Origin of the sequence: Devosia sp. (assembly GCF_024707125.1) — a bacterium.
Taxonomy (GTDB): Bacteria; Pseudomonadota; Alphaproteobacteria; order Rhizobiales; family Devosiaceae; genus Devosia.
The window spans coordinates 115344-338338 of record NZ_JANQAH010000007.1 but is presented as its reverse complement, the minus strand read 5'-3'; the positions used below and the strand labels follow the sequence as shown (position 1 = coordinate 338338).

225 protein-coding genes, 3 tRNA genes and 2 pseudogenes (2 of these 230 cut by a window edge) are annotated in these 222995 nt (G+C 61.7%); 102 read left to right on the top strand and 128 right to left on the bottom strand.

All coding sequences use genetic code 11. The annotated features are described in order from the left end of the window. The 4 genes in view from thrS to NVV77_RS06870 are tightly spaced (at most 20 nt apart) and all read left to right on the top strand, a layout consistent with a single transcriptional unit that may run on beyond the window. Positions 1-381 carry the final stretch of a threonine--tRNA ligase gene (thrS, locus tag NVV77_RS06885; protein ID WP_295411729.1) on the top strand. The gene continues 1608 nt to the left of window position 1, outside the view, so the window shows 381 of its 1989 coding nt (coding positions 1609-1989); its start codon lies off the left edge, out of view; its stop codon occupies positions 379-381. A 1-nt stretch (position 382) separates the two neighbouring features. Next, the gene (locus tag NVV77_RS06880; RefSeq protein WP_295411728.1) at positions 383-607 is read left to right on the top strand and encodes a hypothetical protein; all 225 of its coding nucleotides are present in this window, start codon (positions 383-385) and stop codon (positions 605-607) included. 15 nt (positions 608-622) lie between these two features. Then, positions 623-1054 carry an alternative ribosome rescue aminoacyl-tRNA hydrolase ArfB gene (gene arfB / locus NVV77_RS06875; RefSeq protein ID WP_295411727.1) on the top strand — a complete coding sequence of 144 codons (432 nt, stop codon included), beginning with the start codon at positions 623-625 and terminating at the stop codon, positions 1052-1054. Positions 1055-1074: 20 nt separating this feature from the next. After that, on the top strand, positions 1075-2451 hold the full coding sequence (locus NVV77_RS06870) for a phosphomannomutase (protein WP_295411726.1): 1377 nt from the start codon (positions 1075-1077) through the stop codon (positions 2449-2451). 163 nt (positions 2452-2614) lie between these two features. Here NVV77_RS06870 and NVV77_RS06865 read toward each other — a convergent pair whose 3' ends face one another. Beyond that, positions 2615-4408: a hypothetical protein gene (locus tag NVV77_RS06865; protein ID WP_295411725.1), complete on the bottom strand. Its 1794-nt coding sequence runs from the start codon at positions 4406-4408 to the stop codon at positions 2615-2617. Positions 4409-4598: 190 nt separating this feature from the next. Further along, positions 4599-5333 carry a rhomboid family intramembrane serine protease gene (locus NVV77_RS06860; RefSeq protein WP_295411724.1) on the bottom strand — a complete coding sequence of 245 codons (735 nt, stop codon included), beginning with the start codon at positions 5331-5333 and terminating at the stop codon, positions 4599-4601. Between the two features lie 181 nt (positions 5334-5514). Here NVV77_RS06860 and NVV77_RS06855 point away from each other — a divergent pair, with 181 nt between their 5' ends. The 3 genes from NVV77_RS06855 (at position 5515) to NVV77_RS06845 (ending at position 7759) form a co-directional block, all read left to right on the top strand. Continuing rightward, the gene (locus NVV77_RS06855) at positions 5515-6168 is read left to right on the top strand and encodes a PAS domain-containing protein (RefSeq protein ID WP_295411723.1); all 654 of its coding nucleotides are present in this window, start codon (positions 5515-5517) and stop codon (positions 6166-6168) included. A 205-nt stretch (positions 6169-6373) separates the two neighbouring features. After that, positions 6374-6979: a PilZ domain-containing protein gene (locus tag NVV77_RS06850; protein ID WP_295411722.1), complete on the top strand. Its 606-nt coding sequence runs from the start codon at positions 6374-6376 to the stop codon at positions 6977-6979. A gap of 153 nt (positions 6980-7132) precedes the next feature. After that, positions 7133-7759 (top strand): transglutaminase-like cysteine peptidase, encoded by a 627-nt coding sequence (locus NVV77_RS06845; RefSeq protein WP_295411721.1) that lies wholly within the window; start codon positions 7133-7135, stop codon positions 7757-7759. 157 nt (positions 7760-7916) lie between these two features. Here the strand turns inward: NVV77_RS06845 and NVV77_RS06840 are convergent, their stop codons facing one another. Further along, a complete protein-coding gene (locus tag NVV77_RS06840; RefSeq protein ID WP_295411720.1) occupies positions 7917-8237 on the bottom strand; it encodes a hypothetical protein in 321 nt (106 codons plus the stop codon). 108 nt (positions 8238-8345) lie between these two features. On the opposite strand from NVV77_RS06840, the gene NVV77_RS06835 reads away from it, so the two are divergent. Continuing rightward, the gene (locus tag NVV77_RS06835) at positions 8346-8993 is read left to right on the top strand and encodes a hypothetical protein (protein WP_295411719.1); all 648 of its coding nucleotides are present in this window, start codon (positions 8346-8348) and stop codon (positions 8991-8993) included. A gap of 22 nt (positions 8994-9015) precedes the next feature. Here NVV77_RS06835 and NVV77_RS06830 read toward each other — a convergent pair whose 3' ends face one another. The 3 genes from NVV77_RS06830 to NVV77_RS06820 all read right to left on the bottom strand — a co-directional run bounded on the left by NVV77_RS06830 (position 9016) and on the right by NVV77_RS06820 (position 11025). Further along, positions 9016-9234, bottom strand: a complete 219-nt coding sequence (locus NVV77_RS06830) for a DUF3126 family protein (RefSeq protein ID WP_035083286.1) — start codon at positions 9232-9234, stop codon at positions 9016-9018. A gap of 114 nt (positions 9235-9348) precedes the next feature. Next, on the bottom strand, positions 9349-10173 hold the full coding sequence (cysE, locus tag NVV77_RS06825) for a serine O-acetyltransferase (protein ID WP_295411718.1): 825 nt from the start codon (positions 10171-10173) through the stop codon (positions 9349-9351). Positions 10174-10254: 81 nt separating this feature from the next. Beyond that, on the bottom strand, positions 10255-11025 hold the full coding sequence (locus NVV77_RS06820; RefSeq protein ID WP_295411717.1) for an alpha/beta hydrolase: 771 nt from the start codon (positions 11023-11025) through the stop codon (positions 10255-10257). Between the two features lie 279 nt (positions 11026-11304). Between NVV77_RS06820 and NVV77_RS06815 the strand changes: the two genes are divergently transcribed. The 6 genes from NVV77_RS06815 to NVV77_RS06790 all read left to right on the top strand — a co-directional run bounded on the left by NVV77_RS06815 (position 11305) and on the right by NVV77_RS06790 (position 15549). Continuing rightward, positions 11305-11550 (top strand): zinc-finger domain-containing protein, encoded by a 246-nt coding sequence (locus tag NVV77_RS06815; protein ID WP_295411716.1) that lies wholly within the window; start codon positions 11305-11307, stop codon positions 11548-11550. A gap of 8 nt (positions 11551-11558) precedes the next feature. Beyond that, positions 11559-12737: an FAD-dependent monooxygenase gene (locus tag NVV77_RS06810; protein WP_295411715.1), complete on the top strand. Its 1179-nt coding sequence runs from the start codon at positions 11559-11561 to the stop codon at positions 12735-12737. 83 nt (positions 12738-12820) lie between these two features. Beyond that, positions 12821-14152: a TCR/Tet family MFS transporter gene (locus NVV77_RS06805; protein ID WP_295411714.1), complete on the top strand. Its 1332-nt coding sequence runs from the start codon at positions 12821-12823 to the stop codon at positions 14150-14152. Continuing rightward, positions 14130-14612, top strand: coding sequence for a GNAT family N-acetyltransferase (locus NVV77_RS06800; protein WP_295411713.1), 483 nt, complete (start codon positions 14130-14132; stop codon positions 14610-14612). Before NVV77_RS06805 ends, NVV77_RS06800 begins: the two co-directional genes overlap by 23 nt. Before the next feature lie 77 nt (positions 14613-14689). Further along, the gene (locus NVV77_RS06795) at positions 14690-15082 is read left to right on the top strand and encodes a DUF6152 family protein (protein WP_295411712.1); all 393 of its coding nucleotides are present in this window, start codon (positions 14690-14692) and stop codon (positions 15080-15082) included. 2 nt (positions 15083-15084) lie between these two features. Beyond that, positions 15085-15549 (top strand): DUF2214 domain-containing protein, encoded by a 465-nt coding sequence (locus NVV77_RS06790; protein WP_295411711.1) that lies wholly within the window; start codon positions 15085-15087, stop codon positions 15547-15549. A 1-nt stretch (position 15550) separates the two neighbouring features. Here NVV77_RS06790 and gndA read toward each other — a convergent pair whose 3' ends face one another. Continuing rightward, positions 15551-16969: an NADP-dependent phosphogluconate dehydrogenase gene (gene gndA / locus NVV77_RS06785; protein ID WP_295411710.1), complete on the bottom strand. Its 1419-nt coding sequence runs from the start codon at positions 16967-16969 to the stop codon at positions 15551-15553. 222 nt (positions 16970-17191) lie between these two features. Here gndA and NVV77_RS06780 point away from each other — a divergent pair, with 222 nt between their 5' ends. Beyond that, a complete protein-coding gene (locus NVV77_RS06780) occupies positions 17192-17962 on the top strand; it encodes an SDR family oxidoreductase (RefSeq protein WP_295411709.1) in 771 nt (256 codons plus the stop codon). Then, on the top strand, positions 17955-18497 hold the full coding sequence (locus NVV77_RS06775; protein WP_295411708.1) for a gluconokinase: 543 nt from the start codon (positions 17955-17957) through the stop codon (positions 18495-18497). Before NVV77_RS06780 ends, NVV77_RS06775 begins: the two co-directional genes overlap by 8 nt. Here the strand turns inward: NVV77_RS06775 and NVV77_RS06770 are convergent. The 6 genes from NVV77_RS06770 to NVV77_RS06745 all read right to left on the bottom strand — a co-directional run bounded on the left by NVV77_RS06770 (position 18481) and on the right by NVV77_RS06745 (position 22810). Then, positions 18481-19383 carry a DMT family transporter gene (locus tag NVV77_RS06770; RefSeq protein WP_295411707.1) on the bottom strand — a complete coding sequence of 301 codons (903 nt, stop codon included), beginning with the start codon at positions 19381-19383 and terminating at the stop codon, positions 18481-18483. The two genes, NVV77_RS06775 and NVV77_RS06770, sit on opposite strands and share 17 nt — an antisense overlap. Positions 19384-19454: 71 nt before the next feature. Further along, complete coding sequence (locus NVV77_RS06765) at positions 19455-20003, bottom strand: winged helix-turn-helix transcriptional regulator (RefSeq protein WP_295411706.1); 549 nt, start codon at positions 20001-20003, stop codon at positions 19455-19457. 52 nt (positions 20004-20055) lie between these two features. Further along, the gene (locus NVV77_RS06760; protein ID WP_295411705.1) at positions 20056-20811 is read right to left on the bottom strand and encodes an SDR family NAD(P)-dependent oxidoreductase; all 756 of its coding nucleotides are present in this window, start codon (positions 20809-20811) and stop codon (positions 20056-20058) included. A gap of 103 nt (positions 20812-20914) precedes the next feature. Continuing rightward, positions 20915-21382 (bottom strand): CYTH domain-containing protein, encoded by a 468-nt coding sequence (locus tag NVV77_RS06755; RefSeq protein WP_295411704.1) that lies wholly within the window; start codon positions 21380-21382, stop codon positions 20915-20917. A 2-nt stretch (positions 21383-21384) separates the two neighbouring features. Further along, positions 21385-22227, bottom strand: coding sequence for a CHAD domain-containing protein (locus NVV77_RS06750; RefSeq protein WP_295411703.1), 843 nt, complete (start codon positions 22225-22227; stop codon positions 21385-21387). A 46-nt stretch (positions 22228-22273) separates the two neighbouring features. Beyond that, the gene (locus NVV77_RS06745) at positions 22274-22810 is read right to left on the bottom strand and encodes a methylated-DNA--[protein]-cysteine S-methyltransferase (RefSeq protein WP_295411702.1); all 537 of its coding nucleotides are present in this window, start codon (positions 22808-22810) and stop codon (positions 22274-22276) included. Between the two features lie 76 nt (positions 22811-22886). Here NVV77_RS06745 and NVV77_RS06740 point away from each other — a divergent pair, with 76 nt between their 5' ends. After that, positions 22887-23558 (top strand): RluA family pseudouridine synthase, encoded by a 672-nt coding sequence (locus tag NVV77_RS06740; protein WP_295411701.1) that lies wholly within the window; start codon positions 22887-22889, stop codon positions 23556-23558. Here the strand turns inward: NVV77_RS06740 and NVV77_RS06735 are convergent, their stop codons facing one another. Both NVV77_RS06735 and NVV77_RS06730 read right to left on the bottom strand, forming a co-directional pair. Continuing rightward, complete coding sequence (locus NVV77_RS06735) at positions 23559-23837, bottom strand: hypothetical protein (protein WP_295411700.1); 279 nt, start codon at positions 23835-23837, stop codon at positions 23559-23561. Beyond that, entirely contained in the window at positions 23837-24217 is a 381-nt protein-coding gene (locus NVV77_RS06730; protein ID WP_295411699.1) for a RidA family protein, read from the bottom strand. The genes NVV77_RS06735 and NVV77_RS06730 overlap by 1 nt, the downstream gene beginning before the upstream one ends. Positions 24218-24296: 79 nt before the next feature. Between NVV77_RS06730 and NVV77_RS06725 the strand changes: the two genes are divergently transcribed. Beyond that, a tRNA-Leu gene (locus tag NVV77_RS06725) sits at positions 24297-24380 on the top strand. 29 nt (positions 24381-24409) lie between these two features. Beyond that, positions 24410-25087: a hypothetical protein gene (locus tag NVV77_RS06720; protein ID WP_295411698.1), complete on the top strand. Its 678-nt coding sequence runs from the start codon at positions 24410-24412 to the stop codon at positions 25085-25087. A gap of 96 nt (positions 25088-25183) precedes the next feature. Here NVV77_RS06720 and NVV77_RS06715 read toward each other — a convergent pair whose 3' ends face one another. The 3 genes from NVV77_RS06715 to NVV77_RS06705 form a co-directional block, all read right to left on the bottom strand. After that, positions 25184-26032 (bottom strand): hypothetical protein, encoded by an 849-nt coding sequence (locus NVV77_RS06715; protein WP_295411697.1) that lies wholly within the window; start codon positions 26030-26032, stop codon positions 25184-25186. 116 nt (positions 26033-26148) lie between these two features. Beyond that, complete coding sequence (gene gpt / locus NVV77_RS06710; RefSeq protein ID WP_295412264.1) at positions 26149-26646, bottom strand: xanthine phosphoribosyltransferase; 498 nt, start codon at positions 26644-26646, stop codon at positions 26149-26151. 79 nt (positions 26647-26725) lie between these two features. Further along, positions 26726-27496 (bottom strand): molybdopterin-binding protein, encoded by a 771-nt coding sequence (locus NVV77_RS06705; RefSeq protein ID WP_295411696.1) that lies wholly within the window; start codon positions 27494-27496, stop codon positions 26726-26728. A 121-nt stretch (positions 27497-27617) separates the two neighbouring features. On the opposite strand from NVV77_RS06705, the gene map reads away from it, so the two are divergent. Further along, positions 27618-28448, top strand: coding sequence for a type I methionyl aminopeptidase (map, locus tag NVV77_RS06700; RefSeq protein ID WP_295411695.1), 831 nt, complete (start codon positions 27618-27620; stop codon positions 28446-28448). Positions 28449-28483: 35 nt separating this feature from the next. Continuing rightward, complete coding sequence (radC, locus tag NVV77_RS06695) at positions 28484-29176, top strand: DNA repair protein RadC (protein WP_295412262.1); 693 nt, start codon at positions 28484-28486, stop codon at positions 29174-29176. On the opposite strand, the gene NVV77_RS06690 is transcribed toward radC, so the two are convergent. The 3 genes from NVV77_RS06690 to dgt all read right to left on the bottom strand — a co-directional run bounded on the left by NVV77_RS06690 (position 29168) and on the right by dgt (position 33087). Next, positions 29168-30424: a GNAT family N-acetyltransferase gene (locus NVV77_RS06690; RefSeq protein WP_295411694.1), complete on the bottom strand. Its 1257-nt coding sequence runs from the start codon at positions 30422-30424 to the stop codon at positions 29168-29170. The two genes, radC and NVV77_RS06690, sit on opposite strands and share 9 nt — an antisense overlap. A gap of 118 nt (positions 30425-30542) precedes the next feature. Then, positions 30543-31280, bottom strand: coding sequence for a cytochrome c biogenesis protein CcdA (locus tag NVV77_RS06685; RefSeq protein ID WP_295411693.1), 738 nt, complete (start codon positions 31278-31280; stop codon positions 30543-30545). A gap of 463 nt (positions 31281-31743) precedes the next feature. Beyond that, complete coding sequence (dgt, locus tag NVV77_RS06680; RefSeq protein WP_295411692.1) at positions 31744-33087, bottom strand: dGTP triphosphohydrolase; 1344 nt, start codon at positions 33085-33087, stop codon at positions 31744-31746. Between the two features lie 215 nt (positions 33088-33302). Between dgt and rpe the strand changes: the two genes are divergently transcribed. The 5 genes from rpe to NVV77_RS21905 are packed head-to-tail and all read left to right on the top strand — an operon-like array spanning position 33303 to position 36307. After that, complete coding sequence (gene rpe, locus NVV77_RS06675) at positions 33303-33983, top strand: ribulose-phosphate 3-epimerase (RefSeq protein ID WP_295411691.1); 681 nt, start codon at positions 33303-33305, stop codon at positions 33981-33983. A gap of 30 nt (positions 33984-34013) precedes the next feature. Further along, positions 34014-35345, top strand: coding sequence for an adenylosuccinate lyase (gene purB, locus NVV77_RS06670; RefSeq protein WP_295411690.1), 1332 nt, complete (start codon positions 34014-34016; stop codon positions 35343-35345). Beyond that, positions 35342-35893: an alpha/beta hydrolase gene (locus NVV77_RS06665; protein WP_295411689.1), complete on the top strand. Its 552-nt coding sequence runs from the start codon at positions 35342-35344 to the stop codon at positions 35891-35893. Before purB ends, NVV77_RS06665 begins: the two co-directional genes overlap by 4 nt. Then, positions 35890-36189: a GNAT family N-acetyltransferase gene (locus tag NVV77_RS06660; protein WP_367178598.1), complete on the top strand. Its 300-nt coding sequence runs from the start codon at positions 35890-35892 to the stop codon at positions 36187-36189. The genes NVV77_RS06665 and NVV77_RS06660 overlap by 4 nt, the downstream gene beginning before the upstream one ends. After that, on the top strand, positions 36179-36307 hold the full coding sequence (locus NVV77_RS21905; protein ID WP_367178597.1) for a hypothetical protein: 129 nt from the start codon (positions 36179-36181) through the stop codon (positions 36305-36307). Before NVV77_RS06660 ends, NVV77_RS21905 begins: the two co-directional genes overlap by 11 nt. A gap of 56 nt (positions 36308-36363) precedes the next feature. Here the strand turns inward: NVV77_RS21905 and NVV77_RS06655 are convergent, their stop codons facing one another. Then, positions 36364-36687 (bottom strand): DUF1476 domain-containing protein, encoded by a 324-nt coding sequence (locus tag NVV77_RS06655; protein WP_295411688.1) that lies wholly within the window; start codon positions 36685-36687, stop codon positions 36364-36366. A 230-nt stretch (positions 36688-36917) separates the two neighbouring features. Between NVV77_RS06655 and purC the strand changes: the two genes are divergently transcribed. The 13 genes from purC (at position 36918) to grxD (ending at position 46357) form a co-directional block, all read left to right on the top strand. Further along, positions 36918-37682: a phosphoribosylaminoimidazolesuccinocarboxamide synthase gene (purC, locus tag NVV77_RS06650; protein ID WP_056307427.1), complete on the top strand. Its 765-nt coding sequence runs from the start codon at positions 36918-36920 to the stop codon at positions 37680-37682. Positions 37683-37699: 17 nt separating this feature from the next. Beyond that, positions 37700-37942, top strand: coding sequence for a phosphoribosylformylglycinamidine synthase subunit PurS (purS, locus tag NVV77_RS06645; RefSeq protein WP_056307425.1), 243 nt, complete (start codon positions 37700-37702; stop codon positions 37940-37942). A gap of 260 nt (positions 37943-38202) precedes the next feature. Further along, complete coding sequence (locus NVV77_RS06640; RefSeq protein WP_295411687.1) at positions 38203-39270, top strand: acyltransferase family protein; 1068 nt, start codon at positions 38203-38205, stop codon at positions 39268-39270. Positions 39271-39472: 202 nt separating this feature from the next. Beyond that, positions 39473-40141, top strand: a complete 669-nt coding sequence (purQ, locus tag NVV77_RS06635) for a phosphoribosylformylglycinamidine synthase subunit PurQ (protein ID WP_295411686.1) — start codon at positions 39473-39475, stop codon at positions 40139-40141. Positions 40142-40174: 33 nt separating this feature from the next. Next, positions 40175-40786 (top strand): DJ-1/PfpI family protein, encoded by a 612-nt coding sequence (locus NVV77_RS06630; RefSeq protein ID WP_295411685.1) that lies wholly within the window; start codon positions 40175-40177, stop codon positions 40784-40786. Further along, positions 40783-43008, top strand: a complete 2226-nt coding sequence (gene purL, locus NVV77_RS06625; protein WP_295411684.1) for a phosphoribosylformylglycinamidine synthase subunit PurL — start codon at positions 40783-40785, stop codon at positions 43006-43008. The genes NVV77_RS06630 and purL overlap by 4 nt, the downstream gene beginning before the upstream one ends. A gap of 81 nt (positions 43009-43089) precedes the next feature. Continuing rightward, entirely contained in the window at positions 43090-43683 is a 594-nt protein-coding gene (locus NVV77_RS06620) for a hypothetical protein (protein WP_295411683.1), read from the top strand. A gap of 88 nt (positions 43684-43771) precedes the next feature. After that, positions 43772-44005 (top strand): BolA/IbaG family iron-sulfur metabolism protein, encoded by a 234-nt coding sequence (locus NVV77_RS06615; protein ID WP_035083355.1) that lies wholly within the window; start codon positions 43772-43774, stop codon positions 44003-44005. A gap of 5 nt (positions 44006-44010) precedes the next feature. Beyond that, a complete protein-coding gene (locus tag NVV77_RS06610) occupies positions 44011-44334 on the top strand; it encodes a DUF6665 family protein (RefSeq protein WP_295411682.1) in 324 nt (107 codons plus the stop codon). Further along, on the top strand, positions 44331-44732 hold the full coding sequence (locus NVV77_RS06605) for an HIT family protein (RefSeq protein WP_295411681.1): 402 nt from the start codon (positions 44331-44333) through the stop codon (positions 44730-44732). The genes NVV77_RS06610 and NVV77_RS06605 overlap by 4 nt, the downstream gene beginning before the upstream one ends. After that, the gene (locus tag NVV77_RS06600) at positions 44710-45351 is read left to right on the top strand and encodes an HAD family hydrolase (RefSeq protein ID WP_295411680.1); all 642 of its coding nucleotides are present in this window, start codon (positions 44710-44712) and stop codon (positions 45349-45351) included. The genes NVV77_RS06605 and NVV77_RS06600 overlap by 23 nt, the downstream gene beginning before the upstream one ends. Positions 45352-45371: 20 nt before the next feature. Next, positions 45372-45911, top strand: coding sequence for a hypothetical protein (locus tag NVV77_RS06595; protein ID WP_295411679.1), 540 nt, complete (start codon positions 45372-45374; stop codon positions 45909-45911). Positions 45912-46021: 110 nt separating this feature from the next. Further along, complete coding sequence (gene grxD / locus NVV77_RS06590; RefSeq protein ID WP_295411678.1) at positions 46022-46357, top strand: Grx4 family monothiol glutaredoxin; 336 nt, start codon at positions 46022-46024, stop codon at positions 46355-46357. Between the two features lie 33 nt (positions 46358-46390). Here the strand turns inward: grxD and NVV77_RS06585 are convergent, their stop codons facing one another. After that, complete coding sequence (locus NVV77_RS06585; protein ID WP_295411677.1) at positions 46391-47362, bottom strand: GNAT family N-acetyltransferase; 972 nt, start codon at positions 47360-47362, stop codon at positions 46391-46393. A 129-nt stretch (positions 47363-47491) separates the two neighbouring features. On the opposite strand from NVV77_RS06585, the gene NVV77_RS06580 reads away from it, so the two are divergent. Further along, complete coding sequence (locus tag NVV77_RS06580; protein WP_295411676.1) at positions 47492-48709, top strand: MFS transporter; 1218 nt, start codon at positions 47492-47494, stop codon at positions 48707-48709. Positions 48710-48831: 122 nt separating this feature from the next. After that, positions 48832-50087, top strand: a pseudogene (locus NVV77_RS06575) (multidrug effflux MFS transporter). Between the two features lie 41 nt (positions 50088-50128). Here the strand turns inward: NVV77_RS06575 and NVV77_RS06570 are convergent. Genes NVV77_RS06570 through NVV77_RS06560 form a run of 3 tightly spaced genes read right to left on the bottom strand, consistent with a single transcriptional unit; the run spans position 50129 to position 51462 of the window. Next, positions 50129-50758, bottom strand: coding sequence for an ATP-dependent Clp protease proteolytic subunit (locus tag NVV77_RS06570; RefSeq protein ID WP_295411675.1), 630 nt, complete (start codon positions 50756-50758; stop codon positions 50129-50131). A gap of 54 nt (positions 50759-50812) precedes the next feature. Beyond that, entirely contained in the window at positions 50813-51151 is a 339-nt protein-coding gene (locus NVV77_RS06565) for an SRPBCC domain-containing protein (protein ID WP_295411674.1), read from the bottom strand. Beyond that, a complete protein-coding gene (locus tag NVV77_RS06560; protein ID WP_035083370.1) occupies positions 51148-51462 on the bottom strand; it encodes a helix-turn-helix transcriptional regulator in 315 nt (104 codons plus the stop codon). The genes NVV77_RS06565 and NVV77_RS06560 overlap by 4 nt, the downstream gene beginning before the upstream one ends. 95 nt (positions 51463-51557) lie before the next feature. Between NVV77_RS06560 and NVV77_RS06555 the strand changes: the two genes are divergently transcribed. Further along, positions 51558-52751 (top strand): aminotransferase class V-fold PLP-dependent enzyme, encoded by a 1194-nt coding sequence (locus tag NVV77_RS06555; protein WP_295411673.1) that lies wholly within the window; start codon positions 51558-51560, stop codon positions 52749-52751. Here NVV77_RS06555 and NVV77_RS06550 read toward each other — a convergent pair. Together NVV77_RS06550 and ttcA are read right to left on the bottom strand one after the other, a co-directional pair. Beyond that, complete coding sequence (locus tag NVV77_RS06550) at positions 52748-53560, bottom strand: inositol monophosphatase (RefSeq protein WP_295411672.1); 813 nt, start codon at positions 53558-53560, stop codon at positions 52748-52750. The genes NVV77_RS06555 and NVV77_RS06550 overlap by 4 nt on opposite strands. A gap of 6 nt (positions 53561-53566) precedes the next feature. Continuing rightward, complete coding sequence (gene ttcA, locus NVV77_RS06545) at positions 53567-54421, bottom strand: tRNA 2-thiocytidine(32) synthetase TtcA (protein WP_295412260.1); 855 nt, start codon at positions 54419-54421, stop codon at positions 53567-53569. 237 nt (positions 54422-54658) lie between these two features. On the opposite strand from ttcA, the gene NVV77_RS06540 reads away from it, so the two are divergent. Then, the gene (locus tag NVV77_RS06540; RefSeq protein ID WP_295411671.1) at positions 54659-56008 is read left to right on the top strand and encodes an SbmA/BacA-like family transporter; all 1350 of its coding nucleotides are present in this window, start codon (positions 54659-54661) and stop codon (positions 56006-56008) included. A gap of 180 nt (positions 56009-56188) precedes the next feature. On the opposite strand, the gene rpsD is transcribed toward NVV77_RS06540, so the two are convergent. The 6 genes from rpsD to NVV77_RS06510 form a co-directional block, all read right to left on the bottom strand. Beyond that, entirely contained in the window at positions 56189-56806 is a 618-nt protein-coding gene (rpsD, locus tag NVV77_RS06535) for a 30S ribosomal protein S4 (RefSeq protein ID WP_295411670.1), read from the bottom strand. Between the two features lie 175 nt (positions 56807-56981). Further along, entirely contained in the window at positions 56982-58220 is a 1239-nt protein-coding gene (locus NVV77_RS06530; RefSeq protein ID WP_295411669.1) for an MFS transporter, read from the bottom strand. A 69-nt stretch (positions 58221-58289) separates the two neighbouring features. Continuing rightward, positions 58290-59102: an RNA methyltransferase gene (locus NVV77_RS06525; protein ID WP_295411668.1), complete on the bottom strand. Its 813-nt coding sequence runs from the start codon at positions 59100-59102 to the stop codon at positions 58290-58292. 19 nt (positions 59103-59121) lie between these two features. Then, positions 59122-60561, bottom strand: a complete 1440-nt coding sequence (locus NVV77_RS06520; protein WP_295411667.1) for a sensor domain-containing diguanylate cyclase — start codon at positions 60559-60561, stop codon at positions 59122-59124. 196 nt (positions 60562-60757) lie between these two features. Beyond that, on the bottom strand, positions 60758-61333 hold the full coding sequence (locus NVV77_RS06515; RefSeq protein WP_295411666.1) for a GNAT family protein: 576 nt from the start codon (positions 61331-61333) through the stop codon (positions 60758-60760). Positions 61334-61601: 268 nt separating this feature from the next. Beyond that, positions 61602-62330 (bottom strand): GNAT family protein, encoded by a 729-nt coding sequence (locus tag NVV77_RS06510; RefSeq protein WP_295411665.1) that lies wholly within the window; start codon positions 62328-62330, stop codon positions 61602-61604. On the opposite strand from NVV77_RS06510, the gene NVV77_RS06505 reads away from it, so the two are divergent. The 3 genes from NVV77_RS06505 (at position 62316) to NVV77_RS06495 (ending at position 64362) form a co-directional block, all read left to right on the top strand. Continuing rightward, a complete protein-coding gene (locus tag NVV77_RS06505) occupies positions 62316-62699 on the top strand; it encodes a GFA family protein (RefSeq protein ID WP_295411664.1) in 384 nt (127 codons plus the stop codon). The two genes, NVV77_RS06510 and NVV77_RS06505, sit on opposite strands and share 15 nt — an antisense overlap. After that, the gene (locus tag NVV77_RS06500; protein WP_295411663.1) at positions 62696-63031 is read left to right on the top strand and encodes a TfoX/Sxy family protein; all 336 of its coding nucleotides are present in this window, start codon (positions 62696-62698) and stop codon (positions 63029-63031) included. The genes NVV77_RS06505 and NVV77_RS06500 overlap by 4 nt, the downstream gene beginning before the upstream one ends. A 119-nt stretch (positions 63032-63150) precedes the next feature. Then, positions 63151-64362 carry an NADP-dependent isocitrate dehydrogenase gene (locus tag NVV77_RS06495; RefSeq protein ID WP_295411662.1) on the top strand — a complete coding sequence of 404 codons (1212 nt, stop codon included), beginning with the start codon at positions 63151-63153 and terminating at the stop codon, positions 64360-64362. Positions 64363-64431: 69 nt separating this feature from the next. Here the strand turns inward: NVV77_RS06495 and NVV77_RS06490 are convergent, their stop codons facing one another. Next, positions 64432-66114 (bottom strand): VWA domain-containing protein, encoded by a 1683-nt coding sequence (locus NVV77_RS06490; RefSeq protein WP_295411661.1) that lies wholly within the window; start codon positions 66112-66114, stop codon positions 64432-64434. Between the two features lie 220 nt (positions 66115-66334). Between NVV77_RS06490 and NVV77_RS06485 the strand changes: the two genes are divergently transcribed. Together NVV77_RS06485 and NVV77_RS06480 are read left to right on the top strand one after the other, a co-directional pair. Beyond that, entirely contained in the window at positions 66335-67270 is a 936-nt protein-coding gene (locus NVV77_RS06485) for a glycerophosphodiester phosphodiesterase family protein (RefSeq protein ID WP_295412258.1), read from the top strand. Between the two features lie 92 nt (positions 67271-67362). After that, positions 67363-68247: a DMT family transporter gene (locus NVV77_RS06480; RefSeq protein WP_295411660.1), complete on the top strand. Its 885-nt coding sequence runs from the start codon at positions 67363-67365 to the stop codon at positions 68245-68247. A gap of 110 nt (positions 68248-68357) precedes the next feature. Here NVV77_RS06480 and alaS read toward each other — a convergent pair whose 3' ends face one another. Together alaS and recA are read right to left on the bottom strand one after the other, a co-directional pair. Continuing rightward, on the bottom strand, positions 68358-70997 hold the full coding sequence (alaS, locus tag NVV77_RS06475; protein WP_295411659.1) for an alanine--tRNA ligase: 2640 nt from the start codon (positions 70995-70997) through the stop codon (positions 68358-68360). A gap of 345 nt (positions 70998-71342) precedes the next feature. Beyond that, positions 71343-72419 carry a recombinase RecA gene (gene recA, locus NVV77_RS06470; protein WP_295411658.1) on the bottom strand — a complete coding sequence of 359 codons (1077 nt, stop codon included), beginning with the start codon at positions 72417-72419 and terminating at the stop codon, positions 71343-71345. A gap of 278 nt (positions 72420-72697) precedes the next feature. Between recA and araD1 the strand changes: the two genes are divergently transcribed. From araD1 to NVV77_RS06445, 5 genes are all read left to right on the top strand, one after another. Next, entirely contained in the window at positions 72698-73690 is a 993-nt protein-coding gene (gene araD1, locus NVV77_RS06465) for an AraD1 family protein (RefSeq protein WP_295411657.1), read from the top strand. A gap of 75 nt (positions 73691-73765) precedes the next feature. Next, positions 73766-74791: an aldo/keto reductase gene (locus NVV77_RS06460; RefSeq protein WP_295411656.1), complete on the top strand. Its 1026-nt coding sequence runs from the start codon at positions 73766-73768 to the stop codon at positions 74789-74791. 58 nt (positions 74792-74849) lie between these two features. Continuing rightward, on the top strand, positions 74850-75203 hold the full coding sequence (locus tag NVV77_RS06455) for a helix-turn-helix transcriptional regulator (RefSeq protein WP_295411655.1): 354 nt from the start codon (positions 74850-74852) through the stop codon (positions 75201-75203). Between the two features lie 10 nt (positions 75204-75213). Further along, on the top strand, positions 75214-75702 hold the full coding sequence (locus NVV77_RS06450; protein ID WP_295411654.1) for an SRPBCC domain-containing protein: 489 nt from the start codon (positions 75214-75216) through the stop codon (positions 75700-75702). Between the two features lie 2 nt (positions 75703-75704). Then, on the top strand, positions 75705-76349 hold the full coding sequence (locus tag NVV77_RS06445) for a glutathione S-transferase family protein (RefSeq protein ID WP_295411653.1): 645 nt from the start codon (positions 75705-75707) through the stop codon (positions 76347-76349). Between the two features lie 89 nt (positions 76350-76438). Here the strand turns inward: NVV77_RS06445 and NVV77_RS06440 are convergent, their stop codons facing one another. Both NVV77_RS06440 and cckA read right to left on the bottom strand, forming a co-directional pair. Next, entirely contained in the window at positions 76439-76834 is a 396-nt protein-coding gene (locus NVV77_RS06440) for a DUF2237 domain-containing protein (RefSeq protein ID WP_295411652.1), read from the bottom strand. A 251-nt stretch (positions 76835-77085) separates the two neighbouring features. Further along, positions 77086-79656, bottom strand: a complete 2571-nt coding sequence (gene cckA / locus NVV77_RS06435) for a cell cycle histidine kinase CckA (protein ID WP_295411651.1) — start codon at positions 79654-79656, stop codon at positions 77086-77088. A 208-nt stretch (positions 79657-79864) separates the two neighbouring features. Between cckA and NVV77_RS06430 the strand changes: the two genes are divergently transcribed. Then, complete coding sequence (locus tag NVV77_RS06430) at positions 79865-80398, top strand: AAA family ATPase (protein ID WP_295412256.1); 534 nt, start codon at positions 79865-79867, stop codon at positions 80396-80398. Between the two features lie 73 nt (positions 80399-80471). Beyond that, on the top strand, positions 80472-81206 hold the full coding sequence (locus NVV77_RS06425) for a CPBP family intramembrane glutamic endopeptidase (RefSeq protein WP_295411650.1): 735 nt from the start codon (positions 80472-80474) through the stop codon (positions 81204-81206). On the opposite strand, the gene NVV77_RS06420 is transcribed toward NVV77_RS06425, so the two are convergent. From NVV77_RS06420 to NVV77_RS06390, 7 genes are all read right to left on the bottom strand, one after another. Beyond that, a complete protein-coding gene (locus NVV77_RS06420; protein ID WP_295411649.1) occupies positions 81203-81892 on the bottom strand; it encodes a permease in 690 nt (229 codons plus the stop codon). The genes NVV77_RS06425 and NVV77_RS06420 overlap by 4 nt on opposite strands. Positions 81893-81901: 9 nt before the next feature. Continuing rightward, positions 81902-82987 (bottom strand): flagellar biosynthesis protein FlhB, encoded by a 1086-nt coding sequence (flhB, locus tag NVV77_RS06415; protein ID WP_295411648.1) that lies wholly within the window; start codon positions 82985-82987, stop codon positions 81902-81904. Between the two features lie 3 nt (positions 82988-82990). After that, entirely contained in the window at positions 82991-83761 is a 771-nt protein-coding gene (gene fliR / locus NVV77_RS06410; protein ID WP_295411647.1) for a flagellar biosynthetic protein FliR, read from the bottom strand. Beyond that, positions 83761-84027 (bottom strand): flagellar biosynthesis protein FliQ, encoded by a 267-nt coding sequence (gene fliQ / locus NVV77_RS06405; protein WP_295411646.1) that lies wholly within the window; start codon positions 84025-84027, stop codon positions 83761-83763. The genes fliR and fliQ overlap by 1 nt, the downstream gene beginning before the upstream one ends. A gap of 196 nt (positions 84028-84223) precedes the next feature. Beyond that, positions 84224-84718, bottom strand: coding sequence for a flagellar hook-basal body complex protein FliE (locus NVV77_RS06400; protein WP_295411645.1), 495 nt, complete (start codon positions 84716-84718; stop codon positions 84224-84226). Between the two features lie 20 nt (positions 84719-84738). Then, the gene (gene flgC, locus NVV77_RS06395) at positions 84739-85149 is read right to left on the bottom strand and encodes a flagellar basal body rod protein FlgC (RefSeq protein ID WP_295411644.1); all 411 of its coding nucleotides are present in this window, start codon (positions 85147-85149) and stop codon (positions 84739-84741) included. A 15-nt stretch (positions 85150-85164) separates the two neighbouring features. After that, positions 85165-85572 (bottom strand): flagellar basal-body rod protein FlgB, encoded by a 408-nt coding sequence (locus tag NVV77_RS06390; RefSeq protein ID WP_295411643.1) that lies wholly within the window; start codon positions 85570-85572, stop codon positions 85165-85167. Positions 85573-85748: 176 nt separating this feature from the next. Between NVV77_RS06390 and NVV77_RS06385 the strand changes: the two genes are divergently transcribed. Then, positions 85749-86402, top strand: coding sequence for a flagellar biosynthetic protein FliO (locus NVV77_RS06385; RefSeq protein ID WP_295411642.1), 654 nt, complete (start codon positions 85749-85751; stop codon positions 86400-86402). 73 nt (positions 86403-86475) lie between these two features. Then, on the top strand, positions 86476-87159 hold the full coding sequence (gene fliP / locus NVV77_RS06380; protein WP_295412254.1) for a flagellar type III secretion system pore protein FliP: 684 nt from the start codon (positions 86476-86478) through the stop codon (positions 87157-87159). Positions 87160-87210: 51 nt separating this feature from the next. On the opposite strand, the gene NVV77_RS06375 is transcribed toward fliP, so the two are convergent. Beyond that, positions 87211-87810 carry a hypothetical protein gene (locus NVV77_RS06375; RefSeq protein ID WP_295411641.1) on the bottom strand — a complete coding sequence of 200 codons (600 nt, stop codon included), beginning with the start codon at positions 87808-87810 and terminating at the stop codon, positions 87211-87213. A gap of 134 nt (positions 87811-87944) precedes the next feature. On the opposite strand from NVV77_RS06375, the gene NVV77_RS06370 reads away from it, so the two are divergent. Further along, positions 87945-88079, top strand: a complete 135-nt coding sequence (locus NVV77_RS06370) for a hypothetical protein (RefSeq protein ID WP_295411640.1) — start codon at positions 87945-87947, stop codon at positions 88077-88079. Positions 88080-88206: 127 nt separating this feature from the next. Here the strand turns inward: NVV77_RS06370 and NVV77_RS06365 are convergent, their stop codons facing one another. The 7 genes from NVV77_RS06365 to NVV77_RS06335 form a co-directional block, all read right to left on the bottom strand. Beyond that, positions 88207-89040 (bottom strand): aldo/keto reductase, encoded by an 834-nt coding sequence (locus tag NVV77_RS06365; RefSeq protein WP_295411639.1) that lies wholly within the window; start codon positions 89038-89040, stop codon positions 88207-88209. Between the two features lie 73 nt (positions 89041-89113). Continuing rightward, positions 89114-90373 carry a carboxylesterase family protein gene (locus NVV77_RS06360; RefSeq protein ID WP_295411638.1) on the bottom strand — a complete coding sequence of 420 codons (1260 nt, stop codon included), beginning with the start codon at positions 90371-90373 and terminating at the stop codon, positions 89114-89116. A 183-nt stretch (positions 90374-90556) separates the two neighbouring features. Then, on the bottom strand, positions 90557-91636 hold the full coding sequence (locus tag NVV77_RS06355) for an ABC transporter ATP-binding protein (protein WP_295411637.1): 1080 nt from the start codon (positions 91634-91636) through the stop codon (positions 90557-90559). A gap of 27 nt (positions 91637-91663) precedes the next feature. Next, a complete protein-coding gene (locus tag NVV77_RS06350; protein ID WP_295411636.1) occupies positions 91664-92491 on the bottom strand; it encodes a carbohydrate ABC transporter permease in 828 nt (275 codons plus the stop codon). Further along, positions 92488-93402 (bottom strand): carbohydrate ABC transporter permease, encoded by a 915-nt coding sequence (locus tag NVV77_RS06345; protein WP_295411635.1) that lies wholly within the window; start codon positions 93400-93402, stop codon positions 92488-92490. Before NVV77_RS06345 ends, NVV77_RS06350 begins: the two co-directional genes overlap by 4 nt. Before the next feature lie 61 nt (positions 93403-93463). Continuing rightward, positions 93464-94759: an ABC transporter substrate-binding protein gene (locus tag NVV77_RS06340; protein WP_295411634.1), complete on the bottom strand. Its 1296-nt coding sequence runs from the start codon at positions 94757-94759 to the stop codon at positions 93464-93466. Between the two features lie 27 nt (positions 94760-94786). Further along, positions 94787-97135: an alpha-L-rhamnosidase gene (locus NVV77_RS06335; protein ID WP_295412252.1), complete on the bottom strand. Its 2349-nt coding sequence runs from the start codon at positions 97133-97135 to the stop codon at positions 94787-94789. A gap of 148 nt (positions 97136-97283) precedes the next feature. Between NVV77_RS06335 and NVV77_RS06330 the strand changes: the two genes are divergently transcribed. Beyond that, entirely contained in the window at positions 97284-98306 is a 1023-nt protein-coding gene (locus NVV77_RS06330; RefSeq protein WP_295411633.1) for a LacI family DNA-binding transcriptional regulator, read from the top strand. 87 nt (positions 98307-98393) lie between these two features. On the opposite strand, the gene NVV77_RS06325 is transcribed toward NVV77_RS06330, so the two are convergent. Beyond that, a complete protein-coding gene (locus tag NVV77_RS06325) occupies positions 98394-98651 on the bottom strand; it encodes a hypothetical protein (RefSeq protein WP_295411632.1) in 258 nt (85 codons plus the stop codon). Between the two features lie 38 nt (positions 98652-98689). Here NVV77_RS06325 and NVV77_RS06320 point away from each other — a divergent pair, with 38 nt between their 5' ends. Together NVV77_RS06320 and NVV77_RS06315 are read left to right on the top strand one after the other, a co-directional pair. Continuing rightward, complete coding sequence (locus NVV77_RS06320) at positions 98690-98989, top strand: hypothetical protein (RefSeq protein WP_295411631.1); 300 nt, start codon at positions 98690-98692, stop codon at positions 98987-98989. Between the two features lie 220 nt (positions 98990-99209). Beyond that, complete coding sequence (locus NVV77_RS06315) at positions 99210-99914, top strand: hypothetical protein (protein ID WP_295411630.1); 705 nt, start codon at positions 99210-99212, stop codon at positions 99912-99914. 2 nt (positions 99915-99916) lie between these two features. Here NVV77_RS06315 and NVV77_RS06310 read toward each other — a convergent pair whose 3' ends face one another. Further along, entirely contained in the window at positions 99917-101203 is a 1287-nt protein-coding gene (locus NVV77_RS06310; protein WP_295411629.1) for a S8 family serine peptidase, read from the bottom strand. A gap of 126 nt (positions 101204-101329) precedes the next feature. Here NVV77_RS06310 and NVV77_RS06305 point away from each other — a divergent pair, with 126 nt between their 5' ends. From NVV77_RS06305 to NVV77_RS06295, 3 genes are all read left to right on the top strand, one after another. Then, positions 101330-101830 carry an RNA polymerase sigma factor gene (locus NVV77_RS06305; RefSeq protein WP_295411628.1) on the top strand — a complete coding sequence of 167 codons (501 nt, stop codon included), beginning with the start codon at positions 101330-101332 and terminating at the stop codon, positions 101828-101830. Positions 101831-101841: 11 nt separating this feature from the next. Beyond that, complete coding sequence (locus NVV77_RS06300) at positions 101842-102558, top strand: hypothetical protein (RefSeq protein WP_295411627.1); 717 nt, start codon at positions 101842-101844, stop codon at positions 102556-102558. A gap of 126 nt (positions 102559-102684) precedes the next feature. After that, the gene (locus NVV77_RS06295; RefSeq protein WP_295411626.1) at positions 102685-103089 is read left to right on the top strand and encodes a GNAT family N-acetyltransferase; all 405 of its coding nucleotides are present in this window, start codon (positions 102685-102687) and stop codon (positions 103087-103089) included. A 249-nt stretch (positions 103090-103338) separates the two neighbouring features. Here the strand turns inward: NVV77_RS06295 and NVV77_RS06290 are convergent, their stop codons facing one another. Together NVV77_RS06290 and NVV77_RS06285 are read right to left on the bottom strand one after the other, a co-directional pair. Then, positions 103339-104514: an MFS transporter gene (locus tag NVV77_RS06290; RefSeq protein WP_295411625.1), complete on the bottom strand. Its 1176-nt coding sequence runs from the start codon at positions 104512-104514 to the stop codon at positions 103339-103341. Positions 104515-104529: 15 nt separating this feature from the next. Continuing rightward, positions 104530-105564, bottom strand: a complete 1035-nt coding sequence (locus NVV77_RS06285) for an aldo/keto reductase (RefSeq protein ID WP_295411624.1) — start codon at positions 105562-105564, stop codon at positions 104530-104532. 88 nt (positions 105565-105652) lie between these two features. Here NVV77_RS06285 and NVV77_RS06280 point away from each other — a divergent pair, with 88 nt between their 5' ends. After that, on the top strand, positions 105653-106558 hold the full coding sequence (locus NVV77_RS06280; protein WP_295411623.1) for a LysR family transcriptional regulator: 906 nt from the start codon (positions 105653-105655) through the stop codon (positions 106556-106558). A gap of 47 nt (positions 106559-106605) precedes the next feature. Here NVV77_RS06280 and NVV77_RS06275 read toward each other — a convergent pair whose 3' ends face one another. From NVV77_RS06275 to NVV77_RS06250, 6 genes are read right to left on the bottom strand one after another with little or no spacing between them, the layout of a single operon-like run. Further along, positions 106606-108489: an ABC transporter substrate-binding protein gene (locus tag NVV77_RS06275; protein WP_295411622.1), complete on the bottom strand. Its 1884-nt coding sequence runs from the start codon at positions 108487-108489 to the stop codon at positions 106606-106608. Positions 108490-108547: 58 nt separating this feature from the next. Beyond that, positions 108548-109438 carry an ABC transporter ATP-binding protein gene (locus tag NVV77_RS06270; RefSeq protein ID WP_295411621.1) on the bottom strand — a complete coding sequence of 297 codons (891 nt, stop codon included), beginning with the start codon at positions 109436-109438 and terminating at the stop codon, positions 108548-108550. After that, a complete protein-coding gene (locus tag NVV77_RS06265) occupies positions 109435-110259 on the bottom strand; it encodes an ABC transporter ATP-binding protein (protein ID WP_295411620.1) in 825 nt (274 codons plus the stop codon). The genes NVV77_RS06270 and NVV77_RS06265 overlap by 4 nt, the downstream gene beginning before the upstream one ends. Further along, positions 110256-111095, bottom strand: a complete 840-nt coding sequence (locus NVV77_RS06260) for an ABC transporter permease (protein WP_295411619.1) — start codon at positions 111093-111095, stop codon at positions 110256-110258. Before NVV77_RS06260 ends, NVV77_RS06265 begins: the two co-directional genes overlap by 4 nt. A gap of 4 nt (positions 111096-111099) precedes the next feature. Beyond that, entirely contained in the window at positions 111100-112098 is a 999-nt protein-coding gene (locus NVV77_RS06255) for an ABC transporter permease (protein ID WP_295411618.1), read from the bottom strand. Between the two features lie 2 nt (positions 112099-112100). Next, positions 112101-113216 carry a glycoside hydrolase family 172 protein gene (locus NVV77_RS06250; RefSeq protein ID WP_295411617.1) on the bottom strand — a complete coding sequence of 372 codons (1116 nt, stop codon included), beginning with the start codon at positions 113214-113216 and terminating at the stop codon, positions 112101-112103. Positions 113217-113573: 357 nt separating this feature from the next. Between NVV77_RS06250 and NVV77_RS06245 the strand changes: the two genes are divergently transcribed. Continuing rightward, positions 113574-114578 carry a LacI family DNA-binding transcriptional regulator gene (locus NVV77_RS06245; RefSeq protein ID WP_295411616.1) on the top strand — a complete coding sequence of 335 codons (1005 nt, stop codon included), beginning with the start codon at positions 113574-113576 and terminating at the stop codon, positions 114576-114578. Between the two features lie 71 nt (positions 114579-114649). On the opposite strand, the gene NVV77_RS06240 is transcribed toward NVV77_RS06245, so the two are convergent. The 5 genes from NVV77_RS06240 to NVV77_RS06220 form a co-directional block, all read right to left on the bottom strand. Further along, a complete protein-coding gene (locus tag NVV77_RS06240) occupies positions 114650-117997 on the bottom strand; it encodes a hypothetical protein (RefSeq protein WP_295411615.1) in 3348 nt (1115 codons plus the stop codon). Positions 117998-118277: 280 nt separating this feature from the next. Then, the gene (locus NVV77_RS06235) at positions 118278-119330 is read right to left on the bottom strand and encodes a MotE family protein (protein ID WP_295411614.1); all 1053 of its coding nucleotides are present in this window, start codon (positions 119328-119330) and stop codon (positions 118278-118280) included. Next, positions 119327-119776 (bottom strand): DUF6468 domain-containing protein, encoded by a 450-nt coding sequence (locus tag NVV77_RS06230; protein ID WP_295411613.1) that lies wholly within the window; start codon positions 119774-119776, stop codon positions 119327-119329. The genes NVV77_RS06235 and NVV77_RS06230 overlap by 4 nt, the downstream gene beginning before the upstream one ends. 14 nt (positions 119777-119790) lie before the next feature. Then, a complete protein-coding gene (gene fliM / locus NVV77_RS06225) occupies positions 119791-120957 on the bottom strand; it encodes a flagellar motor switch protein FliM (RefSeq protein WP_295411612.1) in 1167 nt (388 codons plus the stop codon). Further along, positions 120957-121481, bottom strand: coding sequence for a flagellar basal body-associated FliL family protein (locus tag NVV77_RS06220; protein ID WP_295411611.1), 525 nt, complete (start codon positions 121479-121481; stop codon positions 120957-120959). The genes fliM and NVV77_RS06220 overlap by 1 nt, the downstream gene beginning before the upstream one ends. A 290-nt stretch (positions 121482-121771) precedes the next feature. Here NVV77_RS06220 and flgF point away from each other — a divergent pair, with 290 nt between their 5' ends. The 9 genes from flgF (at position 121772) to NVV77_RS06175 (ending at position 129125) form a co-directional block, all read left to right on the top strand. After that, positions 121772-122509, top strand: coding sequence for a flagellar basal-body rod protein FlgF (flgF, locus tag NVV77_RS06215; protein ID WP_295412250.1), 738 nt, complete (start codon positions 121772-121774; stop codon positions 122507-122509). Positions 122510-122524: 15 nt separating this feature from the next. Beyond that, entirely contained in the window at positions 122525-123310 is a 786-nt protein-coding gene (gene flgG / locus NVV77_RS06210; RefSeq protein WP_295411610.1) for a flagellar basal-body rod protein FlgG, read from the top strand. A gap of 12 nt (positions 123311-123322) precedes the next feature. Then, positions 123323-124270 carry a flagellar basal body P-ring formation chaperone FlgA gene (flgA, locus tag NVV77_RS06205; protein WP_295411609.1) on the top strand — a complete coding sequence of 316 codons (948 nt, stop codon included), beginning with the start codon at positions 123323-123325 and terminating at the stop codon, positions 124268-124270. A 15-nt stretch (positions 124271-124285) separates the two neighbouring features. After that, entirely contained in the window at positions 124286-125023 is a 738-nt protein-coding gene (gene flgH, locus NVV77_RS06200; RefSeq protein ID WP_295411608.1) for a flagellar basal body L-ring protein FlgH, read from the top strand. A gap of 210 nt (positions 125024-125233) precedes the next feature. Then, entirely contained in the window at positions 125234-126733 is a 1500-nt protein-coding gene (locus NVV77_RS06195; protein ID WP_295411607.1) for a carboxypeptidase M32, read from the top strand. Between the two features lie 321 nt (positions 126734-127054). Beyond that, a complete protein-coding gene (locus tag NVV77_RS06190; protein ID WP_295411606.1) occupies positions 127055-127492 on the top strand; it encodes a curlin in 438 nt (145 codons plus the stop codon). Between the two features lie 55 nt (positions 127493-127547). Next, on the top strand, positions 127548-127925 hold the full coding sequence (gene csgH, locus NVV77_RS06185) for a curli-like amyloid fiber formation chaperone CsgH (protein ID WP_295411605.1): 378 nt from the start codon (positions 127548-127550) through the stop codon (positions 127923-127925). A 225-nt stretch (positions 127926-128150) separates the two neighbouring features. Next, complete coding sequence (locus tag NVV77_RS06180) at positions 128151-128558, top strand: curlin (RefSeq protein ID WP_295411604.1); 408 nt, start codon at positions 128151-128153, stop codon at positions 128556-128558. 147 nt (positions 128559-128705) lie between these two features. Further along, entirely contained in the window at positions 128706-129125 is a 420-nt protein-coding gene (locus NVV77_RS06175) for a YciI family protein (protein WP_295411603.1), read from the top strand. A 166-nt stretch (positions 129126-129291) separates the two neighbouring features. Here the strand turns inward: NVV77_RS06175 and dksA are convergent, their stop codons facing one another. Next, positions 129292-129708, bottom strand: a complete 417-nt coding sequence (gene dksA, locus NVV77_RS06170) for an RNA polymerase-binding protein DksA (protein WP_295411602.1) — start codon at positions 129706-129708, stop codon at positions 129292-129294. Positions 129709-129939: 231 nt separating this feature from the next. Continuing rightward, a complete protein-coding gene (locus NVV77_RS06165; RefSeq protein ID WP_295411601.1) occupies positions 129940-130359 on the bottom strand; it encodes a flagellar assembly protein FliX in 420 nt (139 codons plus the stop codon). A gap of 246 nt (positions 130360-130605) precedes the next feature. Here NVV77_RS06165 and NVV77_RS06160 point away from each other — a divergent pair, with 246 nt between their 5' ends. The 4 genes from NVV77_RS06160 to NVV77_RS06145 all read left to right on the top strand — a co-directional run bounded on the left by NVV77_RS06160 (position 130606) and on the right by NVV77_RS06145 (position 133101). After that, the gene (locus NVV77_RS06160) at positions 130606-131730 is read left to right on the top strand and encodes a flagellar basal body P-ring protein FlgI (RefSeq protein ID WP_295411600.1); all 1125 of its coding nucleotides are present in this window, start codon (positions 130606-130608) and stop codon (positions 131728-131730) included. Then, positions 131730-132053, top strand: coding sequence for a rod-binding protein (locus NVV77_RS06155; RefSeq protein ID WP_295411599.1), 324 nt, complete (start codon positions 131730-131732; stop codon positions 132051-132053). Before NVV77_RS06160 ends, NVV77_RS06155 begins: the two co-directional genes overlap by 1 nt. After that, positions 132053-132523 (top strand): hypothetical protein, encoded by a 471-nt coding sequence (locus tag NVV77_RS06150; protein WP_295411598.1) that lies wholly within the window; start codon positions 132053-132055, stop codon positions 132521-132523. The genes NVV77_RS06155 and NVV77_RS06150 overlap by 1 nt, the downstream gene beginning before the upstream one ends. A gap of 251 nt (positions 132524-132774) precedes the next feature. Further along, on the top strand, positions 132775-133101 hold the full coding sequence (locus NVV77_RS06145; protein WP_295411597.1) for a hypothetical protein: 327 nt from the start codon (positions 132775-132777) through the stop codon (positions 133099-133101). Positions 133102-133391: 290 nt separating this feature from the next. Here NVV77_RS06145 and NVV77_RS06140 read toward each other — a convergent pair whose 3' ends face one another. After that, positions 133392-134501 carry a flagellin gene (locus tag NVV77_RS06140; protein ID WP_295411596.1) on the bottom strand — a complete coding sequence of 370 codons (1110 nt, stop codon included), beginning with the start codon at positions 134499-134501 and terminating at the stop codon, positions 133392-133394. Positions 134502-135208: 707 nt separating this feature from the next. Here NVV77_RS06140 and NVV77_RS06135 point away from each other — a divergent pair. The 3 genes from NVV77_RS06135 to flaF all read left to right on the top strand — a co-directional run bounded on the left by NVV77_RS06135 (position 135209) and on the right by flaF (position 138582). Continuing rightward, a complete protein-coding gene (locus tag NVV77_RS06135; protein WP_295411595.1) occupies positions 135209-137635 on the top strand; it encodes a flagellin in 2427 nt (808 codons plus the stop codon). A 196-nt stretch (positions 137636-137831) separates the two neighbouring features. Continuing rightward, complete coding sequence (gene flbT / locus NVV77_RS06130; RefSeq protein WP_295411594.1) at positions 137832-138269, top strand: flagellar biosynthesis repressor FlbT; 438 nt, start codon at positions 137832-137834, stop codon at positions 138267-138269. After that, complete coding sequence (gene flaF, locus NVV77_RS06125; RefSeq protein ID WP_295411593.1) at positions 138208-138582, top strand: flagellar biosynthesis regulator FlaF; 375 nt, start codon at positions 138208-138210, stop codon at positions 138580-138582. Before flbT ends, flaF begins: the two co-directional genes overlap by 62 nt. A gap of 324 nt (positions 138583-138906) precedes the next feature. Here the strand turns inward: flaF and NVV77_RS06120 are convergent, their stop codons facing one another. The 3 genes from NVV77_RS06120 to NVV77_RS06110 form a co-directional block, all read right to left on the bottom strand. Continuing rightward, positions 138907-141111 (bottom strand): hypothetical protein, encoded by a 2205-nt coding sequence (locus NVV77_RS06120; RefSeq protein ID WP_295411592.1) that lies wholly within the window; start codon positions 141109-141111, stop codon positions 138907-138909. Between the two features lie 14 nt (positions 141112-141125). Next, a complete protein-coding gene (gene flgK, locus NVV77_RS06115; RefSeq protein WP_295411591.1) occupies positions 141126-142988 on the bottom strand; it encodes a flagellar hook-associated protein FlgK in 1863 nt (620 codons plus the stop codon). A 215-nt stretch (positions 142989-143203) separates the two neighbouring features. Next, complete coding sequence (locus tag NVV77_RS06110; protein WP_295411590.1) at positions 143204-145327, bottom strand: flagellar hook-basal body complex protein; 2124 nt, start codon at positions 145325-145327, stop codon at positions 143204-143206. 296 nt (positions 145328-145623) lie between these two features. Between NVV77_RS06110 and NVV77_RS06105 the strand changes: the two genes are divergently transcribed. From NVV77_RS06105 to NVV77_RS06080, 6 genes are all read left to right on the top strand, one after another. After that, positions 145624-146490: an ATPase gene (locus NVV77_RS06105; RefSeq protein WP_295411589.1), complete on the top strand. Its 867-nt coding sequence runs from the start codon at positions 145624-145626 to the stop codon at positions 146488-146490. Positions 146491-146555: 65 nt separating this feature from the next. Further along, complete coding sequence (gene metA, locus NVV77_RS06100; RefSeq protein WP_295411588.1) at positions 146556-147467, top strand: homoserine O-succinyltransferase; 912 nt, start codon at positions 146556-146558, stop codon at positions 147465-147467. A gap of 90 nt (positions 147468-147557) precedes the next feature. Next, a complete protein-coding gene (locus NVV77_RS06095) occupies positions 147558-149009 on the top strand; it encodes a YcjX family protein (protein WP_295411587.1) in 1452 nt (483 codons plus the stop codon). Further along, positions 149006-150013 carry a YcjF family protein gene (locus tag NVV77_RS06090; RefSeq protein WP_295411586.1) on the top strand — a complete coding sequence of 336 codons (1008 nt, stop codon included), beginning with the start codon at positions 149006-149008 and terminating at the stop codon, positions 150011-150013. Before NVV77_RS06095 ends, NVV77_RS06090 begins: the two co-directional genes overlap by 4 nt. Positions 150014-150123: 110 nt before the next feature. Then, entirely contained in the window at positions 150124-151263 is a 1140-nt protein-coding gene (locus NVV77_RS06085; protein ID WP_295411585.1) for a twin-arginine translocation pathway signal protein, read from the top strand. A gap of 23 nt (positions 151264-151286) precedes the next feature. Further along, positions 151287-151751, top strand: a complete 465-nt coding sequence (locus NVV77_RS06080; protein ID WP_295411584.1) for a MarR family transcriptional regulator — start codon at positions 151287-151289, stop codon at positions 151749-151751. A gap of 9 nt (positions 151752-151760) precedes the next feature. On the opposite strand, the gene NVV77_RS06075 is transcribed toward NVV77_RS06080, so the two are convergent. The 6 genes from NVV77_RS06075 to cysG all read right to left on the bottom strand — a co-directional run bounded on the left by NVV77_RS06075 (position 151761) and on the right by cysG (position 158060). After that, positions 151761-152084, bottom strand: coding sequence for a 2Fe-2S iron-sulfur cluster-binding protein (locus tag NVV77_RS06075; RefSeq protein WP_295411583.1), 324 nt, complete (start codon positions 152082-152084; stop codon positions 151761-151763). 170 nt (positions 152085-152254) lie between these two features. Continuing rightward, entirely contained in the window at positions 152255-153280 is a 1026-nt protein-coding gene (locus NVV77_RS06070; protein ID WP_295411582.1) for an NAD(P)/FAD-dependent oxidoreductase, read from the bottom strand. A 153-nt stretch (positions 153281-153433) separates the two neighbouring features. Next, on the bottom strand, positions 153434-154708 hold the full coding sequence (locus NVV77_RS06065; protein WP_295411581.1) for a phosphoadenylyl-sulfate reductase: 1275 nt from the start codon (positions 154706-154708) through the stop codon (positions 153434-153436). Further along, entirely contained in the window at positions 154695-156353 is a 1659-nt protein-coding gene (locus tag NVV77_RS06060) for a nitrite/sulfite reductase (RefSeq protein ID WP_295411580.1), read from the bottom strand. The genes NVV77_RS06065 and NVV77_RS06060 overlap by 14 nt, the downstream gene beginning before the upstream one ends. Beyond that, complete coding sequence (locus NVV77_RS06055; RefSeq protein WP_295411579.1) at positions 156340-156669, bottom strand: DUF2849 domain-containing protein; 330 nt, start codon at positions 156667-156669, stop codon at positions 156340-156342. The genes NVV77_RS06060 and NVV77_RS06055 overlap by 14 nt, the downstream gene beginning before the upstream one ends. Beyond that, positions 156666-158060, bottom strand: a complete 1395-nt coding sequence (cysG, locus tag NVV77_RS06050) for a siroheme synthase CysG (protein WP_295411578.1) — start codon at positions 158058-158060, stop codon at positions 156666-156668. The genes NVV77_RS06055 and cysG overlap by 4 nt, the downstream gene beginning before the upstream one ends. Before the next feature lie 265 nt (positions 158061-158325). Between cysG and NVV77_RS06045 the strand changes: the two genes are divergently transcribed. Next, the gene (locus NVV77_RS06045) at positions 158326-158739 is read left to right on the top strand and encodes a hypothetical protein (protein ID WP_295411577.1); all 414 of its coding nucleotides are present in this window, start codon (positions 158326-158328) and stop codon (positions 158737-158739) included. Here the strand turns inward: NVV77_RS06045 and NVV77_RS06040 are convergent. Further along, complete coding sequence (locus NVV77_RS06040; protein WP_291405436.1) at positions 158736-159056, bottom strand: 2Fe-2S iron-sulfur cluster-binding protein; 321 nt, start codon at positions 159054-159056, stop codon at positions 158736-158738. The genes NVV77_RS06045 and NVV77_RS06040 overlap by 4 nt on opposite strands. 129 nt (positions 159057-159185) lie before the next feature. Here NVV77_RS06040 and NVV77_RS06035 point away from each other — a divergent pair, with 129 nt between their 5' ends. Continuing rightward, positions 159186-159575 carry a hypothetical protein gene (locus NVV77_RS06035; protein WP_295411576.1) on the top strand — a complete coding sequence of 130 codons (390 nt, stop codon included), beginning with the start codon at positions 159186-159188 and terminating at the stop codon, positions 159573-159575. Here the strand turns inward: NVV77_RS06035 and NVV77_RS06030 are convergent. The 3 genes from NVV77_RS06030 to NVV77_RS06020 all read right to left on the bottom strand — a co-directional run bounded on the left by NVV77_RS06030 (position 159572) and on the right by NVV77_RS06020 (position 162817). Next, complete coding sequence (locus NVV77_RS06030; RefSeq protein WP_295411575.1) at positions 159572-160744, bottom strand: SAM-dependent methyltransferase; 1173 nt, start codon at positions 160742-160744, stop codon at positions 159572-159574. The genes NVV77_RS06035 and NVV77_RS06030 overlap by 4 nt on opposite strands. After that, positions 160741-162342: a peptide chain release factor 3 gene (locus NVV77_RS06025; protein WP_295411574.1), complete on the bottom strand. Its 1602-nt coding sequence runs from the start codon at positions 162340-162342 to the stop codon at positions 160741-160743. The genes NVV77_RS06030 and NVV77_RS06025 overlap by 4 nt, the downstream gene beginning before the upstream one ends. 139 nt (positions 162343-162481) lie before the next feature. Further along, positions 162482-162817, bottom strand: coding sequence for an Hpt domain-containing protein (locus NVV77_RS06020; protein WP_295411573.1), 336 nt, complete (start codon positions 162815-162817; stop codon positions 162482-162484). 414 nt (positions 162818-163231) lie between these two features. Between NVV77_RS06020 and NVV77_RS06015 the strand changes: the two genes are divergently transcribed. Next, positions 163232-168844 (top strand): hypothetical protein, encoded by a 5613-nt coding sequence (locus NVV77_RS06015; RefSeq protein ID WP_295411572.1) that lies wholly within the window; start codon positions 163232-163234, stop codon positions 168842-168844. A gap of 328 nt (positions 168845-169172) precedes the next feature. On the opposite strand, the gene NVV77_RS06010 is transcribed toward NVV77_RS06015, so the two are convergent. From NVV77_RS06010 to acs, 6 genes are all read right to left on the bottom strand, one after another. Further along, positions 169173-170360 (bottom strand): MFS transporter, encoded by a 1188-nt coding sequence (locus NVV77_RS06010; RefSeq protein ID WP_295411571.1) that lies wholly within the window; start codon positions 170358-170360, stop codon positions 169173-169175. 55 nt (positions 170361-170415) lie between these two features. Then, complete coding sequence (locus NVV77_RS06005; RefSeq protein WP_295411570.1) at positions 170416-171627, bottom strand: MFS transporter; 1212 nt, start codon at positions 171625-171627, stop codon at positions 170416-170418. 142 nt (positions 171628-171769) lie between these two features. Further along, positions 171770-172831: a glycosyltransferase family 1 protein gene (locus NVV77_RS06000; protein WP_295411569.1), complete on the bottom strand. Its 1062-nt coding sequence runs from the start codon at positions 172829-172831 to the stop codon at positions 171770-171772. Positions 172832-172921: 90 nt separating this feature from the next. Continuing rightward, on the bottom strand, positions 172922-173722 hold the full coding sequence (locus NVV77_RS05995; protein ID WP_295411568.1) for a UDP-2,3-diacylglucosamine diphosphatase: 801 nt from the start codon (positions 173720-173722) through the stop codon (positions 172922-172924). A 106-nt stretch (positions 173723-173828) separates the two neighbouring features. Continuing rightward, positions 173829-174911 carry a glycoside hydrolase family 3 N-terminal domain-containing protein gene (locus NVV77_RS05990; protein ID WP_295411567.1) on the bottom strand — a complete coding sequence of 361 codons (1083 nt, stop codon included), beginning with the start codon at positions 174909-174911 and terminating at the stop codon, positions 173829-173831. 233 nt (positions 174912-175144) lie between these two features. Beyond that, positions 175145-177100, bottom strand: coding sequence for an acetate--CoA ligase (gene acs, locus NVV77_RS05985; protein WP_295411566.1), 1956 nt, complete (start codon positions 177098-177100; stop codon positions 175145-175147). Positions 177101-177252: 152 nt separating this feature from the next. On the opposite strand from acs, the gene NVV77_RS05980 reads away from it, so the two are divergent. Beyond that, positions 177253-177819, top strand: coding sequence for a hypothetical protein (locus NVV77_RS05980; RefSeq protein WP_295411565.1), 567 nt, complete (start codon positions 177253-177255; stop codon positions 177817-177819). Positions 177820-177825: 6 nt separating this feature from the next. Here the strand turns inward: NVV77_RS05980 and NVV77_RS05975 are convergent, their stop codons facing one another. After that, positions 177826-179148, bottom strand: coding sequence for a lipopolysaccharide biosynthesis protein (locus NVV77_RS05975; protein ID WP_295411564.1), 1323 nt, complete (start codon positions 179146-179148; stop codon positions 177826-177828). Continuing rightward, positions 179145-180317, bottom strand: a complete 1173-nt coding sequence (locus NVV77_RS05970; RefSeq protein WP_295411563.1) for a peptidoglycan bridge formation glycyltransferase FemA/FemB family protein — start codon at positions 180315-180317, stop codon at positions 179145-179147. Before NVV77_RS05970 ends, NVV77_RS05975 begins: the two co-directional genes overlap by 4 nt. Before the next feature lie 351 nt (positions 180318-180668). Here NVV77_RS05970 and NVV77_RS05965 point away from each other — a divergent pair, with 351 nt between their 5' ends. Next, positions 180669-180902: an SHOCT domain-containing protein gene (locus tag NVV77_RS05965; protein ID WP_295411562.1), complete on the top strand. Its 234-nt coding sequence runs from the start codon at positions 180669-180671 to the stop codon at positions 180900-180902. A gap of 83 nt (positions 180903-180985) precedes the next feature. On the opposite strand, the gene NVV77_RS05960 is transcribed toward NVV77_RS05965, so the two are convergent. Continuing rightward, entirely contained in the window at positions 180986-181687 is a 702-nt protein-coding gene (locus NVV77_RS05960; protein ID WP_295412248.1) for a YjbE family putative metal transport protein, read from the bottom strand. 402 nt (positions 181688-182089) lie between these two features. On the opposite strand from NVV77_RS05960, the gene NVV77_RS05955 reads away from it, so the two are divergent. After that, positions 182090-182275, top strand: coding sequence for a hypothetical protein (locus NVV77_RS05955; protein WP_295411561.1), 186 nt, complete (start codon positions 182090-182092; stop codon positions 182273-182275). Positions 182276-182426: 151 nt separating this feature from the next. Here the strand turns inward: NVV77_RS05955 and NVV77_RS05950 are convergent. From NVV77_RS05950 to NVV77_RS05940, 3 genes are all read right to left on the bottom strand, one after another. After that, positions 182427-182502, bottom strand: a tRNA-Lys gene (locus NVV77_RS05950). 158 nt (positions 182503-182660) lie between these two features. Then, positions 182661-182736 (bottom strand) — tRNA-Lys (locus tag NVV77_RS05945). 184 nt (positions 182737-182920) lie between these two features. Then, entirely contained in the window at positions 182921-183118 is a 198-nt protein-coding gene (locus NVV77_RS05940; RefSeq protein WP_295411560.1) for a hypothetical protein, read from the bottom strand. Between the two features lie 282 nt (positions 183119-183400). On the opposite strand from NVV77_RS05940, the pseudogene NVV77_RS05935 reads away from it, so the two are divergent. Beyond that, positions 183401-184514: pseudogene (locus NVV77_RS05935) on the top strand (pyridoxal phosphate-dependent aminotransferase). Here NVV77_RS05935 and NVV77_RS05930 read toward each other — a convergent pair. The 12 genes from NVV77_RS05930 to NVV77_RS05875 form a co-directional block, all read right to left on the bottom strand. Continuing rightward, entirely contained in the window at positions 184499-185446 is a 948-nt protein-coding gene (locus NVV77_RS05930) for an endonuclease/exonuclease/phosphatase family protein (RefSeq protein ID WP_295411559.1), read from the bottom strand. The pseudogene NVV77_RS05935 and the gene NVV77_RS05930 sit on opposite strands and share 16 nt — an antisense overlap. Positions 185447-185475: 29 nt before the next feature. Continuing rightward, positions 185476-185925, bottom strand: coding sequence for a GNAT family N-acetyltransferase (locus tag NVV77_RS05925; RefSeq protein WP_295411558.1), 450 nt, complete (start codon positions 185923-185925; stop codon positions 185476-185478). Between the two features lie 73 nt (positions 185926-185998). Further along, positions 185999-187561 (bottom strand): 2-isopropylmalate synthase, encoded by a 1563-nt coding sequence (locus NVV77_RS05920; protein ID WP_295411557.1) that lies wholly within the window; start codon positions 187559-187561, stop codon positions 185999-186001. A 116-nt stretch (positions 187562-187677) separates the two neighbouring features. After that, complete coding sequence (locus NVV77_RS05915) at positions 187678-187803, bottom strand: hypothetical protein (protein ID WP_280114010.1); 126 nt, start codon at positions 187801-187803, stop codon at positions 187678-187680. 136 nt (positions 187804-187939) lie between these two features. Next, entirely contained in the window at positions 187940-188824 is an 885-nt protein-coding gene (locus tag NVV77_RS05910; RefSeq protein WP_295411556.1) for a PhzF family phenazine biosynthesis protein, read from the bottom strand. 3 nt (positions 188825-188827) lie between these two features. After that, positions 188828-189319: a heme-degrading domain-containing protein gene (locus NVV77_RS05905; RefSeq protein ID WP_295411555.1), complete on the bottom strand. Its 492-nt coding sequence runs from the start codon at positions 189317-189319 to the stop codon at positions 188828-188830. Positions 189320-189324: 5 nt separating this feature from the next. Beyond that, entirely contained in the window at positions 189325-189789 is a 465-nt protein-coding gene (locus NVV77_RS05900; protein WP_295411554.1) for a GFA family protein, read from the bottom strand. Positions 189790-189841: 52 nt separating this feature from the next. Continuing rightward, on the bottom strand, positions 189842-190561 hold the full coding sequence (locus tag NVV77_RS05895; RefSeq protein ID WP_295411553.1) for a hypothetical protein: 720 nt from the start codon (positions 190559-190561) through the stop codon (positions 189842-189844). A 69-nt stretch (positions 190562-190630) separates the two neighbouring features. Further along, positions 190631-191650, bottom strand: a complete 1020-nt coding sequence (gene ilvC, locus NVV77_RS05890; protein WP_295411552.1) for a ketol-acid reductoisomerase — start codon at positions 191648-191650, stop codon at positions 190631-190633. A 25-nt stretch (positions 191651-191675) separates the two neighbouring features. Continuing rightward, complete coding sequence (locus NVV77_RS05885) at positions 191676-192323, bottom strand: TetR/AcrR family transcriptional regulator (protein ID WP_295411551.1); 648 nt, start codon at positions 192321-192323, stop codon at positions 191676-191678. A gap of 505 nt (positions 192324-192828) precedes the next feature. Further along, a complete protein-coding gene (gene tdh, locus NVV77_RS05880) occupies positions 192829-193866 on the bottom strand; it encodes an L-threonine 3-dehydrogenase (protein ID WP_295411550.1) in 1038 nt (345 codons plus the stop codon). Then, a complete protein-coding gene (locus tag NVV77_RS05875; protein WP_295411549.1) occupies positions 193866-195056 on the bottom strand; it encodes a glycine C-acetyltransferase in 1191 nt (396 codons plus the stop codon). The genes tdh and NVV77_RS05875 overlap by 1 nt, the downstream gene beginning before the upstream one ends. 69 nt (positions 195057-195125) lie before the next feature. Here NVV77_RS05875 and NVV77_RS05870 point away from each other — a divergent pair, with 69 nt between their 5' ends. Beyond that, positions 195126-195698 (top strand): XRE family transcriptional regulator, encoded by a 573-nt coding sequence (locus NVV77_RS05870; protein WP_295411548.1) that lies wholly within the window; start codon positions 195126-195128, stop codon positions 195696-195698. A gap of 179 nt (positions 195699-195877) precedes the next feature. Here NVV77_RS05870 and NVV77_RS05865 read toward each other — a convergent pair whose 3' ends face one another. The 7 genes from NVV77_RS05865 to NVV77_RS05835 form a co-directional block, all read right to left on the bottom strand. Then, complete coding sequence (locus NVV77_RS05865; RefSeq protein WP_295411547.1) at positions 195878-197785, bottom strand: beta-L-arabinofuranosidase domain-containing protein; 1908 nt, start codon at positions 197783-197785, stop codon at positions 195878-195880. A 117-nt stretch (positions 197786-197902) separates the two neighbouring features. Next, the gene (locus NVV77_RS05860; RefSeq protein WP_295411546.1) at positions 197903-198958 is read right to left on the bottom strand and encodes an ABC transporter ATP-binding protein; all 1056 of its coding nucleotides are present in this window, start codon (positions 198956-198958) and stop codon (positions 197903-197905) included. Then, positions 198955-199782, bottom strand: coding sequence for a carbohydrate ABC transporter permease (locus tag NVV77_RS05855; protein WP_295411545.1), 828 nt, complete (start codon positions 199780-199782; stop codon positions 198955-198957). The genes NVV77_RS05860 and NVV77_RS05855 overlap by 4 nt, the downstream gene beginning before the upstream one ends. Beyond that, positions 199779-200681, bottom strand: a complete 903-nt coding sequence (locus tag NVV77_RS05850) for a carbohydrate ABC transporter permease (RefSeq protein WP_295411544.1) — start codon at positions 200679-200681, stop codon at positions 199779-199781. The genes NVV77_RS05855 and NVV77_RS05850 overlap by 4 nt, the downstream gene beginning before the upstream one ends. A 173-nt stretch (positions 200682-200854) precedes the next feature. Next, the gene (locus tag NVV77_RS05845; protein ID WP_295411543.1) at positions 200855-202084 is read right to left on the bottom strand and encodes a sugar ABC transporter substrate-binding protein; all 1230 of its coding nucleotides are present in this window, start codon (positions 202082-202084) and stop codon (positions 200855-200857) included. Between the two features lie 299 nt (positions 202085-202383). After that, entirely contained in the window at positions 202384-203280 is an 897-nt protein-coding gene (locus NVV77_RS05840) for a sugar phosphate isomerase/epimerase (RefSeq protein ID WP_295411542.1), read from the bottom strand. Positions 203281-203292: 12 nt separating this feature from the next. Further along, a complete protein-coding gene (locus tag NVV77_RS05835; protein WP_295411541.1) occupies positions 203293-204327 on the bottom strand; it encodes a Gfo/Idh/MocA family oxidoreductase in 1035 nt (344 codons plus the stop codon). A 239-nt stretch (positions 204328-204566) separates the two neighbouring features. Between NVV77_RS05835 and NVV77_RS05830 the strand changes: the two genes are divergently transcribed. Beyond that, a complete protein-coding gene (locus tag NVV77_RS05830; protein ID WP_295411540.1) occupies positions 204567-205592 on the top strand; it encodes a LacI family DNA-binding transcriptional regulator in 1026 nt (341 codons plus the stop codon). 188 nt (positions 205593-205780) lie between these two features. Here NVV77_RS05830 and NVV77_RS05825 read toward each other — a convergent pair whose 3' ends face one another. Continuing rightward, positions 205781-206665: a S9 family peptidase gene (locus NVV77_RS05825; RefSeq protein ID WP_295411539.1), complete on the bottom strand. Its 885-nt coding sequence runs from the start codon at positions 206663-206665 to the stop codon at positions 205781-205783. 214 nt (positions 206666-206879) lie between these two features. Here NVV77_RS05825 and NVV77_RS05820 point away from each other — a divergent pair, with 214 nt between their 5' ends. Together NVV77_RS05820 and NVV77_RS05815 are read left to right on the top strand one after the other, a co-directional pair. Beyond that, complete coding sequence (locus NVV77_RS05820; protein WP_295411538.1) at positions 206880-208007, top strand: NADH:flavin oxidoreductase/NADH oxidase; 1128 nt, start codon at positions 206880-206882, stop codon at positions 208005-208007. A 132-nt stretch (positions 208008-208139) separates the two neighbouring features. After that, the gene (locus NVV77_RS05815) at positions 208140-208559 is read left to right on the top strand and encodes a hypothetical protein (RefSeq protein WP_295411537.1); all 420 of its coding nucleotides are present in this window, start codon (positions 208140-208142) and stop codon (positions 208557-208559) included. 64 nt (positions 208560-208623) lie between these two features. Here NVV77_RS05815 and NVV77_RS05810 read toward each other — a convergent pair whose 3' ends face one another. The 5 genes from NVV77_RS05810 to NVV77_RS05790 form a co-directional block, all read right to left on the bottom strand. After that, a complete protein-coding gene (locus tag NVV77_RS05810) occupies positions 208624-210546 on the bottom strand; it encodes a potassium transporter Kup (RefSeq protein WP_295411536.1) in 1923 nt (640 codons plus the stop codon). A 153-nt stretch (positions 210547-210699) separates the two neighbouring features. Beyond that, positions 210700-211314 (bottom strand): NADPH-dependent FMN reductase, encoded by a 615-nt coding sequence (locus tag NVV77_RS05805; protein ID WP_295411535.1) that lies wholly within the window; start codon positions 211312-211314, stop codon positions 210700-210702. 233 nt (positions 211315-211547) lie between these two features. Continuing rightward, the gene (locus NVV77_RS05800; protein ID WP_295411534.1) at positions 211548-212294 is read right to left on the bottom strand and encodes a pyridoxine 5'-phosphate synthase; all 747 of its coding nucleotides are present in this window, start codon (positions 212292-212294) and stop codon (positions 211548-211550) included. 102 nt (positions 212295-212396) lie between these two features. After that, the gene (gene ilvN / locus NVV77_RS05795; RefSeq protein ID WP_295411533.1) at positions 212397-212951 is read right to left on the bottom strand and encodes an acetolactate synthase small subunit; all 555 of its coding nucleotides are present in this window, start codon (positions 212949-212951) and stop codon (positions 212397-212399) included. A gap of 24 nt (positions 212952-212975) precedes the next feature. Then, positions 212976-214745, bottom strand: coding sequence for an acetolactate synthase 3 large subunit (locus tag NVV77_RS05790; RefSeq protein ID WP_295411532.1), 1770 nt, complete (start codon positions 214743-214745; stop codon positions 212976-212978). Between the two features lie 310 nt (positions 214746-215055). Between NVV77_RS05790 and NVV77_RS05785 the strand changes: the two genes are divergently transcribed. After that, a complete protein-coding gene (locus NVV77_RS05785) occupies positions 215056-216552 on the top strand; it encodes an inorganic phosphate transporter (RefSeq protein ID WP_295411531.1) in 1497 nt (498 codons plus the stop codon). Here NVV77_RS05785 and NVV77_RS05780 read toward each other — a convergent pair. The 4 genes from NVV77_RS05780 to NVV77_RS05765 all read right to left on the bottom strand — a co-directional run bounded on the left by NVV77_RS05780 (position 216549) and on the right by NVV77_RS05765 (position 218334). Continuing rightward, positions 216549-217019 carry an NUDIX hydrolase gene (locus NVV77_RS05780; protein WP_295411530.1) on the bottom strand — a complete coding sequence of 157 codons (471 nt, stop codon included), beginning with the start codon at positions 217017-217019 and terminating at the stop codon, positions 216549-216551. The genes NVV77_RS05785 and NVV77_RS05780 overlap by 4 nt on opposite strands. 99 nt (positions 217020-217118) lie before the next feature. Next, positions 217119-217334 (bottom strand): cold-shock protein, encoded by a 216-nt coding sequence (locus NVV77_RS05775; protein WP_046104661.1) that lies wholly within the window; start codon positions 217332-217334, stop codon positions 217119-217121. A gap of 293 nt (positions 217335-217627) precedes the next feature. Then, positions 217628-217903 (bottom strand): glycine zipper domain-containing protein, encoded by a 276-nt coding sequence (locus NVV77_RS05770; RefSeq protein WP_035087184.1) that lies wholly within the window; start codon positions 217901-217903, stop codon positions 217628-217630. 77 nt (positions 217904-217980) lie between these two features. Beyond that, positions 217981-218334 carry a DUF423 domain-containing protein gene (locus NVV77_RS05765; RefSeq protein ID WP_295411529.1) on the bottom strand — a complete coding sequence of 118 codons (354 nt, stop codon included), beginning with the start codon at positions 218332-218334 and terminating at the stop codon, positions 217981-217983. A 78-nt stretch (positions 218335-218412) separates the two neighbouring features. Here NVV77_RS05765 and NVV77_RS05760 point away from each other — a divergent pair, with 78 nt between their 5' ends. Next, entirely contained in the window at positions 218413-219837 is a 1425-nt protein-coding gene (locus tag NVV77_RS05760) for an MATE family efflux transporter (protein ID WP_295411528.1), read from the top strand. 2 nt (positions 219838-219839) lie between these two features. On the opposite strand, the gene miaA is transcribed toward NVV77_RS05760, so the two are convergent. Next, positions 219840-220739, bottom strand: coding sequence for a tRNA (adenosine(37)-N6)-dimethylallyltransferase MiaA (miaA, locus tag NVV77_RS05755; protein WP_295411527.1), 900 nt, complete (start codon positions 220737-220739; stop codon positions 219840-219842). 27 nt (positions 220740-220766) lie between these two features. Here miaA and serB point away from each other — a divergent pair, with 27 nt between their 5' ends. Then, positions 220767-221639 carry a phosphoserine phosphatase SerB gene (serB, locus tag NVV77_RS05750; protein ID WP_295411526.1) on the top strand — a complete coding sequence of 291 codons (873 nt, stop codon included), beginning with the start codon at positions 220767-220769 and terminating at the stop codon, positions 221637-221639. 1056 nt (positions 221640-222695) lie between these two features. On the opposite strand, the gene hflC is transcribed toward serB, so the two are convergent. After that, positions 222696-222995, bottom strand: the end of a protein-coding gene (gene hflC / locus NVV77_RS05745; RefSeq protein WP_295411525.1) for a protease modulator HflC. The gene runs 768 nt beyond the window's last position; only the last 300 of its 1068 coding nucleotides appear in the window; its start codon lies beyond the right edge, outside the window; it ends in the stop codon at positions 222696-222698.

Genomic DNA, 222995 nt, shown 5'->3' with positions numbered 1-222995 from the left:
GAGCGGTTTATTGGCATCCTGATCGAGAACCATGCCGGCAAGATGCCGATGTGGCTGGCGCCGACCCAGGTCGTCGTTGCGACCATCGTTTCGGAAGCGGATGAGTATGGTCAGAAGCTGGTGAACCAGCTTAGGGCCGTGGGCATTCGTGCCGAGCTCGATACCCGCAACGAGAAGATCAACTACAAGGTGCGCGAGCACTCGGTGCAGAAGGTGCCGCTGATGTTCGTGGTTGGCAAGCGCGAGGCCGAGGAAGGCACGGTTTCCGTGCGTCGTCTCGGCACCGAGGGCCAGCAGGTTCTGCCATCGATGGAAGCGATCGTTTCGCTTCTCGCCGAGGCAACCCCGCCTGATCTCAATGACAAGGCGCAGGCAGCCTGAGATGCCGCAGCGTCCGTCCAACCGCGAAATGAAGGCGCTCTATCATCTGGGCGAGGACAATGTCCTCGGCCCGGATGACTTCAAGGATATCGGCGAAAAGACCTTTGCCGGCATGCTGAAGAAGAAATGGGTGGAAGAGGCCGAGCCGGGCAAATTCCGGACGACCGAAAAAGGCCGCATCATCCATGATGAAGAGGTCTATTTCAGCGGACGCTGGAAGCGATAAGGACGGGGCGGGCTGTTGGCTGAGCGCATTGCCATAACCCGCACCGTTTCCATCGATCCCAGCGAGATCGAGGAAACGTTCGTCCGCGGCACGGGAGCCGGCGGGCAGAACGTCAACAAGGTGGCAAGCGCGGTGCAACTGCGCTTCGACCTCGCCAATTCTCCCAGTATTTCAGATGCGATGAAGCGGCGCGTGGGCACGCTGGCGGGAAGCCGGCTGACCAAGGATGGCGTTATCGTCATTGTCGCCAACAATCACCGCGACCAGCCGATGAACCGCGCCGATGCGCTGGAGCGGCTGGTGGAATTGCTGAAGGCGGGGGCCTATGTGCCCAAACCGCGGATTGCGACGCGCCCTACCCTGGCTTCCAAAAAGCGGCGGCTTGATGCCAAGACCACGCGTTCGGGCGTGAAGCAGGGCCGTGGGCGGCCGCGGGTCGACGACTAGTTTATTCAAGGACTATTTCCATGAGCCTGAAATTTGGAACCAGCGGCGTGCGCGGGCTTGTGACCGATCTGCAGGGGCAACCGGCGCGGCGCTATGTGGCCGCGTTTTTGCGGCATTTGCAGGCTTCGGGGCAGATGGCCGGTGGGCGAGTGCTGGTGGGCTATGACCTCAGGCCGTCGAGCCCGGCGATTGCTGAGGATTGCCTTCAGGCAATTGCGGCTTCGGGGTTCGAGCCAGTCGATTGTGGCGCGGTGCCGACGCCGGCTTTGGCTTTGCAGGCGATGAAGACCGGTAGCGCGGCGGTGATGATCACCGGGAGCCATATTCCGGCGGATCGCAATGGGCTGAAGTTTTACAAGCCGGCCGGCGAAGTCAGTAAGGATGACGAAGCGGGGATTGTGGCCGCGCTGTCTGACGCAGATGTGCCGGATGCGGCGCATGGCCCCAAGGACGAGCACGACGAGACGCTAAAGGCCTATGCCGAGCGTTGCGTGGCGCTGTTGCCCAGGGGCGCGCTCGATGGCTGGAAGATCGGTGTGTTCGAGCATTCCACGGTGTCGCGCGACCTGATTGGTCAGGTGCTGGCGGCGCTGGGCGCTGAGATTGTTTCGTTGGGGCGGAGCGATGTGTTCGTGCCGGTGGATACGGAGGCGTTTTCTGACGGGCTTTTTGCGCCCCTGCCCTTCTGGGTGCGGGAGCATGGGCTGGATGCGATTGTGTCGGCCGATGGCGATGCGGATCGGCCGCTGGTGATGGATGGCAAAGGCAATTTCGTGCGTGGGGATGCGCTGGGGCTGCTGGCGGCGCGGTTCCTCGGGGCGAAGGTGGTTGTGACGCCGGTGACGTCCAATTCGGCGATCGAGCGGACGGGGTATTTTGAGGACGTCGTGCGGACGCGGGTGGGCTCGCCCTTCGTGGTCGCGGGCATGGAAGCGGCGGATGCTGTCGTGGGCTTTGAGGCCAATGGCGGGACGTTTGTCGGCACCGGGTTTGAGCTGACGGCGCTGCCGACGCGGGATGCGATTTTGCCGGTGATTGCGGCGCTGGGGCTGGCGGCGCAGGACGGGATTTCGGTGGCGGAGCTGGTGCAGCGCTTGCCGCTGCAAGTGGCTGTCGCGGATCGCCTGCAGGAAGTGCCGGGTGAGCGGAGTTCGGCGTTTCTGAAGCGGCTGCAGATGGATGGTGGCTATGCGGCGGAGGTGTTTGCGCCGCATGAGATCGCCGATGTGAATGCGATCGATGGGTTACAGTTTCATCTGAAGAGTGGCGAGACGGTGCATTTCCGGGCGTCGGGCAATGCGCCGGAGTTGCGGTCTTATGTGGAGGCTGGGACGGAAGCGCGGGCGAAGGAACTGCTGTCCTGGTCGATGGCGGCGCTGGAGAAGGCGGTTCGCTGACGTTCCCAAACCACGGCATCATTCCCGCGAAAGCGGGAATCCATGTTTGTGCAGGAAACAGAGATCCCCGCTTTCGCGGGGATGACACCGTGGGTGGTGGGAGATCGCAGGTAGCGAATTGCTGAAACATTTGGGGCGGCCAATGGCCGCCCCTTTTGTTTGCTTACTTCGCCGAGGCGGTGATGTTGACCTTGCCAATCAGGGTCGTGGGGTCTTCTTCGGCGGTCATGAAGTCGACCATGCCGAGGCCGGGGTCAGTCTTGGCTTCGATGCCGATATTGAGCGACTTGGCCGAACCGCTGACGAACTGGTTGATCGCCGCGCCAAGCTTGGCGGCATCGGCGGCACCGGCCATCATGCCGATGATGGTGCCTTCCGCGAGACCGGCGAAGACCGGGCGCAGGGTTGCGGGGTCGGCGCCCTGCTCTGCCGCGGCAACGGCCAGGATGATGTCGGAGAGACCGGCGTCGGTGACGTCGAGGTTGAGCGCCTTGATCGCGACGCCCATGCTGGCCATCAGTGCCTCATCCTCGTCGAGCGAGAACAGGGCTTCGGTGGCATTCGCGATGGTGCCGGAGAGCACGACGGTTGCGAGGTCGACACCGGAAACGGAGACTTCTTCAACGTCGATGCTGCTGGTATCGGCATTCCAGGCGGCGGCGAGGCGGAAGCCTGCATCGATGTCGGTGATTCCGAGGGCGATGAGCTGCTGGAGCTGTTCGTCCTGAGTATCTTCGGGCAGCGCGGCGCGAATGCCGCTGGCCGAGGTGTCGATGACGCTGGGGATACCGTTGATGTAGCTGGCGAGCGACAGGTCAAACTCGTCAACATCGGCAACGATGCGTTCGCCGTCGGCATCCGGATCCGGAATGTCGATGGCAAGACCGGAGAAGGAGAAGCCATCAAAGGCCGGAATCAGGGCGCGGGCATTGGCCTCGAGCCAGGATCTGTCGACTTCCTCCGGCGCATTGGCGAGAGCGGCAATGGTGGAAGACAGGTCGAACTGCTTGATGGTGAAATTGCCGAGCGTGATCGAGCCATCGCCTTCGACATTGATCAGGAAATCATCCATCGAAATCTGCGGATAGATGCCCGGCGACATGCCGGCCATGATCACGTTGCCGATTTCGACATTCATCGGGCGGCCTTCGTCATCCGTACCGGAGCACGAAAAACCCTCGAAGGTGAATTCGGAGCTTTCGAAGGCCGTCAGAATGTCGGCGTACATGCGCATGAATTTGCCCATCAGGGCCGGATCGGCCATTTCCGGGTCGTCTTCCATCTGCTGGGCCAGCGTCATGATCTCAACGAAGGACGTCTCGATGGGACGGCCGCGCACTTCGGCGCCGCTTACCGGGCCGAATTCACAGCTGACTTCTTCCGCTTCAAAAGTGCCGCCTTCCATGAGGAAATCGGCATAGAGAGTTTCCATCTCGGTGGAGCCGCCGCCATCGACGAGGCCATAGATGCCCAGCATGCCGCCGATGTTGAAATTGGTCGCCGAAGTGCTGCCCATTTCGGCATGGCCGTCCGGCACCTCGAAGGTCGAGCTTTCGAGGCTGGCGCTGGCTGCAACGCCGTCGACCACGTCTTCGAGAACCAGGTTGTTGAAGGTGAGAACGCCGTCTTCCTTCACGCCATCGACGGTCGAAGTGACGGTGAGGATGATTTCGGGAACGGTGATGCTGGTGGCATTGAGGCCAGCAAGCGCATCGGCATTCTCGACGAGCGCACCGCTCAGGATCGCCTTGATGGTGTCGGCATCGATGCTGGAATCAACCGCATCAACGCTGGGGATGGAAACGGCGAATTCCGCCGGCTCGGATGCGACCGTCTGCTCGGCGGGTTTGGATTTCGTTTTCTGCGCCATGGCGGGAGCGGCAGGGAGTGCCACGCTGACCAGACATGCTGCGGCGATCCCTGCCAGGCCACGCCTGGTGACGATGTTCAAAGACATGTTTTTCTCCCAATTGCAGGCGGAGTCTGCACCATGCCGCCCAACTGTCTCGGTGTTAAGGCATATAGGCCTATTTTCGGGCAGGCAAATGCAAGTGGTGTGACGGGCGCGTTTGGAATGTGTCGCGCAAGGCTTTTGGTATTGCGCCAGGGACTGGCCGTGTCCGCTGATGCCTCGACGCCAGTCGGCGCTAGTGCTTCCGCTCGAAAAGCCCCACCATCAACAGGCCGGCAAAGAACCCGCCCAGATGCGCCTGCCAGGCGACGCCGAGGCTGGCGCCCATGAGAAGCGGCGCGAGGGGTACCGCGGCGTTGAGGATCAGCCAGATCAGTGTGAAGAATCGCGAGCGCGGGTTGATGAAGACTTCGCGCAAAGTGGCGAGTCGGCGGCCAAGGACCACCCGCTGGCCGGTCTCGGGGTGCTGTGCGTAGAGGACCGGCTGGAAGATGAACCGGACGGCCGCGCCGGTGAGCCCGGCGACGCCGCCTGAGGCCCCAATGAGATAAGCGCCGGAATAGAGCGAGGTCGCAGCAAAGGCCGCGGCGCCAGCGGCGGCCGAAACGAGGAAGATGGCCAGCATGGGCCCTGCCCCATAGCGTCGGACAACCGGACTGGCAAAGATGACGAGCCAGGCGACGTTGACGAGCAGATGATCCCAGCCGCCATGGAGGAAGGCATGGGAGAACGGCGTCCAGAGCAAGGGAATCGCGACGGAGATATCCTGCGGTGCCAAAACGATACGCAGAGGCTGGAAGGCGAACCAGAAATAGAGCTGAGTCTGCCCGGCCTCGTTAAGCACCATGGTTGCCGCCAGGTGAATCACTGCGAGAATGCCGACGAGAACAGTCACGGCATTGGGCAAAAGGAAGATAGGCTCGCGTGGCGGGCGGCCTTGGGAACCGGGCATCTGCTCGGGTTCACTCATCGTTTTTCTCCCTAAAACCCTACGCAGCGCGGCTTCCGCAAAGCTTTTCCACATTGGGACAGCAGCGTTAACCTTAATTAATGTTTAAGCGGGCAATCGCCCTGCCGATTTGCCATTGTCGTCGGTGCGGCGAGACTCTCTGGGGAGATAGGATGCCGCTTATGAACAAGCGGGTCCTACCATGCAGATGCCGAGCACCAATACGCTCTATACCTATTGGAACACGATTCGTGGCGCCCGCAGCGCGCCCGACCGCAAGGACATCGACCCGACCCGCATTCGCGAAGCGCTTGCCAATACCTTCATCCTCGAACTCAATGACGAGGACAAATTTTCCTTCCGCCTCGCCGGTTCGCACCTCTGCACCAGCTATTGCCGTGAACTGAAGGGCCGCTCCTTCTCCGCTCTCTGGCACGACCGCGACCAGGATGCGATGGAAACGCTGATCCGCGCCGTGACGGAAGATCATGCCGTGGCGCTTGTAACTTTCCAGGGCTCGACGGCTCTCCACACCAAGACATCCTTCGAGATGATCCTGATGCCGCTGCGCCATAACGGTTCGAGCCACACCCGCATTCTGGGCGGCATGACGGCGACGGAAGAGCCCTACTGGCTTGGCGTGCAGCCGATCGCCGAGCAGCGGATCACCGGCCTGCGCCTGATCTGGCCAGATGAAATGCCGCGCGAGGAATCGATGCCTGATGTTGCCGCCAGCGTCGTGAACGACATCGGCTTTGCTCCGGCGGCGTCGACCATGGCTATGCCGACAACGCTTTATGGTCGCAGCGCACGTCGCTATGCTCACCTCGCCGTGATCGACGGCGGCCGGAACTAAGATCTGGCGCGATCGGGCTTTGCCGGGTCGCGCGTTTATCTCCCTGTCAGGGCTTCGGTTTCGTCTGAAAGAAACCTCGCATCGGCCAGCCCGGGCGCCCCGACACCAACCAAGCGTTAACCGAGAATCGTTACGATGCTTGCACTTTTACGTGCGGGCGGGGACCGGTGAACGCATGCTTAGTGACGATCTCGATTCAGCACGCATGCCCTCTCCTTCGCAGCCTCGTGCGCAAGAAGGACGGTTTCAGCGCGTCAAGGTTTCCATCCTTGGCCGCTATATGCTGGCCGATCGGCGCGAATTTCCCTGTCAGGTTCTCGAAATGTCGCCCGGCGATGCCGTGGTGATTGCACCTGTGCCGGGGATCGAAGGCGAGCGGATCATTGCTTATCTCGACCATATGGGGCGCATCGAAGGCACCATTCTCAAGCAGGTCGATGGCGGCTTCCTGATGGATATCGCGGCCACGCCGCGCAAGCGCGACAAGATGGCGGCGCAGCTCACCTGGCTGGCCAACAAGGACGTGCTCAACCTGCCGGAAGATCGTCGGCATGAGCGCGTAGTGCCCGATCTCCGGCATTCTACCGTCGTTCTCGACGATGGGCGGCGCTACAACTGCAAGATCATCGACATTTCGCTCTCGGGCGCGGCCATCGAACTCGATGTTCGTCCGGCCATGGGAACGCCGATCACGCTTGGCCGCATGCGCGCACGGGTTGTGCGTCACTTCCAGAATGGCGTGGCCGTGGAATTTGCGGCGGCGCAGGAAATGCTCAATGTCGTGCAGCAGAACCTGCGCGTCATGAACTGATCTGAGGGCTCCGCCTTAGCGTAAACGCATCCTTACCTCGGCCGCTAAAAGACAGATCAAACTATCCTAAAACACGCATAAAAACTGCTCGGCAGTTTTCGGACCGGGGCAAGTCGGCCCCCTTAGCGTGGTCTCCATCAGGGAGATCGCGTTATGGCAATCCGAAATAGGCGTCTGATGGTGGCAAGTCTGGCCACTGCGGCGCTCGCAATCTGGGCCCAACCCAGTGCGGCTATCGACTTTACCAATGCAGCCTATGTGCAGGTTGCGAGCACGAATACGTCCATTCCGGTTGGGCATCTGGATTTCTGCCGGTCACGTCCCGGCGAATGCCAGGCCAATGGCGCCGTCGAGGCGGCCGTCACCTTGACCGAAGGCAACTGGCAGCAGCTCGTTTCCATCAATGCACACTACAACCAGACCATCATTCCGGTGACGGATCAGGAACTCTATCAAGTGGAAGAGTTCTGGACCTATCCGACAAGCGGGTATGGCGATTGCGAGGATTTCGTGCTCGCCAAGCGCCAGGCGCTGATCGAGGCCGGCTGGTCCCCCAGCACGCTTCTTATCGCCGTGGTGCGCCAGAGCGATGGCAGCGGCCACGCAGTGCTGATGGTGCGGACTGATCGCGGCGACCTGGTGCTCGACAACCAGGAAAGCGCAGTGCGCGTCTGGAATGAAACGCCCTACCAATATCTCAAGCGCCAGTCCCAGGCGCATGCCGGCCAGTGGGTCGATATGCTCGATGATCGCATGACGATCGTGGCGGCCAACAACTAAGGCGTGTCTTTGTCCTGAAACCGGTCCCCACTTTCAGGAGACACGCTGTAGGTTTTCCGGGTCCCGCCCCAAGAATCCCTGATAGGGACCTGATGAACAAGGCCGGCTCTCGCCACAGCGAGGCCGGCCTTGTTGTATTTCAGAGTGCCTGTTCGCCTTAGCGAATGGCGAAGACGTAGAGGCTCATGAAGAAGAGGCCGGTAACAAAGGCCCAGCTGAAGCCGACAAGGGCGCCGATGAGCGCCGAGGTCATCGACAGGGTGCTGTTGTCTTCGTGCTGCCAGCCCATGTGCAGCATAATGTATGGCCCGCAGATGATGCTCATCACCAGGTGCCCGGCAGCGCCGGCAAGGCTTCGCCCATCCATGCGGAGCATGGCCTGCTGGCGGGACAGCGCCTGATAGAGATGCGTCCCGGCGCCCGCAATGCACAGCCCCACACCCATGATGAACGCCGCAAGCAAAAGTTCGCGCGTCATCCCTGCCCTCCTATGCCGCCGACCCTCGGCAACGTTAATTCTTTGGTAACCATATTGCGGCTGAAGTGATGTGTCACCTCCGCTTCAGAAAACTGGTTAACGCTGGCCATGACTGCCTTGCCGCGCTCCGAACCCCGCAATTCCGGGCTTATGCAGAACCTGGCGGGTATAGCGCTGGTGGTGATGCTGGCCGCTTTGGGCATCGCTTATCTTGTGGATGAAGCGGGCCGATCGGACGGGCGCAAGGCACCATCGCTCGATGATGGCGAGGCGCTGGCGCAGACCGTCGGCGGGCGCGAACTGACGATCCCCAAGAACTGGTTCCGCTTCGGCGAGCAGATGCAGAGCGGCTTTGTCAGCCAGGTCGATCTATCGGTTGAATTGCCGCTTGGCCGGGTCGACGTGACGCTCCTGCCCCGGTCCCGGGCGAAGTCCAGCAGCGAGCTGCTCGATAGCGTCTATGTGCACCAATTCGCCAAGGGCACGGAAATGGGCGTGCCGGGGCTCATCGGGCAGAAGCTCGAGGGCAATGGCTATGCTGGGGAAGCGATCTGGTATGACGCGCTGGCGCCAAAACCTTTTGTCGCCAAGTGCATAGACGCCATCGAGGCGGATGCGCCGGACAAATGCGTCCGCACCGTGCATCTGGCGAGCGGTCTGGCGGCCATCTATAGCTTTGACGCGACTTTGTTGCCAGCCTGGCGTGATTTCGACGCGGAAATGGGTCAGTGGCTGGAAAGGATCGGCGCCAACTAGTGTCGGCGCCGATCAAAAGTGGTCAGTCGATATCGTCCAGATCGATATCGAGGATCGACATCGAGAACATGTAGGACTTGTCGCCGTCTTCGTCATCGACGTGGATGAGGCCGATCGACTCATCGCCGATGAAGACTTCGACCGAGTCGTTGAGCTTGGCGCGGGGACGGACGTCGATGTTCTTGTTGTTGAACATGCGTTGCAGGAATTTCTGCAGCTTGATGATCTCGGGATGGTTCACGGCAATCGTCCTGCTGTTGGGTTGGCGCGCAATCTAGTGCCTCACGGGCCGCTGGCAACCCCCGGCACTGTCATTTTAGCGGTGACAACCTGCGGCAGAGACTTGCCCTGCCGGTCAGCCGTTGTCGTGCACGAGCACCATCTGGTCCATGACCAGCGCCGGCTGGGCGCAGCCGGCTTCGCCGATCACCTTGGCCGGCACACCGGCGACGGTGGTGCGCGGCGGCACTTCCTTGAGGACAACCGAGCCGGCGCCGATGCGCGAGCAATCGCCGACGCGGATATTGCCCAGAACCTTGGCGCCGGCGCCGATGAGGACGCCATTGCCGATCTTGGGGTGCCGATCCTGATCGGCCTTGCCGGTGCCGCCGAGGGTGACGCCCTGCAGCAGGGAGACGTTGTCCCCGACCACGGCGGTCTCACCGATGACGAGGCCGGTGCCATGGTCGAGCATGATGCCCTTGCCCATGGGGACGGCGGGATTGATGTCGACCTGGAAGACCTGGCTGGCGCGGCTCTGAAGATAGAGCGCGAAATCGCGGCGACCGGCCTTGAACAGGGCATGGGCAAAGCGATGGGTCTGGATGGCCTGGTAGCCCTTGAAATAGAGCAAGGGCTCGATGGCCCGGTGGCAGGCGGGATCACGTTCGAGCGTGGCTGCGAGATCGACGCGGGCGGATTCGCCGATGGTCGGATTGTCGCGCAGCACTTCGGCAAATGTCTGGCGGATGATGTCGGCCGAAACGTCTTCATGGTCGAGACGCGAGGCAAGGCGATGCGCCAGCGCTTCCTCGAAGGAATCGTGGTTGAGCACGGTGGTCAATGCCATCTGCCCGAGAGCCGGATCGGAATCGATGATCTGACGAGCGCCGACGCGCACGGCTTCCCAAACGGGATCAACCGATTTGATCTGCGCCGACTTCTGGGCATTGCCGCTCATGGCGTCCAACTCCGCTTTATCGAGACTTACCGATATAAGGCATTTGGTTGTTCAACACAAAGCCCTGACGCGCACTTTGGTTCACGGTTGCGGGGGAATGGGAAATGTCCTGCTTAGAAACTCCAAGGCCGCCGCCTTGAATTTGGTATCGCCGGTAGCGCGCATGTGATCGCGCTTGGGGATCGTGAAGGCCTCGCCGTGCGGGAGCAATTCAGCCAGCGGCTCTGGTGGTCCGGCCATTTCGTCGGCTTCACCCACGGCAACGAGGACGGGAACCTCGATTCGCCGGACGTCGGCGCGCGCCATCGGCTGGCGCGAGGTTTCCATGCAGGCGGCGAGTGCCTCGCGATCAGAGCCGGTGTGGTCGGCAAAGATGCGGAACTGGCGCGCGGTCGGATGGATCAGGTCGGCAAGGCGCGGGGCGCGCAGGCCGGCGATGATGTCGTTGCCGTCGGTCAGGCCATTGATGAGATTCATGCCCATGCCGCCAAAAATGGCGGCGGCGACGCGCTCCGGATAATTGAAGGAGAGGAAGGCGGCGACGCGGGCGCCCATCGAGTAACCGAGCACGGCGGCACGCTTTTCGCCGAGGTGATCGAGCAGCGCGAGGCTGTCCTCCATCATGCGCTCTGGATAATAGGCATCGGGATCATGCGGCTTGTCCGATTGACCATGGCCCCGGTGATCGAAGGTGATTGCCTTGTAGCCCGCGCCAGCAAGGGTCTCGACCCAGCCGGTATCGATCCAGTTGACCTTGCCACTTGAGGCAAAGCCGTGAATGCAAAGGACAGCGGGCCCGTTCCCGACGGTTTCGTAGGCGAGGGAATATCCGCTGGATTGGAATTGGGGCATGGGCGGGCTCCTTTTGCGGGAGTGTTTAGCTGGGTCGGCGTGGGTGTGCCAGTGAATCACGGCTGTTTCAGCGCCTTGCCGCATACCCCCACCCTTAATCCCTCCCCACAAGGGGGAGGGAGACGATGGAACCGCGACGACTGAGGCAAGCGCCTCCCTCCCCCTTGTGGGGAGGGAATGAGGGTGGGGGTGCGGCAAACTCCGCGCCCCGAACCTCTTTCTTTCGGAGCATCACTTGGCTATGGTCCGGCGCAAAATACCGACCCCACAGGTTTGACCATGGCACACGGCACCACGCCCCATTTCCACAACACCGAAGGCCTCCGCAGCATCGAGGTTGGCTCCAAGGAGTTTCAGTGCGTCGGCGCCCTGCCCCCGTTTGACCATCCGCATATCTTCATCGATATGGGCAAGGACAACGAAGCGGTGTGCTCCTATTGCTCGACGCTCTATGTCTATAAGCCGGAGCTCGGCGAAGGTAACGCCAACCCCGCTTCCGCGATCTTCAAGGCGCACGCTGCCTGAGTTTGACCATGCCCGCCACGGGCCGTAACTATGTCATTGCCGGAGCGGGTATTTCCGGCCTTACGCTGGCGTTGACCCTGGCAAAGTTCGGGGCGACGGTGGTTGTGCTCGAACGCAATACGGGGATTCAGGAGGCCGGGGCCGGCCTCCAGATCAGCCCTAATGCGCGCCGCGTTCTCGACCGGCTGGGCCTCTCCGACTCCCTGTCCCGGATCGCACTGAAACCGACCGCGCTCGACACCTACCAACACGGGCAATCCAAGCCGTTCTTCAGCATGGAGTTCGGCGAGATCATGGAGCAGCGCTTTGGCGCGCCCTATGCCGTGATGCACCGGGCCGATCTGGCCGATGCGCTCTACAAGGCGTCGCGACGCTTTGCCAATATCGACATCATTTTTGGCGTTCGCGGCTGGGACGTGGTTTCCCATGCGCGCGGCGTCACCGTGGCCGTAGACGAGGCCAATGGCCAGACGCGGACGACGCGCGCCAATGCCTTCATCGGGGCCGACGGCGTCCACTCGCAGACGCGCAGGCAGTTGCTGGAAGGCCCGGAAGCGCAATTTGGTGGGCGCGTTGCCTGGCGCACTCTTGTGCCGGCCGATTCGATCGCGAGCCAAATCGCTGGAGATCGCGTCTCGGTGTTCTTCGGTTCGGGCCATCATCTCGTCTGCTATCCGCTGCCGCACCGCAAACAGGTCAATCTGGCTCTGTTCCTGCCGGGCAAGGCGGAGGACAATCCCAAGAAGCCCAAACTGAAGGGCAAAGGTGCGCTGGGCGTGATTCTGGCTGCTGCCGGCGAAAGCTGGACGCCGTGGCCGCTCTACACGGTGACAACACCTGTCTGGCACCGCGGAAATATCGGCATCATTGGGGATGCGGCGCATGCCATGGTGCCGTTCCAGGCGCAGGGCGCCGCCATGGGTATCGAGGATGCGGCAACGCTGGGGCCGCTGCTGGTCGAGCACACCGAACCAGAACCCGCCTTTGCGCGTTACGCTGCTCTTCGGCAACATAGAGTCGCCCGCGTAGCGAATCTTTCGGCCAGCAATGGCCGTATTTTTCATATGAGATGGCCGCTATCAGTCGCGCGGGACACGGTCATGCGGTTGCAGGGGCCGCGCGCCCATCTCGACAGGCTGGGCTGGATCTACGGATATGACGTAGCGCCTGGCGACATATCGCACTAGCTGCCAGCCCTTGCGTTGCAGGGGCGGCCCGTGTCAATTGCGCGACACTAGGGTTAGGTGGTTGAAAGGGAACGGAATACCGCATGCAAGCTGCGACACGCTCCCGACTGACCCTTGCCTGCATCCTCATCACCATTCTGCTCGACATGATCGGCGTGGGCATCATCGTGCCCGTGCTGCCCGAGCTGCTGGAGGAGTTGACGGGCGGCAGCGTTGCCAATGCGGCTGTCATCGGCGGCTATCTGGTTTTCGCCTATGCCTTGATGCAGTTCGTATTTTCGCCGGTGCTCGGCAATCTATCGGACCGGTTTGGGCGCCGGCCGGTGCTGTTGGCATCGCTGCTGGGGCTGACTTTCGACTACCTGATGATGTCGATCGCGCCCTTCGTCTGGTACCTGTTCATCGGTCGGATCATCGCTGGCATTGCCGGCGCGGCGCTGGCGACGGCAACGGCCTATATGGCTGATATCACCCCGCCGCATAAGCGTACGCATCGGTTCGGCCTCATCGGCGCCGCCTTTGGGCTTGGATTCATTATTGGGCCCGTCATCGGCGGCGAGCTGGGTGAACTTGGGCCTCGCGTGCCCTTCTTTGCGGCGGCCGGTCTCGCCTTCGCCAATTTCCTCTTCGGGCTGCTGGTGCTTCCGGAAAGCCTGCCGAAGGCAAATCGGCGCAAGTTCAATATCAAACGGGCCAATCCCCTGGGCGCCGTGATGGCGCTGCGGCAATATCCGTCGGTGCTGTGGCTGCTTGCCGTACTGTTCTTCCTGCAGCTTGCGACGCAGGCCCTGCCGACGATCTTCAGCTATTTCACGGTCGAGGTGTTCAACTTTACCTCTTCCACCATCGGCCGCACGCTCGGCGCCTTCGGCATCGGCTTTGCCTTCAGCCAGGCCGTGTTGGCGGGGCCGCTCTCCAAGGGAATCGGTGAGCCAGCCGTGGGGATTGTCGGGCTGTTGTTTGCCGCAACGGCTTTTGCCGGCATCGCTTTTTCCGCCGACGTCTACCAGCTTTACCTGTTCATCGCGGTCGGGACTGTGAGCGGCCTCGCGCCGCCCGCGATCAATGGCGTGCTCTCCCGGCAGGTGCCGGACAATGGCCAGGGCGAATTGCAGGGCGCGGTGAATGCGGCGAGTTCGCTGGCGACGATCATCGGCCCGCTCGGGGCGACGCAGATCTTCTCCTACTATACGAGCGCGCCGGAAACCGGGCACTATTTCCCCGGAGCCCCGTTCGTCGCTTGCGGCATTGCCGTGGCCATCTCCCTCGTTATTTTCGGCATTGCCGCCTGGAAATTCGAGCTGACGCACCGGCCAAGTGTCGCTGACCATCCGCATGTGCCGGACTTGCCACCACCGGGCCAATTGCGCGTAGCTCCCATCGAGGACGAGAATGAAAATCAGACCCGCAACTGAAGCCGACCGGACGGTCGTCCTCGGCATCGTGGGACCCGTGCTGCGCGCGGGCGAAACCTATGCCATCGACACCGACCTGAGCGATCAGCAGGTGCTCGACTACTGGTTCCTGCCGGCGCACGAGGTTTTCGTGGCGGAGGACGAGGGCGTTATCCTCGGCACGTATTACCTGCAGGCCAACCAGCGCGGCGGCGGGGCGCATGTGGCCAATTGCGGCTACATGGTTTCGGCCCAGGCGCAGGGCAAGGGCATTGCCGGGCGCATGTGCGAGCATTCGCAGGTGGTGGCGAAGGAACGCGGATTCCGCGCCATGCAGTTCAACCACGTGGTCTCGAAGAATACGCGGGCCGTTGCGCTGTGGCAGAAACTTGGATTCGAGATCGTCGGTACGCTGCCGCTCGCTTTCAAGCACCCGGTTCACGGCTATGTGGACAGCTACGTGATGTTCAAGGCGCTTTGATCGCGCCTTCGTGACTGCCGCTCGGGGAGCAGCAGGCGCAGACTGCTGGCGTGCATGACGCACGACAGGAGATCAATATGACGCTGCCCCGATTTGGTCGCCGCTCCCTGATCCTTGGCGGAGCCATCCTTGCCGCGACCGCCCTTGCCGGCACGGCCCTCGCCCACCATGGCTGGAGCTGGGCCGAGGCCGGCATGATCGAGCTGACCGGCACGATTACCAGCATCACCATCGCTCCGCCCCACCCGATTATCGAGGTGGATGCCGAGGGTGAAATATGGACCGTGGAACTGGGTAATCCCACCCTGACCGAACGCTCGGGCTTTGTCGAAGGCGCAGCCGAGGTCGGGCAGGAAATCGTCGCTCTCGGCAATCGCGATGCCGACGGTTCGCCGCGCATGAAGGCGGTGCGCATCACCATCGGCGACAAGGTCTACGATATTTATCCCGATCGCATTCCGGCCCAATAGGCATGTGGGACGCGCTGGCGCATTGGCCCGGCGCCGTGGCGTTGCGGCAATCCTCGACGCTCTATCTCTTCGTCAATGCCGCTCATATCCTGGGAATCGGGCTGATCCTTGGGCCGATCCTGGCGCTCGACGCCCGGATGCTTGGTTGGGCGAAGACCGTGCCGCTCTCGATACTCGGGCCGTTTCTTTCGGGCACGGCGAAGCTCGGCGTCATCGTTGCCGTTCTGACAGGCGTCGCGCTTTTCAGCGTGCGGCCGGCTGACTATGCCGACAACCCCGCCTTCCTGAGCAAGATCGGGCTTGTCCTTGTCGCCGTGGCCAACGCAGTCGCGGTAGACCGCAGCAGGGCCTGGCGCAACGCGATAGCCACCAACGAAATCGCCGCACGCCTGCGGGTGCAGGCGGCGGCGTCCGCTGGTCTGTGGATCGCGGCCCTGGTTGCGGGCCGCTGGATCGGATTTTTGTAGCTTACTTGCCGAGGGTCGACGGCCAGGTGCCGTGCAGGTCGCTACCGCGGCCTTCGATTTCAAAGCCGTGGGCGCCGAAGAAGTCGCGCTGACCCTGGGTCAGGTTGGCAGTGCCCTGGGCCTGGCGGTAGCTGTCAAAATAGCTCAGCGAGGCCGAAAGGCAGATCATCGGGAATTCGCCGACGGATGCGGCGGCCACGACCTTGCGCAGGCTGGGGTGGCTGTCCTTCATGATGCCGACGAAATCGGGCACGACGAGGAGGTTGGTAGCTTCGCCCTTGGCATAGGCCGAGGACATCTGGTCGAGGAAGCGCGAGCGGATGATGCAGCCGGCGCGCCAGATCTTTGCGATCGTTGCCAGCGGCAGCGACCAGCCGAACTCTTCCGAGGCCTTGTTGATGACGGCAAAGCCCTGAGCGTAGGAGACGATCTTGCCGGCGAGTAGCGCCTTTTCGAGATCGGCCAGGGTCACGTCGGTCTTGGCGCGGTTCGGCTTGCCATAGATGGCTTCGGCGGCGACGCGCTCGGATTTTCGCGAGGACAGCGAGCGCGCGGCGACAGCGCCCTCGATGGCGGTTGCCGGCACGCCCATCTGCTGGGCGACGACGGCGGACCACATGCCCGTGCCCTTCTGGCCGGCCTTGTCGAGGATGAGATCGACGAGGGGCTTGCCCGTCTGGTCATCAACGGCGTCGAGAACGTGGCCGGTGATTTCGATCAGGTAGGAATTGAGCGGACCCTTGTTCCATTCCTTGAAGACATTGGCGCATTCCTTGGCCGACATGCCGAGGCCGTCGCGCATCACGCCATAGATTTCGGCGATCATCTGCATGTCGCCATATTCGATGCCGTTGTGGATCATCTTGACGAAATGGCCAGCGCCACCTTCGCCGAGATAAGCGCAGCAGCTCTCGCCGTTGAACTGGGCCGCGATCGCGGTAAGAACCGCCTCGGCATTGTGCCACTGTTCCTTGGAACCGCCGACCATGATCGAGGGACCATGGCGAGCGCCTTCTTCACCGCCGGAAACGCCGACGCCGAGATAGCCGATGTTCTTGGGCTTGAGGTAATCGAAGCGGCGCTGCGTATCGGTGTAGAGCGAGTTGCCGCACTCGATGATCGCGTCGCCCGGCGACAGGTGCGGCAGGAGCTGCTCGATCATGTCGTCGACCGGCTGGCCGGCCTTGACCATGATGATGATCGAGCGCGGTGCCTTCACTGCCTGCACGAATTCGGCAAGGTCGTACTTCGGGATGGTATTCTGGTCGAGGCCCTGTGCCTTGGCTTCCGCGACGAACTCGTCGATGCGGCCGGCCGAGCGGTTGTGCACGGCAACGGTGTAGCCTTTTTCGGCGATATTCAGCGCCAGGTTCGAACCCATAACCGCCAGGCCGATCAGCCCGATATCCGCAGTTGCCATGAAGCTTTCCTTCCGAGGTCTCGTCGCCATCCGAGGCGTTTTGGGCCATGCGCAGGGTGCATAGCACTCGGCGGCGACAATGACCATAAAGCGCAAGACGAGGAAAGTGCGGATCGCGCAAATTTCGACCATTTCACATTCTTGTATGGAAGATTTGACCATGGCTTGCCTTGCAGCGTGGCGGATGGCTAAGAAGGCGGGAGGCACAGAGGAAGAACAGCCATGAGCGAACGCTCGCCATTCGACTTGACGGGCCGACGGGCCCTTGTAACCGGGTCGAGCCGTGGGCTGGGCCTCGCCATGGCCAAGGCACTGGCCGGGGCTGGCGCGAAGATCGTGCTCAACGCGCGTGACGAGGTGGCACTCGGAGCGGCGGCGGCGGATCTGGCCGAGACTGGAGCGGATGTAACCGCGCTCGCCTTCGATGTGACGAGCCCAGAAAGCGTCGGCGAGGCGGTGCGGCATTGCGAAAGCGAGATCGGGCCGATCGATATTCTGGTCAACAATGCCGGGATGCAGATTCGGGGGCCGCTCGAGACCTTTCGGCACGATGATTTCGAGAAGATCATGGCAACGCATGTGACGGCGACGTTTTCGGTCAGCCAGGCCGTGGCGCTGGGCATGATCGAGCGCGGGCGCGGCAAGATCATCAACATTTGCTCGATCCTGACCGACCATGCGCGGCCGACCGCGGCGCCTTACGGTGCGGCCAAGGCAGCGATCGCCAACCTGACGCGCGGCATGGCGGCGGACTGGGCGCGCAAGGGGCTCAACGTCAATGCCATTGCGCCGGGATACTTCAAGACCGACCTCAATGAGGCGTTGATTGCCGATCCGGCCTTCAACGCCTGGGTGGAACAGCGTACTCCGATGGGGCGTTGGGGTGAGGTGGAAGAACTGGGCCCAGCCGCAATCTTCCTCGCATCCGATGCCTCCAGTTTCGTGAACGGACACATTCTCTATGTCGATGGCGCCTTCACCGCAGTTGTCTGAACCAGCCCGCATCATCATCGTGATGGGCGTCAGCTCGTCCGGAAAATCGACCGTAGGCGCGGCGCTCGGGCGCGCTTTGCACGCGCCCTTTCTCGATGGCGACAAGTATCACCCGGAAGCCAATGTCGAGAAAATGCGCGCCGGTATTCCGCTGACCGATGAGGACCGCTGGCCCTGGCTGGAAGCGCTCGCAGCGGCGCTGAAGGAAGCGGCGGAGAAGAAGAAAGGCGTGGCGGTCGGGGCCTGTTCGGCACTGAAGCGGGCCTATCGTGACTTCATTACAGAAAAGGCCGGTGAGCCGGTGCTGTTCGTCTATCTCGATGGCAGCCGGGAAGTGATCGGCGAACGGATGGCCAAGCGCAGCCACGAATATATGCCGACGAGCCTGCTCGACAGCCAGTTTGCGACGCTGGAAGTGCCTGATCCTGCGGTTGAGAATGTGATGGTGGTGCCGGTGACCGGCCCGGTCAATCGCATTGTCACGACGGTGACCGGGTCGCTCGGCCATCTCAAGAGTTTCAAGCGCTGGCAGTAGCGCGTCGACCGAAACGCCCCTGCCCGTAAGCCACGACAGCGGCAGCGGCTACGACGACCAAAGCACCGGCCAGAGCCCAGGGCGTCGGCACATTGCCCAGCAGCACGAGGTCGAAACCAAAAGCCCAGATGATGCCGGTGTATTCGTAAGGTGCCAGCACCGATACCGGCGCACGGGCGACCGATTCCATCAGCAGGACATGGCCAAGCCCACCGAGAAGCCCGGCGCCAGCGAGGAGGGCAAATTCGTGGGGTTGCAACTCGACCCAGCCGAACAGCGCCGAGGCAAGGCCGACGGCGGAGCAGATGAGCGCAAAGGAGAGGGCGATACTGGCGGGCGGTTCGGTGCGGGTGAGATCTTTTACCTGCACGCGGGAGAGCGCATTGGTGGCGGCCATGGCGATGCCCGCGCCGATACCGATCAGGGTGCCGTCGCGCAGCTCTGCTCCAACCAGTGTTGGATAAAGCATGAGCAGGATGCCGCCGAAGCCGAGAACCACGCCGACAAAGATGGTTGCGCCGGGCCGCTCGCGCAGGAAGAGCATGGCGGCGGCAATCGAGAGGATTGGCGCCAGATAGGTCAGCGCGGTCGCCAGGCCCACCGAGAGATAGCGCAGCGACACGAACGAAAAGAACATCACCGCGCAGCCGAGAAGCCCGCGCACCAGGTGCTTGTGTGGGTAGCGCGTGCGGACGGACTGGCCAAGCTCACGTCGGATGGCGAGATAGATCAGGGTCGGCGCGAGGGCGACAAAGCTGCGCCAGAAGATGATCTGGCCGGTGGGCACCGTGCCGGCGACTTCGTGGATGGCCGCCGACATGGCGGACATGACGGCAAGCCCGCCCGTCGAAAGCCAGAGGGCGGCGGCGATATTCTGCTTTGGCATGGGCGGGTCACAAGGCGAGGATGCACCCTGTCTACGGGTGTGCCCCCTGCCCCGCAAGCCGGATCAATGATTTAGGTGGCGTCGAGAACCGCAGCACCACGCGGGGCGATGCGATAACCGACCTCGAGACTCTCCGTGAGCCCAAGGGCTTTCAGGCGGCGAACGCGGGTCTTGAAGAGCTGCTTTTCCATGCCGAGGCGGTCGGCCAGGATTTGGGCGGACACACCGGGATTTTCGCGGATGATGGTCAGGATGGCCCGGGTCCAGGGCTGGGCGGCGTCCATCCGTGCCAGCTTCGGTGCGATCCCATCGAGATTGTCGACGGCCTCCCTGAGGACAATCCGCGGATCGGCACCGGCAAGGTGAAGGCGTATGCGATAGAGCTGCCCCTCGCCTCGGAGGGCGGCTGTAAGGGCAGCTAAATCCTGGAAACCGGCGCGGCTGATATCTTCGCGGCTGATGGCTTCTAGGCTGACCGGATCGACTTCATCGATGGCAAGCAGGCCAACAGCGGTCAGTAGAGTGCCGCCTGCTTTGACGGTGGGCCGCTTCCAGCGGCGGAACTGCGTATCGATCCGCGCATCGCGAATGGCTTCGAGATCGGCGACCTTGATGAGCATTTCGGACCTCCCGCCCCAAGACCTAGCTCAGGACGGGAGGCCCGGAAACCAATTACTGCGCTGCGTAACCGCCATCCACCAGGTGATAGGACCCGGTGATGAAGGAGGCAGCATCGGAGAGGAGGAAGAGAGTCAGCGCAGCGACCTCGTCGGACTGGCCGAGGCGGCCAACCGGATGCAGGGCGCGCAGGCCATCGAAAACTTCCTTGGGCGTTGCCGAACCGAGAAGCGGTGTTTCGATGAAGCCGGGACCGACGGCGGTGACGCGGATGCCTTCCTTGGCATAGTCGATAGCCGCGGCCTTGGTGAGGCCGACGACACCGTGCTTGGCCGAAACATAGGCCGGGGCATTGGCAAAGCCATTGGTGCCGAGGATGGAGGCCATATTGACGATGGCGCCACCGCCCGCCTTCAGCATGGCGGCGATCTCATATTTCATGGAGTAGAAGACGGAGTTGAGATTGACGTCGATGACCTTGTGCCAGTCTTCGAAGGTGTAGTCCCCGGCTTTGGCAGCCTTGCCGCCGATGCCTGCATTGTTCACTGCGAGATTGAGCGAACCATAGGTGTCGAGGGTGAACTGCACGGCCTTTTCGACCTGATCGACCTTGGACACGTCGACCGCCACCGCGGCTGCTTCGCCACCAGCGGCCTTGACCGCATCGACGACAGCCTGGGCACCATCGAGCTTGAGATCGGCCACCACGACCTTGGCTCCGCGCGCCGCGAGCTGCTTGACCACGGCTTCACCGATGCCAGAAGCACCGCCCGTTACAAACGCAACCTTGCCTGCAAAATCCTGGGACATAGCATTCTCCTATTGGTTCCCCTGGAGATATGCGCCCATTGCGACAGCACAACCATGATCGAGATCAAACGCGCTGAACGAACTGTTCAAGCGGAATTCGCAGTTATTCGGGAATTCCGGGGGTTCGCGACAGGCTGGCATTGGCGTAGCGATCGTCATCCGACACTTCGCGGCCAAGCCATGCCGGCAGATGGACATGCTCATCGACCGAGCCCATCTCGACCTCGGCGAGGACAAGGCCGGCATGCTGGCCTTCGAAGACGTCGACTTCCCAGGTATGAGCCTCGAAGGGCACCTGGTAGCGGCGCTTCTCGATAATGTTGGGCTTCGCCATTTCCATCAGTTCGCGGGCGTCTTCGAGCGGAATGGCATATTCGAATTCGGCGCGGGCGATGCCTTCGGGCTTGCCTTTGAGCGTGAGGACGGCCTCGCGGTCGTCATAGATTCGTACCCGAACGGTGGCCTTGGCGCTGGTCGACAGGTAGCCCTGCTGCAGGCGGGCCGAGCTTTCCGCATTCGACTTCCAATCGTCGCCGGATATGAGGAATTTGCGCTCGATTTCCTGGGCCATATTCAGGTGTCCTTTGGAAGCAGCTTCCAGAATTTTTCGAACCGGGCGACCAGTTCGGCGGGGCTTTCGACGGTCAGCTGCCGGCCTAGGGCGAAGGCCTTGCCGGCGAGGACTGCCTTGCGCTCGTCGATCACCTTTGCCAGCGACTCGTCAAGTGGGCCGGCAAGCGCGGTAAGGCGCTCGGTCAGTACGGCCAGGTTGTGATGATCGCCGAGATACTCGCCCATCGTATCGCATTGATCCCGGCGCGCGCCCAACCTGTCGGGGGCGCAGTCTTCGAAGAGACCGACATGAAACCAATGGCCCTTGGCGTCCTTGCGCCAATCATGAAAGGCCTCGTCATGGCCCGTCCGTTCCGCGGCTTTCATGCGCTTGCGGAGGCGCGCATAGGTATTGCCGAGGCCGGGCGCGAGCAAGGCAAAGCCCCTGCCCTTGACGGTCCAGCGCTCGATGCGCTGCTGCGCCGCAACCATGGCATCACCAAAGCCGATGAGCAGCGCGGCCCGATCCTGCGCGCTGGCCACCCGGCGCGCATTTTCCTCGAGTTCACGACGCAGTCGCTCGGTCGTTTCGGCTGAGACGGCCTGTAGCGCGCCCTGCTTTTCGAGGGCAACGAAGGTTTCGAGAATGACGGCGGCGTCGCGAGCAGCGGAGAGCGCATCGGCGGCATTGCCAAAGGCCGCGTTCTCCTCGTCAAAATGGGGAAAATTCGGACGCACCAGCCGTAAGAGGCCGCGGATTTTCTTGCAGCGCCGTCGCAGCCCATGGACGGTTTTGTCGAAGTCACCGCCCGCCCGGCTCTCCACCAGAGCAGCTTCGACCTGCTCGGCGGCAATTTTGCGCACCTGACGGGCTACTCGGCTGCGCTGGCTGAAAGAGAACCCCATGGCTTCAGAAGACGAACTGCATCTGGCCGGGGGGAGCGCCGAGACTGACACCCTCAAGGGCCAGCATGGTTCGCTTGGTCGACGTACCGCCGGGAGCAGAAAAGCCCCCTGCCTTGCCGCCCGCGGCGAGAACGCGATGGCACGGGATGATGAGGGGGATCGGATTGGCCCCCATGGCCTGGCCGACAGCGCGCGACAGGCCGACATCGCCCAATTGCCGGGCTATGTCGCCATAGGTGCTCGTGGCACCCCAGCCGATGGTGAGAAGGATCGCGTAGCATTGCCGATGAAAATCGGGCACGCCTTCGAGATCGAGGCGAGTGGCGGAAAAATCGATCTGCTGGCCATCGGCATAGTCCTCGATTTGATCGAGGACAGCGGCAGTGGCGCGATCTGGGGTACCGGGTTCGGCACCCAGTTTTGCAAGGCGCTCCTGTACCTCTGCCGGCTCGCCGCCGGGCAGGAAGACGCGACGAATGCCGCGGTCTGTCCAGACCAGGGCAAATTCGCCGAGCGCAGTTGCGAAAGTGGTGCTGTGCATGAGGCCATCATAGCGCGCAGGCCGGGGCGCGGCAAACGCTTGGTCAAATGGCAAAACCTCTGCTAGAGGGGCGTCCATGCCCGGTCCCATGCCCACATTGCTCGACTATTTCCCGCCCACCGATCCCTATCTCAACGTCCTCCACGTGGACGACGACATTCTGGTGGTCGACAAGCAGAGCGGGCTTCTCAGTGTGCCCGGCAAGGATCCGAGCCTTTGGGACTGCATCGAATATCGCGCGCGGCAGAAATGGCCGACGGCGGGCATGTGCCATCGGCTCGACAAGGATACGTCAGGCGTTTTGGTGATGGCGCTCAACAAGCGTGCCCATGGCCGCATCGGCAGCCAGTTCGAGCACCGGCAGACGACCAAGAGCTATGTGGCGCGGGTTTCGGGCGTGATTGCCGAAGACAGTGGCGTCATCGACCTGCCGCTCGCGACCGACTGGGAAAACAAGCCGCGCCAGCGGGTCGACTATGAAAATGGCCGCCACGCCAAGACCGAATGGGAAGTCATCGAGCGCGAGGCCAATGCGACGCGGGTGAAACTCGTGCCGCTGACCGGACGCACGCACCAGTTGCGCGTGCACATGAAGGCGCTGGGCCATGTCATCCTGGGCGACGCCTTCTATGCCGAGGGCGACGATTTTACGGCGGCGGACCGGCTGCAACTCCACGCGGCGGAACTGGGCTTTACCCATCCGACCACACACGAGTTCATGACCTTCGTGGCACCGACGCCGTTCTGATCAGTCTTCGAACGCCACTTCGATGCGCTGGAAGAGGTTTCCTTCTTTCATCGTATCGAGCCATTTGCGGAAATCTGGCACGTCCTTGAAGCCGGCGCGCTTGGCGTCGGCATCGGTAACGTCGTCGGCACTCATGTCGGTGATCGACTTGATCGAGAGCAGGCCAAGCTTGGTCTTGAGGGTGCCGCCGGGCTTTACGGTCGGACGGTTCCAGCGGCGGAAGATGACGTCGACCTTGCCGGACTTGATGTCTTCGAGAAGAGCGAGTTTGAGCAGCATTAGTCCAATACCGCCGTGGCTGTGATTTCGATCTTGAGACCCTTCGCCAGCAGTTCCTTGACGACCACGGTCGCGCGGACCGGGAACGGCTGCTGAGTGAAGAATTCGCGATAGACCGCGTTCATGCCCGCCGCGTCGGCGCTGTCGGTGAGAAAGATCTGCACCATGACGAGATTGGCGAGCGTGCCGCCGGCGGCTTTGATGCCGATCTCGATATTCTGAATGCAGCGGCGGGCCTGGGCCTCGATGCCGCCTTCGACGATGTCGCCGGTGACCGGGTCTTCGGCGATGGCGACGAGCCAAACATGCTTGCCGGCGCGCACGGCGTCATTGATCGGCGCGGAGGATGGCGCGATGCCGGTTTCGATGCGTTCGATCATCTCGTCTCCGGGGTTGAGAATCGTCTGGGCGCAATTGTCTTGCGCATCGCCTTGTGACAAACACGGGCCACCGAGCCAAGCGGGCGTGGTGAAACTGGTAGACACAAGGGACTTAAAATCCCTCGGCTAACGCTGTACGGGTTCGATTCCGTCGCCCGCACCATCCCTCACACAGCAAGTTTCGAGACGCTCATGAGACCGTGGATACATCTCGATACGGCAAATGTTCCGGGCGACAAGACGCAGCTCAAACTGATGCAGCGCGGCGACGAATTCTCCATCATGCTCGGCACCAATGAGCTGATGAACAGCCGCCTCAGTGGCTCGGAAGAAGCGCTGGCAACACTCAGCGCCGAACGCATCGGCGGCAGGGCAAAGGCGCGGGTTCTCATTGGCGGCCTCGGCATGGGTTTTACCCTGCGCGCGGCGTTGGGGTGCTTTGGGGCGGATAGCGAGATTGTCGTGGCGGAACTGGTGCCCGAAATCATCGCCTGGGCGCGCGGCCCGCTGACCCCGGTTTTCGGCACCTGCCTCGATGATCCGCGGGTGACAATCATCAACGACGATGTCGGCAAGGTGATTGCGGCGGGCAAAGGGGCTTACGACGCCATCCTGCTCGATGTCGACAATGGGCCGGACGGCGTGAGCCGGGAGCAGAACGACCAGCTCTATGGGCTGGCGGCTCTCAGGAAATCATGGGCGGCTTTGCGGCTCGGTGGCGTGCTCGCCGTCTGGTCGGCGCATCCTAGCCCCCAATTCGTGAAGCGATTGACAGCCGCGAGCTTTGCCGTGGAAGAGGTAAAAGTGCGCGCCCGCAGCAGCGGTCGCGGCGCGCGGCATGTCATTTGGCTGGGGACGAAGGGGCGGTAGTCAGATCCTTTGCGAGATAGTGGTCTAGAGGTTACGCCGCCTCGACAACCGCTTGCCTCCGTTCCAAGGAAGCACCCGCCGTTTCGGCGGGGAAGATTAGGACACACCTGTAGAGGTTCGTTCCGGAGCATGATCCGACCACTGCGCGGTGATCGACTTCACGAAATCCAGCACCATGCCGACCTTTATGACATAGAAACCCTCGCTCCCGCCTCTGACGACTACGCCGCCCAACATGGCTTCGAAGCCATCTGCGCCATGCATGAGGAGGAACGCGGTACCGCCACTCATTCCATCTGGATCGAACCTCAGAGGTTCGGTCGGCACCACGCGCGCTAAGGCTATATCGGCAGGCGCTTTTGGGTCGTGCTTACAGAGAACAAGGCGGCGTCCCACACCGATATGACGATTGCCGTCCTCGTCGATGTCATAATTCTGATCGGAATAGGGATAGCCGACCAGGAGGACACCAAGAACCTCGCCTACCGCCGGACGCGACTTGGGTAGGTTGAAGAACTTCGACTTGAGCTCAGGATTGTCCGCCACCGGATCGGTGAAGTCGAAGGCAACTAAGTCAAATGCGTCTGTGTCGGTTGAATTAGGGTAGTGCCTTTCGCCGCCTGAGCTGATCAGGTATTTGCCGCCCTCGGTCATCATGCTGACTTTGTCGCGTTCTTCCGTGCCGAGCTGGTGCTGCGTGCAAATCAAGAGTTCTCGGCCATTGAACCGGATGGCCGTGCCGCTTCCGCGAAGCATGACCGGAAACACCTCGCTTTCGACATGAAGAAAGACGTTATGGGTGTATCGCGAAAGCACACCTTCCAACTGGCGACCGGGCACCAGGACGCCGTTGAACTTCACGCTGAGCTGGGCCAACCCTTCAATAATCAGGTCGGACGGAATTTTGCGCTCCACGGCAGGCGGCCTGGAGGAAGCTATGGTCATTCGCGTCGGCCGGTCAATGCTATCTGACCTCCGCGCGCTATATGGCTCGTCCCGCCCCCGCTTTGATGCGGAGGCAGGTTCTCATGGCCGCTTGGGGCGGGGATAAGCGGGATAGATCAGTCGGTGCCGCCGGAGATGGGGGCGACGTAGGCGACGTCGAGGTCCCAGGGGAAGAAGATCCAGGTGTCCTGGCTGACTTCGGTAATAAAGGTATCGACGAGTTCGCGGCCCTTGGGCTTGGCGTAGACGGTGGCGAAGTGGGCGCCGGGGAGCATTTCGCGGACGACGCGGGCGGTGTTGCCGGTGTCGACGAGGTCATCGACGATGAGGATCTTGCCGCCGTTCTTGACGATGTCGAGGACGGGCTGGCTGATTTCCTTCAAAACCTTGATGCCGCTCTGGTTCTGGTGATCGTAGCTCTTCACCGCGACGGTTTCGACCGTGCGGATATTGAGTTCGCGCGCGACGATGGCGGCTGGCACGAGGCCACCGCGGGCAATGGCGACCACGGCGTCAAAAGTGCCCATGCCGGCGAGACGCCAGGCGAGCGCGCGGCTATCGCGGTGAAACTGGTCCCAGGTGACGGGAAACGACTTCTGGTTGGGATTGCTCAACGCATTGATCTCCGGAGGGGCGCGGGCGCCAAAAACGGGTTTGGGCACCGTCCTTATCAAAGGACGGGCCGGACGCCAATCATTCCCCGTCGGGAGGCGCGATTCCGGCCTTTGCATGGGCCGCAGCGACCATGGCGCGGACCTTTTCCCCAGCTTCGGCGAGCAAGGCCTCGTCCGAGGAGCGCAGGACCAGTTCGGTCATGACGCGATCCTTGCCCATCTGGGGATAGGAGCCCATCTTCACGTCGGGATATTCATTCTGCAGCGCGCCGAGCGGGCCGCCGAGCGTGCCTTCGCCAACGGCCGCTTTCACTGTGATGGACTGGACCTTCTTGCTGCCCTTGAGCGTGGGCGTCAGGGCTTCGAGCATGGCGCGCATGATGACCGGCACGCCGGCCATGACATGCACATTGCCGATGCGGAAGCCGGGGGCGGCGCTGACGGAATTGACGATCAGGTCGGCGCCTTCGGGAATGCGGGCCATGCGCAGGCGCGCTTCGTTGACCTCGGTGCCGGTTTCCTTCCAGCGCGCTTCGAGCATGGCGCGGGCCTGGGCGTTGATCGGCAAAGCCACGCCAAAGGCCTTGGCGATGGCGTCGGCGGTGATGTCGTCGTGGGTCGGGCCGATGCCGCCGGTGGTGAAGACGTAGGTGTAGCGCTGGCGCAGGGCGTTGACGGCCTCGACGATGGACTCTTCGACGTCGCTGACGACGCGCACTTCTGTCAGGTCGATTCCGAGATCCGTGCAGAAATCGGCGACGGCGCCGATATTGACGTCCTTGGTCCTTCCGGACAGGATTTCATCGCCGATCACCAAAAGGCCGGCTGTCACACGAGTTTGGGTCGACATGGATTGTTCCGGTTCTATGAAGAACGAGGAATGCCCCCGGCCTTGTCCGCCGTCAAGCTGGTGAAGCTCTTTCAATCGGACGAGCAACTGACTAGATTTGGGCATTCCCTTGGAGTCCTTGATGGTTACCTACGTCGACGCATCCGCCAAATCTCGCCGTACCCCCGGAGTTATCCCGCTGCATGGCGAGGATGGCTTTGCGGGCATGCGCAAGGCCGGGGCGCTGACGGCCCAGGCGCTCGATATTCTGACGGAGTATGTCGAACCCGGCGTGCCCACGGCCAAGCTCGACCAGATTGCCTATGAGTTCGCGCGCGACAATGGCGCGGTGCCGGCGACGCTGTTCTACAAGGGGTATCGGCACTCGGTCTGTACCTCGATCAATCATGTCGTCTGCCACGGTATTCCCGATGATCGGGGCCTGCGTGAGGGCGATATCGTCAATGTCGACCTGACACTGATTGTCGATGGCTGGTATGGCGACTCGAGCCGCATGTATCCGGTGGGCGAAATCTCGCGAAAGGCCGAGCGGCTGATCGAAGTGACCTATGCCGGGCTCGAAGCGGGGCTGGCGGCGGCGAAGCCCGGCAATACAACCGGCGATATCGGCGCGGCTATTCAGGCTGTGGCTGAGGGCGAGCGCATGAGCGTCGTCCGCGATTTCGTGGGCCATGGCGTCGGCCGCCTGTTCCACGACGAGCCGAACATCCTGCATTTCGGGACGCCGGGTACGGGTGTGCCGCTGAAGCCGGGAATGATCTTCACCATCGAGCCCATGATCAATCTGGGCAAGCCGCATGTGAAAATTCTGTCGGATGGCTGGACGGCGGTGACGCGCGACCGGACCTTGTCGGCGCAGTGCGAGCACTCGATCGGCATTACTGAAACCGGCCACGAGATTTTCACGCTCTCGCCCGGCGGCCTTTTCAATCCACTCGCAACGCGGAAGTAGTCTTGAGCGACAAGCCCGAGAGCGGACCCAATGGCATGGCGGAAGCGCCGATAAAGCCGCACTATCTTGGGCACCGCGAGCGGGCGCGTGAACGCTTCAATACCGTGGGCGGCAATGCGCTGGCCGATTACGAACTTCTCGAGCTTCTGCTTCACATGATCTTGCCGCAGCGGGACACCAAGGCGCTGGCCAAGGACCTGTTGGCGCGGTTTGGGTCCGTCTCGGAAGTACTTGGGGCGTCCCCTGCCCGGCTGGCTGAGGTCAAGGGACTGGGCGAGACTTCTATTACCCACCTCAAGGTGGTGCAGGCCGTGGCGCAGCGCTTTGGGCGTGATCAGATCGATGTCGAAAAGCCGATCCTGTCGTCGTGGTCCGAGCTTATCGACTACTGCCGTAGCGCCATGGCCTATGAGAGCGTCGAGCAGTTTCGCATTCTGTTTCTCGACAAGAAGAACCGGCTGATTGCCGACGAAGTGCAGCAGGTCGGCACGGTGGATCATACGCCGGTCTATCCGCGCGAGGTGATCCGGCGGACGCTGGAACTGTCGGCTTCAGCGCTGATCCTCGTGCATAACCATCCATCGGGCGATCCGTCGCCTTCGGCGGCGGATGTGCGAATGACCCGGGAAATCGCGGAGATTTCCAAGCAGATGGGGATTACGCTCCACGACCACATCATCATCGGACGCGCCGGGCACGCTTCGATGCGGGGGCTGAAACTAATCTGATGGCTGCTGCTGTTGCTGGCGGCCAAAAAGCTTGTCGGTGAACTGGCGGAAGTGGCGCAGCGCTGATTTCACGCGCGGGCTGGCTTTGGCCTGGGCGCGGAGCTTCTGGAACTGCTGGTGGAAGCCGACTGACAGCCGGCCTTTCACGGTAAGGCCGATATAGTGCTGGCGGAGCGGCGTCTGCACATTGCACCAGTGGCGCTTTTCGTCGGTAAAGCCGGAGCCCATGTCGAACATGGCAAAGCCGGAATCGAACACGGTCTGCATGACGCGCAGCAGGCATTGCTTGCCCGGCGAACCCGCCTGAATGGCCGGATCGTCGCTCATCGAGGAGATCAGGCAGAACATGCGATTGCCGTGGACGACATTGTAGCGCACGGCAACGATCTCGCCATTGAGGCGGAGGACGTGGAGGCGGATGTCGAGGCCGGAGCCGGGCTGCATGGCCTTGTGGTAGAAATCGATGAGATTGTCGCAGACAAAGGTGTCGCGGATGCCCTGCGCGTGGAAACGCGCCGAGCGCTGACGGAACATGATGTCGATGGCAGCTTTGCCGGCCACCGGATCGGTAACCAGCTCGAAACCGGTTTCACCGAGGGCAGCGAGACGGTCGCCCTGCTGCCGGTCGTGCTTGCGGCGGCTGCGGCTGCGCTGGAGCTTGTCGCAGTCTTCCCAGGAAGAAAATTCCGAGCGGTAGAGGGTGTCTACTTCCAGGGGCGAACCGAGTTCATCGATAAGACCACCAAAACCAGTGATTTCGCCCGGAATAGCGCGAAGATAGACCGCATCGGCGTCGTTCAGTTGGCCGATAATGGTTTGCCAGAGCTGCGCACGGCCTTCTGGGCCGAGAAGTGCCAGCTTGCGGTAGTCTGAGATCGGGGCGTAGCAGCCGACCTGCGAACGCGGGAACCAGGTGTAGACGGTGATGCCCATCTGGCGGCGACGATGCAGCGGCAGGAGGGCGACCGGCTCGCCGTCTACTTCCCCGACAACGAAGCACTGATCCTCGGGCGCAATGCCGCGATCGGCGATCCAGAGGCGGATGAAGTCAAAGCTCTGTCCGGGGGATTCGACGCCATCGGCCGTGAGGGAGCGCCAGACGGCTTCGACCTCGCCGATGTCATGCGTGCGGCGGGCCGTCATGGCAGAGCCAAGACGCGCCGAAGTGCCGGCCTGAAGACCGGCCGCTTCGCCGTTTTCAGCGAGCGCGCGCAACAATGGCTGGTTTCCCACGTCGGCCGTGTCCATCTTCCCCGTCCAAATGACGCCGCCAGTCTTGGCGCATTGGAGTAAATCGGGGCTGAAGATCACGCAGAAATTGTTCTCAGACCTGCGGAAAGTTTTCGACGGTTAATGAAACCCTGCCTCAGCCGAAGTTTGCCAGCACAGGGAAGGTTTCGAGGAACCAGTAGGAAATGCGGGTGAAGTTACCGGTGAGGAACAGGATGCCGGTGACCACCAACAGGCCGCCCATGACCTTCTCCACCGTGTGGAGATGGCGCTTGAACGACTGGAAGAAGGTGAGGAAGGGGCCGATGGCGATGCCGGCGAGGAAGAACGGAATGCCGAGGCCCAGCGAATAGAGGCCGAGCAGCGACGCGCCCTCCCAGGCGGTTTCGCGGCTGGCGGCAACGGACAGAATGGCCGCAAGCACCGGGCCGATGCAGGGCGTCCAGCCGATGGCGAAGGCAAGGCCGAGGAGAAAGCCGCCGAGCGGACCCGAGGCGACGCCGGGACCATTGTGGCGCATCTGCCGGTCGAGAAAGCCGATGCGATAGACCCCGAGGAAATGCAGGCCCATGGCGATGATGACGACGCCGGCAACCGGCGTCATGATCGGCAGGAGCTGGCGGAAAACCTGGCCGAAGGCGGTCGCCGTGGCGCCGAGCGCTATGAAGACGACCGAAAAGCCAAGGATGAAGAAGAGCGAGGTGATGGCGACCTTGAAGGTCAGCTTGCCCGCGCCGGTATCGGCCTCGGCCCGCAATTGGTCGAAACTGGCACCGCTCATATAGGTGAGATAGGGCGGCACAAGCGGCAGCACGCAAGGGCTGAGAAAGCTCAGGATGCCCGCACCAATGATCAAAGGCAGAGAGAATTCCACGGCGACGCTCCAAAGTCCGGCATCTGTGTAGCGCGGCGGCGGCATAAAGCAATTGGCCTTCCCGTCGCATCGCACGGAAGTGAGCGACGGTTGGCCGTCGGAATCAGATAGGGCATGACAGCTCGATTCGATGGGCATAGGCTCACCCTGTCGCTGTCCTTGCCGTGGCTTCAGCGACGACAGTCAAATGCCCTGCAAGAGGTTCAAGCTGCTGCCACAAAACCGAAGGTGACCGCAGTGAGTTCATTTTCAGTTTTGACGATCAGTTGCCCGCATTGCGGCCATACCAATTCAATTACGACCGACAGCCTGCCCTTGGGCACCGTCCTCGGCTGCTCGCACTGCCGACGGGAAGTCGCCCAGTGGCAGGGGGAAACAACAGGATTTCAGCCTGTGCCTTTGCCGGACCGGAGCGCGCCGGACAGAGTACCGCGCTATGTGTCCGAAGCGGCGACGCTCTAAGCTAATGCCCTGACAGCATTTTGGAGATGCGCAGGGCATAGCGATCGGTCATGCCTGACGTGTAGTCTGCCAGGGAGTGCAAGGCCTGGGCGGGCGTCGCCAGGTTGCGCAGGTCGAGATCGAGGGCACGCACCAGTTGCTGCGAACGCGATCCCAAGCGTTCGGCGTTCCAACCCGCCACGGCGAGATCTTCAAAGACCGGCAGAATGCCGGACATGACATTATAGATGATCCGACGGCCGGAGATTTCGAGTTCGGTTTTGCGGCGGGCGGTAAAGATGTGGTCGGAGGACAGTTTGCGCATGTTCTCGAAGATCGGCGCCATTTCGCAGACTTCCGTAAGCGCGCCGGAGAATGTGCCCGCGAGAATTTCCTGGTGGTGAGCCTTGAATGCCTCCACGCAGCTCTCGATGGCCTCGCCGATGGCCATGGCTCGCAGCATGGCCACATGCTCGGCCTGGCTTCTGTCGCCAGCGCTCGCATCACGCGGCTTGGCGGCTGTCACCAATATGTCGACGACCTCCTTGTAGGAGAGTTCGCCGGTGGTGAAGGCATCCTCGATATCGACGATATTGTAGCAAATGTCGTCTGCGGCCTCGACGACGAAGACCAGCGGGTGCCGGCGCCACCATTTTTGGTCGCCGACATGCTCCTCGGGCAGCCCGAGGGTGGTTGCGACATCTGCGAATAGCGACTCCTCGCTGCTGAAAACGCCAAATTTCTTGAGGCCGACATAGCTGGCGTCGCCCTGGGCCTTGACCGCGGCTCGGGTCCTGGCGGTCACGGGATACTTCATGAACGCGCCGAGGGTCGCCTTGGAGAGGCGCATGCCGCCATCGTTGCGGCGCATTTCGAGGCGCGTGAGGATGCGAAAACCCTGGGCATTGCCTTCAAAGGCGGTGAATTCAGGACGAAGATCCGCTTCGACGTCACCGGCAAGGCCCCTGCCCGCGGCAAACTGCTCAGCGAACCAGGCGCCCATGGCGTCTTCGCCGGAATGGCCGAACGGTGGATTGCCGATGTCATGCGCAACGCTGGCGGCCTGGACGATATTGGCGAGGTTGTGTTCCTCGCCGGGCTTGAGGAACTGCTGCTCGACCAGCCAATGCCCGATACGCATGGCAAGGGATCGGCCGACACTGCTGACCTCGATGGAGTGGATCAGGCGATGGTGGACATGGTCGTGCTCGTAGAGCGGCTGAACCTGCGTCTTGTTGGCGAGGCGCCGGAAGGGTGCGGAGAAGATGATGCGATCATGATCCTGCACGAAAATCGACCGGCTGGCCTGGGATGAGGGCTTCTTGTCTCCGAGACGGTCCTCGGAAATCAGGCGGTTCCATTCCATGGCAGGTCCTCACGCAGACGGGCAGCTATGGATATGAACCGCCAGGGACGCTGGAGTCCTGCCGAAGCTCGGTCTTTTCAACAGCTATGCACCCATGCGGATGTGGAACCGCCGCTGCCACCAAAGGCTAGATAGAGTCCGCTTGCCCAAGCGCGCCTGCCGCCCTATAGCCAGACCGATTGCCTGAAAACGCTCTGTCGCTGAGGTGCCTCCTGATGTCGGCCCGTCCTCTTCGCATCGCTCCTTCGATCCTCTCCGCGGACTTTTCGCGGCTGGGAGACGAAGTGGCAGCCATCGTCGCCGGCGGCGCGGACTATATCCATATCGACGTGATGGACGGGCATTTCGTCCCCAATATCAGCTTTGGCGCGCCGATCATGAAGTCGATCCGTGGTGTCACCGACAAGGTGTTCGACTGCCACCTGATGATCGCGCCGACGGACGCCTATCTGGCTGATTTTGCCAAGGGCGGCGCGGATATCATCACCGTGCATGCTGAAGCCGGACCACACCTTCATCGGTCGCTGCAGGCCATTCGCGGGCTCGGCAAGAAGGCCGGCGTAGCGCTCAATCCGGCGACACCGGTTTCGACGATCCAGCACGTGATCGACAATGTCGACCTGGTGCTGATCATGAGCGTCAATCCCGGCTTTGGCGGCCAGAGCTTTATTCCTGAGTCGATCAACAAGATCAGGCAAGCCAAGGCACTGATCGGCGGGCGCGATATCGATCTCGAGGTCGATGGCGGCGTGAGCGCCGAGAATGCGCGCGAGATCGTCGATGCCGGGGCCAATGTGCTCGTGGCCGGTTCCGCTGTTTATGGCGGCAATGATCCCAAAACCTATGCCGGCCGCATTGCGGCCATTCGTGATGCGGCGACCGGCCGTATCGCCTGACTCCACTTTTGAACTGCCGAGGCTAAGCCCATGATTCCGCGCTATTCCCGTCCCGAAATGGTTGCCAACTGGTCGGCAGAGACCCGTTTTGCCATCTGGTTCGAGATCGAGGCCCACGCCACGAGCAAGCTGGCGGAACTGGGCGTCGTGCCCAAGGAGAGTGCCGACAAGATCTGGGACGTGATGAACGCCCGCAAGGCCGAGATGGGCGACTATGGCTTTGACGTGGAGCGCATCGACGAGATCGAACGCACCACCAAGCACGACGTTATCGCCTTCCTGACGCACCTCTCGGAAATCGTTGGGCCCGATGCGCGCTTCGTGCACCAGGGCATGACCTCGTCGGATATTCTGGACACGACGCTGTCGGTGCAGATGAAGCGGGCCGCTGACATTCTGCTCGCCGATATCGACGCTTTGCTTGCCGCGCTCAAGCGCCGGGCCATGGAGCACAAGAACACCATCACTATCGGCCGCAGCCACGGCATCCACGCCGAGCCGACGACTTTTGGCGTGAAGCTGGCGGAGGCCTATGCGGAATTTACCCGCAACCGCGCGCGCCTTGTGGCGGCTCGCGACGAGATCGCGACGGCAGCGATTTCGGGCGCCATCGGCACCTTTGCCAATATCGATCCGCAGGTCGAAGAGTATGTGGCCGAGAAGCTCGGGCTTTCCGTCGAGCCGGTGTCGACGCAGGTGATCCCGCGCGATCGCCACGCCATGTTCTTCGCGACGCTGGGCGTGATCGCTTCGTCGATCGAGCGCGTCGCCGTGGAAATCCGCCACCTGCAGCGCACCGAAGTGCTGGAAGCCGAAGAGTATTTCTCGCCGGGCCAGAAGGGCTCGTCGGCAATGCCGCACAAGCGTAACCCGGTGCTTACCGAAAACCTCACTGGTCTTGCCCGCCTCGTGCGCGGCATGGTGGTCCCGGCGCTGGAAAACGTGGCGCTCTGGCATGAGCGCGATATCTCGCACTCGTCGGTCGAGCGCATGATCGGGCCGGATGCCACGGTAACGCTCGACTTTGCTTTGGCGCGCCTCACCAGCGTGATCGACAAGCTGGTCGTCTATCCCGAAAACATGCGCAAGAATCTGGACCTGCTTGGCGGCCTCCACAATTCGCAGCGCGTGCTGCTGGCGCTGACCCAGGCCGGCTACAGCCGCGAGGATTCCTATGCCGCCGTGCAGCGCAATGCCATGAAGGTTTGGGAGCACCGGGGCGACCGCACCGGGCTTTTCGCCCAGAACCTCAAGTCCGATCCCGATGTGACGCTGAGCGATGCGCAGATCGACGACATGTTCGACGACGGCTACCACCTCAAGCATGTCGACACGATTTTCGCCCGAGTTTTCGGCGCATGAGGATTGCTGATACCGACATCCTGATCCTGCCGGGTCTGGGCAATTCCGGCCCGGGCCACTGGCAGGTGCGCTGGGCTGAAAAGATGTCGACGGCCGCCATTGTCGAGCAAGCCGACTGGGATGAGCCCGACCCGGAAGACTGGATCGACACCATCATCCAGGCTGTCAAACTGGCTAAGCGGCCCGTTGTTCTGGTTGCCCATTCTCTCGCCTGCATCGCGCTGGTGCAGGCCGCGTCGCGCTTCCCGGAAGGGGTCGTGAAGGGCGCTTTGCTGGTTTCCCCGCCCGACGTCGAGCTTAATCCGGACGTGCCGGAAGAGGCGAAATGCTTCGGGCCAGTGTCGCGCGATCCCCTGCCCTTCCCGTCGCTGCTGGTGATTTCCTCGACTGACCCGTTCTGCTCTCTGGAGCGGGCCGCTGACTATGCGGCGGCCTGGGGTTCGGATTTCCATCAGGCGGGCGACGCCGGGCATATCAATGTCTATTCGGGCCATGGCCCGTGGCCGGAAGGCCTGATGATGTTTACGCGGTTGATGCAACGCCTATGACTGACGCCTATTCCCTTGCGGCCGAAATACCTTCCGTCGATGACTATCTGCGACTGCGCGTCGTCGCGGGTTTGAGCCCCAAGACGCGCGAGGGCGCCAGCATTGGCCTGCCCAATAGCTGGTTCGGCGTCACGCTGAAGTTCGAGGGCAAAGCCATCGGCATGGGCCGTGTCATCGGCGATGGCGGGACGGCGTTCCAGATCGTCGACATCGCCGTGGAGCCAGCCCATCAGGGTAAGGGGTTGGGCAAGCGCATCATGGCCGCGTTGATGGACAGGCTGAACAGTGCGGCCTGAGGGCGCCTATGTCAGCCTCATCGCCGACGGCGACGCGCGGCATCTCTATGCCAAATACGGCTTCGAGCCGGTCATGCCTGCCTCGATCGGCATGGCGACACGCGTCAAACCCGCCTGAAAACAAAAAGGGAGCCGACAAAGCCGGCTCCCTCCGAATCTCTTCTGTCGGCCAGATCAGCCTTCCGCGGCGATCTGCTCGTTAGCGACGGTCACCAGGGTCGCCATCTTCTGACGAATCACATCGTCGCCGATGGAAATGCCCTTGGCCTTGAGGTCGCTCGAAACCTTGCGGAACACGTCCTCGTCGCCGGCTTCCTCGAAATCGGCAGCCACAACTTCAGCGGCATAGGCCTTGGCTTCGTCGCCCGAAAGGCTCATCAACTCTGCCGCCCAGATGCCGAGCAGCTTGTTGCGCCGTGCCTCGGCCTTGAATTTCTTTTCAGAATCGAAAGCAAACTTGGCTTCCTGGCCCTTCTGACGCTCGTCGAACCCGCTCATGGTCTCTCCCATATGGCTTTGCCTGCCGGTCGCCCGGCCGTTCTCCACCGACATAGGCGGTTGGAACACGCAAATCAACGGAAAGCCGCGGGGATGCGACCTTGTGTGGCGGTTACCACAGTCTGCCGCGGCGCCAATTGGGCCGACACGAAAGAGCTTGCAATTCCGTGCCATTCTGGCGCATGAAGCGCGCCTAAACGGTGCACTTTTTCACGGCAGCGGAAACCCCCATGAATCGTCGACGCAAAATCTATGAGGGCAAGGGCAAGATCCTTTTTGAGGGTCCAGAACCGGGCACTCTGGTCCAGTATTTCAAGGACGACACCACGGCCGGAGACGGCGCTCGTCTTGAGATCATCGACGGCAAGGGCGTGCTGAACAACCGAATCTCCGAATTCGTGTTCACCAAGCTCAACACCATGGGCATCCCGACCCACTTCCTGCGCCGCATCAACATGCGCGAGCAGCTGATCAAGGAAGTCGAGATCATCCCGCTCGAAGTGGTCGTGCGCAATTACGCCGCCGGCTCGCTCTGCAAGCGCCTGGGTCTCGAAGCGGGCACGCAGCTGCCGCGCTCGATCATCGAATTCTACTACAAGGACGATGCGCTCAAGGATCCGATGGTTTCCGAAGAGCACATCACCGCCTTCGGCTGGGCCACCCCGGCCGAGCTCGACGACATCATGAGCCTTGCCATCCGCGTCAACGACTTCCTGACCGGGCTGTTCATGGGCGTCGGCATCCAGCTCATCGACTTCAAGATCGAATGCGGCCGCCTCTATGAGGGCGACCTGATGCGCATCGTGCTGGCTGACGAAATCAGCCCGGACAATTGCCGCCTGTGGGACATCAAGACCCGCAACAAGATGGACAAAGATCGCTTCCGCGAAAACCTCGGCGGTCTCGTCGAAAGCTATCGCGAAGTGGCCCAGCGCCTCGGCATCCTCGTTGAAAACGACAATGCGCTGACCACCGGTCCGCGTCTCGTTCAGTAGCTTTTCGGGAAGACACCATGAAAGCGCGCGTTACCGTCACGCTCAAGGCTGGCGTTCTCGATCCCCAGGGCCAGGCCATTGAAGGCTCCCTGGCCTCCCTCGGCTTTGGCGGCGTCAAGGGCGTCCGCCAGGGCAAGGTTTTTGATCTCGTTCTCGACGGCACCGATGTGGAAGCCGCACGGACGCAGTTGACCGGCATGTGCGAGAAGCTGCTCGCCAATACCGTGATCGAAAACTACCAGATCGAAATCTCTAATTAACGCTTAATTGCGATAACAGATTACGCGCCGCAGATGGCGCAGGACCGTATGCACATGCGTAAGACCCAGATTGCTCTCTCAGTAATGTTTTTCGCCTCGATCGGCCTGCTTTTCGCAGCTTACGCCTCGGTTCCCGTCTGACGGACGGCCTTAGGGCATTTCTTACCAAGCCAACAATTGTCTAGAAGCTGACTGCTGGCCTTAACCGGCTGGTGTCGAGCGTTTGCTATCGTGCGCCGAAATCGCATGGGAGCGCGACAATGGCCGTGGGCAAGCAAAGACTTGATTGGGTTGATATGGCCAAGGGCCTGTCGATCTTTCTCGTCGTCATCATGTATTGTGCATCGAGCGTGGGTGAGGATACCGGCCAGACCGGTTTCCTGCACTGGACCATCGCCTTTGCCATGCCCTTCCGCATGCCCGAATTCTTCCTGATTTCGGGGCTGTTCCTAAGCCAGGTCATCGACCGGCCATGGCGCGCCTATGCCGATCGCCGGATCGTCCACTACTTCTATTTCTACGCGCTCTGGGCGGTGATCCACATCGTCTTCAAGGTGGCGCTTATCGGCCGCGACCCTGTGGGGGCACTGAGCTATCTCGCCTGGGCCGTAGTCGAGCCCTATGGCGTGCTGTGGTTCATCTACATGCTCGGCATCTTCGGGTTCACGAGCAAGCTGCTGCATCAGTTCAAGGTGCCACATTGGGCCGCACTGATAGTTGGTGCGGTGTTGCAGATGGCCGCGGTTCATACCGGCAGCTACCTCATTGACCAGTTCTGCGCCTATTTCGTCTATTTCTACGCCGGCTATGTATTTGCGCCGCAGATATTCCGGATCGCGGATTGGTCGGCCAGCCATGTCGGCGCGGCGCTTGGCGTGCTTGCGGCATGGGCCGTCGTAAATGCCGTTCTCGTCTTCACACCGGGCTTCCGGCTCGATCCCGTGCATATCCAGATGGGTTGGGGCGCCCTGCCCGGCGTTCACCTTCTAGCCGCGCTGGCCGGCTCAGTGGCGATCTGCATTGCTTCGGCGCTTCTGGTTCGCCTGCCTTGGATGAATTGGCTGCGCTGGATGGGCACCAAATCGCTGGTCGTCTACGTGGCGTTCGTCCTCCCCATGGGCATTGCGCGCACCCTGCTGCTTGCCGTGGGCATCGAGGAGCCCAACCTCGTGAGCCTCATCATCATGGTCGTCGCGATTGGCTCGCCGCTCGTGTTGTGGTGGATCACGGAAAAGGTTGGTTTCGGCAAGTTCCTGTTCGAGCGTCCGGCCTGGGCGCATCTGCCGGGTTCGCAATCGGCCAGGCCCGTGGCCGCGCCCGCCGAATAGGAGCCATTCGCTGACAAAGCACAAAATCCCCGCGAAAGCGGGGATTTTGCTTTGGGCACATGCAGATGCGCGGGGGCAGACTGTGCAGCCCGCGATGCAGCGCTGTCACAAAGTCATGGGGAATCCCCCAGCCCCCTTGCCTTTTCGAGCAAGACTGATCACAAGGGCCTCGCATCAGTTCAGACACAGCAAGGATCGCCCGATGAAGGCCGCCGTCATCGTGTTTCCCGGACTCAATCGCGACCGCGACATGATCGCGGCGCTGACCAAGATCGGGGGCGTGGCGCCTGCCGAGGTCTGGCACCAGGACGCCGACATTCCTGATGTCGACCTGATCGTCATCCCGGGTGGTTTTTCCTACGGTGACTATCTGCGCTGCGGCGCCATCGCTGCCCGCTCTCCCATGATGGACAAAATCCGCGAACGTGCCGCCAAGGGCGTGAAGGTTCTGGGTGTCTGCAATGGCTTTCAGATCCTGATCGAGGCGGGCCTGCTGCCGGGCGCCCTGATGCGCAACACCTCGCTGAAATTCGTCTGCCGCGAAGTGAAGCTCGAAGTCACCAATACCGACAACGTCTTCACCAATGGCTACACCAAGGGCCAGATCATCCGCTGCCCGGTGGCCCATCACGACGGCAACTACTTTGCCGATGCCGAAACTCTGGCAGCGCTCGAGGGCGATGGGCGCGTAGCCTTCCGCTATGCCGAGGGCACCAATCCCAACGGCTCGATCAACAATATTGCCGGCATTCTCAACGCGGAAAAGAACGTGCTCGGCCTGATGCCCCACCCGGAGAACCTCATCGAGGCTGCACATGGCGGCATTGATGGGCGCGCGCTCTTTGCGGCGCTTCTCGACAAGGCGGCCTGAGGCCAACGGCCTCAATCGCAGTGGGAGAGCAGCATGGTTGATGCAAACAATCCACTCAATGTCGGCATCGTCGTTTTTCCCGACGTCGAGGAACTGGACTTCGTTGGCCCTTGGGAAGTCTTCACCATGGCCGCGCAGCTCGGCGCACCTCTCAAAGCCTTCACGCTCGCATGGCCGGAAAAGGCGCTGCGCTGCGCCAAGGGCCTGCGCATCGAAGCCGACTACGACTTTTCCGATGCCCCACATGCCGATCTGGTGATTGTGCCGGGTGGCAAGGGCACGCGTACCGTCATCATGGATGACGCGTTCATCGATACTCTGCGCGACTACCTGGCGGCCGCAAAGTGGCAGGCGTCCGTCTGCACCGGCGCAGCCCTGCTGGGCCAGACCGGCTTCCTTGATGGCAAGCGGGCGACGACCAACCACGCCGCCATGGACTGGGTCCGCAGCATGGCCGTCAAAGCCTACTTCACTGCTGACGAGCGCTATGTCCGCCATGGCAGCGTCGTCACCAGCGGCGGTGTTTCCGCCGGCATCGATATGTCGCTGTGGTTTGTCGGCCATCTCTTCGGCCACGATCTTGCCCATGAGACGCAGCGCGCCATGGAATATTACCCCGAGCCCCCCTACGGAACGACCCGATGACCCTTCGTAACGACATCGAAATCACCCCGCAGCTGGTCGCCGACCACGGGCTCAAGGCGGATGAATATCAGAAGATTCTCGACCTGATCGGTCGCGAGCCGACCTATACCGAGCTCGGCATTTTCTCGGCCATGTGGAACGAGCACTGTTCCTACAAGAGCTCGAAGAAGTGGCTGCGCACGCTGCCGACCCAGGGGCCGCGCGTGATCCAGGGGCCGGGCGAAAACGCCGGTGTCGTCGATATTGGCGATGGTCAGGCGGTCGTCTTCAAGATGGAATCGCACAACCACCCGAGCTTCATCGAGCCTTATCAGGGCGCGGCGACCGGCGTGGGCGGTATTCTGCGCGACGTTTTCACCATGGGCGCCCGCCCGGTGGCAGCGATGAACGCGCTCCGCTTTGGCGCACCTGAGCACGAAAAGACGCGGCACCTGGTGCACGGCGTCGTGGCCGGCGTTGGCGGCTATGGTAACTCCTTCGGTGTGCCGACCGTGGCTGGCGAAGTCGAGTTCGACGCGCGCTATAACGGCAACAACCTCGTCAACGCGTTTGCTGCCGGCCTCGCCGACACCGACAAGATTTTCTACTCCAAGGCCGAAGGCGTCGGCCTGCCGGTCGTCTACCTTGGCGCCAAGACCGGACGCGATGGCGTCGGCGGCGCGACGATGGCTTCGGCTGAGTTCGGCGACGACATCGAGGAAAAGCGCCCGACCGTGCAGGTTGGCGACCCCTTCACCGAAAAGCGCCTGCTTGAAGCCTGCCTTGAGCTGATGGCCACGGGCGCCGTCATCGCGATTCAGGACATGGGCGCAGCTGGCCTCACCTGCTCGGCCGTCGAAATGGGCGCCAAGGGCGACCTCGGTATCGAGCTGAACCTCGACAAGGTGCCGGTGCGCGAAGAGCACATGACGGCCTACGAGATGATGCTCTCCGAATCCCAGGAGCGCATGCTCATGGTGCTGCATCCGGAAAAAGAGCCGGAGGCCCGCGCTGTGTTCGAAAAGTGGGAACTCGACTTTGCCACCGTCGGCAAGACCACCGACGACCTGCGTTTCCGTGTACTCTGGCAGGGCGAGGAAGTCGCCAATCTGCCGATCAAGGAACTCGGCGACGAGGCTCCGGAATATGACCGTCCTTGGGTCGAGCCAAAGATTCCGGCAGCGCTCGCAGCCAATGACGTGCCGCAGATGGACGTTGCCGATGCGCTTCTCAAGCTTATTGGCGGCCACCAGTGCTCGTCGCGCCGCTGGGTCTATGAGCAATACGACACGATGATTCAGGGCAACAGCATTCAGCGTCCCGGCGGCGATGCTGGCGTGATCCGCGTGCTCGGCCATGACAGCAAGGGCCTAGCCTTCACCTCGGACGTCAATCCGCGCTACTGCGAAGCCAACCCCTATGAGGGCGGCAAGCAGGCCGTGGCCGAATGCTGGCGTAACCTCACCGCTACCGGTGCAGAGCCGCTGGCAGCGACCGACAACCTCAACTTCGGCAATCCCGAACGCCCGGAAATCATGGGCCAGCTGGTGAAGGCCGTGGGTGGCATTGGCGATGCCTGCCGTGCGCTCGATTTCCCGATCGTCTCGGGCAATGTCTCGCTCTACAACGAAACCAATGGCCGCGGCATTCTGCCGACGCCGACCATTGGCGGCGTTGGCCTCTTGCCCGATTGGCAGAAGAGCGTCCGCATCGGCTTCACTGCTGCCAACCAGCCGATCCTGCTCATCGGCGGTCCGGCCCTGCGCGGAACGCATCTCGGTCAGTCGATCTATCTGCGCGATCTCTTCGATCGCCGCGATGGCGATGCGCCGCATGTGGACCTTGCTGCCGAACGCAAGACTGGCGACTTCGTCCGCAAGCTGATCCGTTCGGGCGTGGTTACCGCTTGCCACGATCTGTCCGATGGCGGCTTGGGCGTCGCACTGGCGGAAATGGCGATTTCCGGCGGCATCGGCGCGACCGTGGTCGATGTCGAAGGCCACGATCCGCTGCTGCAGTATTTCGGTGAAGACCAGGGCCGCTATCTCGTGACGCTCAATCTCGATCCGCAGGGCGAGGAGATTGTTGCGCTCTGGGAAGAGGCCAAGTCGCTTGGCATCGAGGCGCCGTGGATCGGCACGACCGGCGGCACGGACCTCGTTCTGGGCAAGGCCAAGCCGGTTTCAGTGGCCGCGCTGACATCGGCCCACGAAGACTGGTTCCCCAACTATATGTCGGCTTGATTAGCACTTAGCCGGCGCCTGCCATATGATCGCCGCTCTTTGGTACGCCAAAGGGCGGCGTAGTATTTTCTGGAGCGTCTGATGAGATCGAAGCGTTTTCTGGCGATCGTCGTGGGTTTGGGCGCAGCGGCCATGCCGGTTGCAGCGCTTGGTCAGAGCGTCAACGTCACGCGCTCCATCTTTGCCGACCAGCCCTATACGCTGATCTATCCCGAAGCGATGATCGCCGCTGGCGGTGCCGGCGAGCCCCTGACGATCAACCATCCCGACGCGCCGCTGCAATGCGATCTCAGCGTTGTGCCGGTGGAGGACGGGGACTGGACGGCCGATTCGGCGCTTTCGAGCCTCGACACCACCGCCGTGGCCACCGCGTGGTCCGAAACGTTCCCCGGCTTTGTCCTGGGCAATACCGGCACCACACAATATCAGGACGCGACGGCTCTCATTTACGAAGGCACGAGCGAAAGCTCGCCCATGAACGTCCCCGTGACGCTGGTGCACACAGAAACGGTCGCCTCGGGCCGCGGCTATGCGCTCGACTGCATCTACGCCACCTCGGTTGCCGAGCAGATTCGCCCGGTCGTCGATTTCATCGTGGCCAATTTCGCTACGCGCTCCGACGCGGAATGCTGCATCGGCGCCACCGCCGAAACGGAGCCGGCCCCGGCGCAATAGCACCGGCCCGATATTGAAGCTGCCGCACTCGCGTGCCATATCAAGGACATGCGCCGGAAACGGCAGAAACGAGCACGGGAGACTGCACATGCCAATGGACGCCACCGAGATCGAGCGCCGCATCAAGGCTGCCCTGCCCGATGCCGAAATCGAAATTCGCGACCTTGCCGGTGACGGCGATCACTGGGCAGCCTCCGTGATTTCCGAGAGCTTTCGAGGCAAGACCCGCGTGCAGCAGCACAAGATGGTCTATGACAGCCTGCAGGGCGACATGGGCGGTGCACTGCATGCATTGGCTCTCCAAACCAGCATCCCCGAATAAGCTGAATGTCGGGCCTGCGCGAGTCGCTCGACCTGATCCGCACGGTTCGGCCCGAGGCCGGCACTGCGGCAATTGATCATGAAATCGCGGCCGAGCGGGCCAGCTCGCTCGGCGCGGCAGAAGCCAGAGTCATCAAGGCGCTGAAGGCGCTGGCCGAAGCATCGGCCAATCGAGAGGCCGTCCTCGACGATGCTCGCGACGCCGTGTGGTCCTATTTCGTGCAACGCGAACTGGTCGGTTTCCGCCGGCATGCGGACGTCATTCAAGCACTCGCCATTCCCGGCGACGTTCTCGTCGGGCTCGGAGCCAGGCCGGCGCGGCGGCCATGACGGAACCGGGTTGCAGGTTCTGCCGGGCCAATGGCCTCTTGTCCGATAGCGCTGTGCTCGAAACGCAGTATTTTTATGTCCTCGCCAGCCGCGATCCCGCCTTGCAGCGCGCCGGCATGATCGTGCCTCACCGCCACAGCGAAAACCCCTTCGAGATGACGCCGGAAGAATGGGCCGATTTCGGCCCGGCGCTCGCGGCCGCTCGTGAGCATTTCTCGAGCCATCAGCCCGATGGCTACACTTTGGGCTGGAATGTCGGTGCGGTTGGCGGGCAGAACGTGTTCCACACGCATCTTCACATCATCCCGCGCTTTGCGGGCGAAGCGCTCGAGGGCAAGGGCATCCGATATGCGTTCAAGCAGCAGGGGGCAAAGCATGACGCGCGCGGTGATCTTTGATGTCGATGGTGTGCTTGTCCACGGCTATCACGCCCGCCCCGACCTGCACGAAACCTTCGATGACAAGCTCCGCAGCCTCGGCATCAACGCGGACCGCTTTCAGCGAGAATTCATCCACGACATCTTCATGAAGCGCGTGCTGATTGGCGAGGTCCCCATGGTGGAAGCACTCGACCGGCGCTTGCGGGCCTTTGGATACAAGGGTTCGACGATGGCAGTGCTCGATCTCTGGATGAGCCACGACTGCTTTCCGAACTCGACCATGATCGAGACCGTCCAGAAGCTGAAGGGGCATCCGGAAATCAGGCTCTATCTGGCCACCAATCAGGACCACAGCCGCGCGCAGTTTCTTTGGCAGTCCCTGGGTCTCAAGGACATTTTTGAGGACATGTTCTACTCGGCCCGATTTGGCCGGACCAAAGCGCATAAGAAATTCTACGAGATGGCAGAGGAACGCATGCCGTCCTCCGAACTGCCGCCCCTGTTCTTCGACGACACACCAAAAGTCGTTGACGCAGCACGCAAGCATGGCTGGGAGGCAGTTTTGTTCGATACAGTCGCAGACTGTGCCAACCACCCCTGGATTGCCGCGCGGCTCAAGACGACCGCGCCGGCCTGAACCAGCCCTTGGAGTTGACGATGATCCGCCTGGCCCTTGCCGCCGCTGCATTTGCTGCGTTCGCCGTGCCCACATTTGCCCAGGAAGCCCTGTGCTTCCAGAACGGGAATTTCCTCGTCATCGCCCAGGAGCGCTCCGAGGACGTCGGCATGAACATCCTTGCCCGCGCTCCGGCCCGCGGCAAGATCAAGTGCGAATATGCCGAGCGTGAGGGCGATTTCCTCGTCAATCCGGACGGAGAACCGCTCTGGTATCAGGGCCTTGCCAGCAACTATCTGGTGCTGACCCGCTCGACCGGGCCTGACGGCGATATCGTCATCTATGACCTTGCCAACCAGAGCCTTTTCATCGACGAACCGGCCGATGACGAAGTGACAGTGGCCGACGACACCGTGACTTTCTGGCAGCGCACCAAGGCGGGAACGGCCAAGAACTGCCCCGAATTTGGCGAATACACTGCGAACGGCCTTGGGGCGATCATTGCCGAAGAGCGAGTGCTTGATGTCGCCTCCGGCGAAGTGACGGCAACCGGCGAAAAGCGCTGCACCGCGACACAATGACAAACATCGCCATCCGCCGATGGCCGATCTCGACAGCGCCACAGTCCTGTCCTATTTAATGACTGAGTTCCGCCGGGCCTTGACCCCGGTTTACTGAAAGGCTCCTCCCCATGACCGATATCAACGCCTTTATCGATGAGAAGGTGAAGAACAACGACGTGTTCCTTTTCATGAAGGGCACGCCCGATTTTCCGCAGTGCGGCTTCTCCGGCCAGGTCGTTCAGATCCTGAACTACCTCGGCATCGACTATGACAGCGCCAACGTGCTTGAAAGCGCCGAACTGCGCGATGGCATCAAGGCCTATTCCAACTGGCCGACCATTCCGCAGCTCTATGTAAAGGGCGAATTCATCGGCGGCGCCGACATCACCCGCGAAATGTTCCAGTCGGGCGAATTGCAGACGCACCTGCAGCAGGCTGGCATCGCAGTCAAGCAGAGCGCCTGATCGCTCGCTTGTCGAGAATTTGAAGGCCCTGCCCTAGCCCGGCGGGGCCTTTTGCTTTTCGAGGCGGGCGACAGCAGCAAGCATCCGCGGATGCTTCACAAGATCAGCCAGTGCCCAGTTGTGCACCAGCCAGGACGGGCTGCCGTGCCAGCGGTCGTCAACAAGGCGATCAATGGCGTCGAGCGCAAGGTCCGTCTCGCCCGCGCAGGCAAGCGCACAGGCAGCGTGAAATCCGAGCCAGACGATCTCATCCCGTCCGGCGAGGAAGTGCCGGGCGAGACTTAGCCACTCCCCGGTTGTCAGATCGCCGCAGTTTTCGGCCGGCAGCGAAGCGCTGAAGGCTGTGGTGGAAATGGGCTCCCCGGCGCCCACGCTACGGGCAAGGGCGATAGAACCGCGGTTGGAGGCGTGGCAATGCCAACCCATGTGACAGACGCCAGCAGCGCTGGCCGCCAGAAGGGTCGCCCTAAGCGCGTGGCTGGCAAGTCCCCGACGGCGATGATCTGCGTGTGTCCAAACACCGATCTCGGCCCGGTTGCCCAGAACGAAATCAGGCAGGCAGCGAGAGACTTCCTGTTCGCCAAAGAAGACGCGGTGGCCGAAGTTGGCCGCCTCCCGGACGATCCGGTAACCCGCTGGCAAAGCCTGCGGCGGCGAGACATCAAGTGGCAACGAGAACACTAGCCGAGGATGCCGAAGCAAATAGGCATTAGGCAGCGCAGAAGGTACTGGCTCGGTGCCGGTGATGTGGAGATAGACCCAATCGTCGAGGTGATCCGCCATTGCCTGAGCGGCATCAGGAGACAGCTCAGCATCGGCAAGCAGATAGGTGCCCTCTGGCCCATCGAGCACCGCAAGCGTGGGTTGCTCCACATCATCGACGTGTATCGCCCCTTCGGCCATCCCTTCGATGACGGCGGCAATGCTGAGGTGGATTTCACCGGCCGCCGCCGAGAGGGTTCTTAGTCGCCTGTAGTTCTTGGGGTGAAGCTCAACAAGGTGCATGCGTTTTGTTCCCACCGCCACCGGACAGGGTCAAGTCATCACGGGAACTGATGGAGGTCATTCGAGAATATCGCTTTGCGTGATGACGACCCGGGCGTACTAAAAGACTCTATCGTCCGGATGATCCCCATGAATACTTCCGCCCTTCGCCCCGCAGTACCGCTGCTCGTGCTGATCATCGCCGGCTGCATCGTGGCAGCCATCGGCAATGGCGTTCGCACCAGTTTTGGCCTCTTTACCCTGCCAATGACAGGCGATCTCGGGCTGACGCGCGAGAGCTGGGGCATGGCCATGGCAATCCAGAATCTGGCCTGGGGCATCGCCCAGCCCTTTGCCGGCGCCTATGCCGACCGCGTCGGCACGGGGCGCACCATCGCCATCGGCGCGGCAATCTACGCCATCGGCGTTCTTGGCATGGCGTTTTCCCCCAATGCCGGCTGGCTCACCCTGACGGCGGGCATCATCACCGGCGTCGGCATTGCCATCTGTTCATTCTCGGTGGTCATGGCCGCCTTTGGCCGGTCCGTGCCGATGGAAAAGCGCTCGCTGATATTTGGCGTCGCCACGGCAGCCTCGTCCTTCGGACAGTTCGCTTTCGCGCCCGTCAGCCAGGGTTTCATCAATGCATTCGGCTGGCAATCCGCCCTCATCTATCTCGCAATGGCGTTGCTGCTCGTCATTCCGCTGAGCTACGCCTTGCGCGGGCGCACCGAAAACCCGGTCGGCCATGCCGACTTGCCTTTCATGCAGGCGCTTGCCAGGGCCTGGGGCCATGGTTCGTACCGCCTGCTTGTCATCGGTTTCTTCGTTTGCGGCTTTCACCTCGCCTTCATCAACGTCCACATGCCCGCGTATCTCGTGCAATGCGGACTCTCGCCTGAAGTCGGCAGCTGGACGATCGCCGTCATCGGTCTTTTCAATATCGTTGGCTCGCTGCTCGCCGGCTATCTGGGCGGCAAATGGCCCAAGCAGCTGCTTCTGGCGTCCATCTATTTCCTGCGCGCCGTGGCGATCGGCCTCTTCCTGCTCATCCCTGTGAGCGAAGTCACCGCCTATGCCTTTGCGGCGGCCATGGGGCTTCTCTGGCTTTCAACCGTGCCGCTGACCGCGGGCCTCGTAACCCTGTTCTTCGGCGCCCGTTATATGGGCCTGCTCTATGGCGTGGCTTTCTTCAGCCACCAGCTCGGCTCCTTTGTCGGCGTATGGCTTGGCGGCTTCGCATTTGACGTGACCGGCTCCTATGCCCTGGTCTGGTATCTCGGCATCGTTCTGGGTCTTGCGTCCGCGGCGCTGCATATCCCGATCAACGAACGCAGCGTGCCGAGCTTTGCCCTCAAGCCCGCCTGAGGACAAATTTCCAATTATCGTCATTTGACGATATAGACTTGCCAATGCGGCCGGACAGGTTCATGGTCCGGCCGTAATTCTGCCGCCCCTCCCCCTGGGCGCCCCTATTCTGAGCAATAATCATGTCCGACCATTTCACTCGGGTGCTTTCGCGCCCCGAATTCATTGCCCTTATGGCCGCGCTGATGGCGCTCAATGCCCTTGCCATCGACGTCATGCTGCCGGCCCTGCCCTATATGGGCGAGGCACTGGGTGTCGCCAACGAGAACGAACGCCAGTTCGTCGTCTCCTCCTACATGCTGGGCATGGGCATTGCCGTGCTCGCTTTCGGCCCGCTGTCTGATCGCTTCGGCCGCCGCGCCCCGCTGCTCGTCGGCATGGGCATCTACATCGTTGCCGCGATCGCTGCGATTTTCGCGCCGACCTTCGGCGCCCTGCTGCTGCTGCGCTTCATCCAGGGCATGGGCGCGGCCAGCGTGCGCGTGATCACCATGTCCGTGGTGCGCGACCGGTATTCCGGCCGGGAAATGGCCGAAGTCATGTCGCTGACCTTCATGGTGTTCATGGCCATTCCGATCATCGCGCCCGGTGTTGGCCAGATCCTGCTGCTGACGGGCCCTGGCAGACGATCTTCATCTTCATGGGTGTACTCGCCGCCGCCTTCTGGCTCTGGACCTACAAACGCCTGCCGGAAACGCTGGCTCTGGACAAGCGTCGCCCGCTGACCTTGTCGGGCATCGCGACGAGCTTCAAGATCGTCTTCACCAACCGCCCGGCGATTTCCTACGGCCTGGCCGGCATGTTCCTGTTCGGGGCGCTGTTTGGCTTCATCAGCTCAAGCCAGCAGATCTATGTCGACATCTACGGGCTCGGCGTCTACTTCCCGGTCGCCTTTGCTGCCATGGCTGGCCTGATGGCGGTGTCGTCCTTCACCAATTCGCGCATCGTCCGGCGCCTCGGGATGCGTCGCCTGTCCCATGGCGCCATGCTGTCCTTCACCGTTTTCAGCGGTATCTGGCTGGCTCTGGCGCTTGCGGGTTTCATGCCTCTTTGGCTGTTCTTCCCGCTGCTTGCCGTCATCATGTTCAGCTTCGGCTGGGCCTCGTCGAACATGAATTCGCTGTCCATGGAGCCGCTGGGCGCCGTGGCGGGCACGGCATCCTCGGTCTTCGGTTTCATCCAGACCGTGGGCGGCGCGTTGATCGGCGGCTATACCGGCCAACACTTTGACGGCACCACAGTGCCGGCGGCAACGGGCTATTTCGCCATGGGCGTGCTGGCGCTGATCTGCATTCTCATTGCCGAGAAGGGCAAGCTCTTTGGCGTCGGCGAGCAATACGCCCATGCCAAGGGCGAACCCGCGATGGAAGCCCACTAAGCGACAAGCCACCCGGTTTAGCCGGGTGGCTTTTTTCTTGGCTAGTTTGCCGGCTCGGCGCTCGGCAGCGCCAGCTGGCTGCGGTCGGAATAGACGTGATCCACAAGGCCCCAGGCCTTGGCATCTTCCGGGGCCATATAGCGATCGCGCTCCAGTGCGGCTTCCACCTCCTCATAGGTTCGTCCGCTATGCTTGGCGTAGATGTTGTTGGTCAGCCGCTTGAGCCTCATGCTCTCCTCGGCATGGATCATGATGTCAGTAACCTTGCCCTGATAGCCGCCTGAGGGCTGGTGCATCATGATCGACGTATTCGGCAGGCTGGCGCGCTGGCCAGCTTCGCCCGCGGCGAGAATGAGCGTCGCTGCTGAGGCGGCCATGCCCATGCAGAGCGTGCCGACCGGAGCCCTGATGAACTGCATCGTGTCGTACATGGAGAGCGCCGCCGTCACGACGCCGCCGGGCGAGTTGATATACATGTAGATCGGCTTGGTCGGCGCTTCGGCCTCGAGGAAAAGCAGCTGGGCACAGACCAGCGAGGCCATATTGTCCTCGACCTCGCCATTCACAAAAATGATCCGCTCGCGCAGCAGCCGCGAGTAAATGTCAAAAGCCCGTTCGCCGCGGCTCGATTGTTCCACGACCATAGGGACGAGTTGCATCATGTCGCGCATAGGCGACCTCCGTTCAGTTGGAGATTTGAAATTATTCGGCGGTGCGTGCGGGCCTCAGGCGGCCAGCATCATCACCGGTTCATTGCTGTTGGCCGGCACCGGCAGTGCCATCGGCGCATGCGTCAGGCGAAACCAGGTGCCGCCATCTTCGCGCGGTGAAATCTCGAAGGTGACGAGACTCTCTTCGGGTTCCGCCGCCGCGCCCTCGCCGGGCTCGCGCCAGCGATAGGTGAGTCTCCGGTTTTCATCAGACACCACCACGGAAATCTCGGCGTCGGCCGGCGGCTGTAGCCAGCGTTCCAGATATTCGGGGACGGAAAGCGCTCGCCAGACCTTTTCGGGCGGAGCATCGAGGGCAGTTTCGAACACCAGCGTGTCGGCGTCGTCCTTCATTGATCCATCTCCCTGAGTAGGTCCTTGAGGTTGTCGATGCGGCTCGGCCAGAAATCGCGATAGCGGGCCAGCCAGCCGTGCAGAGGCGCAAAGCCGTCGGGGTCGACGCGATAATGCGCAAACCGCCCCTCGCGGCGTTCACTGATCAATCCAGCACCCTTGAGCACGGCGATGTGCTGCGACATGGCCGGCTGCGAAATGGCAAAGCCCTCACGCAGGTCGGTCGCCGTCAATTCATCGCCGGACAACCGCTCGAGAATCGCGCGGCGCGTCGGATCGGCCAGGACTTTGAAAATCTCTGCTTCGTTCATGCACACACATAAGCATAGACTTATGAGTCGTGACAAGAGGGTTGCGGGCCGCCCGGTCCACGTTAGGCTGTTGCATCTTCCCTCCGGATTCTCCCATGACTGGTCGCACCTATCTCGCCATTCCCGGCCCTTCGGTCGTTCCCGAACGCGTGCTCAATGCCATGCATCGCGCTTCGCCCAATATCTACGAGGGCGAAGTGGTGGGGATGATGGACACGCTGATGGCCGACCTCCGGCGCGTGGCGATGACGCGCCACAACGCGGCCATCTATATCGCCAATGGCCACGGCGCCTGGGAGGCGGCCAATGCCAACCTGTTCTCGCGTGGCGACAAGGCATTGCAGGTGGCGACCGGCACGTTCGGTTGGGGTTGGGCCAGCTCCGCCCAGCGCATGGGTGTGGATGTCGAAGTGCTCGACTGCGGCAAATCCGGCGCCGCTGACCCGGCGCTCGTAGCGCAGCGGCTCCGAGACGACAGAGAGCATAGCATCAAGGTGCTGATGGTCACGCATGTCGACACGGCCTCTTCGGCCAAGAACGACGTGCCTGCCATGCGCAAGGCTCTGGACGAGGCGGGTCACCCTGCCCTCCTCGCCGTCGATGCCGTCGCCAGCCTTGGCTGCGACGAACTGCGCATGGATGACTGGGGAATCGATCTGCTGGTCGGCGCCAGCCAGAAGGGCCTGATGATGCCGCCGGGGCTGGCCTTCCTCTGGTTCTCGGACAAGGCGCGGCAGCGCTGCGCCAATGGCGATCTCAAGACGCCCTATTGGGACTGGGAGCCGCGTACGGTCGGCGCCGAGTTCTGGCTGTATTTCGGCGGCACCGCTCCGACGCACCACCTCTTTGGCATGCGCGAAGCGCTGACGATGATTCTCGATGAGGAAGGCCTCGAAAAGGTCTGGGCACGCCATGCGCGCCTTGCCCGCTCGGTCTGGACCGCCATGGACGCCTGGAGTGCCGACAATGCCGATATCGGGCTCAACATCGCGTTGCCGAGCGCCCGCGGCCATTCAGTGACGGCCGCACGGCTCGCCAATGGCGGCGCCAAGCGGTTGCGGACATGGCTGGAGACGGAGGCCGGCGTAACGCTTGGCGTCGGCCTCGGCATGGCCAGATCGGACGAACCCGCCTATGGCGACTTCTTCCGCATCGGCCATATGGGACATGTGAATGCCCATATGGTCCTGGGTGTACTTGCAAGCATCGAGGCCGGTTTGACGGCGCTCGACATTCCGCATGGCGCCGGGGCTGTAGAAGCTGCGGCTAAGGCTTTCGGAAGCGCCTAGACGGCAAAAATCTCGCGCCGCAGCTCGTCCCAGTTCTCCTTGCTCGGCGCTACAAGCAGGCCGCCATCAATGTGGCTGGCCTTGTATTCCGAGCCGTCGAAGCGGGCGACATGGGCGCCGGCTTCGCGCATCATCAGCGCTCCGGCGACATGGTCCCAGGGCATGAGCTTGTTGTACATCAGGAAATGCGCGTGGCCGCCTGCGGCCATGCGGTATTCGTGGCCGGCGCAGCGGTAATTGGCGAACATTTTTACCTTGGCCAGATTGCTCAGAACCTGGCTGCGCACCTCTGGCGGCAGATAGGAAACCGAGGCCAGGCCACCCATTTCAGCAAGCGCAGTCGGCTCGGCGAATTTCTGGCGCACGCGACGTCCGTCGGGGAAAACGTGCCACGTGCCGCAGCCGCGCTCGGTCATCAGGAAATCGTCGCCCATCGGGTCGTAGATGACTCCTGCGACGGTCTCGCCATTCTCGACCACCGCAGCCATAACGGCGAAGAGCGGCAAGCCAGACGCGAAATTGTAAGTGCCGTCGACCGGGTCGACGTAGATCACGGTGCGGTCTTCAAAGTGCCCGCTGAGCAGGTTGGGATTGGCGGAGACGGCTTCCTCGCCGATCACCACGGTATTGGGCGAATGCGCATTGATCGCGGCAGTGATGGCCCGTTCGGCGCTTTCGTCGGCTTCGGTCACAAGGTCGAAGGCATTGGCCTTGGAGCGGACCATGCCATCGTCGAGCCGGCGGAAGCGCGGCATGATTTCGTCCTTGGCGGCCTGACGGAGAATGGCGGCCAAGCGTTCGATATTCATGCGTCTCTAGTCCTTCTGGTTGAGGGTCAGACCCGCGAAATCGAAAAGCTTCGGGTCGAGCATATGGCTGGGATTGATGTTGCCTAGCGCGCGGATCATGACGTCCTTGCGACCGGGCATGCGTTTTTCGATATCGGTCAGCATGGCCTTCATCGCATTGCGCTCAAGCCCCTCCTGTGAGCCGCAGAGGTCGCAGGGAATGATCGGGAACTGCATGGCGTCCGAAAACTTCTGCAGGTCTTCCTCGGCGCAATAGATCAGCGGCCGCAAGACGGCGAGATCGCCTTCGTCATTGACGAGCTTTGCCGGCATGGCCGCGAGCTTGCCGCCATGGAACATGTTCATGAAGAAGGTTTCGAGGCTGTCGTCGCGATGATGGCCGAGCACCAGCGCCGTGCAGCCCTCTTCGCGGGCGATGCGATAGAGATTGCCGCGGCGCAGGCGCGAGCAGAGCGAACAATAGGTCGCGCCGGCCGGCAGCTTGTCGGTCACGATGGAATAGGTGTCCTGATATTCGATGCGGTGCTCGATCCCCAGCCCTTCGAGGAATTCGGGAAGGATATGCTTGGGGAAATTCGGCTGGCCCTGATCGAGATTGCAGGCGAGCAGTTCGACCGGCAGCAGGCCGCGCCATTTCAAATCTAGCAGCAAGGCCAGGAGGCCGTAGCTGTCCTTGCCGCCGGAAAGGGCAATCAGCCACTTCTCGCCTGGGCGCACCATGGCGAATTTTTCCAGCGCCTCGCGTGTATTGCGGATCAGGCGCTTGCGCAGCTTGTTGAACTCAACCGAGCGCGGCGCATTCGCATAAATCGGGTGCGCGCCGGATTCGCTGTCATCGGCCGGCGTGGCGGGGGCTTCCATCACCGCGGTCATGGCGAAAACTTTCTCTGAAATCTTTACGTAGCTGATAGCGCCTCAAGACGCAGAGGGGAAGCGAAAGCGAGTGGGGCAAACCTTACCAAACCTTAACTTCCCGTCCTTGTTTTACGCCTATTGCCACAGTTAGATGACACATCCTCCTGACACCCTGGAGTCTCCCGGTGTTCCGCTCTTTTTTTCCCAGTTCCCAAGATATTCTTCTCGTCGGCGATCATATGGATGCTGCTGACGACGCTGATTTTCCAGTTCGCCGGCGAACCCGTGCGCAACGTCATCAGCATCGACCGCTTCCTGTCGCCAACGATCTGTTCGCCCGACCAGGTGCCAGCGGCTGAAACGCCGGTTGCTCCAGCGCCAGATGCCCTGCCCGTGCCGGAAGGCGGTCCGCAGGCGACCGATCCCAACGCGCCTGCTCCAGTCACCCAGCAAGCCGCTGCACCGGCGGCGACCGCAACTGCCGTGGCCAACTGCGTTGTCGAGGACACCAATTTCCTCAATGGCGCACGCATATGGGAATACTGGTACATCCTGCTTTGCACCGCGGTCTTCTGTGCCTTCTGGTACTTTTACAAGCGGAACCAATGGTATTGGTGGAGTGTCGTCGGCAGCTCGGTTCTATTCCTCGCCACCTATAGCCAGGTGCAGCTCAGCGCCTTCGTGAACGACTGGCAGGGCAATTTCTTCAACGTGTTGCAACGGGCCCTGAACGAGCCGGGAGCGGTCAGCCCTGAGGAATATTGGCCCTATGTGATCACGATGATGGCGGTGCTGCTGCCAAACATCATCTTCCTCGTCATCCTCGCCTTCTTCAACTCGCACTACGTTTTCCGTTGGCGCAAGGCGATGACGTCCTACTACATGGAGTATTGGCCCCGCCTGCGCGAGACCGAAGGCGCTGCCCAGCGCGTGCAGGAAGATACGATGCGCTTTGCGTCCATCGTCGAAGACCTCGGCACCAGCTTCCTCGGCTCACTGCTGACGCTCGTCGTGTTCCTGCCCATTCTCTGGACTCTCAGCCAGTCGGTGACGGAAATCCCGATGATCGGTGCTGTGCCTGGCAGCCTTGTCTGGGTGGCACTTGTCGTTGCCGCTTTCGGTACTGCGCTTCTCTGGGGTGTCGGCATCAAGTTGCCGGGGCTCAACTTCGAGAACCAGAAGGTTGAAGCGGCACTTCGCAAGGAACTCGTTTATGGCGAGGACCACGGCGACCGTGCCGACCCGCCGGCATTCCGGGAACTCTTCGCCAATGTGCAGAGAAACTATTTCCGGCTCTACTTCCACTACACCTACTTCAACCTGGCGCGTTACGCCTACCTGCAGGTGGCCGGCTATGTGCCGCTACTAACGCTCTCACCCTCGATTCTGGCCGGCACGATTACGCTCGGCGTCTATCAGCAGGTGCAGAATGCGTTTGGTGAAGTGGCTGGCTCCTTCCAGTTCTTCGCCCGCGCCTGGACGACCATTATCGAGCTGCAGTCGATCCATATGCGTCTGAAGCTGTTCGAGAGCTACATTCCGCAGGACCAGGAACCGATCAAGGAAGAGCTGAGCAGCGCCGCGACGATCTAGTCGCGAGCGGCCTGCTAACCGATATCGTCACCACCGGGCTTGTCCCGGTGGTCCCAGCGGAGGCGAGATGGATTGCCGGGACAAGCCCGGCAATGACGACGGTTGGGGGGCTGGTGTGTAAGCCCCAAAACAAAAAAGGCCGCCCCGAGGGGCGGCCTTTCAGTTTCAAACTCGTTTCGCTTAGCGCGAGTAGAATTCGACGACGAGGTTCGGTTCCATCTGGACCGGGTACGGCACGTCCGACAGAGCGGGCACGCGGGCGAAAGTGGCAACCAGCTTGTTGTGGTCGACTTCCACGTAATCCGGCACATCGCGTTCGGCGAGCTGGACGGCTTCGAGAACGACGGTGAGCTGCTTGGAGCGTTCACGCACTTCGATCTTGTCGCCGACCTTGACCTGGTAGGACGGAATGTTCACGCGCTTGCCGTTGACGAGAACGTGGCCGTGGGACACGAACTGACGGGCGGCGAAGACGGTGGCAACGAACTTTGCACGGTAGACGATGGCGTCCAGGCGGCTTTCGAGCAGACCGATCAGGTTTTCGCCAGTGTCGCCCTTACGGCGGTTGGCTTCGTCATAAAGACGACGGAAACCCTTTTCGGTGATCGAGCCATAATAGCCCTTCAGCTTCTGCTTGGCGCGCAGCTGCAGACCGTAGTCCGAAAGCTTGCCCTTACGACGCTGACCGTGCTGGCCGGGGCCATAGGCACGTGCGTTGAGAGGGGACTTCGGACGGCCCCAGATGTTTTCGCCAAGACGGCGGTCAATCTTGTACTTTACAGAATGACGCTTCGACATCGCGTATCCCTTTCTTTGTTAGAATGGATCGCGCCCTCCTTTGCCCTTGTCGCCAAGAGCCGACAGATTCCTAAAAATTCAGGAGATCCCGGGTGCGCCTATAGACCCGAAGGCCGGATAGGTGGGCGCTTGATAGTGTCCAAGTGCCATCAAGTCAAGCCAAAGGCCCGGTTTTCTAGGCCATTCGCTTGTCGATATGCCGCTGTTCGCGCAGCTGCGGGAAGATGCGGCTCCAGACGACTGCAACGATCATCGCGCCGAAGCCGCCGATGACCACTGCGGGCACCGGACCAAGCAGATGCGCCACTGTGCCGGCGCGGAATTCGCCCAGTTCGTTCGAGGCGCCGATGAACACCGAATTGACCGCATTGACGCGGCCGCGGACCTCTTCGGGCGTCCAAAGCTGCATGATGGTTTCGCGGATGGTGACGCTGACCATGTCCGAGGCGCCAACCAGCGCAAGGGCGGGAATGGACAGCCAGACAGTCGTCGAAAAACCGAAAATCACCGTGAAGGCGCCGAACAGGCCGACGAACAGAAACAGGATCTTGCCGGCGTGGTCGCGCACCGGGAAGCGGGTCAGGTAGAGTGCCATGAGAATGGCGCCAATGCCCGGCGCAGCGCGCAGCAGCCCGAGTTCAACCGGGCCGGCATGCAGGATGTCCTTGGTATAGACCGGCAGCAGCGCCACGGCCCCTCCCATCAGCACCGCGAACATATCGAGTGAGATGGCGCCAAGGACGACCTTGTTCGAGAAGATATAGCGGAAGCCGCCAAAGATGGTTTCAAGGCTCGTCGCCTGATGCGACTCGCGCTGTACGGGCTTGGGGATCAACAGCACCGTCACGACAGCGCAGAGCAGTAGCACCGCGCCGGTGCCAAAGGCAAAGGTCGGCGAGATGCCATAGAGCAGGCCACCGGCCGCCGGCCCCGTGATCGAGGCAAACTGCCAGGCAGAGGCATTGACGGTAATGGCGTTGGAGAGAGCCTGGGGTGGCACCAGATTGGGCGCCAGCGACTGCGCGGCCGGCCCCCAGAAGGCGCGGGCCGTACCGAGGAAGATCAGCACAACGAAAATCGGCCAGACCTCATGCGCTTCGGCATTGACCAGCGTCAGGAACGCCAGTGCACAGATCAGCTCGACCGAAAGGCAGATCGCCATGATGCCGCGGCGATTGAAGCGATCCGCCGTCAGCCCCGTGACCAGGATCAGCAGCAGCGCCGGCAGGAACAGGCAGAGCCCCACCAGCCCCAGCAGGAAGGCGTTGCCGGTAACGTCATAAATCTGCCAGGCGATGGACACCGACATGATCTGGACCGCAAAGCTCACCAGCAGCGTGGTGAGCCAGAAAAAGCGGAAACCGATATAGGTGAAGGCGAGTTTCGACGGCTCTGTGGGCTGGGGCGTGCTCATGATGCCCCGGCATGACACTTTGCCGCAGCAAGGTCAAAGGCGGAATCGTACCGAACGGTTCGCCAGGGCTTATTCCGTAGCTGGTTTGTCGGTTGCGGGCTTCTGCCGATTGGGATTCGGCCGCTGGTGGCGCCGGTCGATGGACGAGATGACCCCGCGCAGCGTCCGGATTTCCTGGCTGGTGAACCGGCCACGGGTCAGAGCTGTGCGCAGGTTGTTGACCATGCTGGGGCGCTTGTCGGGCGTGGTGAAAAAGCCGGTCTGGTCCAGCACGCCTTCGAGGTGTTCGAAGAGCCCAGTGAGTTCCTCTCGCGGCGCTGCCTCATCGAGCCCCTCGCTGAACGGCAAGGCCGTTCCGGCCCCGCCGTGCCGGCGCCATTCATAGGACATCAGCAACACGGCCTGAGCGATGTTGAGCGAGGCAAAGGCCGGCTCGACCGGCAGCGTGACGATGGCGTCGGACATGGCGACCTCGTCATTGAGGAGGCCCCAGCGCTCGCGCCCGAACAGGAGACCAGCGCCCTGCCCTGCGGCAATATGCTGGGCCATCTTGATGGAGGCTTCCTCGGGGCCCAGCACTTCCTTCTGCATATCGCGCGACCTGGCGGTCGTTGCATAGACGAGCTTGAGATCGGCAATCGCCTCTTCGAGCGTTTCGAAGACGCGAACCCGTTCCAGCACGTGATCGGCGCGCGAGGCGGCGGCTACGGCCTTCTCATTGGGCCAGCCATCGCGAGGGCGCACGAGGCGCAGATCCCAAAGGCCGAAATTGGCCATGGCGCGCGCGGTAGTACCGATGTTTTCGCCAAGTTGCGGCTCACACAGGATGATCGCAGGGCATGCCCCGAGAGTAGGTTCCAGCGATCGATCCGTACCGGCCATGTGCTTGTCTCTTCTTGCGTCAGGCGGGCATTTCGACAAACTCCACCCGATTGCGGCCCGCATGTTTGGCCTCATACATGGTCTGATCTGCGAACGAAAGCATTTCGGACATTGGCACCAGAGCCATCGGCGAGGTGGCCACGCCGATGCTGACGGTCAGCTCGAGGACTTCGCCACCAGGCAATGCTGTCTGCATGCGCTCGACCTGACGGCGCAGCCTGTTGGCCACGGCCTGCGCTTCCTGCGAGCCCGCGCCGGGCAACAGCAGCGAAAACTCTTCGCCGCCCAGCCGGCCGAACATGTCACCGTTGCGGATCGAGGCACGCACCACCGCAGAAAGCGAGACCAGCGCCAGGTCGCCGGCCGCATGCCCAAAGGCGTCGTTCACGCGCTTGAAGTGGTCGACATCGAACAGAATGACGGAAACCGGCTGCCGTGCATCCCTGAGCCTTGCGAGCACATTCTCGGCCTCGCGCAGGAAGGTACCGCGATTGAGAGCATCGGTGAGGCTGTCGTAAGTTGCAGCACGCTCTATTTCGGCAAACTGTCGACGGCGGTCCGCAGTGGCACTGGCGACCAGCACCGGCCCCAGAGCGATCATCGCGACGCCGAGTTGAACGGCGGCAATCAGTTCATCGCTGAGCCCATTCGCCCCGAGACCATAAACGCCGAGTTTGACGGCAAACATTGTTGCGCCGGAGTAGAGGAGCACCAGGAAACAGGTGAGCGGCAGGGGCACGACGAGCGCGCACCAGATCAGGGCCGGCACCGGGAAGACGATGGCAATGGGGTTTAGGATCAGAATCCCGAACCCTGCGCTCGCCAAAAGCGCGATGGCCGGCGGCACCACTGGATGACGCAGCAGCGCGTTCCAGCCCCTGAAGCGGGGACGCGGCAAGGGCCAGGGTAATGCCAGGATGCCCGGTAACAATACCAGATAGTTCATCAGCTCCGACGAAAACCAGGTGCGCCAGCCGTCGAAGTAGTCGCCATCGCCCACGCTGACCCAAGCGGGGCCACCCGCCACGCCGGCGACAGCCGCAGCGACGATCGCGCTGCCAATGAATGAAAGGACAGCCCGCACGCGCGTCAGGTCGCGGTCCTGCGTCTCCAGCGAACAGAAGACGAAAGCAAAGGCCACGGCACCGATCATGTTTGCCGCGGTCATTTGCAGCCCCAGCCAGGCGGGGTCACCGGCAACAAAGCCGGCTGCCTGATAGCCGAGCAGCGCTCCAACCAGAACCAACAGCCTGTTCGATTGCCGTGCGCGAACGAGCAGCCCCGCCAGGATTGAATTCGCCGGCCAGAACATGGCCAGGAACTCCACGGGACGCGAATAGACGCCAGCAAGGGCGGCGGCGCAAATAACTATGGCAACAAGGAAAACCAGCCGCACCCGATTGGTGCCGATGGTTTGAGGCGAGCCGCCCACTGAGGGCGTCGTTGGTAGTGAGAACATGAGGGGCCTACTGACGCGTTTAACGTGAGCCGTCCTGCCTGTGCCTGGCCCCCTCGAACCATGCATTTGAAGAAAAACGTCTCATCGTCAGTAGATCAACCAAACCTCTGGCATGCATCACAAATGCAGGCCAGCCATGCAATTTCTCCCTATGGCGGGCTGATCAGAACACGATAATCATTACGCGCGCGTGAGGTCAGGCCACCCGATCACGCAGCGGCAGCGGATGCACCTTGGAAGTAGCCTGCCATTCGCGGTCGAGAATGGCGAAGTGCAATTCTTCGTCCCATTCCCCCTGGAACAGGGCATGCTCGCGATAATGCGCCTCGAGCCGCATGCCGAGTTTTTGCATCAGCTTTGCCGAGTGATGATTGCGCCCGTCGCAGCGCACGAAGACACGATGAATACCGTAATGTCCAAAGGCAAGATCGAGCATTGCCGTCAGCGCTTCGGTGAGAAAGCCGCCGCCTGCATAGGCGGGATCAATGGCGAAAAGCAGTTCGCCCTGCCCGGCCGTGGCATCTGACCAATGCAGCGACACATGCCCAAGCACCGCCTTGTCGCCCTTGCGCTGCATGGCGAGCGTCAGCGTATCGCCAGGACGCTGCAGGCAGACCTGGCCGCGCATGATTTCGACAGCGGCGGCGACATCTTCCTGATATCGCGTGGGTCGAACGAGATAGCGCTGCACCGCGGGCAGCATGTGATAGCGGCCGACAAGCGCGACATCAGCGCGCTCGAAATGCCGCAGTTCCAGACGGTCTGTAGCCAAAGGAAATTGCAGTCCAGTCATGATGGTCAACGCCCCTCGGTAAAGCTGTTTGAACACTCTCCGCAGACAACGGCACGCCGGGTTGGAAGTTCCTGCTATCCTTCGTGAAATTTGTACTTCAAAAGCGACGGAACAAGCAGCTTCGCGCGTCCGCCAATGGGCAGGACTCGGGCGCTACTAACTCGTTTTTGCGCATGTCATTGGTCCCGAAACCGACACCCACTTTCGGGAGGCATGCTTGGGGGAAAACGCGATAATCGACTACGGCTCAACCGCCGGTACGCCATTCGCGACGAAGCACAGCATAGACGAATTCCTCGTCCCATCCACCCTTGAACAGCGCGTGCTCGCGAAAATGTGCCTCGCGTCGCATGCCCAACCGTTCCATCAGGCGCCACGAGGACGCGTTGCGCGCGTCGCAGCGGGCAAAAATGCGATGCAGATCAGCGCCTTGAAAGCCGAGGTCGAGAAGCGCGCTGGCTGCCTCCGTCGCATAACCCCGTCCGTGATGATCCGGATGAAAAATCCAGCCGATTTCGCCCTGCCTCGCGTCTTCTGACCGCCAGATCAGCGACAATTCACCGATCAGGGTATCAGACTCACTCAGTACTGCCGCGAGGACAATTTTGTCGCCCTCAGCGGACCAGCTGGTCTGCAAGATGCGCTGCTGCACGGCCAGCGCGCATTCTTCGCGACTGAGGGCAGTATCGAAAAGATAGAGCGCCACATCCTCGCGGCCGCGATAGTCCAGAACGGCATCGACATCGCCGCGCGTGAACGGACGAAGTGTCAGGCGTTGCGTGATGATCGGCAGGTCGGGATAAAATCCCATGAGGCTCCCCGTTTTGGCGCGGAAGTTTCTTCGACCACGGGCCTTCTGGCAAGACTTGCGGCGCCGCGGGTCCCATGCGAGCCTCCTGACATGACCAGCCAAGCCAACACCGAACTCAACCAGAGCGGCCGCTGCGACTGTGGAGCCATCGTGCTTCATGTCCATGGACGCGTCGTGTCCATGTTCCACTGCTCCTGCGAAAACTGTCAGCGGACCAGTGGCGCCGGCCATTCCTCGGTTGCCCTGTTCCACACCGAGGCCCTTCGCATCGTCGGCGCGACCAAGGCGTTCTCCCGCCCGGCCGAGTCGGGCGCCACCTTCACACGTCATTTCTGCCCCGAATGCGGCACGACCGTTTTTGCGCAAAGCTCCCGCGCACCGGCCCTGCGCATCGTTCCAGTGGGCGTTTTTGCCGGCGACAACGCCTGGTTCAAGCCCAATCAGCTGATCTTTTCCCGCAGCTACCAGAACTGGGATCTGGTGGCCGACCACCTGCCCTGGCACGAAACCTATCGGCGGGACGGCGATCAATGAGCATGGCGACCGACGAACTGGCCGAACGCATCCGGGCCCTGTTGCCGGCCCCCGTTCATTGCCTTGAGAAGAAAATGTTCGGCGGCATCGCCTTCATGCATCAGGGCAATATGCTCGTCGCGCCACTCAAGGACGGCAGCATGCTGGCGCGCGTCGGCAAGGACGGAATGGAAGACGCCCTCGCCCTGCCCGGCGCTTCGATCATGGATATGGGCGGCCGCAGCATGGGCGGTTTCGTGGTGGTTTCGGGGGATGCGATCGAGGACGACGACGACCTGAGCCGATGGCTGCAGCGCTGCCTGCGCTTCGTCCAAACTCTGCCGCAAAAATAGAGGCACCAAGCGGGCATGCCCCCTTGCCCGACCTGTCTTTGCGCTTTTCGTGTGTGATGCTATAGGGGCAACCGAAACCGGCCGAGGGGCCAAACCAAGGATTCTTAGGGAGTTATCCGATGAGCAAGATCAAAGTCGCCAATCCGGTGGTGGACCTCGACGGCGATGAAATGACCCGCATCATCTGGCAGGCGATCAAGGACAAGCTGATCCATCCCTACCTCGATCTCGACATCAAGTATTACGACCTGTCGATCCAGAACCGCGACGCCACCAACGACCAGGTGACCGTGGATTCGGCCAATGCCATCCGCGAATATGGCGTCGGCATCAAGTGCGCCACCATCACCCCCGATGAGCAGCGCGTCGAAGAATTCGGCCTCAAGAAGATGTGGAAGTCGCCCAACGGCACCATCCGCAACATCCTCGGCGGCGTGATCTTCCGCGAACCCATCATCTGCAAGAACGTGCCGCGCCTCGTTCCCGGCTGGACCCAGCCGATCATCGTCGGCCGTCACGCCTTTGGCGACCAGTACCGCGCCACCGACTTCACCTTCCCCGGCAAGGGCAAGCTGACCATCAAGTTCGCCGGTGAAGACGGCACGATCATCGAGCACGAAGTATTCCAGGCCCCGGGCGCTGGTGTTGCCATGGCCATGTACAACCTCGACGACTCGATCCGCGACTTCGCCTATTCGAGCTTCAACTACGGTCTCGCCCGCGGCGTGCCGGTGTACCTGTCGACCAAGAACACCATTCTCAAGGCCTATGACGGCCGCTTCAAGGATATCTTCCAGGAGATCTACGAGAAGGAATTCAAGGAACAGTTCGAAGCCAAGAAGATCTGGTACGAACACCGCCTGATCGACGACATGGTCGCTTCGGCCCTCAAGTGGTCCGGTGGCTATGTCTGGGCTTGCAAGAACTATGACGGGGACGTGCAGTCCGACATCGTGGCCCAGGGCTTTGGCTCGCTCGGCCTGATGACCTCGGTTCTGGCGACGCCCGATGGCAAGATCGTCGAAGCCGAAGCTGCCCACGGCACCGTGACCCGTCACTACCGCCAGCACCAGCAGGGCAAGGAAACCTCGACCAACTCGACCGCCTCGATCTTCGCCTGGACCCGTGGCCTCGCACACCGCGCCAAGCTCGACGACAATGCCGAACTGGCCAAGTTCGCTGCGACCCTCGAAAAGGTCACCGTCGACACGATCGAAGAAGGCAAGATGACCAAGGATCTTTCCCTGCTCGTCGGTCCGGATCAGCCGTGGCTCTCGACGCTCGGCTTCCTCGATGCCATCGACCAGAACCTGCAGAAGGCCATGGCATAAGCCACGCTGTTCTCTGAATGAAAAGGCCGGGTCTTGCGACCCGGCCTTTTTGTTTGTCCTGCGAGTGGCTTACTTCTTCTTGCCGCCCTCGGCGGCGGCTTCGATGGTCAGCTCGAACCGTTCGCCCGCCTTGATCGTCACCGGCGTTTCGCTTTCGACATCGTCCTTGCGGCTGAAGACGACATAGTCGCCGGCCGCCAGAGTGGTCTGGAAATTCGGGCCATAGCCATAGTCGAAGGATTTGCGGTTGCCCGCGATATCCTTGGTGGAACTGAAGATTTCGACATATTCGTCGGTCGGAGTCGTCACCGACAGAACACCGGCATCGAGCGAGACCGGCACGTCGGTGCGTTCCGCAGATGCAACGCTGAACGGAACCTGCCCGCTCGCCCCGCCAAGGCGATAGTCCATGACATAGTCGCCAGCCGGCAGTTCGTAGTCCTGCTCGCCATTGTAGCCATAGGCCACCGACTTGCGCGTGCCATCCAACGCCACCTTGGCCTCGAAAATCTCCATGAAGATGTCGTCTTCGACCTTGGCGCCCGGCGCATACTCGGTGGTGAAGAAGACAAGACCCGTGCCGAGGACGACGTCCTCCTCCACGGTCTCGCCAGCCTTGGGCGTGTAGCTGCGGCTGACCTGAGCCTCGCCAATGGTCACGACGGCTTCGAGCGAACCGGCAGGAACGACGATATCCACATCGCCATATTCATAGGCGAGATATTCGCCGTTGAGCTTGATCTCGGTGGAAGCATCATCGGACACTTCGGCACCCTCGCTCGACCTCGGATGAAGCTTCAGGATCGCGGCATTCAGCACGAAATGCGGCTTGGCGATCTTGCCATCCTGAATGGTGATCGGCTGGGTTGCCGAGGCCGAACCAATCTCGACCTTGAGGATGTATTCGCCGGGCTCCAGCGTGCCTTCGAAGCGGGAATAGTAGTCGGTGCCGACATATTCGCCCTCGCCGCCTTCGGCATTCGGCTTGTACCAGCTCCAGACAATGTCATAGGTCTCATCGACCAGATCCGGCCCGCCTTCGGCAAAGGAGACGGTCGGCTTGAGATTGTAGGCGGCAACCGGTTCAGGCTCAGGTGCAGGCTCCGGCGCCGGTGGTGCAACTTCAACCACTTGCGCCACAGCCTTCGTCAAAGCATCGACAAGCGCGGTCCCATCGGCAGCAGACAGATACTGCCCACCGGTATTCTCGGCGAGGCAGGCCACCTGCTGGCCGTCCTCGTCGGACAGGCCAAAACCGAGCACATGCGTTGTAAAATCAATGCCCTGCCCTTCAAGCTCGGTCGCCAGCTGGCACGGGTCAACCTCACAGGTTTCAAGGCCATCGGTGATCAGGATGACGGTCGCTTTCTCCTCAGTGAACCGCAGGTTTTCGGCGGCGAGGCGCACGGCATCGGAAATCGGGGTCATGCCCTTGGGATTGATCCCTTCCGCTGCCTCTGCGATCGCGGCGCCCGTGCCGACTGCCGGCTCGACCAGCATTTCGATATCGCCGCAATTGCCTTTTTCGCGATGACCATAGGTCATGAAGCCGAGTTCGAGATCGTCAGGCAGGTCGGCCAACACGGCAGACAGGGTTTCGCGCGCAATGGTGATGCGCGCCTTGCCATCGATCTGCGCCCACATCGAGCCCGACCCATCAAGCACGATGACGGCGCGTTCCGCGGCCACGGCCGGCACGGCAAGGCCGATGGCCGCCACGGCGCCCAAGGCAAATTTCTTCCAGAACTGCATAGTGATAGCCCTCCAACAACGCAGCCCATGGGCCGCCCGAATTCAGCTAGCCTTCTCGCGCCTGAAGCAGGAATGAACGCGACGTTCATGCCGCCTTGCCCCGGCGTAGGGCGCAATCTTGCCAGACTTTGCCGCTCTCGTGCATCACAGTGTGGGGGAAAGATTCGTGAGAAAACGTTGGCTGCTATTGCCTGCCGTGCTGTTGATCGGCGGGGTCTATATGTTCAACGCCAGTTGGCGTGTGCCCATGCCCGAGGGTGACGGGATCAAGCTGATCGCCCATCGCGGCGTGCACCAGACCTATCATCGCGAAGGGCTTGAAAACGACACCTGCACCGCAGAGCGCATCGATCCGCCGCGTCATGATTACCTCGAAAATACAATAGCTTCGATGGAAGTGGCCTTCACGGCCGGCGCCGATATCGTCGAATTGGACGTGCACCCGACCACCGACGGTCAGTTCGCCGTGATGCATGACTGGACTGTCGACTGTCGGACCGAAGGCACGGGTGAAACGCGCAACCACAGCATGGCCGACCTGAAGGCGCTCGACATCGGCTATGGCTATACCGCGGATAACGGAGCGAGCCATCCATTCCGCGGCAAATTTGCAGGTCAAATGCCTGAACTAAAAGAGGTATTTGCAGCCCTGCCCGGCCAGGAATTCCTCGTGAATTTCAAGAGCCGCGAAGCGCGCGAGGGCGATATGCTCGCCGATCTCCTCACCCAATACCCAGAATGGCGGCCCGCCGTCTGGGGTGCCTATGGCGGTGACGAACCAACGTACCGCGCCGCCGACCTGATCGACGGCCTGCATGTCTGGTCACGCCGCGGCCTCGTCGACTGTTTGCTGCAGTACGAACTCCTCGGCTGGGCCGGCGTGATGCCAGAGGTCTGCAGGAGCACGCAGGTGATGATCCCAATCAACGTCGCGCCTTTCCTGTGGGGCTGGCCCAATCTCCTCCTCACCCGGCTCAAGAATGCCGGCAGCGAGGTCATTCTGCTCGGCCCCTATGGCGTGGGCGATCCCGGAACGGCCGGCATCGACGATATCGAGACGCTGGAACATGTGCCGGAGAATTTCCCGGGCTATGTCTGGACCAATCGCATTGAAGTCATCGGCCCGGCGCTCGGCCGCGGAAACTGGGCGGATTAGAGCCGCTTTTGTCATGACGGAGCGGGAAATGGCTTGTATGCTAGCGCCATTCCCGCCCGAATCCCTCCTTTTCTGACTTTCGTGGTACTGCGATGCCCGTCGGCGTCATTCTGGCCTTTTTGGCCTATGCCAGCTTTTCCGTAGCCGATGCTCTCATCAAGGCGACGGGCCCGGCCATGTCGGTCTTCGAGATCGCCTTTTTCACCACCAGCTTTTCAATCATTCCGGCGATGCTGCTCAAGCGCGGCGAGCGCTGGCGGGACATGTACAAGCTGCATCACCCCTGGCTGGTGCATCTGCGCTGCGCGACGGCGATCACCGGCACGGCCTGCGTGATGTTTGCCTTCACGCACATTCCCTTTGCCGACGTCTATGCCATTGGTTTTACAACGCCTTTGTTCGTGACGCTGCTTTCGGTATTGCTACTGCGCGAATTCGTCGCCGTGCATCGTTGGGTGCTGCTGTTCATCAGCTTCCTGGGCGTGGTGCTGGTGATCCGTCCGGGCCTGCGCGAGCTTGAACTCGGCCACTACGTGATGATGGTTGCCGCCTGCCTCGGCGCGGTGACGACGACCGTTTTGCGGCATGTCGCGCAGAAGGAGCGCCGCGTCAGCCTGGTTGGCCTGCAGGTGCTTTATTCGGGCATTTTCAATGCGATACTGATGGTTCCGACCTTCGTCATCCCCTCGCTGGAGCAGCTCGCGATCCTGCTTGGCATCGGGCTTCTGGGCGGCGTTGGTGGCCTGCTGCTGATCCAGGCGAGCAAGCAGACGCCGGCCAATCTCATTGCGCCGGTTCAGTATAGCCAGCTGATCTGGGCTATCCTTTTTGGTGCCCTGTTCTTCGGCGAGTATCCCGACTGGATCGCGATCGTAGGGATGCTGATCGTGGTTGGCGCAGGCCTGATGAACGTGTTGAGCGAGAAGCGGCCGATCCGCTGGAAGCCGCGTGTCTTCTTCTTCCGTATCGGCGAATAGCGCCCCGTTTCCGCTAGCAGACTGTTAGCGTCGAGTGTAACGCGAAGCCCTAAATGCGAAAGCCGCGGCGGGGCCGCGGCTTGCACTATTTGAACATGGGCTGAGGCTGACTAGATCAGCGCGCGGATCGCAGCGACGGCATCATCTGCCTTGCTCGCATCCGGCCCGCCGCCCTGAGCCATATCGGGACGGCCGCCGCCGCCCTGACCGCCGAGCGCAGCGGTTGCCGACTTGATCAGCGTACCGGCAGCGTACTTGCCCGTGAGATCGTCGGTAACGCCGATGGCCACAGTGCCCTTGCCGTCTTCGCCCTTGAGCACAATGACGACGACGCCGGAACCGATGCGCTTCTTCTCAGCATCGACGACAGTCTTGATGTCCTTGGCGGCGACGCCTTCGACGACGCGGCCGACAAAGGTCACGCCATTGACGGTCTCGGTGGCATTGCCGCCTTCGCTGCTACCGCCGAGAGCAAGCTTCTGGCGGGCATCGCTGAGGGCCTTTTCGGCGCTCTTGAGCTGGTTCTGCAGCGCTTCGATGCGATCGAGCACTTCATGGGTGCCGGAACGCAGGAGGCCGGCGGCCGAGGAAACGATGTTGACGTTGGTATTGCCGCGATGACGCGCGGCCCTGCCTGTCAAGGCCTCGATGCGGCGAACGCCGGCAGCGGAGGCCGTTTCGGTGACGATGGAGACGAGGCCGATATCGCCGGTGCGGCGCACATGGGTGCCGCCGCAAAGTTCGACAGACCAGCCAAGGCCATTGCCGGTGGGCAGGCCCATGGAAACGACGCGAACTTCATCGCCATACTTTTCGCCGAAGAGCGCGCGAGCGCCCGACTCCTTGGCTTCCTCGACACCCATCAGGCGGGTTTCGACCGATGTGTTCTGCAGGATGATTTCGTTGGCGATGTCTTCGACTTCGGCGATTTCCTGCGGGGTCATCGGCTTGGTGTGCACAAAGTCGAAACGCAGGCGATCGGACGACACCATGGAACCCTTCTGGGCGACGTGATCGCCGAGCACGAGGCGCAGGGCTTCGTGCAGCAGGTGGGTTGCCGAGTGGTTCGACCGGATCGACGAGCGGCGCTCGTGGTCGACGATGAGCTCGACGGCCTGGCCAACCTTCAGTGTGCCTTCGGTGACCTTCACCTTGTGGCTGAAAACGCCATGATGCTTGCCGGTGTCCAGAACTTCGGCCGTAAAGCCTTCGCCCTTGATCACGCCGGAATCACCGACCTGGCCGCCGCTTTCGCCGTAGAACGGAGTCTGGTTGACGACAACCAGGCCTTCCTGGCCAGCGGCGATCGAGGCAACTTCAGCGCCCTCGATAAGGAGGGCCTTGATCTCACCTTCGGCGGTCTCGGTTTCGTAGCCAAGGAATTCGGTCGGGCCGAGCTTGTCGGCAAGGCCGTACCAGACGGTGTCGGTGGCGGCTTCGCCCGAGCCGGCCCAGTTCTTGCGGGCTTCGGCCTTCTGCTGGGCCATGGCGGCATCGAAGCCAGCCTGGTCGACCGTGATGTTGCGGTTACGCAGCGCGTCCTGCGTCAGATCGAGCGGGAAACCGTAGGTGTCGTAGAGCTTGAAGGCAGCAGCGCCATTGAGGACGTCGCCTTCGCCGAGACCTGCGGTTTCCGACTCGAGAATCTGCAGGCCGCGGCCGAGGGTCTTGAGGAAGCGACCTTCTTCGAGACGGACGGTTTCGGCGATCATGGCTTCGCCACGGCTCAGTTCCGGATAGGCTTGGCCCATTTCGCGGACGAGGGTCGGGACAAGCTTGAAGATCGTTGGCTCATTGGCGCCGAGCAGGGTCGCATGGCGCATGGCGCGGCGCATGATGCGGCGGAGGACGTAGCCGCGGCCTTCATTGGACGGCAGCACGCCTTCGGCAATGAGGAAGCTCATCGAGCGCAGGTGGTCGGCAATAACGCGCAGGCTGCGATTGCCCGGGCCGTTGACGTCGGCATTGGTGGCATTCGCGGCGGCCGAGATCAGCGCCTTGAAGAGGTCGATGTCGTAGTTGTCGTGGACGCCCTGCATGACGGCAGCGACGCGTTCGAGACCCATGCCGGTATCGATGGACGGGCGCGGCAGGCCGGTGCGCGAACCATCAGCATGCTGTTCGAACTGCATGAAGACGAGGTTCCAGATTTCGATCCAGCGATCGCCATCTTCATCCGGCGAACCCGGAGGGCCGCCCCAGACCTTGTCGCCATGATCGTAGAAGATTTCCGAGCACGGACCGCAGGGGCCCGTATCGCCCATCTGCCAGAAGTTGGACTTGGCGCCGAGACGCACGATGCGATCCTCGGAGAGGCCAGCGATCTTCTTCCAAAGTTCCATCGCCTCGTCATCGTCTTCATAGACGGTGACCATCAGCTTTTCGCGCGGCAGCCCCCAATCCTTGGTGAGGAGGTTCCAGGCGAGCTCGATGGCGCGGTCCTTGAAGTAGTCGCCGAACGAGAAATTGCCCAGCATTTCAAAGAAGGTGTGATGGCGCGCGGTGAAGCCAACATTGTCGAGATCGTTGTGCTTGCCGCCGGCGCGAACGCATTTTTGGGCCGTAGTCGCGGTCGAATAGGGGCGTTTTTCGACGCCGGTAAAGACGTTCTTGAACTGCACCATGCCGGCATTGGTGAACATCAGCGTCGGATCATTGCGCGGCACGAGCGGGCTCGACGCAACGGCTTCATGGCCATTGCGGGCAAAGTAATCGACAAAGCTCGAACGGAGATCGTTTACGCTGGTCATCAACTAGCTTTCATGCGGAACGGACACGGCGCGCGTCCAATAGAAACGTGGCTTTCTATCGTGGCATCAGCCGAAATGTCCAGCTTTGCGGCGATATTGAGGTGGGAGAAAGTGGATCGAGGGCACGCTCCGCGCCCTCGATCCCTCTTCACGATCGAGGTCCACTTCAGGCACGTGGCCTCGTCCGCGTCTATAGCGCTGTCATTCCCGCGCAAGCGGGAATCTCCGTTTCGAAACAGGATTCCCGCTTTCGCGGGAATGACACCGAGATAATGGGACCAGTGGCACCTAGAAAAAGACCCCCGCTTTTGGCGAGGGTCGAAATCTGCATGGGATCGGAAGAGGCTATTCGTCGCTGCCTGCGTCGTCGTCGCCACCAGCGACGAGGAGGACTTCGCCGAGGAGGCCGGAGCTTTCGCGAACGCCCTGCTCAATGGTGGCGGCGATCTCGGGATTGTCCTTGAGGAACTGACGGGCATTTTCGCGGCCCTGGCCGAGGCGCTGGCTATCCCAGGAGAACCAGGCGCCGGACTTGTCCACGATACCGGATTTTACGCCGAGATCGAGCAATTCGCCGGTCTTGGAAATGCCTTCGCCATACATGATGTCGAATTCGACCTGGCGGAACGGCGGGGCAAGCTTGTTCTTGACCACCTTTACGCGGGTCTGGTTGCCCACGATCTCTTCGCGATCCTTGAGCGCGCCGATGCGGCGGATGTCGAGACGAACCGAGGCGTAGAATTTCAGCGCATTGCCGCCCGTGGTGGTTTCCGGCGAACCGTACATCACGCCGATCTTCATGCGGATCTGGTTGATGAAGATGACAAGGCACTTCGATTTGGAAATCGAGGAGGTCAGCTTGCGCATGGCCTGGCTCATCAGGCGAGCCTGGAGACCAGGCAGAGCATCGCCCATTTCGCCTTCGAGTTCGGCGCGCGGGGTGAGCGCAGCAACCGAGTCGACGACGAGAACGTCGATGGCGCCGGAGCGGACCAGCGTATCGGTGATTTCGAGAGCCTGTTCACCGGCGTCCGGCTGGGAAATCAGCAGGTCATCGACATTGACGCCGAGCTTGCGGGCATAGATCGGATCGAGCGCGTGTTCGGCGTCGACGAAGGCACAAATGCCGCCGGCCTTCTGCGCTTCGGCAATAACATGCAGCGCCAGAGTGGTCTTGCCCGAGCTTTCCGGCCCGAAAATCTCGACGATACGCCCCTTGGGCAGGCCGCCAATGCCAAGCGCGATATCGAGGCCGAGCGAACCCGTTGAAATCGATTCCACCTCGATCGAAGATGCTTCGCCAAGGCGCATGATCGAGCCCTTGCCGAAATTCCGTTCGATCTGGCTCAGCGCCGCAGCAAGAGCCTTGTCCTTATCCATCGATCCACCCTCAACAACGCGAAGCGGCGAGTTAGCAGCCATCATCTCTCTCCTTATTTCACGCTCTCGAGGGTCACGCAACGCGCCGGTTCGAGAGATCAATGTCCATTCATTGTGCTTATTTTGTTCTCATTTCGTTTCACTATTGTCAAGGGACAAAAAGAGAACATTCTATAGCGTCATTGGATGCCCTCCTAAGCTGATTCCCCGCTCGGTGGTGAGGTGATTTCCAAAAGTATGATTTTTGACTGGACAGGGTGTGGCCGGTTGCGTTTTATGCCGCCAAGCCGCTGAGAAGGCCCCAGGAGGCAAGGAAAGTCATGCACCTCATCCAGTATTTCGACGCCAATGGCGCGCGCGCCGTCGCCGTGACGCAGAACGGGGAAACCCGCCAGGTGCAGGGCGCGGCCAGCGTCTATGAGCTTGCGCAGTCTGCGCTGGCCGGTGGTGGCCTCGCTGCCGCAGTTGCCGCGCGCGGGCTTGGCGCGGTCGTCGACAAGGCGGCATTGCTGGCCGAGGGCCGGCTCCTGTCCCCGATCGACCATCCCGATCCGACGCACCTGCATGTGACGGGCACGGGCCTGACACATCTCGGTTCGGCCGCGACGCGCGACGCCATGCACAAGGCCAATGGCGAGAAGCCGGCGGGCGAGCTGACCGACAGCATGAAAATGTTCCGCATGGGCCTTGAGAACGGCAAGCCGAAGAACGGCGAAAAGGGCGTGCAGCCCGAGTGGTTCTACAAGGGCAACGGCCATATCGTCGCCAATCCGGGTCATGCCATCCCCTCCCCGTCCTTTGCGCTCGACGCGGGCGAAGAGCCGGAGATCGCTGGCATTTACCTGATCGACGCCAATGGACAGCCGCGCCGCCTGGGCTTTGCGCTGGCCAACGAATTTTCGGACCATGTGACCGAACGGATCAACTATTTGTACCTGGCCCATTCCAAGCTGCGCGCCTGCTCTTTCGGGCCGGAACTGCGCGTGGGCGATCTGCCGAACCACATCGAGGGCAAGTCGCGCATTCTCCGCGACGGCAAGGTGTTGTGGGAAAAGCCGTTCCTCTCGGGCGAGGACAATATGAGCCACACCATCGCCAATCTCGAATATCACCACTTCAAGTATGGCCTCTTCTGCCAGCCGGGCGATGTGCACGTGCATTGCTTCGGTACGGCGACGCTGAGTTTTGCCGACGGCATTTCCACCAGGGAAGGCGACGCCTTTGAAATCGAGGAGAGCCAGTTCGGCCTGCCGCTGCGCAATCCGGTGCATGTGGAAGACGAAAAGCCCGTTGTGATCAACGGCCTCTACTAAGGTCGATCGCGCGGGCGCCTTTACTCGCCGCAACTAACATGTCAGTTAGTTTGCCGCGAATTGAGGAGCCCGCGCATGACCACCCGTACTTTCGAAAAGCGCCGTATCGGCCAGACCGCACTTGAGGTCACGACGCTGGGGCTAGGCGCGGCGACGCTGTCCGGCAGCTTTCGTCCGGTGCCGCCCGAACAGGCGCGAGCGACGGTTCTGCACGCGATCGACAGCGGCATAACCTATGTGGATACGGCGCCGCACTACGGCTTCGGCCGTTCAGAGCATTTCGTGGGTGACGCGCTGCGCGAGCGACCGGGCAAGGCTGTTCTTTCCACCAAGGTTGGCCGCCTGATGAAGGCCGAGCGCAATGCCTTCGACCATGGCACGGAATTTGTGGATCCCTTCCCGTTCCGCCGGGTCTACGACTATTCCTACGACGGCATCATGCGCTCGCATGAGGACAGCCTGCAACGGCTGGGCCTGAGCCATGTCGACATCCTCTATGTGCATGATCTCGGCGCGGGCACGCATGGCGTCGAAGGCAACAAGCCCTATTGGGAACAGTTCACCACCGGCGGCGGCTACCGCGCCCTGCGCGAATTGCGCGAGAGCGGCGCCGTCTCGGCCATCGGGCTGGGCGTCAACGAATGGCAGGTGTTGATGCAGGCCTTTGAATTGGGCGACTGGGACGTTTTCATGCTGGCGGGGCGCTATACCCTGCTCGAACAGACCTCGCTCTCGCCCTTCATGGAAACCTGCATCAAGCGCAAGGCGTCAGTGGTGGTAGCTGGGCCATTCAATTCCGGCATTCTCGTCGGCGGCGACACGTTCGACTACAAGAAGGCGCCGGATGAGGTGGTGGCGCGCGTGCGCACCATCGAGGGCGTGTGCCGCGAATTCGGCGTTCCTCTGCCGGCGGCGGCGCTGCAGTTTCCGCTCACCCACCCTGCCGTGTGCAATGTCGTGCCGGGGCCGCGTTCGCCGGAAGAGCTTGATGGCATCCTGGCTTGGTGGGATGCCAAGATTCCGGATGAGCTTTGGACCACACTGGCGGCAAAGGGCCTGCTCGCCGCAGGCACGCCTGTCCCCGGCGGCGGCACTGCTTGACGACGCGCCAATCGCTCCGTTATAGATAACCAAATAGTTTTGTACGGAGCCTTTTGGAATGGCCGATACCGCGCGGCTGGACGCGACCTTTCACGCCCTTTCGGATCCGACGCGCCGGGCCATCCTGACGCGGTTGGCGCGGGAGGGCGATGTGACGGTCATGGATCTGGCCGAACCATTCGCCATGAGCCAGCCGGCGATTTCCAAGCACCTCAAGGTTTTGGAGAAGGCGGGGCTGGTGTCGCGGGGGCGCGATGCACAGAAGCGCCCGGTGCATCTTGAGGCGCAGCCGCTGGCCGAGGTGACCGGCTGGTTGATTGAATATCGAAAATATTGGCAGGCACAATTCGAGCGGCTCGACGATCTGCTGGAGGAGTTGCAGCAGCTCGAGAAACTGGCGGGCAAAAACTAGGGAGAGACAAATGCAGTTTGGCGATCCGCTTTCGGTGACGTCTCCAAGCGATACGCAATTGGTGATCGAGCGCGCTTTCGTGGCGCCGCCGCACCTGGTCTATGCCTGCTATACGCAGCCGAGCCTGATCCGGCGCTGGCTGACGGGTCCGGACGGCTGGACCATGCCGGTTTGTACTTATGACGCGCGCGAAGGCGGCGGCTATCGGTTCGAGTGGCATGGACCGGACAATGCCTTCATGGCGGTCGAAGGGAAGATCGGCGCTCTCGACGCGATCCGCTATATCGATGCAGAGGAGCGGTTTGACGCCGGCGTGATGGGCCCCGCCTATCGCTCGGAGCTGGAATTCCGGCTGAAGGACAAGGGCACGCTGGTGGTCAACAGCTTTACCTATGAGTCCATGGCGCATCGCGACATGGTGGTGGCGACCGGCATGGCGGAGGGCATGGAGTTCAGCTTCAAGAGCCTCGATCGGCTGCTGGCGAGCGAGCAGGCCTAGGGATGCTGACGGTTTGGGGCCGGAAAACATCGTCCAATGTGCAGGCATTGATGTGGTGCATCGGCGAGCTTGGGCTTGCCTATGAGCGGCACGATGTGGGCCATCGCTATGGCGGGAATGACACGCCGGAATTTCTGGCGATGAATCCGAATGGCACGGTGCCGGTACTGCAGGACGGGATTGGGGAGCCGATCTGGGAGACGGGGGCGATCCTGCGTTATCTCGCGGCGCGCTATGGGGCGCCGGGTTTTTGGCCCGCCGATCCCGCGCTGAGGGCGCCGGTTGATCAGTGGGCGGAATGGGCGAAGATCAACGTGACGCTGTCATTCACCGGGCCGGTGTTCTGGCGAGTGGTGCGCACGGCGCCGTCGAAGCGCGATCCGGTGGCGATCGAGGCGGCACTGGCAAAGCTCAATGGTGTGTTGGCGATTGCGGAAGCGCAGTTGGGGCGGCATGCGTTTCTGGCGGGAGCGGAGTTCACGCCGGCCGATATCCAGTTCGGCCATGTGCTCTATCGCTATTTTGATATCGATATCGCGCGGCAGGAGTGGCCCAATATCGAGCGCTACTATCAAGGTCTGACACAGCGGGCGGCGTTCCGCGAGCATGTCATGGTGTCGTATGAGGACTTGCGGGTGGTGGACTAGGAGTGCTCCGCGGCTCCCCAGAATGGATTGCCGGGACAAGCCCGGCAATGACGACAGTGGGGAGAGCCCGGCCCCCTCGCGCTGAATAGTCAGTTCAAGTCCAGCGCGTAACCCTTTAGAATTCCAAGCGGAACGATGTCGAGAACCTTTCGGTTCGTCGCATGGAGATAGACCCGCGGGGCCATACCGGCTTCGTGGGCTTGTAGCCAGCGGACGGCGACGAGGCACCAGCGGTTGCCGGGCACGAGGCCTGGAAAGGCGAATTCCGGGCGTGGGGTCGAGAGGTCGTTGCCGACCGATTTTGAGAAGGTCAGGAACTCGGCCGTGGTCTCGATGCAGATGATGTGGACCGCCGCGTTCTCGGGGCCAGCGGCGCAGTAGCCGGTGCGGAAGAAGCCGGTCAGGGGATCGTCCGAGCAGGGCTGCAGCAGTTCGCCGAGGACGTTGTATTCCTCGGAGCCTTCCAAACTGGGCTGGGTCGTCACATCGGGCTCCTGGGACGTCACAAATATTCGCGGTCGACCAGTACCATAGCACAGTAGTCAGTGTGGCGAGGCGATTTGCGCGGCGGCGTCTGCTTCGGACGCATGAGGCTTTCAACACGCACCGCGTCATTCCCGCGAAAGCGGGAATCTCTATTTCCAGCTGGAAGGAGATTCCCGCTTTCGCGGGAATGACGCAGTGGGGGTGGAGACAATCAGAGACCGCTGGGCAGGGGGGGCGAAAGTACCCTGCCCTAGCCGTCCAGCTTGTCCTGGCGCTGGAGCACTTCCTTGACCTTGGAATTGATCTGGTCGAGCGAATAGGGCTTGGGCAGGAAATCGACGCTCTGGTCGTCTTCGATGTCGCGGCGGACGCTTTCTTCGGCATAGCCGGAGACGAAGATGATCTTCAAATTCGTCATCTTGTCGCGAATGACCTTGAGCATGGTCGGGCCGTCCATCTCGGGCATGACCACGTCGGAGATGATGAGATCGACCTCGTAGTCGAGGTCTTCCAGCACTTCCAGCGCTTCTTCGCCACCATCGGCTTCGAAGACCTCATAGCCCGTGGTGCGCAGGGCGCGGGCGGAGAAGGCCCTTACGCTTTCCTCGTCTTCGACCAGCAGGATGCGTTCGTGGCCGGTGAGATCCTTGGCCGGCGCGGCGGCGGCGATCGTCTTGGCCGCGATTTCTTCGGCGGTCGGGACGTAGCGCGGCAGGAATATCTTGAAGGTGGTGCCCACGCCGACAGTCGAGACCGGATAAATGAAGCCTTCGGTCTGCTTGACGATGCCATAGACGGTGGAAAGGCCGAGGCCAGTGCCCTTGCCCAGTTCCTTGGTGGTGAAGAAGGGTTCGAAGATCTTGGCCATGACCTCGGGCGACATGCCGGTGCCGGTGTCCTGCACGTCGATCAGGACGTAGTCGGCCGGGACCATGCCTTCGAATTTATACTCGCGGGCATCGTCCTCGGTGACATTGCTGGTGCGGACGGTGATCGAGCCACCGTCGGGCATGGCGTCGCGGGCATTGACGACGAGATTGATGATGACCTGCTCGAGCTGCACGACGTCGGCGCGGACGGGCCAGATATTGCGGCCGTGTTCGACGGATAGCTGGTTCTTTTCGCCGATCATGCGCTTCAAAAGCACTGTCAGGTCGTCGACGATCAACGGTAGCTCGAGCACCTGCGGGCGCAGGGTCTGGCGGCGCGAGAAAGCCAGGAGCTGGCGGGTGAGGCCGGCTGCGCGATTGGCGTTCTGCTTGATCTGCATGAGTTCGGAGAAGGACGGATCGCCCGGCTTGTGCTTGAGGAGCAGGAGGTCCGAGAAGCCGATGATGGCGGTGAGCAGATTGTTGAAATCGTGCGCGACGCCGCCAGCGAGCTGGCCGACGGCCTGCATCTTCTGGCTCTGGGCGAACTGCGCTTCGAGCTTTCGCTGGTCGGTCATGTCGAGGGCATAGACATTGACCTGCTCGGGCGAGCCGGCGCTGACTTCCGAAGCCGAGATATAGAGGCGGACGGCGCTGTCGCCTTCGACGCTCAGCTGGGCGTCGACAGGTTCGACCTCGGTGCGTTGGGCCGTGGCGTCCGCCAAGGCCTTGGCCAGCTTGTCGCGGCTGCCTTCGCCGATGAGATCGTGCAGCGGCTGCAGTTCCAGGCTTTTTTCCTCGCCGGACCAGCGGAAGATGCGGCCGAAGGGCGCATTGGTGCGCACGATGCGGCCTTCGCCATCGAGAGTGGCGATAGCAAAGGGTGTGTCGTTGAAGAAGCGCGAGAAGCGGACTTCGGCGGCACGGAGTTCTTCTTCGTTTTCGGGAGCGCTGGAGCGGTCGAGCACGAGGGTGCGGGTTTCGCCCAATTCGCCATCGGCAAGGCGGGCGGCGCGGTGCAGGAGGCGGACCGGCAAGGCGGTGCCATTGCGGCGCACGAGGTCGATGTCGATGATCTCGGTGGTGATTTCGCCATCGCGGCGGCCGCGCATCAGGAGGGTCGCGCCATCGCCACGGACGACATCGCTGAGGCTAAGCTGGCCGGCATTGAATTCGGCAAGGTCGTAGCCCAGCCAATCGGCCAGGGTGGAATTGAGATACTGAATGCGGCCATGCGCATCGGCAGAGAAGAAGCCCGCCGGCGAGTGATCGAGATAGTCGATGGCGCGTTGCAGGTCGAGGAAGGCAGTTTCGTTGTTTTCGCGGTCGCGGGTGATGTCCTCGACGGTCCAGCCGACGATGGGCTTGCTGGTCTCGTCGGTCGGCGGCAACGGGCGCACCGAGACGCGATACCAGAAGGCGCGATTGGTTTCGGTCTGCGAGCCGCCGAGGCCTCCGACAATGCGGATATCCTCGATGGCGTTGCGGCCATCTTTGGCGGCGCGGGTCAGCCGGTACATGGCTTCGCCGGCATCGGCCTGGCCCGAAAAGAGTCGCGGCACGCTGACGGGCACGCCATTGTTGAGTGCGCCGGCAAAAGTGCCATAGTGGGCATTGGCATAGGCAATCTTGCCATCGCGATCGGCAACGACGATGCCACGGCCCACCGTATCGACCAGGGCCCGCGCAATGGTGCGGCGTTCTTCGGCGGCGGCAAAGCGGAACAGACCCGCGGCAAGGCCGAAGAGGAAAAACACCCCGGCCACCGCCAGAAGGCCGACAAAAACCATGACCACTTCAGGCGGCAGACGATCACCAAACAGGGCAAAGGTGGCGGCGGCGCCGATGATGACGAGGCCAAGCGCGGCGACGCGCCAAAGGCCTGCTCCACCCCGGGGCGAGGCGACCAGCGGATCGGGATAGTTGTCCTCGCCGAGCGGGGTCGTGGCCATGGGTCGAAAGCTCCAGCGTTAGGACCAATCGCCTCTCGCCCGATGCTGAGGCGAGAATACGGCTGGTCCCCAACCTGCCCCGATTCGGGACACTCCCTCTGGTCTATCAAATGGGTCGCCGCCATGGGAGTGCGAAGGCGGTTTTTCACACGACGAGACCGAACCGAAGGCGACTTGCACACCCCAATCTTGCGCGAGGAGACGAAAAATAGATCGCTTCATCATCATTTCAGGCTGTTCGGGCGGCGGGAAATCAACGCTGCTTGAAGAACTGGCGCGGCGGGGCTTCTCGGTGATCGAAGAGCCGGGGCGGCGCATCGTGGCGGCGGAACTGGCGGGAGACGGCAAGGCCCTGCCCTGGCTCGACGCCGAAACATTCCTGCGCAAGGCCATCGCGCTTTCACTGGAAGACCTGCAGCGGGCGAGCGCCCTGCCCGGCCGGGTTTTCTTTGACCGCGGCCTGCTCGATGCGGCTTCGGCGCTGGCGGCGATGTCAGGCGAGCCGGTCCTGCAGCAATTTGCAGGGCAATGGCAGTTCCATGCGCAGGTGTTCCTCACCCCGCCATGGCCGGAAATCTACCGGCAGGATGCCGAGCGGCAGCATGGGCTCGATGCCGCCGTCGAGGAATATGAGCGCTTGCTGAGGGATTATCCGGCGCTGGGATATGAAGTGGTGGAATTGCCGAAGGTTTCGGTGGGTGAGCGCGCTGACTTCCTGCTGGATCGCGTGGCGCAGCCGTGACATGGCCTAACGCCTTGGCCGTCTTGCCAATATTTTCCCACCGGAGTTAGATGGGCCGCGCAGGGGGCCCAAAATGAGCACAAAGATCGATCTGCCCTATTATGCGGGCGAGCCGGTGGCGATTTCGCCGGCCGGATGGCTGCTCATCGTGGCCACCGTCGCGGTCGCATTTCTGCAGCTCATCATGCTGCCCCTGCCGACACCTCCGCTCAATTTCATTCCGGCCATCCTTTTCACGGGGCTGCCGCTGCTGGCCCTGATGGCGGTAACTGGCTGGCGCAGGCCTGCGCTGTTCCGGTCGGTCGGAATCAAGGAAATCGGCATCGGCATCGGCTTTGGGCTGCTGACGATGCTGTCGTCAGCGATCGTCGGCTTCGCCCTCGCCAATTCCATCGGCGCAGCCGCGAATCCAGCCGTCGAAGGCCTCTTGGCGTTTGGAACTGTCGATCTGCTGCTGTTCCTGGCGCGGACCTTTATCCAGCTCATCGGCGAGGAAGTGGTGTCTATCCTGCCTCTGCTGGCCGTGTTGTGGCTTTGCGTGAGCAAGTTCGGACTGTCCCGGCGCGTTGGGCTGATCATCGCGGTTGTGGTTTCGACGCTCTGGTTCGCCGCCATGCATCTGCCGACCTACAACTGGAATTTTGTCCAGTGCGTCGGCATCATCGGTTCGGCGCGCATTGTGCTGACGCTGGCCTATCTCTTCACCCGCAATCTCTGGGTGTCCTCGATCGCCCATATCTTCAATGATTGGGTGCTCTTCCTGACCAGTTTTGCGATCGGTCACCTGCCGGTGGGCATCGAAGGTTAGGCCGGTAGCGGAACCGAGCCGCTGGCCAGCCCCACGACGAGGGCGGCGAGAAGGAAGAATGGCACGGCGAAGATGAGCGCGGTGACCACGATGATCGCCGATATGACGGGGCGCAGCTTCGCGCTGCGGGCAAGCCAGAGCGTTTCGACCACGGCATACCAGACAAGGCCCGCGACAAGGACGAGGCCACCGGTCCACAACATCGGCGCGGAAGGATCATCGCCGCTGAAGAATTGCAGGCCAAGGCTGATGAGGACCACGAAGGGCACCGCGGCGTAGCACTGGCTGTAGAAGATCGGCTTGAACGTGGTGCGCGTGAGACGGGCCTTGTTGGCCCTGAGCTGGATGATGCCGAAGACCAGCGGAAAGAGGCTGAAGGCGACGGCGCGGAAGACCAGCAGGTTCCAGTCGTCTGCGAGCAGGCCCGTGAGGATGTGAGCACTTGCCGGATCGGACAGTTGGCCGAGGCTGTGCAGGACGATCAGCGAGATGAGCAGCAGGACCGGCGGGCTCAGGCCATCGTCGAATTGCCGGTCTTCATCCTCAAGCAATTGCTGCTCGGCATAGGAGAGCATGTGGAGCGGCCGGCGGATGATGCGCCAGAGCGTCAGGGGATAGAAGACGAACCAGCTGATGAGTTCGTAGAGCAATTCCTCAAGCGATTTGAGGAGCTTCATGAAATCCATGGTGCCGCCCTACCCTCGCGCCTTCCAGCTCTGGCCATGCTTGAGGCGCATGACGAAGCCGATGATCTCGGCGACGGCCTTGTAGTGATCGGCGGGAATATCCTCGTCCACTTCAACAGCGGCAAAGAGCGCACGCGCCAGAGGCGGGTTCTCGATGATCGGCACCTCGTTTTCCTTGGCGACGGCGCGAATGCGCAGCGCCACGGCATCGGCGCCCTTGGCGACGCATTTGGGCGCACCCATGCCCTTATCGTATTTGAGGGCGACGGCGTAGTGGGTCGGGTTGGTGACGACCACCGTGGCCTCGGGCACGGCCTGCATCATGCGCTTGCGGGCGCGCTCCTGGCGTAGCTGGCGGATGCGACCCTTCACATGCGGGTCGCCTTCCATCTGCTTGTATTCTTCGCGGGTTTCCTGGACCGTCATCATCTGCCGCTTCCACCATTTCTGGCGGGTGTAGAAATAGTCGGCGCCGGCAATGACGGTGACCACGATGAGCACGGCGGTGAGGATCTTGATCCCCAGCTCCTGGAAATCCATCAGGATGATGATGGGATCGGCCGTCATCATGGTGTCGAGGCGGTCGCGCTCGGGCCAGACCACCATGACCACGACGATGCCGACCACGGCGATTTTCAGCAGGCCCTTGCCGAAATTGACCAGAGCGTCGCTGGAAAAGAGGCGCTTCGCACCGGCGAGCGGCGAGATTTTCGAGAATTTTGGCGTGATCGGCTCGGTCGAGAACAGCGGCCGATGCTGCACGAGATTGGCGAGGATGCCGCAGATATAGAGGACGGCCAGCGGCGCCAGCACAGCGCCGATCATGGAGAAAGCCAGGCCGTTGAAGAAGGCAGAGAAGCCCGCTCCTTCGACGTCGAAGCGGTCCGCATTCATCATGATGATCTGCAAGGGATCGCTGATTTGCACCGAGACCCAGGGCGCCATCGAGGCGAAGACGATGGTCGTGCCGATCAGCATGAACCAGGTGGTGACCTCCTGGCTCTTGGCGACATCGCCCTTCTTGTGGGCTTCCTCGAGCTTTTTATGGGAGGGATCTTCTGTTTTGCTGTCCTGCTCCGGTGCGTCGTCGGACATCGACTACCCCCGCCACATGGCCAGATGATTTTCGAAGGCGGTGAGATACCACCCCATCATCATCATGAGCAAAAGAGCAAACAGAACCAGGCCGGCCAGAATATTGGCGGGCATGAGGATGAAATAGACCTGCAGGGCGGGCATCAGGCGCGACAGGATGCCGGCACCAAGGTTGAAAACGAGACCGAAGACGATGAAGGGCGCAGACATCTGCACGCCCACGGAAAAGGCGCCGGCAACGGTCTTGAGCGCCAATTGCATGGCATCTTCTGACATGATCGGCATGGTCGGCGAGAAGACGGTGTAGCTGTCGTAGATTGCCGCCAGCGCCATGTGGTGCAGGTCGGTGGCAAAGATCAGCGTGATGCCGAGGAATGACAGGAAGCTGGTGAAAACCGCGCTCTGCATGCCCTGCTGGGTCGGATCGGCCGCCATGGCGCCGGAAAGACCCGCCTGGAAGGCGACGACGGCGCCGGCGATCTGGGTTGCCATGGTGGTAATGCGCACGATGCCGCCGATGATGAGGCCGACCGCGAGCTCGTGGAAGAGCAACGCCACCATGCCCGGAATATCGGGCGGCATGGGGGGCATGATGCTGGACAGCAGCGGATAGAGTACGAAAGTGAACGTGAGCCCGAAGGCCAGGCGCAGCCGCATCGGGATCGTGTCTTCGCCCAAAGCCGGCATCAGCATCAGCATGGCGCCGATGCGTGCGAACAGAATGAGATAGGTAAAGGCCGCCGCGGGTGCCCAGTCGAGGTTGAGCGTAAACATCAGCCGCCGACGATGATCATATCGACAACCCGCGTCATATAGGCCGACATGGTTGCGCCGAGAAACGGCAGCGTCAGCAACATGGTGATGAAGATGGCGATGATCTTGGGAACGAAGACCAGGGTTTGTTCCTGGATTTGCGTCAGGGCCTGAAACAGCGCGATGACCACGCCGACGACCAGACCGACAAGCATCATCGGCAAGGACACGATGATCAGCGTCCAGATACCCTGATTGGCAATGTCGAGAACTTCGGCGCCGGTCACGACTCAATTTCCTTTGCGGTCACGCGCAAATGGTAACTGATTCCTGAATAGGCCGCGAATTCTAAGCCCCATTGCCTCACAGCTACCGCTGTCACCCCGGCAACGCCGGGGTCCGGCCCCAAATCTCAAGGTGGGCCCCGGCCTTTGCCGGGGTGACAATCGAGATTGGGGTGGTGTCAGATAAGGCGAAGTACCTTTAGATCGGCATGCTCATGATCGATTCATAGGACTGGATCACACGGTCGCGGATCGTCACGATGCTCTCGATCGCAAATTCGGTCTGGGACATGGCGGTGACCATGTCGACCACGTTTGCCTTGCCATTGACCATGTCGATGGCCATCTGGTCCGAGTTCCGGCCCTGATCGACGACACCCTGGACCGACTGGGCCAGCATGGCAGCAAAATCATTGCCCTGGTTGCCCGGATTGGTGCCAAGCTGCGCGCCGGGCTGGGAAGCCTGGGTCAGCATGCGCGTTGCCGCATCGCTGAGCGTGGCGATGGCGGTCGGATCGGCAGCGCGACCGCTTTCGGTCACGGACTGGACCGACTGGGCCAGCATCTGCGCGAAGTTGGGACCGCCGGCAACGCCGGCGATGGCTGCTTCCGCCTCAGGGCGGCTGAGCTGCGATGCAAGGCGGCTGGCATTGCCATAGGCCGCGGCTGCGATATTGAATGGTGTTGACGCCACGATAATAGCCCCCAGAACCGTTAGCCGCGCAGGATGTCGAGCGTTTGCCCGAGCATCTGGCGAGTGACGGAAACGACGTTGAGATTGGCCTCATAGCTGCGCTGGGCCTCGCGCATGTCCATCGTCTCGATCAGTGTGTTGACGTTGGGATATTGAACGTAACCGTTCGCATCGGCGGCCGGGTGGCCGGGCTCGTAGCGATTGTTGAAGTCGCTCTGGTCATAGGCCAGCTTGCCCATGGTCACGACGCGACCGCCGAGCTCGTTGTTCATCACCGTTTCAAAGGTGGGAACGCGGCGGCGATAGGGCTCGCCGCCCGGCGTCGAGGCCGTGGAGTCGGCGTTGGCAATGTTTTCGGCGATGACGCGCATGCGGGCGGACTGTGCGTGCAGGCCCGTGGCGGCGATGCCGATAGAGGTATTGAAATCCATGCTTCAGGCCCTTTCTTATGCGGTCTTGCCGAGTGCGGTCTTCAGGATCTTGACCGATTTCTGGTAGAGGGAGGTCGCGGCCTGATAGTCCATCATATTGGTCGTGACCTTCATCATCTCGTCTTCGAGGGTGATGCCGTTTCCCTTCGGCGTGATCTCGAAATTGACCATCTTGTCGTCGGTAAAACTTGTGCCGCCGCCGATAGAGGTCGAAAAGTGCCTGGGCTGAGTCGTCGCAGTGCTGACGACCGGTGCCTGCACGACGCTGAAACGATCTTCGAAATTGTATTGCTTCAGGTCGCGACCCTTGAAGCCAGGATTGTCCGCATTGGCGACGTTTTCGGCCAGAAGACCCTGACGAGCCTGATGCCAGCGCATCTTGTCCGTCAGCGCCGAAAACACCGGCATGTCCATCAACCCCATCGCGACTACTCCTGAGTCCAAGTCAGATGGGCAAAACCTGCCTAATCAGGGTTAAAGAAGCGTTAATAGTGACCACATGCTGTCCTAAAATGCCTCGCATTCTGCATGATTGCCTGATTTGACTGGGCAGAAAATGCCCGACAGAGTCGGGAAGGCCACTCTAGGAGTTAGAATCAGTGCAGTTCATCACCAGCCTCTTCGGCGGAAGCGGCAATACCTACCTGACCGCACTCTTCGCCCTTGGCGCCGTCATCGTCCTTATTCTTCTGGGCGTGTGGCTGCTCAAGCTGCTGTTCCGCGTATCGAGCAATGGCGTGCGCGGCCGCAACAAGCGCCTTGCCATCGTGGACAGCCTCGTCGTCGACCAGAAGCGGCAATTGCTGATCGTGCGGCGCGACAATGTCGAACATCTGATCCTGACCGGCGGCAATCAGGACCTAGTGGTGGAATCCGGCATCGTGCCGCCCGAGCCGCCCGCGGCGCAGACGACCCGCCGCCCCGTGCCGATGATCGGCCGCAAGGCCAGCAATGACGCCAAGCCCGTCGAAACCAAGCCTGCCGCCGCAATCGTAACCACCGTCGCCGGCCCCGGCGCTGCCATCGACCGCGCCCGCGAGGCCAACAAGGCGCGCGAACAGGCGCCGGGCCGCTCGCTGCGCCATACGGGCCTGCTGCGCCCTGTCTCCACGCAAGACACGCTGCCAGCCGGGTATAAGCCGGACATTTCGCCCGCGACCGAGACCGACTCAGCTACAGAAGACGCAGGACGAGCGGTTAACGAAAGCGTAACGCGTGATCACGAAGCGCAGGGCGAAAACAACCGAAACTAGTGCTGCGCGGGCGCGCCTCAAGAAGCGCGCCCTGATCGGTCTTGTCGTAGCGGCGGGCCTGTCGCTGGCCGCCATGGGCGTTGCCCAGGCGCAGGAACTCTCGATCGGCTTTGGCGACGACACGGCTCTGGCCGAACGCGCCATCCAGCTCATCGGCCTTCTTACCATCCTGTCGCTGGCGCCATCCATCCTCGTGATGGTGACGAGTTTTACGCGCATCGTCGTCGTGCTCTCGCTGCTGCGTACAGCCATTGGCCTCCAGACCGCGCCACCGAACTCGGTGATGATCTCGCTGGCGCTGTTCCTCACCTTCTTCATCATGCAGCCGACCTTGGAGCAGAGCTACAATAACGGCATCGCGCCGCTATTGGCCGGCGAAATCGAGATTTCCGAGGCCTTTGAGCCGACTGTAGCGCCGCTCCACGCCTTCATGCGCGCCAATGTGCGCGAGCAGGATCTGTCGCTGTTCTACGACCTGACCGAGGCGGAAATCCCGGCCGAACCGGAAGCCATTCCGCTGCAGCTGCTTATTCCGGCCTTCCTGATCTCCGAACTGCGCCGCGCCTTCGAAATCGGCTTTTTGCTATTTTTGCCCTTCGTCATCATCGACATGGTGGTCGCTTCGGTGCTGATGAGCATGGGTATGATGATGCTGCCGCCGGTGGTGATCTCCCTGCCCTTCAAGCTGATCTTCTTCGTGCTTGTGGACGGCTGGTATCTGGTGGTCGGCTCGCTGGTGCGAAGTTTTACGAGCTAGCGCGGGGCGTCGGTTTCGGGGATGTGACCGCGACATCGGTTCTACGCCCGCTCAATTGGCGCAGTAGGACTGGACGTACCGCTCCAGCTCCGAAGCAAGACCCTCGTTCTGATCACCCGTAACGCGAACACCGAAATGAGGCGAGATCCCAGCGGTCAGCTCCGCACCGCAGTACTCAGTCACCTCTCGAGACTTCAGCCCGCTCTTGGCAAAAAACTCCGAGGAAAGTTCTTCGAACTTTGAAAACCTCTCTGGCAGATCATTTGGGTACCGTTCCATTATGTCTGACGAGAACCTTGAGTATGCGTTCAACCACATTGCCACTTCGGGGTCGAATTGGAACTCCAGGACAATATAGCCGTCAAGGAACGCGGATATTCTGGAGGAAATATGTTCCGTGATCTCGGAAAGGTGCAATATCTCGGTATGGGACCTCAGCATATAGCTATGTCGAGGATCGTCGCACGTAATATCCGTATCTGTGGACACGGTTAGAACACAGGACTTCAGCGTTATTTGTTGGAATGGGGCTCCGTTGAGCTTAGTAGTAAGACGCTGCTCAAATCGAGCTTGCGGTGACAGTTCCTGAGCAAGCGTCGGCGACGCGATTGTGACAGCCAGTACCAGCAAATGACCGAGTGCCGGGTTCATAGCGAGATCACCTAGTGCTCAAAGGAAATCCTAGAAGATTTCGCACGTGTCCACATCAGTGACAATGATGCAGGTACAAGGGGCAGATAGGTTCTTCTTCTTTGCTTTCAGTTCTCTCGACGGGAAGTGAGGCCATGGACATCATAATCAACGCTCTCATCGAGCATCTGGAGAAGCGTGGCTACAAGACGTTGGCCTTCCTGGTGTTCACCGTGGCGACTGTCGTCGGCCTTGGTTTTTGGCTGTTCAGTGTCCATTTTCTCGGTTGAAGATGAAGCAAGACGCTCACCCGGCTCCCACCTGTCGGGCCCCAGCGCGCGGCGCCAGGGGTGGAAAGCAGACCGACTGCTCCTGGCACCTGCATACGTGAGGCCACGCGCAGTCGGGTAAGGTGATTCAGAACTCTTCGTGGGTGGCGGGATTGCCGTCAAAAATGCGGCCGGCAGGACGGGTCAGGCCCGCGATGGCGCGCATGTGGTCGGCGCTGAGTTCGAAGTCTTGAATGGCCAGGTTCTCGGTTTGGCGCTTGGCATTGGCGGATTTGGGGATAGGCAGCACGCCGAGCTGCAGATGCCAGCGCAGGACGACCTGTGCAGGTGTGCATCCCAGTTCCTGCGCTATGGCCAAAATGGCCGGCTCCTCAAGCAGCGCTGTCCCCTTGCCGATTGGTGTCCACGCCTGAGTGAGAATTCCGCGCTTCCGGTCGGCCGCTCGTTGCTCTTCCTGGTTGAAGTACGGATGTAATTCCACCTGGTTGACGCTTGGCGCCACACCGGTCTTTTCGATGAGCACATCGAGATATTCAGGCAGAAAGTTCGAGACGCCGATCGAGCGGACCAGGCCACGTTCGCGCGCGTCAATCATGCCCTCCCAGGCCTCAAGATACAGACCCTGGCTCGGATTGGGCCAGTGAATGAGATAGAGGTCGAGATAGTCGAGCCCGGTCCGGAGCAGCGACTCTTCGATGGTGCGCACCACCGAACTCTTCTTGTGATGCCGCCCGGGGAGTTTGGAAGCGACGCGAATGTCCTCTCGGGCGATGCCTGACATTTTGACGGCACGGCCAACCGCGCCTTCGTTCTCGTAGTTCACCGCTGAGTCGAGCAGCCGGTATCCCTCCTGCAGCGCAGCGGACATGGCCTCTGCGCCGGCATATCCCCAGAGGCTGTAGGTTCCGAGGCCAATGGTTGGCAGGGTGGTCCCGTCGTTGAGCGTATAGTGTTCAGGCACAGCGCTTCCTCATAGTCGCAAATTCATAGGGTCCCATGGCGGCCGATGCCGAGCCCCGGCCGCCCCGGCTGGGTCACGACGCAGTCGATTCCCAATAGAGACGCTCGGCTTTGTCGAGATCCTCAACAATCCGGCACTCCGCGTCGAGCCACATGGTCGGCCGCTTTTCCAGATCGTAAGCCGGCCAATCCACGACGCCTTCGGCATGCGCGTCTTTCCAGATGGCGGACGTGGTGATGGCGAAATAAAGCTGCGACGGGCTGGCGTCTGGCCGGGAGGTGCGGAAGGCAGCGATGATGCCATCGAGCTTGTCACCCTGATACGTACCGCTGAGACGCTCGCGCAACCCCGCGTCATCCATGGCAAACACATCCTTGGGGCCGAACGAAGCGAAGAACACGGTTTCGCCGCGCGTCGTGCCGCAGATCAGCGGCTTGGTCTTGGAGAAGTCGGCCACGCCGTCGGCGAAGGGATTTTGCGTGATGACGTCGCCATCGACGAAGGAACCGAATCCCGGAACCGGGTCCGGATCACCCCAAGGGGCCAGGCCCCGGGCATTGCCCGCTTCCTGGGCCTCGAGCAGGCGTGCCGCAGGGATGTCCTGCAACTGACCGATGTCGACTTGGGCGAGACCCAGCCATTTGAGCGTTTCCTGGGCCCGCTCGGTCGCCTGCTCGCGCGTTGGAAAGCGCAGGGGTGCAGCACTTTCGATGGACGCCTTGTGGAAGAGCGATGCCGCGCCGGGCATAGTGTAAATGGCCGCGGTCTTGGAGCCGCCACCGCTCTCGCCCCAGACCATGATATTGTCGGGGTCGCCGCCGAAATTCTCGATGTTGTTGCGCGTCCATTGCAGGGCCGCCTGGATATCAAGCATACCGGCATTAGCGGCATAGTCGCCCTTGGCGAGGTCACCCAGGAACAGGTAGCCCAAAAGTCCGAGTCGATGGTTGGACTCAACGACGACGACATCATAGAGCCGGGCCAGATTTGTGCCGTCCTGGCCGGTAGCACCGCCAGAGCCGATCATGTAGCCGCCGCCATGATTGTAGAACATCACGGGTCGACGCTTGCCGTCTACGGCAGGTGTCCAGACGTTGAGATAGAGGCAGTCTTCCGACGGCGCCGGCATGCGGCCATTGCCGTTGGGCCCCATCTCGCCACCGGCGACCTGGAATGACGGGTTGCCGAACTCCAGTGCATCCCGCACCCCACTCCATGCCGCAGGCGCGGTCGGCGCCCTGAAACGCAAAGCGCCGGTCGGCGGGGCGCCATAAGGGATGCCCAGGAACTTGGCGATGCCGTCTTCGCTGCGACCCGCAACGCGGCCATACACAGTTTTCGCTTCGATCGTTTTCTCCTCCTGAGAAAAGCCAATTCTGGGGAATGCTGTGGCGCCGAACATGGCCGCCGCGGAAATCAGTGCGGTGCGTCTCGTTATCGTTCCGATAGGCATAGTCTCTCCTTCACCGTGCGCAGCGCGCAAAATGTCGATCCAAACTGTATTTTGCATTGTGGGTCAGAGGTGGCGGGCCAACCCCTGGCCATCGAAGATTACGGCGTCGGCGGGGTCGAAGCCGAGCGCGATACCATTTCCGATTTGCAGCGGCTGGTCCCCATCGAGAACGGCCATCAACTGCCCGCCGGTCGGCAGTTCCACATTGACGTTGGTCTCGTTGCCCAATCGCTCGACGATCGCAACACGCCCAACCAATGTGCCGCTGCTGCTGATCTGGAGGGCATGAGGTCGGATACCCAATGTCACTGTCGTACCAGGCGAAATGCCCGACGCGTTCGCTGCGACATCCGTGGCCGCCAGATCCTTGCTGGAGACAGTCACCTTGCCGTTGGACACTGCCTCGACGGCGACCGGTAGCAGGTTCATTTTGGGCGAACCGATGAAGCCCGCCACGAAAAGATTGGCCGGCCGTTGGTAAAGCTCGATGGGGCTGCCGACCTGCTGCACGACGCCACCGTCGAGCACGACGATCTTGTCGGCAAGAACCATGGCCTCGACCTGGTCGTGGGTCACATAGATCATGCTGGCACCAAGGTTCTGGTGGAGTTTGGCAATCTCCATGCGCGTGTCCACACGCAGTGCCGCATCGAGATTGGACAGCGGTTCGTCGAAGAGGAAGACTTCGGGCTGACGCACGATGGCGCGGCCAATGGCGACGCGCTGCCGTTGACCACCGGAGAGCTGGCCAGGCTTGCGGTCCAGCAGGTGCTCCATCTGCAGGATGCGGGCGGCCTCCCGGATCTTCTGGTCTCGAACGTCCGTGGGTGTCTTCGCCAGTTTGAGACCGAAGCCGACATTGTCGTAGACCGTCATGTGCGGGTAGAGCGCGTAGGACTGAAAGACCATGGCGATCGAGCGATCCCGCGGCTCGACCTGGTTCATCACCTTGCCGCCGATCCTGAGTTCACCACCGGTGATATCTTCCAGCCCGGCGATCATGCGCAGCAAGGTGGATTTGCCGCAGCCGCTCGGGCCGACGAACACCACGAACTCGCCATGTTCGATGGTCAGGTCGACGCCTTTGATCACCTCGACATTGCCGTAGCTTTTTCGCAGCTGCCGTAATTCAAGTCCGGCCATAGCCGTCTCCTCGATTTAGAGTGTGCCCTAGCCCTTGACCGCGCCGGCGGTCATGCCCGCGACGATCTGCCGGTTGAAGAACAGGAAGACGATCAGCGGTGGAATGGTGATGAGCAGAATGTTGGTGAAGAGCAGATTGTAGGACGTGTTGAACTGGCTCTGGAAATTGTAGAGCGTCAGCTGCACGGTTGCGTTCTGGTTGCCCGGCAGGTAATAGAGCGGGTTCGTGAAGTCGTTGAAGATGCCGACCGACTGCACCACGATATTGGTCACCGTCACCGGCCAGAGCAGCGGTAGGATGATCCGGAAGAACACGTCCAGCGGACGGGCCCCGTCGATCACCGCGGCCTCATCCAGCTCGCGCGGAATGGTGACGATGAAGGCGCGGTAGAGGATGATCGAGAACGGCAGATTATAGGCCACCTGGATCAGGATCATGCCATGCAGCGTGCCGAACAGCTTTAGCCCTTGCAGCAGCCAGATGGTCGGCACCACGGCGGGCGGGATCATAAGGCCCGCAAGGATCAGGAATTCGATCGGGCCATTCCAGCGACTGTTGCGGCGGGCCAGCACGAAACCGACCATGGCTGCGAAGACGATGAGCAGCGTCACGCTGGTGACCGTCATGATGGTCGAATTGACGAAGGCCGTCACCATCATCCAGTTGCGGGTCGATACGACCGCCACGAGGTTATCCCAGAGGTGAAAACCGTTGGGCCAGGAAAAGTCCCGCAGCGATGCCTGCTGCCGATCCTTGAACGACATCAGGATGATGAACAGGAACGGGATCACGAAGACGAAGAAGCTGAAGAGGATGGCGGCGAGGCCGCCGATCACCGAAGCGCGGTTTTTCATTCGTGGCCTCGCTTGCGATTGAGGAGCATGGTCAGCGGCACGACGAGGATGGCGATGAGGATGAAGAGCACCACATTGCCTGCGGTCGAGAGACCGAAGAAACCCGCCTGGTACTGCTTGTAGATCACCGAAGCGATCGTATCGGAGGCAAAGCCGGGGCCACCTTTTGTCATGGCCCAGATGAGATCGAAGGTGCGGAGGCCGCCGATAAAGGACAGGGTGATGACCGTTGCCGTTGCAGGCCGGCTCAGCGGCAAAGTGACGAACCAGAAATTCTGCCAGGGCGTGGCGCCATCGATGCGGGCCGCCTCGTAATAGTCCTTGGGGATGGCGACGAGGCCGGCGATGTAGATGACCGTGGCGAGACCCACGCCCTTCCAGACGTCGACGAGCGCCACGGAGAAAAGTGCCAGATTCGGATTGGTGAGCCAGCCCGGCCCCTTCACGCCTAGCAGCGCCAGCCCCTCATTGATCATGCCGTTGGTCGGATGCATGAGCACGGTGAAGGTGATGCCGACCCCGATGGTCGAAACCAGCACCGGAAAGAACACCACCGACCGCAGATAGCCGCGGGCGACTATCCTGCTGGTCAGCAACAGCGCCAAGGCCATGCCCAGCACGACCTTCATGCTGGAGGTGACGACGGCGTAGATGACGGTGTTGACGAGACCCTTGACGAGAAACGGCTCACGGAAAAACTGCGCGAAATTCTCGAAGCCGATGAAGGTCGCATCGAACAGCGTCCAGCGCGTCAAACTGAAATAGAGGGATGAAATCGTCGGCAGCAGAAACAGCACCGCGTAAATCACCGCCGCCGGGAGCAGGAACCATCCTGGATAGGCCGTCTCGCGCTTGCCAGCACGTACCGGCCCGTGGCCAATCGTGGCCTCGGTCGCAGTCGCTACAGACATAATCTCCTCCGATTTGGGCGAGGTGGCGGGCCCATTACCAGCCCGCCACCTCTGCAGTCGCTTACCAGCCAGGGAGGCCGAGCTGCTGCGCCTGCTTCTTCACGTCCTCGTCGTAGAGGGCCGCAGCATCTTCAGGAGTGCGAATGCCGGAACCGACTTCGACTGTGATGTTCTCGAGGTTCGGCCCCTTGACCGGCGACAGGAACTCCAGCGCCGGGGCGGTACGACCGTCAGCGGTGAAGTAGGTCTGGAGATCGGCCACCGCCGGCGGTACGTCGGCCGGCAGTTCGCAGCCCTGGATCAGGAACGGGCCGGTGATGGCATTGATCTTGACCCAGGGGTCGCAGCCGCCCTGCTTGCTCGCGACGAACGCCACAAGCTTCTTGGCCGCTTCCTGGTTGGGGCTGCTGGCGGAGATATAGAGGGCGGTCGGCATCCAGACGGTGGTGCCATTTTTTGCGGCATCGTTGCCCGGCAGGGCGAAATATCCGACGTCACTTACGAGGTCCGGATAGTTCTGTGCGATCGTTCCGACTGCAAAGGTGAGCATCGGATAGTGTGCGCCTTCGCCCTGGGCCAGCATGCGCAGACCATCATCGAGCACGGCCGCACCGAAATCTTCGTTGAGGTCGCCAGCGTTGAACACGTCGGCCTGCTTCTGGAAGCCGCCCATGGCTGCCGGATTGCCTGCATATTTGGCTTCGTTGGCAGTGTACTTGGTGGCGAAATCGGGCTCGGCCGCCTGCACGTTAAAATAGTCGGCGAGGACGAAGAGCTGCGAGGTCCAGGTGTCGCCGAAGGTCTGGATGACAGGAGCCTTGCCCGCTTCCTTGATCTTGGCGTTGTTGGCCATGAACTCGTCCCAGGTGGTGGGGACCGAGAGGCCAAGCTCTTCATAGATCTTCTTGTTGTAAAGAATGCCGCCGCCCATGGCCTGGCCATAGGGAACGCCATGCAGGGTGCCGTCGGTGGCGGTCACGGTCTGTTTGAAGCTGTCGAGGATAGTGGCCATGTAAGGCTCGGCCGAGAGATCCGTCGTCGTCTGGATCGGGTTGATCGCCTGGAATAGCGAGCCCGTATTGTAGACGAACACGTCATTCATCGTGCCGGTCGCAAGACGGCTCTTGACCATGTTGTCGCGCTCGGTGCCGCCGGGTCCGACCTCTATTTCAACGCTGATATCGGGGTTGGCAGCCTCGAAGGCGGCGACCATTTCCTCGGTATAGGCAACGGCGGCCTGATCGTTTGGCGAAAACAGGGTCAGGCTGGTCTGCGCCATTGCAATGCCGACCATGCCAGTCATGGCCATAAGGCCAGCGGTGAGACCCACGAGGGTCTTCCAGGTATTCATCGTCATAAACTCCTCCCTTGCCCCTTTCGGGCTTCATGCATGCCAGTTGATGCGGAACCTGGCTGTGTGCGTTCCGGGCGCGACCTGGCAGCGCGCCTTCCCTCCCTCGATGGCGGCCAGCGGCCGGCCATCGACCGAGATTTCGAAATAGCGGTCCGACAGCACGAGCTTCCCCTCGCTGCGGTCCGGTACGGTGAATGTGTAGGTGACGGTGTCGCCTTCGATCGCCCAGTCGGCCGCGACCCTGCCGGCGACGCTGTCGTGATGGGCACTGACGGGCGAGAGGCTCGGTATGATGATCGGCTCAAAGACAACGCGCTCAAAACCGGGCGCCTCGGGGTCCGGCCGGAAGCCCGCTACCGCCTCGAAGAGCCACTGGCAGACGGCGCCATAGGCATAGTGGTTGTAGGAGTTCATGGTCGGCTCGAAGATCGAACCGTCCGCCTTGATCCCATCCCAGCGCTCCCAGATGGTCGTCGCGCCACGCTTCACCTGCGCCAGCCAGCCCGGCACTTCTTCCTGCAGGAAGACACTGGCAGCCAGTTCGGGTTCGCCGATCTTCACGAGAGCGGGCAGCAGCGCCGGCGTGCCGATGAAGCCGGTGCCGATCCGGCCGCGGGCGCGGGCGATCGTTGCCTTGAACCATTTCTTCGCAGCCTCGATGTGCTGCTCCGGGATCAGGTCATGAAGGAATGCCAACGCGTAGGAGCTTTGATCGTCGTAAAGCAGGCGTCCGGCCGGCGTGATAAACTCGCAGGCGAACGCCGCCTTCACGACTTCGGCTCGCGCCGCGAAGTACCTCGCTTCCTCAGGCCGACCGATCGTCTCGGCAATGCGGGCAATCTGGGCCGACGAGATATAGAGATAGATCGTGGCGGCGGCATCGTCGCCCATCGTCGGCACGGCCTTGAGATGGTCGTTCTGCGGCTGCAGCCAGTCCCCGAAACTAAAACCCTTCACGCCCCAGCCCGAGGGCGGACGAACGATGGGGCCATCGCTGATCGCCCAGACATAGTCGTTCCAGCGCTTCATTGCCGAGAAGGCTTCTTCGAGGATGGCGCGATCGGCGTAATGGGTGAACAGGGTCCAGGGGATGACGCTGATGGCGTCGCCCCAACCAGTCGAGCCGCTGAATGTGCTGCCGTCCGGTGGCCGCTTCAACCGCAGCGGATTGGGCGAGACGTGGGCGATAGCGCCGTCGGGGTCCTGGTCGACAATCATCTCGCGGACGAATTTTGCGAGGAAGGCGTGGCTGTCAGCAAGGAAGCAGGCCGTGGGTGCAAAAACCTGCGCGTCGCCAGTCCATCCGAGCCGCTCATCGCGCTGCGGACAATCAGTGGGGATGTCGATGAAATTGCCACGCTGCGACCAGATGGTGTTCTGGACCAGGCGATCTACCAGTGGATTGGCGGAGGTGAAGCTTGCCGTCGGATTGGGTACCGAAGTGATCGGGATCGCTTCAATCGCGTCGATAGTGGCAGTGCCGGAGATCGTGGCGCGTGCGTAGCGGAAACCCTGGAAGGTGAAGGTTGGCCGGTAGGTTTCCGTCCCCTGCCCCGCAAAGGTGTATTCGACGACGGCTTCGGCGCTGCGGAAATTGACGTTGTAGAAATTGCCATCCTTGTCGAGAATTTCGGCGTGCTCGAACAGAACCGAGGCGCCCGCATCGCCATGGCCGGCAAAGGCAATGTAGCCGCCGATATTTTGGCCGAAATCATAGACCGTCCGGCCTTCCGCATCGCGCCAGGAGTGGATGGACTGAAGCGCCTGTAGTTCCTGGACCGGGGCACATTCCTGCGCGACCAGCACGCGCTGATCGAAGTCCACAACTTCTACCCCGTGCGTTTCTGCTGAACGTACCCTGGCGTCGTATGTTTCGCCGAAATAGATGCCCGACTTCCGGACCGCAGTCTCGCCGCTCCGCCAAGTGCCGTCGCTTGCGAGCAGGACCTGACCTTCGGGCGCACGCCGCAGCTCAGCAAAGGCACCGATCTTTTCGCCCCAGATATTGGCGAGCCCATTGCCGGTCCACATCAAAGGCGAGCGAAACCAGCCATCGCCCAGGGAAATCTCGATGACGTTCGTGCCGGGCTTCAACAGGTCCGCTACGGCATATTCCTGGATGGCAAGGCGGGCGTCGTAATTGGTCCAGCCTGGTGAAAGCACTTCGGCGCCGACCCGGCGACCATTGATCGAGGCGCGGTAAAGGCCCCAGGCGGTGACGAACAGCGTCTCGGAGCCCTGGACGTCCGCGAGTTCGAACGACGTCGATACGAACGAGCCGGCGCGCCCGACGCCTTGATCGGACAGCGGGTGGATCATGCGAGCGGTCCAGCCATCAGGGCGAGCAAAAGGGTTCGCAGCCGAGCGCGGCAACGTCATGTCGTTCAAGATGAATTCCTCCCTGGCGCGTTTGTTCGCGTCAGTGTGCAGTGTTGTACGTGCAACGTTGTACAACTAAGTTTGGATTGCAAGAGGGAATTTTATCGGCACATTGTGCGGCGCAGAAATTGATGAAAGAGAGCCGGCAATGGCCAAGGCCCCGCGAGAAAAAAGCGTCACCATCCATGACGTTGCAAAGGACGCTGGCGTCTCGTTTTCCGCAGTCTCGAAGGTCCTGCGCAACGCCTATGGCGTCAGCGATGCACTGCGCGAAAAGGTGAACGTCTCGATTGCCAAGCTCGGCTACACGCCCAGCATGTCTGCACGAGGGATCAGCGGCGGCAGGACCTTCGTCATCGGCGTGATCTTCCCCGACATGCGCAATCCATTCTTTGCCGACATCCTGGCAGGCATCTCATCGGCGCTTGAACGCACCACCTACCAAATGGTCCAGGGCATCGTGCAGCATTCGTCGGAGGCTGCCCTTGTTCAGTCCATGACCAGCATGCAGCTCGATGGCCTGATCATCGTCGGCAGCGTCAGTACGTCCCAGGCCCTTTCGGCGTTGGCCGCGAGAATTCCGCTGGTCCTCATTGGCCATCATCTACCCGAAGTCTCGGCTTTCGATACGGTCAACAATGACGACGCTGAAAGCGGCCGTCTCGCCGTGCGCCACTTCGTCGAAAACGGCTACCGCAAGATTGCCATGCTCAGCCTCGACTCCACGAACGGCACCGTGATCCAGCGGCGTGAGGAAGGCTATATCGAGGCCATGAAAGCGGCAGACCTCGGCAAGAACATCGAGATCGTCCGCACGCCGCAGAACCTGCGCGAAATTCAGGGTGCCGCGCAGCGTCTCTTGTCCGGCTCCGGACGAAAGGACGCAATATTCTGCTGGACCGACTATGTGGCGCTCGAGGCCCTCAGCGTTGCCGGCATAAGCGGCCTTGCCGTCCCACGAGAGGTGGGGGTCATCGGCCATGATAACACCATGTACTGCGCTTTCGACCAGAACTCGCTGACGAGCATCGACCAGTCGGGCGAGCAACTTGGACTGCAGGCCACAAGGCTTCTGGTCGAAAGGATCGAGGGGCGACAGAAGGCCGAACACTTCCTAGTCCACCCCCGACTGGTGGCGCGCCGCAGTTCTGCACCGCCGCAGAAGATGTGATCAGGCGATCTGCTGCACCAGACAGGCGAAAATAGCGAATATCGAAAAGACTGTGCATCCGCGCCACCGCGCGAATGCACCTGACGATCAGTCGTCGTCATTATCGTCGTCGTCATCGTCCCAACGATCGTCATCGTCGTCGTCCCAGTCGTCGTCGCCACTCTGCCAGGCAGGGCTGCCATGGCGCCACCAGAACGGGCGGTCGTCGTCGGCAACGAGGATATTGCGGGCTTCAGGTTCCGGCACGATGGCCTGCACTGCTTCGATCCCCAGTCCAAAGCTGACGCTTGGGGTCACGAGCAACATGGCGAAACCGATGCCGATCGACTTGAAAATGGTCTTCATGATTTAGGTTCCGCTATCAATCATCGTCGTCGGACGAGTTGGACGAGGAGTTCGAACTCGAGTTCGACGAGGAATTGCTGCTCGAATTGGAAGACGAGTTGCTCGACGAATTCGAGGAACTGTTGCTGCTGGAGTTGGACGAGCTGTTGGAGCTCGAATTCGACGAACTATTCGAGTTGGAGTTGGAAGACGAGTTGCTGCTTGAATTGGAGCTCGACCCCAAATGGTTCTTCCAGGTGCCGTTGTTGACGTCGTACAGCAGCCCGCTCCGCCTGGAGTCGGCGACCTGCAGGTTCTGGGCTGGGGTAAATACCGGTACGGGGTCGGCGACGCCATAGGCCTGGGCCGGCGCATTCGCTGCCATGAGGCCGGCAACGGCCAGGGTGGTGATGGTAATGGTCTTGCCCATTGGACATGTCCTTTTTCTGCTCGGAGCCATGTCGCTCCACAGGGAAAGACGCAGGACAGCGCAGTCTATTCCCGAAATTTTTCGTTGCCGCAGAAGGGAATAAACGGCGAGCCCCTGCGTCTTGCGAGCATAGAACGAAGGAACTCGCCATGTTCGCCAGCCCAAAAGCCAAGATCCGCTTTCTCTGCACGCCGGAAGACGAGGGCGTCATCGCTCCGCCCATTCCATCAAAAAGCCACCTGCCCGACTGGTTCCGCAAACTCCCCGCCGTCGACCAGAGCAAGCTGGCGCCCAATGATACCGGCCTCACGGTCAAGCGGTGCATGCCTTTCCTCGATGCGATGGTGACTGGCTACATCATTCCGCTGGCCGCTACTGTGCGCCTTGAAATCCGCGATGGCGGCAAGACGGTCACGGCAGGCTGGGATTTTGACAGGACGATGGTGAGCAATCACGGCAGCCATCAGGTTGCCGGTCATCCCCAAGGCGATATGCCGCCCTGCAAGTTCCACAATTATTGGTCCATTCGCACGCCCAAGGGGTGGAGCTGTCTGTTTGTGCCACTGCTGAACCGGCCCAATCCGGTCTTCGAGCCGGTGGCCGGGATCGTCGACACCGACACCTATGTCGCCCCGATCCATTTTCCGTTCTTCGCGCGTGGCGCCGATGGCCTTCACGAAATCGAAAAGGGTACGCCGCTGATCCAGGTGATCCCGTTCAGGCGCGACAGCACCATGATCGAAGCCGAGATCGGCAGCGAAACCCGCAGCGAGGCTGCCGAGCGCCATAAAGTGTCGCGCAATACGATCGCGAGCAGCGGCTGGTACCGGCGCTTTGCCCGCGCTGCCCGCTGAAATCAGCAGGGCGACGGGATGCGCACCAGCCCCCAGCCGAAAACCGCGTCCCGGCCGGGCTCACCGAGATCGAGGCTGGCCGCGGCGAGTGCATCCATGGCGGCCGGCGGCTCAACACCCTTGGCCAGGGCTGCGGCCAGCGCCGTCGTGACGAAAGGTACGGCGAAGGACGTGCCCGTCTGTGGGCGGATGCCCGAGATCGAGGCCGCCGTGGAAATATCGACGCCGGGCGCGGCAAAACTCACATGCTCGCCCTGCACTGCCCGGCGATAGATGTTTTGCCGGCGGTCGACGGCGGTGACCGCGACGACATCGGGATAGGCGGCGGGATACATCGCCTCGGCCTGCGGCCCTGCATTGCCGACTGCGGCGACGACCGGGATGCCGGCAGTCTGAATTCGAGAAATGGCATCGGCGAGAATGGCATTGTCGGGCCCGGCAAGGCTGAGGCTCGCGACATCGACCTGAGCCGTGGCCAGACGATCGATTGCGTCCGCCAAGGCGAATACATCGCTTCGCTCATCCTGACCAACGCGGCCGAAGGGATCGATAACCAACACCTCTGCAGCGGGCGCCAGGCCGGGGACCCGACCGCTGCCAACGAACATGGCGACGACGGCGGTGCCGTGCTTCAACTCCGATGGCTCCGCATCCACATTGCCGATCGTCTCGAGCGTCAGGCGCGCTTCGCTCAGCATCGGATGGTCCAGATTAACGCCGGTATCGATGACGCCGATATGAGGCGAGAAAACGCAGGTGGTGCCGACGGAAACGGGCGGCCAATCGACCGCCTCCCAATGTTCGCACATGGCGCCTTCGCATCCGATGGGGACCGCCTGGCTCCGATAATAAGAATTGGGCGCGACGAGCGCTTCGGGCGAGGCTTTGCGCACCGCGGTCAGGGCCGCTTCGACATCGAGATCGTCGGGTAATTCCAGCAGCAGCCGGCCACTGCTTTCCGAGACGACCAGAAACCCGGCGGCGAGCAGGACGTCCCTGCCCGCAGCATCGAGACTTGCGACCACCACTTGATCGTCGGCCTGCTCTGGCAATGGCACAGCCACCGGCGCGGGACGCCGAACGATCCGGCCGCCCATCCATGGCTCGTCGTCATCATCGTCGTCGTCGCTCGAACCCGAGTCCCAATCGTCATCGTCACCGCCATCATCGTCGTCGTCATCCTGCGCATAGGCCGAGGCAACGAGAATGGGCGCGGCGAGGAGCCCGGGGACTGCAACGAGACCGAGCGCGACAAGCAAGGCGCGGAGCGAAGTGGTGGGACTGGACAATATGCGCTTCCTTCAACAATCGGGTCTTGCAAGGCTAGACGTCTGAGACATCAGAATATTCTATGCAGCACACAAAAAAGCGACAGGCGCGGGAATAAACCCCATCACCCATCCGTCTTGCAGCATATGAGCACCATAGCTTCCAGCCTCGTCCCCATGCTGCCGCGCCTTCGGCGCTATGCGCTCGCCCTTTGCAAGGTGGGCGACATCGCAGACGATCTCGTGCAGACCGCCTGTGAAAAGGCCCTGGCCAGCCAGCGTCAAACGCTTGACCTCTCCTTTGATGCCTGGATGTTTCGTATCCTGCGCAATAGCTGGATCGACCGACTTCGCCGCCAGAAGACGCGGGGCGAGGAGATCGACATCGTCGAGCACAGCGATATTGGAGCGTTCGATGGCGCCTCCATTCCGGAAAACCGCCTGGTGCTGAAAAAGACTATGGAGGCCATCGGCCGCCTGCCGCAGGACCAGCGCGAATTGCTGCTGCTGGTATGCGTGGAAGAGCTGAGCTATCGCGACGCGGCCGAGGTGCTCGACCTGCCCATTGGCACCGTCATGAGCCGGCTTGCGCGGGCCCGTCGAAAACTCGCCGAGGATGTCGGCATAGAAGCGGGGCAATTGCTGTGAAGGACCAAAGCATGCAGCGCGATTTTTCCGACGAAACCCTGATGGCCTTCGCAGATGGCGTTCTCGATGAACCACAGTTTTCGCAGGTAGCCGAAGCCATTGAAAGCGATGAGACCCTTGCGACGCGGCTCGAAGCCCTTGTCACCGGTTCGGCGCTTGCTCGACGTGGGTTTGACGAACTCCTTGCGCCTGTCTCGCCGGAGTTGGAAGCGGCCGTGCGGCATACGATCAAGACGGCCGAGCGCAAGCCGTTCTGGAAATTCTCTTGGAGCAACTGGATCTATCCCGCGGGCGCCTTTGCTGCCGCAGTCGTTGCTTTGGTCGTGGTTATTCCGTTCATCGGCCTATGGCAGGCATCTCAAACGCCGTCATCCATGGCCGAGCTGAGCGGCCAGGAGGTTGCCGTTGTGCTCAACACCCTGCCCTCTGGCGGCACCACTACCTTGGCCAGCGGTACCGTCATAAATCCAATCGCGACCTTTACCAACGGCGACCAACAGGTCTGCCGCGAATTCGAAACCCAAGGCAGCGCAAGTTATCTCGTCGTCTCCTGCCGCGCCGGCTCGTCCTGGGCCGTTCAACTTGCGCTCGCGACCGCGAATGAAGACGGTAACTACCGGCCCGCGTCAGGTTTTGAAGTACTGGACTCCTATCTGGAGTCGGTCGGTGCCGGAGAGCCGCTGACGGGTGATGGCGAGCTGACCGCCCTTCGCGGCATCTCGCCGTGAAAGTAACGATGGCGTTGGAACGAAGCATCGTGCCCTGGACGTTAGCTCGGGGTGGTTTGCTGACAGTCCGCATTTCGGCGAGGATGGCGTTGAAGCAGACTGGACTCGCAGACTTTAGAGGCTCAATTGCCCCCATGGCTCTATTCTCAAACCATAACGCTGCGCCCCGCCCGGCCTGCAGATATAGCTGCCCGTTTCGCCATCGGACCTGAGCCGGACAACAATCTACGGCTTTATGGGGTCGATCCGGCAACCGCCCAGCCATTCACAATGGAGCGCGCTGAGTACTGGACGAAATCGCTTATCGATCATCCTTATGCATGGGTAATCGAGAGAGACGGCCTACTCGGATCGGCACGCTTGGATCGCGTCGACTTTGTTGACCGGCGGGCATCCTTTGCGATCGGCCTGCTGCAATCCAAAAATATCGGCAAGGGTATTGGCACTGAGGCGACACGTGCAGTGCTGACTTATGCCTTCTCAGAACTCAAGCTTCACAGGGGTGTCGCTTCGAGTGTTGGCGATCAATGAGAGAGCAATCCGCTCGTACAAGAAGTGCGGGTTCCAAGTCGAGGGGCGTGAACGCGAGACGGCATTTCTCGATGGTAGGTGGCACGACGACCTCATTATGGGCCTACTCGAACATGAGTTACGCTTGGGCATATGACGGCGTTGCGCGCGTCTGCTGCCAGTGCGTCATTTCCCGCGCAGCAAAGTCCGCGATATGGATCGGACGCATTCCTTACGGAATGCGCCCCTCCGGTCGTTCGTGACCAAGTCTCACGTGCTGCAAAGCTGCCGATCGTCCGGCACGGGTGCCCCGCGAGCCGCGATCAGAACAGCGACCAGCCCGATGGCCGAGGTCGCCGCGCCTGCCAGCGCCACCGCGGGATAGCCAAGTCCGGACGCGATAACAGCGCCACCCAGCGCCGCGCCGATGGCATTGCCCAGGTTGAACGCGCCGATGTTGACCGACGAGGCTAGATTGGGCGCGTCCACCGCAGCCGACATGACTCGGACCTGAAGCGGCGGCACCAGCGCGAAGCTCGCCACACCCCACAGAAAGATGATGATCGGCGTCGGCGCAATAAAGGGCATCAACAATGCGAAGGCGATGAGGATCGCGGTCAGCCCACCCAGCGTCACGATCAGCGTGCGGTCGACCGACCGGTCGGCGAAGCGGCCGCCCAGCCAGTTGCCCACGGTCATGCCCACCCCATAGGTAACGAGCATCGCCGTGACGAAGCCGAGCGAAGCGTGCGTCACATCGCGCAGGATCGGCGCGATATAGGTGAAGACAGTGAACATCGCGCTCGAGCCGACGACGGTGAGAGCAAGTGCTCCGAGCACCTCTCCGCGCCTTAGCGCGCGCAATTCGGCAAGCGCGTTGCCGCTCTTGGGCGCGGGTAGCGCCGGCAGTGTCAGCCGAAGCGCGACCATGGTGACAATGCCAAGTCCGGCAATGCCCCAAAAGGCCGTTCGCCAGCCGAGATATTCGCCTCCCCAGGTGGCGAGCGGCACGCCGACGACATTGGCGATGGTCAGCCCCATGAACATCGCGGCGACCGCGCCGGCCCTGCGCTCGGGCGGCACCAGGCTGGCCGCTACGATCGATCCGACGCCAAAAAATGCGCCATGGTTGAGGGAGGTGACGATCCGCGCGACCAGGAACATGCCGTAGCCGGTTGAAACCGCCGCCAGGAGATTGCCAAGGGTGAAGATGCCGGCCAGCGCGATCAGCAGCGTGCGGCGTGGCACACGGCCGGTCGTGAGAGTCATCAACGGCGCGCCGATCATCACCCCTAGTGCGTAGGCGCTGATGAGCAGCCCCGCGACAGGGATGGAAACGCCGAGATCGGTTGCAATGACCGGCAACAAACCCATCGGCGCGAATTCCGTCACGCCGATGCCGAAGGCGCCGACCGATAGGGCGATCAGCCCAAGGTTGAGTTTCATGGCAGGAATTCCTTGTCAGACAATCGCCGGGTTCAGGCGGGCGAAGCCCTCCTGCTGCCGATACGGGGTGTGCGGATAGGGCGGCAGCAGGTCGCTTGCGTTGTCGAGCGCTGTCATCTGCTCGGGCGTGAGCTTCCAGCCCACGGCGCCGAGATTCTGGCGCAGCTGTTCCTCGTTGCGCGCCCCGATAATGACTGACGAGACAGTTGGACGTTGAAGTAGCCAATTGATCGCGATCTGCGGGACGGTCTTGCCCGTCTCGCGCGCGATTTCTTCCAGCGCATCGATCACCCGGTAGAGATGTTCTTCTTCGACAGGTGGGGCGAACTGTTCGGTCTCTTGAAGGCGGCTGCCTTCGGGGATCGGGCGACCGCGTCCGATGCGGCCGGTCAGCCGACCCCAGCCGAGGGGGCTCCAGACCAGCGCGCCCACGCCCTGATCGACGGCAAGCGGCATCAGCTCCGATTCATAGTCCCGGCCGATAAGCGAGTAGTAGACCTGGTGCGCGACAAGGCGCTGCAAGCCCTGCCGATCTGCGACCGCCTGTGCCTTCATCAGCTGCCAGCCGGGATAGTTGGAAACGCCGGCATAGCGCAGCTTGCCTGCCGCGATCAGCATATCGAGCGTGCCCATCAACTCCTCGACCGGTGTGAAAGCATCGAAGGCGTGCAGCTGGAGCAGGTCGATATAGTCGGTGCCCAGCCGCCGCAGCGCGTCCTCGACCACACGGATCAGCCGCGCGCGAGACGCGCCCCAGTCCTGCGGGCCATCGCCCATAGGCAGACCGGTCTTCGTCGAAATCAACACCGCATCGCGCCGGCCCTTGATGGCCTCGCCCAGCACCTCCTCGGACGCACCGTTCGAATAGACATCGGCGGTGTCGAACAATGTGACGCCTGCGTCCATGCAAATGTCGATCAGCCGTCGAGCCTCCGCAGCGTCGCTCTGTCCCCAGGCGCTGAACAGCGGCCCCTTGCCGCCGAAGGTGCCGGTGCCAAAGCTGAGCGCGGGCACTCGCAGTCCTGACGCCCCCAATTGCCTATATTCCATGGCTCACTCTTTCGGTTACGATATAGACGCATAGATGGACGCAAGGACCGCGCTGGAATAGTGCGCATTGGAGCGAAGGATTTTTGCAATGCAAGCAAAAGCGATGGATGGGACAGATCGCGCACGCGCGCTGGAGATATTCACCGCGGTGGTCGATCTCGGCAGCTTCTCCGCGGCTGGCCGCCAGTTCGACCTTACCCCCTCCGCAGTCAGCCGCACGGTCGACCGGATCGAAACACGGCTTGGCGTGCGGCTGCTGCTGCGCTCGACCCGCACGCTCACCCTGACGGCGGAGGGTCGCGCCTATCTCCAGGCTGCGCGACGAATCCTCGCCGACCTGAACGATGCCGAGCAGCAGATCGCCGACCAGGGGGCGCCCCGCGGGCGGCTTCGGGTCAACGCGGCGCAATCGCACGGCCGGCTATGCGTCGTGCCCCTGCCCGGTGAATTCGTGCGGCTCTATCCGCATATCCTTGTCGACATCGCTTTGTCGGATACGCTGACCGACGTGGCCGGTGGCGAGGCGGATGTGGCGATCCGCTTCGGCCCGCTCGCCGACAGCGGGCTCATGGCGCGCAAGCTAGGCGAGACGGGCCGCGTGATCGTTGCCTCGCCGGACTATCTGGCGCGCGCTGGCACCCCACGCGCGCCGGAGGATCTCCACCATCACAACTGCCTCAACTTCAATTTCCGCCGGGCCGAGCCGATCTGGCCGTTCCGGCGCGACGGAGAGGATTTCGCGCTGTCGGTGAAGGGTACGATCGAGGCGAATAGCGGCGAGACACTTGGTGAACTCGCCGCTCAAGGAGTTGGGATCGCTCGCGTTGGTCGCTTCAGCGTCATCAACGAGATCGAAAACGGCCGGTTAGTCCCACTTCTTGAGGACTACAACCCCGGCGATGTCGAGCACATCCACGCCGTTTTTGTCGGTGGAGCCAACATTCCGGCCCGCGTTCGCGTTTTTGTGGACTTCCTGGTCGACAAGCTGCGCTGAACTGTCTGTCGGAGGAGCGGCCGGGGAACCGGCCGCTCCTGTTCGCCCTACTGCGCGGCAGCGGGTTCGAGCTTGGCGGCGATAAACTTGAAGTTGCTCCACCACCACCACGGGCCTTCATAGTAGTTGTCGGCGGAGGGGTAGTTCGTCCAGTAGGTCTCGTTGACGGGCACGAACTTGGAGGTACCGAACATTTCGATGGCCGGCAGGCCCTCGACGAGCTCCTTGAGGATGTCGGTACCGAGTGGCACGATCTGCGGGTCGTCGGCCGGGATGGTGCGCAACTTGTCGATCAGGGCGCTGAGTTCGTCATCGACATAGCGGCCCTGATTGGACGAAGCGGGCGTGCCATTCTCACGGACATAGTCCTTGTGCCAGCCCTCCATGCGTACAAACGGATCCGGCACGATTCCGCAAGACATGCCCCAATAGGAGCCAACTTCATAGTCGCCGGTATTTTCAGCGGTGAAGAAGGCACCGGCCTGCATCTGCTGCACCTGGGCGGGGATGCCGAACTGCGTCCATTCATTGGCAACAGCGAAGGCGAGGCGCTGGGATTGTACCTCGAAATCGGCCGGCGCCAGGATGTTAATGGTGAACGGGGTACCGTCAGGCTTCTTCCAGACTCCGCCATCATTGGTGAAGCCCACGTCGAGCAGCAGCTTGGTTGCCTGTGCCGGATCGTGCTTCCACCAGCCAACGCCGAGGAGCTCGCGCAAAGCTTCTGGGTCTTCGGGAATATTCTCAACCCCTTCCGAGCGCAGCCGCTCGCCGAGGCGCACGGCATAGTCGGGGTCAAAGGGCTTGTAGCCGTCCTCGAGCGCGAATTCGCTGAGCCATTGGGCCATGGGCTGGTGGTAGGTGTCCATCAGCACAGTGGTCGGCGGCATGGCGAGGGGAGAAGCGCGCATCATGCCCGAGAAGGTAGCGATGCTGGCTTGTTCGGCATTGATGGCGAGGGCCAGAGCCCAGCGTGTGCGGGCGTCGTCATAGGGCGCCTTCGAGGTATTGAAGTGCATGCCGCGCTCGCAGGGATCATCGAGATTGGCATAGGGGAAGTCGGTGAACCAGCCGCGCACCTTGTCGTTCTGGTTGCGCAGGATATCGAGGCTTTCGGGCGAGATATCGGTGAGAATATCGATCTCGTTGGACGCCATGGCGAGGACACGGCGCTCCTCCGTGCCATAGCTGCGGAACAGCACATATTGCGGCTTGGGCTCGCCCACGATCTGACCGACATCGGAATTCTGCCAGTCTTCGCGCTTCTCCCAGAGGAACCAGGTGCCGTTCGGATCGTGGTCCTTGTATTTGTATGCGCTGATGCTCACCGGCGGAAAATTGGGGAATGTTGCCGGGTCCTGCCCCTCCCAGACGTGCTGAGGCACGACATGGAAAGGATTGCCGTAGATGACGGAGCCAAGGACGATCGAGAGGCGTGGTGTCGGCTTGGTCGTGGTGATCTCGACGGTATGGTCATCCACCTTGGTCATCGAGGCGATCTGCGCCGCATAGGCAGCGCTATAGCCGAGCGCCGGGGTGTTGCGCAGCATCTGGTCAGTAAAGATCACGTCGTCGGCAGTGAAGGCTTCGCCATCGCTCCAGGTCAGCCCCTGCCGCAGCGGCACGGTAAAGACGGTGAAATCCGCATTGGGGATGGGCATTTCGGCGGCAAGGTCGGGGATCTGCGAGCCCTTGGCCGTGTCGATGTCGTAGAGCAGCGCGCCGGCCATCTGGTGGTAGCCGTGGTTGGTGGTCACGCCCTGCTGATACATGTTCATATTGGTCGGATTGCCGACGCGGGCGTTGAGCATGTCGACGATCAGCGTCTCTGCGCGTGGCGTTCCGACATCGGTCATTTCCTGGGCCCAGGCCGGCGCGACGGCGCCGGAAAAGGCGGTGCCGCCCATGAGTATGGCGAGCCCGACTGCCATCAAGGTTCTCTTCGGGCGGTGCGTTTGAATTAGTGACATGATTTCTCCTCCGTTTGTTTCAGGCGTTGGCCGGCGGCTGGATTGATCCAGTCTTTTGCCGGGATGATTGGGATGGATAGGCACGGTCGATGGCGTCGAGCTCGCTCCAGCGCTCCCCGACTGTGGGGATCGCTGCCATGAGTTCGCGCGTGTAGGCCTCGCTCGGATGATCGAGGATGTCGGTGGGCACGCCGCTCTCCACCACGCGGCCGCGGTTCATGATCGCCACCTGATCGGAGAGGTAGTAGGCCGTGGAGAGGTCGTGGGTGATGTAGATGAACGACACGCCCTGCTCTTCCACGATGGTGCGGAAGAGATTGACGATGGACATGCGCAGGCTCGCATCGACCATCGAGACCGGCTCGTCGGCCACGATCAGCTTCGGCTGCGGGATGAGGGCTCGTGCCACGCTGATGCGCTGCAATTCGCCGCCCGAGAACTGGCGGATGTATTTGCCGCGGATGCGCTCGAGGCTGAGATTGACCGAACGCAAGGCCCTGTCAGCCAAGCGATCTGCCTCTTCGACCGATTTGGCCACCTTGAGGTTGAGCGCGGTGCGCCTGAGATAGTCCTCGATCGGCAGATAGGCACTGAAGGCTTCAAAGGGGTTCTGGAAGATCGGCTGCACCAGCCGGCGGAATTCGAGATTGTCGATCCGCCCTTCCTTGCCGGTCAGCGGGCGTCCCATGAGGCGAATATCGCCTGCGCTCGGTTCCACCAGCCGCAGCACCATGCGCGCAAGCGTTGTCTTGCCCGAGCCCGATTCACCGACGATGGAGAAGACCTGGGGCTTGGCGGGCAGGACGAAGGACACATCGTCTACGGCCTTGAAGAAGGTGCCGCTGAAGAACCCGCCCTTGCGATAGGACCGGCTGACATTGCGGACTTCGAGAATGGGAGCGTCGCTCATGCGCCCGCTCCCACCCGATCCACCGCCCGTTTGCCGTGGAGGCGCGGCAGCGAGGCGATGAGATTGCGGGTATAGTCGTGCTGGGGATTGGCGAAGATATCGGCGGTGCGTCCCGCCTCGACGATCCGGCCCTTGTACATGATCACCAGCCTGTCGGTGATCTGGTAGTGGACGCCGAGATCGTGGCTGACCAGGACGAGCGTATTCTGCAGCCGCCGCTGGATTTCGACCATCATGAGAAGGATCTTTTTCTGCACCACCACATCGAGTGCCGTCGTGGGTTCGTCGGCGAGGATGAGGCGTGGATTGACGAAGGCAGCGATGGCGACAAGCACGCGCTGTCGCATGCCGCCCGAAAGCTGGTGCGGATAGGCGTCGAGCACGTTTTCCTCGAGCCCGAAGCCGGCAAGGAAGGTGGCGATCCGCTGGCGCAGGGCCTTGCGACCGCCCCCACGCTCGCGCTTGGGCAGGCCGTCGATCACCTGCTGCTCGATCTTCATGAGCGGGTTGAGAACGCTCATCGAGCCCTGAGGGATGTAGCTGATCTGGTCCCACCAGAGATCGCGGAACTGGCTCGATGGTTTTTCGATCACCTGGCCGGTCGCGGCATCGGTGAAGCGGCCTTTAATGGTGCCCGACTTGATGCCAAGGCCGGTGGAAAAGTCGCCATAGACGGCCCGCATCAGCGTTGATTTGCCCGAGCCGGACTCTCCGGCAATGCCGATGATTTCGTTGTCGCCAATTGTGAGGCTCACTTGGTCAACTGCGGTGATGAAACCGGCCGTGCCATAGCCGACAGTGACGTTGTCGATGCTGATCATACGCTCATCCTCCGGGCGGCGGACTTCATGGAGAGGCCCGAGGAGACGAGGAAGAGACCGATGAAAAGGAGGACGATGGCGATCACGGGAGAACCGATCCAGACATATTTGCCGCCGAGCAGCGCCTGATAGTTGATGGCCCAGTAGATCATGGTGCCGAGCGTTGCCTGTTGGGCGCTGGAGAGACCGATCACGGCAAGGGCGCTCTCGGTCGAAATACCGACGAGAACCGTGTTGATGAAATTGGCCGCCGACCAGCCCGCGATATAGGGGAAGATGTGTCGCACGAGGATGCGGGTGCTCGACTCCCCGGAAAACCATGCGACGTTGATGAACTCGCGTTCGCGCATGGTGAGCGCCACTGCGCGCACCTGGCGGGCCGGATAGGGCCAGTTGAAGACAACGAGCAGCAGGCCGACGATCGGCAGCGCCAACTGCCCACCGAAGAGGGCCGCCATCAGGATCAGGATGGGTAGCGTCGGGATGCACAGCAAGGCATCCATGAAGAAACTCAGAACCCGATCAAGCCAGCCTCCGGCATAGCCCGCGGCCAAGCCGAGGAACACGCCGATAACCGTCGAGAGCCCGGCGACGATCAGCCCAAGGATGATCGAATTGCGTAGTGCGTAAGTGAGGAGCCAGAACACGTCCTGGCCGAGGCTGGTCGTCCCGAGCCAATAGGCCGCGCTGGGGTTCTGGTTGCGCGGAGCCGAATACCAGACGAGGGGATCGCCGGGCGCCAGCCAGGGCAGGATGCCACCGACGACGATGCAGACTGCCAGGAGCAGAAGGCCGAGATAGAGCCGGAACGGCGCATGAGTGAAGAAACTGCGCATCGGTCTACCTGTGCCGGATACGTGGATCGAGAAGGGGATAGATGAGGTCGATGATCATGGTCGCGGTGGCGACGGCGATCACCGACAGGCTGATCGTGCCCATGAGCAGGTTGAAGTCGCCCTGCAGCACGGCGGTGTAGATGAGCAACCCCAAACCCGGGTAATCGAAGAGGATTTCGGTGATCAGCGAGCCGTTGAACATCAGCCCAATCTGCAGGGCGAGAAAGGTGATCTGCGGCAGGAGCGCATTGGGCAGGATATAGCGGGTAAGGATGCGGCCATCGCTCAGGCCCTTGAGCCGGGCATAGCGCGCGAACTCCTCTTCCTTGAGGGCCGTCGTCTGTGCCTTGACGCTGATCACCCACCAGCCGAACACCACGATGACGATGGACATGGCCGGCAGGAACGAGTTCCAGACAATGCTGGAGACCAGCTCCCAGCTCCAGGGCGCACCGCGAATGGTGGTGGTGAGCGGGAAGATTTTCCAGACATAGGAAAAGAGGATCGAGAGCACCAAGGCGAGGATGTAGTAGGGGATCGGATAGAGGCAGATCGCGATCCCCTCCATCACCCGCGAGCTATTGCTGTTGGGCCGCCAGCCCGAGAGCAGGCCGACGAAATTGCCCAAGACCCAGGCAATCAATGTCGAGCTCAGCAGGAGCCCGAAGGTCCAGGGCAGCGCATTCCAGATCAGTTCCATCACCGGGGTCGGATACATCGAGAGCGATGGCCCGAAATCGGCGCTGAAGATGATGCGATTGACGAAGGCGCCGTATTGTTCCCACAGCGAGCCGCCGAGCCCAAAAGTGTCGATCAGGGACTGGCGCAGTTTGTCGACCTGCGCGGGGTCCATATAGGCGCCCTGCGAGGCGACCTTGGCCAGCATGGCCTCCACCGGATCGGTGGGGCCAAGGCGCGGCACGAAGAACAGCACGGTGAGCGCGAAGACGATCACCAGCGCATAGACCACGAGCCGCCCAGCAATGTAGCGGAGCAGATGCATGGTCAGATGATCTCGAGATAGTCGCGGTCGGGCAGTTGCGAGAATGGCGCCGCCGGCAGGGTCTGGTACCAGAAGGCGACCGAGGCGATATCGTCCTGCAAGGGCAGATAGCGGCGGTTCTGCTTTTCCGTGCGCCAGCCCAGGGCCTGGATCGTCACGCGCAGATCGGTGTCGAAGCGGATCGGGTCGTGGATATGCCAGCGATACATGCCGAAGCGCGTCTGGCTCTGATAGGTGCCATCGGGGCGCAGCACCTGTGGCAGGCCGGCATAGGGTGTCGTGAACTCGCGGTAACGGCTGTCCATGGTGGCATCGACCACCCCGCCGTCGAAATTATACGCGCCACAGAAATAGTCTTCCGTGCCCGTGCCGCAGATGGTGGGGAATTCCTTGTCCCCATCCATGAAGAATTTTATCTCACCCTCGCCCCACCAGCCGGCATTGTTGACGCCCCAAGCCATATAGGTACCGACATACTGGCCCTTGCCCGTCACACCATCGAGGATGGTGTAGTCCTCCTTGAAAGGCAGCGGATTGGTGCGACGGAACTGAGCATGGAAATAGGCGGCGTCTTCGGGCACATCGGCCAGCGCATAATTGACCTGGTAGTAGATGATGCCGAAATCATCGGGGTCGCGGTTTTCGATGGTGATGCGGGCGCGCTTCTTGAACGGCATCTGCCAGTAGCAGTTGAACGCGCGGCCGGGATTGACGCAGACGGCGAGCGAAGTGACCTGCGCAAAGCGGTTCCAGCCCGAGCAGAAAAAATCGCCGATCGGCGCTTCCACCGACGGATGCTCCTGATCGTCCCAGTAGATGCGCAGGATCAGGTCGCGCCAGCGCAGGTTGGCCGTGGTCAGCCATATCTGCTGGATGGCACCAGGCCCTTCTATGTCGGCGAGGACGCGCGTTTCATTGGCTTCGATACGAATGGAGGGCGAGACTTTCCAGCCCTGCCCGAGGCCGCGGGCGCATTCGGCACCCGTGCCCTCGGTGGCCATTCCGCCCCTGCCCTTTTCACCGGTGAAATTCTCCGGTGAAATGGAGCGCGTCTTGGCTTGAGACAGGCGATAAAGATTACCCAGATTGACGTCGAGGCCGGAAAAGGGAGCGTTCATGTGGTATTCCGCAGCGTTGGGGCAACAACCATCCGATCGCGCGCCAATGGGCGCTCGTTGCGATGGCCCGATGAAGAAAAAGACGTGACTGCGCAGCGCCGGGCAGCGGCTGCGAGAGACATTTGCGATGAAGAAGAGGGCGGCCGAGGCCTTACGTGACAGAGTCGAAATGCAGCATCGATGTCCTCCCGATGGCGAGATGGATTGCCGGCTTCTTGTCCGTGCTAACCCATTTCCATCCCGTCGACAGCGTCTGGCCGCCATCCGACGCAGTCACCATAACAAGCAATTTCGCTTTTGCAAATGCATTCACAAATCAATTTGCAAATCGATTTTGCCAATGATAGCGATCCCTGTATGACAACGATTTCCAAGGTTGCCGAACGCGCGGGCGTCTCCCGCACCACCGTTTCGCATGTGCTCAATCACGCTGACCGCGTGTCCGAGCATCTTCGCACCCGCGTCCTCGCGGCGATCGACGAAATGGGCTATGTGCCCAATCCGCAGGCCCAGAGCCTGCGTACTGGCCGCACCAATATCGTGGCCCTACTCATCCCCGATATCCGTAACCCATTCTATCCGGAGCTGGTCAAAACGGCGCAATCGGACCTCGAGGCCATCGGCCTCGACACCATGATCTTCAACTCGGACGTGCCTGGTGGGCACCCCCAAGACCACAACCGCGAATATCTCCGGCAGATCCGCAACAAGCGCGTTGATGGCCTTATCGTCGGCGACTTCGCGCTCCACCGCATGCATGACGAGCTACTCAAGCTCGATATTCCCACCGTTTTTATTGGTGACCTTCCAAATCGGGCCGTCGACAGCGTCAAGATCGACGATTTCGGCGGAGGCTATGCGATGGGAAAGCTGCTTGCCTCGAAGGGACACCGTCGTGTTGCTCACGTCACCGGGCCAGCGCATTTCGCCGAGGCAATGGCGCGGGCGGATGGCCTTGAGAAGGGCCTTGCCGATGGCGGCGCTCCTCCTTTTGCCGATCTGCGATACGAAGGCACCTATCTCGCCCCCTCGGGCGAGGAGGCGGTCGACTGGCTGGTAGAAACTCATAAGGGCGACATGCCCAGCGCCATTTTCTTCGCCAACTATCTCATGGCGATGGCGGGCCTGGCGCGCCTGCACGATCACAACATCCGAGTGCCCGATGACATCGCCGTCGCCGTCTTCGGCGACCAGCCCGAAATGCGCTATGTGCGACCAACGCTGACCCGAGTGGGGGTTGCGCCATCTGCACTCGCGCACCGAGCTGTTGCAATGCTCATCGAACGACTGAACGGGGTCTACACGGGCGAGGTCAGAGCCGAAGTTTTGGAATGCGCCGTGAGAGAGTACGCCAGCGCCTGACAATGGTCGCGACCTCGCCTTCGTCGAAGCCGAATTCAGCTCCGTCTCGGCCAATCTCGCCCTGATCAGCCCTACTCGCTGAGCGAAGCCACCGAGCCGGCATCCTCTTCCGTTGCCGATACCGGCGTCAGGGCGCCCTGGCTTTCGTAGACTTCGCGATAGGCGGCGAGGAAGGTTTCGAGGCCGTCGACGGCGGCGATCTGTTGGGCCACCTGGCGGAACTGGGTGCTCGTGACTTCGATCGGGCCGGTGACATAGTCAAACATCGGCCATTCCGGCGAATTGACCATGGCGTCGGAATATTTCGCGCGCAGGCGCGCGAGGCCGGCAGCGTCGTTGGAAAGGGCGTAGCCGACGCCGGCCTGCAGGATGCCCATGCGGGCGGCCTTGGTGAGCGGAACACCGGCAGGGGTCGCGCCGTAAAGGGCTTCGATGAACTGGCCGGCCTGGGCGTAGCGCTTGGCCTGCCAATGCGCGTCGATGCGCATGAGTTCGACATCCTGGCCGGTGAGATCGCGCACGAGATCAAGCGCGAGCTGGTCGCGGCCGCCATCGAGCAGCGCACGGGCTTCGAGAATCCGGCGCTGGCGGGCGAGCGTACCGGAGAGGTCCGGCAGGCGCGTATCGTTGAGCACGCGCATGGCCTCGGCCGGCTTGTGCTCGGCAAGGTAGATGACGGCGAGGTCGGAGGCGACTTCGGTGCGGGCAACGCCGCGGAGGCGATTGTCGAGCTGGTATTGCAGCAGCTCGGCGGCCTGCGGCAGCAAGTCGACGCGCACGAGGCGGCGCGCGAGATTGCGGATCATTTCGTCGCCGCGTGCGCCGGGCGGCGTCAACTGGCGAAAATCGTAATAGATGCCAAGCGCTTCGACGGGGCCGATGGAATCGGCGAGACCGTTGAGGAAGAGGTCGTTGAACATGCGCTGGGCGTGGTCGCTCAGGGCCTGTACGTCGCGGCTTTCCGGATCGCTGGCGACGGCGGCCATGACCGATTCAAAGCCCTGGCGGTATTCGCCGGTGCGGAAATAGAGATCGGCCAGCATGCCCTGCATATCGGCGCCGAGGGCGTCGCCGCGCCAGAGCAGCGCTTCGGCGGCGAGGGTCTGGGCGCCACGGACCACGTCGAGGCGCTTCTGCTTATCGAGAATGCCGAGCGTGCGGTAAACCGCTTCGGCGCGGGCCGGACGGACTTCGGTGGCGATGGCCTGGCCATACATGTCGATGGCCGCATCAAGACGGCCCTGTTCTTCGGCAATGCGGCCGGAGAGCAGGCTGAATTCGCCAACCTGATCTTCGCTGAGCGCGGCGAAGACGACGTCGCCGATCATTTCCTGCGCCTGATCAGCATAGTGCTCTTCGACGGCCGCACGGGTGGCGGCCAGCAGGAACATTTCGCGCGCCCAGGACGGGTAGCTGTCGATGATGGAATAGGCCTGGGTCGCATCGGCGCGGGCGCCGGCATAGTCACCGTTCTGCGAGCGGGCGATGGCGCGCCAGAACATGGCGTCGACGTCCTGGTCCATGCCGGAGGCATTGAGGCGCATCAGCGCGTCCTTGGGACGGCCGGCCATAATATTGGCGACGGCTTCGCTCATCTGGACCTTGCTGAGCACTTCCTCGTTGCGCTGGGTTTCGCTGATCACGCGCAGGATGCCCAGCGCCTCGTGAGAAAGCCCATTGGCGATGAAGAAATTGGCGAGGTCGAGCCGTGCTGTATCGCGGGCGCGGCCATCGCTGGCGGCTGCGGCGGCTTCGAGCTCGTCACGCTGCTTGGCGAAAAGGGCGAAATCGGGCTGCTGCAGCGGATCGAAATCGATGAAGCTGGCGCGCTGGCTGGGGGCCGATGAGGGAAGATCCTGGCGGAGCGTGTCGGTGGACGACACTTCCAGCCCCTCGTCTGCCGTGATGACCGCGAGGGCGTTTTCGAGCGCCACTTCGAGATTGTCGGCCTTGGGGCGGATCACGAGGCCATGGACGCTCTGCAGGGCGGAGAAATCCACATAGTCGAGCGAACGGGTAATGCCGCGGGCGGGCGGATAGGCGGTGATGACGCTGAGATGATCGCCGACCAGCGGATCCTGGAAATCGTGGACGCGGCCGGGGCGCACGAGATTGGCGACCATTTCAAAGTCGCCGCGCATGTCGCGACGGCGGGTCAGCTCCATGGGTTCGGTTGGCGCCATCATGACATCGCCAAGCGAAAGAACCCAGGCCTGACCTTCGGAGCCGATGGTGGCGAGCCGATCCTGCGAGAGGTCGATGCGGACGACCTGCGCGTCGTCGACCGTGGTGACGACGAATTCGCTCGAAATGGCGGAGAGCTTTTCGAGCTCTTCGGGAAGCTGGATGGCGCTGTGCGTATCAAAGACCATCCAGACGGAATCGCCACGGCGGAAAATCGCGGAGGGTGTCTCCTGCACGAAGGGGAAGACGACGCGCACGGTGCTGCCCAGCGTCGTGATGAAGGGGGTGATCTTTTCAGGATCTGTTGCGGTCAGATCGCTGCCTGCCGCGGCCATTCCGGGCTGCTGCCCCTCGACGGCCGGTGCGCCGGCCGGCGCTTCGGTGGCCAGGGCGGCGGCGGAGAATTCGGGAAGCCCCTCGCCCGCAATATCGATGTCGAGGACGTACTGGTTGGGTCCGGTCGAATAGAATCGAGGGGTTACGCCGCGGCCGAACTTCAACTCGACGGCGCTGCCATCGAGGGTGACCTCATTTTTCGCCGAGACGATTTCGGACGGCAGATCGGTCAGCAGTTCGCGCAGGTCGATACCGACCGGCCATTCGAAATCAATGCGCCCCTGCTCGCCGGAAAAATCGAATTCGCCGCCGGTGGGAATGGTCCAATCGAACTGCAGGCGCATGAAGGTCGGATTGCGGCCAATGCGGAGGCTAGCGATCGGGTTCTGCTCGGCAACCACCTGCGCCTTGCGCTTCTGGTCATCGCGCAGCGCGATGCGCTGGGCCTTTTCGGCCATTTCGTCGAGCACGTCCTGCGGCAGCGGCGGCGGCGAGCCCTGCCAGTCGGGCGGCAGAAGGTCGATGAACAGCTTGGTGCCCGCTTCGGTGCGGTTGAAATTGAGCGTGGTGCGAAGGCCGATGCGCAGGCCTGTTCCGGCCGGGTCGAGCCGGGCCACTGACAGATATTCGGGCATGATCGAAGCGACGTCCGGAAGGACGAGGGAGATCGGCTCGTCGAATTCGAGCGACAGAACGCCATTGCTCATGCGCATGGCATAAGCCGGCATGGTGTCGCGGTCCGGGAAGCTAACGACGAGACGGCCGTAGCCCTCTTCCTGGGTGGCGAAGAACTGCGCCTGTTCCTGGGCCATGGCCACAGAGACGGACAGGAGGCTGACCGACAGCAATGCCGCAGCAAGAATATTCCGCGGCTTCAGCCAACCCGGGTTGATCGTCATTGTCACGACTTCCATCTGCCCTGGCGCGCAAGACGAGGCACCAGATTCTACTGTCGGCAGCTTAGGCAGACATGCTTAACGCGCGATTACGCCTGAGCATTTCGGGGCGAAAGAAAAGCGCGAAAGCCGGAGGCAGAGCCTGATAGCTCGGCCTTTCCCAGCGTCATTGTCGCGAAGGCAGGAATCCCAGCGCAGTGCCTGAAACAGCGATTCCCGCTCTCGCGGGACTGACACCGTGGGAGATGTGAAGGGGCGGCGACACCCGCCCCTTCACTTGATCTTACTGGCCGACGATCTGCGGCAGGGCCGCGAGATCTGCCGCCTGCATCTCTTCGGGATTCTCCGAAGTCTCGGAAGCGAGTCGCACGGTCAGTTCCTGCGCCCGCGCCGTATCCATCGCTGCGAGAATCGGCGCCATCTTGCGCGGCGACATCATCTTGGCGACACGCACCAGAATGTCGATTTCGAGCTGATTGAAGATGCCTGCAGCGTCCTTGGGTTTCATCGTCTGATACATGGAGACGATGGAGGTGAACTGCTCTTCTTCAAGCCTCTTGCGCTCTTCGACCAGGGTTGCGATCTGCGCTTCGAGGGCCTGGAGCGTGGCTGTCCGTTCATTGGCGCGCTGTTCGGCGGCGTCGATGAGCGAGGCGCGCAGGGCAAGTTCCTGCTCGTAGGTTTCAAGTTCGGTACGACGCGCGGCCAGACGATCGAGCAGGACCTGCTCGGTCAGGGTCGGGTCGGAACCGCCGATATCGACATTGCCCGAGGGCGTCGACAACTGCGGAACGGCATCGGTCAGTGGCGGGCAATCGCCTGGAATAGCGGTGAGCTGACCACCTTCGACTTCGCCAACGGGACGCGGAGCACAGGCGTTGAAATCGGCAACGCTGTTGGTGCTGCCATGCTCGCCGCCACCGGCAGCCTCGACATTGGCCTCAGCAACCTGAACAACTTCGCCTTCAACAGCCGGGGCAGCGCCATGCTCGCCTTCGGCTGCAGGAGCAGGAGCGCCATGACCGCCTTCAGCGGCCGGCGGAGCACCGTGGCCACCAGCCTCGGCGGTGGCCTGCTCGCCAAGTGTGGGCGAGGTATCGCCCATGGTCGGCGCAGCATCCGAAAGCGTCGGCTGCTGCAGGGTTGTGGTTCCGGCGGGCGCTGCCGCGTCGCCGCCATGGCCGCCCGCAGCCTCGCCGCCACCACCACCGGCCGCCATGGCCGGGGTGACGCCCGAGAGAGCGTAGTGCCCCTGGGTAACCAGACCTACGGTCTTGAGGACCAGGAGGGCTGCCACCATCAGGATAACGACAGGGAGCAGGCGAATCCGGTTCACGCGGCAACTCCACGATTACTGACGCGCGTCGAAAGCTGTTCGAGCGCGGCGCGCACCTTGTTGGGCTGCTTGCCGTCCATACGGTCGGCCTGTTCGGCCGCCTGCGTCGGCGTGGCAAGCACGGGGTGCTGGCGGGCGACATTGGTCAGGCGCACGATGCGCTGCATCATGGCGGCGCCGGAATTGATGTGGTTGGCAAGCTCGATACCGAAACGCTCGGCTTCTTCGAGGCGCGAGCTCAGCGTCATGTCCGCTTCGACGGCGGTAGACTTGAGTTCCTTGATCGCCTGATTGGCGAGGTTGGTAGCCGTGACCAGGTCGCCCACCATCAGCTTGAGCGCTTCGCGGTCAGCGTGAAGATGTGCGAGGCGCCGGTTGAGAATAACGCAATAGCCCAGGGTAAGCGCCATGAGCACTGCGACCGCAGCTTCAATGAACAATCCCATCGACAAGCCCAACATCATCGACCTTCCATAGATTCATCAATAGCCTCAAAGGCCGCCATAGTGACTTTCGGCGGGTTGAGGGGGCGGGTGACCCGCACTGAAACGTAATTTCCGATATGGCCCATAATGGCCTCGGTAAGCTCGACATCGCCGCAACGCAGCAGGACCGGATCGCTCGGCGAACGCTCGAACATCACCGTGTCGCCGACATTGAGCGCCAGAAGCCGCGACAGGGGCAATTCCTGTTCGTGGAGGACGGCATCGATCTCGACGTCGGCCTGATAGATTTCCGTCGCCAGGTGCCCTTCCCAGATCGGGTCGCGGCCGAACTTTTCACCCATGAACATCTGCAGGAGCTGTTCGCGGATGGGTTCGATGGTGGCGTAGGGCAGAAGGATTTCGACCTTGCCGCCGCGGTCATCCATTTCGATGCGGAGTTCGATCAGGATGGCGGCATTGTTCGGCCGGGAGATGGCTGCAAAGCGCGGATTGGTTTCCATGCGCTCGAGCTTGAAATTGATCTGGGTGACCGGCTCGAAGGCGCGCTTGGTGTCTTCAAGGATCACTTCGATGAGGCGCTGGGCCAGTGCCTGCTCGATGGTCGTATAGGGACGACCCTCGATGCGCACCGTGACGCCGCTGCGACGGCCGCCCAGCAGCACGTCGATCATCGAGTAGATAAGGTTGGAGTCGACGGTGAGGAGGCCGTAATTCTCCCATTCCTCCGCCTTGATGACCGAAAGAATGGCCGGCAGCGGGATGGAATTGAGATAATCGCCGAAACGCACCGACGAGATGGAGTCGAGCGAGACTTCCACGTTGTCGGAGGTGAAATTACGCAGCGAAGTCGTCGCCAGACGCACGAGGCGGTCGAAGACGATTTCGAGCATCGGCAGACGCTCGTAGCTGACGAGCGCATTGTTGATCAGCGCCTGGACGCCGCTGAGCTCGACATTGCTGGCTGTGGCCGCGTCGAAGCCGAGGAGATTGTCGATCTCGTCCTGATTGAGGACGCGATCCACGCCGCCATCAGCGGCCGCATCCTGGCTGGCCTTGAGCATGGCAGCCCAGTCTTCTTCGCCGCCATCCTCACCCGGGATGTCGAAGGAAGAGCTCGGAGCGTCGATGGTGTCGAGGCCCCAGTCTTCCGAGAGTTTGTCTTGATCGGAAGGACCAGCCATCACTGCACCAGGATTTCCTTGAAGAGAATGCTTTCGATGCGGGCCGGATAGACGGCAAGGTTCACGCGGCGCAGCAGCTCTTCCTTGAGGCGGTAGACGCCGGCCGAACCTTCGAGGTCGGACTTGCGCAGCTCGCGCATATAGACCTGGAAGGCATCGATGACTTTTGCGAGCTTGGGCTGGATCTCGGTCATCATGGTCTCATCGGCCACTTCGAGCGCCACGGTGAGCTTCATGTAGTTCTGCACGCCATCGACGCTCTGCAGGTTCACCATCATCGGTTCGAGATTGAAGATGAAGGTATCGGCAGCCCCTGCCCCGTGTTCGCCCGCAGCGGCACCATGCTCGCCGGCCGGAGCGGCATGCGCATCGGTTGCCGGAGCAGAGCTGCCCGAGGACATGAAGAAGAAGAGCCCGGCGCCTGCAAGAAGGACCACAACGGCCGCAGCGCCAATGATAATGAAAAGCTTGTTGACGCCCTTCTTGGCTGGCGCTTCACCGCCAACTTCCGCTTCCGTCGCCATAATGCCCCCGCAAGAGATAGTCTTGAGACCAGACGATTCCGGCCGCATGTCCACCTAATGCCATCTTGGTTAACGACTGGTTACTTTTAGCCCCAACCCGGCAAGTTCTGCCGAGTAGTTATTGCCGCTACACCAAAAGCGCCCTCGGCAGAATTAACCTATGTAGCCACCTAAAGCGTTGAAATTACACGTTTTGTCGATCTGGCATGGTTTCTGCAATTCGAGAGGCGAGGCGGCAGGCTTGGGGAAGCAGGCCATCTCGGGGACTTAAGAAACCGGGGATCGAGATGATCGAGAACGCACAACTCATCAGCCTGTCGCGCCAGATGGCGCTGCAGCGCCACATGGACATGGTGGCGAACAATATCGCCAACGTTAACACCACAGGCTTCAAGGCCGAACAGCTTCTGTTCGAAGAATACAAGATGCCGGTTGCCGCCCATGGAGATTTTGCGGGCGACGATCGTACGCTCTCTTACGTTCAGGACTGGGCGACCGTGCAGGACTTTTCCGACGGCGCCATGGTCCAGACCGGTTCGCCCCTCGATGTCGCCATTGCCGGCGACGGCTTCTTTGCCGTTGAGACGGCCGGCGGCGAACGCTGGACCCGCTCCGGCGCTTTCCAGCTCAACAATGCCGGTACGCTGGTCGACCTCTCGGGCAACCCGGTGCTCGGCGACGGCGGCCAGATCCAGTTCGGTCCCGAAGAAACCGACATCACCATCGGCGCAGATGGTTCGATCTCGTCCAGCGCCGGCGCCAAGGGCCGGCTGCGCATCGTCGAATTCGAAGAGCAGCAGGCTCTCGTTCGCGAAGGCAATAACCTGATGTCCGGTGGCACGCCGATCGCTGCCACCAATTCGCGCGTGCTGCAGGGCTTTACCGAAAAGTCCAACGTCTCGGGCGTGGCGGAAATGTCGGAGATGATCCGCGTGACCCGCGCCTACGAATCCATCGCCTCGCTGGGCCAGAAGCAGGACGACATGCGTCGCGATGCCATCAAGCGCCTCGGCTCCGTTTCCGCCTGACATTGAGGACCCGCCATGAAAGCTCTTTACATCGCATCGACCGGCATGAGCGCGCAGGAACGCAATGTCGAAGTCATCTCCAACAATATCGCCAACATGCGCACGCCCGGCTTCAAGCGCCAGCGTGCCGAATTTGAAGACCTGCTCTACCAGCAGATTTCCCGCGCCGGGTCGCAGACTTCGGATCAGGGCACTCTAGTGCCGGCCGGCCTCGAAATCGGTTCGGGTGTGCGCACTGTCGCAACGCCCCGCGTGATGAGCCAGGGCAGCGTGAGCATGACCGAGCGCGAGCTCGACGTCGCGATCCGCGGCGAAGGCTTCTTCATGGTCGATCTACCCGATGGCCGGACCGCCTATACTCGCGACGGTTCGTTCGAGCGCAGCCAGGACGGCACGCTGGTCAATTCGAGCGGCTACCAGATCACGGGTGGTATCACCATTCCGGGCGACGCCACCGGCGTTTCGATCTCGCCCGATGGCACGGTTGAAGCCTTCGTCGGCACCGCCGGCGAGCCTGTCCAGCTTGGCCAGCTGCAGATGGCACGCTTCGTGAACAAGTCGGGCCTCGAATCGATGGGCGACAACCTGTTCCTCGAAACCGCAGCCAGCGGTCCTGCCCAGATTGGCGTGGCAAACACCGACGGCACCGGCAACCTGATGCAGAACTATCTCGAAATGGCCAACGTCAATTCGGTGACCGAAATCGCCGACCTGATCGCTGCTCAGCGCGCTTATGAGATGAACGCTCGCGTCATCTCCGGCGCCGACCAGATGATGCAGGCCACGAGCCAGCTCCGGTAATAGGAGGCAAAGGTGAGCCATTTTTCCAAACTGGCCCTGGTGAGCATGCTTTCGCTCACTGCCGCCACCACCGAGGCAGCGCCCGCGCTGCGCGGCGACGTCACGGTGACCACCCAGGTCGTCACTGTAGCCGACATGTTCGACGACGCCGGCCCGCTGGCCGAGACGGCTATCTTCAGCGCACCGGCACCGGGCACGACCGGCAAGGTGGATATCGCTGCCATCCGCTCCGCGGCCGCCCGCATCGGCATCACCAGCTTCGAGGCCAATGGCCTTTCGGCGGTGAATGTGACGCGTGCCGGCATGATCGTGGATGAGGCCCAGCTCAAGGACCTGGTGATGGCGGACCTTTCGGCCCGTGGTCTCGTCGGTCCCGGCGTCAACACCACGCTGCAGTTCTCGCGCTTCATTGACCCCATCCAGGTTTCGACCAGCGGCGTCGCCGTGCGGCTCGACAGCCTGCGCTACACCGCCGGCGGTCGCGACTTTTCCGCCCGCTTTGTCCTCGCCGACAACAAAACCGTGCTCGACCTGGGCGGCACGATCGACATGACCGTCGAGATGCCGCACCTGGCGGCAAACCTGGCGGCCGGCACGATCCTCCTGCCCGAACATCTGGTTATGCGCCCGGTGCCGGCAGGACAGGCCAATGCCTACGCCTTTGCGCCCATCGAGCAGCTTGTCGGCATGGCGCTCAACCGCCAGAGCCGCGAAGGCATGCTGCTGCGTCTGAGCGATGTCAGCGCGCCACTGGCCGTCACCAAGAATGATCTGGTGACCATCATCTATCGGCGCGGCCCCATGACCCTGACGGTCAAGGGCCAGGCCATCACCAGTGCCAGCAGCGGCTCCAGCCTGCAGGTGCTCAATCTCATGTCCAAGCGCGTGATCAGCGCGACGGCCGTAGCGCCGGGCACGGTCGAAGTGACCGGTGCGCCCGTGTCGCTTGCCGGCCTCTAATCGGGATCGATAGCAATGAAAACCCTCAAGATCGTCACCCTGCTTACCCTGACGGCAGCCCTCGGCGCCTGCAACACGATGGATCGCCTCGCCAATGTCGGGAACGCCCCGCCGCTGACGCAGATCCAGGACCCAACGGCCATGGCCGGCTACCAGCCGGTGCGCATGCCGATGCCCGAGCCGATCGCCGACACCTATCAGTCGAACTCGCTCTACCGCACTTCCGCCCGCGGTTTCTTCAAGGACGAGCGCGCCCATCGCGTCGGCGACATCCTGACCGTCAAGGTCCTGGTCGACGACAGCGCCAAGATCAGCAACACGACCAACCGTAACCGCTCTTCGACCAATTCGGCCGGCATGGGCGGCATTTTTGGGGCGGCCGTGGACAACCTTTCGGGCGGCACGATCGACCCGTCAGCGGCTATCGACCTGACCTCTGGTATCAACGATGCCGGCGCCGGCTCGGTGAATCGCTCGGAAGCGCTGGAAACCTCCATTGCTGCCGTGATCACCCAGGTGCTGCCGAACGGCAATCTGGTGATCGAAGGCCGCCAGGAAGTGCGCGTGAACTTTGAGGTTCGCGACCTGATCGTCTCGGGCATCGTGCGCCCGTCGGATATCCAGGCGAACAACACGATCGCCTCGACCAAGATCGCCGAAGCCCGCATTTCCTACGGCGGCCGCGGCCAGATCACCGATGTGCAGCAGCCGCGCTACGGCCAGCAGGTCCTCGACGCGATCCTGCCGTTCTAACAATCACAGAATTCGGCGGCGCGTCGTCCCCATTGCGCGCCGCTGTTCCCCCGGGCCGATCCAGAAGGGTCGCCCGGCCGATCGGCAGAAGCCATACGGCCTATATGAGGCGCAGCTCCCCGGCTGCGCCTCTGCCCTTTTTGGGGTCGGGCACATTGATCCCCCGCCGTCTCTATGGAAAACATCTCCCGACCTTTAGGAGACCAATCCATGTCCTTCCAGAAACTCGACGCCCTTGGCCGCAAACTTGAGGCGCTGGAGCACGCGCTGTCCATTCTCGGGGCCGACGAGGCGACCCATATGGCGGTGGGCGGTGGCGACAAGCGCGCCGAGGCCATGGCGAACCTGGCCGGCATGTATCATGCCCAGGCGACGGCGCCTGAGATCGGCGACTGGATTGCCAAGGCGAAAAGCGAAGATCTCGATGCCGACCAGAAGCTGGCAGTGGGCGAGTTCGAGCGCAGCTATATCAATGCGACCTGCCTGCCGACCGAGTTCGTCGAGCGGCGGACGTCGGCGACCATGCGCTCGGAGCAGCTCTGGCGCGATCTGCGCGCCAAGGGTGATTGGGACACGTTCCTGCCGGCGCTGGAAGGTGTCGTGGCGCTGGTGCGCGAAGAGGCGCAGTTGCGGGCCGATGTGCTCAAGCTCGAACCCTATGATGCCCTTATGGATCAATATGATCCGGGCAATCGCGTAACCGGAATTGATCCAATTTTTGCGGATTTGAAGAGCTTCCTGAAGGGCTTTGTTCCCGAAGCCCTGGCGGTGCAGGAAGAGCGATTGGCCAAGCGTCCGCGCAAGGCGCTCAACGGCCCCTACCCGATCGAAAAACAGCGCGAACTTGGCCTCGCGGCAATGCGGGCGGTGGGCTTTGATTTCACCCATGGATCGCTGGCTGTGTCGCATCACCCGTTCTGCGGCGGCGTGCCGACCGACGTGCGGATGACGACGCGCTATCGGACCGATGAATTCCTGTCCTCGCTGATGGGTGTGCTGCACGAGACGGGTCATGCGCTCTATGAGCAGGGCCTGCCCAAGGACTGGTCGCACTGGCCGCTGGGCAAGGCGCGCGGCATGGGCATGCATGAAAGCCAGAGCCTGTTCGTGGAAATGCAGCTCTCGCGCAGCCCCGAATTCTGGGAATACCTGCTGCCGCTGGTTGGCCAGCATCTCGGCGAAGATGCGATTCCCGGCTGGGAGATTGCCGATATTCTCAATGAAGTGAACCATGTCGAGCGCGGCTATATCCGCGTCGATGCCGACGAGGTCACTTATCCGCTGCACGTGATCCTGCGCTACGAGCTGGAGCAGGAACTGGTGGCGGGCAAGCTGGAAGCGAGCCAGATTCCGGAGGCTTGGGACGCCAAGATGACGGAATATCTCGGGATTTCGACCATCAACGATCCCAAGGATGGGCCGATGCAGGATGTGCACTGGCCGGGCGGCGCCTTTGGCTATTTCCCGAGCTATACGCTGGGCGCCATGATCGCGGCGCAGCAATGGGCGGCGATGGAAAAGGCCGTGCCGGATGCGCGGGCGCAGATGCGGCAGGGCGAGTTCGGGGCAATCAACCAGTGGCGGTCGGACAATATCTGGCAGGCCGCCTCGCGCTATTCGACGCCGGACCTGATCACCCGCGCGACGGGCGAGCCGCTGAATGCGGAGTTCTTCAAGGCGCATTTGAAGCGCCGGTATGGGCGGGTTTGAGGAGACTCAATCCTCGCCCCACCCACCGGCCCGGCACCTCCCCCTAGACGGGGGAGGATGGGAGGGGGTGCGGGAGCCACTGTCTCAGAGTGCGTGGACACCCCTCCCCAACCCTCCCCGTCAAGGGGAGGGTGCCGCATCGAGTTTGATGAAAGCCTCTTGCGAACAACCACTTACCTCAAACCCCGGAATCATTTCCGCATTTTTCTGCCGATGAACGAATTCTGAATCCCCGCTTCAGATGCCGTTCCGGATCACACGCCTAGAACAGTCTCCATCAACAAGCGGTCGGAGGGACCGCAGCAAACCAGGAGACTTCAAATGATCCGCAAGTTCATCATTACCGCCGTTGCTGCCACCGTTATCGCCGCTTCGGCTGCCCCCGCCGCCATGGCCGGTGGCATCTATGTCGACCAGACCGGTTTCGGGAATTCGGTCGGTGGCGGCCAGTCCGGCTGGAACAACACTTTTGCCGCTCAGCAGAACGGCTGGTGGAACAGCGCCGTGAGCCAGCAGTATGGCGGCAACAACGTCTCGGCCATCGGCCAGCAGGGCGTCAACAACTACGGCGACGTCTACCAGAACGGCTGGAACAATCAGGCCGGCGTGGGCCAGTTCGGCAGCAACCACAATGCAGTCGTCACCCAGGACGGCAATGGCAATGTCGCTGCCGGCGTGCAGGTCGGCAACAATTGCAACGCCAATGTCACCCAGCACGGCTCGGGCAATGTGACGGCCTTCGTGCAGGCCTGCCCGTAACCTCTGCGAAACGGGGCCGGCGCCGCCGGCCCCTTCCATTCATCAGGAGGACGACATGCTTCACCCACTCATTCAAACCACCTTTGCGGCCGTCGCTGTTATCACCGCCGTGGGTTTTGCCGCCAATGCCAATGCAGCAGGCGGCGATTTCGCCTGTGGCGTCATCAGCAAAACCCAGGGCGGGATGCTCGCCCTTGAGGGAACTCTGGTGAGCCCCACTGCCCTAACGGGCGAATACCGCTTCGCGCTCAAGAGCGCGGGCGGCGGTGGCTCCACCAATATCAGCCAGGGCGGACAGTTTTCCGCTGCACCCAATGCCGAGATTTCTCTCGGCCAGGTGATGATCAATGCCGGCTCCAATGTCAGCGTCGATTTCACCGTGACGGCCAATGGCAAGACCTTTGACTGCTCGCAAACCGCTACGCGGACGTGAGCAGGTTTCCAGTTCGTCGCACCCCGTGACGAAGCGGGTCAGGATGACCTTCCCTTGACCCAAGACCTGCCCCGGCTTCGGCCGGGGCTCTTTTTTTGCCGCTGAAGATTCCGTGAACGAAGTCTGAATGCGCCGCTCCGAATGGGTTCAGTCGAGGCTGGCTAACCTCGTTTCATGAGCTGGAAGACCAGCACCGGGAACGCACAAACACTTTGGAGAGACCAAATGACCGCCACCTTCACCAAGACCGTCGCCGCCGCCGTCACCGCTCTTCTCATTGGCATTTCGCCTGCCATGGCCGGTGGTCAAATCTCGATCGGCTTCGCCCCCACCGACCCCGACCAGGCCCAGGCGCTCGGTCTTGGCCTGCGCATGTTCTCCGTCGTTCAGGGCATGTCGGCCAATGGCGGCAATGCCTTCCAGAACGGTAATTTCAATTCGGCCGGCTTCAACCAGAACGGCTCCAACAATTCGGGCCTGATCGTCCAGGACGGCAACGGCCACAACGGCACGATCAGCCAGAACGGCAATAACAATACCTGCGGCCTGTTCCAGTTCGGCGAAGCGACCGACGCTCAGTGCATGCAGAACGGCAATGGCCAGAGCGGCATCACCACCGTGTTCGGCTTCTGAACTTCACTCGCACCATCTCATGCAGACGGGGCCGAAAGGCCCCGTTGTCATTTTTGCGTTTTCGTCTCTCAAATGTCGAAGCAGTCCGGCTAGGATCGTCGCCAAGACGAGCAGGCAATTGCGCACTGCCAACCGAGGAGACATCCGATGCGTGTCGTCGTTTTTGTGAAAGCCACTGTCGATAGCGAAGCCGAAGTCATGCCCGAGGCCCAGATGCTCGAGGAAATGGGCCGCTACAATGAGCAGCTGGTCGATGCCGGGATCATGCTCGGTGGCGATGGGCTGAAACCCAGCAAATATGGCAAGCGCGTCGTCTTCAGCGGCACCGGCCGTTCGGTGATCGACGGGCCCTTTGCCGAAACCAAGGAATTGGTTGCCGGCTACTGGATCTGGGAAGTGCGCGACATGGACGAGGCCGTCGAATGGGTCAAGCGTTGCCCCAATCCCATGTTGACCGACAGCGAGATCGAAATCCGTCCCGCCTTCGAGATGGCAGATTTTGCCGAGCAGATGTCGCCGGAGGCCGAGGCCATCCACGAGCGCAATCGCTCACGCCTCGAAAGCTGAGCCCATACCGCCGCAATTCGACCTGTCGCAGGCACCCGGTATTGAACGAGGGCAGTCTTCCGCGGCACGCGCGTGGAATCTAGAAAAGGCTTTCCGAAGAACGGCTAAGCGGCAAAAGCTGACGCAAAAAGAAAGCCCGCTCGAAAGCGGGCTTCAAATCTCTGTCTTACTCGTCGCGATAGACCTTTTCGCGCCGCTCGTGCAGCTCCTGCGCCTCGAGGCTGAGCGTGGCGGTCGGGCGGGCGTCGAGGCGGGCGACACCAATCGGGTCGCCGGTTTCTTCGCAGAAGCCGTAGGTACCGTCGTCGATCCGCTTCAGTGCCGAGTCGATCTTGCCGATCAACTTGCGCTGGCGATCGCGCGTCCTCAGCTCCAGTGCCCTGTCGCTTTCCGAGCTCGCCCGGTCGGCCATATCAGGATGGTTCTGGCTTTCTTCCTGAAGGTTTTCCAGAGTTCCGCGGCTTTCCCGCAGGATCTCGTCCTTCCAGGCCAGAAGCTTGTTTCGGAAGTACTCCCGCATCCGCGGGTTCATGAACGGCTCGTTTTCACTCGGCCGGTATTCAATCACTTCAACCGAAGACATCAGCAGACTCAACTCCAATGCACCCCACGGCGGCCTATATATGCCGCAGGTCAACCCCGAGCAAGCGAAGTTCTTAAAGAGCCTTAACTATGAAAAGCCCCTTTGCTTCAGGTGCATAGCGCGAGTCTGACAACATTTTGATGAAGCTTGGGCCCGCCTTTGTCCACAATTTGAACAGCAGCGCGATCTTTTCCGAAAATCAGCGTCCACTTTTCCGGATCATTCGATAGCTCAAAAGTCAGGGAATCGGCCCTGTTTGGCGAGCTCGACGCGGACCCGCAATTCGATATCATCGAGCACGGCGTCGAGCCCCGGCTCGGTGCGATCGCGATAGACACTGAGCTCTTCGATAAGGGCGTCCATACGCTCGGGCGTGATAATGCCGACCAGGAGATCGGCCTTGATGCCGTCGAGAATGTCGAGCAGGTTCGTGCCGCGTTTGACCGCCTTGCGCTTGCCGCCCATGGCATCGCCCACGGACTGAATGGCAAGGATGGCATCGAGCGGGGCCACCTGCGAAACCGGAGCCGCCCGCGCCACGCGGGCCGGAGCCGACACGTCGGCCATGGTGAAGGACTGGCCTGGCGCATATTTCCCGACGGAAGCGCGCGACGCTACACTGCTCATCCGATTGGCGGATTCTATACGCACTGACTGACTCGCCCCCGAGATTCCTGTTGCAGGCAAAATCTGCCCTACATGGTTAATGACGACTTAATGACCCCGGCAAGATTTGCACACTGGCGCATTTAGTCGATCACCCTGCCTTGCCGATCGAACACATTATCCTTTGATATAAGGCACTTACGAAGAAATTCGCGATTTGGCACGCTTCTCGCATTACCGAAAGCGACCGCGGCGCCATGGGGATGGTGCAGCTTCGTACCGGGGATAGACATGCCGAACAAATTCTTCCGCATAGGCCTTGCTGCAGCGCTCAGCGCAGCACTGTCTCTAGCGCCTCTGGCCCAGGTTGCCGCCGCTCCTGCCCGCATCAAGGACATCGTCGATGTCGAAGGCGTTCGCGAGAATCAGCTCGTGGGCTATGGCCTCGTCGTCGGTCTCAACGGTACGGGCGACAGCCTCAACAATTCGCCCTTCACCAAGCAGTCGCTCCAATCCATGCTCGAACGTCTCGGGGTCAACACTCAGGGCGAGAATGTGCGCACTGCCAATGTGGCGGCCGTGATGGTGACGGCGAGCCTGCCGCCCTTCGCCGCGCAGGGTTCGCGCATGGACGTTTCCATCGCTTCGCTCGGCAATGCCAAGAGCCTGCAGGGCGGCACGCTGCTCGTGACCCCGTTGCTCGGCGCCGACGGCGAAGTCTACGCCATCGCCCAGGGTCCGGTCGCCATCAACGGTTTTAGGGCGGAAGGCGACTCGGCGAGCATCGTTTCGGGCGTGCCGACCACAGGCCGCATTTCTTCGGGCGCGCTGATCGAACGCGAAATCGACTTCGAACTCGGCTCCCAGCACTCGCTGCGCCTGACGCTGCGCAATTCGGACCTGACCACGGCCCGCCGCATCGCAATGGCGATCAACGATTTCATCGGCGCCCCGACCGCCGTTCCGGAAGATCCGGCCACTGTGCGCCTGACGCTGCCGGTCAATTTCAACGGCAATATCGTCGACCTCCTCACCGATATCGAACAGCTCATCATCCAGACAGACCAGTCGGCCAAGATCGTCATCGACGAAAACAGCGGCATCATTGTCATGGGCAAGGATGTGCGCGTGTCGAGCGTGGCGGTGGCACAGTCGAACCTGACGGTCAGCATTGCCGAAAATCCGGAAGTGGTGCAGCCCCTGCCTTTCAGCCAAGGCGTGACCGCGGTCGAACCCAATACCGATCTCAGCGTGACCCAGACCGACACGGCGCTGCAGGTGATCAAGGAATCCGTGACGCTGCAGGAACTGGTCGACGGGCTCAATGCGCTGGGGATTTCGCCCCGCGATCTCATCGCCATCCTTCAGGCCATCAAGGCGACCGGCGCCCTCCAGGCCGAGATCGAGGTGCTGTGATGGAAACTGCAATCAACGGCGTAAAGCCCCAGACCAGCCTCGATAACCGTCAGCTCGACAAACTCAGGAAGCAGGCGGAAGACCTCGAAGGCGTCTTCCTCAATCTGCTCACCAAGGAAATGTTCGCCACGGCCAAATCGGAAAACGGGTTTGGCGGCGGCTTTGGTGAAGAGACCTGGCGATCCATGCAGGCCGAACAGCTCGCCAATACCATGGCGCAGAACGGCGGCCTCGGCATCGCCGACCAGATCCTGGGCGACATGATCGCCCTGCAAGAAGCCAACCAGAACAATAATATGCGTCCATCAGGAGTGTACCGTTAATGTCCGCAGCAGCCGATCGTATTGCGTTCCTCGACAGCCTGCCGGCCGAAGAGCTTTGTGCCCAGGCAGAATCCGCGCTTCAGGCACTCGTGACCATGATGAACGAGGAAACCACCCTGCTCCGCGCCGGCCGTTTTCGCGACGCCGCGGGCCTGACCGCCCAGAAAACCCAGCTGGCACAAGACTATGTGGTCTTTGCCCGCTCGGTGCAGCGCCAGACCGAGCGCCTCGTGGCCGAAGCACCGACCTCGCTCGACCGCCTGCACAAGAACCACGACGCCCTCGCCACCCAGATGGCCGAGAATCTCCGCGTCATCGCTACGGCGAAGAATCTTGCCGAAGACCTGATCGGCGACGTCGCCGACACGGTAGGCGCCAAGGACCACACGCGCACCTATGACCGCAGCGGCGAAGTGAAGATGCCGCGCGCAGCCTCGGCCCGCGGCATTGCGGTCAATCGCGCGCTCTAGTTTGGAAGAATCGCCGCGGCGCTCCGCCTGATCCAAAGTAAGGCGAGCACTCCAGAAGGGGCGCCAGAAACGCTACCGGCCACAGGGTCTCCGCAGAAGCGGAGGCCCTTTTTGCTTGGTCCGGCACACATGGTTACCCAATCCCTCCGAAATGCTGAGGTGTGTCTTAAAATCATCCCGTCGGGACAAAGGGAGAGATAGGAAAGGCTTCATAGCCTGGTGTCGGCCAATTGTGGCTCCAGGACAGGAACATGAGCGCCAGAATCGCGCCGAGGGCCGATACCATGGGTATCGCCTTCTCGCCGCATCTTCCCAGGTTCATCCGCCAAGACCGGCGGGACGACAAGAACGGCTCAAACAAGGGCCAACAGAACGAAGCCGAGCCGCAGGCACTGCCCGCCGGATTCGGCGGCGCGGCGGCAGAGGGCAGTCTGCCGCCCGAGACTATTTTTGAAGCAGCCCTTCTAGGCAATCAACAGGCGATCGACCCGCCGAGTCCCTATGAAGTGGCACGACGCCTGCGTAACGAATGGTCGCCCCCGACCTATGGCTTCAAGCTGACCGACAAGACAATCTGATACTGCAGAAAATGCATGAGCCCGGGCCGATCCAACGATCGGCCCGGGCTTTTTTGTTTGGTATGGGCCGCAGTATTCCCGCACCTGATTGTCACCCGGCGAAGGCCGGGGCCCAACCTGAGATCTCAAGATGGGTCCCGGCCTTCGCCGGGATGACAGCCGGTGAGAAGCCGGCCCTCCGAACAGGATGCGCACCGGTCGCGGGCGAAGCATTCGAACTCGCGCGCAGCCCAGAAACGAAAAAGGCCCGCCTGAGGAGGCGGGCCAAGTTCAGTGAAGATTGGGGTCTCTTACGAGAGAAGGCGAAGAGCGGTCGTTTCGGACGACTGCATGATCGAGAGAGCGGTCGTTGCCATCTGCTGGCGGGTCTGGAGAGCAACGAGGTTCGCAGCTTCCTGATCCATGTCAGCAGCGGTCAGGTTCGAGGCGCTGGACTTCAGGATATCCGACAGCGAGGAGTTGAAGTCCTTACGGGCATTGATGATCGACTGGTTCGAAGAGAACGAGGCGGCAGTTGCTTCCAGCGAGTCGGCGGCGCCGATCAGATCGGTGAGCGTCGCATTGATATCGGCATCCGATTGCCAGGTGTTGGTCGAGGCATCGATGTTCAAGGAGGAGGAGTTGACCGAAGTCCCCTTGATGGTGGTGGACGACGAACCATCTTCGTTCAGCGCCAACTGGATCTTGTCGCCGTCGAGCAGGTTGGTGCCGTTGATGCCGGCATCCTTGGCGATCCGGTCGATTTCCGAGCGGAGAGCTTCGAACTGCTTGGACAGGGCTTCACGGGTGGCGTTATTCGCCGGGGCCGTCGTACCTGCCGTCAGGCCCGGTGCAGTCAGACCCGTGCCGGTGCCGGCAATCGTGATGTCTTCGTTGTTGGAACCGGTCAGGGTCAGCTTGCCGTCGACCAAGGCTGCCGTCACGCCGACGTCGGCGTCAGCATTGATGCCATCGATCAGGCCCTGGACGGTACCGCCACCACCAGGAGCAGTGTAGGTGTAGGTGCCGCTGGTCGTGGTCAGCACGACCGTGTCGGCTGCGGTGATTGCGGTGGAACCGGTGACAGTGGCCGAGCCGGTGACCTTGGCATTGGCGGCCGAGGAGGTCAGCGCCTGGCTGGTGAGGCCGCGGGCTTCCTTGATCAGGCCCTGGATACCCTTGATACCTTCAGAGGCGGCCTTCATGGAGGACTGGGCGGCGTTAATATTGTCCATCAGAGCATCAATCGAAGCAGCGCGGGTGTCCATCGAGGAAGCAGTAAAGAACTTCGAGACATTGTCGAGCGGGCTGTTGACGGCCTTGCCGGTAACCAGACGGCTCTGAGTAGTGGCCATCTGTTCTGCGACGTTACGGAGAACGGTGAGACCGGTGCGGGCGTTGGACGAGAGGTTGATGCTCATTTGTTTGGACTTCCTGTTCCAGAGATTTTGTTTTCTTCCGGCGTTTCTTGCCGGCGAGATCAGGTTTAGTGTCCAATTGCTGCGGGCCCCTCTCGGGAAACCGCGCAATTTATTTCAAATTTTATCTAATTCCCGCGGGGCCGGATTTGCCCCCTGCCCGACGGTTCCGGGAGGTCACGAATCGCGCGCGTATACGCGTAAGGGGGCGAGCACGGTGGAAGTGCGCTTGCCTGTGCATCTCAGGATGGCCCCGCCCGCGCCGGGAGTGTTCGCTTGGAACTTATTCTCAATCGCGGTGCTACCCTCGGGCTTGACCCGAGGGCCACTCGCCTGCGCCACAATGCCTGTTGGGTCGGGCCAGCCAGGTGTTTTCGAGAGCTTCACGGCAGGGACGATTGGAGGCAGTTGCGCGGTTCGCAGCGCCTGAGTCTTGGCCAAAGACTCGCCATGGCGGCCGCCTTCGGCACCGGAGTCTTCCCTAACCGATGCGGTTAACCCGGACTTTCCGTGCCGAAAATTTAATCAGCGAAGAGGTCCGGAAACTCAGGAAAAAACCCGGAAAACCTGGAAAAGCCGTGACAAAATAAGCCTTTACGGACAGCGTAAAGATGTTCGCAATTTAAGAAGTTTTTAGCAAGTCGGCGCCATTCTGAGCGTGTCTCAAGGATTGAGGCATAAGCACCACACGTCCAGAAGGAAAACCTAGTATGGGTTCCGATGTTTCTCTCTCAAAGGCCGTTCGCGCGAACCTTTTGAGCCTCCAGAATACCGCCTCGATGATGGACAAGACGCAGCAGCGCCTTGCTACCGGTAACAAGGTGAATTCTGCCCTCGACAATCCGTCGAACTTCTTCACGGCATCGGCTCTTAACAGCCGCGCCGCGGACATGAGCAACCTGCTCGACTCGATGGCCTCGGGTATCAAGGTCATCGAAGCTGCCAACAACGGCATCACCGCGCTGACCAAGAACCTGGAATCCATGCAGTCGACGCTGCGCCAGGCTCGTCAGGACAAGTCCTTCCAGACCAAGTCGTTCGACGTCACCGATGCTTCGGTGATCTCGCTGGTTGGCGGTCAGTTTGGTGACGTCCCCTCTGAGATCAAGCTGACCAACGCCGTTGCCGGCGTGAAGTCGCAGCTGACGACCGCTTCCGCCACCGAATATCTCGGCACGGTTTCGACCACTGCCGCAGCTTCGGGTGCCGGCGCTCGTACGCTGATCACCACCAACACGGCTTTTGCCGATGGCGAAACCTTCACCGTTGCCGGCGTGACCATCACGGCCGACGAAGGTGTTGCAGCTTCCGGCGTCACCGATGCCGAACTCGCTGCCACGATCCAGTCGGCTCTCGACCTCAATGCTGGCACCACGCAGAAGTATAGCGTTGCCGTCGGTACGGGTGCCAATGTCGGCAAGATCATCATCGAAACCGTCGACCCGACCGCGGAAGCTGCCGAGGTTGTGTTCCAGGCCGCCGATAGCGACGTCAAGGGCACGACTTCGTTCAACTACTCGGCCGTTTCCGGCGCCATTCAGGTTGGTGGCCAGACCATCAACACCGGCGCTACCTACGACGACTTCGTTGCCAGCCTTCAGGCCAATGCTACCGCCGGCGGCTACTCGGTTGTCGCTGACAGCGTCACCCAGAACATCACCCTGACCAACGTTGCCTCCGGCGCCTCGGCTCCGTCGGTGACCGGCATCCCGGTGAACCAGGCAGCTCAGGCAGCTACCACCACGTTCAACCTTACCGGTGGTACGGGTGGCGCGGCGGATACGATTACCGTCGATGGTATCAGCCTGTCGCTCGCTGTTACCGGTACTGAAGACGCCTTCGGTGCCGACGTTGTGGCCAAGATCACTGCCGACCCCACGCTGGGTGCCAAGTATTCTGCGGCCTACGACAACGCCACGAACACGCTGACCCTGACCGACCTCACCACTGGTGCGGGCCGTTCGACTGCCACGATCGACTTCACCGGCGTCACCACCGGTACGGCTCCTGGTGCTCCGGCTGCGACGTTCACGCAGGGGCAGAATGCAGTCGTTGGCGGTGCAACCCAGACCGTTGGCATTCCGCGTGCCTACACCACTGAAGTTGCGGCCGAGAAGGACGAGTTCACCGTCTCCTACGACGGCAAGACCGCCAATATCTCGATCTCGGCTGCCAAGGGTGGCATCGGCGCTGGTTATGCTCCGAACGCTCTGGACAAGGCCGAATGGCGTGAAGAAACTGTGGCTGCCGTCAATGCCCAGCTCGATGCCGCTGGCATCACTGGCGTCGAAGCCAAATTCGACGACAACGGCAAGCTTCAGATTGTGGCCAAGTCTGCCGAAGCCAAGACTCTTGCCATCGCTGGCACCGACGCTGTCGCCCTCTTCGGCGCTGGCACGGTCAATACCGGTACGGCACCTGTCTCGGGTCTGAACGCAACCAAGACTGTCGACAAGTTCGTCGAACTGATCAACCGCGACTTCGGCGGCAAGGTTCGTGCCTCGAACGACAACGGCAAGCTGCGTCTCGAAAACCTGTCGACCCAGGAACTCGATGTCGGCGTTGACTTCAATGGCAACGACGCCTTCGTGCCCTCCAAGATCGATGGCAACACGGTCCGCGCGAACCTGTCCAAGCAGTTCAACGAACTGCGTGACCAGCTCGACAAGCTCTCTGACGACTCGTCCTTCAACGGTATCAATCTGCTCCGTGGCGATAAGCTGAAGATCACCTTCAACGAATCCGGCACGTCCTCGATCGATATCCAGGCCAAGGACAAGAACGGCAACGTTCGCGGCATCAACGCCTCGAACCTCGGCGTCGACAGCCTGATCGCTGAAGACCTCGATACCGATGAAGCGATCGACGCTTTCCTCGGCAAGCTGTCTTCGGCCCTGACGGAACTTCGCTCGCAGGCTTCGGCCTTCGGTTCGAACCTGTCGTCGGTCGAAAACCGTCAGTCGTTCACCAAGAACATGATCAACACGCTGGAAACCGGCGCTGCGAACCTGACCTTGGCTGACACCAACGAAGAAGCTGCGAACCTTCTGGCTCTCCAGACTCGCCAGCAGCTCTCCTCGTCGGCTCTGTCGATGGCCTCGCAGCAGGACCAGGCAGTTCTGCAGCTCCTGCGTTAATCGCAAACTTCATAACGACGAAAGGAAGGCGGGCCACAAGCCCGCCTTCTTCTTTTGGCCAGATGAGAATCATCTCAGGCGTGATTCCCCTGCCCGCTCCGCCCTTTAGTCGCTGGCGTCCGTCGACCGCGACTGCTATCCATCCCTAAGCCCGCCAGACGAACGGCGGCATTCCCAGAACAGGAAACCAGAGCCCATGTCCCTAAAAGTCGAACTCAAGCCCGGCGAGCGTCTCATCATCGGGCAGTGCATCATTACCAATTCCGACCAGCGGACTCGGCTCTTCATCGACGGCAAGGCGCCCATCCTGCGCGAAAAGGATATCCTGACCATCGCCACGGCAGATACGCCCGCAAAGCGCATCTACCTGGCCGTACAACTGATGTATCTCGAGGACGACACGGCGCGGCTCCGCGACGAATACTTCCGTCTTGTCAATGAGATAATCCAGGCTGCACCCTCGATGATCACGCTCATAAACGGGATCAACAACGAGATTTTAACCGGCGCGCTGTACAAAGCTCTCAAGGCAGCCCGCAAGTTAATTCAGTACGAACAGGACCTTCTTGCAAATGTACCATCAGGGAGCGCAGGCATACCAACAGGTAGCCCGCAAAACGGAAGCCCCGCGTGATCGCGAAGCCAATCTGCTGTCGCGGGCGGCTGCCAATCTCCAGCTTATCCACGACGCATGGGACCTGAAGCAGGACAGCCTCCAGGAGGCTCTGCTCTTCAACCGCCGCATCTGGAATATCTTCCTCACCTCGGTTACCCGCGAGGACAACCCCCTTCCCGCCCAGGTTCGCCAGAACATTGCAGATCTCGGTCTGTTCGTGATGAACGAAACCCGTGAACTACACATCGACCCGATCAAGGCCAAACTGCTGCCGCTGATCAATATCAATCGCCAGCTCGCAGCCGGCCTGCGCGGTGCAGAAGAAGCCTGATAAGGCCAGCGCCCACAAGATCGCCTAGATGCGATGACAAGAGCCTCCGGATGTAACCGGGGGCCTTTTTGTTTGTGGTGTCAGCTTGCGTGGCGCCGGCGGCTGGGCCCGGCTAGGCAGGGCTCGGTTACCCTCCGTCGCCAAACCCACTACACTGCCCTCGGGCTTGGCCGAGGACAGCGCGGTGGTGGGGAGTCAAAGGCGATACGGACGCCTTGCTTGAGTAGCTTCCGCCCGCACAAAGATCCTCCCAAAAACAAAACGGGGCGCTTGCGCGCCCCGTATTCGTTTCGGCCTTCTGGCCACTAGGACGCCTTCTGGCGCCTATTTGAGGTAGTTGACGAGGCTCAGACCGGCCACCGTCGCCGTTGTCTGGTAGCTGGCTTCGAGGCGCGTCTTGAGCGCCAGAAGCTGCATCACGGTTTCTTCCATGCTCACCGTCTCGACCTGGCTCAGCAGCGTTTCAAGCTGGCCGGAAGCGGCGGTATTGCGCTCGGCGGCGCCGCCGGTCGTGGCGCGAACCACGCCCAGTTCGAGGCCGATCTGCTCGATCGAACCCTTGTTTGTCGCCGTGGCGCTCGAGGTTGTCGCCATCTGCCGCTCGACCATGGCGCTAAAGCGCGCCTTCGAGGTCGTGTCGTTGATGTCGTATTCCTGCGAGCTCATGGCCGCGAGCGTCTTGACCAGGTCACGCAGGCCCGTCTCGTTAGCGCGGACGCCATAGCCGACCTTGGTGGAATCGTCGACCTGGGCGGTCGCCGACAGGCGCGGATTGTCACCGGTAGTGCCGATTTCGCCCGTGTACCACTTCACCGTCTCACGGGTATTGGGTGCCGCAAAGACCGTCGCGGTTTCCGGGTTGCCGCCCGAAAGATCGATGCGGCGCGCCACCCCGTCGGTGGTGAAGAAGTCGTCGGCTGCAGCGTAGCTGGAGGCGGCGACCAGTTCAGTCTTGCTGGTCTGGTCGAGCTTGAGCTTCAGGGCTGCTTCGAAATTGGCCGTGGTTTCCTCTGGCGTGGCGCCGATAACGAACTGGCCGGTAACCGGTTCGCGATCAACGGCCTGCAGTACGATCGGCGTGCTGGTGCCATCCGGCATCTTGAGGTTAATGGTCACGGATTCGCCGGCACGCGGATTGTCCATGAATTCAACGCTCATGCTTGCCGGGTTGCCGGCAATCGCACTGACATTGATCTTGCTGCTGGTCGTCGAAGCCGAGGACAGCTTGTAGCCGAAGATGGTCGGCGGGCTCTGTTCGGCGATGTTGACGATCCGATTGTTGCCGGGATCCACGCCGGCCGTCAGCCGACCCATCTTCACCGGTGCCGTGAGCCCTCCCATCTCCGTCTCGATGAGACCCTGGAGGTTCTTGAGCGTTTCCTTGCGATCGGCGCCGATGAGGTATTCCGGCGGATTTGCCGCTGGATTGACCGGACCCGTGACCGCCTTGAACTGGAAGTCCCGCGTAACGCCCTGATTGTCCTTGACGCCGATGGTGATGACTTCGCCATCCACGGGCTGCTTGCCGAAGGTGACCGAAACCGAATTCATGCCATCGGTGTAGCCAATCACCTTCACGTCGGCATCGGAGGGGGTGATAACCTTGAAATTCTCGAGGTTCCCGAGCTTCTGGCCCATGAGGTCTTCAAGATTGCCGGCCGTCTGTTCCAGCGTACCGCCAATCGTGTACTGCGGCGGTACTGCATCAGCGTCGGCCGCACCGGCCACGGCCTGGGCAGAGAAGGTCTGCGTGCTGCCGTCGCGACGCGTCATCGTGAACGAGACGATGTCGCCCGGTGCCGGCTGTGCGCTTACCTGCACGGTGGGCGCCAACGGGTCAGCGGTCGGCCCGGAAGTCTGTGTCGTGTCCGTATTGCCCGAGATCGACATGAGCTTGTAGCCGAACCGGTCGAATTCGGCCGAGGAGAGAACGAGCTTGTTCTCCCAGGGACCGAGAACCTTCGAGCGCGGCAGGCCGACATTGGAGAGCGTATCGGCGGAGTCGGCGCCCAGATCCGCCTTGCGGCGTTCTTCGGCGACGCGGAGATAGCCGTCGGCAGTGCCTTCGCCATACATGATCTGGTCATAGGTGGCGACCGGCGCGCTGTCGGTCTTGTTGCCGCCCATGAGATAGCGGCCCGCGACACTGAGGTTCAGCGTTTCGAGCAGCTGCGACAGGCGGTTCTGCGAGTCCTTCTGCAGGCTCACCATGGTCAGATTGTTCTCGCCATAGCTGGTGGGCGTCGCCGACGTCCGGGTCTCGGACTTGAGCTTGGCGAGGGACGTAAAGCCCTGGTCGAGGAAGTTGAGCCGGAGATTGACCGTGTCGATATTGGCCGCGAAGGAATCGAGCTTGGTCAGACGGTTGCGCGTCGCGAGCGACACGGTGCGGTCAAAGCCCATTTCGGCAAGGGTCTGCGACTTTTCTCCAGACCCAAGTTGGGTCTGGAGCTTGCCGAGCTGGTTCTGCATGGTCGAGATGGCGCTGTAGCCCGCATTGACCGGATACATGGATTTATTGATCAGCATCTGAACTCAGCCCCTTACGTGAACGACTGCATGAGGGTGTCGAGCAATTCCTGCACGACCGAGGCAACGCGGGCATTGGCGGCATAGGCGTTCTGCAACTCCATCAGCCTGGCCACTTCCTCGTTGATATCGACGCCATAGCTCTCTTCCATGCGCGAAGTGATGGCATCGAGCGTCTGGCTATTGGTTTCGCTGGCCGACAGCGCCGTCTGGATGGAGCTGCCTTGGTATTCCATCACCTGCGAGACCATGTCGCTCAACGAGCCCGACAGGCGGAAACCGCCACTCTTGGCCCCGACCTGCGAGTTCGAACCGAACCGCATGTTGTTGAACTGTTCGGTGATGTAGTCGACGCGCTTGCTGTCGCCCGAGGCCGTGGTCGCGCTGTAGTTGACCAACAGCGTATTGTCGGCGACGACGGCGGGATTGATGGTGATGCGGCCGGCAAAGCCGAGACGCTGCCCAGAGCCCGACAGCGAGTTGGTGAAGGGCTTGCCCTCGGCATCGAGGAAGAGCGGCATGCCCATCTGTCCGCCCTGCAGGTCCGTGGCGGTCCAGCGGGTGGAGGCGTTGATCGGCGTGCCGTTGCCATTGGCGCGCACTTCCAGCGTCGAGCCCGTACCCGAGAACGTCGGGCCGACGGTCAGCGACGAGTTGAGTACGCTGGTGATGTAGGACATGTCGACGCTACCGGCGACACCATTGCCGGCGAAACGAACGCCCACGACCTGATTGCCGAAGCTGTCAGGGCTGGTCAGCGGGAGTTTTGCCGGGTCATCGACGCGAACGACCTTCGCGGTGCGTTCGACGCCGTCATTGCCGCGGTACTTGATGGTGAAATCGTCGCCATCCTGGAGCTTGCTGAGGTCCATGTCGAAACCCGACGGCGGACCGGCGACAGCCGTGCCGGGCTCCTGCGCCGAGGAAAAGACCTGGGCCAGGGCTGCGGCGACGTCATCGAGCTGACGCTGGGCATCCTGCAGGGTCGTGTCACGCAGTTCGATCAGGGCGCCGAGCGAACCCGAGCGGATCGCGCCGTCCTTGACGAGATCGATGCGGGTGCCGTTCGGCGTCTCGATGATGAGCTTGCCGACGCCGTTCTTGCTGTCGTCGACGTTGAACTCGGTGGTCGGGGTCAGCGAACCCGCCTGTTCGAAGACGAGCAGCGAGGGCTTTACGTCGAGCAGCGCCGCGCCGGAGCGGGTGGCGAGGCGCACGGTGCCGTCGGGATTGTAGTCGACCCGAAGATCCATCGTTTCTGAGAGGCCGGAGACGAGGCGGTCGCGCTGGTCGAGCAGGCTATTGCGCGTGTTCTGGTCGACGCCATAGTCGGCCAGCACCAGGTTCACGTCGCGCAGCGAGGTGAGCATGGAATTGACCTGGTCGACCGTCGACGCCATCCGGGTCTCGGCCTCGCGCCGCATCGCCTGCACCTCTTTCGAGAGCTGGTTCAGCGTATTGGCCATGTCGGTGGCCTTGGTGACCACATCGGCGCGGGTCGCGTAGTTGTCCGGGCTCGTCGCCAGGGCATCGAGTGCGTTCTGCAGCTTGCCCAGCATGGTATCCATGGAACCAGCACTGCCCGGCTTGCCGAGCGAGGTCTGCATGCGATCCATGAAAGTGGCGCGCGTCACCGAATAGGCCGTCTCCGGCACCTGCTTGGTGTAGTAATTCTGCAGGATGGAGTCGAAGGCACGGTCGACATTGCCGGCGCGGACATAGGAATTGTCGCCACGGCCGACTTCAACGACGTTGAGCGTCTGCTTGTGATAGCCGGGGGTACCGGCATTCGAGATATTGCGGGAAATGACTTCCAGCGCCGTTTGGCTGGCCTTGAGGCCGGAAAGCGCATTCCCGATTGCAACCGTCAAACCCATAGCGGGTCTCCTTTGGTGCCGAACCTCTGCAAGGCGCTAATGGCCAGACCGAAGACACGGCGAATCTGAGAAATGGCGAGTCCCGGCGCATGCGCCGGGACCATGGATAAAAAGGGAATGCTGCGGTTCTCCCCGCCCGGGCAGGGCATTAACCGGCCAGACAGCCCGAAAGGCCGGTAGGAAGATGTGCCGCATTCCAAAAGCATTGGCTTGCCTCAGCGGATCATGTTGAGAGCTTCCTGAAGCATCTCGTCGGCTGCGGTCACGATCTTGGTATTGGCCGAGTAGGCCTGCTGGGTGACGATCAGCTTGGTGAATTCTTCCGAGATGTCAGTGTTGGAGGCTTCGGTGGAGGAGCCCACGATGCCTTCGCCCGACTGGTTGATAATGGCTTCGCCGGATTCGGTGGTGGCCGTGTAGGCACCGCCATCGCCGCGCTTCAGGGCGTTGGGGTTGGAGAAGCTGGCGGTGATGATCTGGGCCACGGCGCGGGTTTCGCCATTGGTGTAGGAGGCGATCACCTGGCCTTCGTCGGAAATACCAACCGAGATGAACTCGCCGGCGCCATAACCGTCCTGCTTGAGCTGGGTGGTGGTGGCCATGCCGGAATTGTCGGCAAACTGGGTCATGCCCTTGAGGCCGTGATCAACGGTGATCGAGCCGAAGCTGCGGCCGTTGACAGACAGATCGGTGATGGTCAGGCGCTCTTTACCACTCACCGTGACGCCCGAGCCGTTACCAGTGATGTTTGAGAGCACACCCTGATCGAAGGTGTAGTCGGCCATCTTGGTCCAGGCGTCAGTTGCGCCAGGCGCGGAGTCCGACGCGTAGAACAGGCTCCACGTGGCAATACCAGCTTCGTCGGAGACTTTGGCCCAGCGCATCTGAACGTTCACCGGCTCGCCGGTCTGCGAGTAGACGGTGATGCCGCCGCCGGAGATGGACTCCTTGACGAACAGTTCGGAATTGGCTGCGGAGACTTTGGCCAACGCGCCGGTTGCGGCGTTCTGCGAGCCCACGACGTTCAAGGCCGTAGCTGCAGTGCCGGCTATCGCAACGTCAGACCGATAGTTGCCAGGGAAGTCGATGACAAGACCGTTGGTCGTGTCCCAGTTCACCGTAGCACCGCTCGCGCCGGCGCCGCCATAGGCGCGAAGATCGGCCTGGATGACGTCCAGCATTTCCTTCATCGAGCCGGTAGCATCGACCTTCACCACACCCGAGCCAGCGGTCAGCGTGCCGGTCGCATCGAGCAGATATTTGCGCGTCACACCACCGACGGTGACGTCCAGCGTCTTGTTGTGAATACCACCGGTACCCATGAGGTCGGCCGGCATATTGGCCGAGGTGTAGGCGGCCGGCAGAATGGCTGACTGGACCGTGCTCAGACCAAGCAAGGGAGCCGCTGTACCGCCGAAAGTAAGGGTGTCCGTACTGCCAGCGTCCAGCTGGACAAACACACGGCCGTCCTTGATACCGACGCGCTCGTTCCCGCCCGTCGCAAGCTGGAGCCTGCCCTCGATATCTGCAAGCATGCTGGCGATGGTCACAGGTGGCGCGGTCGGCACCTGAGGAGCGACGGGGCCGAACGTGTATGTGCGCGTAGTACCCTGGATGTCGATAGTCAGCTGGTGACCGTCCGGAATCGACAACGTCGATGCAAGCGCATTGGGATCAACGATGTTACCGTAGCCATAGGCAGGAATGGTGGTCGGCTGAGGGGACATGCCGCTGATTTTCGGCGCAATGGGGGTCCCCATCACGTCGCCCGAATAGCTCCAGGGCTTCAGCAGTTCGCTGCCCGGCGTGGTCGACACGTAGGAAGCCGTCTTCGGGCTTTGCGGCAGGTTGAGCTGGTAGTTGATGGTGGTCGAGCGCTTGGCCGGGAGGAACGAGTTGTCGATCTTGACGGCTTCAGCGACCGAACCGGTCACAACGCCATTGTTCATGCCGAGGCCCGTCAGCCGGTAGCCTGCGCCGTTGACGAGGTAGCCGTTGCGGTCGATGTCGAAGTCACCGCGGCGGGTGTAGAAGGTGCCGCCCGAACCGTCGGCCTTTTCCGTAACGAAGAAACCATTGCCGTTGAGGGCCATGTAGGTTTCGGTATCAGCATTCTGGATGTCGCCGCGCAGCGTATTCATCGAGCGCGAATAGGAGGAGACCGCGCCAGCAATCTGCTGCTTGACGGGCGCGTCGGGGATCATATCAACAAAGCTGGTGTCGATACGCTTGTAGCCAATCGTCTGCGAATTGGCGATATTGCCCGAGATGTTCTCCATGGCATGCGACTGAGCCTTGAGGCCAGAAACCGCACTTTGAAGAGCGCCAAAAATACCCATTTAAAACTCCAGTTCCCCAAAAGACGAGGCAAGCGCCTGTTTGCCCCAAGCAATGCAAGGGCAATGCCAACTCGTTAACCATATGAAGTAACTTATGTTTTTGACTCTGAAGCAGGCTCCCTACCCTGCCGATCGGCAGAAAAGGGCGTGGCGTATGGCAAAAAATGCCGCCTGACTTCCGCCGATGCCGCGTTTAATGGGATTGCTCTGGAGCGGATCGGCGTTTTGTGGCAAACACCGAACCGTCTCTAAGTCTTTGTTTTGTCGCGCTGCCTGCCCGAAGAAAAGTCCCAGACATGCTGTTTGAAACGCCCGACCAGTTCATCAATGCGCCGCGCCGTGCCATCACGGTCTTCGGCATGGCTGGCGTGGGCAAGACGCGGCTGTCGAACCTCCTGCGGAAGAACCGCTGGTTCCACTATTCGGTCGACTATCGCATCGGCACGCGGCACATGGGCGAATACATCGTCGACAACTTCAAGGCCGAGGCCATGAAGGTGCCATTCCTGGCGCAGCTCCTGCGCTCGGACTCGATCTACATCTCGTCCAACATCACCTTCGACAATCTCGATCCGCTTTCGAGCTATCTCGGCACGCCCGGCGATCCGCAGAAGGGTGGCCTGCCGCTGGCGGAGTATCAGCGACGGCAGGAGCAGCATCGCGTGGCGGAAATTTCTGCCCTGCTCGATGTGCCGCACTTCGTGGAGCGCGCCAAGGCGCTCTATGACTACAATGATTTCATCGCCGATACCGGCGGTTCGCTGATCGAAGTCATCGACCACGATGACCCGAACGATCCGGTGGTGAAGACACTCGCTGAGAACACGCTGCTGCTCTATATTCGCGGCACCGACAAGGACGCAGCCGAACTGGTGCGCCGCTTCAAGCACAGCCCCAAGCCGATGTATTACCGGCCGGCCTTCCTCGTCGAGAAATGGGCCGAGTTCAAGCAGATGAACAACATCAGCGCAGACAACGACGTCGATCCGGCAAAGTTCGGCGCTTGGGGTTTTGAAGCGCTGCTGCACAACCGCCTGCCACGCTATCAGGCGCTGGCCGACAATTTTGGCTACACGGTCGAGGCTTCGGACCTGGCCATGGTGCGCGACGGCGACGAATTCGTCGATCTGGTCGCAGCAGCCATCGAAAAGCGAATGCGTTAGCGCGTGCCCCACGGGGACGCGCCAATGCCCGAAATCCGCTTTTCATTGCCCTTTTAGAGGCTCATATGCCTATTCGCATTCCCGATAATCTGCCTGCCCGCAAAACCCTCGAAGACGAGGGCGTCAATGTCATGGATTCCAGCCGCGCCGCGCGGCAGGATATTCGTCCGCTTGAGTTCGGCCTTCTCAACCTGATGCCGAACAAGGAGCGCACCGAGACGCAGTTTTCGCGCCTGATCGGTGCTACGCCGCTGCAGATCAATCTCTCGCTCGTGCGCATCACCGAGCACCAGTCCAAGCACACCTCGGAAGAGTACCTGACGACCTTCTACCAGACCTGGGAAGAGGTGAAGGAACGCAAGTTCGACGGCTTTATCGTCACTGGCGCGCCGATTGCGCATATCCCGTTCGAGGACGTACGCTACTGGAACGAGATGCTGGAAATCATGGCGTGGACACGCACCAATGTGCACCACACCATGTTCATCTGTTGGGGCGCACAGGCCGCCCTGCACCACTTCCATGGCGTCAAGCGGTACCGCATGGACGAGAAGGCCTTTGGCGTTTACCGCCATCGCATCACCAACCCGCGCTCGCCCTTCCTGCGGGGCATGTCGGACAGCCCGATGATCCCGGTATCGCGCTACAACGACATCGATCGAGCAAGCGTCGGCGACGATCTTGAAGTGTTGATGGACAGCGATATCGGTCTCTGCATGCTCGGCGAAAAGTCGGGCAAGTCGGTCTATTTCCTCAATCACCTGGAATATGACAACCGCTCGCTGGCCGATGAATATGAGCGCGACGTGAAGGCGGGGCTCGACACCACGCCGCCGGTCAATCTCTTCCCCAATGGGGATACATCAGTAGAGCCGGAGAACCGCTGGCGCAGCCATGCCCATCTCCTGTTCCAGAACTGGATCAACGAGATTTACCAGACGACGCCCTACGATCTCTGCGAGATCGGCAAGCCGTAAGACTTTGCGAGGCGGTGCGTCTGCGCCGCCTCCGCCCTTGCAAAAGGCCCCCCAGTCCCTAACTTGCAGGGACGCATGGGGAAATAAGTTTTGCCGCAACCGCCCACCACCATCACCGACGAGCTGGGCATTGCCCTTGCCAATCTTGCCGACAGCGCCACCGGGGTGCTTACGCCAACCCTGCGGCTGGGCGTGACCGGCCTCAGCCGGGCCGGCAAGACGATCTTTATCACGTCGCTGATCCACAACCTGCTCACGCAAGGCCGCCTGCCCGGCTTTTCGCCGCTGGCCGAGGGTCGGTTCATCGGCGCGAAATTGGCCGAGTACCCGGACGCGACGATCCCGCGCTTCGCCTATGAACAGCATATGGCGGCGCTGACCGGGCGACCCGCGACTTGGCCCGAAAGCACGCGGCGGATTTCGCAGCTGCGGATCGTGCTGAAATTCCAGTCGGCGAAATGGTGGGCCGGATTTTCGGGCCCTGCCACGCTCAATCTCGATATTGTCGACTATCCCGGCGAGTGGCTGCTCGACCTGCCGCTGCTCGGCAAGAGTTTTGCCGAGTGGAGCGCCGAAGCGCTGGAGCGGGCACGGCAGCCCGGGCATGCGGACGAAGCAGCAACCTTCCTTGCCGAACTCGACAGCACCGACGTTCTCAAGGACGCCAGTGATCTCAGTGCCGAGCACCTTGCTACGGCCTTCACGACCTATCTCCGTCGCAGCCGCGAGCATGGCGCGCTTTCCACTCTACCGCCCGGCCGCTTCCTGCTCCCCGGCGACCTCGAAGGCTCGCCAGCCCTCACCTTCGCGCCGCTGCCGCGCCCGAGCCAGCCAATCCGCGGCAACAGCCTCTATGCCATGCTGGAAAACCGCTACGAGGCCTACAAGGCCCAGGTGATCCGCCCCTTCTTCCGCGATCATTTTGCCCGGCTGGATCGGCAAGTTGTGTTGGTGGACACTTTGCGAGCGCTGAATACGGGGCCGGCGGCCGTTGCCGATCTGGAGACGGCACTCACCGCCGTGCTCGCCTGCTTCCGGCAGGGCGAGGCCAATCCTCTGCTCCGCCCCTTCAGTCGGCGCATCGATCGCATCTTGTTCGCCGCCACCAAGGCGGACCATGTGCACCACACGAGCCACGATCGGTTGGAGGCCATTCTCAACCGCCTCGTTGGCAATGCCAGCAAGCGGGCACGTTTTGCCGGGGCCGAGACCAAGTCGCTCGCCCTCGCAGCCATTCGCGCCACCAGCGAAGGCACGATCCGCGAGCAGGGCGAGACGCTGCCGACGCTGATCGGCACGCCGCAGGCGGGTGAGGAGCTGGACGGCACGACCTATGACGGCAAAACCGAAATCGCCTTGTTTCCCGGTGACTTACCCGAACGTCCCGATTCATTGTTCGAGAACGGACAGCCCGTGGCGCTGAATTTCCTGCGCTTCACCCCGCCGCAAAAGCTCGAGACCAATGCGAACGGTGAGGTAGTGCTGCCCCATATCCGCTTCGACCGCGCGCTCGACTATCTTATTGGAGACTGGATGGCATGAAGCGTCCCATCGCCCGCCCCACCCAGACGCAGAGCGAAACAACCACGCCGGTCCGCATTCCGCGCGCCTTTGCCCCTGATGAGGCCGAGATCGTCGAAACCTCGTTCGACCCCGAACTGGAGCCTGACCTCGTCGGTCCGCCGCCACGGCGTATGGGCTGGATTGGCCGCATTGCCTGGACCGCGGGCGGCATTCTCGTTTCGGCCGGCCTGGCGCTCGCCGCCGACCGCCTGATCCGCGACCTCTTCGCCCGCTATGAATGGCTCGGCTGGGCCGGCCTTGGTGTGCTCGGCGCTTTCGTCGTTGCCCTTCTGGCGCTCTTGGCGCGAGAAATCTTCGCCCTTCGGCGATTGCGTGTGCTGGACGCTCTCAAGACCGACGCAGCGCGAGCCCGTAGCGATGATGACCAGAAACTGGCCCGACACGTCGCCGAGCGTCTCGGAGCCATCTACGCCGATCGCCCGGACATGGCGCGCAGCCGCGAAGTGGTGAAAAGCAATCTTCCGCATCTCTTCGACGGCAACGAGATCATCACTCTCACCGAACGCAGCCTGATGGCCCCGCTCGATGCCCGCGCAAAGGCGCTGACGGCTGCCTCGGCGCGACGGGTGGCGCTGGTAACAGCAGTATCGCCCCGGGCGCTCGTCGATGTCGCCTTCGTCATCTACGAGAGTGTGCGGCTTGCCGGAGCCATCGCGGCCCTTTATGGCGCGCGCCCCGGCTTCTTCGGGTTCTGGCGGCTCACCGGCGCGGTTCTGGCCCATCTTGCCGTCACAGGCGGTCTCGTGCTCACCGATGGTATTGTCGAGCAACTGGTCGGCCAGGGACTTGCGGCAAAACTTTCCGCCCGCCTCGGCGAAGGTGTCGTCAACGGGCTTATGACGGTCCGTGTGGGCATCGCCGCCATGCGCGTCGTGCGCCCCCTGCCCTACGAAACCCTACCGCAGCCCATGGTGCGGGATTTCATTCCCGAACTCGCCAAGCTGGGTGAACGCACCACGTAGGATCACCCTCCATCCTGTCGGCAAGGCGTTCCGCGCGGACGCTGTCGCGCCTCTTGAATGTAGTTCGATGTCATACTACTAGTACGACATCGAACTACATGAGGGATATCATGCGACGCAGACAATTTCTTGCCCTGGCCGGTGGCGGCATCGTGCTGGCGGCGGGCGCGGCCGGCGGCACCTTTGCCGCGACGCGAACCCCGGACCGGGCGCTCGCTCCTTGGGCGGCCACCTCGCTTTACGATGAACCGCGACGTCGGGCGCTTTCCTTCGCCATTCTCGCGCCCAATCCGCACAATCGGCAGCCGTGGCTTGTCGACCTCGGGACCGAAGGCGAAATCACGCTCTATGTCGACACCAACCGCCTGTTGCCGGAGACCGATCCTTTCAACCGCCAGATCACCATTGGCCTCGGATGTTTCCTCGAACTGATGATCCTTGCAGCTGCAGAGGACGGCTACCGGGTCGATCTTGCGCTCTTTCCTGAAGGGGATAGCGCTGAGGGGCTGGACCAGCGGCCGGTAGCGCGCGCCCGGTTCATTGCCGATGGCAGCGTCACTCCGGACCCGCTCTTTGCCCAAGTGCTCAACCGGCGCTCGCTGAAAGATCCATATGACCTCGCCCGGCCGGTGTCGCCCGAAACACTCGCCTCCCTGCACGCCGCCGGAAGCCATGGGCTGACCATCGGCAGCAGCGCCGAAGCCGAGCATGTCGCAAGGCTCCGCGACCTGACTGGACGCGCCATGCTGATCGAAATCGACACCCCGCGAACCTACAGGGAAAGCGTCGACCTGATGCGCCTCGGCAAGGCCGAAATTGAAGCCAACCCCGACGGCATCGACTTCGGCGGCCCGCTCTTCGACACGCTTGCCCTTTTCGGCCTCTTCACCAGAGAAACTGCGGCCGATCCGAACTCGATGGTCTTTGCGCAGGGCAAGGATGTCGTGCTGGCCAATACCTCCTCGGCCATGGCGCATGTCTGGCTGGTGAGCGGCACCAATACGCGACAGGACCAGATCGCGGCCGGTCGCGATTGGGTGCGCATCAATCTCGCTGCCAGCGCGGCGGGCTTGGGGCTGCAACCGTTAAGCCAGGCGCTCCAGGAATTTCCCGAAATGGCCGACTGCTACGCCGAGGCCCATCAATGGCTTGCACCTGCGGGCGGGACCGTCCAAATGTTGGCACGGCTGGGCTATGCCGATGCAATTGGCCCCAGTCCGCGCTGGCCGCTGGAGGCCAAGATCATCTAACGGCGTTTTCAGGGTAAGCGGACATGGACAAGGAGCAGGCCGGAACTCTGGTTTTCGGGTTCTTCAACGAGATCGGCATTGTTTCGCAACTGGCGAGCGCGCTGTTTACACGCCTCATTCCACTCGGCCTGCATCTGTCCCATTTCATCGTGCTCAATCACCTGGCCCGCCTTGGCGATGGCCGCACGCCGCTGCAGATCGCCAATGCGCTCCAGGTGACCAAAGCCACCATGACCCATACGCTGACCGTGCTCGGCCGGCATGGCTTTGTCGCCATCGAGCCGCACCCGACGGACCGCCGCTCAAAGCTGGTCAGGCTGACCCCGGAGGGCCGCGCTTTTCGCGATGATGCCATTGCCCGGCTCGCGCCGGCTTTTCAGTTCGTCATTGAAGGCGTTTCGGCGGACGAACTGCTCACCGCCTTGCCGGTGCTGGAAAAGGTGCGAAAACTGCTCGATGCTGAGCGCGATGCGCCAAGCATCGGCTGAGGCGCTACCTCAAAAATCCTTGGACGCGCTCGGCGCCAGGGACAGCTTGAGCCCATCCAGATCATCCGAGCAGAGGATCTGGCAGGAAAGCCGCGAGTTCGGCTTTACGTCGCCCACGCTATCGAGCATGTCCTCTTCCTCGTCACTCGGCGCGCCGACAGCGCCGAGCCATTCGTTGTCGACATAGACATGGCAGGTGGCGCAGCTCAGCGCGCCGCCGCATTCGGCCTTGATGTTGAGGCCCCAGTCGCGAATGACTTCCATGACGCGCCAGCCTTCGAGCCCTTCGAGCTCGTGCACTTCGCCTGCCTGGTCGGTAACGGTGATCTTCATGGGGCGCTCCTCAACAGCGGGGCGTGCTTAGCCTTCTATGAGGCGGCAAGGCAAGTAGGACATTCGTTCCTGCCACGGCGTCATTCCCGCGAAAGCGGGAATCTCGATGCGGGCCGAGTGAGATCCCCGCTTTCGCGGGGATGACGCGGTGGTCGGAGGATGGGCTGGCGTTACGCCACACCCAGCTTCTTCTGCAGCTTCGTGGAACTGGTGGTGTACTGGAACACCACGCGTTCGCCCGGCGAAACGATTGCCTTGGCCGCCTGGGCCATCAGCGCCGCTTCGTGGAAGCCCGAGAGGATCAGCTTGAGCTTGCCGGGGTAGTAGTTGATATCGCCGATGGCAAAGATGCCGGGCACCGAGGTCTGGAACTTTTCGGTGTCGACGACGATGGTGTTGTCATTGAGCTCAAGGCCCCAATCGGCCACCGGGCCGAGCTTCATGGTGAGGCCGAAGAACGGCAGCAGGCGCGTGGCGGGGATCGAGAGATCGCCGGCATCGGTCGTCAGATGCACGTGGTTGATCTGGCCGTTTTCGCCATCGAGCTTGGCGATCTGGCCGAGCTGGAAGTTGACCTTACCGTCGGCGACCAGTTCCTTCATCTTGTTGACCGAAGCCGGGGCCGCCTTGAAGGCGTCGCGACGGTGCACCAGCGTCAGGGTGCGGACGATCGGCTGCAGGTTCAGCGTCCAGTCGAGCGCCGAGTCACCGCCGCCGACGATGACGACGTCCTGGCCGCGGAAATCTTCCATCTTGCGCACGGCATAGAAGACCGACTTGTTTTCGAACTGCTCGATTTCGGGCACCGGCGGGCGCTTGGGCTGGAACGAACCGCCACCGGCCGCGATCACCACGACCTTGGTGAAGAAGGTTTCGTCGGCATCGGTCTGCAGCTTGAAGGAGCCGTCTTCGAGCTTCTCGATGGAATTGACCATGCGCGAGAAATGGAATTCTGGCGAGAACGGCGCGATCTGCGCCATCAGGTTGTCGGTCAGCTGCTGGCCGGTGACCATGGGGAAAGCCGGAATGTCATAGATCGGCTTTTCCGGATAAAGCTCGGCGCACTGGCCGCCGGGACGATCCAGAATGTCGATGAAGTGGCATTTGATGTCGAGGAGCCCGAGTTCGAAAGCCGCGAACAGGCCGCAGGGGCCAGCGCCGATGACGACAACGTCGGTGGTGATCTCAGTGCTCATTTTCAAAGTCCAGTTCGACACCGGAGCCGCTGCGGCTCCGGAAAAGTTGGTCCCATCGGGGCCCCATTGCCCCGCTTGATGAATGGGAACTGCCGCTGTCACCAGCGCCCCCGGCTTTGCCCGATTAAAGGCGACTAACGCGCTCCACTTATCCTAGGAGACGCGACGAAGGAAGGGGCGAGTACCAAGCGGTACTTCGGTGACGCCCACAGGCTGGTAGAACAAGGCCATTTCCGGCAGACGGTTTTCGATCAGCGCTTGACGGCTCGGCTCGTGGGTGACGACGAGCGCATTGAAGCCGCAGCGGCGCATATGCGGAATCTGATCCTGCAAAACGTCGCCTACAGCCCTGATTTCACCGGCATATTTGAAACGCTCTACAAGCAGGCGCGCGGTCGAATAGCCGCGACCATCCGAGAAGGCCGGGAACTTGATGGCGATCGAGGCAAAGCGAGCGAGATCATCGACCACGTCCTCGATCTTCTCCCCAGGCGAAACCAGCAGCCCAAGCGGGTGCGGATTGGCCAGAAATTCCGAGCGATTGGCGAGGAATTCGGGCAGCGGCACATGGACGTAGCGCGCTTCGGAGGGATTGGTGCCTTCGGCCCATTCCTTGAAGGGATCGGCAATAAAAGCACCGTCTTTCCAGAGGGTGTGGCGGGCTGCGGCAGTCATCGGATTGGCGATCGCTCCACTGAAGTCATAATGGATGCCGCATTCCTTTTTATTGAGGCCGCGCCACCGTCCGGCGCGCGGATCTTCGCCCTCGGCAACGATCGAGGTGCAAGGCGCGCAGCCAATGGACTTGTAGCCTTTGGCATAGAGCGGATGCTCGGGCAAGCTGTGCTTCTGGCGATATTCGACGACGTCGGCGTCGGAGAAATAGGCCAGCGGATTGACCTTGATGCGATCATCGCTCGTCAGCTCGAAATGCGGCAGCACGCCGCGTTCCTTGGTCTGGTAGCGCTTACGCCCGGTGACCCAGCCGCCATATTGCTCGGTGATCGGCTCCAGCGGCTCGGTCTTGCGAATGTGGCAGCAGGAGTCGGGATCGGTCTCCCACAGGTCGCCATTGGGGTCGAACCGCTTGACGTCATTGGCGTCAGGATGAATGGCGTGGACGTTGAGTAGGCCAAACTGCTTCTTCAGCGTCTCGACATAGGCCAGCGTCTCGGCAAAATGCTTGCCGGTTTCTAGAAAGTAGACCGGCATAGACGCATCGACCTGCGCCACCATATGCAGCAGCACAGCCGAGTCCGCCCCGAAGGACGACACAATGGCGAGATCGCCCGGCAGCACGTCTGACACGGCGTAGCGAAGGACGCCAAGTGCGTCCATTTCGTCGAACATGCCGTTAAGCGCCAGAATGCCCAACGCCTTCAGCTTGTCGTGCGCCGCCTGGGCGGGAGCGAGTTTAGGCAGTCCCATAGAGGGCCTCCTTGAAGGGCGCTTCCCCAAGACGCCGATAGGCTTGAATGAAAGTCTCGTCGGCACCCTGGCGTTGAGCGATGTAGAAATCGACCAGCTTTTCGATGGCGCCCGGCACGTTCTCGGCCTCAAAGCCCGGCCCGATGATTTTTCCGACCGAAGCATGCTCGGTGGCGTCGCCGCCCAGCGTGATCTGATAGAGCTCGCCGCCCTTCTTCTCGACGCCCAGAATGCCGATATGGCCGACATGGTGGTGCCCGCAGGCATTGATGCAGCCGGAAATCTTGATCTTGAGCTCGCCGATTTCCTTCTGGCGTGCCGGCTCAGCAAACTTCCTGGAAATCTCCTGCGCGATCGGGATCGAACGCGCATTGGCCAGAGCGCAGAAATCGAGGCCCGGGCAGCAGATCATGTCGGTGATGAGGTTATTGTTGCCCTCGGCTAGATCGGCTGCCACCAGCGCGTCATAGACAGCGCGGAGATCGGCCAGCGCCACATGAGGCAGAACCAGGTTCTGCTCATGGGTCACGCGCAGCTCGTCATACGAGTATTTTTCAGCGAGGTCGGCGACGACCTCCATCTGCTTGTCCGTCGCATCACCCGGCGCGCCGCCCACGGGCTTGAGCGACACTGTCACCGAGGCATAGCCCGGCTGGGCGTGGGCATTGATATTGTTGTCGAGCCAGCGGCCATAGGCAGGGTCGACGATGGACTCGTAGGCCACATCGATCTTGGTCAGCGTCTGCGCGGCAAAATCGGGCAGCGCGAAATAGGCGCTGATGCGGTCGACTTCCTCGCTCGGCAGGGTAAGAACGCCGCCGCGGACCTCGGCAAATTCGGCCTCGACCTGGCCCTTGATGGTCTCAAGGCCCTCTTCGTGCACCAGTATCTTGATACGCGCCTTGTACTTGTTGTCCCGGCGCCCATAGCGGTTGTAAACGCGCATGATGCTTTCGAGATAGGCCAGCAGGTGCTCATTGGGCACAAAGCTGTTGATCAGCTTGGCGATCATCGGCGTACGGCCGAGGCCACCACCAACCCAAACTTCCCAGCCGATTTCGCCGGCCCCGTTCACGGCAGCCTGCAGGCCAATGTCGTGGAAGCGGATGGCGGCACGGTCGTGCGGCGCGCCGGTAATGGCGATCTTGAATTTCCGCGGCAGGTACGAAAATTCTGGATGCAGGCTCGACCACTGACGCAGGATTTCAGCGACCGGGCGCGGGTCGATGATCTCGTCAGCGGCAGCGCCGGCAAACTGATCGGTCGTGACATTGCGGATGCAATTGCCCGAGGTCTGGATCGCGTGCATTTCGACCGAGGCCAGCTCGTCGAGAATGACCGGAATATCCTTCAGCTTCGGCCAGTTGTACTGGATGTTCTGGCGCGTCGTGAAGTGGCCATAGCCGCGGTCATAGACCCGGGCGATATGGGCAAGCTTGCGCATCTGCCGCGAAGACAGCGTGCCATAGGGCACGGCGACGCGCAGCATATAGGCGTGGAGCTGCAGATAGAGCCCGTTCATCAGCCGCAGCGGGCGGAACTGGTCTTCGGTCAATTCGCCCGAAAGGCGGCGCTTCACCTGATCGGCGAACTGCGCCGTGCGACCCGCGACAAACGCGGCGTCAAACTCGTCATATCGATACATGACCGTCCTCACCCAGATGTTGGCGGTCGTAAGCCTGCCCATGAAGAGTTAGGGGCGCGGTGGGGCCCGCCGCCCGGATACGTTCGCGAAGCCGCTTGGGCACGATCGCGCCATCGACGACATCGACTTCCTCGATTTCGAGGCTGATGACACGACCCGTCGCCTTGGTTGCCGCCAAAGCGCCATCGCGCTCGGCCGCTTCTTCCTTGGCAAAGAGCCGGGCCAAATGCAGGCCCTCGACCCAGGTGCCGCCAGCCGACAGATAAACCGTGGCGCCCGAGGTCAACTCGTTGCCGGTGAGTATTTCCTTGCTCATGCTACTTTGAAACTTTCTGCATTCCTGGCAACGGCCTCAACCCAATCGCCATGCGCCACGGCCCGACCGACCAGGATGACGGCCGGGCCGTCATCGAACTCGACCGCGCCACGCGCGAGATCACCCAAATTACCCGCATAGGAACGGCTTTCCGGCCGTCCCGCATTCACAACAATGCCCACCGGCAGATCGGCCGCGGCGCCCAGCGCCACCAGCCGTTCCGCCGTTTCGGCAGCAATCGATTTGCCCATATAGAGCGCCAGGGTCAGGCCGGTTTCGGCGAGCGAGGCCCAATGGGCCAACTCACCATCATCGGCGCCATGCGCCGTCGCGACCACAAGCCCACTCGACACTTTTCGCAAGGTGACGGGCGTAGCCGTATCGGCGGCGGCGGCCAGCGCTGCGCTCACGCCCGGCACGATCTGGTATTCGATCTCAGCCTTGCGCAGAGCCGCGATTTCTTCGCCGGCGCGCCCAAAGATCATCGGATCTCCCGACTTCAGCCGCGCCACCTTCTTGCCTTCGCTCGCCAGCCGCACGATCAGCGTATTGATCTGCGCCTGGCTGAAGGAATGATGGCCCTTGGCCTTGCCGACGCAAATCTGCTCGGCATCGCGGCGGCCCATTTCCACGACTTCGGCCGGGACCAACTGGTCATGCACGATGACATCGGCTTGCTGCAGGAGACGCTGTGCGCGCAAGGTAAGGAGATCAGCAGCGCCGGGGCCTGCCCCGATCAGCCAGACGATGCCCTGCCCCACGCCATTCTCGACGTGGCTCGCGAGCAGCGTTTCCGCCTCGGCCTCGCCGCGCCCCTCTTCCAGAGCCCGCTCGACGGAAGTGGAAGTGACCAGGTCCTCATAGTAGCGTCGACGGGCAGCACCCTCGTGGATCAGGCTTTCAACCTTGTGCCGCATCCTGCCGGCGAGACCAGCAATCTTGCCGAGACCCGGAGCCAGAAGCGCTTCGATCTGCGCACGCACCAACCGCGCCAATACCGGCGCATCACCCTCGGTCGAAATCGCCACGGTCAGGGGCGCACGGTCGATGATAGACGGGGTGTAAAAATCGCATTCGGCGGGAACGTCGACAACATTGAGCGGAATGTTCAGCCGGCGGGCCTCGGCCATGGCAAGCTGCCCATCCGGCCCCTCATCGGCCACGAAAACCAGCGCCACACCAGCCACGTCCTCGGCCGTCAACGGGCGCTCGAAAACGGTCACGTCAAAACCAGAAAAATCGGTCTCAACCTTCCTAGCGTAAATCTCTATTGAAGCAGTCGTCTTTGCGACCAACCGGACCTTGTTCAGGGCCTCGTCGGTGCCGCCGACGATCATAATGCGCTTGCCCTTGACCTTGAAACTCAACGGGAATGTGTTGAGGCGAGTCATAACAGTCCTATTCCAACGATGAGGCAAAATATTCCAATGCCGGGGATTGGAGCAAGGCGTTGAAATTCAATCGCTTTTATATTTCCCTAGCGAGGGCCACCTTAGAATGACACCAGACTGGCAAAGCAAAGACGGGCAAAATAATCCTGACCCCCGCCGTTCGACGCAAAGCGCCCGCCACATCAGGCCAAATATGCCAGAATTTGCCGACCGAAATTTGCCCCCAGCGGAGCATTTTTTGCGGGTGTTCCTGCGGCTCTTAGTTGTGGCCACGGGCCTCAGCACCACGACGGCATTTGCCCTGACACCGCTACCCAAGCCGGAGGCTACGGCGGCTATCGAAGCCGGCAAATCCGCGCCCTTTGTCGGCGCCTGGTCGGTGAGCATGCCCACCATGGAAGTGGGCACACCCGATACGGACTACGCCATCTGCGCCCTGCCCGTCCGCATCGAGGCGGCAAGCGAGACGCACATTTTTTATCTCGGACCGCGCGAGGTAGAAGCCGACGCGGCCATGGAACTGGTGCCCGACCGAGGCGGCGCACGATGGGAGCCGATAGCCGGCGGTCCCACCTTCTTCGCTATCTGGATCGATCCAGACACATTCTATCTCTACGACACAGTTCCCGAGACGGACGACCATTGGGGCATGCCCTTCGTCTACAAGCGGTGCCCTTAGCCCTGGCGCGTCGGAACGTGCAGCACGAGACCGTCGAGATTATCCCGCACCTTGATCTGGCAGGACAACCGGCTCGAATCCTTCACATCGAAGGCGAAATCGAGCATGTCTTCTTCCATCATCGACGGACCACCGACGGTCTCGCGCCAATCCTCTTCCACATAGACGTGGCAGGTGGCGCAGGTGCAGGCGCCGCCGCATTCGGCGACAATGCCCGGAATACCGTTGATGATGGCCGTTTCCATCACTGTGGAACCGTTTTCCGCTTCGGTTTCAATGCGTTCGCCGCTGGGCGTAACAAAGGTGATTTTGGTCATAGGTCTTTTTTGGCTTGCTGTACCAATGGGATATAGACCTCCACTGCCCGGTTAGGAAGTCGCGCTTGGGCATGGACGCTTGCGATTGGCAGCATGGCTCGCCACGATGGGTACAAAGAGGAAGATCGAATGACCACAGCCGAGCCGCACCTGCATTTCATCACCCAGCGCCCGCGAGAAGACGGTTGCGGCGTCGTGACCCTGCAGATGCTGACGGGGCGATCCTACGACGCCATCGCGGCCCTGTTCGACTGGACGGGCAAAGCGCATCACCAGACCAGTTGGAGCGAACTGCAATCCGTCCTGGCGGGACTCGGTTGGCAGCTTGGAGAAATCACCGCCGCGGCTGGCTGGGACGACATCAACGAACTGGCGGTCGTCCACGTCATGGACGACCACTTCATGCTCTACGACGGCCGCAGCGGCGTCTTCTACGACCCCTGGGAATGGGAAGGACCGCAGCAGACGTCGAACCGCGTGCCGCTATCCTTCGTGACGATCACCCCGCCCAAACCTTAGTTCAGGCCCAGCAACCCTTCGAGATAATGCTTCTCGATTCCGAACATGACCTTCACTTCGGCAATGCGCTTCAGCGCCGCCTCCCGCGAACCGGCTTTGCCCTTCTGCGCGACGATAAGATTGTTCTTGGGCGTATGTGCGTCCGAGACAAACTCAAAAACCTTGGTGCGATAACCCGAGGCTTCGAGCAACAAGGCCCGGAGCCCATCGGTGACCATCTCGGCCTGCTTTTCCATGAAGGTGCCATGGCGCAGCAGGAAATCGAGGCGATTGTCCGAAGACCCCGCCTCCATCTGCCGCCGCACCTGTTTGTGGCAGCATGGCGCCACTGCGATCAGTTCGGCGCCAGATGAAATGCCCTTGAAGATCGCATCGTCCGTCGCCGTATCGCAGGCATGCAGCGCAATGACCGCGTCGGCACCGCTGGCGTCGTAGTCGAGGATCGAAGCAGGCACGAAACTGAGGGTTCCAAAACCGCTCTTCTCGGCCAGCTTATTGCCGTCCTCGACCAGTTTGGGACGCATCTCGACGCCGATCACTTCGGCCTCTTTGCCCTCAGATTTCAGATAGTCGAACAGCGCGAAATCGAGATAACCCTTGCCGGCGCCCATATCGACGATGCGCGGCGTTTTGGCCGAGAGTTCATGAATCAAAGGCGCAAAAATCTCGACCATCTTGTTGATTTGTCGAAACTTATCCTGCGAGGCGGCCAGCACCTTGCCGTCGGCGCCGGAGATGCCGAGAGCCTGCATCCAGACCTTGTCGCCTGATGTCAGCGGCCGGTTCTTGGCGCGATCATGCCCACCTTGCACAGCCTCGCGGCCGGCAACTTCGGTTTTCTTCAGCCTGATCTTGTCGCCCTGCCGCTCAAACTGCAGGTCAAAATCCGTTGTCTCGAGCCGCGCGCTGCGGAATTCATTGAGAAGCCCATCGCGCACAAAGCTCATGGCTTCGTCGATGACGAGATTTTTGGTGATGTCGCGCGTCTTGTACCGGAACACAAAGCTCAGCCGCTCGCCGGCCTTGATCGCGACCTTGCGTGCTTCGACGCTCTTCAGGTCCGCCTCGGCGCCATGATAGCCGCCGAGTTTGAGCTTGGTGATCGACCCGTCGACAAAACCGGTTTGCAGAGCGAGGACAAATTCCTCTATGCGGTCGGGCGTGCTCAATGCCGTTCCTTGGTGGTAAGAAATTTGATCTTCGGCCAATCCTGTTTGGCCCGATCAGCCCACCACGCGTTCTGCGCCAGGAAAACCGGCGCATTCGCACGGTCTTCGGCCATATTGGTCTTCTGCGCAGTGATGAAGCGCTTCAGTTCATCCGGATCATCGCTCTCGACCCAGCGCGCCACCTCAAAACCCATGGGCTCAAAGGTGATCGGCACGCCATATTCCTTGGCAACGCGGCTCGCCAGAACTTCCAGCTGCAGTTGGCCCACGACGCCCACGATCCAGTCGGCGCCAACCATGCGGCGGAACACCTGGGTGACGCCTTCCTCTGCGAGATCCGAAAGCGCCTTCGACATCTGCTTGGTCTTCATCGCATCAGTCAGGCGTACGCGGCGGATGATTTCCGGCGCGAAGTTCGGAATACCGGTGACATTGATCGTCGCGCCTTCGGTCAGCGTATCGCCTACCGACAGGGTGCCATGGTTCGGAATCCCGACGATATCGCCCGCGACAGCCTCTTCGGCCAGTTCGCGATTGTTGCCAAAGAAGAACATCGGATTGGCGACAGCCATGTCCTTGCCCGAGCGCACATTTTTCAAGCGCATGCCGCGGGTAAACGTGCCCGAGCAGAGGCGGACAAAGGCGATGCGGTCACGGTGATTGGCGTCCATATTCGCCTGCACCTTGAACACGAAGCCCGAGACCTTCTTTTCGTCGGGCGAAATCGGCGCCGGCAGCGCCGGCTGCGGCCGCGGCTCCGGGCCCCAATCGCCCAGCGTGCGCAGGAGTTCCGCCACGCCGATGCCCTTGAGCGCTGAACCAAACAGCACCGGGCTCATATGGCCCTCATGGAATACCCCAAGGTCAAAATCCGGCAACATGGCTCGAGCCAGTTCCAGCGTTTCGAGCGCCGTCATGAACACCGGCTCTTCGACCAGGCTTTCTACCTCGAGCAGGTCATCGATGGCATCAAACTCGGCCAGCGTCTTGCCCTGCGGCGTCACCACGCGCTTTTCGAGGAGGTCAATATAGCCCTTGAAATCGACGCCCTGTCCAATCGGCCAGAGCACCGGCGTCAGGTCGAGCGCCAGCTTGCCCTGGATCTCGTCGATCAGGTCGAGCGGCGCCAGGCCCTCGCGGTCCACCTTGTTGATAAAGGTGATGATCGGAATATCGCGCAGGCGGCAGACTTCGAACAGTTTCAGCGTCTGGCTTTCGATACCCTTGGCGGCGTCGATCACCATGATGGCCGCGTCCACGGCGGTCAGCGTGCGATAAGTATCTTCGGAAAAGTCCGAGTGGCCCGGCGTATCGAGCAGGTTCATGGTGAGCCCGTCGAATTCGAAGGTCATCACCGAGGACGAAATGGAAATGCCGCGCTGCTGCTCCATTTCCATCCAATCCGACCGCGTCGACCGCTGCCCCGCCTTGCCGCGCACAGCGCCTGCCTGCTGGATAGCACCAGCTGCCGAAAGCAACCGCTCGGTCAGCGTCGTCTTACCGGCGTCCGGGTGCGAAATGATCGCAAAGGTACGGCGGGTACGGAACGGTTCAAGATGAGCCCGAGGAGTAACCTCGGCGGCGGAAGACAGGGACATGGAAACTGCTGAATGCTGTGTCGCCGACGCATTGGCGCCGCGAGGACCGACTTCATATGGGGCGCTCTATAGAATCTGACAACCGCGCGGTCAAACCGCGCGTTGCGGAGTCAAAGCCGATCGATCCAGACAGCTGCCGCTAAACCGCCTCGTTCGCCACCATGCGGCCGATGAAATTGCGCACGTCTTCGACCACGAGGCCGAGGTCGTCGATGCGTTCCGGCGTCAGCGGGCGGCCGCTGCGGATTTCGTGTTCCATGGCCTTGGCAAGGTCTGCAACCGCCCAGGCGCCAACGCCGCCGGCCGCGCCCTTGATCGAATGCAGCACCAGGGTCAGGTCGTCGAAACTGGCCGCCATTTTCAGCCGGCCGTAATAGTCCCTGATGGTCGTATCGAAGAGCCGCAGCACTTCGAGTTCCAGTGCTTCGTCTCCGAGGCACTGCTTGGCGAGGTGCACCAGGTCGACCGGCCGCATGGTCCGGGTTCGGATATCGGAATGGGGTTCCGCTTTGATAGCGGTGCCGCCGGGGGCCATGACGAATACTCCGTACACGTTCGCTCGCATGGGCAAGGGAACAATTCGCTTGGGTACAAGCCTAGTGCGACCTCATGAACAGGCAATTAAGCCCCAACTTTGCCTTTGTTTGCGGTTTCATGAGCGCCGTTTCCACGCGAAAATTAACCTTTCGCTAGGAAATTGTTCGGATTGCATCAAATTGAATGTAATAGTGAACGGTGAGCCAGCGTGCGGCGGCGGAGGGTTCTGGAACGGCGATGCATTTGCATCGAATTGTTCCGATTTGACCACGGTCCCCTAAAGGGGTCGGGACTAATCTCTTCCAGAAGCCCGCTTTGTCGCTAGAGTGCGGACGCGAGAGTTGTAGAGAGTATGGCCAACAATCAGAACACCCAGAACGATCCGGCAGCACTGGCGTTTTCGGCAGTAGAAGACGCGCTCAAGGAATCGGTGTTCAGCCTCGATCCCACTAGCCGTCCCAAGGTCGAAAAGAAGCCCGAACCGGCTCAGCCGCGTTCCGAACGTCTGCGCGCCGCCGACAAGATCGCCCAGCAGGCCGGCGCTGTCGCCAATGACGATCGCGCCTCCGCAGCGCGTCTGCTTTATGGTCTGCAAAACCGCTCGTCCGCGACCCCGACCTGGCTGGCGACTGTACTCTCTATTCTATGGGTTGCTGTCGCCGGCACCGCCGCCGTGCTGCGCTATGGCCCGGAAATGGCCAATTTCGCCCAGTTTGCCGGCAGCATCGAATTCATCGCCATCGTGGCGATCATCGCCCTGCCCGTCCTTGGTTTCTTTGCCGTCGCGACGCTGATCCGCCGCGCGCAGGACCTGCGCAATGCCGCGTCCTCGATCACCCAGGCCGCCATTCGCCTTGCCGAGCCCGAAGTCACTGCCTCCGACAAGGTCGCCTCGGTGGGCCAGGCCGTTCGTCGCGAGGTCAATGCCCTCGGCGATGGCCTCGAACGCGCCCTCTCCCGCGCCGGCGAACTCGAAGTGATGATCCACAACGAGGTAACCGCGCTCGAACGCACCTATTCGGATAATGAATCGCGCATGCGTGCGCTGATCGCCGAATTGGCCAGCCAGCGCGAAAGCGTCCTAACCAATACCGAACGCGTGCGCGAGGCGATTACCGAGAGCCATACCGGCCTCGTCTTCGATCTCGACATGATCAGCCAGCGCATTGCCGGCACCATCACCGAAAGCGGCGGCAATCTTTCGCGCGCCCTCGAAAGCGGTGGCGAAGCCCTCAATGCTGCCTTCTCCGAGCGTTCGGAGAATTTTGCGCAGCTGATGGACAATCGCACCACCGATTTCCTCGCTGCACTCACGAGCACGGCCGATCGTACGGCCGGCGTCGTCGAAGACAGCACCGCCCGCGTCACCAGCAATTTCGACAGCCGCACCGCTGCCTTTACCGCTGCCATCGAACGTCACATCGACACCCTCACCGAAGCGCTCGACAGCCGCGCCGGCTCCATCGGCAATACGCTCGATAGCCAGACCGTCATGCTGACGACGTCCATTGAGGACAAGACCGACGCTCTCGCCAATCTGCTCGCCATCAGCGGCAGCAAGATCGTCGATCAGCTGGGCGAACGCGGCGATATCGTCACCAAGGCGCTCGAATATCTCGGCACCCGCATTGGCGAAGATGTGTCGGGCCGCGCGCGCGACGCCGAAGCTATGCTCGGCACCCTGTCGCGTCAGCTCGATGAATCCGTTTCGATCCAGCTCAACTCGCTGGAAAGCCGCCTGCAGTCGGCCCTTATCGAAATCAATGGCGCCCTCGACGACACCGCCGAGCGCGCCCGCATCACCGTGTCGACCGCCGGCCAGGATTCGCTCGGCCAGTTCGATGCGCGCCTGGGCGAAATCACCGGTCTGCTCGACCAGCGCCTCTCCGCGCTCGACAATGTCATCGGCGACAAGGGCGACAGCCTGCTCTCCCGCCTCGACCAGCACGGCACGAGCTTTGCGACCCGCGCCAATGTGCTCGAAATGGCTCTCAACGAAGAGTCCGGCCGCTTCAACGATATCGTCAGCGATCGCACCCGCGAGATGAACGAAGTGATCGGCGCCAAGGCCGCCGCCATCACCGAAAGCCTCTCCAACCGCACGCGCGAAATCTCCGAGCGCCTCGATACCTATGCCGAAACGCTCACCGAAACCCTCGACAACCAGACTGGCCGCATCGATAGCGTGCTGTCCGGCCGTTCCGAGCAGCTCGCGAGCCGTCTCGACGCCTATGCCGAAACGCTCAATGTCGATCTCGACAGCCGCACCGGCCGTATCGACGAAGTTCTCAGCAACCGCTCGTCGCAGTTGGCAGGTCGTCTTGATACCTATGCCCAGACGCTCAATGCTGACCTCGACAGCCGTTCCGAGCAGTTGTCGAGCCGCCTCGACACCTATGCGCAGACCATTGCCGCCGATCTCGACAGTCGCGCCGGTCGCATCGATGACGTGCTGAACAACCGTTCGCACGAACTGGCGAACCGTCTCGACTCCTACGCACAGACCATCGACCTCAACCTCGAAGGCCGTGTCGGCGAAATCAGCCATGCCATTGCATCGGGCGCCGAAGCCATCGAGCAGACGCTTGCCGGCCGCAGCACCGAACTCAGCGAAGCCATTCGCGTTCGCTCGCAGGAACTGGGCCAGACGCTCACGACCAGCACCCAGGCCTTCGACCAGGCCATTGCCGGGCGCACCCAGCGCCTCGCCGATACGCTCTCCGAACGCACCAACACGCTGTCGCTCGAGATCGAAAGCCGCACGGGCGCCCTCTCCGGCCAGCTCGAGGAACGCACCCAGACGCTCGCGTCGACCCTCGACGAAAAGCAGACCCAGTTCGCTGCCGCCATTGAGGAACGTGCAGGTCGCTTTGTCGGCGATCTCGATGCCCGCACCGCGGCCATGACTGGCGCTCTCGAAGCCCGCACGGCCGCCATGGCCGGTGCCCTCGATACGCGCACCAGCGAACTCAACGCCTCCTTCGATCGCCGCACCAGCGAGCTCACCGAAGCGCTCGACACCCGCACGCAGGAACTGGCGGCCACCGTCGGCACCCGCACCAGCCAGCTGTCGAACGCCCTCGCCGCCCGCACCGAAGCGCTGTCCGATATGCTGTCGACCCAGACCAGCTCCATGGGCGAAACCGTCGGCCTGCACACTGCCGAGCTCGCCCAGACGCTCGACCAGCACAGCGCCGCGGCACGCGAATCCATCGACGCCTCGCTGCGCACGGTTTCCGAAACCATGGCGGGCCGCCTCGGCGATATGTCGGCCACTGTCGCTGGCAAGGTTGCCGAAATCGGCATGGCGATGACCGAAAAGCTCAACTCGGCCCTGTCGCGTGTCGATGAAGCCCAGACGGGCGTCACCTCGCGCATCGACGCGGCCAGCGCCAGCTTCGACGAGAACGTACGCAAGGCGACCCAGATCGTGGAAACCGGCGTCGAAGCCGCCCGCAATTCCATGGTCGACCTGGTCGACAAGCGTCTCGGCAGCCTGCCCGAAGCCATCACGGCCCGCGCCGACATCACCGCCGAACGCCTTGCCGCGCTCAACGCCTCCATCAATACCTCGATCACCCAGTCCATGGCCGATCTCGAAGCCGGCGCCGACCGGATCGAGGAAACCATCTCGACGCGCATCACCGCCGCCACCCACGCGATCTCTTCCGACGTGGCCGCGACTGCCGATCGCATGGACTCCGCCGTCCGCACCGCGCTCGACCAGATCCGTATCGCCGCCGGCTCGATCGACCAGATCGTTTCGGTCAAGGCGGTCCAGACCGTCGACTCGATCGAACAGCGCCTCAGCGAGATCAACCAGTCGGTGGAAGGCCACACCTCGCAGTTTGCCGCTCTCGTCGACCAAAAGTCGGACGAGCTGCAGTCGGCCCTGCGCAGCCACGGCAACCTGCTGCGCGAAGCCCTCGCCGGCAATGCGCGTGACGCCGAGGAAATCATGTCCGTCTCCTCGAGCCGGATCCTCACCGACGTCACCTCTGCGCTCAACAAGCTCAACGACTCCAACCTGCTGCTGCAGCGCGTGCTCGATGCTTCGACGACCAACCTCGCGACGCTCGAAACTTCGATTGCCCAGCAGACCGCCAGCTATGCCGGCACCATGCGCGACGCCATGGGCCAGACCGAAGAAGCCGGCCAGATGGTCAGCCGTCACGTCGGTGCGCTCCAGCACACCATCGGCGCCATGGTTGGCGAGTTCGCCGAAATCCTCGGCAAGCTCGACGTCGAAGTCGTCAGCATGTCCCAGGCCTCGCGCGCCCTCGAAGCGACCAGCTCCAATGCGCTGGACTCGCTCGAAGAGCGTCGTGGCGCCATGGATGCACTGGCCGCCAGCTTCACCACCCGCGCCGACGATATCGACGGCCGCATGCGCATGTTCGCCCAGTCGATCGCCGATACGGTCAACGATACCGAGCGCCGCATGATCGCTGCCCGCCGTGCCATGGACGAAGCGCTGTCTTCGACCAGCAACACGGTCGCCGAAGCGCTCAACAATGCGACGACCAGCGTCAACGACGCGCTCTATGTCACCAATGAGCGCTTCACCACCACGCTCAACGAGCGCACCTCCCAGGTCGACAATGCCGTCCAGCGCGCTGCCGAGGCTGCCGCCGCGGCTCTCAGCCAGACGTCGTCTTCGGTGCGTGCCGCCCTCGCCGCCCAGGCCGATCAGGTCAATGCCAACCTCGAAGACAATGCCACCCGCGTCAGCGACCTGCTCGCCTCGACCGCTGGCAGCGTGACCGATGTCCTGACCTCGACCACGAGCTCGCTGGCCGACACGATCACCGACACCACCAGCTCGGTGCGCAACACCATCGCTGCCAATACCAGCCAGCTGCGCCAGGCCATCGACCAGTCGACCTCGACCTTCCGCCAGACGCTCGACCAGACGACGGAAGAAGTCTCCACCCGTCTGGGCGATTTCCGCGAAACGGCCGATGGCGAAAGCCGCCGCACCAATGCCGCCCTGCAGGAAGCCCAGCGTCGTCTCGCCGGCGAAATGCAGCAGGCGATCGAGGAAGCTACCCAGCGCTTTGCCGAGACCGCTCGCGCCATGCGCGAAACGGCCCGCGAAGTTGGTCACGAGCTTGAATCCACCCGCGCTGAACTCGCCCGTGGCGTCAACGAGCTGCCCGAGGAAACCCGCGCCAGCGCCGCCGCCATGCGCCGCGTCGTTGCCGAACAGATCGAAGCCCTCAGCGAACTCAACGCCATCGTGCGCGGCCAGCCGGCAACGCACGACCTCACCGATCGCCGTGGCAACCAGCCGCGCGTCTCGGCTCCGCGCCAGCCCGAACCGGCTCCCTACCAGCCGCCGCGTCAGCCGGAACCGCAGCCGGAAGCCTATCGCCCTGAACCTGCTGCGCAGACCCTGGTCGATCCGATCCGCGCCACGGTTCGCCCGGCTGAACCGGCACGCGCCCCTGCCCGTCCGGTCGTCCAGGCCCAGCAGCCTGCCCCGGCTCCGGTCCAGCAGCCCCAGCCTGCCCCGGTCGCTCGTCAGGCCGCTCCCGCGCCGCAGCGTCAGGAAGCCGAAGCCGGTGAAGGCGGTTGGCTGCGTGACGTGCTGCGCAATGCTTCGGCCAGCCAGGCCGGCCAGCCCACGCAGGGCCTTTCCACGCTGACCGAGGAAATCGCCAACGCCATTGACGACAACGCCCTGGCCGACGCCTGGGCCCGTTACCAGGCCGGCGAATCCAACGTCTTCTCGCGCCGCATCTACTCGCTGACCGGCCAGGGCACCTATGACGAAGTCCGCAAGCGCCTGCAGCGCGATCCGGAATTCGCTCGCACCGCCCAGGCCTATATGGGCGATTTCGAACAGCTTCTGAAGCGCGCCGCCGCCGGCCCGCGCCCCGCTGCCGAAACCCGCGAATACCTGCTCTCCGATCGCGGCAAGGTCTACACGACCCTCGCCCACGCCAGCGGCCGCCTGAGCTAAAGGCGCAGAACCTGAAATGAAAAAGCCCCGGAGCGATCCGGGGCTTTTTGTTTTGGGATGTCTTCACCCGTCGCGAAGTCATTCCCGGCAAAGGCGGGAATCTCGACTTCGGCGCAGGACGGGGATTCCCGCCTTCGCGGGAATGACACGGGTGGGATGGTGTTGGTCTCGCGGTGTTGTTGAGCGAGGCGTCTCGCGCCGCACCTATCGCACTCCATCCTCTATTGTCACCCCGGCGAAGGCCGGGGCCCATCCTGAGATCTCGAAATGGACCCCGGCCTTCGCCGGGGTGACAGCCGGTGTAAAGTTCAAGCGTCGGAGCCCGCCCCTACTTCGCCTTCGCCGGCCTCATCTGCAGCGATAGCCAGATGCAGAACCCGCCGACCAGCGCCATCGCGGAAGCGGCAAAGAATGCGTGTGCACCATAGCCCTGCACGATCCAGCCAAAGCCAATGACGGACAGGACGGTCAGCAATTGCTGCCCGACCACAAACAGGCTCTGCGTTTCGGCCGCGATGCTTTCGTCGGTCCAGTTGGCGATGAAATGCACGCAGCCCATATAGCCGATGGCAAAGGTGATGCCATGGCTCAGTTGCAGCACGATCAGGACGGCGATGCCGGGCTCGAGGCCCATCACGCACCAGCGCAGCGCCGCAGCGCCAGCCGAGATCAGCATCACCGAGCGTGCCGAAATCTTCCCGCCGAAGCGCTTCCACAAAAACATCATCGCGGCCTCGGAGGCTGAGCCCAAGGCGATCAGCGGGCCGATGATGTTTTCGGGAATGCCCTGTTCCTTCCAGATCAGCGATCCGAACGCGTTGAGCACGATATGCGTGGCAAAGATCATGCAGAAGCCGAAGAGCGGCAGGATGAACCATGGTTTTGCAACATCGCGCAGCCGCTTTGCCGCCGGCGCTTCCGTCACCGCCGAGATCGTCTTCTGCTCGGCGGGCGCCCGGAACGCCGGCAATTGCAGCGACACCAGCGCACGGACGATCGCCATGCCGACAAAGAGCGGCACGAAGACGCCAGCGCCGAACCAGACGACCAGATAGCCCGTCAGCCCGTTGAACAGCATATAGCCGACCGTGCCCCAGGCACGCATCCTGCCGTAGTCGGACCCGATGCGTCGCGCCAAACGCATGGTGGCCGCATCAAGCACCGGCCCGACTGCGCCTCCGGGCAAGGCAGCCAGCGTCCAGAACAGCAGGATGCCCCAGAACTCGTTGACGAAGAACAGCCCGATCGGAACGATGCCGCCGATCAGCGCACCAATGACGATGACCTGCCGCCAATCCTTGGCCCGATCCGCCACGCGGCCGATCACGAGGTTAAACAGCAGGATCACGAAAATCGGCAAGGCGTTGATGATGCCGATCTGCTCGGGCGTAATGCCCTTTTCGGAGAGCCAGATCGGCAGGAACATCACAGCCGCTCCGCTGCCGGTGAAGAAGCTGGCGTAGAACGCGGAAGTACGCATTTCGGGCGTAAAGCGGCCGGCAGGGCTCTGGCTCATTCAGGCAATCCAAGGAAGAAAAGTAGGGAAGAGCAGATCGCTGCCCTTCCTCAAATCACGATACGACGGGCCGCGTTGCATCCTTTGGCGGACGCATCCGCAGCGAGATAAGAACGCAGGCAATGCCGATGGAACAGGTCACGGTCGACGCGAAGAAGGCCGATGAACCGAACCACTCGACGAGCCAGCCAAACGTGACCAGCATGATCATGGCCGCGCCCTGGTTGAGCATATTGGCAAAGCCCTGCGCTTCGGCGGCGTTGGATTCATGCGTCCAGTTGGCGATGAAGTGGACGACGCCGAAATAGCCCATGCCGAAGCTGAAGGCGTGCAGCAATTGCAGGAAAAACAGTGCTTCCACGGGCGGCGCGAAGGCTAGGACGGTGAAGCGGAAAAGCCCCGCCATGCACGCGACAAGGATCATGTTGCGCGCAGTGACCCGCCCGCCGAACCGGCGCCAGGCAAACATCAGGGCGGCCTCGCCCACAGCAGCTATGCCCAGCAGTGGTCCCAGGAAATGGTCCGGAATCCCCTGCTGATGCCAGAGCAGGGCGCCGAAGCTGCCCATCACCGCGTTGCTGGCATTGACCAAGGCAAAGGCAACGAGAGGCAGCACGAACCACGGCTTCAATGAATCCCGCAGCTTTACCCGCTGCATCGGCGTGCCCTGCTGCACATTGGCGAGCGTCGCCTCCTGCACAGGCGCCCGGAATCGCGGCAGGAGAAAGCCGATGACGGCGCGCAGCACGGTCATCGCGACATAGAGCGTCACAAACGAGCCCGGTCCAACCACCGTAAGAAGTCCGCCGATGCCCGCAGCACCCACGACATACCCGATTGTCGCCCAGGCCCGGACGGCACCGAAATCGGTGCCGTTGCGCTTGGTCATGCGCACGGTCGCCGCGTCGATGATCGGCGGTACGAGACCGTTGGACATGGCGACCAGGGCCCAGACGAGCAGGATGCCCCAGAATTCCGAAATGAAATACAGCCCCAACGGCGCCACGGCCGAAACCAGCGAAATGGCGATGATCGCGGTGCGCCAGTCATCCGCGCGGTCGGCGATGCGGCCCATGATCATGTTGAGGAGCAGCAGGCCCAGCATGGGCAGCGCATTGATCAGCCCGATCTGATCGGCCGGTATGCCATGCAGGCTCAACCAGATGCCGAGAAAAACCGACGCCACTGCGCCCGGAAGATAGACCGTGAATTGATAAAGCGATGCACGCGCCTCGGGGGTGTCGAAGCGCGACAGAACGGAAGACATGGAAAAGACTCCGGGCGCAAATCAGCGCCCCGCTCCCCTTGGTGCCTTGCAGCGTGCGACAATGCAAGGCCCAAATGGCTGCGAACTGCAACGTTCTAAAGCCGGAGTAAAAAGTTGATCCGACCGGGCGTACTTTCGGGTACTAGATCGCCTCGGCCAGTTGCGGCAGTCGCACAGTCGCGGGCACGAGGCCATCAAGGAACTGCCTCGCGCTGGCGGCCCAGGTGAAGTTCTGCGCGTGGGCGCTGGCATCGCGCCGGTCGAGCATCAGCGCCCGGCGCACCGCCACGGAAAGGTCCGTGTGTAGCGCCCCTGCTCTGCCATCCGTCAGAATGTCCTTCGGGCCAGTCACCGGATAGGCGGCAACGGGCGTGCCACAAGCCAGCGCCTCGGTCATCACATTACCAAAGGTATCGGTGCGGCTGGGGAAGACAAAGACATCAGCGCCCTGATAGGCTTCGACCAGCGCCTCGCCGTGCCGGTAGCCGCAAAACACCACGTCCGGGTGCAGCTTTTCGAGCCGCAGACGATCGGGGCCATCACCCACGACGATCTTCGTCCCAGGCACATCGAGCGCGAGGAACGCCTCGATATTCTTCTCCGCCGCCACACGTCCTACATAGAGCAGATGCGGCCCCGGAAGATGGGCAAAAACATCCGATTTGCCAGGCAGGAAGCGCTCCATGTCCACGCCGCGCCCCCAGATACGGAGGTGTCGGAAATCGCGCGAAGCGAGATCGTCACGCAACGAGGGCGTCGGCACCAGCGTATTGCCGGCTGGTTCGTGGAACCAGCGCAGATAGCCATAGCTCCAGTCCTGCGGCACCGGCAGGCGGGCGGAGACATATTCCGGGAAGCGCGTATGAAAGCTCGTCGAAAAACCCTTGCCGCGCTCGATGCAATATTGCCGGGCCAGTAGTCCAAGCGGGCCTTCGGTCGCGATGTGAATGTGATGCGCGCGCGTGTGGGCAAGACGCCGGAACACGGCGCGGCGCGAAGCCAGCGACAGCCTGATTTCGGGATAGGTCGGCACAGGCACGGTCCAGAAGGCCTCGGGCGTCAGATAGTCGACGCCATGCCCCCATTCGCGCAGCACCTTGCCGACGCTTTCGAGCGTGCGGACGACGCCATTGATCTGTGGGCGCCAGGCATCGGTGACAATGACGATGCGACGGGCTGAAGGAAACGAAACGGTATTGGCCATGGCGGCACCGCAGAGCTGGGATCAGGCCAGATCAGCCTGCTCCCACCGATTTGCGTTGCTGTGACGATATTGCGACGGAGCGGCGACAGCCTATTCCGTTACCGGACGCCGGATTTTCGCCCGGCGCGGCTCACCCACCACCATCTCGGTCCACTTGATGAGTTCGAACTCGCCATCGTGATTCTCGGCGACGGCAGTGCAGCTTTCGACCCAGTCGCCGGTATTGATGTAGTGGATGCCGAGCCGGTCGTGCATATCGGCAAAGTGGATATGGCCGCAGATGACGCCGTGGACGCCCGACTCCTTGGCCTCATGCACCAGCGCCTCTTCGAAGCGCCCGATAACCGACACCGCGTTCTTCACCTTCTGCTTGGCCCAGGCGCTGAGCGACCAGTATTGCAGCCCCAGCCGGCGCCTTACCCAATTGATGGCGATGTTCACGCGAAGCGCGAAGTTGTAGGCCCAATCCCCTACATGCGCGAGCCATTTGGCATTCATCACCACCACGTCGAACTGGTCGCCATGGATCACGAGATAGGTCCGTCCGGTCGCCGAAGTGTGGATCGTGCGATCCACCAACTCGATCTCGCCGAAATAGGTGCCGAGATATTCGCGCAGGAATTCGTCGTGATTGCCCGGCAGATAGACAACGCGCGTCCCGGCCGTTGCCTTGTCGAGCAGGATTTGCGCGAGGACGTTGTATTCCTCGGGCCAGTGCCAGGCCTTGGCCAGCCGCCAGCCATCGAGAATGTCGCCGACCAGATAAATGGTCTCGGCGTCGTGCAGGCGCAAAAACTCGATGAGCTGCTTCACCCGGGTCGGCTTCATGCCCAGATGCACGTCGGACAGGAACAACGCCCTTACGCGCCGCACCTCGCGGTCATCCGTCATTGCCCGGCCTCCAAGTTACTGCGGCACTTTATCTTCGGAGCGCGACGGAGGAAACCGGCTTCGTCAGAAAGAGGTGGAAAGCCCAGCAATCACTTGGGAGTGCCGCCTATTCGAGGCGCTGCTTCAGCGCAACGATACGGTTGTAGCTCTGCTCGATGCGTGCAGCGAAGGCGGGATCGGCTTCCGCCTGCTTGACGAGAATATCCAGGACCTCGCGCGACAGCGTCGGCCGCTGATAGGCAGTGTTTGAAAAGAGGAGGATGTCCATCCCCGCCTTCACGCCTTCGACCACTGTCTCTTCGAGCGTGAAATGATCGCGAATGGCGCCCATTTCGAGGTCGTCGCTGATGACCACACCGTCAAAGCCGAGATCGGTACGCAGCACGCCATCGATCCAACGCGCCGAGAGCGAGGACGGCGTCTCCCCGTCGCTGTCGGCATAGTCCGCATGATAGAGATGGCCGACCATCACCATGTCAACGACGCCCTCGGAAATCAGCTCCTGATAGGGCTTTAGTTCGTCTTCTGACCAAGTCTTGGTGATGTCGACAAAGCCCTCATGGCTATCCGCCGTCGATGAGCCGTGTCCTGGAAAATGCTTCAGCGCGGTCGCGAGACCCGCCTTGTGGTGCCCCTCGATAAAGGCGCGATCGTAATCGATGACAGTCGCCGGATTTGCGCCAAAGGCACGGCCGAACTTGGCGATCACCTGATTATTGGGATTGGTGTTGAGATCGGCCACCGGCCCGAAATTGACCGTAAAGCCTTGGGCCGCAATGCCCTTGGCCATGTCGGCATAGATCGCCTCGGCCTCTTCCGGCGTGTCGCGGGCCGCGATCGTTGCGGCATTGGGGATTTCGGCAAAGCCGACATCCTTGGTCAGTCGCTCGACCGCGCCGCCTTCCTGATCGATGGTGATGAACGGCGGCAGGTCCGGCGAAGCCGCACGGAATTCCGCATTCATCGCCGCGACCGCTTCAAGGCTTGCCACGTTCTTCTTGAGATACATGACGCCGCCGAGTCTGCCGGCCGCCAGCTCATCACTCAGCGCCTTGACGCTCGCATCGCCCGCGCTGTCGCCTTCAAAGCCGATGACGATCATCTGCCCCGCCATTTCCTCGAGCGTGGCGGCTTGGGCGGGCATGGCGAAGGCAAGGCAGGCGAAAGCAGCGGCGAATATCGGGCGCAAAACGGGACTCCGGCAGGCGAATCTGTCGCGCAGAGTGGCCACGAAAAGCGGGCGAGACAATGACTGAGATATCGGAGCCACCACCCCACCCGCGGTGTCATTCCCGCGAAAGCGGGAATCTCTGTTTGCAGCGCGCAAGTGGAGATTCCCGCTCTCGCGGGAATGACGCGGTGAAAGAAAAAGCCCCCGGGCAGACCCGAGGGCATCGTGTGTAGGGGCAAATCCGAGAGAATTCAGCCAGCCGAACGATTCTGCCGGTTAGCAATCAGATCATCGACCACAGCCGGATCGGCCAGCGTCGACGTATCACCGAGAGACCCAAAGTCGTTCTCGGCCACCTTGCGCAGAATGCGGCGCATGATCTTGCCCGAGCGGGTCTTGGGCAGGCCCGGCGCCCACTGGATCAGGTCCGGCGTAGCGATCGGCCCGATTTCCTTGCGCACCCAGCTCTTGAGCTCGGCCCGCAATTCGTCAGAGCTGCTCTCGCCTGCCATCAGGGTCACATAGCAATAGATGCCCTGCCCCTTGATGTCGTGCGGATAGCCGACCACGGCCGCTTCGCTGACCTTGGGGTGCGCCACCAGCGCGCTTTCGACTTCCGCCGTACCCAACCTGTGGCCGGACACATTGAGCACGTCGTCGACGCGACCGGTGATCCAGTAGTAGCCATCGCTATCGCGCCGGCAGCCGTCGCCGGTGAAATAATAACCCTTGTACTGGGTGAAATAGGTATCGATGAAGCGCTGGTGATCGCCAAAGATCGAGCGCATCTGGCCCGGCCAGCTATCGGCAATGGCCAGCACACCCTCGGCCTTGGTCTGCTCCTGCAAGATGCCCTCGGGCGAAAGCACCACAGGCTGCACGCCGAAGAACGGCTTGGTCGCCGAACCCGGCTTGACCGGGAAAGCGCCCGGGAACGGGGCGATCATGTGGCCGCCGGTTTCCGTCTGCCACCAGCAGTCGACGATGCCGCAACGATCCTTGCCCACATGCTTGGAATACCATAGCCAGGCTTCGGGATTGATCGGCTCGCCCACCGTGCCCAGAAGGCGCAGGCTCGGCATTTCGAACTTGTCTACGAAATCCGCGCCAGCACCCATCAGTGCACGAATGGCCGTGGGTGCGGTGTGGAAGATATTGACCTTGTGGCGCTCAACCACCTGCCAGAAGCGGCTGGCATCGGGCCAGGAGGGAATGCCCTCGAACATCAGCGTCGTCGCGCCATTGGCCAGCGGGCCATAGACGATATAGCTGTGTCCGGTGACCCAACCAACGTCGGCCGTGCACCAGAAGACTTCGCCACGCTTGTAGTCGAAAGTCTTTTCATGCGTGAGGGACGCATAGGTGAGGTAGCCGCCCTGGGTATGGAGCACGCCCTTGGGCTTGCCGGTCGAACCGGAGGTGTAGAGGATGAACAGCGGATCTTCCGCATTCATCGGCTCGGGCTCGTGGAACGGCTCGACGCCAGCGGCAGCCTCGTGCCACCACACGTCGCGCGAACCCTTCATCGGCACATCGGCGCCGGTATTGTGTACGACGAGCACCTTGCGCACGCCGGGGCAATCCTGCAGCGCCTTGTCGACATTGGCCTTGAGCGGCACGGCCTTGCCGCCGCGACGCCCCTCGTCGGCCGTGATGACGACTTCGGAATCGCAGTCATTGATGCGGCCAGCCAGCGCGTCCGGCGAGAAGCCGCCAAACACTACCGAATGCACCGCACCGATGCGGGCACAAGCCAGCATGGCATAGGCAGCCTGCGGAATCATCGGCAGGTAGATGGTGACGCGGTCGCCCCTCTTGACGCCCAGCGATTTCAGCACATTGGCACAGCGGCACACTTTCTCGTGCAGCTTGCGATAGCTGATATATTCCGCTTCATCGGCCGGATTATCCGGCTCCCAGATGATCGCGATATCGTCGCCACGCTCGGCCAGATGCCGGTCGATGCAATTGGCGGCAACGTTCAGAACCCCGTCCTCGAACCATTTGATCGACACGTTCGGATATTCGAACGTCGTGTTCTTGATGGTCTTGGGAAAGGTCACCCAATCGAGGCGCTTGGCCTGTTCGGCCCAGAATCCATTCGGATCCGTGACTGAACGCTCATATTGCGCAGCATATTGCTCGCCCGTCGTCTGGGTATGTGCGATCGCGGCCGCACTTGGCTGGAACAAGAGCTCTTCGCTCATTGTCATCCTCCCTGGTCTCTCCCGAGAAACGTTCTAGTGACCCGATCTATCCGCCGCAAGCCCTTGACGATACGACTGAAGTGGAAGGCCACGGCTCATTAACGGCCTCGCGCTAGAGTAAATGGCGCAGATTTGCGCAAGGGAGCAGAGCCATGGCCGAAATGACCATCCGTGCCGCCAAGCCCGAGGATGTGCCGCTGATCCATGCCGAGCTCATGGATGTGATCGCGACCTCGCCGCACTACAGCGACCGCTTCAAGGCCCACGAAATGGGGCGCCTGAACAAGACCTTTCTCCACAACCTCTTGGCCATCGATCCCTGGCACATCATGATCATGTGCGCCGATGGCGTGCCCGGCGGCGCCATGGTCTCTGGCCCCGAATGCGGCGCAGTGTTCCGCTACTGGAGCTGGGTTTTCCCCTCGCACCGCCAGACCAAGCTCGGCATGTTCGGCATGCGCGCCTTTGATGAGCATTGGGACAAGAAGCGCTTCCACAAGGCATTCACCTTTGTCCGACCGGACAACGAGGTCGCCCGCATGCTACTCAAGCGCTACGGCTACAAGGAAACGGTTCTCCTCGAGCAGCACATCTTCGGGCAGGACTATCTGCTGATCGAAAAGTTCTACACCAAGGAAGAGGAAGGCTATGACAGCGGCGTCAATATCGGCCGCCTCGGACGCCTGAAGAATCGCCTCAAGGGTCTCGTAGGGGCCTGAACGCCCCTACTCTGCCGCAGCCAGCCGGCGCCGCGAGCGAAACCACTGCAGGATCGACACATCCACATGCGCCGTATGCAGCGCCGTCAGCCATAGCGCGACGGACCAGATGCTAATGGCGAGGATCGCCGCAAGGGACGCGCCCACAAGGCCAAAGCCCGGCACCAGCAGTAGGTTACCGACGAACAGGGCAAAAATCCCCAGCGCGATGGCCGGCAGGCTGGCCCATGGCCGGTCGTGGATCGACAGCACGATGGACGCCGGCCCCATGGCCGAGCGCACGACCAGCGACAGGCACAGGATCGCCAGCGGCACGGCCCCGGCCGTAAACTCGGGCCCGAACAGCATCAGCGCAATCGGCGCACCAATCAGGGCCACGCAGAACAGCAGCAGCGCCACCCCGCTCGCCACCACATTGGCCTCACCCACCTTGCGGTTGAACTCCTCGCGATCGGCCCTGGCCTCGCTCTCGAACATGTCGGGCATGGTCACGGCATAGACCGCCGCCACGCCGAATGACACGAGCGAGAAAATGCGCGTGCAGACGCCAAAGATCGCCAGCTCCTCGCGGCCCAGCAGGTGGCTCAGCAGCAGCAGATCGATGTCGAAGAAAAAATCGGTAGCAAGGCTGATGACCACCCAAGGCAGCGCAAAGCGCCACCAGCGCCGAGTCTCGACCGGCATATCGTCCTCGCCCAGCGGAATCTTGGGCAGGCTCGTCACCACAAATCCGAACTGCACCAGCGACACGACCACATAGCCCACGCCAATGCACCAGAGCATCTGCGTGAACCCGGCCTCCGGAATGCCCACGCCCAGCGCCACAAGGAACGAGGCCAGCACGATCATCGGCCGCAGCAGCGTATCGGCAAAGAACCCGGCAAAGGGTCGCTTCAGCCCCACCAGCGTCGCGCTGTTCACATAGACGACGGCCGTACCCAGCGTCAGCAGCGCGAAGGGCACGAAATGCAGCGCCACAGCGCCCTGCCCCTGTCCGATCGCCTCAAGCAGCATCGGTCCGACGATAACCAACCCGGCAAAGGTCAGCGCCACAAATCCATAGGATCGCGTCAGGAACGCCAGCAATTGCTGCCGATTCCCCCGCGCCCGGTATTCCGCCGCAAAGTAGGTCCCGACCGTGTGATAGCCGAGCGGCATCACCACCGAGACGAGATTGACGCTGGCGACCACCAGCAAGAACTCGCCCAGCAGATTCGCGCCCCATAGCCGCGCAATCAGCGCCTGGGCGACGAAAATGAAGCCGGCCCCGAAAATACGGGCGGCGAAGATGATGGACGATTGCGAGGCTAGTTTCCGGGCGAGGCTCATTCGAGATACGCGTCCCAGACATGCGGTGCCTGGTCCGGTCGCGCCTTGCTGCTCATCAGCCAGTCGATCCGTCGCCGCGTATGCTGGATCACATCGCGAGCCGCAAAGGCCGCATTGCCGACAAAGCCCGCCCAGGGCGACGTCGCATAGTTCAGCACCGGCGGCACAGGACGGATGACGCCCGCCGTGCCGACCATGCCGGTCTTGAATTGGTGCAGCCCGTGAAACCCATCGGTGCCGCCAAGGTCATACCACTGCGCACGCGTATGGTCGCGCAGCCAGCGGATCGCGTGCCAGTGGAGGAAATAGCCCGCCCGCAGCGGCAGAGCCTTGTCATTGGTCGCGCCATAGAGATAGACGGCGCGCTCGCCGGCCTTGAAGACCAGAGCCCCCGCAACCGTTTCGCCCTCGTGCCGCACGAAGAACAGTTCGGGCCGCAAAGGTTCATCCAGCGCCATCAGCGCATCGAGCGTTTCATAGGCCGAATGGTCGGGAAACTGCTTGCGTTCGGTCATCGAGGCATAAAGCGTCTTGAAGGCGTCGATTTCGCCCGCCTCGACCCGCTCGAATTCCAGCCCCGATTTTTCCGCCTTGTTGAGCTGGCGGCGCCAGGTCTGATGAAAGCTCTTGCGCAATTCGTCGTCGGAAAGACGCAGGTTCACCAGGTAGCGATTGGGGAAAAGCAGTGTCGAACCACGCTTGAAGCCGCGTTCACGCAGGGCCAGATAACCCTTGTTGATCTCGCTAGGCGAGGCATGCAGCAGCACCGACAGCATCATGCCGCGCTTTTCGGCATAGTCCTTGACGAGGCATTCAACCATGGCCGCACGCAGCGTCCCGGCATCCGGCGTGTTCGCCGAGGCCAGCATGGGCGCCCACTTCACCACGGCCATCTTGCCCGACCGCAGGGGCAAGGGCTGGATCATGACCAGCGCACCACCAACAATGGCGCCACCACGCCGAAAAACTACGGGCTCCTGCCCCACGCCCGGCCAACGAGTGGAGGCAAAGGCATGCATCTGCTCCTGGCAGACCTCGTCGAACCCGCCAATGAGGCTGTCCCATTCGGCGCCCGAAACTTGCCGCGCCGCGAGCACAATGCCATGCGTGCCCGCAGCAGCATTCGCCGCGCGCATTGGCTCCATCATCTCCCCGGCGATATAGGACATGAAAATCCCCGCAGATTGTCGTCAGCAGGAAGGCTAGTGGCTCGAAATGAGCAAATCCCTATTGCTTGACTACAAATGCCTCCAATTTCAGGGATTGGTTAGCGAAAGCTCAAGTCTTGACCAAGACTGCCTCGTGCAATTGCCAGGAGGTTTCGCTCCGTCTTTGGTCCATTTCCTGAAGCGGGATCGCATCCACTTTTACGCGATCAGCACACTAGTTTCTCCGCCCAGTCGGCATATGCTCGACGGCCATTGGACATCCAGTTTCTTGTCGATCCTAACCAATGGAGGATTAGAACTATGGTGGGCAGAAGAAGTGGTCCGGGATTGCTCGGACGAACAGCCAAGACCGTGGCCAGAACCGCCGTCATAGCGGGCACCGCAACAGCCGTATCCGGCGCCGTCGCCGGCAGGAGAGCGGGCGCAACCCCAGCCTCGTCGGCTCCCGGAGATCAGGCGCAAGCCGCGCCAGCCGGTCTGTCCATCGACGCGATGGCTCAATTGGAAAAATTGGCGGAGCTGAAGGCAGCTGGCATTCTGACGGAAGAAGAATTCGCCGCGCAGAAAGCCCGTATCCTGAGCTAAAAAATCTCCCGAAAGCGCGTTCGGCTTTCGGGAGACACATTTGGGGCACGGTCCGGAAGCGCACCAGCACTTCCGGCAAATCGTTAGTGCGCCGCAGCGGCGGCGGCCGGTGCGTGCGGGGTATAAAGCAGCGGAATTTCCGGAATGGTGAAGAACGCCCCCGCACCCTCGAGCACCATGCGGATGGCAACGAAGAGGATGATGACGAGACCGATCCAGGCAATCCAGCGGAAGCGGTGCAGCAGGCGAGCGATGAAAGTCGCCGCAACACCCATCATCACAACCGACAGCGCCAGGCCGAAGATCAACGCTTCAAAGTGATGCTGGGCCGCGCCGGCCACAGCCAGCACGTTGTCGAGCGACATGGAAACGTCGGCGATGATGATCTGGGTAACCGCCTGGCGCAGCGTCTTGCGCGGCGCCTTGCCCGCAATGGTACCATCGGCATTGAGATCATGCCCGGCCAGCGCCTCGGTTGCTTCGTCCTCTTCCTCGTCGGAAACGGTCAGCTCGCGATACATCTTCCAGCACACCCACAGCAGCAGGATGCCGCCGGCGATGAGCAGGCCGCCGCCGAGCGACAGCAACTGGGTCGTGATCAGAGCAAAGCCGATACGCAGCACCGTCGCCGCAGCGATACCCACCAGGATCGCCTTGCGGCGCAAATCCGCGGGAAGTCCGGCAGCGGCGAGGCCGATGACTACAGCATTGTCTCCCGCCAGCACCAGGTCGATGAGGATGACCTGAAGCAGCGAGCTGAAGAAACTCGGATCGATGCCGAACATGAAGAAGGCGCTTTCCAATCAGTAAAATCTTCTGCGGCTATACGATGCCTGATGGAAGGAAGAAAGCGCCTGCTACGTAAACAATTGGGATAGCTGTGCCCTCGGCCCGATTTTGATCGCGCATGTCAGCAAAGCGCAACAAAAAGCCCTGGTAGCTTGCGCTGCCAGGGCCTTTTTTGTCGACGTTGATCTGTTTCCATCTCGTATCGACGCTTCAACAACGTGCCGCCCGCTGGTTAGTTCCACCCGTTGCGGTTTTTTCCACCAGAGGCGCCCGCGCTCCAAACTTTAGAATGAATCTAAGAAAAGCGCTTGCAGTCTGGAGTCATTCTAATCTATGTTCGCTAACAGGTTGAGATCACTAGATTTCATGAACGCCACAGTCGAGTTTACGGAGCACCAATGACCACTTCCGCCGCCAACACCTGCACCTCCTGTGTTTTCTTTGAAGACAAGGCCAGCGCCGCCGCAGGCGTGTGCCGCGCTCACCCGCCGGTACCCTCCTCCGCTTCGGAAAAGCCCGCCGCTGTGTGGCCGACGGTCAAGAATGATGATTGGTGCGGCCAGCACACCGCCGGTCGTCAGTAAGCGCCGCAGGTTGAACGACGAAGCCCCGCAGATGCGGGGCTTTTTTTATGGCGCAGTCCAGTGATCGGGCTTGGACACCAAGGCCTGAAAGCAAAACAGGCGCCGCTTGGTCAGCGGCGCCCTGTTTTAAGGCATTGTAGTATTTAGACTTTGGTGGGCGCACAAGGGCTCGAACCTTGGACCCGCTGATTAAGAGTCAGCTGCTCTACCATCTGAGCTATGCGCCCGTCTCTGAAGACCGGCACCAAAGTGGCGCCTATCTACCAACCGAATTTTCGGCTGTCTACCCCGTTTCGCCGACTATCCCCGTCCCATCCCGGGACCAGAAACGACAAAGGCGACCCGAAGGTCGCCTCTCGTAGATCCTTGCAAACAAGTAAGACTTTGGTGGGCGCACAAGGGCTCGAACCTTGGACCCGCTGATTAAGAGTCAGCTGCTCTACCATCTGAGCTATGCGCCCGTCTCTAGAGACCGGCACCAAAGTGGCGCCTCTCTATCAACTGACTTTTCGGCTGTCTACCCCGTTGCGTCACAATATGTGGATAAACTTTTGGGATCCTTCTGGCCCCGCCCTCTTGCGGCGCGCTTCAGCGCCGCAACAGATCGTGCTCTATTCCGGCCCGCCCGGCCGGAAGAGCAGGCTTTTACGACCGCAGGTGACGATAGGCGTTCAGTTCAAAGACGTTGTCGCGCGGTTCCGGCGCTTCGGGCCGGAAATCGTCCATCAGGCCGATTGTCCGCTCGATGATGTGGCGCAGTTGGCGAGATTGCTGGTCGGCGCCTTGCAGGATAACTGCAGCGCGCTGCAGATGGTCACGAGCAAGCAAATAGGTGGGGTTCACTTTTTGCTCCTTTCAAACGGGCTGAGTTGAGACCGCCGCTGGAATCGGCGCATGACCAAGGGTGAACGCGCATAGTTGTCGGGTACTTGCTGACTTGGTTGCGATTTAGTTCAAATGCCAGCGGTCCCGAACGCGCTCCTGAGAGCCCCGGCCCAAGGGCCTCTGCCGGTTTTGAACACCTAATCTGGCTGTTGAGAACTTCCCCGTCGCGGTCCCGATCTTCCGTGGCACGGCCACGCAGATGCGCTAAAACGGAACCGGACCTCATGTCGGAGCCTGCAATTGCCTCTGCCCGAACTCACGGAAATCGCCGAAAAGCTGCCGGAAACTGTACCTTTTGTCGGCCCGGAGGCCATCGAGCGCAAGACCGGGGTCAAGATTCGGGCTCGAATCGGCGCCAACAGATCGGGATTCGGCCCCAGCCCCCAGGTTCTGGCCGCCATTCGCGAGGCTGCCGAGGGCATCTGGAAATATCCCGACCCCGAAAATTACGACCTCCGCGTTGCGCTCGCCCGCTTCCATGGCATCGCGCCCGATGAAGTCACCATAGGCGAAGGCGTCGACGGCCTGATGGGCTTGATCGTCCGCCTGTTCATGGCCCCGGGCGATGTGCTGCAGACCTCCCTCGGCGCCTATCCCACGCTCAACTATCACGTCGTCGGCTTCGGCGGCCGTCTCGAATTCGTGCCCTACAAGGGCGCGCACGAGGACCTCAATGCCCTCGCCGAGGCCGCCCAGCGGCTGAAGCCGCGCATCGTCTATGTCGCCAATCCGGACAACCCCATGGGCTCCTACTGGCCGGCAGCCGATATCGAGAAATTCATCGCCGCCGTGCCCGAAGAAACCCTCATCATGCTCGACGAGGCCTATGGGGAACTGGCGCCCGATGACGCCCTGCCCGCCATCGACACGAGCAAGGGCAATCTCCTGCGTCTCAGGAGCTTCTCCAAGGCCTATGGGCTGGCCGGCATCCGCGTTGGCTATGCCATGGGTCCCAAAAAAGATCATCGGCGCCTTCAACCGCGTGCGGAACCATTTTGGCGTGAACCGCCTCGCCCAGGCTGCCGCCATGGCCGCGCTCGCCGATCAGGACTATCTGCAACAGGCCAAGGCCAACATCGCAGCTGCCCGGGAGCGCATTGCGGGCATTGCCCGCGACAACGGTCTCGTCGCCCTGCCCTCGGCCACCAATTTCGTCGCTGTCGATTGCGGCCGCGATGGCGCCTATGCGACGAAAATTCTCGAAGAACTGGCCCTGCTCGGTGTCTTCATCCGCAAGCCCGGGACGCCGGGCCTCGACAAGCACATCCGCATCAGCGTCGGCCCGGAGGCCGATATGGCCCTCCTCGCCGAATCCCTGCCCAAGGCCATCAAAGCGGCTCAGGGAGCGGCGTAAAACCCGATCCGCGCCAGCAGATAGCGATGGTTCGACCCGTAGCTGTCGGCGCCCGCCGATACATCGAGAATCCGCGCATCCCCGCGCGTAAAGATGTTGTCGATGGGCACGCCGAGTGGCCCCAGCTCCACCGGCCAGGTCGCGGGATAAGTCGGGCCGGGAACAAGGTTCTGCGCCCGCCCCAGCCAGGCGATCGGCGCCGCCCACAGGGCCGAATTGAAGTCCCCCGCGAGCACAACCGGCCCCTCGATCTGAGCCAGCGTGTAGCGCAGATAGCCAAGCTCCTGCAGCGAAGCCTCGTCGAAATAGGGTTTTGAGAGGTGAATACCGACCACGGTGAGATCGACACCCTCGATCGTCATCGGCGCCACCACCAGCCGCGAGCGCCGGAATGGCGGAATTTCCAGCACCTTCCCATTTTCGATGGGGTGGCGCGAGAACAGCGAAATATCGCAGGTCGCCACCCGCTCGCAGCCCAGCCGATAGGGCAAGGCCGCCTCGATCTGCGGGATATATTCGACGACGCCCGGCGTCTCCATGATCAGCGCCACATCCGGCGCCGTCGCGACGATGAAGTCGACCGCCTCGCCAGCCGTCCGATTGCCACTCAACACATTGTAGTTGAGGAAGGTCATTTCAGCCTGAAGAGCACCAACCGGCTCCGCGCGCCGCTTGTTGAATTCCCAGACGTAGTAGGCGCCATGGGCAAAGGCGACGCCGAGCACGCCCAGAAACAGCAGTGCCCGCCACTTGGCGCCGAACAGCACCATGAAGAAGGCGAGCACCAGCCCTAGCCCCACGAGATGAAACCGCAGCGTCTGCAACAGAAGTTCGCCGGGCAAGCCAGGCGTAACCGATGTGATGACCAGAATGACGGCAAGCACACCGCCAAGGGCGAGGACCGCGCCTCGAAATTCCGCTTTGCTCCACATACTGCCCTCGCGCGGTAGTCAGAGACAGGCTAGAGCAGCTTCCTCATTTGGATGCAAGACAGCGGACTGTTCTCAAGCTCACTGGGATCCCATTCGAACGGTTCCCATCCAGTCTTCTCGTAAAAGCCCAACGCATCCACTACGGCGTTGACGAGCAGCGTATGCACGCCCAACGCCCGCGCCTCTTCGGTCACCAGCGCTTCCATCACACGTCCGTGCCCACGCTTCTGCTCCGCAGCAGTAATCGCCACAAGGCGGACGGCTGCCCGGCCGCCTCCAAAGAGATCAAGCCGCACAGTGCCCAGCGCCTGCCCATTCCGCTTCAGCAGAAAGGGATGAGCAAAGTCCGCGTAGTCGTGCGGGTGGTTGTCATTGTAAATCCCGAAGCGGCCCCTCGCTTCGAAGAGCTCGACCCGGCGAATGGCGTGAAAATCCGCCCAATCCGCCGGCTCGCTGACTTTCACAAGCACATAGCTCATCACACGCCCCCCAACATGGCCTCGCTGCCCAGAAGAACCGGGCAGCAGAGAACTTGCAAGCGGGACGGCGAGTTTAGCCGGCCAGCGCGCCCTGCGCGGATGCGCCACGTTCGATCATGACGCGGTTGAGCGCATTGAGATAGGCGCGGGCCGAAGCCACCAGCGTATCGGGCTCGGCAGCGTTGCCCGAGGCAATCCGACCGTTCATTTCGAGACGCACATGGGCCGAAGCCTGCGCATCGGTACCGCCGGTCACACCGTCGATGGCGTAGAGCACCAGATGTGGGTCCTGGCCAACGGCCTGCTTGATGGCGTTAAAGATCGCATCCACGGAGCCCGTGCCCTCATATGTGACGGCAGTTTCAACGCCGTCGACGGACAGGGTCATGGCGCACTTGTGCACGCCACCGGTCTTGCTGACGACTTCCATGTCGACGAGCTTGATCCGGTCGCCGACCGAGCCGACTTCATCGTCCACCAGCGCGATGATATCGGCGTCGTAGACATGCTTCTTGCGGTCGGCCAGGTCCTTGAAGCGCTGGAAGGCTTCCTGGAAGGCATTGTCGCCAACCTCATAGCCCAATTCCTTCAACTTGTCCTTGAAGGCGGCGCGGCCCGAATGCTTGCCCATCACCAAGGTGGTTTCCTTGATGCCGACGCTGGCCGGGGTCATGATTTCATAGGTCTCGGCGTTCTTCAGCATGCCATCCTGATGGATGCCGCTTTCATGCGCGAAGGCATTCTTGCCCACGATGGCCTTGTTGTACTGCACCGGGAAATTCGACGCCGCCGATACAATTCGGCTGGCGCGCGAGAGCTGCGTGGTCTCGATCTCGGTGAAGAACGGCATGGCATCGCCGCGGGTGCGCAGCGCCATCACCACTTCTTCCAGTGCCGCATTGCCGGCGCGCTCGCCCAGGCCATTGATCGTGCATTCGATCTGTCGCGCACCGCCAGCCACACCGGCCAGCGAATTGGCGACGGCCATGCCCAGGTCATCGTGGCAGTGCACCGAGAAAATCGCCTTGTCGGCGTTCGGCACGCTTTCGATAATGGTCTTGAACATGCGGAAATGTTCTTCCGGCACCGCATAGCCCACCGTATCGGGCAGGTTGATCGTCGTCGCGCCGGCCTTGATGGCGGTATCAACGCAGCGCTTCAAAAACTCGAGCGGCGTGCGGGTCGCGTCCATCGCCGACCATTCAACGTCATCAACCAGATTGCGCGCCTGCGCCACGGTGCGGGCGATGATCTCGATCACCTCGTCCTCGGTCTTCTTCATCTGGTGGGCCAGATGGATCGGCGAAGTCGAAACGAACGTATGGATACGCCCCTTGCGAGCGTGGCGAACGGCCTCGCCTGCCCGGTCGATATCGGCGGTGATCGCGCGGGCCAGACCGGCGACAGTCGCGTTCTTCACCTGCTTGGCGACAGCGACAACGGCCTCGAAGTCACCATTGGAAGCAATGGGGAAACCGGCTTCGATGATGTCGACGCCCATCTCATCGAGCGCGTCGGCAACCTGCAGTTTTTCTTCCAGCGTCATCGTCGCGCCGGGCGATTGCTCGCCGTCACGCAGCGTGGTGTCGAAAATGAAGACGCGTTCTTTGTTGCTGTTGGAAGCGGTAGAGGTCATTTCAGGCACTTTCCTATCGGCCCCGAGGCAATGGCTCGCTGGACCGGACATATTTCGATGTTCGGTTTATGGCGATATCCCCTGACGACCCGCTCGTTAATCCGAGCTGCCGGTGATCAGGGGCTGATAAGAAGGAGAAGAAGCGCGGCCGGAAGCAGCAGCAAACCAGCAGCAATCATCAAGGCGCGGTTGCGCTCCTGAGTCTGTGCGATTGCTATGGCTTTGGCGCGGCGGCGCTGCATGGAGAAAACTCTCTAATTTGACAGCAGCATGATCGAATTCGCCGCTCCGTGCAAGCCCGCAACGCAGGATTGATATGATTTTATCGACGTCTGCGGCGCTTTGGTCAACGAAGTCATACCCGACCAAAGCTGATCCCTAGCCCAGGTCCAGCACACCCTCGCCAACAATCACCGCATGCCCGCCGATCGCGCCATGCGTCAGCACGTCGCCCTCACGACGCAGTTGCAGGGAGATTCGGCAAAGCCGCCCCATTTCCTTGCCCTGCCGCAGCGAAAAATCAGCCTGCCCGGTGCCGAAGTCGGCCTTGTCCGAAAGCAGCCCAATCAGCGCGGCAGCGGCCGAGCCCGTACCGGGATCTTCGCCCACGCCCATGCCGAACATGCGGGCGGCAATATCGTTTTCCGCCTCTTCCGGCGTCAGCGTGAAGACATAAGCCGAGTTGTGATCGTGGAAGAAGATATCCTCGAACATAGCCATGTTCGGCTTCGCACGCTTCAATACACCAGCATCGCGAACCGGAATGAGATGAAACGTCACCCCGGCCGTATAGACCGCGGGGGCATACACATCGCATCCGATCTCTTCAACCTCGATGCCCAGCGCCTGGGCAAGACCCAGCTTGTCGGTCAGGTCAGCCACCTTGGTCGGCAGGCGCGGCAGCGCAAAGCGTGCTTCGCCCGAATGCTTGTCGGCCTTTTCGAAAAGCGCGGTCACAAGACCAATCTTTTCTTCCATGCGCACAGCGCTGCGATCGTTCTGCAATCCCAACACCACAGCCGCGCCAACAGTCGGGTGACCTGCAAAGGGCAGCTCCTGATGCGGCGTGAAGATACGCACCCCAGCCGAATTACGCTCGCTTTGCGGCTTGGTCAGAAACACCGTCTCGCTAAGGTTGAACTCGCGTGCAATGGCCTGCATCTCGTTGTCCAGAAGGCCGTCCGCCTTGAGCACCACGGCGAGCTGGTTGCCCTGCAGGCGCTCGCGCGTAAACACGTCGAGCAGCAGATAATCGAGCTTCATGTTTCAGGCCTCAGACAGTGCGTAGTCTGCGCGGCTGCGCCCAAGATGATCGCAAAGCGCATCCACGGCCACGCCATGATCCTTCCGGCCGGGCAACCCGGAAATCGTCAGCGAGCCAATGATCCCCGCGCCCGGAACGCGCAGCGGAAAACCGCCGCCGGCGATCACATAATCCGCCACATCGGCACCCGATTGCGGCGAGAACGGCACCTCGCCCCGCTCCAGTACCAGTCGATAACTCGCCCGCTGAAAGCGGCGCACCGAATTGATCTTGCGGCGCACCCATTCGGCATTGTCCGCACTCGTCCCCGGCGTTGCCGAAAAGAACAGCTGCCGATCCCAGGTGCGAATATCGACCACGAGGGAAAGCCCTTCCTCGAGAGCACGGGTGCGAATGGCCGAACCGATTTCAAAGGCCACAGCCTCATCCAGCGCCGGCAGAACCAGTTCCAGCTCCTGGCGCTTCACCAGGGCGATGTCGTCTTCGGTGGTCATGTCACTCAATCCTGATGCGAACGGGTCCAGGCGTCGAAAAGCGGCGTGCGGTCAGCGGCGCCCTTTGGAAAATTGACCTGCGCGGGGTCAATATGCGCCCAAGCCGCCTTGCTGTCTGTCCAGATATTTCCCACTGGCGCAGCCCAATCGATGTCGTCCAACGTACCAGCGCGCACCACCTTGATGGTTCCGGCTGGCGGGTCGTTCCACAACCAGCCGTGGCAATGGGCGCAAAAATTCATGCGGATGACATTGCCGCTCTCGGCCTTGCGGTCATAGCGGGCGATTTCGCCCTGCAGCAGCTCGAAATCGTCGTTTTTCACGATCATCGACATCGACCATCCTGCGCCCGAAAAGCGCTGGCAGTCCTTGCAATGGCAATTGTAGACCGAAAGCGGCGAAGCCTTGAGGCGATACCGCGCGCTGCCGCACTGGCAACCACCCTCTAGCGGAAAATCCGGCAAAACCATGCGTCACCCCTCCAACGGATCGGCTTGGTTCTACTGCATTGGCGACGGTGTTCTAAAGCGAAATCTTGCCGTCCTGCCAAACGTCTAGCAGCTCCGCCGTATAGGCCATCACCTGTCCCCTGCCCGCCGCATCGGAAGCGCGTCGGATCGCCACAACATCGGCGAGCTCGCGGTGCTCCTGCCTGTCAAGATTGCCCCGAATCTCGGTCAACAGCTCCTCCGCCGAAGCGGCGAAGTGAAAAGCCCTACCAATCGAAACGCGCGGACCATCGAGCACGGCAATCAAATTGCCAAGGCGCGCATCGGCGACCTTAAGCCCCGTTTCTTCTTCGAGCTCGATTTCCGTCGAACGGGCGACATCGACCCGCCTATCTTCCAACACGTCCCGCGGCTCCAGCGAACCACCCGGCGGATAGATTCGCCCAGCATTGGCGGTGTCCTCGCCCATCACACCGAGAACAAGAAAACCGTCGGCTGACACAACGAGCGCCGAGCCGAAGAGATTGCGAATCCCCATCTCCGGAAATCCAGCCTCGCGCCAGGTCAGAAAGGCCGAAAACGCATCCTCCCGCGCTTCGGAGCGCAAGATGCCGTCATCGCCCATGATCGGCGGCGACACGCCCAAAATCCGGCCATCCCAGATATGCGGATTGGCTTCCAGCATCGCCGCCCATCGCCCCGACACCGACGCGCGCAGGTCATCCGGCATTGGCCAAGCTCCCGGCACGAAACGGATATCGACGCCATTGATGGGAAGGACGCTGATGCTCATGAAGACCTGCTCTGCGTGGAAAAGAAAACGGGGGCCGAAGCCCCCGTCTCTAGATACCAATTATGGCGATTAGTTCTTCGCCTTGTCGACCAGCGCGCCGGCCTTGATCCAGGGCATCATGTCGCGCAGCTTGTGGCCAACGGCTTCGATCTGGTGCTCGTCGGCCAGGCGACGGGTAGCCTTGAAGCGCGAACCGCCGGCCTTGATTTCCTGCATCCACTCGGAGGTGAACTTGCCCGACTGAATGTCGTGCAGCACGCGCTTCATCTCGGCCTTGGTTTCCGAGGTGATGATGCGCGGACCGGTGACATATTCACCCCACTCGGCCGTGTTCGAGATCGAGTAGTTCATGTTGGCGATGCCGCCCTGGTAGATCAGGTCGACGATCAGCTTCACTTCGTGCAAGCACTCGAAATAGGCCATTTCCGGAGCGTAGCCGGCTTCCACCAGCGTTTCGAAGCCAGCGCGGATCAGTTCGACGAGACCGCCGCAGAGCACGGCCTGTTCGCCGAAGAGGTCGGTTTCGCACTCTTCACGGAAGTTGGTTTCGATGACGCCCGAACGGCCACCGCCAACGCCCGATGCGTAAGCAAGAGCGATGTCATGGGCATTGCCCGAAGCGTCGTGGTGCACAGCGATCAGGCACGGCACGCCGCCACCCTTCTGGTATTCGCCGCGAACGGTGTGGCCCGGGCCCTTCGGCGCGATCATGATCACGTCGACGGTCGACTTGGGTTCGATCAGGTTGAAGTGCACGTTGAGGCCGTGGGCAAACGCCAGCGCGGCGCCGTCACGAATGTTCGGCTCGATGTCCTTCTTGTAGATATCGGCCTGCAGTTCGTCGGGCGTCAGCAGCATGATGACGTCGGCCCAGGCGGAAGCCTCGGCAACCGACATGACCTTCAGGCCTTCGCTCTCGGCCTTCTTGGCCGACGGCGAGCCCGGACGGAGACCAACGGCCACGTTGGCGACACCGGAATCGCGCAGGTTCAGCACATGCGCGTGGCCCTGCGAGCCGTAGCCGATGATGGCAACCTTGCGGGACTTGATGATGTTGATATCGGCATCACGATCGTAATAGACGCGCATGGGAATCTCCCCTCAGTAGCGAATTTTAGGTATTGGCCTTGGCCCCGTGGAGGGCCAGGAATTGATCCGTCGCGGCCTTAACATCGACTTCGATATTGGCTTCGACATTGGATTGGGTCAGGCTCTTGTCGCCGAGCAGCAGACGGATCTGCACATCGCGGACAACAAGGCCGAAAAAGATACGATAGGCGTCTTCGCTCGAATTGAAGCGCAGCAGCCGCGCATCGCGCGCCGCTTCCAGAATCGGCTTCAAACGCCGTCGGATCGCCATCGGCCCGTTTTCGAGCACGATGTTCCCAAGGCTGTCCTTTTCCTGGGCAGCATGGGTAATGGCGGTACGGTTAAGCGTGATCGAGACTTCACCGATGATGGTGGTGAGAAGATCGCGCGCAAACTGCTCGAGGCTTTCGCGCAGCACCTTCGCGCTGAGATGGCTGCGATCCACATGCGGCATGCGCACCTTGGCCGCCTGCCACTGCACGGTCGCGGTAAGGAGACCATCGCGATCGCCGAACCACTTGTAGAGTGTTTCCTTGGAGCACGAAGCACGACGCGCCACGGCAGTCATGGTCAACCCATCGCCATTCTCGACCAACAGATCGAGCGCAGCCGTCAGCACCGCCTGCTGGCGAGGCGTGAAGGTCTCTTCGCTGATCTTGATGGGCAAAGGCACTGGTCGTTCCCCGCACAGCCATAGCCGAACGCTTTCGGCAATTTCCGTCCGCAGGCGTACCGTACGGTACGGTTCCGCGCAAGGGGGATTTTTGGATTTGGAGCGGATTTTGGTGCGGCGGGGAGTAGCCCGCGGCCGGCAGCAAGTCGGCCAGGATCGATCTGCGTAAAGTGGAGTGGCGCTACCAGCGTCGACGGCGCCGCATAAATACTCTGCCCAAGGGCACGCCCAGAAAGATGGCAAGAGTAGTCGCGGACAATAGGCTCATAACAACTGGAAAGTTCACGGGCGCACCTATCGATCAATATTGGAGCGCATACGCAATACCCAGCGCAATATTGAGTCTGGGCTGATTTGGTGAACAACCGATAAATGGCCTCTTGCCGGCCAGCGCCCGGCACTAAAGCGGGCTTCAGAGCCGGGAGCTATCAGCCAGCCGTCCCTCCCCCTTGTGGGGAGGGAACGAGGGTGGGGGTACTGGCAAACTCAGAAGAAGACACTTCCCCTACGAGCCGATCTTCTCCCAATCGAGCACGATCTTGCCGCCCGTCCCGGACGCAGCCTCTTCGAACGCCGCCGCATAGTCGCCCGCAGGACGGCGCCCGGTTATCACCCGGCGCACATCCAGCCCGCTTTCCAGCATGGCCAGCATCTTGTGCCAGGTCTCGAACATTTCGCGCCCATAGATACCCTTGAGGGTAATCATGCGGAAAACGATCTTGCCAAGGTCAAACGGGAACGGCCGCGCCGGAATACCGAGCAGCGCAATCTTCCCGCCCATCACCATGTGGTCGATCATCTGATCGAGCGCCGCCGGCGCCCCGCTCATTTCGAGCCCAACGTCAAAACCCTCGCGCATACCGAGCCGGTTCATGACTTCGCGCAGATCTTCCTGCGCCACATTGACCGGCACCACATCGGCGACCTTGGCCGCCAGTTCCAGCCGCTGCGGGCTGATATCGGTAATCACCACATGCCGCGCCCCGACATGCCGCGCGACCGCACCTGCCATGATCCCGATCGGACCAGCGCCGGTAATGAGAACGTCCTCGCCGACAATGTCGAACGACAGCGCCGTATGCACCGCATTGCCCAGCGGATCGAGAATAGCCCCGATTTCATCGTCGACACTGTCCGGCAGCGGCACGACGTTGAATGCAGGAATACGCACGAACTCGGCAAAAGCCCCCGGCAGATTGACACCAATCCCCTTGGTGTCGGGATCGAGATGATACTTCCCGCCCCGCGCTGCGCGACTATTGCCGCCAACCACATGGCCCTCGCCGGAAACACGCTGCCCGATCTTGAGCCCGCGCACATTGCCGCCCACGGCAACAATCTCCCCGGCATATTCATGCCCGGTGATCATGGACACGGGCACTGTGCGGCTCGCCCATTCGTCCCAATTGTAGATATGCACGTCGGTGCCGCAGATACCGGTCTTCTTGACCTTGATCAGCACATCATCCGGCCCGATTTCGGGCACCGGCCGATCTTCCATCCAGATGCCGCGTTCCGGCTTTGCCTTGACCAGCGCTTTCATCAAATCACCCCTAGCGCGCGGCCAGCATCGCTGAATGCCGCAATTGCAAAATCCACATCGTCATCGGTCAGCGCCGCCGACATTTGCGTACGAATGCGCGCCTTGCCCTGCGGCACCACCGGATAGAAGAAGCCAGCGACATAGACGCCGCGAGCATCCAGCTCCTTCGCCATGCGCTGCGCCAAAACCGCGTCACCCAGCATCACCGGAATGATCGGTGTCTGCCCATCGATCAGCGAAAAGCCCGCCTCGCTCAGCCCCTTGCGGAATTTTGCCGCGTGCCCGGCGAGTTTCGCTCGCAGATCATCAGCCTCTTCCGCGATATCGATCGCCTTCAGCGACCCCGCCGCCACCGCCGGCGCCAGACTGTTGGAAAAGAGGTAAGGCCGTGCCCGCTGGCGCAGCAGATCAATGATCGGCTGCGCCGCCGCGATGAACCCGCCCATCGAGCCGCCCAGCGTCTTGCCCAGCGTACCCGTAACGATATCGACACCGTTTCCAGCGCCCGTCAGCGCCGGCGTACCCCTGCCCTTTTCGCCGAGATGCCCCGTGGCATGACAATCATCCACCGCCACCAGCGCACCAAAGCGCTCGGCCAGCGCGCAGATTTCCCTGAGCTTGGCGACATGCCCATCCATCGAAAACACGCCATCGGTAATGATGAGCTTGAACCGGCAACCATCGGCTGCCGCCTGCTTGAGCTGGATTTCCAGCGCGTCTATGTCCGAGGTGTCATAGCGATAGCGCTTCGCCTTGCTCAGCCGCACCCCATCGATGATCGAAGCATGGTTAAGCGAGTCGGAGATGACCGCATCCTCCGGCCCCAGCAGCGTCTCGAACAACGCGCCATTGGCGTCGAAACAGGCGGCAAAGAGAATAGCGTCATCCTTGCCGAGATACTTCGCGATCCGCCGCTCCAGCTCCCGATGCAGGTCCTGCGTGCCGCAGATGAAGCGCACCGAAGCCATGCCAAACCCATGGCTGTCCAGCGCCTCTGCCGCCGCGCGACGAATGTCCGGATGGTTCGCCAGCCCAAGATAATTGTTGGCGCAAAGGTTCAGCATCTCGCGCCCACCGACCGCGATCCGCCCGCCCTGCGGCCCGGAAATCTCGCGCTCCGTCTTGCGCAGGCCCGCCGCTTCGATCTCGGCTAGAACCGAGGTCACATGATCAAGAAATCCGCTATCCACCGCCGCATCCTCCGCTATAATGCAATTTCCAATATATTGGATTTCAGTATCCGTTACAATGGAATTTCTATGAGTACCGAGTCCGCGCCGCAGCTAGGGCCCATCATTCAGGCCGAGCGAAAGGCCCGCCACCTGACACTGGAACAACTGGCTGCCCGCTCGGGAGTTTCAAAATCCATGCTGTCCCAGATCGAACGCGGAGAGGCCAACCCGACCTTCGCCGTGCTCTGGGGCCTCACCCAGGCGCTCAAACTCGATCTCTCGGAACTGGTCGGCGGCGGCATCAGCCAAAAGCAGGCCGAAACCATAGAAGTGGTGAGCCTCGCCCACACCCCGGAAATCCGCTCGCCCAAAGGCGACTGGACCCTGCGCATCCTGAGCCCGCCGAACCTCGCGAGTCAGGTGGAATGGTATGAAGTCGAAATCGCCGCCGGCAAGAGCCTCGCGAGCTCGCCCCATTCGGCCGGCACCACCGAACATCTAACCGCCTGGACCGACGGTCTCACTGTCATCAGCGGCGGCAGTAGCCAGAAACTGGCCAAGGGCGAAACCGCCCGCTACCGCGCCGACCTGCCCCACGAAATCGTCAATGACTCCACCGCGCCGGCAAAAGCGCTGATGGTCGTGCACTATCGGGGCTGAGCCCAAGCCGGCCCGTGCTTTCCCCCAACTCACCCGTTGTCGTCACCACCGGGCTTGTCCCGGTGGTCCATGGCGTCCGCAAGACACTAGGTCTCTGTTGCATGGATTGCCGGGACAAGCCCGGCAATGACGATGGAGCGGAAATACTGAGGCGATCAGCGCTACGAGTCCCCCGAGGTTCACACCACCTCTGGAATCCAGACCACCATGCTTCCCTGCCCGCGATTGGCCCAGAGATAGTATGGAATAGCCGTCAGGTTCGCCTCGCGCTCGGCCGGCGGCTTGGTCCGATAGAGCCCCGACCATTCCCCCTCGTCGATCGCCGTCGCTGCCGCCTTGAGCGTCACAACGCCATCGAACAGACCCGCCTCGGTCTTCGCCTCCAGTGCCGCATCGCGCTTGATTTTCAACCGCTGCACGCGCCCACCGGGATTGTCGACCTCCTCGACACAGTAGACCAGCGGCCCACGCTTCAGCGCCACGCGCCCGGCATTCATGATCACGCCCGGATGCGAATAAAGCCGCTCCGCCGGCATCGGCAGATCCAAAGCAATTGTGTCGCCCTTGGCCCAAGTGCGGTGAATGGTGACATAACCATTCTCAGCCTTTGCCTCGACCTTCTGCCCATTCACCGCGATGGTCGCCCCATGGCACCAGCCCGGAATACGAAGCTTCACATCGAACGCCGCCGACGTTTCCGGATCGACCGAAATCCTGATGTCGCCCGACCATGGATAGTTCGACACTTCCTTGAGCGCGACCTTCTGGCCGCCGATCTCCACCGTGGAGCCAATCCCGCCATAAAGGTGGAAGGCCACCCCGTCATTCGACGTCGAGATAAAGTACCCACCCACCGAGGCCACCAGCCGCGACACGTTCATCGTGCAGCACGGGCAGGTATGCCAGTCCCACCGCGTCGGCGTACCATCGCTCTCCAGCGGATTGGCATAGAAATAATGCTCGCCATCCCGGCTCAGCCCCGAAAGCGCGCCGTTGAACATGGCGAGCTCGAGAATATCACCGTACTTCCCATCGAGATCGAGATGCAGCATCCGCTGCGCCCAAAAGATCAGCGCCACCGAGGCGCAGGTCTCGGCATAAGCCGTCTGGTTGGGCAGATCGAAGTCATGCGTAAATCCCTCATTATGTGCCGAGGGGCCCAGGCCCGCCGTCACATACATCTTGGTTTCCATCACATCATCCCACAGCACTTCGCACGCCCGCTTCAGCGCCGGATCGTTCAGCTCCGCCGCCAGGTCTGCCATGGCCGTATAGAGATACATGGCGCGCACGGCGTGGCCGACCACCTTCTCCTGCTCGCGCACCGGCTTGTGACTCTGCGAATACTCGTAGTTCCCAAAGACATAGCGCTGCTTGCTGTCGCCACCTTCGCGAGCCTCGCGCTCGATATCAAAATAGTGCGGGTTCGTGCGCCCACGCTCGTTGATCATGTAGGTGGCAAAGTCGAGATGCTTCTGCTCCCCTGTGAGGTAGTAGAGCTTCATCAGCGCCAGCTCGATTTCCTCGTGCCCGTCATAGCCCCGGCGCTTGCCGGCCTCGGTGCCAAAGGTCGCGTAGATGTGGTCGAGATAGCGCTCCATCACATCGAGAAAGCGTCGCCGACCGGTTACCTGAAAATAGGCCACCGCACCTTCCAGCAGATGCCCGGCATTATACATCTCGTGATTGTCGCGGAGGTTGGTCCAGCGGTTCTCCGGCTCCCGCCCGAGATACCAGCAATTGAGATAGCCATCCGGCGCCTGCGCCTTCTCAAGATCATCCACCGCCGCTTCGATCTTGGCCTCGATATCGGCATCACGCCGATGCGCCAGCGCATAGCTCGCCGCTTCGATCCATTTGCCGACATCGCTGTCCCAGAACACCTGCACGGTGAACCCGTTATTGTGGCGCGGAAAGCGCAGCGGCGGCGGCGGATTCGGCAGTTTCAGCGAGTCGAGAATGCCATATTCACCCAGCTTCTTGTGCTGGCTGGGCACCGTCCGATCGAGCACGGTTTCCAGCCGTTCATGCCAGAATTTTCCTTCCAGCCGCACATCGGGAAAGGGAACGGGAGCGTAGCGAAACATGAGAAAACCTTTTCTCTTTCAAGGCTGTAGAGTTTCGTAGTTGAGCTCTCCCCCACTCCCGCGTGTCACCCCGGCGCAGGCCGGGGTGACACGCGGTGGGAGTTGAATAGATTGAAGCTAAATCCTCGCCCCGCTCTGCGGATCAAACAGGTGCACCAGCGCCGGGTCGATATCGAGGCCCACCCGGTCGCCCACCGAGAAACCGAGACGCTCCGTCTGCACCAATTGCAAGGCACCGTCCTTGGACGTCAGATAGGTCGCCGAGCCGGTCGACTCCACATTGCCGACCTCGAAATGGAAGCTCGCCGCCCCCTCCGCCACGCGCAGATTTTCAGGGCGCACGCCCGCGACCACCTTACGATTTGGCTCGGCCTGCCGCGCCAGCGGAATGCGATCCCCCGCCCCCACGACAACACCCCGGCCATCTTCGGAAATGACACCATCGACGAAATTCATCGCCGGCGAACCGATAAACCCGGCAACGAACCGATTGACCGGCTGATCGTAGAGATCAAGCGGTCGCCCCTGTTGTTCGATAATCCCGTCGCGCATCACCACCACCCAATCGGCCATGGTCATCGCTTCGATCTGGTCATGGGTCACGTAGACCGAGGTCGCCCCCAGCCGATCATGCAGCGCCCGGATTTCCTTGCGCATCTGCACGCGCAGCGCCGCGTCGAGATTAGACAGCGGCTCGTCGAACAAAAACGCCTTAGGATTACGGATAATCGCCCGGCCCATGGCCACACGCTGCCGCTGCCCGCCCGAAAGCTGCCGCGGATAACGCGACAGCAGCGCCGATAGCCCGGTCGTTGCCGCCACCTCGGCCGCCTTGGCCTTGGCTTCCGCCTTCCCCACGCCATGGAGGCGCAGCGAATAGGTCAGGTTCTCCTCCACCGTCATATGCGGGTAGAGCGCGTAGGACTGAAACACCATGGCGATGTCGCGATGCCTCGGCGGCACGCCGGTCATCTCCTTGCCGGCGATATGCAGGTCGCCCGAGGTGATGGTTTCGAGCCCGGCAATCGAGCGCAGCAGCGTGGACTTGCCGCAGCCCGAAGGCCCGACCAGCGCCACAAAGCTCCCCTTCGCGATCGAGAGGCTGACATTCTTCAGCGCATGGAAAGCGCCATAGTGCTTGTCGATATTTTTGAGTTCGATCTGGGCAGTCATTTGAGTGCTCCCGAGGTGAGGCCGGAGACGATACGGCGCTGCAGCAGGACGAAGACAGCAAGGATCGGCGTCACATAGATCGCCGAATATGCCATGATGGCGTTCCAGTCGGTCGAGTTTGGGCCAAGGAAGCCCGAGAGACCAACGCTGGCTGGCTGCAAGGACGGGTCCTGGATGATCGACTTGGAATAGATGTACTCGCCGAACGAGCTCATGAAGGTGAGGATGGCGCAGACCAGAATGCCGTTCCGCGCCAGCGGCAGGACGATGGAGAAGAACGCGCCGACACGCGAATTGCCGTCGACCAGCGCCGCCTCTTCGAGTTCACGCGGCACGGTCATGAAGGTGGCGCGCACCAGCACCACGAAGAACGGCATGGCCTTGGCCGCCGCCGCCAGCACCACCGCCGTACGCGGATAGTTCAGCAACCCGAACTGGTTGAAGGCGACAAACAGCGGCGTCACCATCACAGAGGCTGGCAGAACCTGCAGCATCAGCACCGAGAAGAGGCCGATATCGACCCAGACGTTCCGGTAGCGTGCCAGCACATAGGCGCAGCCCGTGCCAAAGATCACGGTGATGGCCGTCACGCCCGCCGCGATCAGCGTGGAGTTCCAGAGGAACACATGCATGGTCCGTCGCGTCCACACACTGGGATAGATCGACAGGTCGATCTCGCGCGGCCAGAATGTGGGCGGATTGGCAAAGATCTCCGAGCCCGATTTGAAGCTCGTGACATACATCCAGTAGAGCGGGAAGAGATAGACCGCGGCCAGCGCCAGGGCGACGACGACGAGCAGCCAGGGAATATAGGGCCGGGTCATCCGCGCACCTCATGGCGGGTGGAGCGCACATAGATGATCGACGCGATCAGCACGAGCACCAGCATCATCACCGAAATCGTGGCGCCCTTGGCGAAATCGTAAAGCTGGAAACTCATCTGCCAGGACCAGTATTGGGCAACCGTCGAGGTATTGGCCGGGCCGCCCTCGGTGATTGCAGGGAAAAGGTCGAACTGCTGCAAGGTGCCGATTAGCCCGAGCGACAGCACCGCGCCGATCGTCGAGCGCATCATCGGCAGCGTGATCGTCCAGAAGCGCTGGAAGGCATTGGCCCCGTCGAGCTCCGCGGCCTCATAGAGATCGCGCGGAATGGCAGCGAGCCCCACCGAAAGCAGCAGCATGTTGAAGGCGAGCCCCAGCCAGATATTGGCAATAACCACGGCCCAAATCGAAAAGGCCGGATCGGACTTCCAGAACACGTTCGACTGGATGATCCCGAGCCCCTTGAGGATCGTGTTGAGCACGCCGAAATCGCCGGCCAGGATCCAACTCCAGATCGCGCCGACCACCAGGCCCGGCATCACCCATGAAACGAGGAACAGGCCGCGAATGGTCGAGGCGCCCGGAAAATTCTGCGCAAAGAACAGCGCCAGCGCAAAGCCGATGATGAACTGGCCGCCCATCGAGAAGAAGACGAAGATGAAGGTATTTTTCGTCACCAGCCAGAATGCTGGCTCGCGCACCACATCGATGTAGTTCTGGAAACCCGCCCACGGCCTGATCAACGAGCCAAGGGTGAACATGTCCACCTGCTGGAAGCTCATCAGCACATTGTAGATCAACGGCAAACCAGCCATGGCGACGAGAAAAACCATCGCCGCGCCAACAAGCAGAATATCGAAACCCACGCCATCGCGCAGGGAAGCCAAAAATCGTCGCATAAGACCTCCAGCTACAGGCCGGTTCTCGTGGCCACTCCCACCCTTGCTCCCTCCCCACAAGGGGGAGGGAAACGATGGCACTGTGGCGTCGCAGAGTGCGCCTCCCTCCCCCTTGTGGGGAGGGAATGAGGGTGGGGGTGCGACGAGCGCAACCCCACGTCAGAAGCGCAGCCTCACTTCCCGAGAATGCCGTTGATGGTGGTCTGGGCCTGTGCCAGTGCATCCTTGGACGGCATCTGGCCGGTCAGTGCCTGCTGCATGGCGTCATAGATGGCCTTGGAGATCTTTTGCCATTCCGGATGCGGACCACGCGGCTGGGCATACTGGAGCTGCTCCTTGAACACCTTGAGCGCGGCGTCCTTTGTCGCAATGCCGGTGACCGGCAATTCGATGTCGCTGCGCGCCGGAATGGAGCCGAATTCTTCAAAGATCCGGTGGTCCTGGGCGGCAAAATATTCGAGCGCGCGGAAGGCCTCGTCCGGATGCTTGGTAGTCGACATGATGCCCCAGTCGAACCCGCCCAGAGCCGAGGAGCGTTCGCCGCCCTCAGTGATCGTCGGCAGCAGCGCCACGCCCCAGTCGAACTTGGCATCTTCGACCATGCGGTTGACTTCCCACGGGCCTGAAATCGCCATTGCGGCATTGCCCGAATTGAACGTGCCGGTGGAGTCCCACTGGCCAAGGCTCAAGACGTCCTTGGAAGCCCAGCCGTTGTCGACCATCTTCTTCCACAGATCGAGCACTTCGGCCGCGCCATCGGTCGCCACATTGTCATAGCCGCCGCCGGACATCTGGATGATCGGCAGGAACTGGAACGTCCCCTCTTCGCCCGCACGCGCCGAGAAGGTCGCGCCATAGACGTTGTTGGCCGGATCGGTCAGCTTTTCGGCGTATTCAACCAGCTGCGCCCAGGTCGTCGGCGGCTCGGTGATGCCGGCCTTGGCGAACAGGTCCTTGTTGTAGAAAACGCCGATAGTGTCGGTGTACTTGGGAATGCCAAAATACTTGCCGTCCCACGAAACCGAGTTCAGCGGCCCCTGGAAATAGTTCTCGGCCTTGATCTCGGTCGAATTGGCGATCCGATCGGTAATGTCGAGCATCGCCCCACGCGACGAGAACAGCGCGAAGTCCGGATTGTCGAACGACACGATGTCAGGCGCATTGCCCGTCGCGAAGGCGCGCAGCGTTTCGTTGACTAGATCGTCGAACGGAATGGCGCGGTATTCGACGACGATATCCTCGTTCGCCTCGTCGAATTCCTTGGAGAACGTATCGGCGATACCAACGCGGTCCACCCCGTCGATCGACCAGATTTTCAGCGTCACCTGCGCAAAGGCGGGCGTCGCCAGGCTCATCGCGCCAAGGCTGACAGCAGCCAGCAGTCCAAATGCGTTCAGTTTCATCAGGTTCTCCTCCCCTGAGCGGCACAATCGCCGCAAAAATGCTGCACAGGGCCCTCCTGCCCCAAAGCAGCGCTTAGTCGGCGGCGATGACTAGACCTCCGCGACGTTCCGTAACCGCAGCGTTACCGCCGCAAGATTCGTTGAGTGCCTTGAAGGTCGTCGCGACGCTCACGCCGACGCGGTTTGCCACGCCATAAATGCGGACCCGACCTCCCCCAGCACTCACGACAACCTCCACGAGAAACCGTTTTCTCATTCAGAGAAAACCTTTTCTTTTATCACGTCAAGTTAAGTATGACTTATGCGGAAATGAAATCCCCGCCCCGGCTCGCCTTGAGATAATTGAGCGCATGCACCTGCCCGGTGATCTCGAGATCGCCGCGATAGACCGGGTCATGCCAGCCCTCGATATCGATCGAGCCCTGGTATCCGGCGAGCCGCAGCTCCGAGATTACATCGGTCCAATTGGTGTCGCCAAAGCCCGGTGTGCGCATGAACACGAAGGGCACCTTTCCGAACACGCCATGCTCGCGAATGACGTCCCAGCGAATGGTCGCGTCCTTGCCGTGCACATGGAAGAACTTGTGCGCCCATTTGCGGATCTGCGGGATCGGCTCGATCAGATAGACCATCTGATGGCACGGCTCCCATTCGAGCCCGATATTGTCATCCGGCGTCTCGTTGAACATCAGCTCCCAGGCATCGGGGTTGTGCGCAATGTTCCAGTCGCCCCTCTGCCAATTGCCGTCCATGGCGCAGTTTTCAAAGGCGATTTTTATGCCTTTGTCCGCCGCGCGCTTGGCCAGCTCGCTCCACACTTCCTTGTAGCGCGGCAGGCTGTCGGTAAGCACCTGGTTACGAATGCGCCCGGTAAAACCCGCCACGCAGGTCGCGCCAAAATGGTGCGCATTGTCTATGCACTGCTTCCAGCCCTCGAGGGTAAGCAGGTCCTTTTCCTGCGTCTCCAGCGGATTGCCGAACATGCCGATGGTCGAAATCGTGATGTCACGATCCCCGATCGCATCGCGGCAGCGCTTCCCGAGTTCCGCCAGATCCTGCCCGTTGGTCGTCTGCCAGAAGAACGGCTCAAAGCTCTCAAAACCGAGATCAGCTATCTTGGCGATATTCTCCGGCGCCTTGCCCTCGGTGGATTGGATCATGGTGCCGATGCGAATGGATTTGGCGGGATTAGTCACTGAACAAAAATCCTAGACAGAAATGGAAACACGTTGCTTGAGCTTGGCGCTCTCGATGGCGGCAAAGACCATGGCGAGGCTTTTTATGTTGTCGCTGCCCACCGTCTCCGGCCGCGCGCCGCTCTCGATGGCGTCGAGGAAGTCAGCAATGACGCTGGCATGCCCCTCGGTCTTGGATGCGTCCGGCATGTCGGGAATATCAAGCGGCTCCAGCGGCCGGAAAAAGCCTTCCGTGCCCGCCACCTGATGGGCCTCAAACCTGTCATAGCCATCCCAGAGCAGCGTGCCCTTGGTGCCCACGATCCGCCAGGAAGCCTCCCAGCTCGTATTGGCGCCCTCGGCGCTCCAGCTACCGCGATAGTTGAAGACGATATCGTCCTCGAACTCGAAGATCGCATTGGCGGCCGCGCCATGGGCGTACCAGGAGCCCGGCGGATTGACCTCGAGGCAATAGACCGCCTTGGGCGCAGTGCCGGCCATGAACCGCGCCGCATCCAGCGTATGGATCGCCATGTCGAGCAGCAGCACGTTTTCCATCTCTTCGCGAAACCCGCCGAAATGCGCGCCAACGAAGAAATCGCAATTGATTGATGTCAGCTGCCCCAGCGCCCCGCTTTCGATCAGCTGCCGGATGCGCCGCACGCCCGGCACATAACGCCGGTTCTGCACCACTGCGTGAATGCGCCCTGCCGCTTTGGCCTGCTCCACCATGGCGCGCGCGCTCTCCAGCGTCGGCGCCATCGGCTTTTCGGTAAGAACATGACAGCCATGGGCCAACCCCGTCGCCACCAAAGCCGGCCGCGCGCTGGGCACCACAACATCGAACAGCAAGTCCGGCTTGGTCTGGGCAAGAACGGTATCGAGATCGCTACCGATCACGACGTCAGTCAGCGCGAACTCCGCCGCACGCCCCTCGGCCACCTTGGGGTCAAGGTCGACAAGGCCGACGACCTTCACCCTGCCCTTGAGCAAGGGATGCTCGGTAAGGGCATTGAGCCAGCCTTTGGACATGGCTCCGCAACCCGCAAGAACGGCCTTAAACTGCACGCTGGAAATCCTCCCGCAAAGGACGTGCGCTGCTTCTACGCAGCTTGGCAGCCCTATTGCCGTAAACGTTTACGACGCTACAATTGAGACGAAATCCGTGTCAAGACACCTCCGTAAACGTTTTTGGTTCGCGTTTGGAAAAGTGAAATCGCCACCAGGGCGACCACGGAAGGCCTTGTGATCGCTGCGCGTTTCGGCGACACACTCAAGGCGAAGGTGCACATAGTGCCGGGGGAAAAATGAAGGGCATCAGGCGCCTGGCGCAGGAGTTGAATATCTCCATCGGCACGGTTTCCCGCGCCCTCAATGGCCGCGCCGATGTCAGCGACGAAACCCGCCAGCGCGTACTCGAAGCCGCGACCACCATGGGCTATGTCCCCAATCAGGCTGGCCGCAGTCTCCGCCAGGGCAGCACCAACGCCATCGGTTTCATGATCGAACTGGGCGCCGACATAAACGGCAATAGCGATACCTTCTTCATGGGCGTCTTTGACGGCGTGCAGTCGGTGCTCACCCGCCACCACCTCGATCTCGTGGCCCTACCCTGCCCAACCGACGAAAACCCGACCGCCTATCTCCAGCGCATGATCGGACGACGACTGGTCGATGGTCTCATCATTTCCGCCACACATCGCAAAGACCCGCGTATCGACCTTCTCACCAAGGCCCGCATCCCCTTCATCGCCCTCGGTCGCTCCCAGACACCGGGCGACTATCCCTGGATCGACCTCGATTTCGACGGCGTCGCCCGCCGCGGCATCGACCGCCTCGTCTCAGCCGGCCACAGTCGCATCGCCGCCGCCGTACCCAGCAACGACATCAATCTCGGCTTCGTCTTCCTCGATGGCTACAAGGCGGCGCTAAAACGCCACGGCCTGCCCTACGATCCATCGCTCGTGATGCGTGTCCCCTCGTCCGAGCTCGGCGGCTACCAATTGGGCCACGACATCCTGACAATGGAAAACCGCCCCACGGCGATCATACTCAACTACGAATTGCTGGCCCTCGGGCTCTATCGCCAACTGGCCGAAGCTGGCCTCCAAGCCGGCCGCGACCTCGCCATTATCGGCTTCCGCGAAAACCCGGTCTCCCGTTTCATGTCCCCCCGCCTGACCTGCTTCCGCCTCTCCCTTAGAGACCTCGGCATCGCACTGGGTGAAGCACTGCTTGCCAGCATGCCGGCCTATGCAGACGCGTACCCGCTCGGGACTGTGCAGAGGGTCTGGCCGATGGAACTGGTGCCGGGAGAGAGCGACGGGTTGTGAATCCAGTCGGCTTTGCCACCATTGCGGAAACCCACGACATCATTTCCCCCACGACGTCATTCCCGCGAAAGCGGGAATCTCGGCTTCGGATCTTTTGAACGTAAGATTCCCGCTTTCGCGGGAATGACGCCGCGCCTGGCTCAAACGCCGGTCATACCAGGCGGCACCTGCTGCGGGGCTCGGTGACCCTACCCCAACCACTTCCCAAAAAACGCCAACACTGCCTCCCGCATCCGTGGCGTCTCCTGATGCCCAATCCCCGGCTCGCTGACCTTCTCCAGCTTCCCCGGCGCCCCGGCATAGGCTGGCGCCAGTTCCGCCCAGGCCCGCTCCACGGCCAATGGCGGGCTCAAATGATCCGCCTCACCGACGCAAATTAATTGCGGCCTTGGCGCAATCAGCGCCGCAATCGTCCCACCATCGGCCTCGCGCAGCAGCCCCGGCACGGTAAGATAAATCCCGTGCCCGTCATGCGCGCCCAATTGGATCATCGTCCTGAAATCGGCAAAGCAACAAAGATGCGCGACGGCTGAAATCCGGTCATCCAGCGCCGCCAGCCAATAGCTCAGCACGCAGCCCATCGAGAGCCCGAACGCCCCGATCCGCGCGGGATCGACATCATCACGACTCTCAAGATAGGTCAGCGCCGCCGCATGATCCGACAGCATCTGCCCGAATAGCGATTTGCCATGCCAGAGCAGTGCCTTGGCCGCAAAATCCTCGCTGACGGTCGCCCGCTCGCCAAAGATCGGCATATCGATGCAGAGCGTCACATAGCCCGCCCGCGCAAAAACCGGTCCTAGTGGCCCCACCAGATATTCCCGCCCATCGAGCAGTTCCCGCGCGCCAATCGCGTAACCACCGCCATGCGAATGCCCGTAGAGGATCGCTGGCAGACGTCCAGTCGCCCCACGAGGCTTGGTCAGGATGCCGCGCACATCCTCTTCCCCGATCCGCAGCCGCAAATGCTCGACCACATAGTCTTCGACATGCTCCTCCCGGCTGGAAATCAGCCCAATTTCGGGCGGCGCAAAGCCAAGCAGTTCGGCAAAACGAGAACGGGTAATCGACACGGTTTCCTCCCGGTGCAGTCGTCGGGAACCTAACGGAGGAGCAAGCGCTAGAGCAACCATCCACCAGCCCCCACGCCTCCGCATTGCTGCATTGCTTCACGACAAATCCATCCATCGGCACTTGCCGATGGAGTGACGCATATGCATCTATGCGCTCGTTGGCCGGTTCCGGCCGGCCACCGCTGGCCTAGGCCGCGCCTAACGAGAGACTTTCATGACCGATCTATTCTCCCCCATCGCCCTGCGTGATCTCACCTTGCGCAATCGGACAGTCGTTGCGCCCATGTGCCAGTATTCGGCCATCGACGGTTTTGCCAACGATTGGCACTTTGCCCATCTCGCGCGCTTCGGCATTGGCGGTTTCGGTCTCGTCATTCTCGAAGCAACCGGCGTGGTTCCCGAAGGCCGGATTTCCTACGGCGATCTCGGCCTGTGGAAGGACGAGCAGATCGCTCCCCTCGCCCGCATCGTCGATTTCCTCCACAGCCAGGGTGCTGCTGTCGGCATTCAGCTCGCCCATGCCGGCCGCAAGGCTTCTACCCCGGTTTCCTGGCGCAAGCCTGAAGACCTCGTGACCGAAGAGCAGCGCAAGGCCGCCGGTTATGAGCACTGGCAGCCCGTCGCTCCATCGGCCGAATCCAACAATCCCGCCGACCCAACCTTCCAGGTTCCAATCGCCCTCGACAAAGCCGGCATCCAGCGCGTCATCGACGGTTTTGTCGACGCCACCAAGCGCGCCGACAAGGCCGGTTTCGACACCGTGGAAATCCACGCCGCCCACGGCTACCTGCTCAATCAGTTCCTCTCGCCGCTCGCCAATCACCGCACCGACGAATATGGCGGCTCCAGAGAAAACCGCATGCGCTTGCTTCTCGAGGTGACCGACGCCGTCCGCGCGGTCTGGCCGAGCCAGAAGCCGCTCATCGTCCGCATCTCCGTCAGCGACAATGCCGAGGGCGGCTGGACGGTCGAGGATAGCGTAGTCCTCGCCCGCGAGCTCAAGGCACACGGCGTCGACGCCATGCACGCCTCGAGCGGCGGCTTCGCCCAGGGCCGGATCACCTCTTCGGCGGCCTATCAGGTGCCCTTCGCCAGTGCCCTCAAGAAAGGCGCCGACATTCCCACTATCGCCGTTGGCCTTCTCGGCGACGTCGACTCGGCCAATGAAATCATCGCCAATGGCGATGCCGATTTCATCGCGCTCGCCCGCGGCGCCCTGAACGATCCCAATTGGCCGGTCCACGCCCAGCGCCATCTCGGCAACAAGGACTATTCCCTCTGGCCCGTCCAGACCCGCCGCGTCTCCGAGCACGACCGCGTACTCGGCCTGCAGGCATCGTAAACACCTGGGGCGAGCGCAACATGCGCTCGCCCCAACAATTTCACCGCCCAATCGAAATTTCGCCGCAAGGCGAATACACCCTTGAGCTTGACGCTGCCGATACCCACCTCAGCGTCAATCGAGGGACAAGACATGGATACCAAGGCCGCCATCATCGCGCTTCTCAGCGTCTGGGGAGTTGGCACCGCAGCCTGCCTACCGGCCGTCGCTGAAGAGCCCGCAATTGCGGACGAAGGCGACAGCGACAATCCGCTGCTCAACAAGGTCTGGGTGCAGCAGGGCGAATCCGCCAGCCCCGGCACCATGCAGATCTTCCTGGCCGATGGCACCCTCGTCAGCGACAGCTGCTGGGAGACTTATCGCCTCTCCAAGTGGCAGCAGGTTTCCGACACCGCGATCTCGTGGGAAGAAGACGGCATGACCATCAATGCCGATATTTCGTCCCTCACGGCTGACGAACTTATCCTGTCGCTGAAACTGGGGAGCGACGTGGTCGAACAGCGCTTTTCTCCCGCGACCGTCCCAACCGTCTGCCCGGACATGCCGCGCTAACCTATTCGGCCAGGCGCGGCATTCGCGGGCAACAGTCTGCTAACCCAAGCGTGTCGCTACACGCTTAGATCACCACCTGAGTGCCGATTTCCACCACACGTCCGGTGGGAATGTGGAAGTACTCCGTCGCATCGCTCGCATTGCGGGCGAGACGGATGAACAACCGATCCTGCCAGAAGCGCAGCGGCCCGCTCTTCTTGCCGAGCTTGAGCGAACGCCGCGACAGGAAGAACGACGTCGACATGATATCGAACTTCCATCCCAGCTTGCGCGCCAGCGCCAAAGCCGTCGGAATGTTCGGCGTTTCCATATAGCCGAACGTCACGACGACGCGGAAGAACAGCTCGTTATAGGCGTCAATCGTCACCTTCTCATCGTCAGGCACGCGCGGCGAGGCCGAAGTGCGCACCGTCAGGATGACGTTCTGCTCGTGCAAGACCTTGTAATGCTTGAGAGAATGGAGGAGTGCCGTCGGCGCGCCCTCGATGTCGCTGGTCAGGAAAATGGCCGTGCCCGGTACAGTGGTCGGCTTTTTCTTCGCCAGATTGTTGACGAGGAATTCCAGCGGAACTTCGTCGCGCCGGGTCTTTTCCGACAGGCGCCGACGTCCGGCCATCCAGCTCCACATGATCAGCGCCACGAACAGCGCCACCGCTGCCGGCACCCAGCCGCCCTGGAACAGCTTGGACGCATTGGCCGCGAAGAACCCGCCATCGATGCAGAGATAGACGACGCCGAAGAACACCACGGCAAGCGGGTGCCACTTCCAGTTGCGCCACATGACGACAACCAGCAACAGCAGTGTCACGATCATCACGCCCGACACGGCAATACCGTAAGCATTTGAAAGTGCAGAAGAACTCCCGAAGGCGGCGACCAGGACCAGCACGCCTATCATCAGCATGGAATTGATCTGCGGCATGTAGATCTGGCCGCTCTGCGTCGCCGAAGTATGGTGCACCACCATGCGCGGCAGCATGTTGAGAGCGATCGCCTGCTGAGCGAGACTATAGGTGCCGGTGATCACCGCCTGGCTGGCGATGATGGTCGCCATCGTCGCGAGAATCACGAAAGGCAACAGGCCCCATTCGGGCACCATCTCGAAGAACGGGCTCGCGACATTGTCGACGCCATGGCTGATCACATAGGCGCCCTGCCCGAAATAATTGAGCAGCAAACACGGGAAAACCAGGCCGAACCAGGCCAGGACGATCGGCTTGCGCCCAAAGTGCCCGAGATCGACGTAAAGCGCTTCCGCGCCAGTTACGGCGAGAAAAATGGCGCCGATGACCACGAAGGCGATGCCGAAATGCGTGACGAGAAATTCAACGCCCAGGAGCGGATTGACCGCCCAGAGAATCTCCGGGTGCTGAACGATGTTGGAAATGCCGGCGATCCCCAGCGTCAAAAACCAGATCGCGGTCACCGGCCCGAAGACGATGGACACCTTCGCTGTGCCGACTCTCTGCACCGCGAAAAGGCCCAGAATCAGAACAAGCGTTATTGGCACAACCCAGCGGGTCATGCCCGGCTGGACGAGCTCAATGCCTTCAACGGCCGAGAGAACTGAAACGGCTGGAGTGATGATGGCGTCGCCGAAAAACAGCGCCGCGCCGAGCACGCCGAGGGCGGTGATCCAGACCGGTGGATTGGTAAAAGTCTTACGCGCCAGGGCCATAAGCGAGAGCGTGCCGCCTTCGCCATTGTTGTCTGCGCGGGTCACGAAGAACACGTACTTCACGGCAACCGTCAGCGTCAGCGCCCAGACGATCAGCGAGAGAAGGCCCAATACCTCGATATCAGAGGAAGCCGCCCCGGGCCGCACATACATGGCCTGCCGGAAGGCATAAATCGGGCTGGTACCAATGTCCCCGTAGACGACGCCGATAGCACCAAGGGTCAGGATAGGCAGATTGCTTTTCGCATGGCCGGCCTGATCGGCCGCTGCGATACCAGCCTGATGGCCGGTGGTTTCCGCTTGCGTCATGAGCTTTGGGGCTCTCTGTTTAAGGGCGGGCGCCGCTATACACCCGGCACCTTACACAAACAACACCATAAGCGTAACGGAATCAAAAAGGAGACAGGGGCCGTCCCTTGCGGAACGACCCCTGCTGCAAACGAGACCTGGAGGTCCTCGTAACTATTCGGCAGCCTTGGCGGCAGCAGCATCGTCTTCACGAGCGGCCTTGGCAGCCTCGCCCCACCAGATGAGCTGGTCGAGCATGTCCTTGGCCGAGTTGCCGATCGAACCTTCGATTTCGCTGATGGCCTTGGTGCCACCGAAGCCGGGGTGAACGGCCATGAAATCGGCGCCGGCAATGTGGACGGCCGAACGGGTCGAGGCCATCTGCAGCTCGATACCGATGGTGCGGAGGTTTTCGATGGCGCGGGCAGCGCCGACAGTGCCGTAGCCGACAGCGCCGAAGGCCTTCTTGTTCCAGTTCACATAGGCCTGGTCGAGAGCGTTCTTCAGGGCGCCGGTGATGGCACGGTTGTATTCGGCAACGACGAAGATGAAGCCGTCGAATTCGGAGATCTTGTTCTGCCAGCGAACAGCTTCAGCGTTCTGCGACGGCATCCAGGCGTTGGAAGCCATTTCGTCAAAGAACGGGAGCTGGAAATCGCGCAGGTCGACGATCTCGGCAGCAATTTCAGGGCGCTCGTTGGCCTTGTCGACAATCCACTTGGCCGGCAGTTCGCCGAAGCGGGTGGGACGGGTGGACGAGATGATGACGCCGATCTTGAGCTTGGACATTTGGGTGCCCTCCTTGGTAACAAAACGTAACTGAGGCGATATATGTGCCTGCCCCAGTTTTGCTCAAGAGGGCACCCGATTGTGTTCCGGCGACATCAGCGTGCCCCAGTTACATCGGTGTAAGTATAGGAAATCTAAGGTTTATCGGCGATTTCGTGGCTTTTGCAGGAAAGGACAGCAGACTTGTCTCTTCGGAGCCAACTCAGCGTTCGTCAAATAAGAACAGCCAGCAGCTATTTTTCAGCGAGTACGGCGATGTAGCGCCGCGTGGCTTCAGCAAAACCAAGCAGCAATGCGTCGGCAGTGATTCCATGCCCGATTGAGGCTTCCGCCACGCCAGGCACGGCGAGCTGAAATGCCGGCAGGTTTTCGAGGGTCAGATCGTGGCCCGCATTGACTTCGAGACCGATCGAAAGTGCTGCAGCTGCCGTCTCGGCCAGCGCCGTCAATTCGGCCTGGGCCCGCATGGGGTCGGCATAGCACGCGCCGTAGGGCCCGGTGAACAGTTCGACGCGGTCGGCGCCGGTGGCCTTTGCGGCAGTCACGCCCTCCAGCCGGGCATCCGGATCGCAAAACAGCGAAATACGGCGGTTAGGGCGCTTCAGGCGCTGCACCACCGAGGTCAGAAAATTGCCCTTGCCGACAAAGTCCCAGCCATGGTCCGACGTGGCTTGCGCGGGATCATCGGGCACAAGGGTGACCTGGTGCGGATTGACGTCCTCGATTAGTTCAAGGAAATCGTCGCTCGGATAGCCTTCAATGTTGAACTCGGCTTCCGGATACTCTTCCCGGAGCAGCGCACTGAGATCATAAACGTCGGAACGTCGAATGTGCCGCTCGTCCGGCCGCGGATGCACCGTGATACCACTTGCGCCCGCATCCATCACCACGCGCGCTATGCCGGTGACGCTCGGCCAGGGAAGATCACGCCGATTGCGCAATTGGGCGACGGCATTGAGATTGACTGAAAGCAGGGTCATGGCGCGGACTCGGTAGGAACTTGGCCCTTCCTATACCGGATCGTCCGCGCCGCCCAATCGAACCTTGTGATAAGACTTATGAAGGTTGTGACGGGAAACCCGTCACATCCCCACTGGGCCGCGGCCAATGGCGGCAAGGCCGGTGCGAACCACTTCCACAAGACCAAGCGGCGTCATCAGCGCGATGAAGCTGTCGATCTTGTCGGGCTTGCCGGTGACTTCGAAAACAAAGCTTTCCACCGTCGCATCAATGATATGCGCGCGGAAGGCTTCGGCAAGGCGCAGCGTCTCAGCACGGTGCTCACCCGTACCCTGAACCTTGATCAAAGCCAGCTCGCGCTCGACATAATTGCCCTCGGCGGTCAGGTCGTGCACACGATGCACCGGCACCAGGCGCTCGAGCTGCAGCTTGATCTGCACCAGTGTCTTGGGCGTGGCGATGACGACAACCGTGATGCGACTAAGTCGCCGTCCGTGTTCGGTCTCGCTGACAGTGAGGCTCTCGATATTGTAGCCGCGGGCCGAGAACAGGCCCACAACGCGGGCCAGGATTCCAGGCTCGTTGTCGACGAGCACGGAGAGCGTATGGCGCTCGGTCTGCTGGGTTTCCTGGGTCAGGAAATAGGCGGAGCCCGTGGGCTGGAGATGTGCGTTCATCTAAAAATCCTCCGCAACTGGCCGTCAGACCAGCTGCCGTCCCTTCTCGTCGATGATGGACCCGAGATTGGCGGTATCGGGCAGGATGATTTCGTTATGCGGCTTGCCCGACGGGATCATCGGCAGGCAGTTTTCGTCCTTTTCGACGATCACGTCGAAAAGCACCGGGCCGTCATAGTCCAGCATTTCGGCAATGGCGGCGTCGAGCTCAGCCGGGCTCTCGCAGCGGATGCCCTTGCCACCATAGGCTTCGGCGAGCTTGACGAAGTCAGGCAGCGATTCCGAATAGGAATGCGCATAGCGCGAACCATGCAGCAGATCCTGCCACTGGCGAACCATGCCCATGCGCTCGTTGTTGAGAATGAAGATCTTGATCGGCAGGCGATACTGCACCGCCGTCGACATCTCCTGCATGGTCATCTGCACCGAGGCTTCGCCGGCAATGTCGATCACCAGCGCATCCGGATGCGCCACCTGCACGCCCACGGCGGCCGGGAGGCCATAGCCCATGGTGCCGAGGCCGCCGGAGGTCATCCAGTGGTTCGGCTTGTCGAAGTGGAAGTGCTGGGCAGCCCACATCTGGTGCTGGCCGACTTCGGTGGTGATGTACACTTCCTTGGACTGGTTCTTCGTCGCCTCATAGAGACGCTGAATGGCCCACTGCGGCTTGATCACCGTGTCGGAGTTCTTGAAGTTGAGCGAACCAACGGCGCGCCATTTGTCGATCTGGCTCCACCACGGAGCGATCGCCTCGGTGCGCGGCTGGTTGGTCTTGCTGCGCCAGATGCGGATCATTTCCTCGAGCACGCGATTGCAATCGCCCACGATCGGGACGTGAACCTGCACGACCTTGTTGATCGAGGACGGATCGATATCGACGTGAATCTTGCGGCTATTGGGCGAGAACGCATCGATGCGGCCAGTGATGCGGTCGTCGAAGCGCGCGCCAATATTGATCATGACGTCGCAGTCATGCATGGCGAGGTTCGCCTCGTAGGTGCCGTGCATGCCAAGCATGCCCAGCCACTGCGGGTTGGACGCCGGGAAGGCACCCAGACCCATCAAGGTCGAAGTAACCGGGAAACCAGTCAGCTCGGCAAGCTCGCGCAGGTTCTCAGAAGCCTCAGGGCCCGAATTGATCACGCCGCCACCGGTATAGAACACCGGGCGCTCGGCCTTGAGCATAAGGTCCACGGCCGCTTCGATAGCCTTGAGGTCGCCATCGACCTGCGGACGATAGGACTGGTGACGAAGGCTCTCGATCTCCGGCCGGTAATATTCGCCAACGGCAAACTGCACATCCTTGGGGATGTCGATGACCACCGGGCCCGGACGGCCCGTCGTCGCGATCAGGAAGGCTTCATGCAGAACGCGCGGCAGGTCGTGAACCGACTTCACGAGGTAATTGTGCTTGGTGCAGGAGCGTGTGATGCCGACCGTGTCGCATTCCTGGAAAGCATCCGAGCCGATCAGCGTCGTCGGGACCTGGGCGGTGATGCAGATCAGCGGGATGGAGTCGAGCAGCGCGTCGGTCAGGCCGGTCACCGCATTGGTTGCGCCCGGACCCGAGGTAACCAGCACCACGCCCGGTTTGCCGGTCGAACGCGCATAGCCTTCGGCCATGTGGGTTGCGCCCTGTTCGTGGCGAACCAGAATGTGCTGAACGACGTCCTGCTGGAACATCGCGTCATAAATCGGCAGGGCAGCACCACCCGGATAACCGAAGATATGTTCAACACCCTGATCCGCTAGCGCCTGGATCACCATTTCCGCGCCGGTCATTTTCTCGGCCATTTGCGCTTCCTACTCCTCGTGCCCGCCGTACCGGGCGTTACGTCCTTGACGCCTTCAAACCGCCTCGGCGGAAAAAAGGCAATAAAAAAGGCCCCATTCGGGACCTGTTTTCGGCGCACCAGCTATCGCGCGGGGTTTTACCCCACGTTGCCGATGCGCCTACCTACTACGAGAATGAGTGCCCGCACGGGACCTCTCCTAAAATTAGTCGCGCATTGATAGGAGCATTGCGACAAAGCTGTCAAGGCTCGCTTTGCATCGGAAGCTTCGCCATAGTCCCCTCCTCTTTCAAATCGATCAGCCCGAAGACATGAACAGAAATCCGCTCGACAAGGAGCTGCAGCACATCTCTGGCATGAACACGGCCAGCCAGGCACTGGTTCAGCGCACTGCGGCACCGGGTCTGGCGATTCTGTTTCTCGCTCTTGTCGCCATGTGGGCCTCTGCCTCGGTTGGGCAGACACCGGCGGCCGTCGTCGTTGTCATCGGCGCTATCGTCGCGGGCTATATGGCGCTCAACATCGGCGCCAATGACGTGGCCAACAATATGGGCCCTGCAGTCGGCGCACGCGCCCTGACCATGCCTGCGGCCCTGCTCATCGCTGCCATCTGCGAAGCTGCGGGGGCATTGCTCGCCGGTGGGGACGTCGTCGAAACGGTCGCATCGGATCTTCTGGTGGGATTGAACATCGCCCCGGCCAGCTTCGTGCTGGTGATGATTTCAGCGCTGCTGGCAGCGGCCATGTGGGTGCACTTGTCCACATTCATCGGCGCCCCCGTTTCCACCACGCATTCCATCATCGGCGGCGTAACCGGCGCCGGCATCGCGGCAGCTGGCGTCAGCGCCGTGTCGTGGCCCGATATCTTCATCATCGCCTTTGGCTGGGTCGTCTCGCCCATAGCCGGCGGTGCGATAGCGGCGCTGCTACTGTTCCTGACGCAGGTAGCCATCACCAGACGAATGGACAAACTGCGTGCCGCCAGGACCTGGGTGCCCGTCTTTGTCGCCGTAATGGCCGGAACGTTTGCCATGTACCTGGCCGACAAGGGTCTGCAGCGGGTGTGGACACCCAGCCTCTTCACTACCCTCACCATCGGATTGCTGGCTGCTGTGATCGGCTGGGCGATAGCGTTCTCGGGGGTGCGGCGTCGCTCGGTTGAGCTGGAGAACCGGAAAAAGCACGTCGCAACACTGTTCCGGTTACCGCTGATCCTGTCTGCGGGTTTGCTATCGTTTTCCCATGGCGCCAACGATGTCGCCAACGCCATCGGCCCCCTCGCCGCCATCGTCTCGACTTTGTCCCACGGCACGGCAGAGGTGGGGACAGACCTGCCATTCTGGGTTCTGTCTATCGGTGCATTCGGCATTTCAGTGGGTCTGGCCCTATTCGGCCCACGGCTGATCCGCACCGTCGGCGAGCAGATCACCAAGCTCAACGAAATCCGCGCCTTCTGCGCAGCTCTCTCGACCGGCCTGACCGTGCTGGTCGCCTCGGCCCTGGGCATGCCAGTATCCACCACCCATATCGCCATCGGCGCGGTCTTCGGCATCGGCTTCCTGCGCGAATATCGCTCGCGTCAGGAAATGATGCGCAAGTCAGTGCCCATCTACGCGCGCTTCGTCGATCCGCGCGAACTGAACGCCACGCCGGAAATGGCCTTTGCGAATGCGCGTGAGGCCGATCACCGCCGCCTGATCCGGCGCCGGAGCGTCTATGGCATCATGGGAGCCTGGATGGTCACCCTGCCCTGCTCTGCCATATTGGCGGCCTTGGTATTTTTCATCGTGAGCCGGTTCGCGCTTTAGGCGCGGCGCCTTTCGGCGCGGGCGTCGTGAAAGCCGGCCACAAGGTCGGCGAGATCGCGATGCACCAGAAGCCGGCGGGACTCGCGCACCGTCACCCAGTGGCGCAGGCGTTGCCCTTTTTCCTTCCAACTATCGAGTTGCTGGGTAACGCGCAGCGGGTAGAGGTCAATATCGATAAGCCTGGCGCCGGAACCGGCCGCGGCGCGGTAGCTTCCGATAGGCACTTGCTCCACCTCTCCAAGAACGCCGGCTTCCTCGTAGGCTTCAAGGGCAGCACTATCCCAAGGCGTCAGATCGGGCTCGATCGCGCCCTTCGGAAAAATCCACCGACCACTGCGCCGGGACGTGACGAGCAGGAAGGCCATGCGCCCATCCACGACCGCGTAAGGCAGCGCACCCACTTGGCGGATCACACCAGTCGTCGGAGCTTCCGTGGCTTGCCAATCCTTGAACAGACGTCGCAGCATGGTCGTATTCGAACCTTCCTCAAGCGAGTTGAGACCGATTCCCCGTCAAAAGACAGAGGGGCCCCGAAGGGCCCCTCAAAATTCCGGTGCTGAAAGCGATTAGCTCAGCAGGGTCAGATCGGTCGCCGAGACCTTGCCATCACGGCCGGTCTGCAGTTCGAAGCTGACCTTGTCGCCTTCATAGAGGCCCTGCAGGCCCGAACGCTGGACGGCAGAAATGTGCACGAACGCATCCTTCTCGCCATTGTCAGGCGAGATAAAGCCGTAGCCCTTGGTCGTGTTGAAGAATTTCACGGTACCGGTAATGGCAGCCATGTTGAACCTCGTGGTCTGTAATACCGCAGCATGCGGTGGGAGGGTTTATTCGGCCCCCAAAGAGGGATCCGAACTTACGATGCACCAGATCAGGAGGTAGCCTAGATTCCGGAAATACCGGTCGTTCAGGTAGCGCAAGTCGAGTGGCACGTATTTCGGGATTATTGCGATCCGCCGTGAAATTATCAAGGCAATATCGGCAGTTGGACGTAGAACACCCGGTCGGTGGGGGCGCCGGCCGGGTGTCTTCGCAGCATGATGGCGGTTGGGACGACTACCGCCTCAGCGAAACTTTAGCCCCGCGGGCAGGTGTCGATATACTGGCTGCCATCGCGACGCTGATAGACGCAGCGGTTGTTGCTGCCTTCGACGCGACCAAGGACGTCGCCAGCGGCCGCGCCAACAACGGTGCCCACACCGGCACCAACAACGGTTCCTAGAAGGCTGCCACCGGTTGCGCTGGCACCGACAACGGCACCACCAAGCGCACCAACCGTCGCGCCCTGCTGAGTTGACGTACAGGCTGCCAGCGACAGGGTAGCGGCAACGATAATCAGGAACTTATGCATGAGATCCTCCAGGACTGATCGGACGATTAATGTTCGGTCGGAATTTTAGTTCCAGCCGTCGCTCAAGAAATGTTGAATCATTCGTTAAGTAAACCCCGGAACATTCCTGCGACGGCCACGCCGAGCCATCCGAGGATCATGCCGCCCCCGCCGATGGGCGCTGCGCCGGGAAACAGCGAGGTGCCGACCCAGTGCCGCATGGCAAGATCGGCCACGAAAATGGCGCAGCCGGCGCCCAGCACGAGGCCGGCGATGGCCAGCGGCCTGCTCCGTCCAATCAATCCGACGATCAGCAGAACCGGAGCATGAGCCAGCGCCATGGCGGAGATGGCTGCAAGATTTCGGACATCTTCACCATGCGAAGCCATCGCGGCCGTAGCGACGCCGACTGCCCCAAGCAAGCCCGCAACGCCAACCAGAACACGCCGCATCCAATCCACCATTTCCGTCCCCATCTTCCAAGCCAGACGCCTTTCGACTAGAGCATGGCGGTGTGTGGGGAAACGAAAATGACTGAAACAGTCGCGCCGCCGTCGTCGACGACGGGTGCAAGCATCAGCGATTCATCGAGCTGGGCCACGGAGTTCCGGGCGACATTCGCGCTCGCCTGGCCGCTCGTCATCGCCCAGCTCGCCCAAAACATGTTGCATACGACTGACGTGATTCTGCTCGGCTGGCTCGGTTCGACCTACCTGGCAGCCGGCACATTGGCGTCGACCTTCATGATGCCTTTCCTCGTCGGCGGCGTTGGACTCGTTGGTGCCGTCGCTCCTCTCGTCGCACAGGCACGAGGGTCGCGGGATATCAAGGCCGTGCGCCGCGTCGTGCGGCAGGGATGCTGGGCGGCCATCGTCATGGCCGCACTACTGGTTCCGCTGGTCCTCCAGATCAGGCCGATCTTTCACGCGCTTGGACAGGATCCCCAGGCCACGGAAATGGCCTATCAGTTCATCCAGATCGCTGCCTGGTCGCTGTTCCCGGCCTTCGGGATAATTGCCTTTCGTTCGCTGCTTTCGGCCTATGACGCTACCCGCGCCATTCTGGTGATCACCGTGCTCGGCGTGTTGTTCAACGCGGCGGCAGCTTATGTGCTGATCTTCGGCCATTTCGGCTTTCCCCGGCTTGAACTGCGCGGCGCGGCCATCGCGACAACGCTGACCAATGTGTTCATGCTCATCGCCATGGTGCTCTATGTGGTGCGCCATCCGAAGCTGAAGCGCTTCCATGTGCTCGTGCGCTTCTGGAAGCCCGACTGGCCGCGTTTCCGTGAAATCTTCCGCATCGGCACGCCGATCGGGCTGACCGTCGTTGCCGAGGTCGGCATGTTCACGGCCGCCGCGCTGCTCATGGGGCGCCTCGGTACTGACGAGGTGGCGGCCCATGCCATTGCCCTCCAATGCGCCTCCATCGCCTTCATGGTGCCACTGGGGCTTGGTGTCGCCGCAACAGTGCGCGTCGGCATGGCCTATGGCCGGGGCGATGCCGAAGGCATCCGCAAGGCTGGATGGACCTCCTTTGCCATGGGGACGGCGTTCATGACGCTCTCCTGCATCTCTTTCCTGACCCTCGGCCCACACATCGTGACGGTGTTCCTTGATCCTCACCTTGAGGCCAATGCCAATTCGCTGACCCTGGCCGCGTCCTTCCTGATCGTTGCCGGCGTCTTCCAGCTCGTCGATGGCGCTCAGGTCGTTGCGGCCCATTCGTTGCGTGGCCTCAGCGACACCAAGGTGCCGATGGTGCTGGCCATTGTCGGCTATTGGATGGTCGGGCTGCCCGTTGCCTATGTCCTCGGCTTCATCGCCGATTGGAAGGGTATCGGCATCTGGATTGGCCTCGCCGCCGGGCTCGCTTTCGTGGCCGTGGTACTGGTGACGCGCTTCGTGCTGCGGGAACGGATCGGGCTTCTCGACAAGATGCGCCGGCCAGCCTGACGTCAGGCCTCGATCGGCTTGCCTTCCAGCCCGAGCCGGGGCCAATCACCCATGCGGTTGCGGAACCAGGTGCGCTGGCGCTTGGCATATTGGTGCGTGGCGATAATGGCCAGGGTGATCGCTTCGTCTCGCGTCTGCACGCCGTCGAGCCAGTCAGAGATTTCGCGTACGCCGATGGCCTTCATCACCGGCAGGGATGGATCGAGATTTTGCGCCCGCAGGGCCCCGACCTCCTCCACGGCGCCAGTGGCGAACATCGCCTCAAAGCGCAGGGCGATGCGGGCACGGAGCACATCGCGATCGGGAGAGAGGACGAAGCGTTCGATCTTCCAGTCACCAAGCAGGCCCGACTGCGGATTGTCCTGAAAGGCGGAAAGAGGCTTGCCGGTAGCGCGCTTGACGGCGAGCGCGCGGGTGACGCGCTGCGGATCGGCAACTTTTAGGCGGCGTGCGGTTTCGGGATCCTCGTTGATAAGCAGCGCCATACGGCCCGCTTCGTCCAGGTCCTCGATCTCGCGCTGAACCTGCAGGGTCAGCTCCTGGGAGATTTCCGGGACATCGGCGAATCCGTTTGTCAGGGCTTCGAAATAAAGCCCTGTTCCGCCAACGAAAATCACTTCTCGCTCAGGATCGATTTTCGACAGAATCGTTCGCACGGCTTCGAGCCATTGGCCGGTCGAAAACCGCTGCGATGCCGGAATGGCACCGTAAAGGCGGTGCTCGGCAAGGGCTTCTTCCTCGATGGAAGGACGCGCCGTGACAATGCGCAGCGTGTCGTAAACCTGCATGGCGTCGGTATTGATGATGATCCCGCCATTGGCCCGGGCGCGCGCAAGCGCCATGCTCGACTTGCCGCTGGCAGTCGGACCCGCTATCAGGACGGCGCTTCTCTGGCGCGTCACCCTTGTCTCCCGAAAGTCATTTTCGCCATGCCGGTCCTCAGCCTCATCGCCAATCCCGCCGATTCCGACCTCGACGTCTCGCTTGCGGCCGCAGTGGTGCAACAAACCGGCGGAGAACTCAACTGGCTGACCCATCAGGTTGCCTGCGATATTCTCGAGCCCAAGGCGCCCGACGCACTGGCGATTGCCCGCGAGATCATCGGCAGCAAGCGCGTTGACGCCAATGTCGTGCCCACGGAAGGCCGTCGCAAACAGTTGCTCATTGCCGACATGGATTCCACCATGATCGAGCAGGAATGCATCGACGAACTGGCGGCTGCGCTCGGGCTCAAGGCCCAGGTCGCCGAAATTACCGAACGCGCCATGCGTGGCGAACTGGATTTCGGCCAGGCGCTCGACACGCGCGTCGCCCTGCTCAAGGGGCTCGGACGGGCCACCATCGAAGAAATTCGCCGCGAAGCGATCACGCTGACGCCCGGTGGTCGCGCACTGGTTCACACCATGAAAGCCTATGGTGCTTTCACCTCGCTGGTCTCGGGCGGTTTCACGTTTTTTGCCGACTATTTCGGCAAGCGGATCGGCTTCGACGAGGCCATCGCCAATGTGCTTCAGTTTGATGGCGACCAACTGACCGGCACGGTGCAGAAGCCGATCGTCGACAAGAACACCAAGCGCATTCGTCTGGAAACGCTGGCAAGCGAACGCGGTCTCGATCTGAGCCAGACGCTGGCTGTGGGCGATGGCGCCAATGACCTCGACATGATCGGGATCGCCGGCTTCGGTGTCGCTCTGCATGCCAAGCCGGCTGTGGCGGCTGCCGCGGGCTATAGGATAGACCATGGCGACCTGACGGCGCTCCTTTATCTGCAGGGTTATGCGGACGAGGAATTCGTTCGCTAGGGGCCGCATCGGGGCCAGCTCTTGAACCACCGCGTGGAAATAATCGGAAATCGAGGCAGATCACACCGGCCCAGCATGAAACGCCGCCCGGCCCTTTGGCGTCGCGGTTGCACGGTCGCGACGCCCTTCGGGCGCACGGTGGAAGCGGCTTTCGCCTCGAAATTTGGATGAAAGAAGAGGCGAAAGCCGCTTCGCACGTCCGGGATTTTTTGCGCATGCATCGAGCGGTCCCCTTTTGGGGTTTTGCGGTCCAGATCGCCGTCGGGAGCATCGCTGGGATGCAACGGGGGCTCTCTGCCGCTTGACCGGTGGTCAGCATCCACGCACTCGCCCAGGCGACCCCGAGCGACCCGACTTCCCGCCCGGCACTTCGTCGGTGCCGCGTGTTGTCGGCGGGAACGAGGGCATATTGGCATGGGACGATGTGGGCGGGGATAAGTGGGATAGATTTGTAACTCACACTCGATTCAGCGCCCTCGCCGCAACTACCCCAGCACGCTCCTACAGGCGACGAAAGATCTAGATTCCAGATGCCCAGAAGAAAGCAATTCAAAGGTATTTGCCACGACATCCTTGGAACATTTGTCAGTCGATACAATGATCTCAATGGCTACTGGGCGTTAGGTCAGTACGTTGCTTATCTTGAACGTCGCGGCAAACATCAACTGCAGCTAAAGCTGGGGAACGAAATTGGCGTTCCTGACAATAGCAGCGCAGTCGTCGCGGCAAGATACTATCGGGGCGCAGTTCTTCGAATGATGAACGCACAGGCGATGCCAGAGGCGTGGCTCGCGGATGGGACCATCACATTCTCCATTGTCGCATCATCCCAAGCGGCTTGCGAAATTGAGATCGTTTGTGACCTCGGCAGGACGTACCGGAGCCAATGCACCATAGGCGTTCGGCCCCATGACCCCGACGTTGAATGGCGCAGAAAAGGCAAGTTCGGTCCTTCAAACCAGAAAGGGCACTAGACGTGCGAGGGGCCCCCACGCGCCCATCTCAAAACAAAAAAGCCCGGCACGAATGCCGGGCTTTCTGTTCTTGTCGACTGCCTTACTGGCCGGTCACCGGAGCCGGAGCTTCCGTGCCGACGGTCGGGGTGAGTTCCGAACCGTCCTGCAGGGTCACGGCCGGAGGCGCCACGGTTTCTTCGATCCCAAGACCATCGAGGGCCGGCTCGTCGCTCGTTTCGGTGATCGGAGCAGCGGTCGGGGCGATGGGCGTGGCGAAGGTCGTGCTTGCTGCCGGCAGTTCGCCGTTCGAACCGAAGTAGCGGAAGAACGCGCTATCGGGCGAGAGGACCATGGTGGTGCCGGTATTGGCGAGAGCCGAACGGTAGGATTCCATCGAGCG

Excerpts from the sequence above, each read along its gene's own strand:
- NVV77_RS06880 (WP_295411728.1), top strand. The coding sequence starts at position 383 with ATGCCGCAGCGTCCGTCCAACCGCGAAATGAAGGCGCTCTATCATCTG.
- NVV77_RS06870 (WP_295411726.1), top strand. The coding sequence starts at position 1,075 with ATGAGCCTGAAATTTGGAACCAGCGGCGTGCGCGGGCTTGTGACCGAT.
- NVV77_RS06865 (WP_295411725.1), bottom strand. The coding sequence starts at position 4,408 with ATGTCTTTGAACATCGTCACCAGGCGTGGCCTGGCAGGGATCGCCGCA.
- NVV77_RS06860 (WP_295411724.1), bottom strand. The coding sequence starts at position 5,333 with ATGAGTGAACCCGAGCAGATGCCCGGTTCCCAAGGCCGCCCGCCACGC.
- NVV77_RS06855 (WP_295411723.1), top strand. The coding sequence starts at position 5,515 with ATGCAGATGCCGAGCACCAATACGCTCTATACCTATTGGAACACGATT.
- NVV77_RS06850 (WP_295411722.1), top strand. The coding sequence starts at position 6,374 with ATGCCCTCTCCTTCGCAGCCTCGTGCGCAAGAAGGACGGTTTCAGCGC.
- NVV77_RS06845 (WP_295411721.1), top strand. The coding sequence starts at position 7,133 with ATGGCAATCCGAAATAGGCGTCTGATGGTGGCAAGTCTGGCCACTGCG.
- NVV77_RS06840 (WP_295411720.1), bottom strand. The coding sequence starts at position 8,237 with ATGACGCGCGAACTTTTGCTTGCGGCGTTCATCATGGGTGTGGGGCTG.
- NVV77_RS06835 (WP_295411719.1), top strand. The coding sequence starts at position 8,346 with ATGACTGCCTTGCCGCGCTCCGAACCCCGCAATTCCGGGCTTATGCAG.
- cysE (WP_295411718.1), bottom strand. The coding sequence starts at position 10,173 with ATGAGCGGCAATGCCCAGAAGTCGGCGCAGATCAAATCGGTTGATCCC.
- NVV77_RS06820 (WP_295411717.1), bottom strand. The coding sequence starts at position 11,025 with ATGCCCCAATTCCAATCCAGCGGATATTCCCTCGCCTACGAAACCGTC.
- NVV77_RS06815 (WP_295411716.1), top strand. The coding sequence starts at position 11,305 with ATGGCACACGGCACCACGCCCCATTTCCACAACACCGAAGGCCTCCGC.
- NVV77_RS06810 (WP_295411715.1), top strand. The coding sequence starts at position 11,559 with ATGCCCGCCACGGGCCGTAACTATGTCATTGCCGGAGCGGGTATTTCC.
- NVV77_RS06805 (WP_295411714.1), top strand. The coding sequence starts at position 12,821 with ATGCAAGCTGCGACACGCTCCCGACTGACCCTTGCCTGCATCCTCATC.
- NVV77_RS06800 (WP_295411713.1), top strand. The coding sequence starts at position 14,130 with ATGAAAATCAGACCCGCAACTGAAGCCGACCGGACGGTCGTCCTCGGC.
- NVV77_RS06795 (WP_295411712.1), top strand. The coding sequence starts at position 14,690 with ATGACGCTGCCCCGATTTGGTCGCCGCTCCCTGATCCTTGGCGGAGCC.
- NVV77_RS06790 (WP_295411711.1), top strand. The coding sequence starts at position 15,085 with ATGTGGGACGCGCTGGCGCATTGGCCCGGCGCCGTGGCGTTGCGGCAA.
- gndA (WP_295411710.1), bottom strand. The coding sequence starts at position 16,969 with ATGGCAACTGCGGATATCGGGCTGATCGGCCTGGCGGTTATGGGTTCG.
- NVV77_RS06780 (WP_295411709.1), top strand. The coding sequence starts at position 17,192 with ATGAGCGAACGCTCGCCATTCGACTTGACGGGCCGACGGGCCCTTGTA.
- NVV77_RS06770 (WP_295411707.1), bottom strand. The coding sequence starts at position 19,383 with ATGCCAAAGCAGAATATCGCCGCCGCCCTCTGGCTTTCGACGGGCGGG.
- NVV77_RS06765 (WP_295411706.1), bottom strand. The coding sequence starts at position 20,003 with ATGCTCATCAAGGTCGCCGATCTCGAAGCCATTCGCGATGCGCGGATC.
- NVV77_RS06760 (WP_295411705.1), bottom strand. The coding sequence starts at position 20,811 with ATGTCCCAGGATTTTGCAGGCAAGGTTGCGTTTGTAACGGGCGGTGCT.
- NVV77_RS06755 (WP_295411704.1), bottom strand. The coding sequence starts at position 21,382 with ATGGCCCAGGAAATCGAGCGCAAATTCCTCATATCCGGCGACGATTGG.
- NVV77_RS06745 (WP_295411702.1), bottom strand. The coding sequence starts at position 22,810 with ATGCACAGCACCACTTTCGCAACTGCGCTCGGCGAATTTGCCCTGGTC.
- NVV77_RS06740 (WP_295411701.1), top strand. The coding sequence starts at position 22,887 with ATGCCCGGTCCCATGCCCACATTGCTCGACTATTTCCCGCCCACCGAT.
- NVV77_RS06735 (WP_295411700.1), bottom strand. The coding sequence starts at position 23,837 with ATGCTGCTCAAACTCGCTCTTCTCGAAGACATCAAGTCCGGCAAGGTC.
- NVV77_RS06730 (WP_295411699.1), bottom strand. The coding sequence starts at position 24,217 with ATGATCGAACGCATCGAAACCGGCATCGCGCCATCCTCCGCGCCGATC.
- NVV77_RS06720 (WP_295411698.1), top strand. The coding sequence starts at position 24,410 with ATGAGACCGTGGATACATCTCGATACGGCAAATGTTCCGGGCGACAAG.
- NVV77_RS06715 (WP_295411697.1), bottom strand. The coding sequence starts at position 26,032 with ATGACCATAGCTTCCTCCAGGCCGCCTGCCGTGGAGCGCAAAATTCCG.
- NVV77_RS06705 (WP_295411696.1), bottom strand. The coding sequence starts at position 27,496 with ATGTCGACCCAAACTCGTGTGACAGCCGGCCTTTTGGTGATCGGCGAT.
- map (WP_295411695.1), top strand. The coding sequence starts at position 27,618 with ATGGTTACCTACGTCGACGCATCCGCCAAATCTCGCCGTACCCCCGGA.
- radC (WP_295412262.1), top strand. The coding sequence starts at position 28,484 with ATGGCGGAAGCGCCGATAAAGCCGCACTATCTTGGGCACCGCGAGCGG.
- NVV77_RS06690 (WP_295411694.1), bottom strand. The coding sequence starts at position 30,424 with ATGGACACGGCCGACGTGGGAAACCAGCCATTGTTGCGCGCGCTCGCT.
- dgt (WP_295411692.1), bottom strand. The coding sequence starts at position 33,087 with ATGGAATGGAACCGCCTGATTTCCGAGGACCGTCTCGGAGACAAGAAG.
- rpe (WP_295411691.1), top strand. The coding sequence starts at position 33,303 with ATGTCGGCCCGTCCTCTTCGCATCGCTCCTTCGATCCTCTCCGCGGAC.
- purB (WP_295411690.1), top strand. The coding sequence starts at position 34,014 with ATGATTCCGCGCTATTCCCGTCCCGAAATGGTTGCCAACTGGTCGGCA.
- NVV77_RS06665 (WP_295411689.1), top strand. The coding sequence starts at position 35,342 with ATGAGGATTGCTGATACCGACATCCTGATCCTGCCGGGTCTGGGCAAT.
- NVV77_RS06660 (WP_367178598.1), top strand. The coding sequence starts at position 35,890 with ATGACTGACGCCTATTCCCTTGCGGCCGAAATACCTTCCGTCGATGAC.
- NVV77_RS06655 (WP_295411688.1), bottom strand. The coding sequence starts at position 36,687 with ATGAGCGGGTTCGACGAGCGTCAGAAGGGCCAGGAAGCCAAGTTTGCT.
- purC (WP_056307427.1), top strand. The coding sequence starts at position 36,918 with ATGAATCGTCGACGCAAAATCTATGAGGGCAAGGGCAAGATCCTTTTT.
- purS (WP_056307425.1), top strand. The coding sequence starts at position 37,700 with ATGAAAGCGCGCGTTACCGTCACGCTCAAGGCTGGCGTTCTCGATCCC.
- NVV77_RS06640 (WP_295411687.1), top strand. The coding sequence starts at position 38,203 with ATGGCCGTGGGCAAGCAAAGACTTGATTGGGTTGATATGGCCAAGGGC.
- purQ (WP_295411686.1), top strand. The coding sequence starts at position 39,473 with ATGAAGGCCGCCGTCATCGTGTTTCCCGGACTCAATCGCGACCGCGAC.
- NVV77_RS06630 (WP_295411685.1), top strand. The coding sequence starts at position 40,175 with ATGGTTGATGCAAACAATCCACTCAATGTCGGCATCGTCGTTTTTCCC.
- purL (WP_295411684.1), top strand. The coding sequence starts at position 40,783 with ATGACCCTTCGTAACGACATCGAAATCACCCCGCAGCTGGTCGCCGAC.
- NVV77_RS06620 (WP_295411683.1), top strand. The coding sequence starts at position 43,090 with ATGAGATCGAAGCGTTTTCTGGCGATCGTCGTGGGTTTGGGCGCAGCG.
- NVV77_RS06615 (WP_035083355.1), top strand. The coding sequence starts at position 43,772 with ATGCCAATGGACGCCACCGAGATCGAGCGCCGCATCAAGGCTGCCCTG.
- NVV77_RS06610 (WP_295411682.1), top strand. The coding sequence starts at position 44,011 with ATGTCGGGCCTGCGCGAGTCGCTCGACCTGATCCGCACGGTTCGGCCC.
- NVV77_RS06605 (WP_295411681.1), top strand. The coding sequence starts at position 44,331 with ATGACGGAACCGGGTTGCAGGTTCTGCCGGGCCAATGGCCTCTTGTCC.
- NVV77_RS06600 (WP_295411680.1), top strand. The coding sequence starts at position 44,710 with ATGACGCGCGCGGTGATCTTTGATGTCGATGGTGTGCTTGTCCACGGC.
- NVV77_RS06595 (WP_295411679.1), top strand. The coding sequence starts at position 45,372 with ATGATCCGCCTGGCCCTTGCCGCCGCTGCATTTGCTGCGTTCGCCGTG.
- grxD (WP_295411678.1), top strand. The coding sequence starts at position 46,022 with ATGACCGATATCAACGCCTTTATCGATGAGAAGGTGAAGAACAACGAC.
- NVV77_RS06585 (WP_295411677.1), bottom strand. The coding sequence starts at position 47,362 with ATGCACCTTGTTGAGCTTCACCCCAAGAACTACAGGCGACTAAGAACC.
- NVV77_RS06580 (WP_295411676.1), top strand. The coding sequence starts at position 47,492 with ATGAATACTTCCGCCCTTCGCCCCGCAGTACCGCTGCTCGTGCTGATC.
- NVV77_RS06570 (WP_295411675.1), bottom strand. The coding sequence starts at position 50,758 with ATGCGCGACATGATGCAACTCGTCCCTATGGTCGTGGAACAATCGAGC.
- NVV77_RS06565 (WP_295411674.1), bottom strand. The coding sequence starts at position 51,151 with ATGAAGGACGACGCCGACACGCTGGTGTTCGAAACTGCCCTCGATGCT.
- NVV77_RS06560 (WP_035083370.1), bottom strand. The coding sequence starts at position 51,462 with ATGAACGAAGCAGAGATTTTCAAAGTCCTGGCCGATCCGACGCGCCGC.
- NVV77_RS06555 (WP_295411673.1), top strand. The coding sequence starts at position 51,558 with ATGACTGGTCGCACCTATCTCGCCATTCCCGGCCCTTCGGTCGTTCCC.
- NVV77_RS06550 (WP_295411672.1), bottom strand. The coding sequence starts at position 53,560 with ATGAATATCGAACGCTTGGCCGCCATTCTCCGTCAGGCCGCCAAGGAC.
- ttcA (WP_295412260.1), bottom strand. The coding sequence starts at position 54,421 with ATGGAAGCCCCCGCCACGCCGGCCGATGACAGCGAATCCGGCGCGCAC.
- NVV77_RS06540 (WP_295411671.1), top strand. The coding sequence starts at position 54,659 with ATGCTGCTGACGACGCTGATTTTCCAGTTCGCCGGCGAACCCGTGCGC.
- rpsD (WP_295411670.1), bottom strand. The coding sequence starts at position 56,806 with ATGTCGAAGCGTCATTCTGTAAAGTACAAGATTGACCGCCGTCTTGGC.
- NVV77_RS06530 (WP_295411669.1), bottom strand. The coding sequence starts at position 58,220 with ATGAGCACGCCCCAGCCCACAGAGCCGTCGAAACTCGCCTTCACCTAT.
- NVV77_RS06525 (WP_295411668.1), bottom strand. The coding sequence starts at position 59,102 with ATGGCCGGTACGGATCGATCGCTGGAACCTACTCTCGGGGCATGCCCT.
- NVV77_RS06520 (WP_295411667.1), bottom strand. The coding sequence starts at position 60,561 with ATGTTCTCACTACCAACGACGCCCTCAGTGGGCGGCTCGCCTCAAACC.
- NVV77_RS06510 (WP_295411665.1), bottom strand. The coding sequence starts at position 62,330 with ATGGACATGAAGCACGATGGCTCCACAGTCGCAGCGGCCGCTCTGGTT.
- NVV77_RS06500 (WP_295411663.1), top strand. The coding sequence starts at position 62,696 with ATGAGCATGGCGACCGACGAACTGGCCGAACGCATCCGGGCCCTGTTG.
- NVV77_RS06495 (WP_295411662.1), top strand. The coding sequence starts at position 63,151 with ATGAGCAAGATCAAAGTCGCCAATCCGGTGGTGGACCTCGACGGCGAT.
- NVV77_RS06490 (WP_295411661.1), bottom strand. The coding sequence starts at position 66,114 with ATGCAGTTCTGGAAGAAATTTGCCTTGGGCGCCGTGGCGGCCATCGGC.
- NVV77_RS06485 (WP_295412258.1), top strand. The coding sequence starts at position 66,335 with ATGTTCAACGCCAGTTGGCGTGTGCCCATGCCCGAGGGTGACGGGATC.
- NVV77_RS06480 (WP_295411660.1), top strand. The coding sequence starts at position 67,363 with ATGCCCGTCGGCGTCATTCTGGCCTTTTTGGCCTATGCCAGCTTTTCC.
- alaS (WP_295411659.1), bottom strand. The coding sequence starts at position 70,997 with ATGACCAGCGTAAACGATCTCCGTTCGAGCTTTGTCGATTACTTTGCC.
- recA (WP_295411658.1), bottom strand. The coding sequence starts at position 72,419 with ATGGCTGCTAACTCGCCGCTTCGCGTTGTTGAGGGTGGATCGATGGAT.
- araD1 (WP_295411657.1), top strand. The coding sequence starts at position 72,698 with ATGCACCTCATCCAGTATTTCGACGCCAATGGCGCGCGCGCCGTCGCC.
- NVV77_RS06460 (WP_295411656.1), top strand. The coding sequence starts at position 73,766 with ATGACCACCCGTACTTTCGAAAAGCGCCGTATCGGCCAGACCGCACTT.
- NVV77_RS06455 (WP_295411655.1), top strand. The coding sequence starts at position 74,850 with ATGGCCGATACCGCGCGGCTGGACGCGACCTTTCACGCCCTTTCGGAT.
- NVV77_RS06450 (WP_295411654.1), top strand. The coding sequence starts at position 75,214 with ATGCAGTTTGGCGATCCGCTTTCGGTGACGTCTCCAAGCGATACGCAA.
- NVV77_RS06445 (WP_295411653.1), top strand. The coding sequence starts at position 75,705 with ATGCTGACGGTTTGGGGCCGGAAAACATCGTCCAATGTGCAGGCATTG.
- cckA (WP_295411651.1), bottom strand. The coding sequence starts at position 79,656 with ATGGCCACGACCCCGCTCGGCGAGGACAACTATCCCGATCCGCTGGTC.
- NVV77_RS06425 (WP_295411650.1), top strand. The coding sequence starts at position 80,472 with ATGAGCACAAAGATCGATCTGCCCTATTATGCGGGCGAGCCGGTGGCG.
- NVV77_RS06420 (WP_295411649.1), bottom strand. The coding sequence starts at position 81,892 with ATGGATTTCATGAAGCTCCTCAAATCGCTTGAGGAATTGCTCTACGAA.
- flhB (WP_295411648.1), bottom strand. The coding sequence starts at position 82,987 with ATGTCCGACGACGCACCGGAGCAGGACAGCAAAACAGAAGATCCCTCC.
- fliR (WP_295411647.1), bottom strand. The coding sequence starts at position 83,761 with ATGTTTACGCTCAACCTCGACTGGGCACCCGCGGCGGCCTTTACCTAT.
- flgC (WP_295411644.1), bottom strand. The coding sequence starts at position 85,149 with ATGGATTTCAATACCTCTATCGGCATCGCCGCCACGGGCCTGCACGCA.
- NVV77_RS06390 (WP_295411643.1), bottom strand. The coding sequence starts at position 85,572 with ATGGGGTTGATGGACATGCCGGTGTTTTCGGCGCTGACGGACAAGATG.
- fliP (WP_295412254.1), top strand. The coding sequence starts at position 86,476 with ATGGGCGTTGCCCAGGCGCAGGAACTCTCGATCGGCTTTGGCGACGAC.
- NVV77_RS06375 (WP_295411641.1), bottom strand. The coding sequence starts at position 87,810 with ATGAACCCGGCACTCGGTCATTTGCTGGTACTGGCTGTCACAATCGCG.
- NVV77_RS06370 (WP_295411640.1), top strand. The coding sequence starts at position 87,945 with ATGGACATCATAATCAACGCTCTCATCGAGCATCTGGAGAAGCGTGGC.
- NVV77_RS06355 (WP_295411637.1), bottom strand. The coding sequence starts at position 91,636 with ATGGCCGGACTTGAATTACGGCAGCTGCGAAAAAGCTACGGCAATGTC.
- NVV77_RS06350 (WP_295411636.1), bottom strand. The coding sequence starts at position 92,491 with ATGAAAAACCGCGCTTCGGTGATCGGCGGCCTCGCCGCCATCCTCTTC.
- NVV77_RS06345 (WP_295411635.1), bottom strand. The coding sequence starts at position 93,402 with ATGTCTGTAGCGACTGCGACCGAGGCCACGATTGGCCACGGGCCGGTA.
- NVV77_RS06340 (WP_295411634.1), bottom strand. The coding sequence starts at position 94,759 with ATGACGATGAATACCTGGAAGACCCTCGTGGGTCTCACCGCTGGCCTT.
- NVV77_RS06335 (WP_295412252.1), bottom strand. The coding sequence starts at position 97,135 with ATGACGTTGCCGCGCTCGGCTGCGAACCCTTTTGCTCGCCCTGATGGC.
- NVV77_RS06330 (WP_295411633.1), top strand. The coding sequence starts at position 97,284 with ATGGCCAAGGCCCCGCGAGAAAAAAGCGTCACCATCCATGACGTTGCA.
- NVV77_RS06325 (WP_295411632.1), bottom strand. The coding sequence starts at position 98,651 with ATGAAGACCATTTTCAAGTCGATCGGCATCGGTTTCGCCATGTTGCTC.
- NVV77_RS06315 (WP_295411630.1), top strand. The coding sequence starts at position 99,210 with ATGTTCGCCAGCCCAAAAGCCAAGATCCGCTTTCTCTGCACGCCGGAA.
- NVV77_RS06305 (WP_295411628.1), top strand. The coding sequence starts at position 101,330 with ATGAGCACCATAGCTTCCAGCCTCGTCCCCATGCTGCCGCGCCTTCGG.
- NVV77_RS06300 (WP_295411627.1), top strand. The coding sequence starts at position 101,842 with ATGCAGCGCGATTTTTCCGACGAAACCCTGATGGCCTTCGCAGATGGC.
- NVV77_RS06290 (WP_295411625.1), bottom strand. The coding sequence starts at position 104,514 with ATGAAACTCAACCTTGGGCTGATCGCCCTATCGGTCGGCGCCTTCGGC.
- NVV77_RS06285 (WP_295411624.1), bottom strand. The coding sequence starts at position 105,564 with ATGGAATATAGGCAATTGGGGGCGTCAGGACTGCGAGTGCCCGCGCTC.
- NVV77_RS06280 (WP_295411623.1), top strand. The coding sequence starts at position 105,653 with ATGCAAGCAAAAGCGATGGATGGGACAGATCGCGCACGCGCGCTGGAG.
- NVV77_RS06275 (WP_295411622.1), bottom strand. The coding sequence starts at position 108,489 with ATGGCAGTCGGGCTCGCCATACTCATGGGCGGCACCGCCTTTTCCGGC.
- NVV77_RS06270 (WP_295411621.1), bottom strand. The coding sequence starts at position 109,438 with ATGAGCGACGCTCCCATTCTCGAAGTCCGCAATGTCAGCCGGTCCTAT.
- NVV77_RS06265 (WP_295411620.1), bottom strand. The coding sequence starts at position 110,259 with ATGATCAGCATCGACAACGTCACTGTCGGCTATGGCACGGCCGGTTTC.
- NVV77_RS06260 (WP_295411619.1), bottom strand. The coding sequence starts at position 111,095 with ATGCGCAGTTTCTTCACTCATGCGCCGTTCCGGCTCTATCTCGGCCTT.
- NVV77_RS06255 (WP_295411618.1), bottom strand. The coding sequence starts at position 112,098 with ATGCATCTGCTCCGCTACATTGCTGGGCGGCTCGTGGTCTATGCGCTG.
- NVV77_RS06250 (WP_295411617.1), bottom strand. The coding sequence starts at position 113,216 with ATGAACGCTCCCTTTTCCGGCCTCGACGTCAATCTGGGTAATCTTTAT.
- NVV77_RS06245 (WP_295411616.1), top strand. The coding sequence starts at position 113,574 with ATGACAACGATTTCCAAGGTTGCCGAACGCGCGGGCGTCTCCCGCACC.
- NVV77_RS06240 (WP_295411615.1), bottom strand. The coding sequence starts at position 117,997 with ATGACGATCAACCCGGGTTGGCTGAAGCCGCGGAATATTCTTGCTGCG.
- NVV77_RS06230 (WP_295411613.1), bottom strand. The coding sequence starts at position 119,776 with ATGGGATTGTTCATTGAAGCTGCGGTCGCAGTGCTCATGGCGCTTACC.
- fliM (WP_295411612.1), bottom strand. The coding sequence starts at position 120,957 with ATGGCTGGTCCTTCCGATCAAGACAAACTCTCGGAAGACTGGGGCCTC.
- NVV77_RS06220 (WP_295411611.1), bottom strand. The coding sequence starts at position 121,481 with ATGGCGACGGAAGCGGAAGTTGGCGGTGAAGCGCCAGCCAAGAAGGGC.
- flgG (WP_295411610.1), top strand. The coding sequence starts at position 122,525 with ATGAAAGCTCTTTACATCGCATCGACCGGCATGAGCGCGCAGGAACGC.
- flgH (WP_295411608.1), top strand. The coding sequence starts at position 124,286 with ATGAAAACCCTCAAGATCGTCACCCTGCTTACCCTGACGGCAGCCCTC.
- NVV77_RS06195 (WP_295411607.1), top strand. The coding sequence starts at position 125,234 with ATGTCCTTCCAGAAACTCGACGCCCTTGGCCGCAAACTTGAGGCGCTG.
- NVV77_RS06190 (WP_295411606.1), top strand. The coding sequence starts at position 127,055 with ATGATCCGCAAGTTCATCATTACCGCCGTTGCTGCCACCGTTATCGCC.
- csgH (WP_295411605.1), top strand. The coding sequence starts at position 127,548 with ATGCTTCACCCACTCATTCAAACCACCTTTGCGGCCGTCGCTGTTATC.
- NVV77_RS06180 (WP_295411604.1), top strand. The coding sequence starts at position 128,151 with ATGACCGCCACCTTCACCAAGACCGTCGCCGCCGCCGTCACCGCTCTT.
- NVV77_RS06175 (WP_295411603.1), top strand. The coding sequence starts at position 128,706 with ATGCGTGTCGTCGTTTTTGTGAAAGCCACTGTCGATAGCGAAGCCGAA.
- dksA (WP_295411602.1), bottom strand. The coding sequence starts at position 129,708 with ATGTCTTCGGTTGAAGTGATTGAATACCGGCCGAGTGAAAACGAGCCG.
- NVV77_RS06160 (WP_295411600.1), top strand. The coding sequence starts at position 130,606 with ATGCCGAACAAATTCTTCCGCATAGGCCTTGCTGCAGCGCTCAGCGCA.
- NVV77_RS06155 (WP_295411599.1), top strand. The coding sequence starts at position 131,730 with ATGGAAACTGCAATCAACGGCGTAAAGCCCCAGACCAGCCTCGATAAC.
- NVV77_RS06150 (WP_295411598.1), top strand. The coding sequence starts at position 132,053 with ATGTCCGCAGCAGCCGATCGTATTGCGTTCCTCGACAGCCTGCCGGCC.
- NVV77_RS06145 (WP_295411597.1), top strand. The coding sequence starts at position 132,775 with ATGAGCGCCAGAATCGCGCCGAGGGCCGATACCATGGGTATCGCCTTC.
- NVV77_RS06140 (WP_295411596.1), bottom strand. The coding sequence starts at position 134,501 with ATGAGCATCAACCTCTCGTCCAACGCCCGCACCGGTCTCACCGTTCTC.
- NVV77_RS06135 (WP_295411595.1), top strand. The coding sequence starts at position 135,209 with ATGGGTTCCGATGTTTCTCTCTCAAAGGCCGTTCGCGCGAACCTTTTG.
- flbT (WP_295411594.1), top strand. The coding sequence starts at position 137,832 with ATGTCCCTAAAAGTCGAACTCAAGCCCGGCGAGCGTCTCATCATCGGG.
- flaF (WP_295411593.1), top strand. The coding sequence starts at position 138,208 with ATGTACCATCAGGGAGCGCAGGCATACCAACAGGTAGCCCGCAAAACG.
- NVV77_RS06120 (WP_295411592.1), bottom strand. The coding sequence starts at position 141,111 with ATGCTGATCAATAAATCCATGTATCCGGTCAATGCGGGCTACAGCGCC.
- flgK (WP_295411591.1), bottom strand. The coding sequence starts at position 142,988 with ATGGGTTTGACGGTTGCAATCGGGAATGCGCTTTCCGGCCTCAAGGCC.
- NVV77_RS06110 (WP_295411590.1), bottom strand. The coding sequence starts at position 145,327 with ATGGGTATTTTTGGCGCTCTTCAAAGTGCGGTTTCTGGCCTCAAGGCT.
- NVV77_RS06105 (WP_295411589.1), top strand. The coding sequence starts at position 145,624 with ATGCTGTTTGAAACGCCCGACCAGTTCATCAATGCGCCGCGCCGTGCC.
- metA (WP_295411588.1), top strand. The coding sequence starts at position 146,556 with ATGCCTATTCGCATTCCCGATAATCTGCCTGCCCGCAAAACCCTCGAA.
- NVV77_RS06090 (WP_295411586.1), top strand. The coding sequence starts at position 149,006 with ATGAAGCGTCCCATCGCCCGCCCCACCCAGACGCAGAGCGAAACAACC.
- NVV77_RS06085 (WP_295411585.1), top strand. The coding sequence starts at position 150,124 with ATGCGACGCAGACAATTTCTTGCCCTGGCCGGTGGCGGCATCGTGCTG.
- NVV77_RS06080 (WP_295411584.1), top strand. The coding sequence starts at position 151,287 with ATGGACAAGGAGCAGGCCGGAACTCTGGTTTTCGGGTTCTTCAACGAG.
- NVV77_RS06075 (WP_295411583.1), bottom strand. The coding sequence starts at position 152,084 with ATGAAGATCACCGTTACCGACCAGGCAGGCGAAGTGCACGAGCTCGAA.
- NVV77_RS06070 (WP_295411582.1), bottom strand. The coding sequence starts at position 153,280 with ATGAGCACTGAGATCACCACCGACGTTGTCGTCATCGGCGCTGGCCCC.
- NVV77_RS06065 (WP_295411581.1), bottom strand. The coding sequence starts at position 154,708 with ATGGGACTGCCTAAACTCGCTCCCGCCCAGGCGGCGCACGACAAGCTG.
- NVV77_RS06060 (WP_295411580.1), bottom strand. The coding sequence starts at position 156,353 with ATGTATCGATATGACGAGTTTGACGCCGCGTTTGTCGCGGGTCGCACG.
- NVV77_RS06055 (WP_295411579.1), bottom strand. The coding sequence starts at position 156,669 with ATGAGCAAGGAAATACTCACCGGCAACGAGTTGACCTCGGGCGCCACG.
- cysG (WP_295411578.1), bottom strand. The coding sequence starts at position 158,060 with ATGACTCGCCTCAACACATTCCCGTTGAGTTTCAAGGTCAAGGGCAAG.
- NVV77_RS06040 (WP_291405436.1), bottom strand. The coding sequence starts at position 159,056 with ATGACCAAAATCACCTTTGTTACGCCCAGCGGCGAACGCATTGAAACC.
- NVV77_RS06035 (WP_295411576.1), top strand. The coding sequence starts at position 159,186 with ATGACCACAGCCGAGCCGCACCTGCATTTCATCACCCAGCGCCCGCGA.
- NVV77_RS06025 (WP_295411574.1), bottom strand. The coding sequence starts at position 162,342 with ATGTCCCTGTCTTCCGCCGCCGAGGTTACTCCTCGGGCTCATCTTGAA.
- NVV77_RS06020 (WP_295411573.1), bottom strand. The coding sequence starts at position 162,817 with ATGCGGCCGGTCGACCTGGTGCACCTCGCCAAGCAGTGCCTCGGAGAC.
- NVV77_RS06015 (WP_295411572.1), top strand. The coding sequence starts at position 163,232 with ATGGCCAACAATCAGAACACCCAGAACGATCCGGCAGCACTGGCGTTT.
- NVV77_RS06010 (WP_295411571.1), bottom strand. The coding sequence starts at position 170,360 with ATGAGCCAGAGCCCTGCCGGCCGCTTTACGCCCGAAATGCGTACTTCC.
- NVV77_RS06005 (WP_295411570.1), bottom strand. The coding sequence starts at position 171,627 with ATGTCTTCCGTTCTGTCGCGCTTCGACACCCCCGAGGCGCGTGCATCG.
- NVV77_RS06000 (WP_295411569.1), bottom strand. The coding sequence starts at position 172,831 with ATGGCCAATACCGTTTCGTTTCCTTCAGCCCGTCGCATCGTCATTGTC.
- NVV77_RS05995 (WP_295411568.1), bottom strand. The coding sequence starts at position 173,722 with ATGACGGATGACCGCGAGGTGCGGCGCGTAAGGGCGTTGTTCCTGTCC.
- acs (WP_295411566.1), bottom strand. The coding sequence starts at position 177,100 with ATGAGCGAAGAGCTCTTGTTCCAGCCAAGTGCGGCCGCGATCGCACAT.
- NVV77_RS05980 (WP_295411565.1), top strand. The coding sequence starts at position 177,253 with ATGGCCGAAATGACCATCCGTGCCGCCAAGCCCGAGGATGTGCCGCTG.
- NVV77_RS05975 (WP_295411564.1), bottom strand. The coding sequence starts at position 179,148 with ATGAGCCTCGCCCGGAAACTAGCCTCGCAATCGTCCATCATCTTCGCC.
- NVV77_RS05970 (WP_295411563.1), bottom strand. The coding sequence starts at position 180,317 with ATGTCCTATATCGCCGGGGAGATGATGGAGCCAATGCGCGCGGCGAAT.
- NVV77_RS05960 (WP_295412248.1), bottom strand. The coding sequence starts at position 181,687 with ATGTTCGGCATCGATCCGAGTTTCTTCAGCTCGCTGCTTCAGGTCATC.
- NVV77_RS05955 (WP_295411561.1), top strand. The coding sequence starts at position 182,090 with ATGACCACTTCCGCCGCCAACACCTGCACCTCCTGTGTTTTCTTTGAA.
- NVV77_RS05930 (WP_295411559.1), bottom strand. The coding sequence starts at position 185,446 with ATGTGGAGCAAAGCGGAATTTCGAGGCGCGGTCCTCGCCCTTGGCGGT.
- NVV77_RS05925 (WP_295411558.1), bottom strand. The coding sequence starts at position 185,925 with ATGAGCTATGTGCTTGTGAAAGTCAGCGAGCCGGCGGATTGGGCGGAT.
- NVV77_RS05920 (WP_295411557.1), bottom strand. The coding sequence starts at position 187,561 with ATGACCTCTACCGCTTCCAACAGCAACAAAGAACGCGTCTTCATTTTC.
- NVV77_RS05915 (WP_280114010.1), bottom strand. The coding sequence starts at position 187,803 with ATGCAGCGCCGCCGCGCCAAAGCCATAGCAATCGCACAGACTCAGGAG.
- NVV77_RS05910 (WP_295411556.1), bottom strand. The coding sequence starts at position 188,824 with ATGAAGCTCGATTATCTGCTGCTCGACGTGTTTACGCGCGAGCGCCTG.
- NVV77_RS05905 (WP_295411555.1), bottom strand. The coding sequence starts at position 189,319 with ATGACCACCGAAGACGACATCGCCCTGGTGAAGCGCCAGGAGCTGGAA.
- NVV77_RS05900 (WP_295411554.1), bottom strand. The coding sequence starts at position 189,789 with ATGGTTTTGCCGGATTTTCCGCTAGAGGGTGGTTGCCAGTGCGGCAGC.
- NVV77_RS05895 (WP_295411553.1), bottom strand. The coding sequence starts at position 190,561 with ATGAGCATCAGCGTCCTTCCCATCAATGGCGTCGATATCCGTTTCGTG.
- ilvC (WP_295411552.1), bottom strand. The coding sequence starts at position 191,650 with ATGCGCGTCTATTACGATCGTGATGCCGATATCAACATCATCAAGTCC.
- tdh (WP_295411550.1), bottom strand. The coding sequence starts at position 193,866 with ATGAAAGCGCTGGTCAAGGCAAAGCCGGAACGCGGCATCTGGATGGAA.
- NVV77_RS05870 (WP_295411548.1), top strand. The coding sequence starts at position 195,126 with ATGAGTACCGAGTCCGCGCCGCAGCTAGGGCCCATCATTCAGGCCGAG.
- NVV77_RS05865 (WP_295411547.1), bottom strand. The coding sequence starts at position 197,785 with ATGTTTCGCTACGCTCCCGTTCCCTTTCCCGATGTGCGGCTGGAAGGA.
- NVV77_RS05860 (WP_295411546.1), bottom strand. The coding sequence starts at position 198,958 with ATGACTGCCCAGATCGAACTCAAAAATATCGACAAGCACTATGGCGCT.
- NVV77_RS05855 (WP_295411545.1), bottom strand. The coding sequence starts at position 199,782 with ATGACCCGGCCCTATATTCCCTGGCTGCTCGTCGTCGTCGCCCTGGCG.
- NVV77_RS05850 (WP_295411544.1), bottom strand. The coding sequence starts at position 200,681 with ATGCGACGATTTTTGGCTTCCCTGCGCGATGGCGTGGGTTTCGATATT.
- NVV77_RS05845 (WP_295411543.1), bottom strand. The coding sequence starts at position 202,084 with ATGAAACTGAACGCATTTGGACTGCTGGCTGCTGTCAGCCTTGGCGCG.
- NVV77_RS05830 (WP_295411540.1), top strand. The coding sequence starts at position 204,567 with ATGAAGGGCATCAGGCGCCTGGCGCAGGAGTTGAATATCTCCATCGGC.
- NVV77_RS05820 (WP_295411538.1), top strand. The coding sequence starts at position 206,880 with ATGACCGATCTATTCTCCCCCATCGCCCTGCGTGATCTCACCTTGCGC.
- NVV77_RS05815 (WP_295411537.1), top strand. The coding sequence starts at position 208,140 with ATGGATACCAAGGCCGCCATCATCGCGCTTCTCAGCGTCTGGGGAGTT.
- NVV77_RS05810 (WP_295411536.1), bottom strand. The coding sequence starts at position 210,546 with ATGACGCAAGCGGAAACCACCGGCCATCAGGCTGGTATCGCAGCGGCC.
- NVV77_RS05805 (WP_295411535.1), bottom strand. The coding sequence starts at position 211,314 with ATGTCCAAGCTCAAGATCGGCGTCATCATCTCGTCCACCCGTCCCACC.
- NVV77_RS05800 (WP_295411534.1), bottom strand. The coding sequence starts at position 212,294 with ATGACCCTGCTTTCAGTCAATCTCAATGCCGTCGCCCAATTGCGCAAT.
- ilvN (WP_295411533.1), bottom strand. The coding sequence starts at position 212,951 with ATGAACGCACATCTCCAGCCCACGGGCTCCGCCTATTTCCTGACCCAG.
- NVV77_RS05790 (WP_295411532.1), bottom strand. The coding sequence starts at position 214,745 with ATGGCCGAGAAAATGACCGGCGCGGAAATGGTGATCCAGGCGCTAGCG.
- NVV77_RS05785 (WP_295411531.1), top strand. The coding sequence starts at position 215,056 with ATGAACAGAAATCCGCTCGACAAGGAGCTGCAGCACATCTCTGGCATG.
- NVV77_RS05780 (WP_295411530.1), bottom strand. The coding sequence starts at position 217,019 with ATGCTGCGACGTCTGTTCAAGGATTGGCAAGCCACGGAAGCTCCGACG.
- NVV77_RS05775 (WP_046104661.1), bottom strand. The coding sequence starts at position 217,334 with ATGGCTGCCATTACCGGTACCGTGAAATTCTTCAACACGACCAAGGGC.
- NVV77_RS05770 (WP_035087184.1), bottom strand. The coding sequence starts at position 217,903 with ATGCATAAGTTCCTGATTATCGTTGCCGCTACCCTGTCGCTGGCAGCC.
- NVV77_RS05765 (WP_295411529.1), bottom strand. The coding sequence starts at position 218,334 with ATGCGGCGTGTTCTGGTTGGCGTTGCGGGCTTGCTTGGGGCAGTCGGC.
- NVV77_RS05760 (WP_295411528.1), top strand. The coding sequence starts at position 218,413 with ATGACTGAAACAGTCGCGCCGCCGTCGTCGACGACGGGTGCAAGCATC.
- serB (WP_295411526.1), top strand. The coding sequence starts at position 220,767 with ATGCCGGTCCTCAGCCTCATCGCCAATCCCGCCGATTCCGACCTCGAC.